Annotated in this window: 195 protein-coding genes and 23 pseudogenes (2 of these 218 running past the window's edge); 110 read left to right on the plus strand and 108 right to left on the minus strand. The window is 62.0% G+C overall.

Annotation, left to right across the window (positions count from 1 at the left end):
• The 5 genes and pseudogenes from OKW39_RS27660 to OKW39_RS27680 form a co-directional block, all read right to left on the minus strand.
• Nucleotides 1-728, minus strand: partial view of an ABC transporter substrate-binding protein gene (locus OKW39_RS27660; RefSeq protein WP_429332143.1) — the 5' portion only. Its footprint begins 331 nt before the window's first position; the window shows 728 of its 1,059 coding nt (coding positions 1-728); it begins with the start codon at nt 726-728; the stop codon falls past the left edge of the window.
• A 223-nt stretch (nt 729-951) separates the two neighbouring features.
• A complete protein-coding gene (locus tag OKW39_RS27665; protein WP_429332142.1) occupies nt 952-1,392 on the minus strand; it encodes a zinc-finger-containing protein in 441 nt (146 codons plus the stop codon).
• Nucleotides 1,393-1,518: 126 nt separating this feature from the next.
• Nucleotides 1,519-1,776, minus strand: a pseudogene (locus OKW39_RS27670) (DJ-1/PfpI family protein); the annotation flags it as partial.
• A gap of 66 nt (nt 1,777-1,842) precedes the next feature.
• Entirely contained in the window at nt 1,843-2,484 is a 642-nt protein-coding gene (locus OKW39_RS27675; protein WP_429359869.1) for an IS3 family transposase, read from the minus strand.
• Nucleotides 2,481-2,798 (minus strand): transposase, encoded by a 318-nt coding sequence (locus tag OKW39_RS27680; RefSeq protein ID WP_429564097.1) that lies wholly within the window; start codon nt 2,796-2,798, stop codon nt 2,481-2,483. The genes OKW39_RS27675 and OKW39_RS27680 overlap by 4 nt, the downstream gene beginning before the upstream one ends.
• Nucleotides 2,799-3,248: 450 nt before the next feature.
• On the opposite strand from OKW39_RS27680, the pseudogene OKW39_RS27685 reads away from it, so the two are divergent.
• The 5 genes and pseudogenes from OKW39_RS27685 to OKW39_RS27705 form a co-directional block, all read left to right on the plus strand.
• A pseudogene (locus OKW39_RS27685) lies at nt 3,249-3,602 on the plus strand (transposase); the annotation flags it as partial.
• A 287-nt stretch (nt 3,603-3,889) separates the two neighbouring features.
• On the plus strand, nt 3,890-4,111 hold the full coding sequence (locus OKW39_RS27690; RefSeq protein WP_429332139.1) for a hypothetical protein: 222 nt from the start codon (nt 3,890-3,892) through the stop codon (nt 4,109-4,111).
• A 9-nt stretch (nt 4,112-4,120) separates the two neighbouring features.
• Nucleotides 4,121-4,393, plus strand: a complete 273-nt coding sequence (locus tag OKW39_RS27695; RefSeq protein ID WP_429332138.1) for a hypothetical protein — start codon at nt 4,121-4,123, stop codon at nt 4,391-4,393.
• Between the two features lie 707 nt (nt 4,394-5,100).
• Complete coding sequence (locus OKW39_RS27700; RefSeq protein ID WP_018425166.1) at nt 5,101-5,352, plus strand: DUF1488 domain-containing protein; 252 nt, start codon at nt 5,101-5,103, stop codon at nt 5,350-5,352.
• Between the two features lie 282 nt (nt 5,353-5,634).
• A complete protein-coding gene (locus OKW39_RS27705) occupies nt 5,635-6,180 on the plus strand; it encodes an SRPBCC family protein (RefSeq protein ID WP_429332137.1) in 546 nt (181 codons plus the stop codon).
• Between the two features lie 321 nt (nt 6,181-6,501).
• Here the strand turns inward: OKW39_RS27705 and OKW39_RS27710 are convergent, their stop codons facing one another.
• The gene (locus OKW39_RS27710) at nt 6,502-7,818 is read right to left on the minus strand and encodes an MFS transporter (protein WP_429332136.1); all 1,317 of its coding nucleotides are present in this window, start codon (nt 7,816-7,818) and stop codon (nt 6,502-6,504) included.
• A 481-nt stretch (nt 7,819-8,299) separates the two neighbouring features.
• Here OKW39_RS27710 and OKW39_RS27715 point away from each other — a divergent pair, with 481 nt between their 5' ends.
• Genes OKW39_RS27715 through OKW39_RS27725 form a run of 3 tightly spaced genes read left to right on the plus strand, consistent with a single transcriptional unit; the run spans nt 8,300 to nt 12,506 of the window.
• Nucleotides 8,300-8,464 (plus strand): hypothetical protein, encoded by a 165-nt coding sequence (locus OKW39_RS27715; RefSeq protein ID WP_429332135.1) that lies wholly within the window; start codon nt 8,300-8,302, stop codon nt 8,462-8,464.
• A 27-nt stretch (nt 8,465-8,491) separates the two neighbouring features.
• Nucleotides 8,492-9,778 (plus strand): ATP citrate lyase citrate-binding domain-containing protein, encoded by a 1,287-nt coding sequence (locus tag OKW39_RS27720; RefSeq protein ID WP_429359870.1) that lies wholly within the window; start codon nt 8,492-8,494, stop codon nt 9,776-9,778.
• A gap of 28 nt (nt 9,779-9,806) precedes the next feature.
• Nucleotides 9,807-12,506: a CoA-binding protein gene (locus OKW39_RS27725; RefSeq protein ID WP_429332133.1), complete on the plus strand. Its 2,700-nt coding sequence runs from the start codon at nt 9,807-9,809 to the stop codon at nt 12,504-12,506.
• A 377-nt stretch (nt 12,507-12,883) separates the two neighbouring features.
• Here the strand turns inward: OKW39_RS27725 and OKW39_RS27730 are convergent, their stop codons facing one another.
• Both OKW39_RS27730 and OKW39_RS27735 read right to left on the minus strand, forming a co-directional pair.
• Nucleotides 12,884-15,292 (minus strand): bifunctional diguanylate cyclase/phosphodiesterase, encoded by a 2,409-nt coding sequence (locus OKW39_RS27730; protein WP_429564098.1) that lies wholly within the window; start codon nt 15,290-15,292, stop codon nt 12,884-12,886.
• Between the two features lie 583 nt (nt 15,293-15,875).
• Nucleotides 15,876-17,318: pseudogene (locus OKW39_RS27735) on the minus strand (IS1182 family transposase).
• Between OKW39_RS27735 and OKW39_RS27740 the strand changes: the two are divergent.
• From OKW39_RS27740 to moaD, 5 genes and pseudogenes are all read left to right on the plus strand, one after another.
• Nucleotides 17,304-17,597 (plus strand): annotated as a pseudogene (locus tag OKW39_RS27740) (thiamine pyrophosphate-dependent enzyme); the annotation flags it as partial. The pseudogenes OKW39_RS27735 and OKW39_RS27740 overlap by 15 nt on opposite strands.
• Nucleotides 17,593-17,706 (plus strand): annotated as a pseudogene (locus OKW39_RS27745) (hypothetical protein); the annotation flags it as partial. The pseudogenes OKW39_RS27740 and OKW39_RS27745, both read left to right, overlap by 5 nt.
• A 335-nt stretch (nt 17,707-18,041) precedes the next feature.
• The gene (locus tag OKW39_RS27750) at nt 18,042-19,478 is read left to right on the plus strand and encodes a PLP-dependent aminotransferase family protein (RefSeq protein WP_429564099.1); all 1,437 of its coding nucleotides are present in this window, start codon (nt 18,042-18,044) and stop codon (nt 19,476-19,478) included.
• 505 nt (nt 19,479-19,983) lie between these two features.
• The gene (gene moaA / locus OKW39_RS27755; protein ID WP_429332817.1) at nt 19,984-21,069 is read left to right on the plus strand and encodes a GTP 3',8-cyclase MoaA; all 1,086 of its coding nucleotides are present in this window, start codon (nt 19,984-19,986) and stop codon (nt 21,067-21,069) included.
• 74 nt (nt 21,070-21,143) lie between these two features.
• A complete protein-coding gene (gene moaD / locus OKW39_RS27760; RefSeq protein ID WP_429332130.1) occupies nt 21,144-21,401 on the plus strand; it encodes a molybdopterin converting factor subunit 1 in 258 nt (85 codons plus the stop codon).
• A 58-nt stretch (nt 21,402-21,459) separates the two neighbouring features.
• On the opposite strand, the gene OKW39_RS27765 is transcribed toward moaD, so the two are convergent.
• From OKW39_RS27765 to OKW39_RS27775, 3 genes and pseudogenes are all read right to left on the minus strand, one after another.
• On the minus strand, nt 21,460-21,759 hold the full coding sequence (locus OKW39_RS27765; RefSeq protein WP_429332129.1) for a transcriptional regulator: 300 nt from the start codon (nt 21,757-21,759) through the stop codon (nt 21,460-21,462).
• Nucleotides 21,760-22,227: 468 nt separating this feature from the next.
• The gene (locus OKW39_RS27770; protein ID WP_429564100.1) at nt 22,228-23,499 is read right to left on the minus strand and encodes an efflux RND transporter periplasmic adaptor subunit; all 1,272 of its coding nucleotides are present in this window, start codon (nt 23,497-23,499) and stop codon (nt 22,228-22,230) included.
• Between the two features lie 19 nt (nt 23,500-23,518).
• Nucleotides 23,519-26,757: pseudogene (locus OKW39_RS27775) on the minus strand (efflux RND transporter permease subunit).
• 290 nt (nt 26,758-27,047) lie between these two features.
• On the opposite strand from OKW39_RS27775, the gene OKW39_RS27780 reads away from it, so the two are divergent.
• Entirely contained in the window at nt 27,048-27,338 is a 291-nt protein-coding gene (locus OKW39_RS27780) for a DUF4148 domain-containing protein (protein ID WP_429332126.1), read from the plus strand.
• 714 nt (nt 27,339-28,052) lie between these two features.
• Here OKW39_RS27780 and OKW39_RS27785 read toward each other — a convergent pair.
• The 4 genes from OKW39_RS27785 to OKW39_RS27800 all read right to left on the minus strand — a co-directional run bounded on the left by OKW39_RS27785 (nt 28,053) and on the right by OKW39_RS27800 (nt 32,331).
• The gene (locus tag OKW39_RS27785; protein WP_429564101.1) at nt 28,053-29,078 is read right to left on the minus strand and encodes an IS630 family transposase; all 1,026 of its coding nucleotides are present in this window, start codon (nt 29,076-29,078) and stop codon (nt 28,053-28,055) included.
• A gap of 70 nt (nt 29,079-29,148) precedes the next feature.
• Nucleotides 29,149-30,528 (minus strand): IS4 family transposase, encoded by a 1,380-nt coding sequence (locus OKW39_RS27790; protein WP_429563926.1) that lies wholly within the window; start codon nt 30,526-30,528, stop codon nt 29,149-29,151.
• 241 nt (nt 30,529-30,769) lie between these two features.
• Nucleotides 30,770-31,555 (minus strand): SRPBCC domain-containing protein, encoded by a 786-nt coding sequence (locus OKW39_RS27795; protein ID WP_429360591.1) that lies wholly within the window; start codon nt 31,553-31,555, stop codon nt 30,770-30,772.
• A 56-nt stretch (nt 31,556-31,611) separates the two neighbouring features.
• A complete protein-coding gene (locus OKW39_RS27800; protein WP_429563900.1) occupies nt 31,612-32,331 on the minus strand; it encodes an IS6 family transposase in 720 nt (239 codons plus the stop codon).
• A gap of 9 nt (nt 32,332-32,340) precedes the next feature.
• Between OKW39_RS27800 and OKW39_RS27805 the strand changes: the two genes are divergently transcribed.
• Both OKW39_RS27805 and OKW39_RS27810 read left to right on the plus strand, forming a co-directional pair.
• Nucleotides 32,341-32,823: a YbhB/YbcL family Raf kinase inhibitor-like protein gene (locus tag OKW39_RS27805; protein ID WP_429564102.1), complete on the plus strand. Its 483-nt coding sequence runs from the start codon at nt 32,341-32,343 to the stop codon at nt 32,821-32,823.
• Between the two features lie 51 nt (nt 32,824-32,874).
• Nucleotides 32,875-32,973: pseudogene (locus OKW39_RS27810) on the plus strand (transposase); the annotation flags it as partial.
• 55 nt (nt 32,974-33,028) lie between these two features.
• Here OKW39_RS27810 and OKW39_RS27815 read toward each other — a convergent pair.
• The gene (locus OKW39_RS27815; protein WP_429564103.1) at nt 33,029-35,770 is read right to left on the minus strand and encodes a LuxR C-terminal-related transcriptional regulator; all 2,742 of its coding nucleotides are present in this window, start codon (nt 35,768-35,770) and stop codon (nt 33,029-33,031) included.
• A gap of 169 nt (nt 35,771-35,939) precedes the next feature.
• Between OKW39_RS27815 and OKW39_RS27820 the strand changes: the two are divergent.
• Together OKW39_RS27820 and OKW39_RS27825 are read left to right on the plus strand one after the other, a co-directional pair.
• Nucleotides 35,940-36,642: pseudogene (locus OKW39_RS27820) on the plus strand (IS6 family transposase).
• A gap of 98 nt (nt 36,643-36,740) precedes the next feature.
• Nucleotides 36,741-37,876 (plus strand): IS3 family transposase gene (locus OKW39_RS27825; protein WP_429564104.1). Its coding sequence is split into 2 segments (ribosomal slippage): nt 36,741-37,005 and nt 37,005-37,876, totalling 1,137 coding nucleotides; the frame shifts between segments, so codons are not numbered across the junction.
• A gap of 109 nt (nt 37,877-37,985) precedes the next feature.
• Here OKW39_RS27825 and tnpC read toward each other — a convergent pair.
• The 3 genes from tnpC to tnpA form a co-directional block, all read right to left on the minus strand.
• The gene (gene tnpC, locus OKW39_RS27830) at nt 37,986-39,581 is read right to left on the minus strand and encodes an IS66 family transposase (protein ID WP_429562207.1); all 1,596 of its coding nucleotides are present in this window, start codon (nt 39,579-39,581) and stop codon (nt 37,986-37,988) included.
• 92 nt (nt 39,582-39,673) lie between these two features.
• Nucleotides 39,674-40,030 carry an IS66 family insertion sequence element accessory protein TnpB gene (gene tnpB, locus OKW39_RS27835; protein ID WP_165572787.1) on the minus strand — a complete coding sequence of 119 codons (357 nt, stop codon included), beginning with the start codon at nt 40,028-40,030 and terminating at the stop codon, nt 39,674-39,676.
• Entirely contained in the window at nt 40,027-40,482 is a 456-nt protein-coding gene (gene tnpA / locus OKW39_RS27840; RefSeq protein ID WP_429354897.1) for an IS66-like element accessory protein TnpA, read from the minus strand. The genes tnpB and tnpA overlap by 4 nt, the downstream gene beginning before the upstream one ends.
• 262 nt (nt 40,483-40,744) lie before the next feature.
• Here tnpA and OKW39_RS27845 point away from each other — a divergent pair, with 262 nt between their 5' ends.
• Nucleotides 40,745-40,846 carry a hypothetical protein gene (locus tag OKW39_RS27845; protein WP_429564105.1) on the plus strand — a complete coding sequence of 34 codons (102 nt, stop codon included), beginning with the start codon at nt 40,745-40,747 and terminating at the stop codon, nt 40,844-40,846.
• A gap of 9 nt (nt 40,847-40,855) precedes the next feature.
• Here OKW39_RS27845 and OKW39_RS27850 read toward each other — a convergent pair whose 3' ends face one another.
• The 5 genes and pseudogenes from OKW39_RS27850 to OKW39_RS27870 all read right to left on the minus strand — a co-directional run.
• On the minus strand, nt 40,856-41,728 hold the full coding sequence (locus OKW39_RS27850; RefSeq protein ID WP_429564106.1) for a metal ABC transporter permease: 873 nt from the start codon (nt 41,726-41,728) through the stop codon (nt 40,856-40,858).
• A gap of 18 nt (nt 41,729-41,746) precedes the next feature.
• Nucleotides 41,747-42,643, minus strand: coding sequence for a metal ABC transporter permease (locus OKW39_RS27855; protein ID WP_429564107.1), 897 nt, complete (start codon nt 42,641-42,643; stop codon nt 41,747-41,749).
• A 6-nt stretch (nt 42,644-42,649) separates the two neighbouring features.
• A complete protein-coding gene (locus tag OKW39_RS27860) occupies nt 42,650-43,471 on the minus strand; it encodes a metal ABC transporter ATP-binding protein (protein WP_429564277.1) in 822 nt (273 codons plus the stop codon).
• Nucleotides 43,472-43,476: 5 nt separating this feature from the next.
• On the minus strand, nt 43,477-44,001 hold the full coding sequence (locus OKW39_RS27865; protein ID WP_429564278.1) for a metal ABC transporter solute-binding protein, Zn/Mn family: 525 nt from the start codon (nt 43,999-44,001) through the stop codon (nt 43,477-43,479).
• Between the two features lie 61 nt (nt 44,002-44,062).
• Nucleotides 44,063-44,689 (minus strand): annotated as a pseudogene (locus tag OKW39_RS27870) (metal ABC transporter substrate-binding protein); the annotation flags it as partial.
• Between the two features lie 32 nt (nt 44,690-44,721).
• Here OKW39_RS27870 and OKW39_RS27875 point away from each other — a divergent pair.
• The 3 genes from OKW39_RS27875 (at nt 44,722) to OKW39_RS27885 (ending at nt 47,475) form a co-directional block, all read left to right on the plus strand.
• Nucleotides 44,722-45,729: a CobW family GTP-binding protein gene (locus OKW39_RS27875; protein ID WP_429564108.1), complete on the plus strand. Its 1,008-nt coding sequence runs from the start codon at nt 44,722-44,724 to the stop codon at nt 45,727-45,729.
• 103 nt (nt 45,730-45,832) lie between these two features.
• Entirely contained in the window at nt 45,833-47,023 is a 1,191-nt protein-coding gene (gene zigA / locus OKW39_RS27880; protein WP_184071862.1) for a zinc metallochaperone GTPase ZigA, read from the plus strand.
• A gap of 101 nt (nt 47,024-47,124) precedes the next feature.
• A complete protein-coding gene (locus OKW39_RS27885; protein WP_429564109.1) occupies nt 47,125-47,475 on the plus strand; it encodes a hypothetical protein in 351 nt (116 codons plus the stop codon).
• Nucleotides 47,476-47,708: 233 nt separating this feature from the next.
• On the opposite strand, the gene OKW39_RS27890 is transcribed toward OKW39_RS27885, so the two are convergent.
• The 4 genes from OKW39_RS27890 to OKW39_RS27905 form a co-directional block, all read right to left on the minus strand.
• On the minus strand, nt 47,709-48,044 hold the full coding sequence (locus tag OKW39_RS27890) for an ArsR/SmtB family transcription factor (RefSeq protein ID WP_429564110.1): 336 nt from the start codon (nt 48,042-48,044) through the stop codon (nt 47,709-47,711).
• A 444-nt stretch (nt 48,045-48,488) separates the two neighbouring features.
• Nucleotides 48,489-49,091: a DUF1326 domain-containing protein gene (locus OKW39_RS27895; protein ID WP_184071866.1), complete on the minus strand. Its 603-nt coding sequence runs from the start codon at nt 49,089-49,091 to the stop codon at nt 48,489-48,491.
• A gap of 238 nt (nt 49,092-49,329) precedes the next feature.
• The gene (locus OKW39_RS27900; protein ID WP_429564111.1) at nt 49,330-49,611 is read right to left on the minus strand and encodes a CopD family protein; all 282 of its coding nucleotides are present in this window, start codon (nt 49,609-49,611) and stop codon (nt 49,330-49,332) included.
• Nucleotides 49,612-50,347: 736 nt separating this feature from the next.
• Nucleotides 50,348-50,950 (minus strand): SCO family protein, encoded by a 603-nt coding sequence (locus tag OKW39_RS27905; protein ID WP_429564112.1) that lies wholly within the window; start codon nt 50,948-50,950, stop codon nt 50,348-50,350.
• A 186-nt stretch (nt 50,951-51,136) separates the two neighbouring features.
• Here OKW39_RS27905 and OKW39_RS27910 point away from each other — a divergent pair, with 186 nt between their 5' ends.
• On the plus strand, nt 51,137-51,859 hold the full coding sequence (locus OKW39_RS27910) for an IS6 family transposase (RefSeq protein ID WP_429564279.1): 723 nt from the start codon (nt 51,137-51,139) through the stop codon (nt 51,857-51,859).
• 81 nt (nt 51,860-51,940) lie between these two features.
• Here OKW39_RS27910 and OKW39_RS27915 read toward each other — a convergent pair.
• The 4 genes and pseudogenes from OKW39_RS27915 to OKW39_RS27930 all read right to left on the minus strand — a co-directional run bounded on the left by OKW39_RS27915 (nt 51,941) and on the right by OKW39_RS27930 (nt 55,424).
• Nucleotides 51,941-52,977, minus strand: a pseudogene (locus tag OKW39_RS27915) (PDDEXK nuclease domain-containing protein).
• A 254-nt stretch (nt 52,978-53,231) separates the two neighbouring features.
• Nucleotides 53,232-54,143 (minus strand): hypothetical protein, encoded by a 912-nt coding sequence (locus OKW39_RS27920; protein ID WP_090811179.1) that lies wholly within the window; start codon nt 54,141-54,143, stop codon nt 53,232-53,234.
• Nucleotides 54,144-54,148: 5 nt separating this feature from the next.
• Nucleotides 54,149-54,334 (minus strand): hypothetical protein, encoded by a 186-nt coding sequence (locus OKW39_RS27925; protein WP_429359946.1) that lies wholly within the window; start codon nt 54,332-54,334, stop codon nt 54,149-54,151.
• The gene (locus OKW39_RS27930) at nt 54,324-55,424 is read right to left on the minus strand and encodes a DNA-binding protein (protein WP_429564280.1); all 1,101 of its coding nucleotides are present in this window, start codon (nt 55,422-55,424) and stop codon (nt 54,324-54,326) included. The genes OKW39_RS27925 and OKW39_RS27930 overlap by 11 nt, the downstream gene beginning before the upstream one ends.
• On the opposite strand from OKW39_RS27930, the gene OKW39_RS27935 reads away from it, so the two are divergent.
• Nucleotides 55,339-56,523: a tyrosine-type recombinase/integrase gene (locus OKW39_RS27935; protein WP_429564281.1), complete on the plus strand. Its 1,185-nt coding sequence runs from the start codon at nt 55,339-55,341 to the stop codon at nt 56,521-56,523. The two genes, OKW39_RS27930 and OKW39_RS27935, sit on opposite strands and share 86 nt — an antisense overlap.
• Before the next feature lie 15 nt (nt 56,524-56,538).
• Here the strand turns inward: OKW39_RS27935 and OKW39_RS27940 are convergent, their stop codons facing one another.
• From OKW39_RS27940 to OKW39_RS27950, 3 genes are all read right to left on the minus strand, one after another.
• Nucleotides 56,539-56,781 (minus strand): hypothetical protein, encoded by a 243-nt coding sequence (locus tag OKW39_RS27940; RefSeq protein WP_429564113.1) that lies wholly within the window; start codon nt 56,779-56,781, stop codon nt 56,539-56,541.
• 308 nt (nt 56,782-57,089) lie between these two features.
• A complete protein-coding gene (locus OKW39_RS27945; protein ID WP_429564114.1) occupies nt 57,090-59,087 on the minus strand; it encodes a PhoX family protein in 1,998 nt (665 codons plus the stop codon).
• A 182-nt stretch (nt 59,088-59,269) separates the two neighbouring features.
• Nucleotides 59,270-59,803 (minus strand): hypothetical protein, encoded by a 534-nt coding sequence (locus OKW39_RS27950; protein ID WP_429564115.1) that lies wholly within the window; start codon nt 59,801-59,803, stop codon nt 59,270-59,272.
• A gap of 135 nt (nt 59,804-59,938) precedes the next feature.
• Between OKW39_RS27950 and OKW39_RS27955 the strand changes: the two are divergent.
• Nucleotides 59,939-60,661 (plus strand): annotated as a pseudogene (locus OKW39_RS27955) (IS6 family transposase).
• Nucleotides 60,571-61,074, plus strand: a pseudogene (locus OKW39_RS27960) (MBL fold metallo-hydrolase); the annotation flags it as partial. The pseudogenes OKW39_RS27955 and OKW39_RS27960, both read left to right, overlap by 91 nt.
• 210 nt (nt 61,075-61,284) lie before the next feature.
• On the opposite strand, the gene OKW39_RS27965 reads toward OKW39_RS27960, so the two are convergent.
• Nucleotides 61,285-62,214 (minus strand): LysR substrate-binding domain-containing protein, encoded by a 930-nt coding sequence (locus OKW39_RS27965; protein WP_429564116.1) that lies wholly within the window; start codon nt 62,212-62,214, stop codon nt 61,285-61,287.
• Nucleotides 62,215-62,540: 326 nt separating this feature from the next.
• On the opposite strand from OKW39_RS27965, the gene OKW39_RS27970 reads away from it, so the two are divergent.
• From OKW39_RS27970 to OKW39_RS27980, 3 genes are all read left to right on the plus strand, one after another.
• Nucleotides 62,541-64,421 carry an ATP-binding protein gene (locus tag OKW39_RS27970; RefSeq protein WP_429564117.1) on the plus strand — a complete coding sequence of 627 codons (1,881 nt, stop codon included), beginning with the start codon at nt 62,541-62,543 and terminating at the stop codon, nt 64,419-64,421.
• Between the two features lie 229 nt (nt 64,422-64,650).
• Nucleotides 64,651-65,763, plus strand: coding sequence for a BMP family ABC transporter substrate-binding protein (locus OKW39_RS27975; RefSeq protein WP_429359954.1), 1,113 nt, complete (start codon nt 64,651-64,653; stop codon nt 65,761-65,763).
• 26 nt (nt 65,764-65,789) lie between these two features.
• The gene (locus OKW39_RS27980; protein ID WP_429564118.1) at nt 65,790-66,326 is read left to right on the plus strand and encodes a nucleoside deaminase; all 537 of its coding nucleotides are present in this window, start codon (nt 65,790-65,792) and stop codon (nt 66,324-66,326) included.
• A 149-nt stretch (nt 66,327-66,475) separates the two neighbouring features.
• Here OKW39_RS27980 and OKW39_RS27985 read toward each other — a convergent pair whose 3' ends face one another.
• Entirely contained in the window at nt 66,476-67,543 is a 1,068-nt protein-coding gene (locus OKW39_RS27985) for a purine-nucleoside phosphorylase (protein WP_429564119.1), read from the minus strand.
• 154 nt (nt 67,544-67,697) lie between these two features.
• Here OKW39_RS27985 and OKW39_RS27990 point away from each other — a divergent pair.
• Nucleotides 67,698-67,841: pseudogene (locus tag OKW39_RS27990) on the plus strand (IS6 family transposase); the annotation flags it as partial.
• Here OKW39_RS27990 and OKW39_RS27995 read toward each other — a convergent pair.
• From OKW39_RS27995 to OKW39_RS28025, 7 genes and pseudogenes are all read right to left on the minus strand, one after another.
• Nucleotides 67,834-68,067: pseudogene (locus OKW39_RS27995) on the minus strand (GntR family transcriptional regulator); the annotation flags it as partial. The pseudogenes OKW39_RS27990 and OKW39_RS27995 sit on opposite strands and share 8 nt — an antisense overlap.
• Nucleotides 68,068-68,119: 52 nt before the next feature.
• A complete protein-coding gene (locus tag OKW39_RS28000; protein ID WP_429564120.1) occupies nt 68,120-69,730 on the minus strand; it encodes an HAL/PAL/TAL family ammonia-lyase in 1,611 nt (536 codons plus the stop codon).
• 19 nt (nt 69,731-69,749) lie between these two features.
• On the minus strand, nt 69,750-70,541 hold the full coding sequence (locus OKW39_RS28005) for an ABC transporter ATP-binding protein (protein ID WP_090811163.1): 792 nt from the start codon (nt 70,539-70,541) through the stop codon (nt 69,750-69,752).
• A 25-nt stretch (nt 70,542-70,566) separates the two neighbouring features.
• Entirely contained in the window at nt 70,567-71,313 is a 747-nt protein-coding gene (locus tag OKW39_RS28010; protein WP_184012210.1) for an ABC transporter permease, read from the minus strand.
• An 18-nt stretch (nt 71,314-71,331) separates the two neighbouring features.
• Nucleotides 71,332-72,054 carry an ABC transporter permease gene (locus tag OKW39_RS28015; protein WP_429332769.1) on the minus strand — a complete coding sequence of 241 codons (723 nt, stop codon included), beginning with the start codon at nt 72,052-72,054 and terminating at the stop codon, nt 71,332-71,334.
• 94 nt (nt 72,055-72,148) lie between these two features.
• On the minus strand, nt 72,149-73,009 hold the full coding sequence (locus tag OKW39_RS28020) for a transporter substrate-binding domain-containing protein (RefSeq protein ID WP_429332768.1): 861 nt from the start codon (nt 73,007-73,009) through the stop codon (nt 72,149-72,151).
• Between the two features lie 534 nt (nt 73,010-73,543).
• The gene (locus tag OKW39_RS28025; RefSeq protein WP_429332767.1) at nt 73,544-73,705 is read right to left on the minus strand and encodes a hypothetical protein; all 162 of its coding nucleotides are present in this window, start codon (nt 73,703-73,705) and stop codon (nt 73,544-73,546) included.
• Nucleotides 73,706-74,032: 327 nt separating this feature from the next.
• On the opposite strand from OKW39_RS28025, the gene OKW39_RS28030 reads away from it, so the two are divergent.
• Both OKW39_RS28030 and OKW39_RS28035 read left to right on the plus strand, forming a co-directional pair.
• Nucleotides 74,033-74,632, plus strand: coding sequence for a LemA family protein (locus OKW39_RS28030; protein ID WP_090811154.1), 600 nt, complete (start codon nt 74,033-74,035; stop codon nt 74,630-74,632).
• A 51-nt stretch (nt 74,633-74,683) separates the two neighbouring features.
• Nucleotides 74,684-75,442, plus strand: coding sequence for a M48 family metalloprotease (locus tag OKW39_RS28035; RefSeq protein ID WP_244145030.1), 759 nt, complete (start codon nt 74,684-74,686; stop codon nt 75,440-75,442).
• On the opposite strand, the gene OKW39_RS28040 is transcribed toward OKW39_RS28035, so the two are convergent.
• Nucleotides 75,397-76,314 (minus strand): mechanosensitive ion channel family protein, encoded by a 918-nt coding sequence (locus OKW39_RS28040; RefSeq protein WP_429564121.1) that lies wholly within the window; start codon nt 76,312-76,314, stop codon nt 75,397-75,399. The two genes, OKW39_RS28035 and OKW39_RS28040, sit on opposite strands and share 46 nt — an antisense overlap.
• 438 nt (nt 76,315-76,752) lie before the next feature.
• On the opposite strand from OKW39_RS28040, the pseudogene OKW39_RS28045 reads away from it, so the two are divergent.
• The 5 genes and pseudogenes from OKW39_RS28045 to OKW39_RS28065 all read left to right on the plus strand — a co-directional run.
• A pseudogene (locus tag OKW39_RS28045) lies at nt 76,753-77,076 on the plus strand (hypothetical protein); the annotation flags it as partial.
• Nucleotides 77,069-77,320, plus strand: a complete 252-nt coding sequence (locus tag OKW39_RS28050; RefSeq protein ID WP_090811150.1) for a helix-turn-helix transcriptional regulator — start codon at nt 77,069-77,071, stop codon at nt 77,318-77,320. The pseudogene OKW39_RS28045 and the gene OKW39_RS28050, both read left to right, overlap by 8 nt.
• A 149-nt stretch (nt 77,321-77,469) precedes the next feature.
• Complete coding sequence (locus OKW39_RS28055) at nt 77,470-77,955, plus strand: Hcp family type VI secretion system effector (protein WP_090811148.1); 486 nt, start codon at nt 77,470-77,472, stop codon at nt 77,953-77,955.
• A 12-nt stretch (nt 77,956-77,967) separates the two neighbouring features.
• On the plus strand, nt 77,968-78,486 hold the full coding sequence (locus OKW39_RS28060) for a DUF2778 domain-containing protein (protein ID WP_090811146.1): 519 nt from the start codon (nt 77,968-77,970) through the stop codon (nt 78,484-78,486).
• On the plus strand, nt 78,467-78,727 hold the full coding sequence (locus OKW39_RS28065; protein WP_187613508.1) for a hypothetical protein: 261 nt from the start codon (nt 78,467-78,469) through the stop codon (nt 78,725-78,727). Before OKW39_RS28060 ends, OKW39_RS28065 begins: the two co-directional genes overlap by 20 nt.
• A gap of 268 nt (nt 78,728-78,995) precedes the next feature.
• Here the strand turns inward: OKW39_RS28065 and OKW39_RS28070 are convergent, their stop codons facing one another.
• Both OKW39_RS28070 and OKW39_RS28075 read right to left on the minus strand, forming a co-directional pair.
• Nucleotides 78,996-79,259, minus strand: a complete 264-nt coding sequence (locus OKW39_RS28070; protein ID WP_090811140.1) for a DUF1348 family protein — start codon at nt 79,257-79,259, stop codon at nt 78,996-78,998.
• Between the two features lie 91 nt (nt 79,260-79,350).
• The gene (locus OKW39_RS28075; RefSeq protein WP_429332853.1) at nt 79,351-80,208 is read right to left on the minus strand and encodes an oxidoreductase; all 858 of its coding nucleotides are present in this window, start codon (nt 80,206-80,208) and stop codon (nt 79,351-79,353) included.
• A 115-nt stretch (nt 80,209-80,323) separates the two neighbouring features.
• Between OKW39_RS28075 and OKW39_RS28080 the strand changes: the two genes are divergently transcribed.
• Complete coding sequence (locus tag OKW39_RS28080; protein ID WP_187619273.1) at nt 80,324-81,298, plus strand: LysR family transcriptional regulator; 975 nt, start codon at nt 80,324-80,326, stop codon at nt 81,296-81,298.
• A gap of 197 nt (nt 81,299-81,495) precedes the next feature.
• Nucleotides 81,496-82,353 (plus strand): MBL fold metallo-hydrolase, encoded by an 858-nt coding sequence (locus tag OKW39_RS28085; RefSeq protein WP_429564122.1) that lies wholly within the window; start codon nt 81,496-81,498, stop codon nt 82,351-82,353.
• A gap of 180 nt (nt 82,354-82,533) precedes the next feature.
• On the opposite strand, the gene OKW39_RS28090 is transcribed toward OKW39_RS28085, so the two are convergent.
• A complete protein-coding gene (locus OKW39_RS28090; protein WP_184068182.1) occupies nt 82,534-83,466 on the minus strand; it encodes a LysR family transcriptional regulator in 933 nt (310 codons plus the stop codon).
• A 189-nt stretch (nt 83,467-83,655) separates the two neighbouring features.
• Here OKW39_RS28090 and OKW39_RS28095 point away from each other — a divergent pair, with 189 nt between their 5' ends.
• From OKW39_RS28095 to OKW39_RS28105, 3 genes are all read left to right on the plus strand, one after another.
• Nucleotides 83,656-84,456 carry a putative hydro-lyase gene (locus tag OKW39_RS28095; protein WP_429564123.1) on the plus strand — a complete coding sequence of 267 codons (801 nt, stop codon included), beginning with the start codon at nt 83,656-83,658 and terminating at the stop codon, nt 84,454-84,456.
• 149 nt (nt 84,457-84,605) lie between these two features.
• The gene (locus OKW39_RS28100; protein WP_429564124.1) at nt 84,606-85,913 is read left to right on the plus strand and encodes an MFS transporter; all 1,308 of its coding nucleotides are present in this window, start codon (nt 84,606-84,608) and stop codon (nt 85,911-85,913) included.
• A gap of 50 nt (nt 85,914-85,963) precedes the next feature.
• On the plus strand, nt 85,964-89,596 hold the full coding sequence (locus tag OKW39_RS28105) for a hydantoinase B/oxoprolinase family protein (RefSeq protein WP_429564125.1): 3,633 nt from the start codon (nt 85,964-85,966) through the stop codon (nt 89,594-89,596).
• Between the two features lie 146 nt (nt 89,597-89,742).
• Here the strand turns inward: OKW39_RS28105 and OKW39_RS28110 are convergent, their stop codons facing one another.
• The 5 genes from OKW39_RS28110 to OKW39_RS28130 form a co-directional block, all read right to left on the minus strand.
• On the minus strand, nt 89,743-90,078 hold the full coding sequence (locus OKW39_RS28110) for a helix-turn-helix domain-containing protein (RefSeq protein WP_409259726.1): 336 nt from the start codon (nt 90,076-90,078) through the stop codon (nt 89,743-89,745).
• 80 nt (nt 90,079-90,158) lie between these two features.
• A complete protein-coding gene (locus OKW39_RS28115; RefSeq protein WP_429564126.1) occupies nt 90,159-92,114 on the minus strand; it encodes an ABC transporter ATP-binding protein in 1,956 nt (651 codons plus the stop codon).
• The gene (locus OKW39_RS28120; RefSeq protein WP_090811125.1) at nt 92,114-93,106 is read right to left on the minus strand and encodes an ABC transporter permease; all 993 of its coding nucleotides are present in this window, start codon (nt 93,104-93,106) and stop codon (nt 92,114-92,116) included. Before OKW39_RS28120 ends, OKW39_RS28115 begins: the two co-directional genes overlap by 1 nt.
• Nucleotides 93,103-94,056, minus strand: coding sequence for an ABC transporter permease (locus tag OKW39_RS28125; RefSeq protein ID WP_026226132.1), 954 nt, complete (start codon nt 94,054-94,056; stop codon nt 93,103-93,105). The genes OKW39_RS28120 and OKW39_RS28125 overlap by 4 nt, the downstream gene beginning before the upstream one ends.
• A gap of 130 nt (nt 94,057-94,186) precedes the next feature.
• Entirely contained in the window at nt 94,187-95,767 is a 1,581-nt protein-coding gene (locus OKW39_RS28130) for an ABC transporter substrate-binding protein (RefSeq protein WP_090811121.1), read from the minus strand.
• A gap of 316 nt (nt 95,768-96,083) precedes the next feature.
• On the opposite strand from OKW39_RS28130, the gene OKW39_RS28135 reads away from it, so the two are divergent.
• From OKW39_RS28135 to OKW39_RS28145, 3 genes and pseudogenes are all read left to right on the plus strand, one after another.
• The gene (locus OKW39_RS28135; protein ID WP_429564127.1) at nt 96,084-96,974 is read left to right on the plus strand and encodes a GNAT family N-acetyltransferase; all 891 of its coding nucleotides are present in this window, start codon (nt 96,084-96,086) and stop codon (nt 96,972-96,974) included.
• 260 nt (nt 96,975-97,234) lie between these two features.
• Nucleotides 97,235-98,636 (plus strand): annotated as a pseudogene (locus OKW39_RS28140) (aspartate aminotransferase family protein).
• Nucleotides 98,637-98,724: 88 nt separating this feature from the next.
• Complete coding sequence (locus tag OKW39_RS28145; protein WP_090811115.1) at nt 98,725-99,228, plus strand: Lrp/AsnC family transcriptional regulator; 504 nt, start codon at nt 98,725-98,727, stop codon at nt 99,226-99,228.
• A gap of 93 nt (nt 99,229-99,321) precedes the next feature.
• Here the strand turns inward: OKW39_RS28145 and OKW39_RS28150 are convergent, their stop codons facing one another.
• The 11 genes and pseudogenes from OKW39_RS28150 to OKW39_RS28200 form a co-directional block, all read right to left on the minus strand.
• Nucleotides 99,322-99,723, minus strand: a complete 402-nt coding sequence (locus OKW39_RS28150; RefSeq protein WP_184071916.1) for a helix-turn-helix domain-containing protein — start codon at nt 99,721-99,723, stop codon at nt 99,322-99,324.
• 11 nt (nt 99,724-99,734) lie between these two features.
• A pseudogene (locus OKW39_RS28155) lies at nt 99,735-100,908 on the minus strand (NAD(P)/FAD-dependent oxidoreductase).
• Nucleotides 100,905-102,281: an FAD-dependent oxidoreductase gene (locus tag OKW39_RS28160; protein WP_429564128.1), complete on the minus strand. Its 1,377-nt coding sequence runs from the start codon at nt 102,279-102,281 to the stop codon at nt 100,905-100,907. The pseudogene OKW39_RS28155 and the gene OKW39_RS28160 overlap by 4 nt, the downstream one beginning before the upstream one ends.
• On the minus strand, nt 102,260-102,571 hold the full coding sequence (locus OKW39_RS28165; protein WP_184044624.1) for a (2Fe-2S)-binding protein: 312 nt from the start codon (nt 102,569-102,571) through the stop codon (nt 102,260-102,262). The genes OKW39_RS28160 and OKW39_RS28165 overlap by 22 nt, the downstream gene beginning before the upstream one ends.
• Nucleotides 102,568-103,344 (minus strand): amino acid ABC transporter ATP-binding protein, encoded by a 777-nt coding sequence (locus OKW39_RS28170; protein WP_184005824.1) that lies wholly within the window; start codon nt 103,342-103,344, stop codon nt 102,568-102,570. The genes OKW39_RS28165 and OKW39_RS28170 overlap by 4 nt, the downstream gene beginning before the upstream one ends.
• 18 nt (nt 103,345-103,362) lie before the next feature.
• Nucleotides 103,363-104,019 (minus strand): amino acid ABC transporter permease, encoded by a 657-nt coding sequence (locus OKW39_RS28175; protein WP_018422365.1) that lies wholly within the window; start codon nt 104,017-104,019, stop codon nt 103,363-103,365.
• Between the two features lie 114 nt (nt 104,020-104,133).
• Nucleotides 104,134-104,937, minus strand: a complete 804-nt coding sequence (locus OKW39_RS28180) for an ABC transporter substrate-binding protein (protein ID WP_090811104.1) — start codon at nt 104,935-104,937, stop codon at nt 104,134-104,136.
• Nucleotides 104,938-105,014: 77 nt separating this feature from the next.
• A complete protein-coding gene (locus OKW39_RS28185; protein WP_429332755.1) occupies nt 105,015-106,292 on the minus strand; it encodes an NAD(P)/FAD-dependent oxidoreductase in 1,278 nt (425 codons plus the stop codon).
• Nucleotides 106,293-106,373: 81 nt separating this feature from the next.
• A complete protein-coding gene (locus OKW39_RS28190; RefSeq protein ID WP_184044635.1) occupies nt 106,374-107,042 on the minus strand; it encodes a haloacid dehalogenase type II in 669 nt (222 codons plus the stop codon).
• 106 nt (nt 107,043-107,148) lie between these two features.
• On the minus strand, nt 107,149-108,642 hold the full coding sequence (locus OKW39_RS28195; RefSeq protein ID WP_090811878.1) for an aldehyde dehydrogenase family protein: 1,494 nt from the start codon (nt 108,640-108,642) through the stop codon (nt 107,149-107,151).
• A 459-nt stretch (nt 108,643-109,101) separates the two neighbouring features.
• Nucleotides 109,102-109,716 carry a cupin domain-containing protein gene (locus OKW39_RS28200; protein WP_090811100.1) on the minus strand — a complete coding sequence of 205 codons (615 nt, stop codon included), beginning with the start codon at nt 109,714-109,716 and terminating at the stop codon, nt 109,102-109,104.
• A gap of 317 nt (nt 109,717-110,033) precedes the next feature.
• Between OKW39_RS28200 and OKW39_RS28205 the strand changes: the two genes are divergently transcribed.
• From OKW39_RS28205 to OKW39_RS28245, 9 genes are all read left to right on the plus strand, one after another.
• Nucleotides 110,034-110,918 (plus strand): GNAT family N-acetyltransferase, encoded by an 885-nt coding sequence (locus OKW39_RS28205; RefSeq protein WP_429564129.1) that lies wholly within the window; start codon nt 110,034-110,036, stop codon nt 110,916-110,918.
• Nucleotides 110,919-110,924: 6 nt separating this feature from the next.
• Entirely contained in the window at nt 110,925-111,848 is a 924-nt protein-coding gene (locus OKW39_RS28210) for a 2-hydroxyacid dehydrogenase (RefSeq protein WP_429564130.1), read from the plus strand.
• Between the two features lie 94 nt (nt 111,849-111,942).
• Complete coding sequence (locus OKW39_RS28215; RefSeq protein ID WP_429359988.1) at nt 111,943-113,031, plus strand: tartrate dehydrogenase; 1,089 nt, start codon at nt 111,943-111,945, stop codon at nt 113,029-113,031.
• Nucleotides 113,032-113,114: 83 nt separating this feature from the next.
• Nucleotides 113,115-114,593 (plus strand): NAD-dependent succinate-semialdehyde dehydrogenase, encoded by a 1,479-nt coding sequence (locus tag OKW39_RS28220; RefSeq protein ID WP_429564131.1) that lies wholly within the window; start codon nt 113,115-113,117, stop codon nt 114,591-114,593.
• A 2-nt stretch (nt 114,594-114,595) separates the two neighbouring features.
• A complete protein-coding gene (locus OKW39_RS28225) occupies nt 114,596-115,588 on the plus strand; it encodes a M14 family metallopeptidase (RefSeq protein WP_429564132.1) in 993 nt (330 codons plus the stop codon).
• Nucleotides 115,585-115,929: a cupin domain-containing protein gene (locus OKW39_RS28230; protein ID WP_018422376.1), complete on the plus strand. Its 345-nt coding sequence runs from the start codon at nt 115,585-115,587 to the stop codon at nt 115,927-115,929. Before OKW39_RS28225 ends, OKW39_RS28230 begins: the two co-directional genes overlap by 4 nt.
• Nucleotides 115,930-115,981: 52 nt before the next feature.
• The gene (locus OKW39_RS28235; RefSeq protein WP_090811088.1) at nt 115,982-117,310 is read left to right on the plus strand and encodes an NAD(P)/FAD-dependent oxidoreductase; all 1,329 of its coding nucleotides are present in this window, start codon (nt 115,982-115,984) and stop codon (nt 117,308-117,310) included.
• Between the two features lie 385 nt (nt 117,311-117,695).
• On the plus strand, nt 117,696-118,829 hold the full coding sequence (locus OKW39_RS28240) for a substrate-binding domain-containing protein (RefSeq protein ID WP_429359996.1): 1,134 nt from the start codon (nt 117,696-117,698) through the stop codon (nt 118,827-118,829).
• The gene (locus OKW39_RS28245; RefSeq protein WP_429564133.1) at nt 118,826-121,657 is read left to right on the plus strand and encodes an ATP-binding protein; all 2,832 of its coding nucleotides are present in this window, start codon (nt 118,826-118,828) and stop codon (nt 121,655-121,657) included. Before OKW39_RS28240 ends, OKW39_RS28245 begins: the two co-directional genes overlap by 4 nt.
• Before the next feature lie 39 nt (nt 121,658-121,696).
• Here OKW39_RS28245 and OKW39_RS28250 read toward each other — a convergent pair whose 3' ends face one another.
• The 3 genes from OKW39_RS28250 to OKW39_RS28260 all read right to left on the minus strand — a co-directional run bounded on the left by OKW39_RS28250 (nt 121,697) and on the right by OKW39_RS28260 (nt 124,524).
• Entirely contained in the window at nt 121,697-122,329 is a 633-nt protein-coding gene (locus OKW39_RS28250) for a response regulator (protein WP_090811083.1), read from the minus strand.
• Nucleotides 122,326-123,951 carry a response regulator gene (locus OKW39_RS28255; RefSeq protein WP_090811081.1) on the minus strand — a complete coding sequence of 542 codons (1,626 nt, stop codon included), beginning with the start codon at nt 123,949-123,951 and terminating at the stop codon, nt 122,326-122,328. The genes OKW39_RS28250 and OKW39_RS28255 overlap by 4 nt, the downstream gene beginning before the upstream one ends.
• A gap of 255 nt (nt 123,952-124,206) precedes the next feature.
• Nucleotides 124,207-124,524 (minus strand): hypothetical protein, encoded by a 318-nt coding sequence (locus tag OKW39_RS28260; RefSeq protein ID WP_090811080.1) that lies wholly within the window; start codon nt 124,522-124,524, stop codon nt 124,207-124,209.
• Nucleotides 124,525-124,834: 310 nt separating this feature from the next.
• Between OKW39_RS28260 and OKW39_RS28265 the strand changes: the two genes are divergently transcribed.
• From OKW39_RS28265 to OKW39_RS28275, 3 genes are read left to right on the plus strand one after another with little or no spacing between them, the layout of a single operon-like run.
• Complete coding sequence (locus OKW39_RS28265; protein WP_090811078.1) at nt 124,835-125,080, plus strand: hypothetical protein; 246 nt, start codon at nt 124,835-124,837, stop codon at nt 125,078-125,080.
• A gap of 26 nt (nt 125,081-125,106) precedes the next feature.
• Nucleotides 125,107-125,316: a hypothetical protein gene (locus OKW39_RS28270; RefSeq protein ID WP_090811076.1), complete on the plus strand. Its 210-nt coding sequence runs from the start codon at nt 125,107-125,109 to the stop codon at nt 125,314-125,316.
• A gap of 39 nt (nt 125,317-125,355) precedes the next feature.
• A complete protein-coding gene (locus OKW39_RS28275) occupies nt 125,356-125,631 on the plus strand; it encodes a hypothetical protein (RefSeq protein WP_262420048.1) in 276 nt (91 codons plus the stop codon).
• Between the two features lie 75 nt (nt 125,632-125,706).
• Here the strand turns inward: OKW39_RS28275 and OKW39_RS28280 are convergent.
• From OKW39_RS28280 to OKW39_RS28305, 6 genes and pseudogenes are all read right to left on the minus strand, one after another.
• Nucleotides 125,707-125,909, minus strand: a pseudogene (locus tag OKW39_RS28280) (NUDIX hydrolase); the annotation flags it as partial.
• Nucleotides 125,910-126,065: 156 nt separating this feature from the next.
• On the minus strand, nt 126,066-128,498 hold the full coding sequence (locus OKW39_RS28285; RefSeq protein ID WP_429564134.1) for a WD40 repeat domain-containing protein: 2,433 nt from the start codon (nt 128,496-128,498) through the stop codon (nt 126,066-126,068).
• 671 nt (nt 128,499-129,169) lie between these two features.
• Nucleotides 129,170-131,869: a CoA-binding protein gene (locus OKW39_RS28290; protein ID WP_429564135.1), complete on the minus strand. Its 2,700-nt coding sequence runs from the start codon at nt 131,867-131,869 to the stop codon at nt 129,170-129,172.
• A gap of 27 nt (nt 131,870-131,896) precedes the next feature.
• Nucleotides 131,897-133,183, minus strand: a complete 1,287-nt coding sequence (locus tag OKW39_RS28295) for an ATP citrate lyase citrate-binding domain-containing protein (RefSeq protein ID WP_429360002.1) — start codon at nt 133,181-133,183, stop codon at nt 131,897-131,899.
• 7 nt (nt 133,184-133,190) lie between these two features.
• Nucleotides 133,191-134,078, minus strand: a complete 888-nt coding sequence (locus tag OKW39_RS28300; RefSeq protein ID WP_429564136.1) for an amidohydrolase family protein — start codon at nt 134,076-134,078, stop codon at nt 133,191-133,193.
• Nucleotides 134,075-135,380 (minus strand): annotated as a pseudogene (locus tag OKW39_RS28305) (MFS transporter). Before OKW39_RS28305 ends, OKW39_RS28300 begins: the two are co-directional and overlap by 4 nt.
• A 143-nt stretch (nt 135,381-135,523) precedes the next feature.
• Here OKW39_RS28305 and OKW39_RS28310 point away from each other — a divergent pair.
• From OKW39_RS28310 to OKW39_RS28320, 3 genes are all read left to right on the plus strand, one after another.
• A complete protein-coding gene (locus OKW39_RS28310) occupies nt 135,524-136,267 on the plus strand; it encodes a GntR family transcriptional regulator (protein ID WP_429360008.1) in 744 nt (247 codons plus the stop codon).
• A 307-nt stretch (nt 136,268-136,574) separates the two neighbouring features.
• Nucleotides 136,575-137,882, plus strand: coding sequence for an MFS transporter (locus OKW39_RS28315; protein WP_429564137.1), 1,308 nt, complete (start codon nt 136,575-136,577; stop codon nt 137,880-137,882).
• Nucleotides 137,883-138,107: 225 nt separating this feature from the next.
• The gene (locus tag OKW39_RS28320) at nt 138,108-138,911 is read left to right on the plus strand and encodes a hypothetical protein (protein ID WP_429349080.1); all 804 of its coding nucleotides are present in this window, start codon (nt 138,108-138,110) and stop codon (nt 138,909-138,911) included.
• A 209-nt stretch (nt 138,912-139,120) separates the two neighbouring features.
• On the opposite strand, the gene OKW39_RS28325 is transcribed toward OKW39_RS28320, so the two are convergent.
• Both OKW39_RS28325 and OKW39_RS28330 read right to left on the minus strand, forming a co-directional pair.
• Entirely contained in the window at nt 139,121-139,762 is a 642-nt protein-coding gene (locus OKW39_RS28325) for an NmrA family NAD(P)-binding protein (RefSeq protein ID WP_429564138.1), read from the minus strand.
• A gap of 465 nt (nt 139,763-140,227) precedes the next feature.
• Complete coding sequence (locus OKW39_RS28330; protein ID WP_090811061.1) at nt 140,228-140,536, minus strand: DUF4148 domain-containing protein; 309 nt, start codon at nt 140,534-140,536, stop codon at nt 140,228-140,230.
• A 363-nt stretch (nt 140,537-140,899) separates the two neighbouring features.
• Between OKW39_RS28330 and OKW39_RS28335 the strand changes: the two genes are divergently transcribed.
• A complete protein-coding gene (locus OKW39_RS28335) occupies nt 140,900-142,627 on the plus strand; it encodes a methyl-accepting chemotaxis protein (RefSeq protein ID WP_429564139.1) in 1,728 nt (575 codons plus the stop codon).
• 13 nt (nt 142,628-142,640) lie between these two features.
• Nucleotides 142,641-142,937, plus strand: a complete 297-nt coding sequence (locus OKW39_RS28340) for a hypothetical protein (RefSeq protein ID WP_090811057.1) — start codon at nt 142,641-142,643, stop codon at nt 142,935-142,937.
• 220 nt (nt 142,938-143,157) lie between these two features.
• On the opposite strand, the gene OKW39_RS28345 is transcribed toward OKW39_RS28340, so the two are convergent.
• Entirely contained in the window at nt 143,158-144,879 is a 1,722-nt protein-coding gene (locus OKW39_RS28345; RefSeq protein WP_429564140.1) for a dihydroxy-acid dehydratase, read from the minus strand.
• Nucleotides 144,880-145,083: 204 nt separating this feature from the next.
• Between OKW39_RS28345 and OKW39_RS28350 the strand changes: the two genes are divergently transcribed.
• The 3 genes from OKW39_RS28350 (at nt 145,084) to OKW39_RS28360 (ending at nt 150,030) form a co-directional block, all read left to right on the plus strand.
• A complete protein-coding gene (locus OKW39_RS28350) occupies nt 145,084-147,849 on the plus strand; it encodes an MGH1-like glycoside hydrolase domain-containing protein (RefSeq protein WP_429564141.1) in 2,766 nt (921 codons plus the stop codon).
• Nucleotides 147,850-148,019: 170 nt separating this feature from the next.
• Nucleotides 148,020-149,342, plus strand: a complete 1,323-nt coding sequence (locus tag OKW39_RS28355) for a DUF2254 domain-containing protein (protein ID WP_429564142.1) — start codon at nt 148,020-148,022, stop codon at nt 149,340-149,342.
• 10 nt (nt 149,343-149,352) lie between these two features.
• Entirely contained in the window at nt 149,353-150,030 is a 678-nt protein-coding gene (locus OKW39_RS28360; RefSeq protein ID WP_090811049.1) for a carbonic anhydrase, read from the plus strand.
• 199 nt (nt 150,031-150,229) lie between these two features.
• On the opposite strand, the gene OKW39_RS28365 is transcribed toward OKW39_RS28360, so the two are convergent.
• Nucleotides 150,230-151,627, minus strand: coding sequence for an MFS transporter (locus OKW39_RS28365; RefSeq protein ID WP_429564143.1), 1,398 nt, complete (start codon nt 151,625-151,627; stop codon nt 150,230-150,232).
• Between the two features lie 112 nt (nt 151,628-151,739).
• Here OKW39_RS28365 and OKW39_RS28370 point away from each other — a divergent pair, with 112 nt between their 5' ends.
• Complete coding sequence (locus OKW39_RS28370; RefSeq protein ID WP_187613438.1) at nt 151,740-152,612, plus strand: LysR family transcriptional regulator; 873 nt, start codon at nt 151,740-151,742, stop codon at nt 152,610-152,612.
• A gap of 121 nt (nt 152,613-152,733) precedes the next feature.
• Here OKW39_RS28370 and OKW39_RS28375 read toward each other — a convergent pair whose 3' ends face one another.
• Nucleotides 152,734-152,958, minus strand: coding sequence for a hypothetical protein (locus OKW39_RS28375; protein ID WP_167368781.1), 225 nt, complete (start codon nt 152,956-152,958; stop codon nt 152,734-152,736).
• A gap of 207 nt (nt 152,959-153,165) precedes the next feature.
• Between OKW39_RS28375 and OKW39_RS28380 the strand changes: the two genes are divergently transcribed.
• The 4 genes from OKW39_RS28380 to OKW39_RS28395 all read left to right on the plus strand — a co-directional run bounded on the left by OKW39_RS28380 (nt 153,166) and on the right by OKW39_RS28395 (nt 157,145).
• The gene (locus OKW39_RS28380) at nt 153,166-153,546 is read left to right on the plus strand and encodes a helix-turn-helix domain-containing protein (protein WP_429332733.1); all 381 of its coding nucleotides are present in this window, start codon (nt 153,166-153,168) and stop codon (nt 153,544-153,546) included.
• The gene (locus tag OKW39_RS28385) at nt 153,546-154,871 is read left to right on the plus strand and encodes a type II toxin-antitoxin system HipA family toxin (protein WP_429332732.1); all 1,326 of its coding nucleotides are present in this window, start codon (nt 153,546-153,548) and stop codon (nt 154,869-154,871) included. Before OKW39_RS28380 ends, OKW39_RS28385 begins: the two co-directional genes overlap by 1 nt.
• A gap of 1,121 nt (nt 154,872-155,992) precedes the next feature.
• Nucleotides 155,993-156,160 carry a hypothetical protein gene (locus OKW39_RS28390; protein WP_429332731.1) on the plus strand — a complete coding sequence of 56 codons (168 nt, stop codon included), beginning with the start codon at nt 155,993-155,995 and terminating at the stop codon, nt 156,158-156,160.
• 73 nt (nt 156,161-156,233) lie between these two features.
• Entirely contained in the window at nt 156,234-157,145 is a 912-nt protein-coding gene (locus OKW39_RS28395) for an IS5 family transposase (RefSeq protein WP_429564282.1), read from the plus strand.
• Nucleotides 157,146-157,434: 289 nt separating this feature from the next.
• On the opposite strand, the gene OKW39_RS28400 is transcribed toward OKW39_RS28395, so the two are convergent.
• From OKW39_RS28400 to OKW39_RS28410, 3 genes are all read right to left on the minus strand, one after another.
• A complete protein-coding gene (locus tag OKW39_RS28400; RefSeq protein WP_244144742.1) occupies nt 157,435-157,839 on the minus strand; it encodes a DUF3331 domain-containing protein in 405 nt (134 codons plus the stop codon).
• A 31-nt stretch (nt 157,840-157,870) separates the two neighbouring features.
• Nucleotides 157,871-159,163 carry an NAD(P)/FAD-dependent oxidoreductase gene (locus OKW39_RS28405; protein WP_429564283.1) on the minus strand — a complete coding sequence of 431 codons (1,293 nt, stop codon included), beginning with the start codon at nt 159,161-159,163 and terminating at the stop codon, nt 157,871-157,873.
• 659 nt (nt 159,164-159,822) lie between these two features.
• Nucleotides 159,823-160,308, minus strand: coding sequence for a LysR family transcriptional regulator (locus OKW39_RS28410; RefSeq protein ID WP_429564144.1), 486 nt, complete (start codon nt 160,306-160,308; stop codon nt 159,823-159,825).
• A 701-nt stretch (nt 160,309-161,009) separates the two neighbouring features.
• Here OKW39_RS28410 and OKW39_RS28415 point away from each other — a divergent pair.
• On the plus strand, nt 161,010-161,513 hold the full coding sequence (locus OKW39_RS28415; protein ID WP_429564145.1) for a hypothetical protein: 504 nt from the start codon (nt 161,010-161,012) through the stop codon (nt 161,511-161,513).
• 28 nt (nt 161,514-161,541) lie between these two features.
• Here OKW39_RS28415 and OKW39_RS28420 read toward each other — a convergent pair whose 3' ends face one another.
• From OKW39_RS28420 to OKW39_RS28430, 3 genes are all read right to left on the minus strand, one after another.
• Nucleotides 161,542-162,210 carry a DNA-binding response regulator gene (locus tag OKW39_RS28420; RefSeq protein WP_429564146.1) on the minus strand — a complete coding sequence of 223 codons (669 nt, stop codon included), beginning with the start codon at nt 162,208-162,210 and terminating at the stop codon, nt 161,542-161,544.
• Between the two features lie 18 nt (nt 162,211-162,228).
• Nucleotides 162,229-163,134, minus strand: coding sequence for a S1C family serine protease (locus OKW39_RS28425; protein WP_429360681.1), 906 nt, complete (start codon nt 163,132-163,134; stop codon nt 162,229-162,231).
• Nucleotides 163,135-163,373: 239 nt separating this feature from the next.
• Nucleotides 163,374-163,583, minus strand: a complete 210-nt coding sequence (locus OKW39_RS28430) for a hypothetical protein (protein WP_084754273.1) — start codon at nt 163,581-163,583, stop codon at nt 163,374-163,376.
• Between the two features lie 163 nt (nt 163,584-163,746).
• Between OKW39_RS28430 and OKW39_RS28435 the strand changes: the two genes are divergently transcribed.
• Together OKW39_RS28435 and OKW39_RS28440 are read left to right on the plus strand one after the other, a co-directional pair.
• Nucleotides 163,747-164,169 (plus strand): ACT domain-containing protein, encoded by a 423-nt coding sequence (locus OKW39_RS28435; RefSeq protein ID WP_184044736.1) that lies wholly within the window; start codon nt 163,747-163,749, stop codon nt 164,167-164,169.
• 123 nt (nt 164,170-164,292) lie between these two features.
• On the plus strand, nt 164,293-164,814 hold the full coding sequence (locus tag OKW39_RS28440) for a hypothetical protein (protein WP_429564147.1): 522 nt from the start codon (nt 164,293-164,295) through the stop codon (nt 164,812-164,814).
• A 12-nt stretch (nt 164,815-164,826) separates the two neighbouring features.
• Here the strand turns inward: OKW39_RS28440 and OKW39_RS28445 are convergent, their stop codons facing one another.
• Entirely contained in the window at nt 164,827-167,580 is a 2,754-nt protein-coding gene (locus OKW39_RS28445) for a UPF0182 family protein (protein ID WP_429564148.1), read from the minus strand.
• A gap of 296 nt (nt 167,581-167,876) precedes the next feature.
• Between OKW39_RS28445 and OKW39_RS28450 the strand changes: the two genes are divergently transcribed.
• Nucleotides 167,877-168,461, plus strand: a complete 585-nt coding sequence (locus OKW39_RS28450; protein WP_090811025.1) for a glutathione binding-like protein — start codon at nt 167,877-167,879, stop codon at nt 168,459-168,461.
• A 62-nt stretch (nt 168,462-168,523) separates the two neighbouring features.
• On the opposite strand, the gene OKW39_RS28455 is transcribed toward OKW39_RS28450, so the two are convergent.
• Both OKW39_RS28455 and OKW39_RS28460 read right to left on the minus strand, forming a co-directional pair.
• Nucleotides 168,524-169,456, minus strand: coding sequence for a hypothetical protein (locus tag OKW39_RS28455; RefSeq protein WP_429564149.1), 933 nt, complete (start codon nt 169,454-169,456; stop codon nt 168,524-168,526).
• A gap of 228 nt (nt 169,457-169,684) precedes the next feature.
• Nucleotides 169,685-170,728, minus strand: a complete 1,044-nt coding sequence (locus OKW39_RS28460) for an AraC family transcriptional regulator (RefSeq protein ID WP_090811021.1) — start codon at nt 170,726-170,728, stop codon at nt 169,685-169,687.
• Nucleotides 170,729-171,216: 488 nt separating this feature from the next.
• Between OKW39_RS28460 and OKW39_RS28465 the strand changes: the two genes are divergently transcribed.
• Both OKW39_RS28465 and OKW39_RS28470 read left to right on the plus strand, forming a co-directional pair.
• The gene (locus tag OKW39_RS28465) at nt 171,217-171,381 is read left to right on the plus strand and encodes a hypothetical protein (RefSeq protein ID WP_167368794.1); all 165 of its coding nucleotides are present in this window, start codon (nt 171,217-171,219) and stop codon (nt 171,379-171,381) included.
• A 415-nt stretch (nt 171,382-171,796) separates the two neighbouring features.
• Nucleotides 171,797-172,511 (plus strand): annotated as a pseudogene (locus OKW39_RS28470) (transposase).
• A gap of 71 nt (nt 172,512-172,582) precedes the next feature.
• On the opposite strand, the gene OKW39_RS28475 reads toward OKW39_RS28470, so the two are convergent.
• The 4 genes from OKW39_RS28475 to OKW39_RS28490 all read right to left on the minus strand — a co-directional run bounded on the left by OKW39_RS28475 (nt 172,583) and on the right by OKW39_RS28490 (nt 175,943).
• Complete coding sequence (locus tag OKW39_RS28475) at nt 172,583-173,806, minus strand: polysaccharide pyruvyl transferase family protein (RefSeq protein WP_429564150.1); 1,224 nt, start codon at nt 173,804-173,806, stop codon at nt 172,583-172,585.
• A complete protein-coding gene (locus OKW39_RS28480; protein WP_090811015.1) occupies nt 173,781-174,806 on the minus strand; it encodes a lysylphosphatidylglycerol synthase domain-containing protein in 1,026 nt (341 codons plus the stop codon). Before OKW39_RS28480 ends, OKW39_RS28475 begins: the two co-directional genes overlap by 26 nt.
• 336 nt (nt 174,807-175,142) lie before the next feature.
• Entirely contained in the window at nt 175,143-175,340 is a 198-nt protein-coding gene (locus tag OKW39_RS28485) for a hypothetical protein (RefSeq protein WP_090811013.1), read from the minus strand.
• A gap of 108 nt (nt 175,341-175,448) precedes the next feature.
• Nucleotides 175,449-175,943 (minus strand): phasin family protein, encoded by a 495-nt coding sequence (locus OKW39_RS28490; protein WP_429564284.1) that lies wholly within the window; start codon nt 175,941-175,943, stop codon nt 175,449-175,451.
• A gap of 452 nt (nt 175,944-176,395) precedes the next feature.
• On the opposite strand from OKW39_RS28490, the gene OKW39_RS28495 reads away from it, so the two are divergent.
• A complete protein-coding gene (locus OKW39_RS28495) occupies nt 176,396-177,166 on the plus strand; it encodes a DUF3047 domain-containing protein (RefSeq protein WP_316252003.1) in 771 nt (256 codons plus the stop codon).
• Between the two features lie 67 nt (nt 177,167-177,233).
• Here OKW39_RS28495 and OKW39_RS28500 read toward each other — a convergent pair whose 3' ends face one another.
• Complete coding sequence (locus OKW39_RS28500; protein ID WP_429564151.1) at nt 177,234-177,563, minus strand: hypothetical protein; 330 nt, start codon at nt 177,561-177,563, stop codon at nt 177,234-177,236.
• Between the two features lie 158 nt (nt 177,564-177,721).
• On the opposite strand from OKW39_RS28500, the gene OKW39_RS28505 reads away from it, so the two are divergent.
• Nucleotides 177,722-178,033 (plus strand): hypothetical protein, encoded by a 312-nt coding sequence (locus OKW39_RS28505; RefSeq protein WP_429564152.1) that lies wholly within the window; start codon nt 177,722-177,724, stop codon nt 178,031-178,033.
• A 222-nt stretch (nt 178,034-178,255) separates the two neighbouring features.
• On the opposite strand, the gene OKW39_RS28510 is transcribed toward OKW39_RS28505, so the two are convergent.
• The gene (locus OKW39_RS28510; protein WP_143037295.1) at nt 178,256-178,504 is read right to left on the minus strand and encodes a hypothetical protein; all 249 of its coding nucleotides are present in this window, start codon (nt 178,502-178,504) and stop codon (nt 178,256-178,258) included.
• A gap of 215 nt (nt 178,505-178,719) precedes the next feature.
• Between OKW39_RS28510 and OKW39_RS28515 the strand changes: the two genes are divergently transcribed.
• The 3 genes from OKW39_RS28515 (at nt 178,720) to OKW39_RS28525 (ending at nt 181,970) form a co-directional block, all read left to right on the plus strand.
• Nucleotides 178,720-180,438 carry an alpha/beta hydrolase gene (locus OKW39_RS28515; RefSeq protein ID WP_429564153.1) on the plus strand — a complete coding sequence of 573 codons (1,719 nt, stop codon included), beginning with the start codon at nt 178,720-178,722 and terminating at the stop codon, nt 180,436-180,438.
• An 87-nt stretch (nt 180,439-180,525) separates the two neighbouring features.
• Nucleotides 180,526-180,987, plus strand: coding sequence for an ABC transporter permease (locus OKW39_RS28520; RefSeq protein ID WP_429564154.1), 462 nt, complete (start codon nt 180,526-180,528; stop codon nt 180,985-180,987).
• Nucleotides 180,984-181,970, plus strand: coding sequence for an ABC transporter permease (locus tag OKW39_RS28525; protein WP_429564155.1), 987 nt, complete (start codon nt 180,984-180,986; stop codon nt 181,968-181,970). Before OKW39_RS28520 ends, OKW39_RS28525 begins: the two co-directional genes overlap by 4 nt.
• A gap of 84 nt (nt 181,971-182,054) precedes the next feature.
• Here OKW39_RS28525 and OKW39_RS28530 read toward each other — a convergent pair whose 3' ends face one another.
• Nucleotides 182,055-182,279: a hypothetical protein gene (locus OKW39_RS28530; RefSeq protein ID WP_018422453.1), complete on the minus strand. Its 225-nt coding sequence runs from the start codon at nt 182,277-182,279 to the stop codon at nt 182,055-182,057.
• 587 nt (nt 182,280-182,866) lie between these two features.
• On the opposite strand from OKW39_RS28530, the gene OKW39_RS28535 reads away from it, so the two are divergent.
• Nucleotides 182,867-184,198 carry an NRAMP family divalent metal transporter gene (locus OKW39_RS28535; protein ID WP_429564156.1) on the plus strand — a complete coding sequence of 444 codons (1,332 nt, stop codon included), beginning with the start codon at nt 182,867-182,869 and terminating at the stop codon, nt 184,196-184,198.
• Nucleotides 184,199-184,284: 86 nt separating this feature from the next.
• Here the strand turns inward: OKW39_RS28535 and OKW39_RS28540 are convergent.
• The 4 genes and pseudogenes from OKW39_RS28540 to OKW39_RS28555 all read right to left on the minus strand — a co-directional run.
• A pseudogene (locus tag OKW39_RS28540) lies at nt 184,285-184,512 on the minus strand (acetylornithine deacetylase); the annotation flags it as partial.
• A complete protein-coding gene (locus OKW39_RS28545) occupies nt 184,505-185,182 on the minus strand; it encodes a DUF1028 domain-containing protein (RefSeq protein ID WP_429564157.1) in 678 nt (225 codons plus the stop codon). The gene OKW39_RS28545 and the pseudogene OKW39_RS28540, both read right to left, overlap by 8 nt.
• A 10-nt stretch (nt 185,183-185,192) precedes the next feature.
• On the minus strand, nt 185,193-185,624 hold the full coding sequence (locus OKW39_RS28550; protein ID WP_429564158.1) for a RidA family protein: 432 nt from the start codon (nt 185,622-185,624) through the stop codon (nt 185,193-185,195).
• Nucleotides 185,624-186,985, minus strand: a complete 1,362-nt coding sequence (locus OKW39_RS28555) for a flavin-containing monooxygenase (protein WP_429564159.1) — start codon at nt 186,983-186,985, stop codon at nt 185,624-185,626. Before OKW39_RS28555 ends, OKW39_RS28550 begins: the two co-directional genes overlap by 1 nt.
• A gap of 178 nt (nt 186,986-187,163) precedes the next feature.
• Here OKW39_RS28555 and OKW39_RS28560 point away from each other — a divergent pair, with 178 nt between their 5' ends.
• From OKW39_RS28560 to OKW39_RS28590, 7 genes and pseudogenes are all read left to right on the plus strand, one after another.
• On the plus strand, nt 187,164-188,087 hold the full coding sequence (locus OKW39_RS28560; RefSeq protein WP_429564160.1) for a LysR substrate-binding domain-containing protein: 924 nt from the start codon (nt 187,164-187,166) through the stop codon (nt 188,085-188,087).
• A gap of 124 nt (nt 188,088-188,211) precedes the next feature.
• Nucleotides 188,212-189,363 carry an SRPBCC family protein gene (locus OKW39_RS28565; protein WP_429332714.1) on the plus strand — a complete coding sequence of 384 codons (1,152 nt, stop codon included), beginning with the start codon at nt 188,212-188,214 and terminating at the stop codon, nt 189,361-189,363.
• Nucleotides 189,364-189,406: 43 nt separating this feature from the next.
• Nucleotides 189,407-190,612 (plus strand): ABC transporter ATP-binding protein, encoded by a 1,206-nt coding sequence (locus tag OKW39_RS28570; RefSeq protein ID WP_429564161.1) that lies wholly within the window; start codon nt 189,407-189,409, stop codon nt 190,610-190,612.
• A 2-nt stretch (nt 190,613-190,614) separates the two neighbouring features.
• A pseudogene (locus OKW39_RS28575) lies at nt 190,615-191,671 on the plus strand (ABC transporter substrate-binding protein).
• A gap of 39 nt (nt 191,672-191,710) precedes the next feature.
• On the plus strand, nt 191,711-192,967 hold the full coding sequence (locus tag OKW39_RS28580; protein ID WP_429564162.1) for an ABC transporter permease: 1,257 nt from the start codon (nt 191,711-191,713) through the stop codon (nt 192,965-192,967).
• A 66-nt stretch (nt 192,968-193,033) separates the two neighbouring features.
• On the plus strand, nt 193,034-193,861 hold the full coding sequence (locus tag OKW39_RS28585; RefSeq protein ID WP_090810989.1) for an ABC transporter permease: 828 nt from the start codon (nt 193,034-193,036) through the stop codon (nt 193,859-193,861).
• A 233-nt stretch (nt 193,862-194,094) separates the two neighbouring features.
• Nucleotides 194,095-194,544 carry an SET domain-containing protein gene (locus OKW39_RS28590; protein ID WP_187613416.1) on the plus strand — a complete coding sequence of 150 codons (450 nt, stop codon included), beginning with the start codon at nt 194,095-194,097 and terminating at the stop codon, nt 194,542-194,544.
• Between the two features lie 38 nt (nt 194,545-194,582).
• On the opposite strand, the gene OKW39_RS28595 is transcribed toward OKW39_RS28590, so the two are convergent.
• A complete protein-coding gene (locus OKW39_RS28595) occupies nt 194,583-195,359 on the minus strand; it encodes a maleate cis-trans isomerase family protein (RefSeq protein ID WP_429564163.1) in 777 nt (258 codons plus the stop codon).
• A gap of 312 nt (nt 195,360-195,671) precedes the next feature.
• Between OKW39_RS28595 and OKW39_RS28600 the strand changes: the two genes are divergently transcribed.
• The 11 genes and pseudogenes from OKW39_RS28600 (at nt 195,672) to OKW39_RS28650 (ending at nt 208,138) form a co-directional block, all read left to right on the plus strand.
• On the plus strand, nt 195,672-196,874 hold the full coding sequence (locus OKW39_RS28600) for a branched-chain amino acid ABC transporter substrate-binding protein (protein ID WP_429332708.1): 1,203 nt from the start codon (nt 195,672-195,674) through the stop codon (nt 196,872-196,874).
• A gap of 25 nt (nt 196,875-196,899) precedes the next feature.
• Complete coding sequence (locus tag OKW39_RS28605) at nt 196,900-197,799, plus strand: branched-chain amino acid ABC transporter permease (RefSeq protein ID WP_018422469.1); 900 nt, start codon at nt 196,900-196,902, stop codon at nt 197,797-197,799.
• Nucleotides 197,800-197,802: 3 nt separating this feature from the next.
• On the plus strand, nt 197,803-199,611 hold the full coding sequence (locus tag OKW39_RS28610; RefSeq protein ID WP_429564164.1) for an ABC transporter permease subunit: 1,809 nt from the start codon (nt 197,803-197,805) through the stop codon (nt 199,609-199,611).
• Nucleotides 199,599-200,330, plus strand: coding sequence for an ABC transporter ATP-binding protein (locus OKW39_RS28615; protein ID WP_090810981.1), 732 nt, complete (start codon nt 199,599-199,601; stop codon nt 200,328-200,330). The genes OKW39_RS28610 and OKW39_RS28615 overlap by 13 nt, the downstream gene beginning before the upstream one ends.
• A 168-nt stretch (nt 200,331-200,498) precedes the next feature.
• Complete coding sequence (locus tag OKW39_RS28620; protein WP_429564165.1) at nt 200,499-201,344, plus strand: urea carboxylase-associated family protein; 846 nt, start codon at nt 200,499-200,501, stop codon at nt 201,342-201,344.
• A 107-nt stretch (nt 201,345-201,451) separates the two neighbouring features.
• A complete protein-coding gene (locus OKW39_RS28625) occupies nt 201,452-202,696 on the plus strand; it encodes a D-amino acid dehydrogenase (RefSeq protein WP_184044820.1) in 1,245 nt (414 codons plus the stop codon).
• A 465-nt stretch (nt 202,697-203,161) separates the two neighbouring features.
• Nucleotides 203,162-204,418 carry a hypothetical protein gene (locus tag OKW39_RS28630; RefSeq protein ID WP_429564166.1) on the plus strand — a complete coding sequence of 419 codons (1,257 nt, stop codon included), beginning with the start codon at nt 203,162-203,164 and terminating at the stop codon, nt 204,416-204,418.
• A 295-nt stretch (nt 204,419-204,713) separates the two neighbouring features.
• Nucleotides 204,714-206,240, plus strand: coding sequence for a glycosyltransferase family 39 protein (locus OKW39_RS28635; protein WP_429564167.1), 1,527 nt, complete (start codon nt 204,714-204,716; stop codon nt 206,238-206,240).
• A gap of 14 nt (nt 206,241-206,254) precedes the next feature.
• Nucleotides 206,255-206,584, plus strand: a pseudogene (locus tag OKW39_RS28640) (UbiA family prenyltransferase); the annotation flags it as partial.
• A gap of 113 nt (nt 206,585-206,697) precedes the next feature.
• The gene (locus OKW39_RS28645; protein ID WP_429564168.1) at nt 206,698-207,054 is read left to right on the plus strand and encodes an STAS/SEC14 domain-containing protein; all 357 of its coding nucleotides are present in this window, start codon (nt 206,698-206,700) and stop codon (nt 207,052-207,054) included.
• A 181-nt stretch (nt 207,055-207,235) separates the two neighbouring features.
• On the plus strand, nt 207,236-208,138 hold the full coding sequence (locus tag OKW39_RS28650; protein WP_429564169.1) for an NAD-dependent epimerase/dehydratase family protein: 903 nt from the start codon (nt 207,236-207,238) through the stop codon (nt 208,136-208,138).
• A 174-nt stretch (nt 208,139-208,312) separates the two neighbouring features.
• On the opposite strand, the gene flgM is transcribed toward OKW39_RS28650, so the two are convergent.
• Entirely contained in the window at nt 208,313-208,624 is a 312-nt protein-coding gene (flgM, locus tag OKW39_RS28655) for a flagellar biosynthesis anti-sigma factor FlgM (RefSeq protein ID WP_429332700.1), read from the minus strand.
• A gap of 861 nt (nt 208,625-209,485) precedes the next feature.
• On the opposite strand from flgM, the gene OKW39_RS28660 reads away from it, so the two are divergent.
• The gene (locus OKW39_RS28660; RefSeq protein WP_184005654.1) at nt 209,486-209,953 is read left to right on the plus strand and encodes a CBS domain-containing protein; all 468 of its coding nucleotides are present in this window, start codon (nt 209,486-209,488) and stop codon (nt 209,951-209,953) included.
• Between the two features lie 31 nt (nt 209,954-209,984).
• A complete protein-coding gene (locus OKW39_RS28665; protein ID WP_187613397.1) occupies nt 209,985-212,000 on the plus strand; it encodes an acyl CoA:acetate/3-ketoacid CoA transferase in 2,016 nt (671 codons plus the stop codon).
• Between the two features lie 72 nt (nt 212,001-212,072).
• On the opposite strand, the gene OKW39_RS28670 is transcribed toward OKW39_RS28665, so the two are convergent.
• Nucleotides 212,073-214,403 carry a filamentous hemagglutinin N-terminal domain-containing protein gene (locus tag OKW39_RS28670; RefSeq protein WP_429564170.1) on the minus strand — a complete coding sequence of 777 codons (2,331 nt, stop codon included), beginning with the start codon at nt 214,401-214,403 and terminating at the stop codon, nt 212,073-212,075.
• Nucleotides 214,404-214,958: 555 nt separating this feature from the next.
• Between OKW39_RS28670 and OKW39_RS28675 the strand changes: the two genes are divergently transcribed.
• A complete protein-coding gene (locus OKW39_RS28675; RefSeq protein ID WP_429332698.1) occupies nt 214,959-216,182 on the plus strand; it encodes a YeeE/YedE family protein in 1,224 nt (407 codons plus the stop codon).
• An 18-nt stretch (nt 216,183-216,200) separates the two neighbouring features.
• Here the strand turns inward: OKW39_RS28675 and OKW39_RS28680 are convergent, their stop codons facing one another.
• Nucleotides 216,201-216,908, minus strand: coding sequence for a DUF4410 domain-containing protein (locus tag OKW39_RS28680; protein WP_429564171.1), 708 nt, complete (start codon nt 216,906-216,908; stop codon nt 216,201-216,203).
• Between the two features lie 281 nt (nt 216,909-217,189).
• On the opposite strand from OKW39_RS28680, the gene OKW39_RS28685 reads away from it, so the two are divergent.
• Entirely contained in the window at nt 217,190-218,842 is a 1,653-nt protein-coding gene (locus OKW39_RS28685; protein WP_429564172.1) for an FAD-dependent oxidoreductase, read from the plus strand.
• Nucleotides 218,843-218,884: 42 nt separating this feature from the next.
• Here OKW39_RS28685 and OKW39_RS28690 read toward each other — a convergent pair whose 3' ends face one another.
• Together OKW39_RS28690 and OKW39_RS28695 are read right to left on the minus strand one after the other, a co-directional pair.
• Complete coding sequence (locus tag OKW39_RS28690; RefSeq protein WP_429564173.1) at nt 218,885-219,787, minus strand: ATP adenylyltransferase family protein; 903 nt, start codon at nt 219,785-219,787, stop codon at nt 218,885-218,887.
• A 51-nt stretch (nt 219,788-219,838) separates the two neighbouring features.
• Nucleotides 219,839-220,324: an adenosine-specific kinase gene (locus OKW39_RS28695; protein WP_018422486.1), complete on the minus strand. Its 486-nt coding sequence runs from the start codon at nt 220,322-220,324 to the stop codon at nt 219,839-219,841.
• A gap of 414 nt (nt 220,325-220,738) precedes the next feature.
• On the opposite strand from OKW39_RS28695, the gene OKW39_RS28700 reads away from it, so the two are divergent.
• The 3 genes from OKW39_RS28700 (at nt 220,739) to OKW39_RS28710 (ending at nt 223,323) form a co-directional block, all read left to right on the plus strand.
• Complete coding sequence (locus tag OKW39_RS28700) at nt 220,739-222,046, plus strand: tryptophan leader peptide (RefSeq protein WP_429564174.1); 1,308 nt, start codon at nt 220,739-220,741, stop codon at nt 222,044-222,046.
• Nucleotides 222,047-222,114: 68 nt separating this feature from the next.
• Nucleotides 222,115-222,444, plus strand: a complete 330-nt coding sequence (locus OKW39_RS28705; RefSeq protein ID WP_429564175.1) for a hypothetical protein — start codon at nt 222,115-222,117, stop codon at nt 222,442-222,444.
• Nucleotides 222,445-222,477: 33 nt separating this feature from the next.
• Nucleotides 222,478-223,323: a GNAT family N-acetyltransferase gene (locus OKW39_RS28710; RefSeq protein WP_429564176.1), complete on the plus strand. Its 846-nt coding sequence runs from the start codon at nt 222,478-222,480 to the stop codon at nt 223,321-223,323.
• A gap of 115 nt (nt 223,324-223,438) precedes the next feature.
• On the opposite strand, the gene OKW39_RS28715 is transcribed toward OKW39_RS28710, so the two are convergent.
• Together OKW39_RS28715 and OKW39_RS28720 are read right to left on the minus strand one after the other, a co-directional pair.
• Entirely contained in the window at nt 223,439-223,576 is a 138-nt protein-coding gene (locus OKW39_RS28715) for a hypothetical protein (RefSeq protein ID WP_167368780.1), read from the minus strand.
• Between the two features lie 25 nt (nt 223,577-223,601).
• Nucleotides 223,602-224,498: a LysR substrate-binding domain-containing protein gene (locus tag OKW39_RS28720; RefSeq protein WP_429564285.1), complete on the minus strand. Its 897-nt coding sequence runs from the start codon at nt 224,496-224,498 to the stop codon at nt 223,602-223,604.
• Nucleotides 224,499-224,677: 179 nt separating this feature from the next.
• Here OKW39_RS28720 and OKW39_RS28725 point away from each other — a divergent pair, with 179 nt between their 5' ends.
• The 3 genes from OKW39_RS28725 (at nt 224,678) to OKW39_RS28735 (ending at nt 228,246) form a co-directional block, all read left to right on the plus strand.
• The gene (locus OKW39_RS28725; protein WP_184068557.1) at nt 224,678-225,844 is read left to right on the plus strand and encodes a mandelate racemase/muconate lactonizing enzyme family protein; all 1,167 of its coding nucleotides are present in this window, start codon (nt 224,678-224,680) and stop codon (nt 225,842-225,844) included.
• Between the two features lie 146 nt (nt 225,845-225,990).
• Nucleotides 225,991-227,361 (plus strand): dicarboxylate/amino acid:cation symporter, encoded by a 1,371-nt coding sequence (locus OKW39_RS28730; RefSeq protein WP_429564177.1) that lies wholly within the window; start codon nt 225,991-225,993, stop codon nt 227,359-227,361.
• Between the two features lie 39 nt (nt 227,362-227,400).
• The gene (locus OKW39_RS28735) at nt 227,401-228,246 is read left to right on the plus strand and encodes a Tar ligand binding domain-containing protein (protein ID WP_429332848.1); all 846 of its coding nucleotides are present in this window, start codon (nt 227,401-227,403) and stop codon (nt 228,244-228,246) included.
• 34 nt (nt 228,247-228,280) lie between these two features.
• Here OKW39_RS28735 and OKW39_RS28740 read toward each other — a convergent pair whose 3' ends face one another.
• Nucleotides 228,281-229,804: an ATP-binding cassette domain-containing protein gene (locus OKW39_RS28740; protein ID WP_429564178.1), complete on the minus strand. Its 1,524-nt coding sequence runs from the start codon at nt 229,802-229,804 to the stop codon at nt 228,281-228,283.
• Nucleotides 229,801-230,686, minus strand: partial view of a branched-chain amino acid ABC transporter permease gene (locus OKW39_RS28745; RefSeq protein WP_187613388.1) — the 3' portion only. Its footprint extends 41 nt past the window's final position; the window shows 886 of its 927 coding nt (coding positions 42-927); its start codon lies off the right edge, out of view; the stop codon is at nt 229,801-229,803. Before OKW39_RS28745 ends, OKW39_RS28740 begins: the two co-directional genes overlap by 4 nt.

Below are 230,686 nucleotides of genomic sequence, written 5' to 3' on the forward strand. Positions count from 1 at the left end.
TTCGCAATCCACGGATGCGCAGCGAGCACCGAGTCCTTGACGACGATCGTGCCGTGCATCGGATACACGCCGGTGCGCGCGTAGTACTCGGTTTCGAGTTCGGTCGCGTTCGGCAGCAGATCCGGGTAATCGGCCTCGACTTCCTGCCAGCCACCCGTCGGCGCGCCGGTGCGGCCGATACCGGCGGCTGCGGCAAATCCGGCCGACAGTTCGCCCGACGCCATCATCTGCGCGAGCGAGCTGCCTTGCGGCGCATGCACGACGTTCGACGGCAGCTTCAATTGCGTCACGTGCTCTTCGTCGTCGACGACCCACGTCACCTTCGACGAGTCGAGACCGAACTCATCGATGAGCACCTGACGTGTCCACACGCCGGTCGTGACCGAATAGGCGCGCACGCCGACCTTTTTGCCTTCCAGGTCCTTCGGCGTGTTGATGCCCGCGTCGGGACGCACCAGCAGACCGCCGTGATGAAAACGCCGCACGACGAAGATCGGCAAGCCGACGAACGGCGCGCCATAAGCACGCGCGATGATGTAGGTGGTCGGTGCGAGTTCGCAAACGTCGAATTCGACGTCGCGCACCATGCGGCGGAACGCGCCGATTTGCGGCTTCGCGGTGACGAAGTCGGCGTCGACGCCTTCGATAGGGATGGACCCGTTACGAATGGCCGACGTGTGCGGATGCTCAGCGATCGCGATCTTGAGCGGGACTTTCTTGGTCAACATCCTCTCCTGTGGATTATTCGTCGCGGGCTGCGGGATACGGGTCGCAGCCTAGGACGTGTCGTCTCGATGGCGTAAGAATAGGGGAGGACGGGACAGGCGTCCCTACACAAAAAGTAGATTCAATGGCACTTTTTGGTGGCGGTGGAAAGCCGCGGGAAAGCTGGAATGGCGCGGATATTGGAAGGAACGGAACGAACTGATCGGCTGGGGGACATCGCGCTAGCTATCGCGCACGCCGAGCCTCGATAAAAGCCTCGACATAACGCAACGCCTGCTCGCACTGCTCGGGCGTGAACGCGTGAATGCTCGCTGGAACAGAATCGAAGCCAAGCTCGGTTGCAACCCACCGGGTCGCCTTCGCGCGGGCTTCGAACGCGTTGACGCCATCGCGGCGCAGCTTCCCGGCAACGAGCGGTTCAAGCGCATCGTGCAGCTTGCTCTTCGCCTCGCGCAACGTTGCATCGGCAAGGCGGCCGAGCCGCAGGTTGTGCTTGCTGCGCGAATAAACGCCGATCCACGCCTGACACGAAGTGCAGATCCACCGCAGCCCTTGATCGCTGCGATACGGGTACGACTCGTCGCCGTAACGCGCGAGCAATGCGCGGTTGCCGCAGTAGTCGCATGACGGCTGCGGCAGGGCCTTGACGGGCTTGCCTACGCGCATCGGAAGGGCTCCCGGGCAAATTTGCAGGACTTCATCGCATCGATCCGGCTGGCGGACAAGGGGTAGAGCCATACAGTTTAATGGAAGGCCCGCACCAACCGTATGCAAGGCTCGCGATTAGGTAGCCTATCTCTGCGCGATTTCCATCACTATCCGGCGCCGCGCGGCCAGGCCTTCAGCCGACCGTTGCCGGACCAGTTCCACCACCGCTTGCGGCGCCAGCGCCGGATCGCTCGCGTCGAACGGCGGCGCCGGCGCATATTCGAGTTCGAGCTGAATCGCCTGCGCCTCTTCGACGCCCGTCAGTTCGGCAGCCACGGTCAAGCCGAAGTCGATGCCCGCCGTCACGCCACCGCCCGTAATCAGATTGCCGTCGCGAACCAGAGGGTCGGCCGGGATTCGTAAAATTTTCGCCAAAAGTGATCTAACGCGTTGATCAGGAAAACGAATTCAGCGAATTGATCGGGCAATCGTTGGCCGGTGATTGTTGCCCCCGCAGACTGAAAATCTTCCCGCGAGCCGACAGCCTTGATCGGAATGTAGAATCACACCGTCATGGCGTCGCTGCTGCAACGCCATGTCAAACGCCCGCAACATCAGTTCGGTGTACAGATGGCTGGACATCGCCCAGCCGACGACGCGACGGCTGAATACATCCAGCACAACCGCCAGATAGAGGAATCCTTCACCCGTGGGTACATAGGTCGCGTCTGCGACCCACAGCACGTTTGTCGCCTCGGCACTGAAGTGCCGGCGCACCAGATCAGGCGCACGCCGGGCGCCTGCGCGTGGCCGTGTGGTGCGCGGCCAGCGCCGCCGGCTTGCCCCGCACAGACCCGCCATACGCATGAGGCGCGCCACCCGCTTGCGCCCCACGTGTATGCCTTCGCGCGCGAGTTGCGCATGAATACGCGGTGCCCCATACGTGCCGCGCGAGCTTGCATGGAGCGTGCGGATATGCGCGAGCAGTTGCGCATCGCTACGCGTGCGCATCGCGGGCTCCCGCACCAGCCATGTGTAATAGCCGCTCGTCGAGACGCCGAGCAGCCGTGCCATCATCGCGATGGGCCAGCGGGCCCGGTTCGCTTTCATGAATCCGTACCCCCCTTCGGTGGAATGGATCCCGTCTCCCTCGCGAACCAGGCTGCCGCGTGAGAGAGTATGTCGCGCTCCATCTTCAGTTGCCGGACTTCGCGACGCAACCGTGTGAGCTCCTGGCGTTCGGCTGTGGTCAGACCGTCATGCCGCACACCTGTGTCGCGATCAGCCTGCGCCACCCAGTTGTAGATGGTCTGTGCAGTCGGCTCGAACTCCTTTTCCAGTTCCTCCGGCCTGTGTCCGGCCTTCACCAGCCCGACCATTTGCGCCCGAAATTCCGCCGGGTACGGGGTACGATGCTTGGCCATAATCGGCACCTCCTTCTCCAAAGGATAGATGTCCGTTTTTGCGGGTCAACTTCACCCGTACGCTTTTCTCATGGTGACTTTGGCCTTGTTGTTCAGCCCTTCAACGATGCCACTGGAGAAACTCCTTTCGTGCCCGGAAATAGTTGCGCAGGAGTTCCCGGTGATTGCGAACTGTGCGAGCGAATTTCTTGAGCGGGTCGCTCAAAAGCGTGCGGGCCTATCTCTTCAAGAAATACTTCCAGCAGTTCTGGGACTACGAGTCACCTGCCTGGGCGGGCAAATTCTCGATCAGTGGTGCGATGAGGTCATGCGTTCGCGCATCGACGCGAGCCCGTCGATACAGTCTCTCCCGTGGTGTTCTCCATCGCATCGCTCCGTCGTTACGATGGCTACGCGTTCGCACCGCGCGTACGTGCGCTCAAGACGGGATGCGCTGACGGATACGAAGCAATCGCGCTGGTGAGCGATGCGAAGAACTTCGACAACGCACGTCAATTGGCGGCATGGATAGGCCTTGTGCCGCGGCAGAACTCCAGTGGCGGCAAGAACGTGTTGCTGGGCATCAGCAAGCGAGGCGACACGTACCTGCGTACGCTGCTGATCCACGGCGCGCGCTCAGTGATTTGCGCCTTCCGGCGCAAGAAGGATAAGGTCGACGGCTGGCTGGGAGCCCTCCTGGCGCGGCGAAATCCCAATGTGGCTGCCGTTGCGCTGGCCAACAAGAATGCGCGCATCGTCTGGGCAATGCTTGCCCGCGACCGCGAGTTCCGACCCGACTACACGACCGTCAAGGCGGCCGCGTAGCCGAACCGGCCGCCCGAATCCGAAAACAGCAATCAAGCAAGGGAGATTCAAACCACCGATTGCTCAGGCGATCAAGCAGTGATGGCAAGACAGGTCAGACCGTGGTCGATCAAACCCGACGCAACCAACGCACGATTCCAGTGCGCCCAACTGATTGGGACTCGACCAGCGGATTCCATCAGGGACAGGCAGGCATGCGCCTGACATCAAAGTCCGGATGCATGGCTGCAATCATTTCCTTCAAGCCGTCATGAAAAGAAAGCTTGGCAAACCGGGGGCGTCCATGCATGGTTGCGGAGCACGGCACTGTAACGCTCGACAGCGTCAACACCGCCCTGGGCTCCGGTAACGTCAGGGTCAAACAGTTCATCGTCCAGCAGTCGGAAGATGACCCTGCGCTCGACGAAGTACAGATCGGATTGTCGCGTGCGACGAGCAGCGAATTCACGGCCATCTGTTCACGGCTGGAAGCCATGCCAGGCGCCCAAGAGTGCCGACATCACAATTGAGGGTGGGCCATGAATCGTACCTATGAATATCACGGGTTCACCCTTACCGTGGCAGTCGAATCCGACTTTCGCTGGCAGCAAAAAGCCGGTCCCGCCAAACAACGGGGCTTCGTGGCTATAGTCACGATTTTTCAGTCAGGCACGGCCGTCGCCGTATTTTCTCCGTTGCGTTTCGGTGAGGCCAGCGGTCGGCCGTTCGCCACGGAGGCCGACGCCGTGATGGGCGGTTACAGCGCTGCGCGAAAAATCGTCGATGATCTTTTTGGCCAGCAGCCTCGCTAACCCATCGCTAACCCCTGCTCTACCCTTTGCCATAGCGTGAACGTTCGCTATACGCAGAGCTTGCGGCCGTCTGCCACAAGTCCTCGAAAGTCTGTTGATGACCGGGTCTTGCCTGTCTCGACTAGTTGAAATCGCCGCCGGGTCGCCGAAGGTCTATAACAGTATCTGAAGTCCGAGATGAAGTCTGTCCAGTTGACGAGGCGCGGGTGCCATGCGTACTTCTGCCCAGCAAGGAGGTTTAGCGATTACGACCGGATGCATCTATGCTTTGCCTTTCCAATCCCGATTAGCCTGAGTATCGGAGGTAATCATGAAGTGCGGATACCGTGGGTGGATCATTGACTCGACCCCGGATTTTTCCCTTGGGAAATTTTTCGCACATGCGCGGCTGGTCCGCATATCGCCCGACGAAGATGTTGACAGTGAAATGCACATCGAGCGTCATCTCGCCTGGTTCGACACTGAAGACGAGGCGATCGAGGTTGGCCAGCAGTGGGCGTTTGCATGGATCTGCGAGCGTGACGCCAGCGTAGGTGGTCGGCAGGGCGTTCGTCGATCAGAACATGGAACCAATCGAGGCGTACGAGGAATTGCATGCCGCGATGGAAGCCGAAAGCATGAAAGGCGATCCGCACTAGCGGGAGCGCTCCGCGCAGGTAGTGAGCGTGCAACCCGGTCTATCCAAGGCGTAGAACGAAGGACAACACATGGCACTCAGTTTTTCCAATCCCAGCCGCAGCTATGATGGGATCAGGCATGGCGTGTGGTTCTGGGGATACGACAAAGCACGCGAGATTACCTTCTTTGTGGAAGACCGCGTACTGAAGCATTTCGACTCCGCCCTCGGGACTGACGAAGCCGAGGTGCTGGCCTCCTTCGACCGGAATCGCAATGAGATCCTGAAGGTCGCCATGACCCTCTATGCCGAGGGGCCGCAGACACTCTACACGCTGCACTGAAGAAGCCTGGGCAGGCCGCGAGCGACACACCCGCCGCATCGGGCGCGCAGGCATCCGCAGAGGATTGCGCTCAAGGCGAGGATGCAGGAGAAAGCGCACGCTCGCGTCGACTTGCTTCGAGAAACTTATGCGATGAAGCCTCGAAAGATCCATTGATCCCTTGGCCGCGTCTAGAACAGCAATCGACCCGATATAGATAGTGGGTCGGGTGCCGCCGATCGCCGTCCCTACCACTCCGCCGTAAAATAGCTTCGCCTGTGACAGCGAAGAGTACGAGGCGCTATGAAAACCCGTACGCGGGGCGTCACCGCAGTGTTCGCGGTGCTCGCCGCCATCGCGGTGCTCTTTATCCCGTTGCCGCAGCGGATCGGGTTCGACACGCGCATCGTTACGGTTGCGTCGATACAGCGCCCTCCCACGGTCGTGTTCGACTATGTCACGACGCCGGCTCACTGGCCAGTCTGGCATCCGTCATCGCTCGCGGTCAGCGGTTCGGTGGACCATTCGCTCGATGTGGGCGAGCAGGTGACGGAGGAATTCAGGGTGGCGGGCAGGCGCGGCCGCGTTGTGTGGACAGTCGCGGCACGTGTGCGTCCGAGCAAGTGGGTGATAGCAGGAACGATTGACGGCAGACCGGCCGGCACCGTCACTTATTCGCTGACATCGACCGTGAGCGGAACCCGTTTCGAACGTGAATTCACCTATCGCGCGCCGTCGTTGTGGTTCGCGATATTGAACTGGTCCGTGCTGCGCGCGCGGATTCAATCTGAATCGGATACGGCAGTCTTGCGACTTAAGAGCCTTGTGGAAGCGTCACCGCAGCATTAGCAACGTCGCTCGGCTGGCGTTACTACGTGGCGTTTTCACGACCAGACTGAATCCTTGGGTACAAGTCTGCCAGCGGCCATTCGTGAGGGCCATCGAAGCGCAAGAGGGGCGCCCCATATGCGAAACCGGTTCCGAGTCAGCGCGCGGCCATGAAGAGATAGTCGTCCCTCGCTACCGAATGACCGCCCGCCTTGGCCGCCGTTTACAGCGTCGGAAAATCGAAAGTACGACTGCCAGGTTCCGTGCGCGTCAGGGGCATCAGAGACCACTTCGACGCCGGGCACCGGGAATGACGTCTATCGCCTCAGCTACCGGCTACCGTCAAACCACTTTCGCCGAACGTTCCACCGCGCCACCGCGACGATACAGCACAAGCGTCGCGACCAACCCGCACATCGCCGCGAAGCTCATCCAGTATCCCGGTGCAGCCTTGTCATGCGTGACCTCAATCAGAAATGTCGACACCGCAGGTGTAAATCCGCCGAAGAGCGCCGTCGCGAGACTGTATGCCAGCGAAAACCCTGCCACGCGGACATTTACCGGCATCACTTCGGTCAGCGCGACGACCATTGCCCCGTTGTAGATGCCGAAGAAGAACGAGAGCCACTGCAGGACGATCAGCATCCGGAGAAAGCTCGGCGCCGCGGCCAGCCACGAAAGCGCCGGATAGGAGGTGAAAACGGCAAGCACCGTGATCGCTATCAGAAGCGGCCGGCGTCCGATACGATCAGACAGCGCACCGCCAATCGGCAGCCAGATGAAATTGGAAACGCCAACGCACAGCGTAACGACGAGACTGTCGGCGGTGCTGAGTTTCAGGACGGCCCGGCCGAACGTCGGCGTGTAGACGGTAATCAGATAGAACGTGGTGGTCGTCATCGCAACCAGCAGCATGCCGGCGAACACGATTTGCCAGTTCTCCATCATCGTCGCGAGGACTTCCTTTGTCTTCGGATGGTGCTGCCTCGCTTTGAACTCCTCGGTTTCCTGTAGCGAACGGCGCAACACGAACAGGAACGGTACGATCGCGCAGCCGATAAAGAACGGGATGCGCCAGCCCCACTCACCGATATTCGCCGCGGACATCCAGCTGTGGAGTCCATAGCCGAGCCCCGCTGCAACTACAATTGCGACCTGCTGGCTTGCCGACTGCCAGCTCGTATAAAAGCCCTTGTGGCCTGGCGTCGCCATTTCCGCCAGGTAGACCGACACGCCGCCCAGTTCGGCGCCAGCCGAGAAGCCCTGTAGCAGCCGGCCGATCAGCACCAGTGCCGGCGCCAGCATGCCGATCGTCGCGTAGCCGGGGACCGCGGCGATAAGTATCGTGCCACTCGCCATGAGCGACAGCGTCACGATCAGGCCCTTGCGACGGCCGACTTCGTCGATGTAGGCGCCAAGCACGATGGCGCCTAACGGCCGCATCAGAAAGCCCGCGCCGAACACGGCGAACGTCAACATCAGCGAGGCGAACTCGCTGCTCGACGGAAAAAACACCTTCGAAATGTAGGTGGCGTAAAAGCCAAACAGAAAGAAGTCGAACTGTTCGAGGAAGTTACCGCTGGTGACGCGCAAAACGGCGCCGACCTTGGAGCGGGGCGGTCTGGGTGCGTCTGCCACCATGCTGGTTGAAGGGTCCATGATTACTGTCTCCTTGCGTTTGTCTGTCTGGCTTGTGAGCCGGCAGGTCCGGAGCATTTACCTTGCCGACCTGACGGCACCGCACTTTGAAAACGAACCGCTAACAGCGTCAATCCGATCCCACCTGTGCACCGCTCTTCTGTCGCTTTTCGATTGCCGATTTCAGTAACGCCGCGCCGCGGTAGATGCCATTGCGTCTGGGGAGCGCACCATGAACGGTGACCATGCATATTCAGCATACTTCTCGACACGAACTTTCGCTATTGCCGCCGCAATCTTCCGCGCAAACTCGTGCGGAGGCGCGTACAGGCAACGCGCAAGAGGGGGCGTTTGACGACGGTACGGTAGGGGTAGACACGCTATCCGCGCTGCGCACGCCGTGCTACGCTCTGAATGCTACGCGCACGATGCTATTGAGTGCGGACTTCAGCCAGGCTGCGGACAACCCGTTCAGCGGTCACGGCATGCATGAGGCGTGTCTTTGACAATCCAGAAAGTCGATAGCGAGCTGTATAAGCAGACTTATCGGTCGATCGCCAACCGCGTCTGCGACGAGTACCTCCGTCCCGTTCGCCCGATGGCGACCCGGATCGGCGGGGCGATTACCGTCACGACCGTGCTGATTCTCCTGTCGCGCTATGTCTAACCAGCGCTTCTCCACTGCGAGGTGATCATGCAAGTCACAGGCATGCTGCACGGAGCCAAAATGCTCCAGTTTGTCGACTTCCCGACCACTGAGGTGCTCGGGCCCGACGCGAGCGAAGAAGAGATCCGCGCACTGATCGACAAGTACGGCCTGGTGTTCATCAAGCCGGTCTTCAAGGGGGGTGTCGGCAAGAAGGGCAAGTCCGGGCTGATCGGCAAGGCTGCTGACCTGAAGACCGCATTGAAGGAAAAGGAACGGCTGTACTTTGTCGAGCACCGCATCGGCAACACGGTGGCCAAGGCCAACGGTGTCACCTTCGAGGCCGGTGTGCCCGCCGAGCACGAGGTCTACTTCTCGATCACAGACTCGACGCATTTCCGTGCGCCGACGATGACGCTGACTCACCACGGCGGCATCGACATCGAGGAACTCGACAGGAGCCAGGTGGCGCAGGTGCCCTTCGATCCGCTCACCGGACTGAAGGCCTTCGTCGTGGCCAATGCGCTGTCCGCGCTGGGGGCGCCGCGGCAGATCATCTCGCCGCTGGTGCAGCATCTGCCCAAGCTGTGGGAGCTGTACCACGACTACGGCATGACCACGCTGGAATTGAATCCGATCCGCATGCGCGAGGACAGGAAGGGGCGCATGACGCCGGTGGCCTGCGACTTCAAATGTGGCTTCGATCGCGACGACCCGCGCTGGCGCCGGCTGAACCTGCCGGCGAGCCTGTTTGCGGTCGACTACTCGGACTTCGAGCAGGAGATCAACCAGCTGCGAACCTACCAGGGCCAGAGCGACGTCTACGTGATCAACGCGGAGGGCACCATCCTCGCGCCGACCTTCGGTGGCGGGGCGAACTCGCTCGTCACCCAGATGCTGGGCGACGACGCCATCATCTCCTCGGACTTCGGCGGCAACCCGCCCTACGAGAAGATGAAGGAGGTGGCGCGCATCTGTTTCAAGCACTGGATCAAACAGAGCAATGTGCTGTTTATCATTGGTGGCAAGTCGAACAACACGGACATCTTCGAGACCTTCCGCGCCATGGCCGACGCGCTGCGCGAGCACTTCAGCCAGCATGGCGCGACCCCGCTCTACGTGGTGGTCGGCCGCGGCGGGCCGAACCTGGTGCGCGGCATGGGCGCAATGCGCGACACGCTCGATGCGCTAGGCCTGCCCTACCGTTTCTTCGGCTTCGACTCCGACATGAGCGAGGTCGTTCTGTATGCGAAGAAGGTCGATGCATGGATGAAAGCCGGCGGTCGCGAGCAGATCGCCGCGCGGCTCGGCATCGCGCCGAATCAGGCCGCCTGAAGGTCGCCCCGCGCATAAGGAGCGTGTCATGTACAAGCAAGGCGTAGGTGATTTCAAATATTTCGTCGGCATCAGTTCTCTCACCCAGGTGGCCACGCGCGAAGACCGGGTTTGCGTACTCAACATCCTCGGTGGCGAGTCGAGCGACGTGACGCCGGTGGGCCATGTGTATTCGGGCGGCAACGTGGTGTTCGGCACGGCGCCTGGCAAGCGCGGCCAGGCGCTGGAGACGGCACTCGGCAAAGTGCCGGTCTACAACAACGTGCTCGAAGGCATCAACGACGGCCACCGCTTCAACTGCGGCGTGATCTACCTGCCGCCGGCGGCGGCGCGTGACGGCGTGGCCGAACTGATCCGGGTCAATCCGGATCTGAAGAAGATCTTCATCGTCACTGAGAAGCTGGCGGTGCACGACTCGCGCGAAATTCGCGCGATGGGGCAGTCCAACGGCATCGACATCTTCGGCGGCAACAGCCTGGGCGTGGCCGATGCGTGGAACCTGGTGCGCATCGGCGGGGCACTGGGCGGCGATCATCCGGAGGAAGCACTGCGCCGTGGGTCGATTGCGATCTTCTCCAACTCGGGCAACTTCACCACCACCATTGCAACCTATCTGCGCATGGCCGGCTGGGGCACCACCACCTCGATTTCCTGCGGCAAGGACGTCTATATCCACTTTGCGGCACCCGAGTTCGCCTTTGCGTTGTCCAACGATGCACGCAGCAAGGCGGCCGTGCTCTATGTCGAACCCGGCGGCTACTACGAGCTTGATGCCAACTTCACCAAGCCGGTGGTGGCATGCGTGGTCGGGCGCTGGAAGTCCAAGCTGACCCGCGCGGTCGGGCATGCGGGCGCGATGGCCGGTGGTGCCGACGACGCGCTCAGCAAGGAAGGCTGGTTCATGGACAAATTCGGCGTGGACGGCATCTTCACACCGGAGCATCCCGTGTTCTCGGCCAAGGGGGCGCTCGTCACCAACATCGCCCATATCCCGGCCGCACTGACTGCGGTGATGGGCGAGAACGCCTGCCGGCCCGACTTCGCCTCCGAGGGCAATCTCGCACTCAAGCCGTGGTTCGGCGCGAGCCACGGGCTGACGTTGACGCCCGAGCTCGACTTGCCCGTCGTCGAGGCCAGCGCCCCGTATAACGAGCAAATCGCAGCCCTGAACCGGCAGATCGGCGCGGTACCGCCACGCCAGACAATGAAGGACGCCTCGGGCGCGTCGCAGATGGACGCCAGGACCCAGGTCACGAGCCTGTACGGCGTGTCGATGCTCGACGCCGCGCAGTATCCGCTGGAAGCCAACGTCAGCCTCGCGCTGCTGCACGAGCCCGGCGGCGAGAACGACCGGCGCCTGATCAACGTCGCCATCGGCGCCGGCCTCAACCTGCACGGCCACCCGGCACTGGCCGCGGCACAGGCCGCGCGCGAGGCCGGCAACGCGCCGAACACCGTGCTGGCCGCTGCCGCCAGCATCCTTGGGCCGCGCTGCCAGGGCACGGCGAGGCAGGCTACGCGGGTGCTGATCGACGCCTTTGCGGCGGCCGGCGTGAGCGATGCGCTGGACGAAAGTTTCGACCTGAGCGCGATTCGCATCGACGACCCGGGCCTCTTCGTCGGCGCTACGCCCGATGCCGGTGCAGAGGCGCTGCTCGAGGGCCTGCGCGCCAGAGGCGCCAGGTCAGTCTTCGTGCGTTACCTGCAAGCATTGCCAGGCCATCCTACTGCGGATGCCGTGCTCGCTGCGATCAGCGCCACCCTGGCCTGGGGGCCACTGATGCGCAAGCGCGTGTCGCGGCTGACTGTCGAAAGCCTGCCGTGGTGGTTGCGTCTGTTTGGTACCCTGATCGGCGCGTCGGTCAGCGCGGACCAGCACCAGGCCGACAGCTTCTGCGGCATAGCGATGACCGATGTCCTCGAGAAACGGCCGATCAGCGAGGTAGCGTTCGTCGCGCTGCTTGGCTTCGCGCCGCAGCCGGCCGACCTGTTTGCGTTTCAGGTGCTGGTGGGGCTGCTGCTGTCCAACGGACCCGGCACGATCTCGGCCCAGGGCGCCAAGGGCGCGGTCTCCGCCGATGGTCCCGAGGACCCCGAGCGAGTGCAGCTCAACAAGGGCCTCGTCGGGTTCCTGGCCCACACCGGGTACACCCACGGTGGCAACGGCTACGAGGGGATCGCTTTCCTGATCGAGCAGTTCAAGGATACGGGCCTTGTTGATCCTGGTGATCCTAACCATGGCATTGACCTGAAGGCGCTAGCCTTGAAGTATGTCGAGGCGTATGCCCGCTACAAGTCAAACAAAAAGAACACCGGAAGCCTCGACATCCAGAAAATTCCTGGCGTCAATCACCCGGTATTCAAGGACAAGCCGGTCAATCACGATCCGCGCGAGGTCTTCATTCGTGAGCTGATGGCCGGGCGCAATGAATACAACGTCTTCCACGAGTTCTACGGTACCCTGGTTCAGACCTTGTTCGATGCAGGCGTTTCGCGCAACGTTTACTGCGTCAATATCGACGCGGTGATTGCCGCGCTGCTGCTGAAGATGCTGTGGCTGCCGTATCGCAACGGCGCTTATACCGGAGCGGCACTCGAGACGGCGGCCTTCACGATCTTCCTTTATCCGCGCATGCTCGGCTGTGCCGCCGAAGTCGACGACCACATGAACCGCGGCCGCAATATGGACACGCGCACGCCGGCGTCGCAGTGCGTTTTCGTCGCTTGATCGACCATGGCTGACAAATCACGCATCGACCGGCCCCATTGATTGGCTTCGACACGCCGTCTTCGCTGCATTGGGCGTGCCGACGGCCGATGCGCAGCAGTTTGTCCACTGGCAGGTAGAGCCGATCTGTGAGGGCTTCTCGCGTCAGTTTGGCAATGCGACGAACGTAGGGGCAAACAGGAGTTCGGCGACAGAGCGTCGCGCCGAAATCGATGTCCGTGTTGGCGGCTGAGTCCAGAAGCAGTATCGAGCCAGATCCTTCGCGATAGCCGCCCCCGGTCGAACAGGACATCACCACGCGGGCGTGACGGCACCGTCATCACGTCAGACGGCATTGTCACGATACCCGCTAAACGGTCATAACGTCGGTCGTCGAATTAGCTTACCTGCGCGCTTAGGCTTTCCATCAAAATGTGAGCACTGGTTGGTCCGCGTGTGTACGTTCGCTGCCGATGCGCTTGTATCCAGAGCGCAAAACCCTCCGGCGGCAACGGCGGCGAGAAAAGATGTCCTTGATACAAATGGCAGCCATGGTCGCTCAGAAAGTCGCGCTGCGTTTGCGTTTCCACGCCTTCAGCGACAACAGTCAGTTTTAGCACGTTGCCAATGTTCATTACAGTCTGTGCCAGAGACTCTGCCATTGCGTCGCCCCCGATATCCCGCACGAAGCTTTTGTCAATCTTCAGTTCTTTGACGGGGAACCGGTGGAGGTAGCTCAGGGACGAGTAGCCCGTACCGAAGTCGTCTATCGACAGCGCTATTCCCAGGGCATGTATCGCATCGAGCGACGTGCGAATGTCATCGGCCGACTCATCAAACATGACTCGCTCGGTCATTTCCAGGATCAGGTCTTCAGGATCCAGGCCATGAGCCCGCAGAGTGCGCGCGATAAAGGCGGGGTAATCTGGCCGCCTGAAGTCGGCGGCACAGACATTCACGGAAATGTTCGGCACGTCGATGCCACCTGAGCGCCACTCGGCAAGTTGGCGGCAGGCCTCGCCGAGCACCCATGCATCCACCTCTGCGATCAGACCGCTTTCTTCCGCGACGGCGATGAAGCGATCCGGCGGAATGAACCCTTGCTTATCGCTGTACCAGCGCACCAAGGCCTCGACACCGCGCAGCCCTCCAGTCACATCGACCTTGAGCTGGTAGACGACACTCAGTGCACTTGCTTTCAAGGCTCGTTGCAGCGCGATTTCCAGCTCGAGATGTTCTTTGGCCTGGCGCTCATACTCGGGAGCGTAGAAATGCACCTGGTTACGTCCCGCGCTCTTCGCCTGGTACATCGCCATGTCCGCGTTTCTCAGCAGGGTATCGCTGTCCTGTCCGTCGTGCGGATAGAGTGAGATGCCGATGCTGGCACTGATCGTGATGCTACTGTCATGCTTGGAGTTGATGACGATAGGCTGATCTACCGCTTGCAGAATGCGTCCGGCTATGTGGGTGGCCCCAAGTACGTCGCAGTTCTGCAATATGGCGAGAAACTCGTCTCCGCCGAGCCGGCCGATCACGTCCTGACCCCGGACATGACCCCGAAGACGACTTGCGATCTCGCTCAACACTTCGTCGCCGGCGGCATGCCCCTGTGTGTCGTTGATGCGCTTGAAACGGTCCAGATCGATAAACAGCGTTGCGAAACTCGACGAATTCCGGCCGGCGTCCGTCAGGACGCGGAGTGCGTCTCTCCGGAGTTGCGCCCGGTTAGGCAAGCCCGTTAACGAGTCGAACCACGCGAGTCTATGCAATTGGCGTTCCATTGCCAGTCTCTTGCGCAATTGTCCGCTGAACATCAGTGACAACGTGATGAAGAGCACATCGAGAACGAAAGTGACGATGCCGATGGCAATTGCTCGTTTGCGCCATCCTGCGTAGATGTCCCCAGTCGCGAAGCCGACGACGAGGACCAGTGGGTAGCGGCCAATCCGCCTGAAGCTGTACAGCCGCTCAACGTGGTCGAGTACCGCAATGTCGACGTACGTTCCGTGATCCGATTGCACGAGTGGTGGAAACGAATGGCCGCCAGCGAGCGAACTGCCGATATCGTCCTTGTGATGCGGTTGCCGCACCAGGACCGTCCCGTCCGTGCGCAGCAGCGTAATGGTCCCGTGCTGACCGAGTATTGAGTCTTCGAACAACCGGCGGAAATAGCTTAGCCGAAGTGTACCGGCGACAATGCCCGCGAACTGGCCGTCTTTATCCTCACGTCGCCGGCTCAATGCGATCTGCGGTTGTTCCCGATCGCCTGCGCGCGGTAGGAAAGGCTTGCTGAGGTACAAGCCAGCATCTTTTTTCTGTCGCTGAACCTGAAAGTAATCCCGCTCGCTCACATTGAGCTTGCGCGGCGGAACGGAACGGGAGTCGAGAATCAAATTGCCTGCTGCATCTGTCGCGAACAATGCGCCCAGTTCTTTCGCATTGCTAGCCGTGCTGAAAGCGACGAGCTGCCGGACTTCTGGGGGAAGACGGTAAATGCTGGGCGTCTCGATACTTGTCACGACATCGCGCATGGCGAGTTGATAGATGTCGAGATTACGCTCCGTCTCCTTTTGCAGGGAGATCACGAGGTTTTGTGCGGCATCGCGCGCCTGTGCCATCGCGTCCAGTCTCATTTCGTACAGCGAGACTACCGTGACGCCGGTGGTCGCGAGCGTGATTGCAATCCCAGCGAAAATGAACAGGGCCGGTCTTGTGACAAAGGAGCTTGCGACTCGAATCATGTTCTTCAGAAATGCTCGGGAAAGCCTGGGCTTAAGTGCGAAGACAAACAAGCGCTTCGTTAGCACGCGCTCTCCAGTTCGACGGAATGATACCTTGAACTGGCGAGCCCGATACTGCAGGTACAGGCGGAGGACGAACGTCCCTGCAGATGAATTCGTGATCGGGCGACACCTTCCTCGTTATATCGACACGTTTGGCAAAATCTTTACCCTTGGCCTGTTCGATGGTTTCCTGGCGACAACCGGGCTCGCAGGACGGGCACGACGAAGGCTGGCGGTCCGGGAGGCCGCCCGAGCCATTCCTTTCCTTTCGATCGGATCCCTTCTCCCTGTCCAATTAGCCGTCACCGTTCCAGACGGACATGTCTGGACGACCTGCTGTGCTTTCGGCCGGTGGTGCGCAGCGAGGCAGGAGTTTCGTGACAACCGTTCGGTTTGGAATGGTTAGCCAAAATGGTGATCACGAACATCGTTTTGTAAAGCTTGACCGACCGCGTCGAATCTTGCCTGCGGGTCCCAAATCGGCCGAGGGCGTGCGAAAACAGATTTCTTATCGCCGAAGGCCAGTTCACGCGTCCGGTTAATAGGGATTGGTAGATCGGGTTCGCGCTAACGTAACGTCTCAAGCGCAAAGAAGCCCCTCGGGGCCTTAGCTTTCAGCCGTCCTCATCGCCTTTATCGCCCCGGCAACGCCAAGTATATTCATGACCCGCTTCAGGTTGTAGGCCAGTACCTGAAGACTCATTTCAGTGCTCACTCTTCCAAGCGTGCGGGTCAGGAAGTGCGTGGCACCCATCCAGTGCTTGAGTGTACCGAATACATGCTCAACGGTACTTCTGCGGATGGTCATTGCATCCGGTTTCCGCTCAAGCCGATGCTGCATGGCTTCCAGTACGTGTTCGTGTTCCCATCGTCGAATGCGACGATAGTCGCTGGGAGAACATCTCTCCCTGAAATGGCAGCGCGGGCAGGCACTGGGCCAGTTAGACCTGCAGAGTCATGTCATGCTCAACAGTCGTGAATCGACGAATTGCACGCTCGCCAGCGGGGCATCGATATTCATCGCTCTTCGCGATGTAGACAAAGTCTCGCTTGGTAAAGAGGCCCTTCATCCTTGATGCCGAAGTCAGTGGTTTCGGGACATACGCTTTGACCCCTGCCAGTTCGCACGCACGGATATCTGGACCACTGAAGTAACCTCGATCGGCCAATGCCTTTAGCTTCGGCTTGCCCATTGCGTTCTTCGTCGATAAAGCCATCCTGCTGAGTTGCCCGTGATCGCTTCCGGTATTCGTTACCTCGTGCTCAACAATCAGGTGATGTTTCGTGTCCACGGCGGCCTGAACGTTGTAGCCGACCGTTCCGGTTCGTTTGCCACTGCTGGTCATGGAACGAGAATCCGGGTCGGTAAGCGACAGCTGTCCGTCCGGTTCTTTCTTCAGCGCTGCGCTTTGATTTGCTCGAGCTCACGCATCCGCTGGCGCAACAGAGCGATCTTATCGTACAGGCGCACGGTCTTCACGTCGAAACCTGTCCGGCTGGTCCGGTCTGCGGTTTCAATCAGGTCAAGATATCGCTGAACACTTTCCTCAATCTGCTGCTGACGCTTGTCGATCTTGCCGGCCGTGTAGTTCCTGTCACGGCTGTTCACAGCCTTGAACTTGCTGCCGTCGATCGCCACCATGTCACTGGACAGCAGCTTCAGTCCACGACACAGTTCGACGAAACGTCGGCATACGTTGCGAATGGCTGGGCCGTTGTCGCGGCGAAAGTCGGCGATCGTCTTGAAGTCTGGTGCCAGACGTCCTGTCAGCCACATCAGTTCGACATTACGCTGGCATTCGCGCTCGAGACGCCGACTCGAAGGCACACGGTTCAGATACCCGTAGATATAGATCCTGAGCATCGCGCCAGGATGATAGGACGGGCGGCCCGTGAGCGCCGGCATGATGCCATTGAAACCAAGTTCCGCAAGGTCCAGTTCGTCGACAAAGGCATTGATGACCCTGACGGGGTTGTCCTGTCCAATGTAGTCATCGACGCATTCGGGAAGTAGTGCGACCTGCTCTCTCAGGCCGACTACGACTTCCAGTTCATGATCGAGGAGCTCGCGGCCGGCGCGCAATTCAAGCTGCCGTACGTGCATGTCGTCGTGAACAACTCGTACCTCGGGCTGATTCGCCAGGCGCAGCGCGCGTTCGACATGGACTTCTGCGTGCAGCTCGGCTTCGAGAACATCAACTCGCCGGAGATGAACGGCTATGGCGTCGATCACGTCGCCGTCGCCGAAGGTCTCGGCTGCAAGGCGATTCGCGTGTTCAAGCCGGAAGAGCTGAAGCCGGCGCTGCAAAAAGCGCAGGCGATGCTCGCTGTCGCGTAGCGACCGTATCTCGAAGTACAACCAGCTGCTGCGTATCGAGGAAGATCTCGGCGATAGCTCCAGCTACCCGGGCAAGTCGGCGTTCTACAACTTGAGATAGTTGTGGGAAAGTGACTTTAGGTCAGCTGCATGGCGCACTACCCAACTCTCCGCATAGCAAACCCAGAGCGGACATTACTGTAAGAGTCCCCAACAGTGGTCACTCAACGGAAGTAGGCTGATGACCCCACCGTCTTTCACGGCAAGCAATGAATTCGATCACATTTGGCAGAAGGCTTTTGGGTTGATTAAAAGCGTTCAGTCATGCGCTGAACGCACACATCGGCAGGGTTAGAAAGAGTACAGCTTTAACGCGGCAGACGAATCCATGACACTGTGCGCGAAAACGGCGCGCGGGCCGCGACGGGCAAACTGCGTTCGACGATCGGGGGAGAGGTGAAGCTATACGAAAAGTTGGCGAAAGACATCGAAGAGCAGATGCACCGTGGTGTCCTCCGGACCGGCGAGCGCATTCCATCGGTCCGGCAAACGGGCCGGCATCACCGGCTGAGCATCACCACGGTCATCCGCGCGTATCTGCTGCTAGAGAGCAAGGGCGTCATCGAGAGCCGTCCGCAGTCCGGCTATTTCGTGCGCTCCGATGCGAGCGGCACGCACCGCGGTGCCGCGCTCGAACTGAATGCGTCGACGCCGCTTGCGGTTTCTGCACGGGTGGACGTAAGCCGCCTCGTGCTGTCGACCTTGCGCTCGATCGGCGCCGACGACGCGATTCCGCTCGGTTCGCCGTATCCGGACCCATCGCTGTTCCCGTTTCATAAGATCAATCGCTACGCTTACGCGATCGCGCGCCGCCAGACCCAATGGGGCGTGACGTCCGAATTGCCGCCAGGCGATCCTGAGCTGATCCGGCAGATCGCCCGGCGCTATCTTGAGAACGGGGCGTCGATCGACCCGAACGAAATCGTTGTGACTGTCGGCGCGACGGAGGCGATCAATCTGTGCCTGCAGGCGGTCGGCAAACCGGGCGAAACGGTGGCCGTCGAATCGCCGACTTTCTACGCGATGCTGCACGCGATCGAGCGGATGGGGATGCGCGCGATCGAAGTCGCGACGGACCCGCGCACTGGTATCGACGTCGGCGCGCTGGCGCGGATCATGGAGAAGCAACGGATCGCCGCCTGCATGGTGATGCCGAACTTCCAGAATCCGCTCGGCTTCCAGATGCCGGACGAAAAGAAGCGCGAACTGGTCGAGCTGATGACGCGCCACGGTGTGCCGATTATCGAAAACGACGTCTATCACGAACTGTATTTCGGCGACGCGCATCCCGGCGCGCTAAAGGCTTACGACACGAAAGGGCTGGTGCTGCACTGCGCGTCGTTTTCGAAGAGCCTGACGCCGGCATTCCGGATCGGCTGGGCGCTACCGGGGCGTTACCGCCAGCAGGTCGAGAAGCTGAAGTTTCTCAACACGCTCACTACGCCGTCGATTCCACAACTGGCGATCGCCGAGTATCTGGAGAACGACGGCTACGAACACCATCTGCGCAGAGTCCGCAAGGTCTTCACGCAGCAGGCGAACCTGATGCGTGCGGTCGTCAACCGGTTCTTTCCAGAAGGGACGAGAACGTCGCATCCTGCTGGCGGCTACGTGCTGTGGGTCGAGTTGCCGCCGCAGATCGACTCGATGAGGCTGTATCAGCTCGCGCTGGAAAACGGCATCACGATCGGGCCGGGGTATATGTTTTCGACTTCCAACAGCTACAGCAACTTTATTCGACTCAATTACAGCTACGCGTGGTCGCCGCAAATCGAAGGCGCGGTGGTGAAGCTCGGCAAGCTTGCGGCTGCGTGTATGCGCGAGGCTGCCTGAGCGCGCAGCGGATGTTACGCTTGTAGCGGTCCCGAAAGCTCCTCTTCGTTCAATGTTCAATGCAATGCTGGGCCCAACGCTTCGAGCGAAACGCGCAGCGTATCCGGCAGGCCGTCGGCGAGACCCAGTACCGGCTCCGGCGCGTCTACATCGCGAGCCGTATCCATACGTTCTCGGCGGGGCCGGCGTCGATCCATCAGATCGTCAGCCAGCAGGCCGGGCGCGCAGCCAGTCTGAGGTCGCCGGGCGCAGACACGCACCGGCAGGACGCAACGCTTTGCAGGCCGATGCCGGACTGCGGGACTGCGCATGACGCACGCGCCGGATCGGGCGCGCGAACTGTACCCCTTCAAACGGCACCCTACTGTATGCAGGTCTCGCGCCGCGCGGCCTTATCCTGACACTATGCTGGACGCGGACACGGATGTTCCCCGCGTCGCCCGCGCCTTGTTTAAGGGAGATCGTCGTGAGCACCGTTTGCTTGCCTGAGACTAACACCGTCGCGATTCGCTCGCCGCTTTCACGCACCGATGCGGGCGCCGCCGCATGGCCCGACATCGAATGCATCGATGCGCTCGGCCGTCCGCTGAAGGACCTGCGGCTGTCGGTGATCGACCAGTGCAACTTCCGCTGCACATACTGCATGCCGAAGGAGGTGTTCACGAAAGACTATTCGTTCCTCAGTTCGTCTGCCCGGCTCTCATTCGAGCAACTCACCACGGTCGCCGGCGCCTTCGTGCACCTCGGCGTCGAAAAGATCCGCCTGACCGGTGGCGAACCGCTGTTGCGCAAGAACCTCGAACGCCTGATCGAAAGGCTTGCCGCAATGACGACACGCGATGGCCGCCCCGTGGAACTTGCACTGACGACAAACGGGTCGCTTCTCGCCGCGAAAGCGCGCGCGCTGAAAGTGGCCGGACTCGGGCGTGTGACCGTCAGCCTCGACAGTCTCGACGACCGTCTGTTCAGGGGCATGAACGACGTCGATTTTCCCGTTGCGCGCGTGCTCGAAGGCATCGAAGCAGCGTGCGCCGTCGGGCTTGCACCGGTGAAGGTCAATACGGTCGTCGAGTGCGGCGTCAATGAACATCAGATCGTGCCGATAGCCCGCCATTTCCGGTTTAGCGGCGTGACCGTGCGCTTTATCGAATTCATGGACGTCGGCGGCGCCGCGTCGTGGACGCAGGGCAACGTATTCACCTCCGCCGACGCCCGCCGCGAAATCGAGCAGACCTTCCCGCTCGTCCCCCGTGCCGCGGCGCGCGGCAGCGATACTGCCGCGACCTACCGTTACGCTGACGGCGGCGGCAAGGTCGGCTTCATTTCGAGCGTGTCTCAGCCGTTTTGCGGGGATTGCACGCGAGCGCGCGTCGCGGTGGACGGCAAGCTGTACCTGTGCCTGTTCGCCACCGAATCGTTCGATCTGCGACGGCTGCTGGACCGCGGCTGCGGCGCCGGCGACCTCGCCGGCGAGATCCGCGAAGTCTGGGCTCGCCGCCGCGACCGCTACTCGGAACTGCGCGAAGAAAAGCGAGCCATGCCGGGGAAAAAGCACTACCCGACGGTGCGTATGTCGCTCGTCGGCGGCTGACCGGATGCGAATCACAATTGCCACGGCTTCACTCACCATCCAGACAGGCCCGCAACCGGGCATCAGGACAAACGATGAAAGTCACCGTCAGATATTTCGCCGGCGTGCGGGAAATGTTGGGTATCGCCGTCGAAGAAGTCGACATCGCGAATAGGGGCACTACCGTAGCGGATCTTCGCCGGCAACTGGCCGCGCGCGGCGAGGCGGAAGCAACCACGTTTGCGGGCGGGCGGCCGGTGCGTGTCGCAGTTGACCGCGTCATGGGTTCGGATGCCTGCTTGCTCAACGACGGTTGCGAAGTGGCGTTCTTTCCTCCTGTCACAGGAGGCTGATGGGGCGCGGCCGCAGACCGGCCTCAATGAAGCCGTGCTCGCCGGCGTCGGCAGCCATTCACGCGGGTAAGAGTTCGGTGCATAGATCGAGGCCCTGCGTGGTCAGCGTCGCGGAGCCGGTGCCGTCGGGGTGAATCGTTACATCGACGAGGCCCGCCGTACCCAGTTCCGTCAGCAAGCGCCTGAGCGTGCTCATCGGTAATTGCGAACGTTTGCTGAGCTTCGCGAGCGACCATGGTTTGTCCGGTGACGCCTGCTGCGCCTGCCAGAGTTCGACAAGCAGTTCCACGAGTTGAAGCTCAGGGTCGTGCGTGTGCAGGGTGCCGCTTTCCACTTCGGTTTGCCGATCGTCCTTCATCGAATTGCCCTCCGCTCAACGTCGTTGTGACGTCGCTGGAGTGCGGGACGCCCGATCGCTCCGGAGTGATTCCGGTGAAGAGATTCTAGCGGTGCATCGCCTTGCTCCGGCAGACACAGTTTTCGATCTACTTCCGCGCCAACTGTAATCCCCGTTGCGCTGATACGAAGTTGTGGGACAAATGACTTTATATCAGCTGCATGGCGCGCTACGCAACTCTCCGCACAGCAAACCGAGAGCGGAAATTAAGAGTCCCCAACAGACCGCCAATCAGGTCTTCGACTGGCGCAGACAATATCTCGAAGGCCGCCGGAATCCGACCGCGCAGGACTGATGCCCCAATACATAGGCGACGCCGGCACTAAAAAGCCGGCGTTTTGCCGACGTCCGCTGATGATCAGGCCGGCGCTGCACCGGCCGTGAAAGAGACAGAGAAACCATCAGTGAATCCTTTCTGTGACGATGCACTTAGCCAGGCATGGCCGGCGCGATCTGCACGATCTGGCCGGTGTTCAGCGAATCGCCGGGGTTGTCGATCACGCGGTCGGTGGCGGCGAGGCCTGTCGTGATTTCGACGTGCGTGCCGAAATCGCGGCCGATATGCACGGTCTTGAGCAGCGCACGGCCGTTGCTATCGACCACGGCGACCGTCACGCCGTCCGGCCGGAACAGCAAGGCGCTGACAGGTAGGTCGAGCGCCGGCGTGGTCGAGTGCAATTGCAGATGCACCTGCGTGTAAGCGCCGGGCATCAGCGCGCCATCCTTGTTGTCGACGTCGACCTCGACGCGCAACGTGCGGCTCGACGGATCGATCGAGCCGGCGCTGCGCGCCACCTTTGACGCGATGCGGCGCCCCGGATACTGCTGGGCGGTCAGATACACGCCGGTATCCGGCGTGATATAGGGCGCGTCGTTCTGCGGCACGTCGACGAAGACCCGCAGCACGCCGTTCTGCTGGATATGGAACAGTTCGCCCGACATGCCCGCGGTGCCGGGCGTGCCGCCCGCCGTCACCAGTGCGCCGACGTCGACGTTGCGCGCAGTGATCACGCCGTCGAACGGCGCGGTGATCTTCTCGTATGAGACCAGTTCGGCGAGATGCGCGACATTGGCCTGCGCCGACGCCAGCATCGCACGGCGCGCTTCCATGTCGCTGACCTTGGTGTCGGCGTCCTGCTGCGCGACCGATTGGGTCTTCAGCATCTCCTGCCAGCGCTGCGCGGTGGTCTTCGCGTAGTCGAAATTGGCCTGCGCCGTGGCTTCGTCGGCGTGGGCCTGGCGCAATTGCGCATCCAGTTCGGGGGCTTCGATTGTCGCGAGCGTCTGACCGCTTTTCACCCGTGCACCGATGTCGGTGTTCCAGTGCGCCAGATAACCACTCGTGCGCGCATAGATCGACGCTTCCGCGAACGGCGTAACCGCGCCCGGCAGCAACAGTTCCTGGACGGCCGGCGCGGCGCGCGGTGTGACGACCGACACGCTGAGCACGCTTTGCGCCTGCGTCTGTTGCGTCAGCGCGGCACTGGCATGCAGGCGCGGCACGATGCCGACGATCAGCAACGCCGCGGCAAGTCCGGTCAACGCAAGCGGCCAGAGGCGGCGGCGCGGCTTCGTGCTGGCGGGCGCTGCCGCCGTGGCATGCCGGGTTTCGTTGTCGCTATGCAAACGCGCGGTGTCGGCGGTCTCGGCGAACGCTTTGGACCGCTCGCCAAGCTCGGGCGGAAGGGATGAATCGTTCATGGGCAAGGTCTCGTCGGAGTCAATGAGTGCGGGCGGGAACGCCGGATTCTTGTATGTCGGTGCGCGCCGCGCGGCGTTTGTCGAGCCATGCATGCACCATCCCGTAGACGACCGGGACGAACAGCAAGGTCGACACCGTGCCGAGCGCGAGGCCGCCGATCACGGCGCGCCCGAGCGGCGCATTCTGTTCGCCGCCGTCGCCGAGGCCGAGCGCCATCGGCAGCATGCCGATCAGCATGGCGAGGGCGGTCATCAGCACCGGACGGAAGCGACTGAAGCCGGCCTCGAGCGCGGCCCGCAGCGGCGGCTTGCCGCCATGGTGAAATTCACGCGCGGTGTTGATGACGAGAATGCTGTTGGCCGTGGCAATGCCGATGCACAGAATGGTGCCGGTCAGCGCCGGCACGCTCAGGCGGGTGCCGGTGCTGAACAGCATCCACGCGATGCCCGCGAGCGAGCCCGGCAAGCCGCTGATGATGATGAACGGGTCGAGCCAGGACTGAAAATTGACGACCATCAATAGATAGACGAGGCCGATGGCGAACACGAGGCCGCTCGCGAGTCCGCTGAACGAATCGTGCATCGCCTGCACCTGGCAGCGCATGACGATCGACGCGCCCGGCGGCAATTGCGGCCGGATCTGATCGACGAGCCGGGTCACGTCGGCCGCCACGCCGCCGAGATCGCGTCCTTGCGCCGACGCGAAAATGTCGAGCACCGGCTGCACGTTGTAGTGCGAGACGACGGCTTGCTGAGTGCCGCGCGTCAGCGTGCTCAACGCGCCGAGCAGGTTTTGCGGCGCCGGACCGCCCGTGTTTGCGGCCGTGGTCATCATGCCGGACCCGGTGCCTCCGGTTTGCGCGACCGGAATATTGGCGAGCGCCTGCAACGAGTTGATGTCGTACTGCGGCATCATCGCCATCAGCGGATAGCTCACGCCGTTGTGCGGATCGAGCCAGAAATTCGGTGTGGTCTGCGAACTGCCGGACAACGCGATCAGCAGGTTCTGCGACACGTCGCGTTGCAACAGGCCGGCCTGAATTGCCCGGGTACGGTCGACATTCACATTGATCGCGGGTTCGTCGCCCGGTTGCTGGATGCGTGCATCGACGAGGCCGCGCACGCCGCGCAGTTGCGCGAGCAGGCGGTTCGCCACGGCGCGGTTGGCATCGAGCTTGTTGCCGACAATCTGGATATCGATCGGCGCGGGCAGCCCGAAATTCAGAATCTGGCTGACGATGTCCGCGGGCAGAAAGGCGACCATGACACCCGGAAAATCCCTGGCGAGCGTCGTGCGTAGCGTCGCCACATATTGAGCGGTCGGTTTGTGCTTCGCCGCGAGTGTGATCATCACGTCGGCGTCTTCCGGACCGATCGGGTCGGAGGAATCGTAGGTCAGGTTGATGCCGCTCACCGGCACACCAATGTTGTCGAGCATGGCCGCGAGTTCCTGCTTCGGGATCACGCTGCGCACGCGGGCTTCGACTTCATCGGTGATGCGCGCGGTGTCTTCGATGCGCGTGCCAGTCGGTGCACGCAAATGCAGGCGAATTTCGCCGGTATCGACGGCGGGGAAAAAGTCGCGCCCCGCAAACGGCACGAGCGCGAGCGAGCCGATGCAAAGCAGCAGAAAGATCGCGATGAAGCGCCGCGGACTCGCTGCCGCCGAGCCGAGTACGCCGCGATAGCGTTCGCGCAGCATCTCGAAGCGATGCTCGAAGGCGGCCTGGAAGCGGATCAGGCGCGCAATCGGTCCATTGCCCGTCACCGGCGCGTTGCTGCGTGCGCGCATGAGGTACATCGCGAGCGTCGGCACCAGCGTGCGCGAGAAGAAGTACGACGCGATCATCGCGAACACCACCGCTTCGGCGAGCGGCACGAACAGGTAAAGCGCAACGCCGGAAAGCAGGAACATGGGCACAAATACGATGCAGATAGACAGTGTCGAAACGAAAGTCGGCACGGCGATTTCGCCGGAGCCGTTAGGATCGCGTCGTGCAGCGGCTCGCCGTTTTCCAGATGATGCGTAATGTTTTCAATAGCGACCGTGGCATCGTCGACGAGAATCCCCACCGCGAGTGCGAGCCCGCCGAGCGTCATGATATTGATGGTCTGTCCGAGCGCGGACAGCGCGATCAGGGAGGTCAGCACCGCGAGCGGAATCGACACCGCGATGATCAGCGTGGCGCGCAAACTGCCGAGAAAGAGCAGGATCATCAACGCGGTCAACGCGGCGGCGATCACGGCCTCGCGCGCCACGCCCACCACCGCCGACTTCACGAACACCGATTGATCCGACAGCGCGGTGATGTGCAGAGCGCTAGGCAAGCCAGCCGCGATATGCGGCAGCATCGCCTTGACCTGCTGGATGATGGTGAGCGTCGACGCGCTGCCGGACTTCTCGATGGTGAGGAGCGCCGCGCGTTTGCCGTCGCTGCGCAAGATGTTGGTTTGCGGCGCATAGCCGTCGCGCACATGGGCAACGTCGCGCACATACACCACGCCGCCGGCTACCGTCTTGATCGGCAGGTCGTTCAGCGCGGCCACCGTGTCAGTGCTGCCATTCATCTGCACGTTGTATTCCTTCGTGCCGATTTTGGCGGTGCCGCCCGGAAGAATCAGGTTTTGCGCGTTGACGGCGTTGACCACGTCGAGTGGTGACAGGCCTTTTGCCTGCAGCGCGCGCGGATCGATATCGACCATGATCTGCCGCACCTTGCCGCCGAACGGCAGCGGCACCGACGCGCCTTGCACCGTCGCCAGTTGCGTGCGGATCTGGCTGTTGCCGAGATCATAGAGCTGCTGTTCGGACAGCGTGTCGCTGGAGAGCCCAAGTTGCAGGATTGGCACCGTCGACGCGTTGTACGTGATGATGTTCGGCGGCAACGTGCCGGGCGGCAGCACGCGCAGGATCGAAGCCGAATTGGAGGCCGCCTCGGCAATCGCGCGATTGATGTCAGCGCCCGGGTGAAAAAAGATCTTCACTACCGAGACGCCGTTCAGCGATTGCGACTCGATATGCTCGATATCGTCGACGTCGGAGGTCAGCGCGCGCTCGTAGTTCGACGTGATGCGGTTGGCCATGTCCTGTGCGGAAAAGCCGTTATACGTCCAGACGATGCTGACCACCGGGATGTCGATGTTCGGAAAGATATCGGTGGGTGTACGCAGTATCGCGAGCGGGCCGACGATAAAAATCAACACCGCAAGAACCACGAATGTATATGGGCGGCGCAGCGCGAGCTTGACGATCCACATGACGGTTTCCTGAAAAGAGGCAGAGGGAAGCGCACGGTTTGTTTCAACGCCTGGCGGCGCGGGACGCGGGCTTCTTCGTGAGTCAGGAGTGTGTGGGGGTGGCGCTTACCGGCGGTGGTCGGATAGATTACCGTTCTGTTATCTGGAGTTTGGGTTTTCTGTTCTGATTCAGGCGCGGTGCGTAGATAACAAAACGGTAATCCGAAGGTCAGTGCTCCGACAGCTGAAATGACAAGAATGGGAAGCGTGGTTCAGGCCACTCATTTCTTGCACATATCCGGAGAGACATCATGAAACGTTTTACCGCTTTGGCTGTTGCTGTTGCCGCGCTTGGTTTGTCGATTGGGTCGACTGCTTTTGCTCAGTCTAATTCGTCAGGGTTGACGCGGGCTGAAGTGCTGGCCCAGTTGCAGCAGGCCCAGGCTGAAGGGCTAGTGCCGGCGCCTAAGGATGACTATCCGCCTAGTGAGGCGACGATTGCCCGGAATCGGGAGATTTATGCTATTCAGCATCCGGGGGAAGCAGCGGCTGTGAAGACGGCCGGAGCGGGTGGTGTGGGTGCTGCGGCGGCTTCCAATTGAGGCTGGGTTTGTTCGCCTGCGGAGTTGACTCTTCCTTGTTGTTCGCCTGCTGCTTTGGCCTTTCCTTGATTTCTTATTGGTTTATTAGCATTGCCCCTGTGCGGGGCAATGCTCTCAACTTAAGCCTCACTGCATGAAGCGAGTTTGTACGCGAGATGGAAGTGGGGCTTGGCTTTTCTGGGTGGCCCTGGATAGGAGCGTGAGGGCTGGATCCGGCATCGAGTCTGGTGGATCATTTCCAGCACACCGGCGAGGCCGTCCAGACAGCGCTGGATGCACCGAGGATGGACTTGAGTGCGGCCAGTGCGTACACCCGGTTAGTACTGCAGCCGTAGATTTGTTACTATGCTGATATGAATAAGGACTACTGCACGTCAAGACTATGCATTCGACTGCGAAAACGTGGGCGCATGCCTGCGAGGCTCGTGAATGGCAACGGGAGCCCAACCGATCGTCCAAGAACTTGCGCATTTTGCATATTCTTGAGCATGTTTGTGATTCGCCCTGTCGGCGTGTAGTCCCGGTTCGCACCTGAATCGGTGGTTGGTGTCGCGTGATCTGGGCGATGCCGATATCGCCGCAACGATGGAGTTCTATCGCACTATCGAAGGTCGAGTGAGCTCGTTGTTTGGATGATGAGCTGCACCAGTGGAATCAAACCCTAGCTAGAATGGCACTTACTTACTAAGCCGAAACAAAGTAACCGGACATGGGTCAAGCCGCGTAGCGGACTGACGGATGTTGAAACATGGATCGGACCAAAGCCGGAATCTTTTGCAACGAGCGCAGAACCGCTCGAACACGCTGCTTGAGATGCCCGGGACCTTTGATGGCAAGCTTGCCGATCTTGTGATGTTTGAGATAACCCCATACCAACTCGTCCGGGTTCAGGTCTGGCGAGTAAGCAGGAAGGAAGAACAGACAAAGGCGCCCATCTGATTCCGCGGCAAGCTGCCGGATCGCTTTGCAACGATGTACCGGATGACCATCGGCAATCAGGAAGACAGGCGCATCGGCGGTGAGCATCAGCCGTTTGACGAAGTCGACGTATACGGAGATCTTGAAGCTGCCTTCGAAACACATGAAGCGAAGTTGGCCACGCGGGCTGATCGCTGAGATCAGGTTCACCTTGAAGCGCGCGCCAGTGACTTCGACTACCGGAGTTTGACCGACCGGCGCCCAGGTCGTGCCGCTGTGATAGTCCGATCGTACCGTCGATTCGTCGACGAAGAAGATCTGTGCCCCGACGTGTTTGGCCTGCCCGACAATGGCCGGGTATTGGTCCCGCATCCACGACTCGACCAGTTCAGGGTCGCGTTGGTACGCACGCGCAAGCGGTCGCTGGGGCGAAAGCCCGAGCTTGCGCAGCAGTCGACCGACCGACACCTCGGAGAGCCTGACGTTGAAATGTTCGCGAATCAACTCCCGCACCATGTCTCGCGTCCACAATGCAAACTCGAACTTCATCTGCATGGGGTTCTTCGTTGTGACCGTCTGATAGACGAAGCGGATAGCCTCGGACGACAGCTTCATCGGTCGACCAGGGATTGCCTTGGCTCGTAACGCCTCGATGCCCCCTTCGCGCCAGGCCGCCAACCACTCGTAAATACGCGCCCTCGAGAATCCGAGCGTGCGGATCACGTCCTCCGGCGACTCGCCAGCTTCGACGCGCTTGACCGCACGAATACGGATCTCTTCAAGCGTTGCATGTGAAAGCTGCCGGCCGTCGTCCTCTCGCATCTCGCCTCTCCCTAAACCCCTTAAAGCTTAGACCATGGCGTCGATTTATGTTCGCTTACTTACGCACTGGTTAGTAAGCCCGTGGAGCGTGCCCATATTTTTGGACGCGCTCACGTGCGATGTGACGAGGCTCTTTCAGCCATGGGTAGGACTTCGGTCTTCGTTTGCGCATTCGTGGTTCGATGCGACCGGGGCGACTCCCAACGCAAGACTGCGTGATCAGGTTGAACAGGAGACTCTGGTTGTGAGTTGCCGTCAGACCTCTGGCCAGCCATTCAGTCCATAACTGCACCGTGTGTTTGAAACTCAGTGTTCTCGGGTCAGTGGCATGGTGACTGGCGGCCTGAGCCATCAGCAGCCGAATCACGTTGTAGGCCAGCAGATGGACCCAGATCTCCTTTTCGTTCATGTGGGCAGTCTGGCAATGCAGCACATCCATGCCCATCGTCGTCTTGATGTTACGTAGATCCAGTTCCACGTTCCAGCGCCTGGCGTACAACTGCGAGAGGTCCTGTTTGCTGGTCTTGCGTGCATCAAGCATCGTGGTGACCAGCACCCGGTGATGCAGCCTGGACTCGCGCACCATCAGTTCATCGGGGAAGGCCTGGTACTGCTCATGCGTCATCCAGTCGGGACGCTGCCGGGGTTTGGGCCACGTCACAATGTGATCGCGCGTGCCCAGGGACCGGCCTCGCCGAAAGTCGGTGCGGCGTGCCCCATGCTGTTCCATCACGACGTCCACCCCGGCGGCGATCATTGAGGCCATCAGAAAGTAGTGGCAGTACAAGGCATCGGCGACGATCACGTCACCTTTGCGAAACGTGCCTTGCAGCATGCGAAACGCCGTCAGCTCCCCGCTGCCTTTGCCCGCGTAAGTTCCGACCGCCGACTCCAGTACTGCGCCGCTTGCCAGACAGATCACCGCAACCAGATAGGCCAATGGAAAGCCCACTCCTTCGGCCTGAGCACTGGACTGCGGGAAACGGGCCTGGTTCGACGGCGTATCGGGCATCGAGATCCCGGTGCCGTCAACCAGCTTGACCGGGCGCCCGCGCCACTTCCAGGCAGGCTCGGCCTGCTCATGCAGTTGGCGCCCCGTCTCGCGCGCCAACTCCCGCACCATCGTCAGCGGCAGTCTCTGGCGAGCGCGGCAGTAGCCTCCCGTACGCACACTCATGGGCCGCAGCCCGTCGGCAGCTCGCTGCGCCGCCCACCCGTTGACTGCCTTCTGACAGGAGGCGTCCTCTTCCAGCGCCTGGCGCATGAACATCGACAGTGTCACCGTCGGCGGATACAGCCGTTCCCGATGTTCTGGCAAATACGCTTCCGTTATGCCCAACAGCCCCGGGCTCGTCAGTATGTTGAAGTAGTCTACCGCCTGGGCCCTGCACGCCCGGCTTTGAACCCTGCTTCGTGTTTGCCTGTGATGACTTCGTGCATTACGATCCATGGGGGCTGATCTTTGGAATGAGACGGTGTTTGCCTGGTAACAACCATCGTATCAATCCCTGGATCAGCCCCCTCCCTTTCTCTTCAAGCACTTACCCGCGTCTTCTCCTCCATGTAGGCTTAAGTAAGTGCCATTCGTTCTAGAGCGCTTGTTCGGCGCAAGGAGCACTCTGCCACCGGTACGGCGTCGCCCAGCCCGGATACCCCTGCCTGACCTCGTGGTACGGTTCCCACACTCAACGCTAGTCGCGATATACGGCCCTCAGCATCGGCAGAATTTCATAACGAAAGCCCCGTCCGGAAAGAATCGCCGGGTCGGCATCGCACAGCGCGTGCATTTGCGCCTCGCCCGATGCCCGGAATATGCCTACACCCCAAGCACCGGCAGGGTCGGCAACCGGGCCGAACACGACGGCCACACCCTTGTGCAGGAGTCCCGTCAAATACTCGGCGTGATGTTTCATGATTTCCGCCTCGTCCGCGTCCATGTCGTGCGCAAAGGTTGCCCGCGGCGGTAACAAGCGACATAAAAAGTGCTGCTGCGCCAGTGCCGGAGGCGTCACGTGGCCGGCAAGCCAACCCAGTACGCGCTCCCAACCTGCGCCATGACCACCGCACGATTCGGGGTGCCCCGAAAATCCCTCGTGCCACAGCGTCAGGCGTGTGCCGCCTTCGATCGGATCCAATCGGATGGTGACGGTTGTCGTCGTATTCCTTTCATCCCAATCGGGCCGCCACGTCTGGACCAGTTTTCGCGCCGGGATGACTTCAAGGAACTCGCCTCCTACACTGAAAGGCTTCCCGTCAACGCCTACGCCATTGACGCGCCATCGCCCGCCTGGGCGCACTTCGCCGGTCCACTCGGTGGTGCGATAGGTATCGGACGATCCCCACCAGCGTAGAACTTCGTCTCCCGTGGTCAACGCCTCGAATATCCACTCCGCCGGCGCTTCAATCTCGACAGTTGCCACGATAATGCCTTCCGTCAGGTCCGCCACCGCACGGGCCTTGTTTGCCATGTGGTTCATGTGGTTCTGGTGCAAATAGGCTGTCTGGACGAGAAGGTCTCGATAAAAACGATACCTTATCGATAAGACAGGACCGCATTCCATACGGTAGGTACAGTGGCATCTTTGAGGCCGAGCTTTGCGAGGTTGAACTGGCCTTTGCGGATGCGATGCATCAACTCAATGCCGGCCAGAGTGATCGCGGCGTTCCTGAAACGCTTGAAGCCGAGCATGGCATTGGTCCGGGACTTGATGTGGCGATGGTCCTGTTCGATCAGATTGTTGAGATATTTCGAAGATCGAACCTTCGTGCCCTCTGGCATCAGGCCGTCGGCCTTCATCTCGCGCACAGCACGGTGTGAGGCGGCATAGCCATCGAGTGTAATGGTTTGCGGCGGCCGCCCCTGATGTTTGATTGCCTTGTTGAAAAAGGCTCTGGCCGCGTTCACGTCGCGTTTCGCCCTGAGCAGGAAGTCAACCGTCTGGCCCGCCCGATCTACTGCCCGATAAAGATAGACCCATTTACCGCGGACTCTCAGGTACGTTTCGTCGACGCGCCACGACGTTCCCGCAGGCGTGCCGAACCGGTTCCAGCGCTTGACGAACTCCGGCGTGTAACGCTTCACCCAACGCAGGATCGTTGTGTGGGCGAGCGACAGGCCGCGCTCGGCCATCATCTCGACGAGATCACGCAGGCTGAGCTTGTAGCGTAGATACCAGCGCACGCACTGAATGATCACATCGCGGTTGAAGTGACGGCCTGAGAACAGATCGCCCATGTTTTTAAGCTTGCTCATTATCGAATCATGAGATCGGGGAAGCAGCACTCTAACCCATCACATTCACTGTTTGCACCAGAACCGATTCCTCGGCGCTACACCTGCACGGGCGCGGACGTCTCCCCGCCGCTCTCGTGGTCCGGGGTACCCGCCAACGCGAAAAGCCTCGTGCTGATCGTCGACGACCCCGACGCGCCCGACCCGGCCGCGCCACGGATGACATGGGTCCACTGGGTGCTTTACAACATCCCGACGACGGCTCCTGGTGTTCAGGAGGGCGTCACTGCGGGCGCGCTTCCGGCAGGCACACTTGAAGGCACCAACGACTTCCATCGCACCACGTATGGCGGCCCATGCCCGCCCACTGGCCGTCATCGGTATTTCCATAAGCTCTACGCGCTCGACACCGTGCTGCCCGATCTTCACAAGCCCACAAAGGCGGCGTTGGAAAAGGCGATGCAAGGCCATGTCGTGGCGCACACCGAACTGCTCGGCACATTCAAGAAGTAACACGCAGACCCCTGGACGCTACTTGTCCGGGATTGTCGATTCCGCGTCGATGACAAGAAGCGCATCCAGCAGCTTGAGAAGGAATTGCAGCGCAAGGAGAAGGCGCTGGCCGAAGCGGCTGCGCTTGTGATTCTGAGAAAAAAGTCCAGGCGATCTGGGGACGTCCGCGCCGAATCTGGTGAGGGCTATTGCCTATGGCTCGCCACTACATGGCCGCGCGGCGCTCTCCTACCCCATGTCCAAAAACTCTCTGTACGGCGTCAATTCGCGAATTTACGTCGAGCTTTTCGAAGATATTTTTCAGATGCCACTTGACCGTCTCGGGTGCCAGTTTCAACGACCGGCCGATTTCCTTGTTCGAAAGACCGCGGGCAACGCACTCGAGTACCTCAAACTCCCTCGCACTAAGAACATCCGGTGACAGCGGCACGGCCTCAACATGCGCGGGCGACGCAGCCGGTGAATTGCCGAAGGCATCAAAAGCTGTAAGCAGCCTGTCGACATACGCCGTTTCTGCCGTAGGAACATTCGCTGAAGCCAAGCGAAATTGCTGTAGCAACGCGCGCACGGGTGGCCCCTCATCCACGAAGCTGTTAATCATGCCGCTCTGCCTTCCGAGCCGTAGCGCTCGTTCGAGCGCACCAAGCGCCTTTTCGGACGCTCCACATTGCGCGAGCGCGCATGAGAACAGCAAGGAAACCACAGCCTCCGAATAGCGCCTGCCCGTAGCAGCCAGAGTATCAAGCAAAGGTGTGAGAAGCGTGACGGCTTCATCTGCACGATCCCCGGCGATCAGTACGCGAGCCTGCAGGAGACAATAGCTCGTCCAGGTGTCTACCGCGCACCCAGTCCGCCCTTCGCACATCATTGGCACGCTCTTGCTCAGTTCGTCGGCGATCTGTCTCGCTTGAGCAACGTTGCCTTCTACAAGGAGCAATCTTACCGTTTCGGCATCCAGCGCCAACTTCAGACGTAGCCAGTGTCGGGTTACGGCGGCCTGTCGACCGTCTTCGAGAATAGCCAGCGCCGAACCCATCTCCCCGTCGCGCCACAGCAAGCGTGCTGCAGACAGTATATGGCGCATCAAACCAGTTAGCGGCGAGGTTTCCAGTGCAGCGGTCGTGCGGCCCGCGATCATCCTCCGTGCTTCAGGCAGTTCGTTGCACTCATAGTAGATCGCAGCAAGGCAACTGGCCGCCCAGGTTGCGCAGGATGACGAGCGGCCCCATGCTTTTTCGATGCGGTGGAACATCGCCTCAAAAATTCGCCTTGATTCAGACAGCTCGCCATGCACAAATGCAGCAACACCGAACGACGAGCGTCGAAACATATCCGAGTAGTCGGGATCCTGACCCTGTTCAACTCGCTCGCCGACGGCGTCGCGTATTTCACGTATCTGGTCGAACCTGCCCCTGTGCATCAAGCCGAAGAGCTGCGCGTATTGCGCGCAGCGCTGCACCCAAGGCGCCGTAGGCGCCACTGAGGTTTGAGCAGCATGGCCCAGTTCGAGTGCCCGCTCGCTGTCCTCTACCATAATGGCGATCAGTGCGCTGACCGCGTTGATCTCCGCCAATGCCGCTTCCTCTACCATGCGGGTATCCTTGCGACGCCCCCGAAAGAATTCGTTGGTAACAGCAGCAACCTCCCTCGAGGCGGCGTCCGGCTGAATCGAGAACACGAGCGCCCATGCTTTCGTCAGGCGCAAACGAAGCCGTCTCTGGATGACATCCGGTGGCAGTTTTCCGATCCATCCTAGCAACGTGTTCAACTCCCCGCGCTCGAGCATCTCCATCGCACAGTTTTCAACCCACTGTGCCGCCTGCTCGAGTTCGCCTGCAGCCAAGGCATGTCTGACTGCCTCGGGCCAAAGACGTGCTCCTGCAAACCATTGGGACGCACGACGGTGCAGCAACGGGACGTGTTGCGGCATCTGGCGAAGAAGGCGCCGACGAAGTGCGTCGGACAGGAGCGCATGATAGCGGTACCAGTGCCGTGTTTCATCCAGCGGCCGGATGAACACGCTGTGCCGCTCGAGCCAGTCGAGCTGGCCCGCGCTTCCACTTCCCTTGCCCATGATGGCATCGCACAACTCAGGGGCGAGTCGTTCAAGAATCGACGTGTACAGCAGAAACTTCAGCATATGGAGCGGCAGATGTGCGAGCACGGTATCGTTCAGGTACGAATCGATTCCGGAACTGACTCCGACCAGCGCACCGGCGACCTTGGCCGCATCGCCCACATCGCGTAGCGCAAGAGCAGCAAGTTGCAAGCCAGCGACCCACCCCTCCGTTGCCTCGTTCAGCAACTCAACACTGGTCCGGTCAAGCGGCACGGTGCCTGTCCGGTCAAAAAATGCCTGCGCATCGGCGATCGAAAAACGGAGATCGTCGACATCAATACGTACTAGTTCCTCTGGAGCTCGAAACTGACCAACTATCAAGGCCGGTTCACCTCGCACCCCGAGCAGGATATGCATGTTCTCGGGGGCATAGCGAAGCAGACGGGAAGTAATCGCAAGAACCGGTTTCGCAGTCAGACGGTCGGCGTCATCCAGCACGAGGAAAACGCGTCTGCCGGATGCAGCGATCCCGTTCAGGAGTAGTGAAATGACCGTTCTGATAGGAGTCAGCGGATCGTTATTAAGGATCTGTTGCGCTTGCGAGGCAATTTCCGCCGAGGCCCTGGCGAATGCGGCCACCAGGTAAGCGCAGAACTGCTGCGGATCATCGTCTTCCGCGTCGAGGCTGAGCCATGCAACAACATGCTTTCGCTGCGACAGCGCTTCACACCAACCAGCAAGCAATGTCGTCTTGCCGAACCCCGCCGGGGCGGTCACGACGGTGATGCTGCGAACCGGCTGCTTACGCAACCACTTAAGCAACACGGATCGTTGCACGCAGCCAGACGGAAGACGGGGCGGGAGCATCTTGGTCTGAATCAGCGACACGCTCCATGGGCGATCGGTACTGTCTGAAGACGCATGCATGTTTGTCCTCTACTGGCCCCCAATCGAGAAATAATAGCGCGAAATTATGCCAGCGCTATTGCTGCGACGGTTCTGTTGCAATAGCGGAGGCTGGGATGCTGCGGGAACTAACAGAATGATGTGGACGGCCATGAAGGCGCTGAGTCCGGCGGTAGCCGAAGTGCTGAAGCGGTTGCACTATCCGGCTCGAGATAATGTTGGTGTGCGTGCGTTGGTACGTGGCCTACCCGCTGAGCTTGCGCAATCTCGAGGAGGTGATGGCCGAACGCGGGATCGCGGTCGATCATTCGACCGTGCATCGGTGGGCCATCAAGCTTCTGCCAGTGCTTGAAAAGACGTTCCGCCGCTGCGAGCGCCCGGTCGGCAAGAGCTGGCGGATGGACGAAACCTATGTGAAGGTCCGGGGCACATGGAAGTATCTCTAACGCGCCGTCGACAAGACCGGCAACACGGTTGATTTCCTGCTGCGAGCCAAGCGGGACAAGGAAGTGGTCCGACGGTACTTCGAGAAGGCCCTCGATCAGAATGGCGCGCCCGAAACCGTAACCATCGACAAAAGCGGTGCCAATCTGGCCGGGCTGCACGCCGTGAACGGGGAGCGTGAGACGCCCATCAAGATCCGCCAGGCCAAGTATCTCAACAATATCGTGGAACAAGACCATCGGGCGATCAAGCGACGTATCCGACCCATATTGGGATTCAAGGATTTCAGTTCTGCCCGCATCTTGTTGAGTGGCATTGAACTCATGCATATGATCGCCAAGGGGCAGATGAGAGACTCCGGCAAACTCAAGCCATCGGCCGCCCGGCAATTCTACTCGCTGGCGATGTAAGCAATCCTTAGAAGTGGCTTCGAGAATTCAGACAGTTCGTTGAGTGGAAAAGCTGGGGGGTGAGTCGGCCATAATGGGCGGCAACAAGGAACCAGAAGATGACGAAACGAAACCGACGGACCCACTCACCGGCGTTCAAGGCAAAGGTGGCCCTGGCGGCGCTCAAGGACGACAAGACGCTGGCAGAACTGGCCCAGCAATTTGATGTCCATCCGAACCAGATCACGGACTGGAAGAAGCAACTGCAAGAGCGGGTTGCCGATGTGTTCGAAGTGGGGGGCGCGGCGCCGTCGGCGCCGCCAGTCGACGTGAAGGTGCTGCACGCGAAGATCGGGCAATTGACGTTGGAGAATGATTTTTTAGAAAGCGCGCTCAGCAAGGCGGGACTGCTGGGCGTAAAGCGATGATCGATCGTGATCACGCTCTACCGGTGACACAGCAGGCCCGGCTGGTAGGCATCAGCCGCTCGAGTGCCTATTACCAATCGCGTGGGGTCAGCGAAGCGGATCTGAAATTGATGCGCCGGATTGACGAGCTTCATCTCGAGCATCCATTTGCAGGGGCACGAATGCTGGCAAGGCTGCTGCGTCGCGAAGGCATCAAGGTCGGGCGCAGACACGTCAGCACCTTGATGAAGCGCATGGGCGTCGAGGCGTTGTATCGCAAGCCAAACACGAGCCGCAAGCATGCAGCCCACAGGATCTGGCCGTACCTGCTGCGCCATCGCAAGATCGAACGGGCCAATCAGGTCTGGGCGCTCGATACGAGCTATATCCCGATGGCGCGCGGCTTCGTATATCTGACGGCCGTAGTGGACTGGGCGAGCCGTCGGGTGCTAGCACACCGGGTGGCGATCACGCTGGAGAGCTGCCATGCCGTCGAGGCGCTGGAGGAAGCGTTTGCGAAATACGGCCTGCCTGAGATCGTCAACACGGATCAAGGCAGCCAGTTCACCGCAACCGAATTCACCGACGCGGTGCTCAGCCGGAACGTTCTTCTGTCCATGGATGGAAAGGGCGCCTGGCGTGACAACGTGTTCGTCGAACGGGTGTGGCGAAGCGTCAAATATGAAGAGGTCTATCTGAAAGCCTACGACTCGGTCAGCCACGCCCGCCGCTCAATCGGCAATTACCTGAACTGGTATAACCAGAACCGGCCTCATTCCAGGCTGGCCGATCAGACACCGGATGAAGCATACTTCGCCACGCTGCCAGCGATAAAATCGGCAGCTTGATTGTAAGCGCACGATCCAGCACACGGAATTGACGTCCCTGGGTGGTGGGGAGATGGCGTCTCACGACAGCGCGTCGATTGGTGAAGTTCGCGCCAATGCGCTGGTCAAATCAAACGGGGTTGCGTGCTGCAGCCGTGAGCTTCGCGAAGTTGAAGGGCAGCAGGTCTGTGACATCGGCATCCGGTGCTCGTTGCGGCAATTCGGTCAGCACATGCACGAGATATGCGTAGGGTTCGACATTGCAGGCTCGACACGTGAGCATCAGGCTGTAAACGATTGCGCTCGCTTTCGCCCCGGCAACAGTGTCACTGAACAGCCATGAGGATCGGCCTGTACAGAATGGTCTGATGTCGCGCTCGATGACGTTGTTGTCGACGGCGGCACGCCCGTCGCTCACGTAGCGGCAGAGATACGTCCACTGGTTGCGTGTATATGAGATTGCCTTGCCCAGCAGGCTTTCTGGCAGAACCTGCGGCGCCTGTTCGTCCAGCCACTTTCTGAACGCTTCGAGTAGTGGCACGCTGTGCTGCTGGCGCAGCCGGTATGTGTAGTCAACGCGCGTCTCGCCTTCGGGCATATCGGCTTTGGCCAGCGCCTCGACCTGATACAGCGCCTTGAAGTATTCCAATGCCTGCCCGGCGCGGCCGCCGGGTTTTTTCATGCCCTTGAGCGCGTCGACGAAGGCCCGACGGGCGTGAGCCAGGCAGCCGAAGTGGGTTGGTCCTTCGAGCGTACGCCAGGCGGCGTATCCGTCCGTCATCAGCAGATCTTCATAGCCGGCGAGGAATGCCTGAGGATATTCCTGCCCCCGCCCCGGCTGATAGTCGAACAGTACGACCGGCTCCGCACAGTCTTCGGCACTGCGGTAGACCCACATATACGATGTGCTCTGCGCGGTCTTGCCGGGCTCCTTGAGCACCTGCACCGTTGTCTCGTCGCCATGGATCAACGGCTGCGACAGCAGCGTCTTGCGCAATGCCTCATAGAGCCGGCGGTAATGCAGTTCAGCGGGCCGGATGATCCAGTTTGCCAGCGTGCCACGTCCGACTTCGATGTCTGCGCGCGCCAGTGCGTGAGCCATCCGGTATAGCGGTGTCCCGTCGACATACTTGCCGGCAGTAACGGTGGCGATCATCGCCGCACTGGCATTGCTGCCCGGCAATGGCTGCGCTGGCATCGGTGCGGTGATCACCGGCGTGCGTTCGGCATGGCGTTCGCAGTGGCGGCACGCGTACTTGAAGCGCACGTGCTGCAGCACGGACGCCTTCACCTCGATATGCAACTGTTCGCTGACCTCTTCGCCCATGCGGTGAAGTGCGTGTGCGCAGCATGGACAGATCTTCTGCTCTTCGGGCAGGTCGTATTCGATGCGCTGACGTGGCAGGTGCGCCGGCAGTGGTTTGCGTCCGGGCCTGTTCCGTGCCGCCCCGGGTACATCTGGCAGGCCAGTATCGGGCAGCGCGAACGTGCCTTCGGCATCGCCGGCGTCATCGTCGTCGTGGTCGGTGGCGGCGATCTGTTCGGCCTCGTCGAAGACACGAGCCCCGAGCTTCTCGCTACTCGGCGCGAAGCGCTTGCTCTGCGCCAGGCGGAACTGCTCCTCCAACTGGGCAATCCGTTCGCCCAGCTGCCGGTTGCGTGCCTCGAGTTCACGGATATAGGCCTGGGCGACCGACGGCAATCGGGAGAAGTCGTCTTCGTTCATGCTCCCAGGATAGCGAATGATTGCGCGCGACGGGTTTACGGGAATTTGTAACCGTCCACCCGCCCGTTGTTTTTACTGGGAACGCCCGGCGTTCAGCTCGCGTGACGGTACCGCCGTGCCGGATGGCGGCGCACTGCGTCAACGTCAATGCCCTCAAGGAGCCAATGCAGCTGTTCGGTCGTCAACTCGATCACAGCCTGTTGCCGACGTGGCCAGACGAAGTGGTCCTGCTCGAGGCGCCGCAGCATCAGCCAGAAGCCGGTGCGCTCGTAGAACAGTAACTTGACCCGGTTGCGTCTGCGATTGTGGAAGGCAAACACGGCACGTGCAAATGGGTCGAGTTGCATGGACTGCTCGACCAGTGCCACGAGGCTATTGATACCGGCACGGAAATCGATCGGCTCACGATGCAGGAAGACCTTAATGTTCGCCTCGAACCGGAACATCATTGGGCTCTCAGTGCGGCAATCATCGCGCTCACCAGTGCGGCGTCGCGCCCTGAGCATTCGAGCTCAAGCTTTACACCGTTGGGCAATCTGGCCGACAGGCGCGCAGCTTGTGTCGCCGGTGGCGACAGATCTGCGCGATCCAGTTCAGGCGTCGGCTGCGCAACATGTGTCGTCGGCGCCGCGTCGTCGATCGCGACGACCGGCACGAAGGCCGACAACCCGACAGCAGTGTTGAATCTCGCGGAGGAAGTCGACTGTTCGCGCAGCCGAACCCATTTGCGCAACTGGTTGGCGTTCACCCCAGCCTTCAGGGCGAGGCCAGACAGCGATGCGCCTGGCTGCAGGCAGGCGTCGACCAGTCGTCGCTTGTCTGACGGGTGGAAACTGCGCTTGCCGCCGACACCAACGCGTGTCACCCGCAAGGGCAAAAAGGTCAGGTCATTCTCGGTCATGGATTGCGTCCGCAAGTTTGGGTTGCGGACGCAATCGTGGACCTTCTCAAAGGCAGAAGCTAGGTGCGTGAAAACTAGCGCTTACGCTTGATTGCCTCAGCAATTCCACTTAAAAACTCGCTGATCCTGTCCGAACGAACGAGGCCACCTCTCTTCTCACATCGCAATCGTCCGCCAAAATCGCCTTACCGCGACAGAACCGCTGAAACTGCGCATCGGGGGCACGGACTGCGCGTCTTGTGCATTGAAGATCGAGAACGCGATGAAGGGGCTGCCAGTCGTGTCCGACATCAACGTTAGCTACGGCCAGGAAAGCCTGACCCTCACATTCGACGAGGACCGCACGTCGCTTGCCGCGATTTGAGGCCAAGTCTCATGCGCTCGGCTTCACGCCGGTTGGCGGTCCCGTCAGTGAGCCGACTGGTGCCTCCGAGGCCGGCCGCTCGTCGTGGTGGCGCCCGAAGGCTCGTGCCCGGGTCCACACCTGCCCCACTCCGTAACAGGCGGCCCCAAGCATGCCAACGAAGAAACCGACTGGCCAGTTGGAGACATAGGAGAGGGCGATCGATGTCCACACCGTGACGAGCGAAATTCCAACCGACACGCATATCGCAAGAATCGGCCGGTCAGTCAGCGAGCGGGCCGCAGCCGCGGGTCCAATCATCAGGCTGAACACTAGCAGCGCGCCCACTACCGGGAGCGCCATTGCCGTCGCAAGCGCCAGGATGCTCATGAACGCAAGTTCCATCGCGCGGCTCGATACGCCTCTCGCCTTCGCCAGATCGGGCGATACCGAACTGAGCAGGAGTGGCCGGAAGAGCACAACCGCAACCGCAATCGAGAACCCGCTGATCGCGGCAACCGGCGCGAGATCGGTGTTGCTCACGCCCAGTACTTCGCCGAAGAGAAGGGCATAGACCGCTTGTGAATACCCGCTCGTCATGCTCAGGAACAGCGCCCCGAAGCCTAGCAGCGTGACGAGGCACAGGGCGGTTGCGACTTCGTGTCTTCCGCGCCGGCTCAGCCAACTGATTCCGATCACGCCGAGACCAGCGAAGACGATCAGGCCGAAGAGCGGATTGATACCGAGCAGGCTTGCCGCTGCAGCACCCGGAAAGGTGCCGAGCGGCAAGGCGTGCGCGGCGAACGAGGCGCCTCGAATCACCACGAAGAAACCGATGAATCCGGCGACCGCAGCCACGATGCTCGCCACGATCCACGTGTTGGTCATGAAACTGGAGAACATGGTCAGGCCTCACCCGGTTCACGGGCGTTCAGGGCGATCCGCGCGCCCGTTGGGGGCTTCCGTGCAGGTCCGGCGCGAACCTGTGATGACATACAGGGCGAAGATAAGCGTCACCACGAAGAAGCTCACTGGCCAGCCGTGCCCGGGGGTCCAGTAGTAGCTGTCGTACGCGAGGAGGATGCCCCCCCAGGTCGTGCCCAGGCCGATTAACGCGGACAGACCCGTGGCCCAGCCTGGCCGCTTTGCCACCCTCAAGGCGATCGCCGCCGGACCTATCAGGAGTGCGGTCGACAGGATGGCGCCGACCGTAATAGCTGATAGGGAAACGGCCAGCGCCAATACCAGCAGGTGCAGGAATCCGACCGTCCGTACCCGCACGCCCATGACCGCAGCCAGCTCTGGGTCAACGGAGCTGAGCAGCAAGGGACGATAAAGCACGCCCGCGGCAATCAACGCCCCCGTGCCCACCGCCAGTGCGAGCGGAATGATCGATGCCGGAATGGCGAACATTGATCCGAACATGACGGTGATCGCCGCTCCAGTCGTGCTTTTCGATGTCACGTCGAGGTAAAGAAACAGCGCGGCAAGGCCAAGCCCCGCGCCCAGCACGACGCCGGTCACAAGATCGCGCTCACGGGCGCGGCGCACCCGCACCAGTTCCATGCCGCCCGCTGCCATGACCGCCATGATGAGAAATCCCAGCAACGGGTTGATGCCGAGCAGGAACGACGCAGCACCGCCCGCGCTGCTCACATCGGCCAGCGCGTGGCCGGCGAAGGACTGGCTCCTCATGACGGTGAATACGCCAATTACGCCGGACACGACTGCGGCGCCGCCGCCGACTACCATCGCGGTATGCACCGGTTCGCTGCTAAAGAAGCCCGGTTCAAAGATGAGGGTGAGCAGGGAATCCATCTTGAATCAGGGAACCTGCACAATGTGGGCGGGGTCTCGCCGAACGGCGGCAAGCATTTCGGCCTCGGTGCCGGCGGCAATCACCAGCACGCGGCCGTGCACGCGGACGACATCGATGTGATAGCCGTACAGTCTGCTCAGGACCTCGGTACGCACCACTTCGTCCGTCGCCCCGCTCGCTGCGTGGCCATTGGCGAGGTAGACGATCCGGTCCATCACCGGCAGCAAGGGATTCATGTCATGCGCCGAAAGCAGGACCGCAAGCCCGTGCTCGACGCTCAGGCGGCGCAACAGCGCGACAATTTCGGCGACGCTGCGCATGTCGAGGTTGGCCAGAGGTTCGTCCAGCAACAGCAGCCGCGGACGGCGAACCAGAGCGTGTGCGATCAGTACCCGCTGCTGCTGGCCTCCGGACAGTTCCCCGATGCGCTGGTCCGCGAAAGGCTCTGCATCCACGGCTTTGAGCATCCCGTCGACCGCCTCGCGGCGTTTTTTCGACGGTAACGGCAAGCCGAGCCTGTGGCCCTCGAGGCCGAGCGACACCAGATCCCGCGGACGCATCGGGAGGTAGGGGTCGAGCGCGATCTTCTGCGGGACGTAACCCACCGAGGTCAGGCTGCGCGCACCATTGATCCTGATGCTACCTGCACTCGCTACCTGGAAGCCGAGGATCGTACGCAGCAGCGTGGTCTTGCCCGAACCGTTCGAACCGATAAGGCCGCAGAACTCTCCCGCTTCCAGACTGAAACTCACCTCATGTAGCACGCTGTGCCCCGGGAAAGAGACGCTCACCCGGTCGACCGCAAGGACCTCGTTGCCAGGGCACATGCCGCTCACTGCACAGCCTGCAAGGTTTCGGTGGACACTTTGGAAGTCACTGCCTTTTCCAGCGCATTGACTTCCGCCAGCATCCACGACTGGTAAGTAAAGCCGGGGGTTGGCATGGTCTCGTAGACGCCGACCACCGGAATACCATTTTTCCTGGCCAGATTGAGGAACGATTGTGTGAGCGCATCCGTGACCTGCTGGTTGTAGACGAACACCTTGACCTTGTGGTCCGTGAACAGGCCGTTCTGTTTCGTCACGTCCTGCGGAGAGGGATCGGTGCCGTTCATGATCGCCGCCTGCAGGCTGAAGGGTGTGGCGATATCGGTGCCGACCGCTTCGAGCATGTAGTTGGCGACCGGCTCCGTCACCGCGACAGGCGTTTTCGCGTAGTGCGCCTTGAACGATGCAATTGCAGCCAGCCACGGCTTGAGTGATGCGTCGAACTTCTTCACGTTGGCTTGAAAGTAGGCTGCCTGCGCAGGGTTCAATGCGGAAAGGTCCGCTGCCACTGCCTTCGCAACCGCCGGCATGGGTTTTCGGGTCGTACCAGAGATGCGGGTTCGGCGTGCTGTCGGGCAGGCCGAGCAGGTGTTGGGCGTCAATGACCTTGCGTTTGTTGTTGGGCGCGGCTGCGATGATCTTGTCGGCCCAGGCGTCGTATCCCACGCCGTTCTTGACGATCAGATCGGCGGAAGCAAGCTGCGCTGCCACCTTCGGGTTGACCTCGAACGTGTGTGGATCCGTATTGGGATCCGTTTCGATCGCGCTCACCTGAACGTACTTGCCGCCGATCTGGGCGATGACGTCGGCGTACTCGTTTTCGACACCGATGGCGTTGATTACGCCAGCCGCTGCTGATGCCGCCATGGCGCTTCCCTGATGCACGGCAAGCAGTACCAATGCAGCCGAAAGGCTGCCGATGGGCTTTAGTGCGGCGCGCCAAACAAACCGGTCTGGCTGTCCTGACCTCCAGGATGCGCGGGGCTGAACGGAGTTGCAAAGCCTGGCGGCGATTTTTTTCATTGGCGTTCCTGGCACGAAAAATAACAATCCGATAGGATTAGATACGTTATAACATAACACTGGCGGTGTCCAGCGTTCCCAGCAGACAGACTGGCCGTCCCGGAGCGTGGCATCAGCGAAGCGGGCTGTCACCGCATGGGGGCATCTCGACCGTAACCATTTGCTCAGCGCCCGGGCATCTCGACGGGCGAACATGCTTGAGCGCGTGCCGCTCACAGGAGAATGCAATGCAAGATGCAACCGGCTTCCCGCGTATCCCGACGACCATCCTGACCGGCTTCCTCGGCGCCGGAAAAACGACCTTGCTCAACCGCATCCTGACCGAGCATCACGGCGGACGCGTTGCGGTCATCGAAAACGAGTTCGGCGAAGCGGGCATCGACAACGAATTGCTGGTGCAGGACGGTAACGAGCAGATTGTCGAAATGAACAACGGCTGTATCTGTTGTACGGTGCGTGGCGACCTGGTGCGCATTCTTTCGACGCTCGCCGCGCGACGGGAGACAGGAGAATTCGCGTTCGAGCGGGTCATCATCGAGACAACGGGACTTGCCGATCCGGCGCCCGTCGCGCAAACGTTCTTTGTCGACGATGTCGTGCAGGAGAAATACCTGCTCGACGCCATCGTGACGGTGGTCGACGCACGGCATGGCGGCGAGCAACTCGACGAACATCACGAAGCGCAGGAGCAGGTCGGATTCGCGGACCGTATCCTCGTATCCAAGCTGGACCTCGTTGGCGAAGAGCAGGCGCAGCAACTGATGCGCCGGTTGCGGCAGATGAACCCGCGCGCGACGATCAGGCCGGCACATTTTGGCGAGACGGACCTGAAGCAACTGCTCGACATCCGCAGCTTCAGTCTGGATGCCATTGTCGACATCGAGCCCGATTTCCTTGAAGACGTTTCGCACGAGCATGACGACGATGTGACGTCCTTCGTCTACCGCACTACTGCGCCTCTGGATCGGGACAAGCTCGAGGCGTTCTTCAGCGCGACGGTTGCGATCTATGGTGCCGCGATGCTGCGCTACAAGGGTGTGCTGAACCTAGCGGGTGTCGACCGTCGCGCAGTGTTCCAGGGCGTACATATGATTTTTGGCGCGGATATCGGTAAGTCCTGGGGCGCGAATGAAACGCGCGAAACCCGGATTGTTTTCATCGGCAAACAGTTGCCACATGACCTTATCAAGGCGGGCCTCGACAACTGTATGGTTGGCGAAGTCCTGCAGAACTGACACGAAGGATCGCGCCTGCTTGCCGCGCACCCGCCTCGGCCAGCAGGCTGGCCGTGTCGATTCATGCGATCTTCTTCACCACGTTTGAGGCTCCACTTTTCCCATGCACAAGCTCCCCGTCACCGTACTGTCCGGCTTTCTCGGCGCGGGCAAGACCTCGCTCCTGAACCACGTCCTGAATAACCGCGAAGGCAAGCGGGTGGCCGTAATCGTGAACGATATGTCGGAAGTCAACATCGACGCTCAGCTGATTCGTGACGGCGGCAGCCAGCTCTCGCACATCGACGAAAAGCTCGTCGAAATGAGCAATGGTTGCATTTGCTGCACATTGCGCGAGGATCTGCTGATCGAGATCCAGCGGCTCGCGCGGGAGAAGCGCTTCGACTATCTGCTGATCGAATCCACGGGCATATCCGAGCCCTTGCCGGTGGCGGAAACCTTCACGTTTCGCGACGAACAAGGTCACAGCCTCTCGGATATCTCTCGCCTGGACACGATGGTGACGGTCGTCGACGCCTATAACTTTGTGCGCGACTACGGTTCCCACGACTTCCTGGCGGATCGCGGCGAAACGATGGGTGGGGAAGACCGCCGCACCGTGGTCGATCTGCTGACCGAGCAGATCGAGTTCTGCGACGTGATCGTGCTGAACAAGACGGACCTTGTGAGCGCAAGCGAGTTGGAGTTGCTCAAAGGCGTGCTGCGAGTGCTGAACGCCCGCGCGAAGATCGTCGAAAGCCGCTTTGGCCAGGTGCCGATCGGGCAGGTTCTCGATACCGGCCTGTTCGACTTCGAAGCCGCTGCGCAAGCGCCTGGGTGGCTCAAGGAGATGCGCGGCGAACACATTCCCGAAAGCGAACAATATGGCATCACCAGCTTCGTCTACCGCGCGCGCCGTCCGTTTCATCCGCAGCGTTTCTTCGACTGGATTCAGAGCGAGTGGCCGGGCGTCGTGCGCTCGAAGGGGTACTTCTGGCTGGCCTCGCGCAACCATGCGGTCGGCGAATGGTCGCAAGCCGGCGCGGTCTCGCGTCACGGACGCGCCGGGACCTGGTGGGCGGCCGTGCCCAGGCACGCCTGGCCGCAGGAGCCCGAAGCACAGGCTATCATCCGAAGCCGCTGGCATGAGCGTTTCGGGGATCGTCAACAGGAGCTGGTTCTGATCGGCACCGGAATGGACGAGGCAGCCTTGCGCGCGTCCTTTGATGCCTGCCTGCTAAGCGAGGACGAACTGGCCCGTGATGAAGTCGCGTGGCACAAATTTACCGACCCGTTCCCTGAGTGGACGCAGTAAGGTGTGTCCACCCGGGCAGTAACCTGGCACCATGCATACTCAATCGTATTGAGGTACTTCGCCTGCCTGGCGCCAGGCACTCAGGCGAGCTCGACCGGGCCGTGATCGTCGCAATGATCGCCGTGCGGATGGTGCAGGTGGCCGTTGACCAGGTAGTCGACGTGATCGCCATGCGGTACCGCTTCGTGGCCGCATGCCGGCCCGTGGACATGTCCCGACTCATGACCGCCGCAGTTCGAAGTACATTGATCCGGATTTTTTGCGCTCACCTCCAGCCGGTGTTCGTCCACGTGATCGCCATGGGGATGGTGCAAGTGGCCATCGTGCAGATAGTCAGTGTGATCGCCATGCCTGATCGCAGTGTGTCCGCAGTTCGGACCATGCTGATGGTCATGATGGGCATGATGCGGTTCGTTGCAGGTGCTCATAGCGGTGCTCCTCGACTCACGTGATAGTGAACGCATGACGTGGGCTTCGCGGCGTGCCCCCAAATGGGCAACGGTTAATCCGGCCAGATGTTAAAGCGATCCTCCTTACGCACGCCGAAGTCAACGCCCCTTTTTTCCGTCTAGATGATGCCATACCCCCGATGAAGTCAACGCGTCTATGCTTTAATTAACCGGCGCGGTGGGTTCGATAGCCGCAAAACATCGGGGCTTGCCTTGCAGGTCAGTTGCAAAACGCGTCATTCCTCCTTCGGTGGCTCATCAAATTCGGATGGCGGATGCTCACACTCGTGTTCAGCCACGTCGCTGATGACACGCTTTACGTGCTCGTCAGTTGCTACACAGAAAATCTGTTTTCCGCACCGATCGGCGCGCAGCACCCGGGCTGCTCGCAAAAGCCGCAGGTGATGGCTGACGAGCGTTTGCGCCAAGCCATATTTTGCCGCGATGCAGGAAACGCACATCGGCACGCGAAGGCATGCTGCAATTATTTTCAGGCGGGTCGGATCGCCCATCTGCCGGAACATCTCTACCCGTTCCGCGACCTGGTCGTCGGTCAACTCGGATGCCTGCATTTTTGCATTCCAAAGAGTCACGTCGCCCACAGATGACGCACCGCCGCATGCACGGAAATGCCACGGTTGCCCGTCTCCTGCCAGGGGTCATCGGGATATCGAAGTCGACCAATGGTTCTCGACACATTAACGTGGCCGGAACCCAGGCGCGACGAAAAGGCTATGTACGAAGGGTCAAATTGGGCGATTAGCTATCCGCAACCGAGCGATGGCGGCTGCACCATCAAGATAGCCCTTCCATCGGAGCCAGGTCGAACGGCCGCGACGGGTTGGCGGATTCAACCGGTATGGTTCAGATAGCGTGAATACGGTCCTTCATCCAATCCCCACAGTGCCAGCCAGGCCGAAAGCACCGGCCCGGCTAGCAATGGCGGAAAAAGCCCTGAGCGCGAAGCGGACTTGAAGCGGACTTCATCGCGAGGCTCGGTGGCCGTTGGAGGAGAGTCAGGCCTGGAAGTTGAAATGGCCTTGGGTGGCGTTATGACCCGTCAGGTTGAGGTCGACCTTGAGCAGAGGGTTTTTCATCCGGTAAGCGCTCGCTTTGCTGATGATCGCCGGGGAGCATGGTGTCGTCGAGATGGAATTACCGAGAAGCACCGCGGGGGCGCCGCTCGGACTCCAGTACGGCTCGAGTTCCGCATGAATGTCCACGCCAATATCGAGTTTGCCTTTACCGCCCTGAAGGTCGAAGATAATGGGCGCGCGCTCGATCGAGACGATTTTTCCGTACATATGGGCGAAGTCGGCCAGCGGGCCGCCGCGCTCGCCCCGGTAGACGCTGGAGAGCGCCTCAAACTGGACATCGGTGGCCCGGTCATCGATGTACACGGCTACCTGCCAGTTGCCCTGCAGGATATTGCCAGGAATGAAGGTGGCACAGGCCACCGTCAATCCAGAGACCTCAATGTCATCGATCGAGCCCTTGTCGAAGTGGTGGGCGATCGCGGCGCAACAGCTGCCATTGTCGGCGTCCTCACCTATGCAGCAAGGGCAAAGTACGTTGCAATTACACACTTCCAGAATACTGCCGTCGAGTTTGTAGCTCACGTTAGCCTCCTTGCGCCTTTACACGCCTCGCGCCGTCACCTCGCCTTCAACGGCTACTGGCATCAAGAATAGACCATTGATGCTGGCCGGAAAGGCGCGGATTCACACTACGGGCGTTCATTGGCGCGAACTGCCGGCTCTCGATCATTAGTGAGCCTGATCCACGTTCGTCGAAGCGACGGACTGTCGGGGTTCGGATACCCGGGTGATGCGAGCGATGGCTCTAACGTAACCAGGCCTATTCGCCCGAGGGCGCCGTGTGGCCAAGCACGCCGGCGGCCGCCAGTACCGCCAGCATGGCGACGGCTTCGACGGCCAGCAGACGGTCGAAGCCGCGTTGCGCGTCAGGGTAAGCGGGACCGCCATCTGCCGTCGCGGCCTGCGAGCGCGGCAAGTGGATCATCCGCTTGTAGCCGCCCAGCAGCACCGCCAGCGTGACGCACACGAACTTAAACGCGAGCGGGCGTCCATACGGTACGCTGAGTAACGGGGCAGTGAGGTGGGCCGTATCCTGCGTCACGTTATAAATGGGCTCCGTATCGCAGCAGGCCGAGACTGCCCGGTGCGGACAAAACGACTGAAAGTGACGTTCGCGAACGTCACTTGTTGGCCGGCGGATCCGCGTAGCGTCGCTCGCAGCATCTGAAGCACGCGGCGCATATTCTTATCACACGATGCTGTGTCCGGCCAGAAGCAGCCGATCACGTCAGGAAAACGTTTGCCTGCTTCTTCCTGGTGACCGGACGCCAACGCGGCACGAGCCAATCGCAATGATCGCGTGCCTGGCGCGTCCCGGTGGGCCTGTTGGTCAACCTGGCGAGCGCGTGGCTGCTCGGCGACCATCACGGGCATGGTTACGAAGACGAGGCGCAGAAGATCTTCGCTCCGTCCGGTGTGTTTGCCGTTTCCATCTTCGAAGATGGCATCATGCGGTGCTCCGGCGCTTTAAGGGGTTGTCCCATGTCACGGTCGAGGTCCAGCCTGCTCAAGCGGTGGCGTGATCCACGATGCTACTGGCGCCACACACTTGTATGCCAGGAAACCTTGCGTTGAGCGTGCATAGGGATTCTGGTCGTAGCCGGTTATTGACCAGCTGAACGCGGTGGTATGCGTGGAACTTCGGGCGGCGACAACAAGCGCTCCCCCGGGCGAATCTGGCCGGAATCTCCGACGTACGTTCGACTCTATCTGTTGAAAACACCGTGGGTGCGCGGGCTCGTTCGCGGCCTCTTCAGCACCGTCGCGGGCGCCTGTCGTCAGGTCTCGTCGGCCAATTGACGCAGATCGTGCACAAATGCGTCGACCGGATCGTCGTCCGCACCGATCAGGCGCGCGTGCCCTTTCGCATCGAATATGTAGATCGCCGAGCTATGGGTTACCTCGTATCCACCGTTCGCGCGGGGCTTGTCAGCCTGGTACGCGACGCGATAGCGTTGCGCGAGCGCCTTGATCGCGCTCTCGGAACCGGTCAGGCCGACGTCGTGCTTTGCGTCAAACGCATCGACATACGCATGCATCACTGCGGGCGTGTCCCGCGCCGGGTCGACACTCACGAACAGGACCTTCACATGCTGTGCGGCGCCGCCAAGTTGATGCGTCACTTGGGCCAGTTTGGCCAGCGTCTCCGGGCATACGTCCGGGCAATGCGTGTAGCCGAAGTAGACGAGTGTGACATCACCTGCCAGGTTCGCCTGGCTAATCTGCTTGCCGGCGTCGGAGGTCAGCGCGAAATCCAGATCGGGCAAATGCCCCTGGACGTCCGTGAGCTTCCATGGCTCTTCATGGTGGCAGGCGGCAAGTGAAACAGAGAGCGTTGCGCCGACAACGAGACGCACACAGCGATCAAAGAATGGGGGCATGGATTGGTGCGGCATTGCCGTCGCAAAGATCAGGATTGGGAAGTACAGTCTATTGCGGAAAGCTTTCATTCGTCTGCCCGCGTAGTGCCTCATCCGCTTTTCAACTCTCAACGACAAGGCTCCATTCGAGGTTTTGTCGCATTAACGCGGTCAAGTAAAATGCGTCGACCGCAACGCATGACAACCATGATGGCAAAGACGAAGACGCCGCGCAAGACGCTGCCCGCTGGCATTGGCAAGGTACTGAAGCGGCTGCACTACCCGCTGGACGTGATCCTGCTGTGCGTGCGGTGGTACGTGGCGTACTCACTGAGCCTACGTAACCTCGAGGAAATGATGGCTGAGCGGGGTATTGAGGTGGATCATTCGAGCGTGCACCGGTGGGTTATCAAGCTGCTGCCGGTGCTTGAAAAAGCATTCCGCCAACGCAAACGGCCTGTGGGCAAGAGCTGGCGCGTCGATGAGACCTACGTCAAGGTCAAAGGCAACTGGAAATACTTGTACCGTGCCGTCGACAAGGCGGGCAACACTGTCGATTTCCTGCTGCGCGCCCATCGCGATAAGGCTGCAGCTCGCCGCTACTTCGAGAAAACGATTGAGCAGAACGGCGAGCCCGAGACAATTACCGTGGACAGGAGCGGCACCAACCTGGCTGCGCTTGAAGCGCTCAATGCCGTGCGTTTAACACCGATCAAGGTCCGTCAAAACAAATACCTGAACAACGTCGTCGAGCAGGATCACCGTGCCATTAAACGCATCATCAAACCGATGCTGGGGTTCAAGGAATTCCGCTGTGCGCGCATCATCCTGTCTGGCATAGAGATCGCGCAAATGATCCGCAAGGGGCAGATGTGTGACGACGGCGTCGCCTCGACTGCAGCCGAGCAATTCTATTCTTTGGCAGCGTGAGTAGTCCTACTCATATCAGCTTTTGCTCAAGCTGCGATTGTTATCGCGACAGAACCCAGTCGCCGGATCCAGGCGATCGAATCATTCGCGCCGCTTGTCCTGGAGCCGTGATCTTGCGGCTTCAATTGACTGGTGCAATTTCGCCTGTAACTGCTCTCGTGGCGGCAGCACAGTCAGATACTCTGCGACATGGATACCGCTTTTATCGAGTTCGAGCAGCTCGATCTGCTCCTGCTTCTTGCCTGCACACAGGATAATGCCGAGCGGCGGTTCCTCGTCTGGCTCCTGTTCATGTTTCGCGAGCCAGCGCAAATAAAGCTCCATCTGACTCTTGTATTCGGCCTTGAACGTGCCCAGCTTGAGTTCGATTGCAACAAGCCGTCGAAGCTTGCGGTTGTAAAAGAGAAGATCAATGTAAAAATCGTCGTGATCAATCAGCAAGCGTTTCTGACGAGCCACAAACGTGAAACCAGCACCAAGTTCGAGAAGGAACTGCTCCATCTCTCGCAGGATCGCATCCTCCAGATCCTTTTCGAGGTAGTGATCGTTGAGACCAAGAAAATCCAGCACATACGGGTCCTTCAGCAACGCGTCGGGAGGCACACGTCGTTCGTCCCTCAGCATCGCGAGATCCCGCCGGATTGCGTCTTCGGGTTTCCGCGAGATTGCACTGCGCTCAAAAAGCATTGAGTCGATGCGCTCCTGCAACTGCCGCGTGGACCAGCGTTCGACACGGGCAAGTTCAATATAAAAAAATCACGCTTCACCGGGTCGTCGATGTAGATCAGCGTCTTCAGGTGCGTCCAGCTCAATTCTCTCCGCACTGCGGAGACAATCGCTTCGTCGGCAAAAACCTCCGCAAGACGCATGCAGTGGCGCAACTGCTTGTCGCTCCAGCCGCGCCCGTATTCGGCGGTAAGCTGACGCGCCAACGATCCGATCACCTGTTGCCCGTACTCCGCGCGGGCGCCCCGCAATACCTCTGCCTCAATACGATGCCCCACCTGCCAGTACAGCAGTGTCAGTTCTGCATTGATCGCAACGGCGGCCCGTTCGCGCGCCGAATCGATCAGCTGTCGGACTTCGTCAAGCAAGGAGGAAGGCGTAAGGTCGTTCATACTTTCATGCTCAGGTGTGCGGCTACCGCCGCGTTAAAACTGCCCGCGGACGGCCCAATCTGTCTTCAAACCCGTCACCGGGGCTTGCGCCGGCGAGCGTCCGAATTGTCTCCGCAGTGCGGAGACAATTACGGATACCTGTTCGGCCGCGCGGCCGTCTCCTCGCCCGGGCGAACCGTCCGCCCCCGGGTCGCATCTCGCGAATGATTGCAGGACGACTGCCCGATGTGACCATTCGCGGCCTCGCTCACCGATCAACGGTGCTGCACTTTCCGTGTCGCCATGTAGGTGTCGAACAGGCCCGCATGCAGCCGGCTGAGCTCCTGGCGCAGCCCGATGAGTTCATGCTGGTCGCCTTCGTGCTCCCGGCGCCGGATCTCCCCGAGCAGGGCCGTCGCGCGCGATGCCGCCTGGTCACGCTGTACGCGCGCCTCACCTAACCTGCCGGCGAGCGCCGGCTTCACCAACAGCAGCCATGCCGGAAACCAGGAATAGTCGTCGACCTCGCCGGTGCCAGGGAATTCGGCATCGAAGCGCCGGCGCAGCGCGTCCAGCGAAGCATCACCCAAGGTGGGCAACAACGCCACGAACCTCGCCGGCGCCAGCCACGCCAACTGCGCGAGCAGCGGCCACGCCGCATCCAGGCCAGCCGCCCGGTAGCGTGCCTCGGTCATCCACGCAAGCGGTGCCGGGATGCGCGACCAGGACTCGATGGCTTCGACTGCTTCAATCGCAGCCGCCCCGTCGCCCGCCAGAAGCCACAGCGGCACGGCGTGACTGTCCGCGTCGGCGGTACGAAACGGTAGCGATTCAGCCCGCTGAGCAAGCGCTCGCCAGCACGGCGTGAGCCACGACTGAACATTCTGCGCGGGCAGCACCCGCCGGGCGGCAAGTACGACCTCGTCCTCGAGATGCCGGCGTGCGCTGGCCAGCGTCTCGTGATCAGAAAAGGGCGTGGGCGATCCGCGTTCCAGCTCACGAACCAGCACGCTCATCGCTGGGAGCGCGCCATCGTCCGGATATTCGCCGGCGAGCAGCTCCAGTGCCGTTCGCGCCGCCACCGCATCGCGCCGCTGCAGCGGCTCCAGCACGTCGTTACGCAACATGACATCACGGCTGTCGGCGAAAATGTCGAGCTGCTGAATGGTGGGCTGCTGCATGTTCATCCCGCTCAGAAGAGCTGATCGTGAAGAGCGGCCAGATTAGCCCACTTCACCGTGCTGCGGAAGGTGCTGCCGTCTTCGTGCACCGACTCGATGATCATGCGCACGGTCCGCTCGCCATAGCGCATCAGCGCGCCGATCGGCGGACAGACCGGGGCCTTCCGTCTCTTGCGCGGGCGGGTTCTATTTTCCATCCCTCTTTCCCCGCTTGCGGTGCACCACGGTCTGGCTGGCTGGCGCGGGCGTGACGTGCGGCGCGCGCGAAGGGCGTGTCGCCACCGGGCGCGCCGCGGTGGAGGCGGACTTCGCGCGGGCTGGGCGGGCGTCGCGAGTGTCCGCCTGCCGCAGTGCCGCCAGTTGTTGCTGCAGCGTGACGTTCGTGGCCAGCACGGCACCGAGCCGTCCCTGCAGCACGCCCGCCTGGTGACGCACGTCCCCGAGCTGCGCCTGCAGCGCCTCGACCGCCCGGTGATGGTCCGCCCCGCGACTGTCGGCCCGCTTCACCGCGGCATCGAGGTCCTTCTGCAGCTTCGCGGCCGCCCCCCCCTCGCGGTCGATCTCCAGCAGAGCGCGCTTTTCCGACGCTCGCTGGCGCTCTTCGGCGCGTTCCGCGCTCTCGCGCAGCTTCTCGAGATCCCGCGAGAAACCTTCGCGCACCTTGTCCAGTTCACGGTCGCGCACAAGCGCCTCGGCCTTGAGCCGGACCACCTCGGCCTCGCACGCCTGCCGCGCCGCGTGGCCCTCGGCCTGCGCCTTTTCCAGTTCGCGAACCTCGACCTGCGCGGCAAGGAGCGCCGCCGTGCGCTGTTCGAGCGCGGTCTCGACGCGACCCAGTTCGTCGCGGGCAGCAACGACCGACCGTTGCGCCTCAACGCGTTGCGCCTCGACCTCGTCGCGCAGCGCGTCGAGCGCGGCTTCGGCAGAGGCGGTTGCGCGGGTCCAGAGCGCCGCGACCAGTTCGCCGGCAGCCGGCCCCAGATCGGCGGGCAGGTCGGGGTGTTCGATGCGCACCCGGCTCCTTTCGCGCAGTTCGGCCCAGAATTCACCGAGTACCTGGGGCGGCGTGCTCATGCTGCCGCGCTTGACCAACTGGTAAAGCCGGTTCGCGGTCGGCGTGATCCCGAAGCGGAAGAACAGGAGCGCGCAGACTTCGCGGTATAGCTCACGGGTCTTCGGGAATTCGCCTTTCAGGCGGTCGATTTCAGCCGAGAGGCGGGTTTCGTCGGGCAGGACGCACCTCGATGCGCTTGAACTGTCTGCCGACCTCGACGGCCGCGATGGCAGCAACCGGGCGCGCGGGCATTCACAGATCGCCGCCCACGACGACCTGAATGCGGTCCGCGCATGGCTCGCGCGGGTCGCCGACAAAAAGACCACCTTCGAGAATTACCGCAAGGAAGCCGAACGGCTGCTGCTATGGGCGATCGTGCAACTGGGCAAGCCGCTGTCGTCGCTCACGCACGAAGACCTGCAACTCTTCCGGCAATTCCTGAAAGACCCGTTGCCGCACGCGCGCTGGGTCGCCGACGGCGGGCGCAAATACCCGCGCCATGATCCGCGCTGGCGGCCGTTCTACAGGACGCTCCGGCCGAGTAGCCAGTACCAGGCGATGGTGATCATCAACGCGCTGTTCGCGTGGCTCGTCGAAGCCGGCTATCTGGCTGGCAACCCGCTGTCGCTGTCCCGGCAGCGCATCCGTCGCTCAAAGCCACGCATCACGCGCTACCTCGACCACGAACTGTGGCACGAAGTGAAGCTCCATATCGACAGCTTGCCGAAGGACACCCCGCGCGAGCGGAAGCACTATCTGCGCGCGCGGTGGCTGTTCACGCTGTTCTATCTCGGCGGCCTGCGTATCTCGGAGGTCGGCGGCAACACGATGGGCAGTTTCTTCTGCCGGCGCGATGCCGACGGCCACGAGCGCTGGTGGCTCGACGTGCTGGGCAAGGGCGACAAGGAGGGGCTGGTGCCCTCCTCGGCGGAAATGATGATGGAACTTGGGCGCTACCGGCGTGAGCGCGGCCTGTCCGCCCTGCCGTCAAGACATGAGGACACCCCGCTCGTGCTGCCGCTGGGCAAATCCATGCAGCCACTTACCCGCTCCGCGCTGCATACGATCGTGAAGGCGATCTTTGCCGGCGCGGCCGAACGGCTCCGCCTGCGTGGCGACGGCTTCGCGGCACAGGCGGACCTGCTCGAACAGGCCTCCGCACTCTGGTTGCGCCACACCGCGGGTTCGCACATGGCCGACGGCGGCGCCGATCTGCGTACCGTGCGCGACAACCTGCGCCACGCGTCCCTGACGAGCACCAACATCTACCTGCACACGCCCGACGAAGAGCGCCATCGGGAGACGGAGGAAAAGCACCGCATTGAATGGTAGGCCTTGCCTGACCGGTCAGTGGCGTGTCGCTGCGGTCGGGAAAGCCAGTTCGAGCATGAAGCGGACAAAGCTGTAGGCGAACAGCAACGCGAGCGGTAACGACGCGACGACGAATGCCGGTTTCAAGCGGCGCCGGGCGTGCCCCGGGCGCTCCGCATGTGCATCGCGCCGATGCTGCGCGACCACCCACCGCAGATCGCCGCCCGCGGTATTGCACGGTACGGGCCGCCGCGCCTTCTTCGCTTCCAGCGATTTCATAACCGGTTTTCTCCGGAGCGCCTTACCCTGCTGAAAGGCCGCGAGCATGAAGGGGGTGACGGTATAGCCAGCCGACCGCAATCCGCCCCGTAGTCGCTGACTATCACCACGCAGTTGCCTGAATGCAGGTCTATGTCACAGTTCGAAGAGTGTCTTGCGAACACACAACTTTGCCTCCCGGCTCCAATAAAAAACCCCCTCCAGAGAGGGGGCGATGAACCGCTCGCGAACCGTGCTTTTCGTATCGGATCAACGCGCCATCAATTTCCCCACAATGAGACTTGCGAGGATCTCTGCGAGCCTTGCCGTCACACCAGCTTGATCGATGTCGGGTCTGCTGTCAGATAGCCGACCGACGCGCCGAAGCGATCCCTGTAATTCGCGCGCACAAGCGGATCGAGCGTGTCCCTGAGCGCCTGCGTATGCTGGCTGCCCCAGTCGCCGGCATGCTGGAAGTTGCTCATGATGTAGGTCCAGCCGTTGAGTTCGTCGACCGCATGCAGACCGGTCGATTCGGCGCCGGCGGGTGTCGACAGCAGACGCGTGAGCTGCTTCGTGTCGACGTTGTACGCCCACAGGAAATTGTTCACGTGGTAGCCGCTGTCCTCGCCGATAAAGAGCGTGCGCAGCTTCTCCGAGAATTTCAGGTTGTCCGGGTTGGCGACCAACTCCGGGTCGGCCTTGTTGCCGAGCGCGTCGGCGGCGATGTCCTTGCCGACCAGCAGCGCGCTGGTGTGCACCGGCACCCACTCGCTGTTGATCGCGGCACCCTGGTTATCCTTCTGGCCGCCCGCGAGCTTGTGCTGAAGCACGCCGCCGGCGTTGATCGCGGCGTCGACGGAAATGTTGCTCTCCGCGTTCCAGCCCTTCGCGTTGCCCTTCACCATCGAGTCGACGATGTTCTGCAAAGCGGAGTACGCGATCTTGTCCTTGATGTTGACCGTCGTCCCCTCCATCTTCGTGAAGCCCATGCTGCCGCCCGCCAGGTAAGCGTAGCGATGGGTTTCGAGGAAAGCCGCAACCTTCTCCTTGCCCGGCATGATCCTGACCCACTGCGCGGTGCCGCCGGCGAAGATCTTCCGGTAGTTAGCGTCGGCAGGATCGGTCCACTTGACGTCGATGACGTCCTGCGGCCGATTCGACTTCGCCATGGCCTCGACTTCCGCGCTCGTCGCGTGACCCAATCTGATCCACGTCAGGTCCGCGCCCGCCGCGGCCGGATCGACCGAGAAGCCCGCGCCCACTTTCGCCACATACAACGTGCCGGCCGACAGGTCCTTCTCGTTGTCCGCCACGAACATGAAGAGGCCGCTGTTGGTCGCGTCGTCGCCCATCAGGACCGTGCGGTTGTCCGGCATCACCTGCACCAGTTCGTGCGAAATGCGCCCGAGGCAATAGTGTTTTCTGACCGAGCCGGTGCCATCCGCCTTGACCGTGATTTCCGGCAGATGACCATAGAGATACGGGTTGAAAGCAATGTTCGTGTTGCCGTACAGGTTATCGTTGAACGCCTTGTACTGCGCCAGATTGCTCGAGCTGGCCGTGAACGCATCCGGCTCGTATTCCTCGCTCGACAGATGCGTGTTCCACGGCGACAGGCTCGCGCCGCAGGTGATCCACAGCCCATTCGCGGGCGACGTGTCGACGTTGTGATACTTGACGAGCGTCAACTTGCCGGTGGCCGGATCCTGATCCAGCGTCAGCACCGCGATCGGCGACGGGAGGCGGCCATACATGTCACTGCCGGACTGCGAGCGCGTCGTGTATTCGAACTGGACCACAGCGAACACCGTGTTGCCCTTTACGCCGGCGACCTTCGCGCCATCGATCTTCAGCAGCGACGTACCGTCCGGCGAGTCCGAAAAGAACTGGCGCCGTTGCGCGGGCACCGAGTCGTCGTCGATCGGCTGGTTGTTGATGTCGAAGTACCCGCCGGCCAGCACGGTGCCGCCGTTGCCGTCCGGGACCAGATCGCCGGTCATGAAGAACGGCTGGTACGCGAGTTTGTAAGCCTTTTGGGAGCCGTCGGAATACGAAACCGTCAGGCCTGAGCCGACCGTGGTGGTTGCCATCAGCGACGGATTGGCGAGCGACGGCGCCGGCATGCTGGTGAAAGACGCCGAAGTGAAGTTCGCAACCGGGGTGGCAGGCGTAGTAGGCGTGGTGGAATTGGCCGACGGATTTGCCAGATCGCCGCCGCAAGCGGTCAGCATCGACGCCGTGGCGATGCCGCCTAGCGGCAGCATCGGCGCACCGGCAAGTAGTTTCAGGGCCTTGCGGCGGGAAATGTCGAACGGCTCTGCCATGTTGTCGTGATCCAGGGTTCGGGTAGCGTGGGTGAATGCACAGCCGGCACGCAGTCAGCCCCAAACCAATTGGTTCACGCTCGCGCCGCTATGACGCGAGCATTCTATGAAGTTAATATGAAAGAATATTGACAGGCGTTAGTAATTTTTGAATCAGCCTGGTCAGCCGGCCTGCCCCGCCTCTAGCCCGGGCGGCGAAATTCGTTTTCGACCCAGGCCACGGCGCTCGCCTTGCTGAGCTTGAAGCTGGGCGCGACCTGCACTTGCGCCAACTGCTCGCCGAAGGTGTCGAGCGCGGTCAGCAGCGCGTACGGTTCGATGTCGTCCGCAACGATGTCCAGCGTGATGTCGAGTTCGTCGTTACCGTCCGCGCTCGCCACCCGCACTTCTTTATGGAGTTGCGCACGCAGTTGCTGCTCATGGCGGCGCAGGACTTCTGAGGCGGTCTTCACCAGCGTGTTGAACGCCGACGTGTCGAGGGGTTTCGGATCCTTCTTGTTGCGGCCCATCGTCCACGGCCCGACGAGCGCCGGTTCCGCTTCGCCGTCCTTGATCATTTCGACGGCCCAGCCTTCGTCGTCTTCGTTCTTGATGACGCGCGCGGTCAAGCCGTCGTCGTGCCACAGACGTGCTTCGTGCACGGCTTCGCCTAATCCGGACGAGCCTTCCGTCGTGGAATCAGCAGCGGTATCGGACGATGGAACGGGTGTATGCAACGCTGCACGTTTGGCGTCGACACGAAGCGCAGCGCGAATGGCTTTTGCGCTTTACTTTTCCGTCCGGCGGACCGGTTCTGTTGCAATAAGGCGGTCGCCTATGATGTGCGGAACAGATGAACGACTGAAAGCTTGATGAAGACTCTGAATCCGACCGTTGCCCGCGTGCTCAAACGCCTGCATTACCCGCTTGATGTGATCCTGACTTGTGTTCGCTGGTATGTGGCCTATCTGCTTAGCCTGCGAAACCTCGAAGAAATGATGGCCGAGCGAGGCATCTCAGTGGATCATTCAACCGTGCACCGTTGGGCGCTCAAGCTGCTGCCGGCGCTGTAAAAACCGTTTCGCCGCCACAAACGCCCCGTGCGCAAGAGCTGGCGCGTCGACGAGACCTACATCAAGGTCAAGGGCCAATGGAAATACCTGTATCGCGCCGTCAAAAAGGCCGGCAACACCATCGACTTTCTGTTACGGGCCCATCGGGATAAGACTGCGGCGCGGCGGTATTTCGAAAAGTCGATGGCCCTGAATGGCGAACCCGAGACTGTGACGATCGACAAAAGCGGCGCCAATATGGCAGCGTTGCAAGCCATCAACGCCGAGCGCGAAACGCCCATCAAGATCCGGCAGACGAAGTACTTGAACAATATCATCGAACAGGACCACCGCGCGATTAAACGGCGTACCCGCTCCATGCTCGGGTTCAAGAATTTCCGGTGCGCACGCATCCTGCTCGGTGGCATCGAGGTAGCTCAATGTCGGAGGACGTGGACACAGCCGGACAAGTTACCTTTCCGAATGCGGAACTTGTTGCTCATCAGCGAGAGGTCGAATTTTGGCAGGATGACGGAAATCTAAGTCGTGCCAGCGAGCGTGCCCGCGGTAACTTCCTGATAGCCCGTCAAGTGTTCGACGGCTACCGCGACAAGCTCCGTACTTTCGACGAGGGCGAAGTGCTGCCCGGTATCAGAGCGATGCCGCTACCGGGACACACAGATGGACACTCCGGATATCTTCTCGAACCCCATGATCAGGGCCTGCTTGTTTGGGGAGATATTGTTCATTTTCCTCACATCCAGATTAAACGGCCAGACGTATCGATTGCATTCGATCAAGACCCTTCCCTGGCAGCCACCACACGTTCACGGCTTCTGGACCTGGTCAGCTCGGAGGGACTTTTGATCGCCGGTATGCATTTGGGGGAACTCGGCTTCGCGCGAATAAAGCGAACGAGCGGAAGCTACGGTCTGCTTTATGAGACCGAAGTATGAGGCCGCGAACAGAAGCAACCATGTCTGATACCGGTCCGGCACTCTGCACTGGACCAACGACGAACACTACGCCAGCGTTCCCACATCAACGCCTTCTGGCTTTCGCTGTAATAGATCCGGCGCCTCTGTTTCATTTGCAACACTCCCGCCGCTCATGCGACGTTCATTGTGTTGCATCGACCGGTTGAATCCGCTGTTAGTCGATCCGGGCTAAGCTTGACGCGCCCACGCAGTCTGATGCTGAGTCGCCCCGTTGCCTCCAATCTCGCCCATCAGATAATCGATGAACGATGCTATTCGCGAAGAAACGGCTGTATTGCGGTAATAGACAGCATGGATTGGCTGACGGACGTCCTTGGTCTGACGGGCGAGGATCTGCACGAGACGCCCTGTTTCGCGGTCCCGGTCGGTCATGAAATCCGACAGGCAGACAACGCCCACGCCTTCGAGCGCCAGTTGACGAAGCGTCTCGCCGCTCGATGAACTTGCCACCGGCTCGATACGGTACGGCTCACCGTCGGCACCGAGCAACGGCCAGACATTGAGCGACTCCGGTTGTGTAAAGCCCAGCAGTACGTGCTTGCCAAGATCAGCGACCTCGCGCGGATGTCCGTGCGCCTCAAGATAGTCGGGACTCGCAAGAACACGCATGCGGCTACTGCCAACAAGCCGGCTATGCAGCGTCGAATCCTTGAGCCGGCCAATTCGAATAGCGACATCGGTGCGGCTCTCGAGTAGATCGATGATGCCGTCGTTCGTGTTCAGCTCCAGGTGAACGTGCGGATAGCGCGCGCGGTAGCCTTGCACAAGCGGTGCGATCACGTGCAGCATGAAAGGCGACGCTGCATTGATCCGCAGGAGCCCCGATGGGTTTTCCCGCCGCGCGACCATCTGTTCCTCCGCGCTTTCCACGGAATCGATGATGGCGCGCGCGTGTTGAAGGAACGCGCGCCCTTCTTCGGTCAGCTCCATCCTGCGCGTGGTCCGGCGCATCAAGGTCGTTTTCAGCTTTTCCTCGAGGCGCCCCAGCGTCCGGCTGGCCGCCGACACTGTCAGGTCGAGATGTTGGGCAGCTGCCGTCATCGAGCCGGTATCGACCACGGCCATGAAAGTCGCCAATTCGTCGAGGGTGATATTCATTCTTGATTTCTTTTCAAAAGAATTTTGTTTATAGACCAGTTTGTGAACAAAAGTAAAGCTGGCAGACTCGGTCCGTCAGAATCCTCAATTCCTTCGCGAGGGAATACAGCCGCCGGAGGGCGCAGGCGCGCTGTCGAGTCTGGTGAGACAAAACTTTCTCCAATGTCACGGAGATTTAATAAATCAAACAGGCTGTTTCTGGAGACATACGCCGCGACGTTCGGGCTTCCGCAGACCAGATGGGCAACTTCTCTGCTTAGCCGGAATGCGACTGACACCGGCATAAAGCCGGCGCGCAACTCACCTCGATCAATGCGAGCACAAACATGACGGTTACCGAGCGACCCGCGAATTACGGCACCAGCATGATCGACCTGGGCCGGTTTCAGATCGATTTGGAGATGCGGACGCTGCACCAAAGCGGCACGCTCGTACCTGTCGGATCTCGCGCCTTCGATATTCTTGCCGTGCTCGTGTCGGCCGCTGGACGACTCGTTACGAAAGACGAATTGTTGGATAGTGTCTGGCCGAAAACCGTCGTCGAAGAAAACAATATCCAGGTCCATCTGTCCGCGTTACGCAAAATACTTGGTGAGGATCGCAACCTGATTGTCACGATCCCTGGTCGCGGGTATCAGTTGCGACGACGACCCGTTGAGAGCCCGGCTCCTGCGGTCGAGTCCCGAGCCTTCAGACGTAGCCTGCCGCTACGCGAAACCCGGCTCACAGGCCGCGACGCGGCCGTTCGGCAGATCAGCATGTTGCTCCAGAGTACGTTGGTATTGACGCTCACTGGAGCCGGCGGTATAGGGAAGACGAGCCTGGCTATAGAGGTAGCACGGCAGGCATCGAACGATTCTTCCCGCGCTGTGTGTTTTGTCGAACTTGCCACGGCAACAACCGAAGATGCGGTCCTATGCGAGGTCGCCGAAGCATGCGGGCTGTCCACGCTCGATGCTGCAGTCGACATTGCGCAACTGGCTGCGGCGGTTTCCGGCAAACGTCTGCTCCTCGTGCTGGATAACGCCGAGCATGTGATCGACGCGGTCGCGCGGATCGTCGACGCACTCGTAGCGGCAAGCAAAATTCTGCGTGTGATGGTAACGAGTCGTGAACCGCTTCGCCTGATGCAAGAGACGGTGTACCGGGTCGAGCCGCTCGACGTGCCGCCTTCGCATTCAACCCATGCGGAGATCGTCCAGTTTTCAGCGGTAAAGTTGTTTTTGCTGCGCGTCAATTCAATCCAACGGTATGCATACGCCGGCTGCGAGGAAATTCATCTCATCGGCGAGATCTGCCGCCGGCTGGACGGCATTCCTTTGGCGATCGAGCTGGCAGCGGCGCGCGTCGCTGGCCTCGGCATTGGGGGTGTTCATCGCTATCTGCACGACCGTTTCAGTTTGCTGACGGGCGGCTACCGGACCGCTCTGCCACGCCATCAAACCTTACGTGCGACGTTCGACTGGAGTTTCTTCATCCTGAATCCATGCCATCAGTTACTGTTCAGGCGCCTCGCGGTATTCAGCGGCGGCTTTACGTTCGATGCGATGTGCGCGGTGGTGTGCGACGAGAAATACGCTGTGGCGGACGCGATCGGCGGCATCGGCGATCTGGTGGCGAAATCGCTCGTCAACATTGAGCTGGAGGGGCCGGTAAGCAGGTATCGCCTTTCCGATTCGGCACGTGCCTATGCGCTGGAGAAGCTGCATGCGCAAGGCGAGCAGAGGCTGATCGCGGCGCGCCATGCACGCTATGTCTCCCATTGCTTGCGACCGTGTCTGGCTGACAGTCTCGCTGAACAATTGGACCTGGAAATCGATTTCCGGCAGTCGCTGGATGATGCACGCAGCGCTTTCGATTGGGCGTTCTCACAGCATGGCGATACGCGGATTGGAGTCGAGCTCGCGGCAGGTCTCACAGAGGCGCTGCTCGATGCGGGCCTGATTCACGAATGCTGCACGCGTGCCGAGCAGGCCATCGATGCGCTTGAAGAACTGCCCGCTGCCTCGGTGGACTCAGACACCGAAATGCGCGTACGTGCCGCTCTCGCCTCGGCATTGATCTATGCTCAGGGGCCCGTGTCAAAGTCGGCACAATCGTGGACGGAAGTGCTGGCTCTTGCTGGCGATACAGGCGACGGTTCCGGTGCAAATAGTGAAGGTGAATCAGTTAAAGTGTTGCCCCCCGATCTCATCGTCCGACAATGATGTCCGAGCGCGGCCTGTCGCTGGCCCACACGACGATCGCGGTCTCCTATTCGAACTCCGCGATCCGCAGGTCAATTTCCCAATGGCTTCATATCCATTCCGTTATACGACACATAACGAATCGATATTTCGGCCTTGATATTGACTCACCATCATCGCTGACGCGACGCAGCCAGTCGGCTGGACGACTGGCGTCGTCTCCTTCCAGTTCCCCATCTTCGGAGACTCCATGAGAACAAACTTCGCTCGCGCGGTGGTGCGCTCACTGCGCCCTGCGGTTACGCTTTTAGCCGCGCTTGGCATCTATGTCGCGTTGAGCCCCACTGCCACCGCCGCGGTGCCGATGGGCGTCGCGTTCGTCTACCTCGGCAACCCCGGTGACGCTGGCTGGACCTACGCACACGAACAGGGTGTGAAGGCGATCGAAGCGAGGTTCGGTGACAAGATCAAGGTCACGCGCGTCGAGAACGTACCCGAATCCGCTGACTCAGAGCGCGTGTTTCGCGACCTCGCGAACAAGGGCAACAAGATTATCGTGGGCTCGAGCTTCGGATTCCAGGACTTCGAACTGAAGACTGCAAAGGATTATCCCGACGTCGTCTTCGAGCATGCGACCGGATACAAGAAGGCCACGAACTTTGCGACCTATGACGTGCGCACGTACCAGAGCGCCTATCTGGCTGGGCTCGTCGCCGGCTATACGACGAAGACGAATACGCTCGGCTTCGTCGCCTCGGTGCCGGTCCCGGAAGTGGTGCGCAACATTAACGCCTTCACAATGGGTGCGCGTTCGATCAATCCGAATGCGAAGGTAAAGGTCATATGGATCAATAGCTGGTTCGATCCAGGCAAGGAGAAACAGGCGGCCGAAACGCTGATCGGCCAGGGAGCCGACGTGCTGATCCAGAACACCGATTCGACGGCGACAATGCAGACTGCCGAGCAGAAGAAAGTGCACGCGTTCGGTTGGGACTCGGACATGAAGAAGTTCGGCCCGAATGCCCAACTGGGCGCATGCGTGAGCTACTGGGGCGTCTACTACTCTCACCTGATCGAACAGGTGCAATCCGGCACGTGGACCAACGCGCCGACGTGGTGGGGTCTCAAGGAAAAAGCAATCGACCTCGCTGACATCAACACTGCAGCCGTATCGCCTGCCGCGCAAAAGGCGCTGGCGCAAAAGCGCGACGACATTATCGCGGGCAGATTCGATCCGTTCTCCGGACCGATCAGGGATCAGAATGGCGCGATCAAGGTGGCAGCCGGCACGTCGCTGCCCGACGCCGAGTTGCTGCGGCTCAACTGGTTCGTGCAGGGGGTCGAGGGCACGTTGCCGAAGTAACTCAGCCAACGTGGAGGAGACACACTTTGAGCCTTGTCATTTCCCCGAAACAGAACGCGTCGGCGTTCCCTGAGCAGGGGCTCGCGCCGACACGCGAGCAGATCGTCCGCCATCTGCGTCATGCAAGCGTTATCGCAGAACGTGCGATGCTGTTGGGCCGTCACCCGTTTGGCGCCATACTCGTCGGGCCTGATCAGGAGTCGGTTCTAATAGAACAGGGCAATGTCGATTCCGTCAATCATGCGGAAGCGGTGCTCGCGCGTATCGCCGCGCTCAACTTTACGCCGCAATTCTTGTGGGCTTGCACGCTCTATACGACGGTTGAGCCATGTTGCATGTGCGCAGGCACGGCATATTGGGCCAACATTGGGCGGGTGGTTTTTGCAATGACGGAAGAGCGCCTGCTGCAAGCCACGGGCAATCATGCAGAGAATTCGACGATGAGTGTGTCGTCGCGGTATGTCTTCGACCATTGCCAGAAGCGCATTGAACTGGTTGGACCCGTGGCCGAGGTCGAGGAAGAAGTGATGCAGGTGCAGCGCAGGTTCTGGGGACGCCGATGAGCATGGCGCATCGCGGCCTTATGTTCGCATCATGCCGCGCGCGGAGCCGCCACCGCCCGCGCAGCGGCCGCCGCGGCAACTGACGACAACGGTGGACACGAGCGCTGTGCAGACCGGCACGCGGTACCCTTCACCACGCCGCAAACGCGCTACCGCTGCGGTACGCCGTCGCGCCACTCGCCCCAATGCGTGACGATGTCCTGCACGAGCGGATTGCCCGTGAGGAACAGATTGTCGATCGCGATCGTGAAGCCGCCCTGCGACGAGTAGTTGAGCAGATTGTCCGCGCTCGACTGGCCCGCGTACGGCCGGTCGAAGTCCGAGCCAGCGCGCAGCACCGCGACACGGTTCAGGTCGACGCGATGCACGGTCGCCGCGCGCGTCAGCGCCTCGAAGGTGGCGTTGTCTTCCTGCTGCGTCGTGCAATAGGTGCCCTTGCCGTCGGTCAGGATCTTCGTCCATTGCCGCGCGCGCTCGCCGAGATCGGTGCCCGACCACCAGGTATCGCCCGCCAGCGTGTCACACTGGATCACGGTCGGCGGACGGTTCGCGGGCGCATAGTTGTATTTGGCGCGGGCAGCCTGCGCCTGTGCGTCGTCGGTCAGCGTCACGTTGCGCGACAGCGCGAATGCCGCGCTCGAAAGCGCCGGATTGAGCTGGAACACTTCGGTGCGATAGTCGAGCGGCGGCTTCTGCGTCGGGCCCGTCGTGTTGATGCCGAGATAGCCGGTATTCCAGCCCGGCGGAATTTCGCGTCCGTCGATTTCCCATTGAATCCCGAAGTCGACGAGCCAGTTCGCCCACGCAGCGGAACCGACGGTGCCCTGAAGCGGATCAATACCAGCGATGCCCGCCACCATGAAGTACGTATGACGCAAGTCGAAACGCGGCGAGAACGTCAGCGCCATGATCGACGCGGCGGCATTCGCGTGCCCCATCCCCGTCGTCATCACGCAGACCTCCTGGCGATTGCAGTGTACGGCAGGGTAGTCAGGAGACAGGCCCGCGACGGTGATGTCCTGCCACGGGCCGAGATGATCGAGCCACACCTGGCCTTCCGGACCGAACATCGAAATGATCATCACCTTGACCGGCCGGCCATGCGACGCGCCGTCGTCCTGCGCGAAGCTGTCGTCGGCATGCGCGATGGCCGGTGCAACTGCCGCGCCTGCCACGAGCAACGATGAAATTGCTGCACCAAAAGCACGATTTAGCATAAGAGGTCCCACCTGATATGTAAGAACTGCGGTTGCGAAAAGTGAGTCGCGTGCCGTGTTGTCGACTGACGTCGTGGTTTTTTGTCGGCGTGCAGCGTGGGACCTGGGCGTGAGCCGTTCAGGTGACAGTGAGTATAAGCAGAGAAAAATCTGAATTGCCAAGCGGACGAATGTCATGCTCGGCTTTAACCGTTTCAGGAACGCCGCGATCACTCTGGCAGGCATTGAGTTGACGCATCGCATTCGCAAAGGCCAATTCAACCTGGCGAAGCTCGGCCTCAAAGATACCGCCGCGTGAGAACACGTCGTGCGCTCAACTCGCGCAACACGCGCGAAACGGTCATGCGTGCGACTCCGGACTCCTCGACCAACTCGGTTTCCGAAGGGATCGCGTCTCCAGGCTTCCAAGTGCCATCGGCTATGCGCTCGATTACATAGCGCTTTATCTGTTCGTATGCTGGCGCGAGCTTGCGCTGCAGCTTCAACCGCTTCGCCTCTCCACCCGCCCGCGCCGCCTCAGTCATGACTGTTCTGGTTGCACCGTGAACGATTTGCGCGCGCCGCGCGACGCCAGCCTCAAGTACCCACCGCCCCGGGCAAAGCATCGTTCGCCGAGGCCGCCGCGCTGCCCGCCACGCAGTCCGTTGGTGCCGGAATGCAGAAATCCCGTGAGGGCCGGACCGTCAGCGGGCCAGGCAACGGCGGCGGACCATCATCCATGATCATGTGGAATGCGCGTGTCATGTCGTCCGCAAGCGGACGGTCGTCACGGTAGGTCGGCAAGACAGCGCGAACCTGGCTATACAACGCCTGCGTATACGGCGCGCGCTCGGCCGCGATAGGCTGCAGGTCGTATGCCTGAACCGCGGCAAGCAGTTCAATGCCAAATATGCGGCCGCTGTTGTCGATGACGGCAAGCGCCTTGAGCGCGGCCGGCGTGGCGTGGCAAAGGTGATCTTCCTGCAAGCCGGACGTCACACCGCCGTCGAGGCTCGCGGGCGCGGCCTCGCGGCGGTTCTGCGCGACCAGCGCCGCCGCCGTGTATTGCGCGATCATGAAGCCCGAGCGCGTGCCGCTCGCTTGCGCGAGAAACGCGGGCAACCCGCTCACGAGCGGATTGACGAGACGATCGAGACGCCGCTCCGCCATCGCGGCCACCTGCGCGACCGCAACCGCGAGGCTGTCCATGGCGAGCGCGATCGACGCGCCGACGGCGTGCGCCTGCGAGAACACGCGCGGCTCCTCGGGCGTGCCGGCGATGATCGGATTGTCAGTCGTCGAGGCGAGTTCGCGGTTCACGACTTCGGCCGTCGCAGCCAGCACATCGCGCGCCGCACCGTGCACATGCGGAATCGTGCGCATGCTGAGCGGATCCTGCGTACGCCGTCCGAGTGCCGCCGCCAGCAGACCGCTGCCCAGCAGCGCCGCGCGCATGCGCGCGCCGACCTGCGCAAGGCCCGGTGAGATGCGATACGCGAGCGAGCCCGCGTCGAACGCCACCATCTGCCCGCCGAGATTCTCGAAGCTCATCGCCGCCACGGCGTCGGCCCAGTCGAGCAGCCGGTGCGCGCGTTGCAGCGCGAGCGCCGCGAGCCCGGTCACGCACGGCGTGCCGTTCACGAGGCTCAAGCCTTCTTTCGCTTCGAGCGACAAGGGTTCGAGCCCCAGCCGGCGCAGCGCCTCCGCGCCGCTGATGCGCTCACCACGCCAGTTCACGTGCCCCGCGCCGACGCACACGAGTGCGATATGCGCCATGTGGCTCAGATAGCCGACCGAACCGAGCGCGGGCACTTCGGGCAGGCAATCGGCCTGGAGCAGCGCGACGAGCCGCTCGACGAGTTCGACGCGCACGCCCGAATGCCCGTGCGCGTAATTGTTGATGGCTGCGGCCATGATCGCGCGCGTCTCCTGCGCGCCGAGCGACGCGCCGACGCCCACCGCGTGGCTCATCAAAATGTTGTGCGAAAGCGTGTGCTGTTCGGCCGGCGACACCACCACGTCGCACAACGCGCCGACCCCGGTGTTCACGCCATAGGCGCGCATGCCGCGCGCGATGATCTGCTCAACGAGCGCGCGCGCGGCGCCAATGCGCTCGCGCGCTTGCGCGGAAAGCTCGAGCGGTGCGCCTGCCGCGACGGCGCAGACTTCGCGCCAGTCCAGCGGGCTTCCGGTACGGATGACGGTCATGATGAACCCCGACGATGGATCAATGTGCGTTGCGGTCCTGATGGCTCGACACGAACTGGCGGAAGCGCTCCGACTTCAGTTCGCCGAATACCTCCGCGGGCGTGCCGTCCGAATCGACCTGGCCCTGATCCAGGAACATCACGCGATTGGAAACGTGTTTCGCGAAGCCCATCTCGTGCGTGACGACGAGCATCGTGCGGCCCTCGTCGGCAAGCGTGCGCATGACGCGCAGTACTTCGCCCACGAGTTCGGGATCGAGCGCCGAAGTTGGCTCGTCGAACAGCATCACCTTCGGATGCATCGCGAGTGCGCGCGCGATTGCCACGCGCTGCTGCTGGCCGCCCGAAAGATGTGCGGGATAGTGGCCACGCTTGTCGGCGAGGCCGACCTTCGCGAGCAGCGCCTCGGCTTCCTCGACCGCTTCGGCGCGGCTGCGCTTTTGCACGCGCATCGGGCCTTCGATCAGGTTCTGCAGCACCGTCATGTGCGACCACAGGTTGAAGTTCTGGAACACCATACCGAGCTGCGAGCGCACGCGGTCCACCTGGCGGCGGTCGCCCGGTTGCAGCTTGCCGTCACGGCGGCGCTTCATCTTCAGCGCTTCGCCGGCAAGCGCGACGGTGCCGTCGTCGGGCATCTCAAGTAGGTTCAGGCAGCGCAGGAACGTGCTCTTGCCCGAGCCGCTCGCACCCAGGATCGAAATCACGTCGCCTTCGTGGGCGTCGAGCGAAATGCCCTTGAGCACATGATGGTCGCCGAACGACTTGTGGATGTTCCTCACGGACAGGGCGACCGGTGCGACTGCGTTCATACGATTCTCCGGAAAGATGGGCCGATCAAGACGCGACGCGGCGGGTTTCGAGTTGCGTGGCGGGACGGCGCACGACGGTGGGCGCGGCGCGCAGATGGCGCGAGAGGCGCCGCTCGACGAGGCCGATGAGGCGCACCACGAGGAAATTCAGGCATAGATAGATCAGCGCAGCGCACGTGAACACCTCCGTCGTGCGATAGGTCTGCTGAATGATCTGTTGCGCGACACCAGTCACTTCCCAGACGGTGACAAGGCTTGCGAGCGCCGTCGACTTGACGAGCAGCACGGCTTCAGTCGAATAGGCGGGCAGGCACTGCCGCAACGCGATGGGGCCGATCACGCGGCGCAGCAGCGCGAAGCCCGACAGGCCGATTGCATGACCCGCCTCGATCTGCCCGACCGGCACGGCCATCAGGCCGCCGCGGATGATCTCGGCGGTGTAGCCCGCCGTGCACAGCGCGAGCGAGAGCACGGCGCACACGTAGGGCTCGCGCAGCACGGGCCACAGGAAGCTTTCGCGGATCACGCCGAACTGTCCGAGCCCGTAGTAGACGAGAAACATCTGGATCAGCAGCGGCGAGCCGCGGAACACGAGAATATAGGCGCGCGCGAAGCGGTTAGGCAGCCAGTGCGGCGAGACGCGCATCGTGACGATCACGAGCGAAAGCAGGCCGCCGAGCACGAGCGAGGTGAAAAAGAGGCTCAGCGTGGTCGGCACGGCGGCAACGAGCTGGCGCGTCGTGTCGAGAAGAAAATCGAAATCGATATGCATGATGAGGCCGCCCTTGCGTCAGTTGCGCGCGAAGTTGCGCTTGAAGGAGCGGCCGACGATCGTCTCCGCCCGGCCGAACACACGGTTCGAAACGCCCGTCATCGCGAGATAGAGCGCTCCGCCAACGACGAAGAACAGGAAGTACTGGTGTGTCGATCCCGCCGCGACCTGGCTGGCACGCAGCAATTCGACGAGACCGGTGACCGAGATCAGCGCCGAGTCCTTGAGGCTCAACTGCCACACATTGCCGATACCCGGCAGTGCGAATCGCAGCACCTGGGGAATCAGGATGCGGCGCGCCATGGTGAACGTCGGCATGCCGATCGCGCGCGCAGCTTCGAGTTCGCCGCGCGAGACAGCTAGCACGGCGGCGCGATAGACCTCCGTCTGATACGCGCCGGAAATCATGCCCACCGCGAACGCGCCAATCACGAACGGCGGCACGCCAATGAAGCCGTCGGCACCGAACCACTGCCCGATCGAGGACACCAGCGTCGAGCCGCCAAAGTAGAACAGATAGATGACAAGCAGTTCCGGCACGCCGCGGAAGACGGTCGTGTAGAAGTCGCCGATCACGCGCGCCGTGCGAAAGCGCGAGAGCTTTGCCGCTGCGACGAGCGCGCCGAATACCGCGCCGATCGCGAGCGCCGCAAGCGTCAGCACCACCGTCATGAACGCACCGAGCAGGAGCAGGCCGCCCCAGCCATCGGTCCCGAAGCCGAGCATTTCGAAAAGAGCCATCAAGCCACCTCACCAAGCCTGCGAAACAAGCCGCGCGGCATCAGCCTTTCGAGCCGGATCAGGCCGAAGCGCGCGGTCACGTTGTGAGCGACGCTCAGGGCGTCACGTCGGTCTTGAACCACTTCTCCGAAAGCTTCTTCACAGTCCCGTCGGTAATCGCCGACGTTATCGCCGCGTCGAACTTCGTCTTCAGGTCCGCGTCCTGCTTGCGGAACGCGAGGCCTTCGCCCGGCCCCCAGATCAGGCCGCCGATCTTCGGGCCGGCCGTCACCGTCGGCATCGCTTCCTTCTTGTCGGCATTTGCGGCGTAGTACGTCACATCGTCGAACGACGCGTCGATGCGGCCATTGGACAGATCGAGATCGCGTTCCGGCGAGGTCTTGTAGACGCGGATCGACGCGACATCCTTGAAGTTCTCGTTGATGAAGCGCGTATAGACCGTGCCCGACTGAATGCCGATGGTCTTGCCCTTGAGCGCCGTGCGCAGCGCCTGGACAGCGGGCGCGTTCGACTTGGCGTCGGTATCGAGCTTCAGCGACGCCGGGGTGTCGGTTGCCTTCGGCAGGATCTTCGTGTCGGTGACCGCGAAGGTCGCCGGCGTGGACGCATACGGCTTCGAGAAGGCAATGATCTTCTCGCGCTCTGGCGTGATCGAGATCGCATCCATCAGAACATCGAACTTTCCGGCTTGCAAGCCGGGAATCATGCCGTCCCAGTCCTGCGCCACCAGATTGCACTTGAGTTGCGCCCGCGCGCACAGGTTAGCGGCGAGTTCGGGTTCGAAGCCGCCCAGCTTGCCGCCCGGCAGCGTCATGTTCCAGGGCGCGTAGCCGCCTTCGAGGGCGATCGTCACTGTCGTCCAGTCCTTCGCCTCGGCGGTGTTGCCCGTAAGCGCCGCCGCTCCAAACGCGGCACCGATCAAACTCTTGACCAACCATCTGCACTTCGCCTGCATGTCCACACTCCTTGGATTGCCGAAAACTTCATTACGGTAGCGCGCCAATCGCGGTTTCGTCTTGTCTAGACAAGATGCGGGAAGTCGAATTTTGGCGCAAGCGCAATTTCTGAAAATGTCGCCGATTCAGGGTATCCACCAGGTCAGGGGCTCGGATCTGGCGCTTTACCCCGCCTGGCGGCGAACGCACAGTGGCAGTCACGGGTAAATCGCATCAGCGACGATGCCGATGCAGTTCGTCGCTGGGCGATAGCCGGGGAAGGCCTTGTCTACAAGTCGCGACTGGACCTCATCGACGATCTGAAGGCAGGTCGACTGGTGGAGTTGTTTCCGCCGGCGTATTGGAGCCTTCGCCGCTGCACTTGATTTGTGCTCACCGTGCGCAACTGACACCGACGATCAGCGCGTTGAATGCCTTCCTGCGCGAGCGCTGCTCTGCATTGCTGGCCAGCTACCTCTCGGGAGGCTCCCGATCTGCGTAACGAAGTTCGCCCTTTCCTGATCGTCTCAATGAGTCGACCGAAGGCTCAGGCGCTAGCTCAGTGTCTTGAACTGGATACCCGGCCAGGTGAGTTTTGGCAGCCTGCTTTCCAGGCAGGTGCGGAGTTCCTGCACCTGCGCCGCTTGGTCGGAATCTTCCGGTCTGATGAGGTAATACGCGTCACCACTTCCAACGGCGGTTTTAAACGGCAGCACGAGTTGCCGCTCGTCGATCGCGTCCTGTCGACCAGTTGCATCTCGCCGACGACGTTGCGCTCGCGGTCCGCGCGAACGTCGCGGTCATTACGACGCTCTCCGCACAGATCGCCATCGTGGAAAAGCGTCTTCGAAAAAACGTCGCACACACGCGGACTGCGCCCTCTTTACTCCAGTACCCGGCAATTGATGAAGCACGCTTAATTCGCACCCTTTGTCTTATAACAGTTTCACGAATTGATTGAATTAAATGTCATTTCACTTATCCTGTTTCCATAGTCGCGCGATGGTCCAAACCAGCAGTCCTCTCGTCGGAGGTCACGGCCAATGAGTCCCGTCGTCGTCACCCTGCTCGTGCTGCTGGGCGTCGGGCTACTGCTCGCGCTCCGCCTCATGGGCATCTACAACGGGCTAGTGGTCGCCCGGAACCGCTTCGCGAACGCCTTCGCCCAAATCGACGTGCAGCTCAAACGCCGCTACGAGCTGATTCCGAACTTAGTCGAAGCGGTCAAGGGCTACATGGGTCACGAAAGGGAGACGCTCGACGCCGTCATCAAGGCCCGCAACAGCGCGATGGCAGCCGAGCAGAAAGTCGCCGCCAACCCCAGCGACCCGGCGGCCATCAAAGGGTTTAACGAGGCCGAGGCCCAGCTCGGCGGCATTCTGGGCCGGCTCTTTGCGCTATCCGAAGCGTACCCGGACCTCAAGGCCAACCAGAACATGCTCGCCCTGCAGGAGGAACTGAGCTCGACCGAGAACAAGATCGGCTTCGCCAGGCAAGCCTTCAACGACGCCGCCACCGACTACAACAACCAGCGCGAAGTCTTCCCAGCCGTCATGGTGGCCGGCATGTTTGGTTTCAAGGAAGCGTCACTGCTCGAAACCACAGAGGCCGAGCGCGCAGCGCCCAAGGTGTCGTTCCGGTAACCGGAACCGCCACGGCTCCGTGCGCTTCACGCTCTCAAAACCGCGCCGGCCATGGCCACCAATTTCTTTCAGCAGCAGGATTCGGCACGGCGCAAGACCTTCCAGCTGGTGGTCTATTTCGTCCTCGCGATCCTGATTCTGATCGCCCTCGTGTACGGTCTGTTGGTGGCGCTCAGCATGTATGGCGCTCACGAGCCAGTGTCCTGGTGGCAACCTGACATGCTCCTGCTCGCGGCGCCGGCGGTGGGCATCCTGGTCGGCGGTGCCAGCGCGCTCAAGGTGGCCCAGCTCGCTTCTGGCGGGCAGGCCGTCGCCTTGATGTTGGCGGTAAGGAGGGTGCCCGGCACGACCACCGACGCGCGGCAGAAGCGGCTGCTCAACGTCGTCGAGGAGATGGCCCTCGCTGCGGGAGTGCCGGTGCCCCCCGTATATGTTCTGCCGGAGACCGGCATCAATGCCTTCGCGGCCGGCTACGCCCCGGGCGATGCTGTGGTCGCCGTCTCCCAGGGCTGCCTCGACTACTTGACCCGTGACGAGTTGCAGGGCGTGGTGGCGCACGAGTTCAGCCATATCCTCAACGGCGACATGCGGCTCAACATCCGGCTGATCGGCCTGATCTTTGGGATCATGGCGTTGTCCATCATCGGCCGCAGCCCCAGTTCCTGCCGCAGCGTCAGACGCGTCCATTGCACAGCTCGCCGCAAAAACTGGCGGGTTCCGGCCGGCCTTCCCACGCCAACAGCGCGGGATCGAAGAACCGGGGGTTACACCCCCTGCTCCGGTTTTCTGATCGCGGATGACCCTGCCTGACCGGCGGCTGCGCCGGTGACCGACGCGGCCGTCGCGCTCGGCACGATGTGCAATTCACGGGTGCGCAACGGCAGCGAACATTGCGCGTCGGTCAATGTTTGACGCACCCGGCGCGCGAGTTCCCAGCGCATGGTCCAGAACATGTCCGTGTTCGACCAGACGCGGATATTCAGCACCGCGGTGCTGTCGTCGAAGCGGATGACCATCACCTGCGGCGCGGGATCGCGGAGCGCACGCGGGTCGGCGGCGGCGAGCGTGCGCAGCGCCTCAAGCGCGCGATCCACATCGTCACCGATCGAGATCTCCACTTCGAGATCGAGCCGGCGCATCGGATTACGGCTGAAGTTGCGGATCGAATTGCTCCACAACGCGCTGTTCGGCACGTATTCGCAGATGCCGTCGGGTTTGGTGAGACGCGTCGTGAACAGATTGACTTCGTCGACCGTGCCCGCGACACTGCCGGCTCCGCCCTCGATATACTCGCCGACCTTGAACGGCCGCAACACTAGCAGCATGATGCCAGCCGCGATGTTCTGCATCGTGCCTTGCAGCGCGAGACCGACCGCAAGACCGGCTGCGCCAAGCACGGCAATGATGCTGGCCGTCTGGATGCCTAACTGCGACAGCGCACCGACGATCGCGACAATGCGAATGCCCCACAGGCCGATGTCGCAGAGGATCGGTCGCAGCGTGGCGTCCATGCGTGATTGACGCGCAAGAAGCCGGCTCAGCGACATCGAAGCGCGGCGCGCGACCCACCATCCGATCACCAGTATGCCCGCAGCGGCGCCCAGATGAATCGAGAACGCGGTGAGCATATCCAGCAGGAAGGCCCATCCGCCCGGACTGATTTCGACGAGAAGATTCTCCATGTGTCTTGACGATCCCTATATTGGACAGCGGGTAGATTGCCGCGCGCGAGCATCGACGGTATATGTGGACGAACTCGACTGGCTTCCGGGAATTTAACCAGATAACTTCCGTTTTGGGCATTATCAGCGGTTAAAGCTGCGTGTTTTTTCTGAGCTGTTATCCAGATCGCTTCTGTCGTAACGGCAGCCGCCCGAGCTAGCGGCTGCCCGCCCCGAGTTCCGTGAACGGCCCCGCCGGCGTGACTTCGAGGAGACGGAAACGATGTCCTCACGCCCCGTTCGACCTTCTCTGCAGGCGTTTCGATAACCACTCAAGATACCCACAGAAGCTGGGCACAAGCCTGTGGACAACAGGCTCATGACTCGCTCAACTCATTGAGCGCATTGGTTTTCACTCACTTGCTTCCGATAGGTCGGCTGCGTCGCGGCCACACGCGTGTCGGACGAGCCGCCGTCGCCGCGGCGGCGCTCTCGCTCACCTTCATCGTGCGCGGCGCGCTGCACGTACCGATTGAAGGATCGGTCGCGCTCTTTCTCGCTGGCGCGGCGCTGCACCTGTTCGCCACCACTTCGATGGGCATTTTCATGGCCACGCTCGCGCGCAGCATGCCGCAGTTCGTGCAGAACGTCATGCTCGCCGCGCCCACCACGCATTTCGTCGAGCTCGGCCAGGCCATACTCTTTCGTGGCGCGGGCATCGCCGTGGTCTGGCAACCCTTCCGGTGGCTCGCGGCGATAAGAGGTCACGCAGCGCATGAATGAGCGCCTGCTACGCCGCGCCGAGGTCGAGCAGCGTATCGGCCTGACCGGATCGACGATCTATCTGAAGATCGCGCAAGGCAAGTTCCCCAAACCCATCAAGGTCGGCGTGGCGGCGGTGCGCTGGCGTGAAAGCGAGGTCAATCAATGGATCGCAGGACATCCACCCGACCCGCATCGCGCGGGTCTTTTTTTGCCTGCGCGCTGCGCTCGATCAGATCGCAATCACACTTCCGATGTTTGTTAAATCACGTCAAAGTATTGGCAGTGCATAGCATCCCCGTTGCAAATGCTTGCGTATCTGGGTAAAAGATTGTCCGTTCGTAGTGCATACCTTATTAAAAATGAGGTCGTAACCATGCAGCGCTCATTTGACCATTCAAGGAAAAATTCAAGATGCCAATTCCTGCCCATATGTGGCTGAAAGATGATGGCGGCGCAGACATCAAAGGCTCGTCAACCGTTCAGGATCGCGAGGGAAGTATTGAAATTATCGGCTTCAGCCACGGCGTGAATCTGCCGGTTGATGCGGCTAACGGCAAGATCACCGGCGCGCGTGCGCACTCGCCGATTGCGTTCGAAAAGGAGTTCGATGCGGCGACGCCTTATCTTTACAAGGCCGTGGCGAAGGGGCAAACGCTGCAGTCCGCCGAGATCAAGTGGTATCGCATCAACGATGCAGGCAAAGAGGAAGTCTATTTCATGATGACGATCGAAGGTGTGAAAGTGTGTGGCATCAACCCCGGCATGGCTAATACCAGGCTGGCGCAGGCATCCGCACTCAATCACGTTGAAGCGGTCTCCATGATGTACGACCGCATCACGTGGCATTACCTTGATGGCAATATCAAATACACCGATTCGTGGAATGAGCGCGGATAAGGGGGCGTGACAATGGCCTATCAGGGTAAGTTTTTGGTGAACAACGAGCAGTTTTCACCGCTCACAATTTTCGGTGTCGGCACGTTCGACGCGTATTCTGGAAACGGTCAATACCGCAATCGCGGTGGCTGCACGGCTGTGCCAAGTAACGGTCCAATCCCTACCGGAAAATACTGGATCGTAGACCGGCCCACTGGCGGTATCGGGTCTCAAGCTTGGGCTTCGATAAAGGACACAGTTAATTCAGCGATTGGGAGTGCGGTACATCATCGCGAATGGTTCGCACTGTATCGGGATGATGGACTTATTGACGACGTGACATGGATTGATGGTGTCAAGCGCGGACAATTCCGGTTGCATCCGGCAGGTGGCGAAGGTATTTCACTCGGCTGTATTACGCTTCCGAGCCGCACGGATTTTCTGAGAATCCGTAACGCGCTGCTGCACACCATGACCATTCCTGCCGGCAATTCGGGGCTTCGCGCCTACGGAACAATTGAGGTCATCACGTATGGCAACACTTGTCCGTAGGCTGTTCAAGGTGGCGCTATTTGTCGGCCTGTTCTGCCTTTCCGTGCCCTACGTCCACACATACCCTATACCGATGCCGGAAAGGCAGGCGCTTGCGTGGTTACACGCTGCAAATCGGCTTGGCATTCGCGACCCGGATGATTTATACATCCCGGTCATGCTGCTGGCTGATCTGCTTGTGGCGACGCTTGCCTATGTGGTGATCATGAGGCTATGGCGGCGCTATCAACGCAAAAACTAACAGGGTCGATGAGCAGCGATCGGGCCGAATTCATTCCTGCGCGGTCCCGTCCAGTCCGGCGCGTGATGATCGCGTTGCGGGGGTTAACTGGTGGGTCAGAAAGTGCGCGTTTGCTCAGAGCCAGGCGGGACAAGGCTTTGCACGGCGCGCGCGAATTTTGGTCTGGAAGGCGATCCCTTCGATGATCCCGGTGATATCCGCGATTCTGGTGGAACTCGTCCTGATCTCGCTCATCGTATCGACCAACGACGGTGCTCAGCGCAATTTTTCAAAGACCCAGCTCGCTCAGACCTGGGTGATCGTCGGGGCGGCGACCCAGCGGCGAATGGAACTTGCGATCGCTTGCCTTGATCGGCATGTCGTTGATACAGGCATACCGGTGGTGCATCAGACCATCAGGTCCAAACTCCCAGTTCCCGTTTCCGTAGGAGCGAAACCAATTACCAGCGTCTTCCGCAAGTCGAACCTTCTCGATTGCCGATTCAAGGGTGAACGGTGGGATGTGCGGGCGCACTTCAGCGTTTATGGACATCACAGACTCCCCTTATCCAGGCGGGATTGAGACAAAAATGGGCACTACTCAGCAGCGCAACCGCGCTACACGTTCGTCATCTCGAGAGAACTCAGTCTGAGAAATCGGTTGACGCCGACAGTGCCTTCCATGTTTCAGTTTCCGTAGCCACATAGGCGTTCTTTTCGGCTATCGCCTTCAGCGTGTCGGTTCCGAGCGGCAGACGCAGTGGCGGTCTCGGTACATCGACAAGCGTGACGAGGGCCTTCGCAAGCTTCTGCGGGTCGCCCGGCTGATTGTGATTCATTCCTTCAGCGAATCGACGCACGTTGCCCGACGTCTCGTCGTAGTCGTCGATGACCTCCTTGCCGACGACGAGCGACGACGCATCGAGGAAATCGGTACGGAAATAGCCGGGCTCAACGACGGTCGCGTGAATGCCGAGTGGCTTCAACTCCGCGTGGAGCGCTTCCGTAATGCCTTCGACGGCGAATTTCGTCGAGCAATACACCCCGAATCCCGCCGCCGAGCGATAGCCGCCGATCGAGGACACGTTGATCACATGGCCCGAGCGCTGTCCCCGCATCACTGGCAGCACCGCACGCGTGACATTGAGCAGTCCAAAAACGTTGGTGTCGTATATGCGACGCACGTCTGCGTCGGCCGATTCCTCTACGGCTGCGAGCAGTCCGAAGCCGGCGTTGTTGACCAACACGTCGATCCTGCCAAACTTTGCCAAAGCTGCCTGCGCGGCTCTTTTGGCCTGCTCCTCGTCAGTTACGTCGAGCGCGACCGGCAACAGCGCAGATGATTCGCCGAGACGCTCAATGATCGCCCGAACGTTGCGTCCCGCCGCAACCACTGCATTTCCGTCCGCCAGGGCCGCTTGTGCGATCAGTGCGCCTAACCCGCGTGAGGCGCCCGTAACGAACCAGACGCGCTTGAACTCGTGCTTCGTAGCGTTGCTCATGATTTGCTCCCGTTTCGTGGTGAACGTGAAGAGAAGCATAGGGCGCGCGATTAACAGCTACTAGGCATCGAATGCTAGACTCATAATCAACCAATATTTGCGAATGGACTCAGCCATGAATGAGGTCCGGGCGATTTCGGTGTTCGTCCGCGCAGCAACGCTCGGCAGCTTCCGTCGGGCAGCTGCGGACCTGGGCATCTCGCCGCAGGCCGCGAGCCACGCGGTCATGCAGCTCGAAAAGTCGCTTGGCGTCCGGCTGTTTCATCGGACAACGCGAAAGTTGAGTCTGACCGAAGAGGGGCAAAGACTATTGCAAGGTGTCGAGCCAGCGCTCGCTATGTTGTCGTCCGCGATTGACGATGCTCGCCGTTCAGGGGAAGAAGTTGCGGGGCCCCTACGGATAAGCGCTCCGACGGCACTCGGGCGAACGGCACTCTGGCCATCGATCCTTGAGTTTGCGGCGCTATACCCTGACGTGCAGATCGATATTCGCTTCGACGATCATTTCACGGACCTCGTCAGCGATCGCGCCGACGTCGGCTTCCGCGGCGGGTCCCCGCCGTCCGAGGGGGCGATTGCCAGGCGACTGCTACCGATTCAGTTGATCGTATGCGCGTCGCCAGCCTATCTCGAACGGTACGGCACGCCGAAAACCGTGGACGAGCTCGATGCGCATCGTTGTTCTGGATACCGGCGTGCGAACACCGGCAAGCAGGCGCCGTGGGAATTTATGGTGGGCGGGGAGATTGTGTATCGGGAGATGGCTGCTTCGGTCTGTTCGAACGATATCGACGCGGAAACCGAAGCGGTACTGGCCGGCGTGGCAATTGGGCAGCTTGGAAGTTTCTCGGCCGTCTCACACATCCGGGCTGGACGGCTCGTGCCTTTGCTCACTCAGCATTTGACCCAGCGCGAGTCGATTTACGTCTACTACCGTCGCCGGACGGAACAACCGCTGCGCGTGAGAACCTTCATCGACTTCATCGTTGCGCGCCTCGCGGACAACAGTCAATTTTTCCTCACAGCAGAGGAGTTGGTTACTTCGACGAGCAGAAGCGGCCGCGCCAGGAGCAGACGAAGTGCCGCGTAGGGGTGTCTGTTGCGGCAAGCGTAGCCAGCCGTGGTAAATCACTCCAAACGCAGACAAGGCTTCGTAGCGGGACAAGGGCGTGGCGAACGAGCCGTTTGCGCCTGTACATCAATGATCGTGTAACAATCCCTCCAACGACCGCGAGACGCCAGCGAGCGTCGAGCCGGCGGATGCGCACGTCAGCCCGGGAGCATCAGATGAAGCCCATACGTAATACCGACTCTGCTTCAGGAGAGTGGTACATCGACACTGCATGCATCAATTGCGGTGCATCTCGTCACGTCGCGCCTGGGCTGATTGTCGAGCGCAACGACAAGAGTGTCTTCGTTCGGCAGCCGACCACACCGGAAGAGCAGCTTGATGCCTGGCGTGCGGTGCTCGTCTGCCCTACGGCGTCGGTACGCAGCGAAACGAAACAGCTTCGTCCTAACGCAGCGATCTTTCCGCAGCAGATCACATCGGGCGTGTGGCGCTGCGGATTCAACGCACGGTCGTCGTTTGGCGCACATTCTTATTTTGCCGCGCGTCCGGAAGGCAATCTGCTCATCGACTCTCCGCGCTATGCGGCGGAACTCGTGAAATGGTTTGACGGCGCTGGCGGTATTGCGCACATTCTGCTGTCGCATCGTGACGACGTCGCAGACGCGGACAAATACGCGCGTCAATTCGGCGCGCGCGTCTGGATTCACCGCGAGGACGTGTCGGCCGCCCCATACGCGACGGATCTGCTCGACGACGGTTCAGCACTGAACATTGCGGCCGGCGTGCGCGCGATCCCTGTACCCGGGCACACTCGGGGTAGCGTCGTGTACCAGCTCGATGATCGCGTGCTGTTCTCGGGGGATTCGCTTGCCTGGAGCCCACGCCAGCAGGACCTCGTCGCGTTCAGGGACGCGTGCTGGTACTCGTGGACAGCGCTCACCGAATCGCTCGGCAAGTTGGCCGCGTATCGCTTCGAATGGCTGCTTCCTGGTCACGGTTGGCACGCGCATTTGCAGGCTGCGGAAATGAATGCCCGCTTGCTCGCATTGGTTGCACGCATGCGAAAGGACTGAATTCGCTGTTTTTCGCTAAAACGCGTCGTCCTTGCCCCTGTGGAAACGCTTGAACTCGAACCGCACGTGCTAAACAATCGCCTCGACCAGGATCGACGAAGTCGTCAACGATCTGGAGCGCGGGGTCGAATGACTCTTTCTGGGTCGCTTGCCGCCTCCAGAGTCCGCAAGAGCCGGGCTCTATAGCCGCTCGATCAGGCGTCGGTCTCCCTGCTCGCAGTATTCATGACACGCCGCACGTGCCGCGTTCGCTGCGCCGTGCACGAAAAGCGGCGCATCCGCGCGTCGGGACATCGACACCACGATGGACGGCGGCGAGGGCTGCAGCGGCAGTTCGACCACCTCGCCTCGCGCGATCAGATCATCGACGAACAGACGCGGAATTGCCGCCACGCCGAAGCCGTCGCGCACGAGTTGCACGATCACCGAAATCGATGGCGAACCCGTAATGCGCGTATCCGCGAGCGGCACGCCGTTGGCGAGTGCGAGCTTGCTGACGATGTCCTCCAGCGCGCGATGAGGCGCCGTCCCGCGCCCGAATGTGAGGATCGGATGACGCAGCACGCGTTTCGCGAGTCCGCTGCGCGAAGGCGGTAGCAGCCCCGCGCGCGCGATCCAGTGCACCGGATAGTTCGCGAGCGCATCGCAGACGATCGATTCCTCGTCGCTGCCTTCCACGCGAACGATGAGATCGAGTTCGCCCGCCATCAGACGCCGCTGCAGCACCACGCTCACGTCCACCGCAAGCTCCACTTCGAGCTGCGGATAGTCCTTCGAGAGCCGCCGCAGATAGTCGGCAAGCCAGCTATGCACGACCGTCTCGATCACGCCGAGTCGCAACTTGCCGCGCATCGCGCCTTCGTGTGACGCGGCGGCCTGCAACTGGCGCGTCGCCTCGACCACGGCCTTCGCGTAGCCGAGCAGATATTCGCCGTTCGGCGTGAGCCGAAATTCGCGGCTCTCGCGATCGACGAGCACGGTATGCAATTCGTCTTCCAGTGCCTTCAGGCGCTGCGAGATCGCCGCCGGCGTGGCGTGAAGCGCGGTCGCCGTCGTGCGGAAACTGCGCAGCTTGGCAAGCGTGACGAAGGTTTCGAGGAAGCGCGTATTCATCAGTCAAAGGTGGGCAGTGCAACGGAAGCAAACCGCTCCAAAAATCTCAACGTGACTCGGGAAAACCCTCGATTCCGTTAAGAAATTCTATTCATCTGGCGCAAAGAAAACTAGCTGGCGTCAAATTTTCTTCTTTTCTATGCTTGGCCTGACGGTAGGCAAGACGCATCGCCCACCGCAGACAATCCGATGCAACCGCCAGAGCACGCTAACACCATGACTCCATCCGAATTCCGCCAGGCCGTCCGTCACCGCGACTTCCGTGGCCCGACGGCCGGCCATTGCGGCGACTACGCGCAAGCCAATCTCGCGATCCTGCCCGCTGCGCACGCGCACGATTTCCTGCGCTTTTGCCATGCGAATCCGAAGCCATGTCCGCTGCTCGGCGTGGGCGAGCCTGGCGAGTTCCGCGTGCCGATGCTCGGGCGCGACATCGACATCCGCACCGACGTGCCCGCGTACAACGTATATCGCGACGGCAACCTGAGCGAGCGCGTCGAATCGATCGAAGCGCTCTGGCAGGACGATTTCGTCGTATTTGCAATTGGCTGTTCGTTCTCGTTCGAGCACATGCTCGCGAAGGAAGGCATCGGCCTGCGCCACGTCGAAGAAGGCCGCAACGTGCCGATGTACCGCACCAGCATCGCCAACCAGCGGGCGGGCGTGTTCGGCGGCGAACTCGTCGTGTCGATGCGGCCGCTGCGCGGCGCCGACGCGATCCGTGCCGTGCAGATCACGAGCCGCTTTCCGGGCGTGCATGGCGCGCCCGTGCATATTGGCGATCCAGCGGAACTCGGCATCGTCGATCTCGCGCGCCCCGAGTTCGGCGACCCGGTGACGATCCGCGCGGGCGAACTGCCTGTCTACTGGGCTTGCGGCGTGACGCCGCAAACGGCACTGATGGCCGCGAAGCTGCCGCTCGCGATTGCGCACGCGCCGGGCCACATGCTGATGACGGATATCACTAACGCGTCGCTGGCTATTTTCTGACCGTCCCGGCGGCGCGCCGCGCCGTCGTGCAACAAGCGATTCACAGCACCTTGAAGCCATCGGGCCGCGCGGCCCGGAGGGAATGACGCATCCCTACGTTCGTGCGTGGCTTCGATCGTTTCCCATGCGTCTATCCATAGGAGCAGCAGATGGACAGCAAGACACTCACGGCGAGCGTCGACGATGCCGCCAACATGAAGTCAAGCACGGGAAGCCCGCAGCTTTCCTGGTATGCCGAAGCCGGTCCGCACGCGCGTCGCGCGTTCTGGAGTTGCAAGGTCGGCTACATGCTCGACGGCATGGACACGCAGATGCTTTCCTTCGTCATCCCGACGCTCGTCGCTACCTGGGGCATCTCGCTCGCGGACGCCGGCTTCATCGGCACGTTGACGCTGCTGTCCTCTGCGCTCGGCGGCTGGATTGCCGGCATTCTTTCCGATCGCATCGGCCGTGTGCGCACGTTGCAGCTCACCGTCTTGTGGTTCGCCGTGTTCACCGGCCTATGCGGCCTCGCGCAGAACTACGGCCAGTTGCTCGCGGCTCGCGCGTTGATGGGCTTCGGCTTCGGCGGCGAGTGGACGGCGGGCGCGGTGCTGATCGGCGAGGTGATCCGCGCGCGCGACCGCGGCAAGGCGGTCGGTCTCGTGCAGTCGGGCTGGGCGCTCGGCTGGGGCGTGGCGGCCCTGCTCTATGCGGTGCTGTTCTCCGTGATGGCGCCTGAAATCGCGTGGCGCGCATTGTTCCTGATCGGACTCGTGCCTGCCCTGCTCGTGCTCGCGATCCGCCGCTATGTGAAGGAACCTGAAGTATTCGAACAGGCCAGGGTTCAGCAGTACGACACTCAGGACACGCCGCGCTTCACTGAGATCTTCTCTCCCAAGCTGCTTTCGACGACGCTGCGCGCCGCACTGCTTACGACGGGCGCACAGGGCGGCTACTACGCGATCACGACGTGGCTGCCGACTTTCCTCAAGACCGAACGTCATCTCACGGTAATGGGCACCGGCGGCTATCTGGCGATGATCATCGCGGGCTCGTACGCGGGCTATCTGTGCAGCGCGTGGCTCACGGACCGCATCGGCCGCAAGCCGAACTTCATTTTGTTCGCGCTGGGCTCGATGGCGATTGCCTTCGCGTATACCTCGTTGCCGCTCACGAATGCATCGATGCTATGGCTCGGCTTTCCGCTCGGCTTTTTCGCGTCGGGCATTTTTTCCGGCATGGGCGCGTTTCTCACCGAACTGTTTCCGACCCGTGTGCGCGGCTCGGGCCAGGGGTTTTGCTACAACGTCGGCCGCGCGATCGGGGCGCTGTTTCCGGTGCTGATCGGCGTGCTGTCGAGCCGCTTCGGCCTGGGCACGAGCATCGGGATTTTCGCCGTGGCCGCGTATGGCGTACTGATCATCGCCGCGCTTACGCTGCCCGAAACGCGCGGTCGCGAACTCGAATCGGCCTGATTTTCACCTTGCGCACACCACTACCACTTTCGCATCACGACCACGACACCATGAAGCACGATCACGCCTCCGATGTTTGCACGCCGTCCCGCTGGCAGTTCTGGATCGACCGGGGCGGCACGTTCACCGATATCGTCGCGCGCCGCCCGGATGGCACGCTCACCACGCACAAGCTGCTTTCCGAACACCCGGAGCAGTATCGCGATGCGGCTGTCGCCGGGATTCGCCATGTGCTTGGCCTGCGAGCCGGAGAACCCATTACGTCGCGCGACGTCGAGATGGTCAAAATGGGCACGACGGTCGCGACCAACGCGCTGCTCGAACGCAAGGGCGAGCCGGTAGCGCTCGTCACCACGCGAGGCTTGCGCGATGTGTTGCGGATCGCGTATCAGAACCGCCCCCGCCTGTTCGATCTCGACATCGCGTTGCCGGAAGCGCTCTATGAGAGCGTGGTGGAAATCGACGAACGCATGAGCGCGCAAGGCGAAGTGGTCGCGACGCTCGATCACGCGGCAGCGGAGCGCGCACTGCGCGAGGTCTACCACAAGGGCATCCGCGCACTCGCAATCGTGCTGATCCACGGTTATCGCCACACGTCGCATGAAAGCGAGCTTGCGGATCTGGCGCGCCGAATCGGCTTCACGCAGATCTCGGTTTCCCACGAAGTCTCGCCGCTGATGAAGATGGTCTCGCGCGGCGATACGACCGTGGTGGATGCCTATCTGTCGCCCATCCTGCGCCGATATGTGGACCAGGTCGCCAGCGAAATGCCGGGCGTGAACCTGCAGTTCATGCAAAGCAGCGGCGGACTGACACGCGCCGATGTATTTCAGGGCAAAGATGCGATTCTCTCCGGCCCGGCGGGCGGTATCGTCGGCATGGTGCGCGCGGCACAGGCAGCGGGCTTCGAGCGCGTGATCGGCTTCGACATGGGCGGCACGTCGACGGACGTCTCGCACTTCAACGGCGAGTTCGAGCGCGTATTCGAAACGCAGGTGGCAGGCGTGCGGATGCGCGCGCCGATGATGAGCATCCATACCGTGGCGGCAGGTGGCGGCTCGGTGCTCGGCTTCGACGGCGCCCGGCTGCGTGTCGGCCCCGACTCGGCGGGCGCCAATCCGGGTCCGGCGGCGTACCGGCGCGGCGGCCCGCTCGCGGTCACCGACTGCAACGTGATGCTCGGCAAGATTCAGCCCGACTATTTCCCGCGCGTCTTCGGTCCGAACGCGAACGAGTCGCTCGATCGCGAGGTCGTCGCTGAACGCTTTCGGGCACTCGCCGATGAAATCTTCGCGGCTACGGGTCAGCGTCGCACACCAGAAGAGCTCGCTGAAGGTTTCCTGGAGATCGCCATTGGCAGCATGGCTAACGCGATCAAGAAAATTTCAGTGCAACGCGGCCACGACGTCTCGCAGTATGTGCTGACGACTTTCGGCGGCGCGGGCGGCCAGCATGCGTGCGGTGTGGCCGACGCGCTCGGCATGACGCGGGTGTTCGCGCATCCGCTTGCCGGTGTGCTCTCCGCTTACGGCATGGGCCTCGCGGATCAGACGGCGATGCGCGAGCGAGCGCTCGAAATCTCGCTCGACGACTCATCGCTTGCGACGCTGGAAGCCGCGCTCGATGCGCTCGCGGCCGATGCAACCGGCGCACTGCTCGAACAGGGCGTGGACGCCGCGCGTATCACGACTGAGCGACGTGTCCATCTGCGCTATCAGGGCACCGATTCATCGCTCGCAGTGCCAGCGGGCAGCGTCGATGCGATGCGCGCCGCTTTCGAAGCCGCGTATCGTCAACGCTATGCGTTCCTGATGGCAGATACGCCGCTCATCGCGGAACTCGCTTGCGTCGAAGCGATCGGCCATTCCGACGCGCCAGTCGATGCCGGCAGCCTGCCGCAGCGCGCGGCAGGCGACGCGCCCCATGCGCAGTCGGTTGTGCGCATGTATTCGAGCGGTAGCTGGCACGACGCATCGCTCTACCAGCGCGAAACGCTGTGCGCAGGCGACACGCTCGACGGCCCGGCGATCATCGCCGAAAAGAACGGCACGACCGTGGTCGAGCCGGGATGGCAGGCGGTGCTGACCGTTCAAGGCAACGTGGTGATGACCCGCGTGCAACCGCTGCCCACGCGCCGCTCGATCGGCACCGAGGCCGACCCCGTGCGCCTCGAAATATTCAACAATCTGTTCATGTCGATTGCCGAGCAGATGGGATTGCGTCTGCAAAACACGGCGTATTCGGTGAACATCAAGGAGCGCCTCGACTTCTCGTGCGCGATCTTCGATGCTGCGGGCAATCTGATTGCGAACGCGCCGCACATGCCCGTGCATCTGGGATCGATGGGCGAGAGCATCAAGACCGTCATCGAGCGAAATCGCGGCGCGATGCGCGACGGCGATGTGTTCATGCTCAACGACCCGTATCACGGCGGCACACATTTGCCCGACGTGACCGTCATCACGCCCGTGTTCGCAGACGGTTCGGCCGAGCCGCTCTTCTACGTCGGCTCGCGCGGACACCATGCGGATATCGGCGGAATCACACCCGGTTCGATGCCGGCCGCTTCGTCGCATATCGAAGAAGAAGGCGTATTGGTCGATAACTGGCAGCTTGTTTCAGCGGGCGTGCTGCGCGACGCCGAAACACGCGCGCTGCTCGCATCGGGCCGCTATCCGGCACGCAACGTCGCACAGAACATGGCCGATCTGCGCGCGCAGATCGCCGCGAACCAGAAGGGCGTGGACGAGCTGCGCCGCATGGTCGCGCAATTCGGCCGCGACGTGGTGCTCGCCTTCATGCAGCACGTGCAGGACAATGCCGAAGAAGCGGTGCGCCGCGTGATCGGCGCCCTCAAGGACGGCGCGTACCGTTACGAACTCGATAACGGCGCGGTGATCGACGTCGCGATTCGCGTCGATGCTGCGACGCGCAGTGCGACCGTGGACTTCAGCGGAACGTCCGTGCAACTGCCGAACAACTTCAACGCGCCGAAGGCGGTCTGCATGGCAGCCGTGCTGTACGTGTTCCGCACGCTCGTCGGCGACGACATCCCGCTGAACGCGGGTTGCCTGAAGCCCCTCTCGGTGATCGTCCCGGACCGCTCGATGCTCAATCCGGTTTATCCGGCAGCGGTGGTCTCGGGCAACGTGGAGACATCGTCCGCGATTACGAATGCGCTCTATGGCGCGCTGGGCATCGTCGCGTCCAGTCAGGGCACGATGAACAACTTCACGTTCGGCGACGCGCGCTACCAGTACTATGAGACGATCGCAGGCGGCAGCGGCGCGGGCGATGGCTTCTGCGGCGTCGACGCGGTACAGACGCACATGACCAACTCGCGCCTGACCGATCCCGAAGTGCTCGAATGGCGCTATCCCGTGCGGCTCGAGTCGCACCTGATCCGCGCGGAGTCGGGCGGCGCAGGACGCTGGCGCGGCGGTAACGGCGCGATCCGGCGCATCCGCTTTCTCGCGCCGATGACCGCGTCGATTCTCTCGAACAACCGCATTCATGCGCCTTTCGGCGCGGCAGGTGGACGCGCGGGAAGGCGGGGCAGCAATCGCGTCGAGCGCGCGGACGGCGAGATCGTCGCATTGGGCCATATCGCCAGCGTCGAGATGGCCGCGGGCGACGTGTTCGTGGTGGAAACGCCGGGTGGCGGGGGTTTCGGGGAAGCGTAATGCTTCATGGCCTGCGGATGTTCAATGCCAGACAGCGGCGTGGGCTCGCCGATGCCGAGCAGGTTGCCCACGCTATCCCGGAACCAGGCAGCTCTTTCGCCTACCCCACTGCAACGCGTCCAGCTCATCTCCATCGGCCCCTCGCTTCATCTGAATGCGCTGCCCGATTCTGGCGAAGCAACGAAATGCCCCGGCGTCACGCCGACCGCGCGCCGAAAGTGTCGGCCAAGATGACTTTGATCGAAAAATCCGACTTCGGCAGCGACCTCACAGGGCGGGACGCCGTCACGCAATAGCCGTTTAGCGTGCTGAATTCGCACCAGACACACATAGCGATGAGGCGAAATACCCACCTCTTTGCGAAACAGGGTGGCGAAGCGCGAAACACTCAACCCGGCGGTGCCGGCGAGCGTCGCGAGGCTGACGGGCTGCGCGAACGAACTCTCGATAAAAGCCACGGCCCGCCTGATCGCGCGCGACATCGCCACGGTCCTGTCGCCTGCGCAGTCGTAGAAGACTCTGGTCATGTTCTATCCCCTCGCGCTACGTTTTCCTAGCGGCATCAGACCCGCACCGTGCCAGACTGCGCGAGCACGCTCGCCGCAGCAGCACCGTCGGGCGGCCCGCTCTGGTATCGCTCCAGTTCCGCTTCGCTGCGATGGCACAGCACCTGCGCGCCGCTCGCGAGCGTGCGCACGCTCGGCGACGTGCGATTGCAGACACCGTCGATGCGCATCGGGCATCGCGCGAGAAATGTGCAAAGCTCCGGCTCATGAGTCGACTCACCGATCGGCGGCAACGTCTGATGACAACGCTCGCCCGCTTCTTCGAGCCAGCCGGCGCGAAGCTCCGGCGCCGACGACACGAGCAGATGCGAATACGGGTGATACGGCGGCGCCGACAACGCGTCGCGGTTGCCCGTCTCGACGCGGTGCCCCGCGTACAGCACGACGATGTCGTCGCTGATCGCACGCACCTTGGCGATGTCGTGCGTGATGAACAGATATGACACGCCGAGCTTCTTTTGCAGATCGCGCAGCAGTTCGAGAATGGCAGCGCCGACCACCGTATCGAGCGCAGACGTGACTTCGTCGCACAGGATCAACTTGGGTTCGGCGGCCAGCGCCCGCGCGAGATTCACGCGCTGTTTCTGCCCGCCCGACAGCTCTCCGGTGCGCCGCTGCGCCAGCTCGGCAGGCAGGCGCACCAGGCCGAGCAGTTCGGCGACGCGGCGCCGCGCGGCCTCGCCCTTCATGCCGTGATAGAACTTCAGCGGACGCGCCAGCGTGCGCTCGACGGTGTGCGTCGGATTCAGCGCGGTGTCGGCGTTCTGGAACACGATCTGGATACAGCGAAACTGTTCGCGGCTGCGGCGGCCGAGGTTGGCGGCGAGCGGCTCACCGTCGAGCAGCAGATTGCCGCGCGCCATCGGCACGAGCCCGGCGATCACCTTCGCGAGCGTCGTCTTGCCCGAACCGGATTCGCCGATCACGCCTACCGTCTGCCCACGATCGATCACGAGGTCCACGTCGCGCAGAATGACCTTGTGCGGCCAGCCCTTCGCGTCGGTGCGGCCGTAGCCGGCCGTCAGACCGCGCAGTTCGAGCAGCGGCGTGTTCGGCTGGGTTGCGTCGGGAGCCGCCGAGGTGGAGGCAGCCGGGGCGATGGGCGTCACGGCAGCAATCAGGCTCTGCGTGTACGGGTGCGCCGGCGCATGCAGAATCTGTTCAGTGCGGCCCGTTTCGCGGATTTCACCATTGCTTAGCACGACGATGCGATCCGCCATCTGCGCGACCACCGCCAGATCGTGCGATACGTAGACGGCCGTCATTCCGCATTGGCGGATCACGCTGCGAAACGCTTGCAGCACGTCGATCTGCGTGGTGACGTCGAGCGCCGTGGTCGGTTCATCGAGGATCACGAGTTCGGGGTCGGTGATCAGCGCCATCGCCGCCATCAGCCGCTGCAACTGGCCGCCCGACACCTGGTGCGGGTAGCGCCGGCCGATCGTCTCCGGCTCGGGCAGCGCGAGCGCGCGGAACAGTTCGACCGCTTTGGCCCGCGCGGCGCGCTTGCTGAGCGTGCCGTGAATCAGCGCGCTTTCGATCACCTGGTCCATGAGCGGGCGCGCCGGGTTGAACGCCGCGGCCGCGCTTTGCGCGATGTAGGCAACCTTGCGGCCACGCAATCCCGCGAGCGCTTTCGGCGAGAGCCCGAGCACGTCGGTGTCGCCCACCCGGATCGCGCCGCCCGCGATGCGGCAGCCGCTGCGTGCATGGCCCATCAGCGACAGTGCGATCGTGGTTTTGCCCGAACCCGACTCGCCGATCAATGCGAGCACCTCGCCGCGCGCAATCTCGAAGTCGATGTCATGCACGATCGTCGTATCCGGCTCGCCGGGCCGGCTTCCCACCACGCGCAGCCCCCGTACCTCGACCAGATTCGACGGGGGTAGCGGCGCGGTCCCCGAGACGGCCTCAAAGGCCGCGTGAGCACGTCTGAAAAAGGGTGCCTTCATCAGTGGCCTCCATCGGCATCAGGCATGCCCTTGCGGCGGCCATGATGCGGCAGTCCGTCGATCAGCAGGTTCACGCCGACCGTGAGGATCGCGATTGCGATCGCGGGCAGGATCACGACCGGCACGCCTTCACCGAGGCCGGCGATGTTCTCGCGTACCAGCGAACCGAGATCGGCATACGGCGGCTGCACGCCGAGACCGAGAAAGCTCAGGCTGCTCAATAGCAGCACGACGAAAGTGAAGCGCAGTCCGGTGTCGGCGAGGATCGGATGAATCATGTTCGGCAGCATCTCGAAGCACGCGATGTAGAGCGCGCTTTCGCCGCGCGCCCGCGCGACCTGCACGTATTCGAGCGTGCCGATATTGACCGCCAGCGAGCGGGCGATCCGGTACGAGCCCGGCATGTAGCTGATCGCCGCGGTCACGATCAGCAACGGCAGTGACGAGCCGAACGCGGCGACGATCATCAGCGCGAACATCTTCGACGGGATCGACGTCACCGCATCGAGCAGCCGGCTCATGGTTTCGTCGATACGGCGGCCGGCCACGGCCGCCAGCAGTCCCAGCATGGTCCCCGTGAGCGCCGCGAGCAGCGCCGCCGCCAGCGCGAGCACGACCGTCAGGCGCATCCCGTAGATGATGCGGGTCAACATGTCGCGACCCAGGTAGTCGGAGCCGAACGGCAGCTTCGCGCTGAAGCCCGCGAATACGTCAGGCGTGAGGATCGCGCCGATCGAATGCGGCGCGAGCCACGGTGCGAACGCCGCGACGAACAACGCGCAACTGACCATCGCCAGGCCGATCCAGCCGCCGGTCGACAGGTTCATGCGTTGCGCGAGGCTGCGGCGGCGCACCGGTCGAGGCGCCGGGCCTCCGCCGCCGCCCCAGGACCGCGCGGGATCGGCGCCCTCCGGCATCATGCTGCTGCGTTGCACCGGTTCGAGCGCACCGAGCCGGTGAGGCGCATCGGAAGAAGGTCGAAGAATCGTCATGTCCGCAGCCTCGGGTTCGAGATGATGGCGCACAGGTCGGCTAGCAGCACGAGCAGCAGATAGCCGAGGCAGAACAGCAGCGTGCAGGCCTGTACGAGCGGGAAGTCGCGGTTGCTGACCGCGTCGACCATCAGGCTGGCGAGGCCCGGGTAGTTGAAGATGGTCTCGACGACGATCACGCCGCCAAGCAGATAAGACAGGCTCAGCGCGATTGCATTGGCGATCGGGCCGATCGCATTCGGCAGTGCGTGGCGCAGTACGACGCGGGCGGGGCTCGCGCCCTTGAGCATCGCCATTTCCACATACGAAGAACTGAGTTGCTCGATCACCGCGGCGCGTGTCATGCGGGCCATCTGCGCGATCACGACCGCGCACAGCGTGACGACCGGCATCGCATACGCGCGCAGAAAGTCGTGCAGGCTCTCGATCTCACCGCTGTACGACAGCGCCGACAGCCAGTGCAGCTTGACGGCCAGCACCAGCACCGCCAGCGTCGCGATCAGGAACTCGGGCGTGGCGACCAGCGAGAGCGTACCGAGGCTCACGATCCGATCGATCAGCGAGTCGCGCTTGACTGCCGCGAGAATGCCCGCCGACACCGCGATCGGCACCGACACCCCGGTGGTGATCGCCGCGAGGGTCAGCGACTTCGGCAGGCGCCCTTCGATCATCTCGGACACCGGCAGATTGCTCGACAGCGACACGCCAAAGTTCGCGTGCAGCAGACCGACGAGCCAATGGAAGTACCGCAGGTATGCCGGCTGGTCGAGGCCGAACTGCAGCCGCAGCGCCGCGACCGTATCCGCCGTCGCCGACTGGCCGAGTGCGGCCTGCGCGGCATCGCCCGGCAACAGGTTGGTGATCACGAAGATGATGATCGAGACAATCAGCAGCGTCAGCGCAGTGACGGCGACGCGCCGGCCGATCAACTGGGCGATATTCCCGTTCATGGGCATGAGCTCCTCGGTTAGGCTGCGCGACACGGCGAGTCACATGAGCCGTGCCGCTCGGGCGCGCTGCGGCTGCCTGCCGCGAGCGGCGCGGCGGGGGCCACCCGCCGCGTCCGGGCGCTTCAGCGGGTCACGCGTTCCACCACACGTACTCGGCGAAGTTGAAGCCCATCATCGCGCCGGTAGGCACGGGCTGGAGCCCTTGCAAGTGCTTGTCGTTCGCGTCGAGCAGGCTCAGGAAGGTCGGGATGCCAATGCCGCCCTGCTCCGATACCAGCACCTGCATGTCGCCGTACATCTGCTTGCGTTTCGCATCGTCGGTTTCCGAGCGGGCCGCGGCCAGCAACTGGTCAAACTTCGGGTTGTTCCAGCCCGACTCGTTCCACGGGGCGTCCGACTTGAAGAACTGCGTGAACAGCACATCGGCGCTCGAGCGCGGATTGACGTTGCCGAACCCGAGCGGATGCTTCATCCAGTGCGTCGACCAGTAACCATCCGCCGGCACGCGGTTGATCTCCAGGTTCACGCCGATCTTCGCGGCGGACTGCTGCAGCAGCACACCCATCTCGATCGAGCCGTTCGCATCGGTGGTCGCATAGATCGGCGGCAGCGTCGTACCGATTGCTCCGGCTTTCTGGAAGTGGAACTTCGCCTTGTCCGGGTCGTGGGGACGCTGCGGCAGCGACGCATTGAAGTAGCGGTGTCCGGGCGGAATCGGCTGATCGTTGCCGATCACCGCATAACCGCGAAACACCGCCGAGCGGATCTGCTCACGGTCGAACAGATACTTCATGCCCTGCACGAAATCGGGGTTGCCCGTCAGCGGGTTGTCGCGGCGCATGATCAGATCGGTATAGAGGCCCGACTTGGTCTCGCGCACCTCGTAGCCCGGCGTCGCGGCAATGCGCTGCGTCGCGCGCGGATCGACGGAATTGATCAGGTGAACATCGCCGGACAGCAGCGCATTCACCCGTGCCGAGTTATCGCCGATACCGATCAGCTCGATCTGGTCGAGGTAAGGGCCGCCGCCGGTCTTCCAGAAACTGTCGTTACGGATGCCGACGGTCGAAACGCCGGGCTTGAACGTCTTCAGCTTGTACGGGCCGGTGCCGACGGCCGTCGTGAAGTCCGTCGTGCCGTCCTTGATGATCACGAATTGCGGCGTGGCAAGAATCACCGGCAGGTCCGCGTTGGCGGAAACGAGCGTCAGCGTGACTTCGTTGGGACCGGTCTGCTTCGCCTCCACGAACTGATCGGCCAGCGTCTTCACCTTCGACGCCGTTGCCGGATTCTTGTGACGCATCAGCGAGTAGACGACATCGGCGGGCGCGAGTGGCTTGCCGTCGTGGAACGTGACGCCTTTGCGCAGTTTGATCACCCACACTTTCGCGTCGCTGGTGTCGATCGATTCGGCGAGATTCATCCTCGGCGTCAGCGACGAATCGAGCTGCGTCAGGCTGCTATAGAACATGAAGAAGCGGATGTAATCGGAGCCTGCCGAACCCTTGGCCGGGTCGAGCGTATCCGCGGTCGAGGATGCGTCGTAGGCCACCCGAATCTTGCCGCCTTTCTTCGGCGTGGGCGCCGCGAATGCCGGGCGAGCCCCCGCCAGCAGACCTCCCGCGCCGGTGGCAAGGATGCCGCCGGCGGCCAGCAAACGCATCATGTCACGGCGGCTGAAGCCGCCCGTTTTGATTGGGTCGTCGTACATGCAACTGCTCCTCACTCGGGATTGAACGCGGGGTATCCAGCATTGGTGTTCGACGGCGCTCCGCGTGCTGGTCGCGGCGCGGTGGCATTGCATGAATCGATTTAAGCACTGCAAAAAATGGCGTTGATCGCGTATCGGTGGATTCGACCATTCGAAAACATGGTTTTGAGTGGTCAAAACAGCATGATTTGCCGCTCCTGGCGTTGACCCTGATGTTCTGGACAGGACGCCCCCCCCACGATGAGAAGTTCGTACTAGTCAATCACCGGGCAACGTGCAACAGTCGCGGCACGGCCGACTATTCACGGAGCGCCCCGTGTCCGATCCAACGCCTCACGCACGTTTCACCTACAGACGCCTGACAGCCGACGACATCCCTGCCGCTCAACGCCTGTCCGCCGCGATTGGCTGGCCGCATCGCCGTGAAGATTGGCGGTTCTCGGCGCGCACCGGGATCGGCTTCATCGCCGAGACGGCGGGCGCGCTGGTCGGCACCGTGGTCTGCTGGAAGTTCGGCGCGGATCAGGCGACGCTGGGCATGCTGATCGTCGCGCCGGAGCATCGCGGCGTGGGTATCGGCCGCACGTTGCTCGCGCACGCGCTCGACGAGCTTGGCAAGCGTGACATCACGCTCTATGCGACCGAGGCTGGCCAGCCGTTGTGCGACGCGTTCGGCTTCGAGCGCTGCGGCGCGCTCGACCAGATGCAGGGTGCGGCGTTCCGGCCGCCGCTCGTTGCGCTGCCCGCCAACGAGCGGCTGCGCCCGCTCGGGGCGAGCGACGCGCAGCAACTCGTCGCGCTCGAATCACGCGCTAGCGGCCTCGATCGCAGCCACGTACTGCCGCCGCTGCTCGATCTGGCCGACGGTATCGCGCTCGATCGCGACGGCGAACTGCTCGGCTTCTCGCTGTTCCGCCGCTTCGGACGCGGCTTCGTGATCGGCCCCGTCGTCGCCAGCGCGTTTCCCGACGCCGTGCGGGCCAAGGCGCTGATCAGCCATTGGCTCGCGCTGAACGAAGGCGCGCTGGTGCGCATCGACGTGCCGCACGGGCACGGCCTGCGCGAGTGGCTAACCGGCCTCGGTCTCGCACGCTCGGAGACGGTCGTGAAGATGCGCCGGCTTGCATCCGCGCCAGCCGATGGCGAGTCGAGCCGCGCCGACCCGGGGCTGCATCAGTATGCGGTGATCGCGCAGTCGCTCACCTGAGCCAGCTGAAGCCACGCTGAACCTGAACCCGCTGCACCGCGGCGCCTCTCTCTTCCACACGCAAACACGCTCGTTCACGCACGGCAGCGTTGGGGTTCGCCCTGCTATTAAGCACACGCAGCAGAAAATGCTGTCTGCAGGGTGAAAAACGCTGCGTCGACGCTCTTTAGGCTTTTTTTTGGCTGAACGGCACGCATACGGCTGTCGCTACTATCGAGGGGTGACTCTTACCTGATCGCCACGTGCGGGGAACCACCATCATGTCAAACTCATCGCTGATCGACGCCGACCGCAAGCACCTGATTCACCCGGTCATCAACTATCGCGCGCACGAAGCGCGCGGCACCACCGTACTCGAATCCGGCCAGGGCGCGTATCTGCGCGATATCGACGGCAATGAACTGCTCGACGCATTTGCGGGCCTGTGGTGCGTGAACGTGGGTTACGGCCAGCAGAGCATCGTCGAAGCGGCGACGCGCCAGATGATGAAGCTGCCCTACGCGACCACCTACTTCCACTTCTCGTCGGAAACCCGCGATCGAACTGGCCGAAAAACTGGTGTCGCTTGCGCCCGCTTCGCTGCAGCACGTCTATTTCACGCTCGGCGGCTCCGATGCGATCGACTCCGCGATACGCTTCATCACGCATTACTTCAATGCAACGGGGCGCCCGGCGAAAAAGCAGATGATCGCGCTCGAACGTGGCTATCACGGATCGTCGTCGGTCGGCGCGGGGCTCACTGCGCTGCCCGCGTTCCACCGCAACTTCGACCTGCCGCTGCCGCACCAGCACCATCTGCCGTCGCCGTATGCGTACCGACAGCCGCAAGGCAGTGACGCGCAAGCGCTGATCGCCGCATCCGTCGCCGCGCTCGAAGCGAAAGTCGCGTCACTCGGGGCGGAGAACGTCGCCGCGTTCTTCTGCGAGCCGATCCAGGGTTCGGGCGGCGTGATCGTGCCGCCGGTCGGCTGGTTAAAGGCGATGCGCGACGCGTGCCGTCGCCTCGACATCCTGTTCGTCGCCGACGAGGTCATCACGGGCTTCGGTCGTACCGGCCCGCTCTTCGCGTGCGAGGCCGAACAGGTCGAGCCGGATCTGATGACGGTGGCGAAGGGGCTGACCTCCGGTTATGCGCCGATGGGCGCGGTGCTGATGTCCGACGAAATCTACCAGGGCATTGCAGGCGATGCGCGCGATACCGCGGTCGTCGGTCACGGTCAGACCTACTCCGCGCATCCGGTGAGCGCCGCCATCGGGCTCGAAGTACTGCGGCTCTATCAGGAGGGCGGTCTGCTCGCGAACGGCATCGCGCAGGCACCGCGCTTTGCCGCCGGGCTCGACGCGCTGCTCGCTCATCCGCTGGTGGGCGACTCGCGTCATCGCGGGCTGCTCGGCGCGCTGGAACTGGTCGCGGACAAGAACTCGCGGGCACGCTTCGATCCGTCGCTGAAGCTGCCGGACCGGATCACGGCCGCAGCCTACCGCAACCGCCTCGTGTTCCGCGCATTCGGCGACAGCATTCTCGGTTTCGCGCCCGCGCTGTGCTTCGGCGAGGCCGAGTTCGAACAACTGTTCGGCCGTCTGCGGCGCACGCTCGACGACGTGCTCGAGCAGGCGGAGGTGCGTGCCGCATTGCGCGGCGCGAGCCGCGCGGCCGCCTGAGCGCGTGATAACATCGGCCTGCGCGTTGCTTGACCAAGGCGAAGCGCAACGAAGCGAAAAGCAGAACCTTCGACGGGCAGACCGATACATGACGACAAGCGGCGACACGAAGCTGGACCGGATCGACCTGCGTATTCTTTCGCAACTCCAGAAGAAAGGCCGTATCACGAACGTCGAGCTTGCGGACGCCGTGGGGCTCTCGCCGAGCCCCTGTCTGATTCGCGTGAAAAGGCTTGAAAAGGCCGGCTATATCGTCGGCTACGGCGCACATATCCAACTGCAGAAACTCGGTGACGTGCAGATCGTGTTCACCGAGGTCACGCTCGCCGACCATCGTCGCGAAGACTTCGCCAAGTTCGAGGCGGCGATCCGTCCTGTGGACGAGATCATTGAATGCCATCTGGCGAGCGGCGGCTACGATTACCTGCTGAAGTTCGTCACGCGCAGCGTCAATCATTATCAGAGCGTGATCGAAGGGCTGCTGGAGCGCGACATCGGCATCGAGAAGTATTTCAGCTACGTCATCATCAAGACGCCATTCGTGAAATCCGAATACCCGCTGGAAACGCTCTTCTCGCAGCAGCATCAATGAAGCGGTGATGGTTTCGGCTACGCGCAGCCGGCCCGATCGGGTCGAATGCGTTCGAGGCCACCGGCGCGACGCCGGTGGCCTGTCGACTTGCAGTCAACCATTCGCGCTCAGCCATTCCCCCGGCGTTCTGCCAAGCACACGTTTGAAGTGCCGGCATAGATGGCTTTGATCGAAGAAGCCCACCTCGGTCGCCACGATCGACGGCGGCAAGCCTCGTCGCAACAGGCGCTGCGCATGCCGTACGCGCACTAGCCGCACATATTGCTGCGGCGACACGCCAATCTCCGCGCTGAAGCGCACCGCAAACCTCGAAATGCTCAACTGCGCGACGGCCGCCAGTTCGGACAGGCTGATTGGCTCGGCGAAACAGGCATCGATGAAGTCGAGCGCACGCTGCACGGCGCGGCTCACGCGATTCGGCGCGCGCGTCGGATGACGGCTCGCGCCCGCAAGCTCAGGCGCGGATGATGACGAAGTTGGGCTCAGGCTCAGCATCGACGCTCCGCTCACGCAACGCGCGACGTGGGCGGCACTGTCGGTGCCGTCTTCCGATTGGCCGCGAAGCGGCGGATGTCGAACGGCTCGAGCGGCGTGCTGGTGGCGCCGGTGTCGATCAGTTCGGCCATCGTGTCGCCTACGCCCGGACCAAGCTGAAAACCGTGGCCGCAAAAACCGAACGCATAGAACAGGCCGCTGGTCGTCCCGCTTGCGCCCATGATCGGCTTGTCATCGGGCATATAGCCTTCCACGCCGCTCCACACCCGGATGATGCTCAGCTTGCGCAGCATCGGCGCGACCCGCTGCAGCTGTCTGAACTGCAGCAACGTGCTTGACGGGAGAACCTTCGCGCGGCGTTCGTCGAGATACGCAGGCGCACGCGCGCAGCCGCCGATCACGATATTGCCGCGCGCGACCTGGCGGAAATACACCACCTCTTCGATCTGCGGCGACGACACGCCGACCACCGGCTGGATCGCATACGGCACGGGTTCGGTAACGGCCATCTGTGGACCGTTGACGGCGATCGGCACCGCTTCGCCAAATTGCTCCGACAGCAGGTTGCCCCACGCACCCGCCGTGATCAGCAGCACGGGCGCATGAAACGTGCGGCCGTCGGCGCTCGTGGCGCGAAACTCGGCGCCCTCTTTTTCCACCGTCACGACATCGCAGTTTTCGACGATCTGCGCACCGAGCCGAGCCGCGGCGCGGGCGAACGCGGGCGCCGCGAGGCGCGGATTCGCGTGCCCGTCCATCTGCGAATAGGAGCCCGCCAGCACCCTCCGCACCGAGAAACGGAAACCGCGCGCGCAGCGCGTCGCCGCGCAACAGGTCGAGCTTGAGACCGTAGTGCGCGGCCTCCTTCGCATAGGTTTCGAACTGGTCGGCCTGCTCTTCGCGATAACAGACGCGGACATGGCCCGACATCAGAAACTCGGCGTCGTGCTGGATCAATTCCGGCAGACGCCCCCAGATTTCGCGCGAACGGTTCGCCAGCGGCAACTGCGGCAGAAACCGCCCTTGACGGCGCACGTTACCGAAGTTGGTGCCGCTCGCCTGCTGCCCGACGAGCTGGCGCTCGAGCAGGATCACCGAGCGGCCCCGCTGCCTCAGAAAAAATGCGGCGGACGCACCCATGAACCCGCCGCCCACGATCAGAACATCGGCTTGTGCACGGTTCACTCGGTATCCTCCACGGTTGCAATGGCCAGCGGCTTGACCGGCGCCTGTCCACGAAGTCTGCCAACCTGCTCGAGCGGCACGTTCGCCGCCGCCGCGATCACCTCCGCACCCGCATGGCCGCAGTAACGTCCCTGACAGCGCCCCATACCGACACGGCTAAAGGCCTTGGCACGGTTCGCTTCCTGCGCGCCTTCATCGCGCACCACGCGGCGCAGTTCGCCCGCGGTGATGCCTTCGCACCGGCAAACGATCGTATCGTCGGACAGACGCGCCGCCTGCGCGGCAGGCCACGCAAACGCCTCTGCCAGACCCAGCCGGAAGCGATCCATTTTGCGCTGTTCACGCGTCAACGCGTCGAGCGTGGTCGCCGCAACGGGCCGCCCGAGATCGCTCAGCGCAGCGTGGGCCGCGAGCTGTCCGGCGACCTCGGCGCCGTCCGCGCCGAGCACGCGCGCGCCATCGCCCGCGATATAGACGCCCTTTTCGCTACTGCGACCGAGTTCGTCGATTTGCGGCACCCATTGCCGCGTGATCGCGTCGAACCGGAACGCACAGCGCGCGAGATCGGCAAGCTGGGTTTCCGGCCGCAGGTGATAGCCGAGACCGACCGCGTCGCATTCGACCTGCGCGACGTTGCCGCGCGCATCGCGAAAGCGTACGCCAAGCACGCCGTCGCCCGCAGTGCCGAGAATTTCGAGCGGCTCGATGCCGTTTTCCACCCGCACGCCTGAGCGCTTCAACGCGCTCACGAGCGCGCGGCCCTTGCGCAATACGTCGACGCGCGCCAGCAATTTGGGCAGCGCGCGCAAGCGCGCACCGGTCTTCGACGTGTCGAGTACTGCCGCTACCCTGGCGCCCGCCTGCACATACTGGTTCGCGACCAGATACAGCAATGGGCCCGTACCCATGAAAACGACCTGACGGCCAATCGCGCAGGCCTGCGACTTCAGCGCGATCTGCGCGGCACCGAGGCTGTAGGTACCGGCGAACTGCCAGCCTTTGACCGGCATCAACCGGTCGGTCGCGCCGGGGCACAGGATCAGCGCGTCGTAGCGCAACACGCTCGCGTGTCCTTCATGCACGATATGCAACTTGCCTTGCGCGACGTTCCACGCCAGCGTCTGCGGACGGTAATCGATCTGCGGGCGCAGTCGCTCGAAAGTTCGATGGAGGTTCTCCGCGCGCGCGGCTTCCGTGCCGTACAGCTTCGAATACGGCCGCGTGAAGCCATCGGGCTGACGCCGGTAGATCTGGCCGCCATCGCGCCTGCCTTCGTCGACGACGATCGGGCGGATGCCGGCCGCCAGCAGCGTTTGCGCGCAGCGCACCCCTGCAGGCCCTGCGCCGACGATTACGATGCGAGGTTCGGCCATTGCGCCTCCGGTTGCGTCGTGACGACGCGCATGCCTGCTTCGACCACCGTGGTGCAGGCGCGCAGCCGCTCGCCGTCCGCGGTCCATACCCAGCAGTCCTGACACGCGCCCATCAGGCAAAAGCCCGCGCGTTGTTCCGCGCCGAACTCGGACTGCCGCACATGCCGCACCGAGCACAGCATCGCAGTGAGCAGCGTGTCGCCGGCCAGCGCTTCGACCGGCGCGCCGTTGATCGTCAGTTCGACTTTGGCGCGAACCGTCTCGCCTACGCGTACGAATCTGCCGTTCATGCCGCGGCTCCTGCCATACCGTCGGGCGCGACATGAGCGTCGCTGCGATTGGTCAGCACGTGGCGCAGGAACTCGCGGGTGCGCGCCTCGCGCGGCGAGCCCAGCACCTGCTGCGCCGTGCCCTCCTCGATGATGAGTCCCGCGTGCAGAAAACACACCCGGTCTGCCACCTCACGCGCAAAGCCCATTTCGTGGGTGACCACCAGCATCGTCATGCCTTCCCGTGCGAGGGTGCGCATCACGCCGAGCACTTCGCCGACCAGTTCTGGATCGAGCGCCGAGGTCGGCTCGTCGAACAGGATCGCCTTCGGCTTCATCGCGAGCGAGCGCGCAATCGCCACCCGTTGCTGCTGCCCGCCCGAAAGCTGATGAGGATAGGCGTGCAGCTTGTGGCCGAGCCCCACCTTGTCGAGCAGTTCAGACGCTTCGCGTTGCGCGTCCGCGCGCGCGAGGCGCTTGACATGCACCGGCCCTTCCATCACGTTCTCGAGCGCCGTACGGTGCGGGAACAGGTTGAAGCGCTGAAACACCATGCCGACCTGGGTGCGCAACTGGTTGATGTTACGCGCGCGCTGTTCGACGCGCTCGCCGAGCAGACGAATTTCGCCTTCGTCGTATGACTCCAGCGCGTTAATGCAGCGCAGCAGGGTTGACTTTCCCGAGCCCGACGCACCGATCAGGCAGACCACTTCGCCCTGGCGGACGTTGAGCGAAATGCCCTTGAGAACGGGTACGGTGCCAAAGCTCTTGTGCACATTCGTGATTTCGATCATCGCATCCTCACTTCGCACTTATCTCGCCCTGTGCCGACCGAAACGTCGTTCAAGCGTGCGGGTCATGCTCATCAGCGGCAAGCTCATCGCGAGATAGCCGAGCGCGACGAGCGTATATACCGTCAGATTCTGAAACGTCGACGACGCGATCAGTTGGCCTTCGCGCGTCATTTCGGCGACCGTGATGGTCGACGCGAGCGATGAATCCTTCAGCATCATCACGAGCGTGTTGCTGTACGGCGGCAGCGCGACCTTGATCGCCTGCGGCAGGATCACCCGTATCATCGTCTTCACGCGGCCCATGCCGATCGACTGCGCGGCTTCGTACTGGCCTGGATCGACTGCCTCGATACCCGCCCGGAAAATTTCCGCGACGTAAGTCGAGTAACCGAAACCAAGCCCAATGATGCTGGCTTGCAGCGCCGACACCTGGATGTGGATTTCCGGCAGCACGAAGTAGATGTAGAACAGCAGCACGATCATCGGCAGGCCGCGCACGACGTTGATCATCGTGCTCACACCGCGTACGACGAGGGGATAGCGCGACATCTTCAGCAATGCCCAGGTCAGGCCGAGCACGGTGCTCAACACCAGACAACCCAGCGTGATGACGATGCTCATCACCGCGCCTTGCAGCAAAATCGGTACAAAGTCGGCTATATCTTGCCAGTGCATGTCGTGCCTTCCATTGCTCTTCGTATTCGTTCAGTCCGCCGCGCCGCTGCGCGACGGACCTGGCAGGACGAGTCCCGCATCGCCGCGGGCACGGCTCTTTTCACGCGAAGCCAATCAGCTCACGAGGTGCCACTTTTTGAGGATCGCGTCGAGCGTGCCGTCGGCCTTCATTTTCGTCAGCGCGTCGTTGATCTTCGCCATCAGCGCGCTATTGCCCTTCTTCACCGCGATCGCGATGTCGAACTTTTCCATCGGCACATACGCGTCGTCGACCCGCGTCCCCGCCATCGCGCCCGCTGCTTCCTGGGCCTTCAGGATCGGATAGTCGTTGAAGCCCGCGACGATGCGGCCAAGCGCGACATCGCGCGTCATGTCGGCGGGGCTGTCGTACATCTTCACTTCGGTGAAGATGCCGAGTTTCTTCAACTGATCGCCGTAGTCGGTACCGGTCGGCGCCCCGACCGTCATGCCCTTCAGGTCCTGCACCGAGTGATAGACCGCCTTGTTCGTGTCCTTCACGATGATGCCCTCGCCAAACGCCGTCACCGGCTGCGAGAAATCGACCACTTCGGCGCGCTTCGGCGTCGGCGTCATGCCGGCAACGATGATGTCGATCTTGCCCGATACCACCGACTGGATCAGCGCCGAGAACGGCACCGCGTCGTACGACACGTTAAAGTTTTCGCGCTTGCCGATCTCCTTGACGACATCCGGCATCAGGCCTTCGATCTGCTGCGTCTTCACGTTCATGAACGTGGTCGGCGCGCTCGACGGCGGCGAGCCGGCGGTGAGCGTCGCCGTTTCCGCAGCGTGGGCGGCGCCGAACATCATCGTCATCGCGAGGCCCGCGCCGGCGGCAAAGCGCTGCACAGTGTTGAAGCGGACGGCAGCTGCAGGCTGGAACATGAAACGCAACATGGGGATTTCCTCTGGGAATAGTGATTTTCAATCTACGCGCTGCCCGACCATCTAACGGTAGCGATCAGTCGATCCATTCAATGCAGTACATCCTGCAACCTGTAATACGCGCCGACGAGCGGCAGAAACCACGCGCGTCCAAAATGTCCTGGAATCGCGGGCCATTCGAGCGTTCGCCACGGATTGCGCGAGGCGGCGCCGAACATCACGTCGGCCATCAGACGACCCATGTGCACGGACATCTGCACACCGTGGCCGCTGTAGCCCATTGAATAGAACAGTCCTTCATGCTGGCCTGCGCGCGGCAGCCGGTCGGCCGTCATGTCGACGAGGCCGCCCCAGCAATAATCGATGCGCACGTCGGCCAGTTGCGGGAAATAGCGTGCGAGCCCATCACGCAGAATCCGCCCGCTTTTCTCGTCCGAACGCGGATTCGACATCGCGAAGCGCGCGCGGCCGCCGAACAGCAGACGCTCGTCCGGCGTCGCACGAAAATAGTTGCCGATGTTCAGCGTCGTCACATACGAGCGGCGCGTCGGCAACACCGCATCGAGGCGCGCCTTGCCCAGCGGCTCGGTTGCGACGATGAAGCTGCCGACGGGCGCGATGCGGCGCCGGAACCATTGCAGCGGACCGACCTGCGACGCACCGGTGGCAATCAGCACGCGCTCGGCGCGTACCGTCCCGAGCGGACACTGCACGTCGAACGCGTTGCCGCCGAGCGGCTTGAGGTTCGTCACCGGCGTGTTCTCGTAGATCTGCGCCCCACGCCGTGCGGCTGCCGTGCCGAGACCCACGCCGAATTTGCCCATGTGCATCTGCATGCCGTTGTGTTGCACGAGGCCGCCGAAAAAGCTGTCCGACCCGATCTCGTTGCGAATCTGCTCGGGCGGCACGAGTTCGACATCGGAATCGACTTCGCGCCGCAACACCTCGTACGACTTCGCGAGCGACGCGAAATGCTGCGGTTTCGCGGCGAGTTTGATCTTCCCGGAGTGGCGCAGATCGCAATCGATCTGCTCCTCCCCGATGATCGTTTTCACCGTTTCGACGGCGCCGGCATACGCACGGTAGAACTCGGACGCGCGTTCGCTGCCGATGCGCGCGGACAACGCGGCGTAGTCCTGCGCGACGCCCGTATTGCAATGGCCGCCGTTACGGCCCGATGCCTGCGCCGCGAGTCGACCCGCCTCGAACACGATCACCGACATGCCACGTTTGGCCAGCTCCAACGCAGCCGACAGCCCGGTGAAGCCGCCGCCGACCACCGCAACGTCCACCCGCTGCGGTAGCGGACCCTGGGCGCCGCCGGTAAAGCGTGGCGCAGTGTCGAGCCAGTAGGAGTCGAGCTTCATCGTGATGCGTTCCTGTCGGTTGGTTGCGCCGCTTTCAGCGGCGCGCGGGAAGCGATGTCGTGAGAAGGCCGGACGTGCGAATCAGAGGCCGAGCAGCGATGCCAGTTGCGGGATGCCCGACACTTCGTTGACGCCGTAATACGGGTTCAGCGGCTCGTGACTGCGGTTGACGAACGCCTTGTGTTTGATGCCCATGTCGTACGCGGTCATCAGGTCATAGCGGAAGCTCGACGACACATGCAGCACGTCTTCCGGATTGCAGTCCAGTTGCGAGAACATGTACTCGAAGGCTTTCTGCAGCGGCTTGTACGCCTGTGCCTGCTGGGCGGTGTAGACCTTGTGGAACGGCGCGCCGAGCTTGTCGACGTTGCTGTGGATCTGGTCGTTCGACGCATTCGACAGGATCACGAGCTTGTACTTCGAGGCCAGTCGCGACAGCCCTTCCGGCACGTCCGCGTGCGGGCCCCAGCTCGGCACGGCCTCGTAGATCTTCAGTGCGGTCGCTTCGTCGAACGGCACGCCGGTGCGTTCGCAGGTGCGGCGCACCGAGTTCACGACCACGTCGCGATAGGGCTTCCATGCGCCCAGCACTTCGTCGAGGCGGTAGCCACGGAAGAACTCGACAAACTCATCCATCTTCGCCTTGTCCAGCTTGTCGCCGTAAAGCTCGCGCGCGGTCTGGCCCATCTGGAAGTTGGTCAGCGTGCCATAGCAGTCGAAAGTGATGTACTTCGGCTCGAAATCGATCATGGTCAACATCCTGTCGTCGTGGCGAACCTGGTTGCAGGCTCGGGGTTCAGTTTCGGGTTGAATCAGTGCGGTTGATGCTTGCGTATATCAGGTGTAAAGCCGTGTTTCACAGCGTTTCGAAATCGATCAGCACACTCTTGTGCCGCATGCTCGCCACCATCGCTTCGCGGCCGAGATCCTTGCCGATACCGGACTGGCCGAAGCCGCCCGTCGGAATGATCATGTCGCCGCTGCGGCCGTAACGGTTGATCCAGATGGTGCCCGCGGCGATGCGGCGCATCGCCCGCAGCGCCTGACCGATGTCGCTGCTATGGACCCCCGCCGCGAGACCGTAGATCGGATGCGCGGCGAGCGCGATGCCCTCTTCCTCGTCGGCGAATGTCTGTACCGTCAGCACCGGGCCGAATAGTTCCTCGCGCACGGCGGGCGTCTCTGAAGTCACATTGGCGAGCAGCGTCGGGCGATGGAAATAGCCTGCGTCGGTGCCTTCGAAAAAGCCGCCGCCGAAGATCACTTCCGCGCCGCTCTCGCGGCTCTGCCCGATCAGCGCTTCGATGCGTCGCGCCTGGGCGCCACTGATGATCGGCGAATAAGCGGTGCGGCTGTCCCACAGCGGGCCGGGCTCGATCGGCTGCAGTTGCCGTTGAATGGCGGCGATCAGCGGCTCGGCAATGCGCTCGTGCACGATCAGCCGCGTGCCGGCCACGCAGGCCTGGCCGCCGTTGGCCGTAAAGCCGCGGGCGACACAGCGCGCCGTATGCTCGAGGTCCCGCACATGTTCGAACACCAGTTGCGGGCTCTTGCCGCCGAGTTCCAGCGTGACGGGCTTGGTGCCGTGCATCGCGGCGTCGCTCATGATCGCGGCGCCCGTGCGGGTCGAACCGGTGAAGCTCATCTTCGAGATGCCTGGGTGACGCGTCAGCGCGGCGCCCGCCGTCGCTCCACGGCCATTCACCACGTTGAAGATGCCCGGAGGAATGCCGGCTTCGATGGCGAGTTCCGCGAGACGCAGCGTCGAGAACGGCGTCATTTCCGACGGTTTCATCACGACCGCGTTGCCCGCCGCGAGCGCGGGACCGCACTTCCATGAACACATCGACAGCGGAAAATTCCACGGTGTAATCGCACCGATCACACCGTACGGCTCCGATGCAACAAAACCGAGACTGTCGCGGCGCGTGGCCGCGATATCGCCACCGAGCTTGTCGGCCAGCTCCGCGAAGAAGCGGATCGCCTCCGCGGTGAACGGCACATCTGATGTATAGCTTTCCGTCACCGGACGCGTCGAGCTGACCGTTTCGAGTTGGGCGAGGCTCACCGCATCGCGATCGATCAGATCGGCCCAGCGGCTCAACACCTTCGCGCGCTCGCGCGGAGAGCGGGTGCCCCAGCCGCTCGTCTTCCATGCCGCTAGCGCATTGCTGACTGCATGATCGACGGTGGCGTCCGAGGCGTCCGGCACATGGCCAAGCAGCGCGCCGTCCGACGGCCGGTGAACGGCGATCTGCGCTTCGCCCGCCGAATAGTACGCACCGCCAATGAAATGCCCCTGCGGCAACGGCACGGCTGAAGGATCGAAATCGAGTGACGGAGTGGACATGTCCGGCCTGATCAGTAGGTTCAAGTGTGTGGTGCCGCGTGCGCATACGCACTGATGACTGCGGCACCACGCGGCACTGCTGTTCGCCATCGCGACCGCCGAATGAACGAACATCGGATGAAGTTCATTTTAATGAACACGAAATGAAATACTAGTGGTCAAAAATAAACTGTGTGAAAAGTTCGTTGTGCGCTGCAATACATTGCGTGCCTCGGAGAGCACACCGCCGCACTGGTGGGCACGGGCCGCAAGCCCGCACGGCTGGGGCGCGCACGAGCGAGGCGACGCGACGCGCCCGTTCCGTCGTGCAACGCAAAACCGAAAAGTGAATGAGAGAAAGGCGTTGACGTCAGCCGCCGTCCGTGCGAACCGGACGCGCCGCGTCAGAGCGAGCGAGGAAAAGAGAGGGAAGACAGCGCCGCTTGCCACACGACATGCGGCTCCGGTACAACAAACAGATCAAAGATGAATGACGGGCGGCTGCGTGTTCATGATCCACAGCAAACGAGCAGTCTTCCTGCTTTCGTTACGCACGCTATGCGGCACCGTGCTCTTGAACTGGAAGCTGTCTCCCGCGCGCAGTTCGGAGCGCCGGTCGCCGACATTCAGCACGACCGTGCCTTCCAGCACCAGGCCCGCCTTCTCGCCGATGCCCACCAGCACCTCTTCGGAACCGGAGCCGGCCGGCAGCATGATGATCATCATCTGCAAATCGTGATCGCCATGCGGCGACAGCAATTCTTTCTGCATGCCGTTCTTGCCGACTTCGAACAGCGGCCGCTCGGCCGCCTTGCGCACGAAATCGCCGGTGATCGGGTCCGAGACCGCGTCGTCTTCTTCGAGCAGCGCGGTCAGCGGAACCTCCAACGCCAGGCGCAGGCGCTCGAGAATACGCACCGACGGATTGGCCTTGTTGCGCTCGACCTGACTGACGGTGCCGACCGACACGCCCGCGCGCATCGCCAGTTCGTTGATCGACAGACCCTGCGCGACGCGCAGCGCGCGCAGACGAGCGCCGACGTCGCCGGGACCGGGGTCGGCCGTGCGCTTCTTGCTGAGCTCGGTTCGCTGCATGTGTCTCCCGTTGATGACGCTGCGGCCGGCTGCCCATGTGCCGCCGGTGCGGTTGTTGTGCTGGGCGCGCACGGTCGCATCCGATGAGGCGCCAGCCGCTTCGTTACAATGAACGCCCGTTCAATTTTCAGCATTATATTGAATATAGCACCCGCGGGGTGAACGCCAAAAATACCTGTGCGATTGCGTTGCGCGTCGCTGCCGCCGTGAAGCAGACCCGAGCACACACCGGCCCGAATAACAAAAAGATCGTCCTATGAAGCAGGCACCGGGAATGCCACAGTCTAGGCTGATCATGCCGCCAGCAGGAGTTTGCAGTGTCCGAATCAACCGTGAAGAAATCACTGACCTATCGCCGCTTCACTTCCGATGACATCGCCGCCGCGCACGGCCTCTCGGTTGCGGTGCGCTGGCCGCACCGCGCCGATGACTGGCGCTTCATGTACGACGCCGGCACCGGCTTCGTCGCCGAGGACAATGGCGCCGTGATCGGCACCGCGCTCTGCTGGAAATTCGGCGCGGACCGCGGCACGCTCGGCCTCGTGATCGTCTCGCCGGACGAACAGGGCCGCGGCATTGGCCGCAAGCTGATGGAACTGGTGCTCGAAGAACTGGGCAACCGCGTGACCTTCCTGCACGCAACGGTCGCGGGCAAGCCGCTTTACGAAAAGCTCGGCTTCGTCAGCTGCGGCGGACTCACCCAGCATCAGGGCGCGCTCGGCAGCGTGGCCGCTGTCGCGCCGCCGGCCGGCGAACAGTTGCGTGCCGCGAGGCCGGACGACACGCCGAAGCTCATCGAACTCGCGTCGCGCGCGAGCGGCTTCGACCGCAGCGCGACGATACCGGCGCTGCTCGAGTTCGCGCAAGCCGTGGTTCTCGAACGTGACGGCGAAGTGGTCGGTTTATCGCTGTTCCGTCCGTTCGGACGCGGCTACTCGGTTGGACCGGTGGTCGCGCAGCATGGGTCCGACGATCTGCGTGCCCGCGCACTGATTTCGTACTGGCTCGCGCAGCACGCCGGCGACTTCGTGCGGATCGACGTGCCGGACGACGCCGGCATCAACGACTGGTTGACCCATGTCGGCATGCCGCGCGTCGACTCGGTCGAAAAGATGGTGCGCAACGCGCCCGCCGACTTGCGCGAGGTGGCCCCCGACCCGGGTTGGCGCGCGTTCGGCATCATCAATCAGGCGATGGCGTAAGCGCCGATGACCGTCCTCTACAAGGCCGATCCGGTGCGTGGAGCGCTATGGGCCGAGCGCTTCGCGCAGCTGGCGCCCGACGTGCCGTTCCGGGTGTGGCCGGACATCGGCGATCCCACGGCCGTGCGCTATCTGGTCGCGTGGCAACCGGGAGACCTCGCGCTCACGCTGCCGAATCTCGAAGTGGTGTTTTCGGTCGGCGCGGGAGTCGATCAACTGGATCTGTCGCAGATTCCGGCGCATCTGCCGGTGGTGCGAATGCTCGAGCCGGGCATCGTCGAAGGCATGGTCGAATATGTCACCGAGGCGGTGCTGGCGATTCACCGCGATCTGTTCGATTACGGGTTGCAGCAGCGGGCGCGCGTCTGGCAGCCGATGCCGTTGCGCGCCGCCGCGTCGCGTCGAATCGGCGTGCTCGGCCTCGGCATGCTTGGCCGCGCGGTACTGGAGCGTTTGCGGCTGTTCGGCTTCGCCTGCGCGGGCTGGAGCCGCTCGAAGCATGAGCTCGAAGGGATCGACTGCTATGCGGGCGAGGCCGGGCTCGACGAGTTGCTTGCCCGTGCCGACATCCTGATCTGTTTGCTGCCGCTCACGGACGCCACGCGCGGCCTGCTCTGCCGGCGGGTATTCGACATCCTGCCGCGAGGCGCGTCGCTGGTTCACGTCGGCCGCGGACCGCAACTCGTCGGCGCCGATCTGCTCGACGCGCTGCAACGCGGGCAGATTCACAGCGCGGTGCTCGATGTCACCGACCCGGAGCCGTTGCCCGCCGACCATCCGCTGTGGGCGCAACCGCGCGTGCGCATCACGCCGCATATCGCGAGCGCGACGCGGCCCGAACCGGCCGTCGATGCGGTACTGGAAAACCTGCGCCGCTATCGCAGCGGCGAGCGGATGAACGGCTTGATCGACCGGACGCGCGGCTACTGATACCCATGCGCGGCCCGAACCCCGAACGCAACCCCATTTCGCCATCCGCGCGGCGTCGGCAGACGGCGCGCGATCACGGCAAGGAGAGAGATGTATGACCCGCAAATACCGCATTGCCGTGATTCCCGGCGACGGCATCGGCACCGAAGTGATGCCCGAAGGCCTACGCGTGCTGGACGCCGCATGCAAACGCTTCGACATCGGCATCGACTACCGCCATATCGAATGGGCGTCGTGCGACTACTACGCGCAACACGGCCAGATGATGCCCGAGAACTGGAAGGCGCAACTGCAGGACTGCGATGCGATTCTGTTCGGCGCGGTCGGCTGGCCCGACAAGGTGCCCGACCATATTTCGCTGTGGGGCTCGCTCCTGAAGTTCCGCCGCGAATTCGACCAGTACGTGAACCTGCGCCCCGCACGGCTGTTCGAAGGCGTGCCCTGCCCGCTCGCTAACCGCAAGCCGGGCGATATCGACTTCATGATCGTGCGCGAAAACACCGAAGGCGAGTATTCGTCGGTGGGCGGCACGATGTTCGAGGGCACCGAGCGCGAAGTCGTGATGCAGCAGTCGATCTTCACGCGCCACGGCACCGAGCGCGTGATGAAGTTCGCGTTCGACCTTGCACAGCGTCGAGCGAAGAAACTCACGGTTGCAACGAAGAGCAACGGTATCGCGATCAGCATGCCGTGGTGGGACGCCCGCGCCGATGAAATGGCCGCCCGCTACCCGGATGTGAAGATGGACCGTCAGCACATCGACATCCTGTGCGCGCGCTTCGTGCTGAACCCGGATCGCTTCGACGTGGTGGTCGCATCGAACCTGTTCGGCGACATCCTTTCCGATCTCGGGCCGGCGTGCACGGGGACGATCGGCATCGCGCCGTCGGGCAACCTGAATCCCGATCGGCGCTTTCCGTCGCTGTTCGAGCCGGTGCATGGCTCGGCGCCCGACATCGCCGGCAAGGGCATTGCCAATCCGGTCGCGATGATCTGGTCGGCCGCGATGATGCTCGACTTTCTCGGCCACGGCGCGGGTGTCGAGCGCGATGCGCACGACACCATCGTCGCCGCGATCACGCGGGTGCTGAAGGAAGGCCCGCGCACGGGCGACCTGGGCGGCAGCGCATCGACCACGGAGGTCGGCGCGGCGATCGCGGCTCAGGTCGCCAACCCGTCCTGATCACTCACAGAGCAGGCAGCACTGGCTGCCCGGCGCGCGTCGGGCGCTCTGCCGTCGCATGCCAACCGGCACGGAGACCTCATATGAGCACGAATCTCGAACAACAGGCCCGCGCGCTGATCCGCACGGAGAACTTCATCAACGGCGAGTGGGTCGCCGCCGCGAGCGGTCGGCGTTTCGCGGTCACCGATCCGGCGACCGGCAAGCTGATCGCGGAAGTTGCCGACAGCGGCCCCAGCGACGCGCGAGCGGCCACGGACGCCGCCGCTAAAGCGCTGCCCGCGTGGCGCGCGAGACTGGCCAGCGAACGCGCGGCGGTACTGCACCGCTGGCACGCGTTGATCGTCGCGAATCGCGACGCACTCGGTGCGTTGATCTCACTCGAACAAGGCAAGCCGCTCGCCGAAGGACGCGCCGAGGTGAACTATGGCGCGTCGTACGTCGCGTGGTTCGCCGACGAAGCCACCCGCATCTACGGCGACCTGATTCCGCAGCAGCAGCGCGGCAAACGGATGAGCGCGGTCAAGGAACCGATCGGGGTCGTCGCGGCCATCACGCCCTGGAATTTTCCGCTTGCGATGATCGCGCGCAAGATCGCACCCGCGCTCGCGGCGGGCTGCACGGTGGTCGCGAAACCCGCGGAAGACACGCCGCTCACCGCGATCGCACTGGTGATGCTGGCGCACGAGGCGGGCGTGCCGAACGGCGTGCTCAACCTGATCTCGGCGTCGCGTGCGGCGGCGGCCGAGACGGTCGGCGACTGGCTCGCCGACAGCCGTGTCCGCAAGATCACGTTCACCGGATCGACACCCGTCGGCAAGCATCTCGCGCGCGAATCGGCGGGCACGCTGAAGAAGCTCTCGCTGGAACTCGGCGGCAATGCGCCGTTCATCGTATTCGACGACGCCGACCTCGATGCCGCGGTCAATGGCCTGCTGGCCGCGAAATTCCGCAATGGCGGGCAGACCTGCGTGTGTCCGAACCGCGTCTTCGTGCAACGCGGCGTATACGAACGTTTCTCCGCGCTGCTGTGCGCGAAAGTGGCCGAACTGCGGGTCGGACCCGCCAGCGACCCCGCCTCGCAGATCGGGCCCATGATCAATGAGCGCGCTGTGGACAAGATCGCTCGTCATGTCGAGGACGCGCTCGAGAACGGCGCGCTCGTGTTGACGGGCGGACGACGGCTCACCGAGCTGGGACCGCACTACTACGCGCCCACGGTGCTGGGTAACGCCACGTCGTCGATGGTGTTGTGCGGCGAGGAAACCTTCGGCCCGCTCGTGCCGCTGTTCCCATTCGACAGCGAGCAGGAAGCGGTGCAGGCCGCCAACGACACGCCGTTCGGGCTCGCCTCGTACTTCTACAGCGAGAACATGCGCCGTATCGAGCGTGTCTCGCGCGCGCTGGAAGCTGGCATCGTCGGCATCAACGAAGGCGCGCTCGCTTCAGAAGCGGCGCCGTTCGGCGGTGTGAAGGAATCCGGCTACGGTCGCGAAGGATCGAAGTATGGTCTCGATGACTATCTGTCGATCAAGTATCTGTGTCAGGGAGGTCTGGAGTAAACATGGAAGCCTATCCTATCGAAGTCAAATTTCCGGACCTCTCGGCGCACGCCGACGGCAATACCGGCATTGCATACGTGCACTCGTTCGACTCCGGCCAAGCCGGGCCGCACGTGATGATCAATGCGCTCACGCATGGCAACGAAGTGTGCGGCGCGATCACCGTCGACGCGTTGTTGCGCAGCGGCCTGCGCCCGCGCCGCGGCAAGCTCACGCTGTCGTTCGCGAACGTCGCCGCGTATGCGCGGTTCGATCCCGCGACACCAGACAAAGCGCGTTTCGTCGATCAGGACTTCAACCGCGTCTGGACCGCCGCGAAGCTCGACGATCTGGCGACCCGCTCGTCGGAACTCGATCGTGCGCGCGCGATGCGGCCGGTGATCGACACGGTGGATCTGCTGCTCGACCTGCATTCGATGCATGAAAAAAGCGCGCCGCTGATCGTCGCGGGGCCGCTGCACAAGGGGGCCGAACTGGCCGAGCGGCTCGGCACGCCCGCCACCGTGATTCAGGACGAAGGCCATCCCGAAGGCCGCCGGATGCGCGACTACGAGGGTTTCGGCGACGACACGAGTCCGAAGAATGCCCTGTTGATCGAATGCGGCCAGCACTGGGAAGCCAACGCGGTGACGGTTGCGCGCGACTGCACCGCGCGCTTTCTGTTGCTGTCGGGCATCGTCGACGCAGCCGACCTGCCGCCCGGCTGGATCGCGCCATTGCCCGACGAAATGCGCATCGTGCGCGTGACCGAACCGGTCGTCGCAAAGAGCATGGATTTCCGTTTCGCGGGTCCTTACACCGGCCTCGAGACGTTCGACAAGGCCGGCACCGTGATCGCATGGTCCGACGGTCAGCCGGTCTCGACTCCGTACGATGACTGCATGCTGGTGATGCCCTCGCTGCGCCAGTTGCGCGCCGGTGTCACCGTGGTCCGGCTAGGCCGGATCGAACGACGTATCGACCTCCGCTCACGACAACAGGAAACAGCGCAATGAAAGTTCAGCAGATCAGGCAAGCCGCGGAAGTCTCCGCACTAGAGGATTGGGGAACCGCGGGCCTGCCCGGTACCGAACCGTCGCGCGTATCGGGACGCCAGTACGTCATTCCCGGTCACGAAGCAATCGATACCGGCGTGTTCGAGTGCTCGCCCGGCACCTATCGGCGCTCCGTCAAGCAGGCGGAGGTGATGCATTTCATCAAGGGCAGCGGCACCTTCACGCCCGACGGAGAAGACACGGTCCGCTTCGCCGCCGGCGACACGCTATTTTTCCAAGCCAACACGGAAGGACTCTGGAACATCGATGAAACGCTGCGGAAGATCTATGTGATCTTCTGACAGCGTACGCACCCGGTATCCGGCTGCTCATGTCAATCATGGTTGCTCAAACATGCTAAGAATCGACGAAGTCCCGAATAGCGAGGGGTTCCCCGATCGCTGCGACGTAGCCGTGATCGGCGGCGGCATTATCGGCGTCAGCACCGCTTACGAGTTGGCACGGCGCGGCGTATCGGTCGTGCTGCTCGAAAAAGGCATCATTGGCGCGGAGCAGTCGGGGCGCAACTGGGGTTGGGTGCGTCAGCAGAACCGCGACCTTTACGAGTTGCCGCTCGCGATGCAGAGCCTGAAGCGTTGGGGCGAGTTGAGCGACGAACTCGGCGAGGACATCGGTTTTCGGCGCAGCGGCATTCTGTACGCAAGCGAGCAGTCTGCCGATGTCGCCCAGTGGGAAGCATGGCTCGGCAAGGCGCGCGCGCTCGGCTTCGACAGTCAGCTGCTGTCGGCTCGAGAACTGGCCGCGCGCGTTCCGCATAGTCGGGCAAAGTGGGCGGGTGGCGTGTGGTCGCATTCCGATGGACGCGCGGAGCCGTCGCGAGCAGCGCCCGCCATCGCAAGAGGCGCGCAACGACTCGGCGCGCGCGTGCATCAGACCTGTGCGGTTCGCGGACTCGATAGCAGCGCGGGTCGAATCTCCGGCGTATGGACCGAGCGCGGCCGGATTGGCGCGAGCAGCGTCGTGCTGGCCGGCGGCGCGTGGAGCGCCCTGTTCTGCCGGCACCATGGGATCGATCTGCCGGCGGTCAATGTGATCGGCACCGCGCTGCGCACGGCGGAAGCGCCGGCCGTGATAGACGGGTGCTTCTCCGGCCCGAACTTCGCGATGCGGCGGCGGCTGGACGGCGGCTACACGATCGCGGTGCCAGGCTATGGACGCATGGAGATCGCGCCACAGAACCTGCGGCACGCGGTCAAGTTTCGCCAGATGTTCCGCAGCAAACTCAACAAGAAGCTTAAATTCCGGATCGCGCAACCTTTCTTCGGCGGCCCCGAAGGAAGTGCGGACTGGCGCCACGACGACATCTCTCCGTTCGAGGTGACGCGGGTTCTCAATCCTGCGCCCGATGCCGAGTGGCCGACCCGTGCACTGCAAAACGTTGCGACGGTCTTTCCCGAACTGTCGGGATTGCGTATCGCTCATGCGTGGGCTGGCGCGATCGACACGATGCCCGATCTGGTGCCGGTGATGTCACGCGTGGAGAGCAACCCGGGCCTTGTGATCGCTTCGGGGTTCAGCGGTCATGGATTCGGGCTGGGACCGGGAGCCGGCATGCTGGTTAGCCGCATCGTGACGGACGACGCGACTGGGATCGAGACGCAGCCATATCGATTGACGCGCTTTAGCGATGGCACCCGGCTGGCGAAACCCGAGATGATGTAACGCCTGACGTCGCCCCGCGAAATCTCATGTTCCCAGCCCGATCGCGGGAAGATGCAGTTTCGACCGTTTCACCGCCATTCCTCAACCCCGGATAAGGCGAAGCGGCTTCCGTGCCAAACGACACTGCCAGTCGTCATGCTGTCGTACCTGCTTGCAGTCGAGAAACTCTAAGGCTTGCGATCGATGAACGATTGATCGCGCAATCGTGGCAAACACTGACCATCAGACCATTGCAGTTGAGTGCCGACCACGCGTGATCCAATCTGCGCCAGCGCATGACCGATGACACGCGGGAATCGGCTTGTAATATCCTGCTAAAAAGGTCATCCGCGAGCGGCTTTGGGCAACCCCAATCGACCTCGACGGAGCCCATGGGGGGAACAGCATGAAGGGCTTCCTTCTGGCGTTGGCTTGCGCGTGTGTGCTGTCGGCCGCCGCCGCGCAGGATTTATTGCCAGGCCCTGCGCCCGGAGCCCCGCTCGCCGCGACGGACTTCCTGGCCCTGGCCAGGCGAGTGGTCGACGCCGCTTCGCGTCCCGCTGCACCCTGGAACGGGCCACGCAAGGGGCCACCCGCGCAATCTGGAAAACACATCGCGGTCGTCGCCGAGGATTTGCGCAACGGCGGCATCCTCGGTGTGGTCGATGGTGTGCTGGAGGCGGCCAAGGTGATCGGCTGGCACGTGAGGATCTTCGATTCCGCGGGTGCGGCCGACCTGCGTCTGAAGATGCTCGCGAATGCGCTGGCAAGCCACCCCGACGGTCTGATCCTCGCCGGGGGCGACGCACGCGCGCTGCTCCCCGCACTGCGGCCGTTTGCCGAGAACAACATCCCGATCGTCGGCTGGCATGTCGCGGCCCGGGCCGGACCGGTGCCCGGCACGCCCGTGGCGATGAACGTGTCGACGGATCCGCTCGAGGTCGCGCGTGTGACCGCGCTGGCGGCCATCGTGCAGTCCGGCGGGCATGCGGGCGTCGTCATCTTCACCGATTCCAATTTCCGAATTGCGCAAGGCAAGGCGGATGAAATGGCTGCCGTCGTTCGCGCGTGCAGTGGCTGTACCCTGCTTGAAGTGCGCGACGTGGCGATTTCGCGCAGCCGGGAACTGGTGCCGGGGACGACCCGCGCCCTGCTCGCGCGTTACGGCCCGCGCTGGAACTGTGCGCTGGCGATCAACGACATCTACTTCGACTACGCCGCCCCGGTGTTGACTCAGGCGGGAATGCCGAACGCTGCAATGATCATGCTGTCGGCTGGCGACGGCAGCGAGTCCGCCTTCCTGCGCATCCGCACCGGCACGTTCCAGACCGGCACCGTGGCCGAACCCCTGAATCTGCACGGCTGGCAACTGGTCGACGAAATGAACCGACTTTTCGCGGGCGTCGGCGTCACGGGTTACGTGACGCCGGTGCATCTCGTGACGGCGGACAACGTCGCCGCGGACGGCGGCGATCGTCTACTCTACGACCCTGACAACGGCTATCGCGACATTTATCGTCAGATCTGGCAACGACCGTGAAACTGCCTTTCCCACAATCGCTCACCGCTCAATTTGCGCTCGTTGTTTCGTGCCTGGCCGCGCTGGTGGTCGTCGTCGGAGCCACGACGATTTACTCGTTGACCGGTTCGGCCCAATCGATCCGTCAGCTGGCCGAAGAGCGGCTCACGCGCCTCGCGGACGCGCAGGATCTGGTACAGCACACGCTGACCATTGAACGCCTCGCATTGCAGTTGTCTCGCGACGATACGATCGATGCCGTGCGCGAGACCCATCGGCATGTGCTCGAACAGCTGGCATCGTTCGACCGCCTGGTTGACCGCCTGGCCTCCGCGAGCGCAAGCGACGACCCAGGGGTCGACGCGCTGACGCTTTACCGGTCGAGCCAACGCTTTCGCAACATCGCCAACATCGAGGCGCAGGTGCGCGAGACCGCGCTCGGCCCCCGGGGTGCGCCGGCGGATGGGCAGCGGCCGGGCGTGTCGCTGACCAGCCTGGACAAGGACCTGCGCGGCGCGGCCGAGGCTCTGGCCGTCGCGGCGCAACGGCAGTCCGATTTTTTGACGCGCGACTACCGCGAAGCAGTCCAGGATCTGGCCGTTCGCGCAGATCGCACACGCAAATGGGTAGCGGGTGGAGTCGCGGTGAGCCTGCTGCTCACCTGGCTAATCGCCCGCGAATTCCTCGGGCGCCATGTCGTGGCGCGCCTGCGCCGCGTCAGTCACTTTCTGCGGCACGGCGATGCCGGACGCACGCAAGCCGGAGTCCCCGTGCACGGCGGCGACGAGATTGCCGATATGGCGCGCGCAGTCGAGCAGTTCCTTGAAGACCGGCGCCGGCGCCGCCAGGCCGAGGATGCGTTGAAGGAGCTCAACGCCGGACTCGAGGCGCGCGTCGCACAGCGCACGGCCGAACTCAGTACGGCGCTTGCGGGTCAGGCGGCCGAGATCGCCGAACGTCAGCACGCCGAAGATGCCGTCCGGGAAAGCGAGAACTTTCTTAACAGCATCGTCGAAAACATCCCGGACGCGATCTTCGTCAAGGAGGCCGCGACCTTGCGCTTCGTGCGCTGCAACAAGGCGGCGGAGCAACTTCTCGGCTACCGGCGCGAGGAGCTCCTCGGCCGGTCCGTCCACGATCTGTTTCCCGCGGAGGAGGCTGAATTCTTCGCGCTCAAGGATCGGGCCGTGCTGGAGTCGCATCACATGATCGACATACAGGAAGAGCCGGTTCATACGCGACATGGCGTGCGTCTGGTGCACACGATGAAGATCCCGATCGCCGATGTGCGCGGCGTGCCGCAGTTCCTGCTCGGCATCTCACGCGACATCACGGAGCACAAGCATGCCGAAGCGGAATTGCGGCGCTATCGCGAGCACCTCGAAGACATGATCCGCGAACGGACAGCGGAACTCGCCGTGGCCAAGGAACATGCAGATACGGCCAACCAGGCAAAAAGCAATTTTCTCGCGCACATGAGCCACGAACTGCGTACGCCGCTGAACGCGATTCTTGGTTACGCTCAGATCCTCACACGCGACACGACTCTCGATCAACAACAGATCGACGGACTCGCGGTCATCCAGCGCAGCGGCGAACACCTGCTGACGCTCATCGACGACATCCTGGATATAGCCAAGATCGAAGCTGGAAGAATGGAACTCAATCTTTCCGACGTTCCGCTCGAACAGTTCGTCTGCTTTGTCGCCGAGACGATGCGGGTCAAGGCAACGGAAAAGGGACTGGCCTTCGATTGCGACATGCCGCCCGATCTACCCGCGGCTGTCCGGGTGGACGAAATACGGCTGCGTCAGGCGCTGCTCAACCTGCTTTCCAATGCGATCAGATTTACCGAGCAGGGGAGCGTGCATCTGAGCGTCGCTTTTACGCCGCCCGCGCGACTATGTTTCAAAGTGCAGGACACCGGCATTGGGATAGATGAAGGGCGCCTGGAGGAAATCTTCAGGCCTTTCGAGCAAGTGAGCGACGACCGGCATCGCTTTGGCGGCACGGGGCTCGGGCTCGCCATCAGCCGGCAACTCGTACGCCTGATGGGCGGCGAGATCCATATCGAGAGTCGCCGCGATATTGGCAGCGTCTTCTCGATCGAACTGGATGTCCAGGTGGTGGCGCCCCCGGCGGCTGTCGCCGCGTCCGGACGGATCGTGAGCGGCTACAAGGGGCCGCGCAAGGCTATCCTGGTCGCGGATGACGTGGCGGAGAACCGTGCCGTGATGGTCGATATGCTGAGGCCGCTCGGATTCGACATGGCGGAGGCTGGCAATGGATCCGAAGCTCTGGAGAAAACCCGCACCCTGCATCCTGCGCTGGTCCTGATGGATGTGGTCATGCCCGGGATGGACGGGCTCGAAGCCACGCGTTGCCTGCGCCAGATGCCCGAGTTCCGGGATCTGCCCATCGTCGCAGTCTCCGCAAGTGCCTCGGGGACCGATGCGGCGCACAGTCTCGCGGCCGGCGCAAACGCTTTTCTTGCCAAACCGATCGAATTCGGCCGGCTATTGTCCCATGTCGCGTCGCTCATGAATGTCGAGTGGATCGACGAAGCGAGCAAGGCGCAAGTCACTGGCGCGGACCACACGGCTGTACCCGCTGCCGCTCCTTTTACCGCGCCCTTGATGGCACCGCCGCAGGGGGAGATCGAAACGCTGCACTACCTGGCGCGACTCGGCGACATGCGTGCCATCGTGCAACACGCCCGACACTTGAGCGAGCTCGACGAGCGCTATCGACCCTTCGCGGACCACCTTTGCCGGTTGGCGAAGGCTTACCGGTCCAAGGCGATCCTCAGCTTCGTCGAGCAATATCTGGAAAGGAGGCTACCGCGGTGATTCGCGCCTCAGAACCTGCACCGCATCATCCTTCGTTTTCTACTCGACGATCATTCCGTGCCGGATCGCGTACCGGATCACCTCAGCGTTGTTGGAAAGCCCGAGTTTCTGCATCAACCGCATCTTGTGTGTGCTGATCGTTTTCGCGCTGAGGGCACATGCCTGGGCAATTTCATTGATGCTCCTGCCTGCCGCGAGCATCTGCAGGACCTGGAATTCGCGGTCCGACAGTACTTCATGCGGCGGGACGTCGCCGCGCTGTGTATCGAACACCATCGCATCGACGAGCTTCGGATCGATGAAACGGCCGCCGTCCGCGAGCTTGCGGATTGCCGCGAGCAGCACCTCCGGGTCACTGTCCTTGGTCAGATATCCCGTTGCTCCCGCGCGCAGCGCGCGCGACGCGACCTGAGCCTCGTCGTGAATGCTCAGCACCAGCACCGGCAACGAAGGATGTTCCGCCCGTACCCTGCGGATCAGAGCGACGCCGCTGATGCCGGGCATCGTCATGTCGAGCAATAGAAGATCGAGCGCGCACGAGCGCAGCTTGTCGATCACTTCCGCTCCTTGCGCCGCTTCCGCCGCAACGACGATATCGCTCGTGGTCGCGATGATCTGTCTGAGTCCGCCACGGACTATCGCATGATCGTCCGCAATGAGTATCCTGATCATGTTCGAGCTCCGCCATCGAGCGGAATATGAATCGAAACCATGGTGCCCGCGCCCGGCGAGCTGTCGATCGAAAGCGATCCGCCGATCAGCCGCGCGCGCTCGTTCATGCCGAGCAGGCCATATGAATAGTTGCGACTCACCACTTGCTGATCGAAGCCGCATCCGTCGTCACGCACCTGCAGCAAGAGCTGTGAAGCCGTCGAAACAAGCGTCACCTCGACACGTGTGGCGGCGGCATGACGCGCGACGTTTGTCAGCGAAGCCTGGGCAATGCGGAACAGGGCCGTCGCATGGGCGTCGGACAGCGCGGGTTCGCCGCCTTCGATGCGCAATTCACACGCAATCGCATTGCGGCGGTTGAACTCGTCGACAAGCCATTCGAGCGCAGACACGATGCCGAAGTTAAGCGCCGCGGGCCGCAGGTGGCTCGCGACATTGCGCACCATCGAGATCGTGCCTTCGACCAGTTGGCGCATATCGTCGGCTTTTTTTGTCGCTTCCGCGTCGTGCGCGATGCGCATTTTGAGCAGAGACACGTCCATCTTGAGCGCGGTCAGCAATTGCCCCAGCTCGTCGTGAATTTCCATCGCAATGCGCTTTCTCTCCTCCTCGCGAATCGCCTCCATGTACGCGGACAGTTCGCGCTGCTGCTCGCGCGATTCGACGAGTTCCTGTTCCATCTGCTTGCGCCCCGTAATGTCATTCAGGCCCACATAGATCGCGGGAGAATCGTCGTAAGTCGCGGCGCGCGCCGTCGCCATCGCCCAGAACCGGGTACCGTCCTGGCGCCGGAACTGTATCTCCGTGTTGCGCAAGCCACCCTTGGTCCGCAGATGTTCGATCAGACGCTCGCGCTCGCCCCGCTCGGCGTAGAAATCCGCGATATTGGCGGACAAGCCTTCGTCCATGCCGAAGAGTTCGCGCAGCGGCGGGTTCGTGTACAGGATGTGCCCATCCGGCATCGAGGTGATGCATAGCGGCACGGGACTCGTTTCGACAATCGCGCGAAAGCGAGCCTCGCTTGCCTGCAGGCGCGCGTCCGCGCGCCGCCGCTCGTCGATCTGCGCCCGCAAGTTGGCGTTGGCGCGCGCCAGCTCTTCGGTGCGCAATGCGACACGTCGCTCCAGATCGTCGCGCGCTTGCGATAGCGCGGCCTCCGTTTCCTTGCGCACGGCGACTTCCGCCAGCAGTTGCCGGTTCTGCGCGAGAACCTGCTTGTGCATCACCCGCAGCTCGACGTGCACGCCAACGCGCGCGACCATCTCATCGACGCGCAATGGCTTGGTCACATAATCGACACCGCCCACCAGAAAGCCTTCGACGCGGTCCTCGTTGTCCATCAGCGAGGTCATGAATATGACGGCGATATCGCGCGTGCGCTCATCGCGCTTGAGGCGCCGACAGGTCTCGAAGCCGTCGATGCCCGGCATCTTCACGTCGAGCAGGATCACATCGGGCTGCGAGAAGGCTGCGCGCTCCAACGCTTCGATACCGTCGAGCGCCACCAGCACGCGAATGCCGCGCGCCTCGAGACTGTCGACAACCACGCCGAGATTCCCCGGCGTATCGTCGACGATCAGAATCGTGCCCGTATACGCGACCGGAGCGGCGAGATGGCTCATGATGCGGTGTTCCCTTCGAGATACCGCTCAGCGGGTTGCAGGATTCCGCTCCACCATGCGTCGAAAATGTCGAGCGCCATATATCCCCGCGAGTGCCGCCGTTGTACTTGTCCTATTCTGCACTCGATGCCGGCGCCTGGTCCATCACGCCCGCTCCGGGTTTCAAACGTCCGATGAAACGGCGCGCCCCGTGGCCTCACAGCCGCCGCATGCGTGCCTGTAAGCAGTTGCGCGCCTGGCCGGCGTTGCCGTTCGCTAGTGCGGCACCTCGGCCGCCACCGCGATCAGTCGGACCGTGCGCGGCAAGGTCAGTTCGTCGATGAGGTCGGCCACCTCGCACAGCGCGCGAAAATCATACTCGTCGATCTGGTCCGCGTGATTGCGCCGCAACTCGCGCATGGTTTCGCCCAGGCGCCTGAGCGCGTTGGTCGTGCTGTCTATCAGCGGCCAGCAGTGCATCAAATACGCAAGCGATGTCACGCTGCGCGTCTCGCACCAGGTGTCGAACAGTCGCAGACATATCACGTCGATTTGCTCGATGACGTTTTCCCGTTCCGATAGATAGCCGATCATGTTGCATCAATTCGACATTGCATTTCGATGGCTCATCATCTACGAGCAGAAAGTGTGTCGCATTCAGCGCAGGCTGGAAAATCAGGGTGTGACTTCCTGATTCGCGTGTCAGGAAATCCTTAGTGTCATTCATGGCGAAAGCCCCCGCAGATGGGCAAGGACCCTTAAATGCCGTTCTACATGCTGCTCCGGTTCAGGAAGTCCTGACGGCTGAAACCAGTGATTCCTGAAACGACATTCCGGCCGGCGCCGATTGGACGCACGCACCGATCGCCATAGCATCGAATCATCGTGCATCGCGGGGAAAATCATGGCGGGCAACAGATCGCTGCGTTCTCAGGTCGAAAAACTCGTTGGCCCGACGGGGGGCCGAGGGGCGCGCGTGCGTCTGCTGAACCGCTCGCGCTCGGGTGAAACATGCCGGGTTTGCATTCAAATCGATCTGCCGACCGGGGCGTTTTCACTCTTCTTCTTTCGCCATGCCGACGGCGCATGGCACGTGTTTCCGCCGGGCCAGCGCCGTCCGGAAATGGGGATAGGCCGCATGGCGGCCTGAACGTTCAGCCAGCCGGGGAAACGCACATGCACGACGATGCTTCGAACACACTGCCGCAGGACGTGATAGAGCTGCGCGCTTGGCTCAACGACTGGTACGACCATGCATTCGCCGTAGGCTACGTCCATCCGCCCTTCACGCTCGATGAAGCGACAGCCGACCGGCTCGAAGGCTACTTCAAGGCGGGCCTGACGCCGGCCGAAGGCGCAATTTTGTTCTTTGGCGTCGTGCATTGAGAGGCGAGCGATGAAGGCGAAAGACGGTGAAGTCAATCAATGAAACATCACATTGTCGGGCGTTATCGCGGATTCGTCATCGAAGCGCACATGGAGCCGCGGACGGCCCGTTTGTCCGTTGGAATCGCGCTGACATATCGCGTCACGTGGTCGTTGCGTAGAAGAACACGAAAACAGCACGTCACCGGTGACTTAGCCGATGTCGTTACCTACGAGTCGGAAAGTGTTGCTCTCACGTGCGTCGATCGCAAGGCTCGCGCTCTTATCGATGCCATGCTGGCGAATCAGGAAGCGTTAAAAACCGTGGGGCTGTAACCCTGATGCCTGGAAGGCCCGCGCCTCGCGCAGCGTCACGCGGACTCGAACGGTCATGCAAGAAAAACGGCTCGACTAGCCGCGGACATCCCTGCCGAGATACGCAGCGACCGCGCCTGTCACGGCGAAGCCAGGCAATTGCTCCGGCGACGCCAGATGCGCGGCGACGATCTCGCGATTATCGAGCCGCAGTTCGGGTCCCGGATACTGCCGCCCGGAAACCCCCATTCGGCGCGGTACGACGACTTCAGCAGCAACAGCGACTGACCGACGTAGATTGGGCGGATTCAACCGGTCGATGCAACGCAATGAACGCCGGATGAGCGGACCTACGAGTAGGCGATGGACCTGTGAGAGCTAGTCAGGAAGATTGGAAAGCAATTGGTCGCGCTGGCCAAACGTATCGTTGCAGCTCGCTCCGACCGGTCGGCGAGTTACGATCCACATACGTTTTCGCCCCGGCGCCCGCGTACGAGAGAAAGGGCAGCTTCATCATCGGTTGTGAGCAGGTTTGCTCCCACGAGCCTTTCCCTACACACGGCTTTAGCCAGGCTCTGACCTCGCTTCTGCATGAGCCATCGGATAGGCCACACCCGCGCGGTCTGATCCGCGGACGCAGTTACCACCCGCTGGCCGTCCGGGCTGAAGGTGGCGGAGAAAACCGGTCCCTGATGTCCGGTGAGCTTCGCGATCACCTCGCCGGTCGCCGCGTCCCACACCCGCGCGGTCCCGTCCGCGGACGCGGTCACCACGCGCTGGCCGTCCGGGCTGAAGGCGGCGGAGAAAACCGGTCCCTGATGTCCGGTGAGCTTCGCGATCACCTCGCCGGTCGCCGCGTCCCACACCCGCGCGGTCCCGTCCGCGGACGCGGTCACCACGCGCTGGCCGTCCGGGCTGAAGGCGGCAGAGAAAACCGGTCCCTCATGCCCACCGAGCTGGGCGATCTGTTTGCCGGTGGCCGCGTCCCACACCCGCGCGGTCCTATCCGCGGACGCGGTCACCGCGCGCCGACCGTCCGGGCTGAAGGCGGCGGAATAAACCAGATCCTGGTGCCCGCTGAGCTGCGCGATCTGTTTGCCCGTGCTCGCGTCCCACACCCGCGCGGTCCCGTCCCGGGACGCGGTCACCACCCGCTGGCCGTCCGGGCTGTAGGCGACGGAATCAACCGGGCCCTGATGACCGCTGAGGAGCAAGATCTGTTTGCCGGTGGCCGCGTCCCACACCCGCGCGGTCCCATCCCACGACACGGTCACCAACCGCTGGCGGTCCGGGCTGAAGGCGGCGGAATCAACCGGGCCCTGATGACCGCTGAGGAGCAAGATCTGTTTGCCGGTGGCCGCGTCCCACACCCGCGCGGTCCCATCCGCGGACGCGGTCACCGCGCGCCGACCGTCCGGGCTGAAGGCGGCGGAATAAACCAGATCCTGGTGCCCGCTGAGCTGCGCGATCTGTTTGCCGGTGGCCGCGTCCCACACCCGCGCGGTCCGATCACGGGACGCGGTCACCACCCGCTGGCCGTCCGGGCTGAAGGCGGCGGAAATAACTGACCCTTGATGCCCTCTGAGCAGCAAGATGCCCATCGCCGCGTCCCATGCGCGCGCGGTCCTATCACGGGACGCAGTCACCACCCGCTGACCGTCCGGGCTGAAGGCGGCGGAATTCACCGGCCCCTCGTGTCCGGTGAGCTGCACGATCACCTGGCCGGTCGCCACATCCCACACCCGCGCGGTCTTGTCATCGGACACGGTCACCACGCGCTGGCCGTCCGGGCTGAAGGCGGCGGCGCTCACCGGTCCGCGATGCCCAGTGAGCTGCACGATCGCCTGGCCGGTCGCCGCGTTCCACACCCGCGCGGTGTTGTCATCGGACGCTGTCGCCACGCGCTGGCCGTCCGGGCTGAAGGCGGCGGAGAAAACCGGTCCACGATGCCCTCTGAGCTGCGCGATGACCTGGCCGGTCGACGCATCCCACACCCGTGCGGTCTTGTCATCGGACGCGGTCACCACGCGCCGGCCGTCCGGGCTGAAGACCGCGGAGCTTACCGGTTCCCGATGCCCGGTGAGCTGTGCGATCACGTGCCCGGTCGCCGCATTCCACACCCGCGCTGTCCTGTCCGCGGACGCGGTCACCACGCGCCGGCCGTCCGGGCTGAAGGCGGCGGAGAAAACCGGTTTCAGATGCCCGCTGAGCTGCGCAATCTGTTTGCCCGTAGCCGCGTCCCACACCCGCGCGGTCCTGTCCGCGGACGCAGTCACCACGCGCCGGCCGTGCGGGCTGAAGGCGGCGGAATAAACCAGATCCTGATGCCCGCTGAGCTGCGCAATCTGTTTGCCCGTAGCCGCGTCCCATACCCGCGCGGTCCTGTCCGCGGACGCAGTCACCACCCGCTGGCCGTCCGGGCTGAAGGCGGCAGAATAGACCAGATTCTGATGGCCAATGAGCTGCGCAATCTGTTTACCGGTGGCCAGGTCCCACACCCGCGCTGTCCCATCCCAGGACGCGGTCACCACCCGCTTACCGTCCGGGCTGAAGACGGCGGAATCAACCGCATTCTGATCGCCGCCGAGCAACGCAATCTGCACTGATGCTTGCGCGCCACGCATAAGCTCAAGCTCTGCTTTTGCCGATCCCGGCGAGAGCCAACCGTTGCCCATCGCCAGCATCGCGAAGCGCATTGCGCGGTCATAATTTCCCGCGTCGTTCGCCGTTGTCGCGGCCGACGCCAACGCCAGGGAAGTCTGGCGTGCGACCGTCCGAGTCTGGTGAATGATCCACCCGGCAGTCACAACTAGAATGAATACGATTGCGCCAATCAGTACCTGGATGCGTCGCTGCGCGCCCTGTCCGTGCCCGCTCTTCGTTGACATGGGCTTGATCCTCAACGATTTGTTGCAACTGCGACTCGCGCTCCGCGCGTGCCACCTCGTTGCGCCCGCAGCAAGTCCATCGATAGGAAAGGTCGTCCGCGCCCAGCCGAAAGCAATTCGCACATGTCCAATTCGCAAAGAAATCGCTGGCCCGCACCGTCGCCCAGACGTCTGGGGGCTCCCGGTCGCATCGTCTCACGCCACACCACGCACTCGATTCCAGGAAACAGCACATCAGTGCGCACCAGTGTCCGCTGACAGGGGGGCGGATTCAACCGGTCGATGCAATAGTTCGATGAAATCGTTCAGCCGGTGTTTCGTAATCCAGCGTCTTCCTTGGGTGCTCGTTCCGCCTTGCAGGAGACGTCACTGATGAAATTGCTAAATGATCGCGTTAAACCATATGTTCGGTATCGCGCATGTTTCAGGTCCGGGTAAAGCACACTTCCGAGACAGCGAACGTCTATGATCACCGCAACCCAAAGAGGAGAAGCCTCGCGAAGCGAAACGCGTCGTAGTTGAGCAAGGCCAACGAATAATCGCCACATAGGCTCGGGTTGTTCGGAAAAGCGTGCACGACTCGCACCCCCAATCCCGTGCGGAGACAACTGATAGTTGTGGGCATGAACCCGGCAGCGCGGAAAGACTTCGTGCGCTTCCGGGTCATTCCGCTACGCAACGAAACGACACTCCGACGCTGGCGTACGTGTATCCATGTTCCTTCCGCGGTTCATATGGTCATCGATTTCAGCCGCGCAACCGAGCATGCGAGGGTAAAGAAAGATGGTAAAGGCGGCCGTCTCCAAAGCGTTGCGCGAATACGTTCCGTCACGATACGGCTGCCAGAGCATCTTGAGCAGTAACGCGGCAATCACCGCATCGACGTTGACGCAGTAAACGTTTCGCGAAACCCCCGCGTCGAACAGGCTTTGGACCAACGTCCTGTAAAAGTCGTGGAAGATGTTGTATTCGTCGCGCTCGGCGAACAATTGCCGCACGAACATTTCACGCGGGTCGTGATTGACGGGTTTATCCTTAAACACCGGATGATTCACGCCAGGGATTTTCTGGATGTCCAGGCTGCCGCTCGTTTTCTTGCTCAATTTGTATTTGGCGTAACTTTCGACGTACGTCATCGCTAGTGCTTTCAAATCCAGCCCGTGCGCAGGATTGCCCGGGTCAGTCAGTCCGCTATGCGCGAACTGGTCTAGCAGAAACGCAATTCCCTCAAATCCATTGCCGCCATGCGTGTAACCACTGTGCGTAAGGAAGCCGATTAACGCCTTGTTGAGTTGGACGCGCTCGGGGTCTTCGGGACCATCGGCAGAGACCGCACCTTTTGCACCCTGCGCGGAAATCGTTCCGGGTCCATTTGACAGCAGCAGACCGACCAGCAATTGGAAGGAAAACAAGTCGCTCGTGCCTGGCGACAATCCAAACAACGCGCTGAAGGCGGTTTCACCAAGCGAACGCTCCTCCAGGACTGTCTTCGTTTCGACACCGCAGAAGCTGTCCGGACCGTGCTGGTCCGAGGGCACTGAAGCGCCTATCAGGGAGCCGAAAAGTTGTATCCACCACGGAAGGCTCTCAGCCGAAAGGCGTGAAATGCGTTTGCGCATGAGCGGTCCCCATGCGAGCGTCGCGCAAATGGCTGCCAATACGCCATCGGTAGTCGGCTCGCCGGGCAGGCTTTCAACATATTGCACGAATGTCGACTTCACGTCGCGAGCTTTGAGTCCCGCCAGGATTGCGCGGGCCCGCAAATCCGGTTCACTGCCGACGAACAGGTTGAGGTCGGTGACTTCGGCGCGCGAAAAGTCGAAACTCTCATCCATCGCGTTCTCGAGCTTCACCGGGGCAAAGGCGTCGATTAGAGCGCGGACCGCCTGGCGAGGCCCGGCTTGCCCTCGGGGCCCGATGATACTCGCCGCCGCTGCAAGGACAGTGTTTGGTGCATTACCGGCATCCCGTGCCGCCTGGGCAGCCCCAAGTGCGGGATGTCCATACAGGTTCAGGAACGCACTCACAGCGACATTGATTAGCGCGCGGTCGTTCATCCCGCCGGGTTCGTGGAGCAGCGCGAGGCTTACGTTTGTCTCAAGGGGGTACTGCGCCGCATCAAGCATCGAAACGCCGTAGAGACTGGTCACCTGCGACTTTGGGTCCATCTGCGACGCGCCAGAAGCATCCTTCATCGACTGTCGCGGTGGTACAGCTCCAACCTGTTTGTCGAGCGCGGCAATCTGGGCATCGTATGGGGCCGTGGCCTGCACGACAGGCAAATCGAGCGCCTGCGGCAGGCTCAATCCGCGGTGACTGCTAAACCACGGTTTTAATGCGAGGTTACCTTCCGGCTCGAAATCTGGCCTGCAGGCGTTTTCACGCATCACAGCCGTGAGTGCTGCGGGTATGTGCGCGATGTTCGTGACAAGCGCACCCTTTGCCGACACGGCCGGATTGTCCGGTGTGAACACACTTGACACCCCGAATTTATCGAGAAACCATTGTTCTTTCGATGCGGCGTCGTCCGCGCCTCCGGACATAGCACCCGCGTGTCCGACAGCACGGGTCAGCTTTGACTTCCAGCGACCCACGACGCACGCAACCACCGGCTTCGTAAAGTTGGCGTCGAGCTCATAGTAGCCGCCCGGTTCGACATAGAGAACGGCCGCCTTGCTTCGCGCGTCGTTTGCCAGCGCCGCAGCAAACTCCGGCGCCGCGAACTGTATGTAGACGTCTTTGCCACTTGAGATGGCTGTAGTCGTGCCCCATCCGGCCATCCGCAGGTAGGTTGCGATGGTAGTCGTGAAGTTGCCCGAGTTGGAAAACAAGGCAATCGAGCCACGCCGCAATGCCTCTTCAGGGTGGTCGCCGCCCAGCGCTCCCCCGATACGCACCTGGTTCCAGGCGTCAGCCACGCCGAGGCTGTTGCCGCCAAAAATGTCGACCCCGTTGGACTGACCCATCGCGCGGATTTCGCGCGAGTCACTGACGGCCAGCTTTTCGGTAACGATGAAAATCTTCTTCAGTTCCGGATTGACACGGATTAGCTCAGCCACGCCGTCCCGTGCAGCGGAAGGCGGCAGATAGATGACGCCGCAGTTGAACCGGTGACCATCGTTCAGGCCTTCAAGGACATTGTTGTAGACCGGCACGCTTCCAAGTGCCGTTTCCAGTACCTGTCCGCGCTTTCCCGGAGCCGTACCAAACACCACGTTGCCACCGGAATAGGCATGACCGACGGGCGTGACATCGCTCGACTCGCCGCCCAGAATGTTGAGCACGCAAACGCGGTCGTCCTTTGTGGCAACTTGGGATAACGAACTAATTCCTACGAAGTATTTAAAATCGCCAATGCCCTGCTTGTACATGATGATTCTCCTCAGTCGATGAGATGCTCAGGCAGCCTGTTTGACCGCAATTCCCAGCTTCGCGGCAATCTGCTCACGGCCGCCTGCTTTCATCCATTGGTCAACCTGCTTCGCGTACAGGACCACCTCGCTCATGTCCGAGTCAAAGCCGAAGAAGGTGTACGGCAATCCCAGCGAATCGAGCGTGTCGCGCAATGCTCCCATTCCGCGAACCAGATTCGGACCGCCACGGCCGACCACCACATAGAGCGGCGTCGGGCCGTGCTGACTGAAGTGCTCGCGTAACGCGTCGGCCATTGCGCGAAATGTTTCGAAAATATCCGTGTTGTTTGACTTTCCACCAATAATGAACAGAACATTGCTTTGCTGAATCCAGTGCTTGAAACAGATGCGGGCAACTTCCTTCATTTTTTCGTAGGGTGGATTGCCGCCGAAGTCTGACGAGATGATGGCGTCGTCTCCGAGCATTTGCGTGACAAGGGAGTTCGCGCCGCCACCGAACGTCGGAGCGAGAATGCTGCCCTTCGCGTTAATGACGTAGACGTCGCTCTGCCCCTGATACGTGCGAAGCTGGTTGATTTCCTGTTCGAAGTCTGAATAGTCGACTGCGAAGAGATGCGCGGGCAGGTCAAGGCGCTGCCAGCGCGGGTCATCACGGTCGAAGCCGCATTTGAAGTCACAGGCGACGGGTGTCAGCCGTCCCTTGCTATCCTCGCGCATCCGGATTGGATTGAGCTCGAGGGTCGTCATTCCGAACCCGTGGTAGAGCTCCCATAACTTGGGGAGGTGCTGTACAAGCGGCGAGATAATCTGTTTGGGTGCGCCCAGCGTCGAAAGCGCGTTCGCCACGACGAACGCCTTGAGCCCGGTGAGCGGGTCAAACGGAATCTGCACGACTTGCGACTTGTCCAGTTCCTCGATGTCGACGCCACCGTGATGTGTGAGCGTCATCGTCGGTGCGCGGAAGTGTGTCGAGTCGGTAATCGAGAAATAGACCTCGTACTCGGCCGGCACACCCGCCTCAAAGGTCACACCGTTGGCTTTCGACACAGTATTGGCAACGTGATGTTCGACGAAGTAAAGACGCTCCTTCTCCTTCAAGGCGGTCGTCAGGTCAGTCGCGCGGCCAATCAGACCGGCCTTGCCCTTCTTGCCAACACCGCCCTTGAAAACCGGCTTGATGAAAATCATGCCGTGCTTTTTCAGCATCGCTCGAATCTGTTCTTCGCTAGCGTCCGGACCCAGAATCTCGGGCGTCGGAAAGCCCACGAACTGCAGCAATCTGGCGCCGTGCAACATACCGGTGACTTGCATGATGACCTCAGAAAGTGAGTTGGGAAGTCGGTGTCGTCGGGACAATATCCCTCACGGGGTCTTTGTCGAACCCGTAAAACGAGTGCGGGGTTGAGCACAGGATTGCCTCGACAATCGCGGGCGCAAGATGTAAGTCCAGCAACGCGGTAAGCGTCTGGCTGTAGGCCGTCGCATGTTCAAACTGCGTGTGTGGCCAGTCGCTACCCCACATCAGACGTTCGGCGCCAAATGCGTCTATGAGTTGGTCCGTGGCATCGCGCATGAAACTCGAGTCCGGCTCCGAGCACCGATAGGCGCCCGAAATCTTGACCCACACGCGGCCAGATGGGCCAAACTCCAACAGGTCGTTGAAGCCCGGGTCGCGTGTGCCGCTGTCCGGGTCAGGGCGGCCAAAATGGTCAACGACGACTGGCAAGCCCACATCCAGCAAAGTGTTGACGAGCGGCGCCAGGTCCGACGCCTCCCTGTGCAACTCAACATGCCAGCCTAGTTTTGATAACTGCCGCCAAAGCGTTACATATGGCGCCGAGCCCAGCTTGGGGAGCGTCTGTCCGACAAGGTTGAGACGCACGCCCGTCACACCCTGACAGTTCAGTCGCTGCAGGTCGTCTTCTGAAATTTCGGGGGACACGACTGCTACACCTCGCAGCCGGCTAATGTCGCTGGTCAGCGCCTGTAAAAGATGGCTGTTATCGGTGCCGAGAAAGCTGGGCTGGACAAGGACGGCATTGCCAATATCGTTCTCGTCCAGAAGCTTCCGGTAGGCGTCCAGCGTTGCGTCATAGTCGGGTGCGTAGCGCCGTCCGTCCGCCAGCGGCAGAGTCCTGGCAAACACGTGCGCGTGCGTGTCAACGCGCGGCAGCCGTGGCCGCGCGATGGATGGGGCCTGAGTCATCGCTGGCTCCGGTGATGGTCAAGCGCTAATTCGGCGTCGGCGACCAGTTGTGAAGCCTGCTCGACGCCGGACGGCCGCAAGCGCTTGCCGCGCGTTTCGGGAAGCAACAACACGGCAACCATCGCCAGCCCGTACGCAATTGCGGCATCGATACCAATCGCTGCTCCCAGCGACATCGAATGACTCATGTACCCGACCAGCACCGGGAAACCCGCCGAGGCGATGCGACCGAAGTTGTAGCAAAAGCCGACGCCTGTCCCGCGCATGTCCGCAGGATAGAGTTCGTTGAAAAGTGCGCCCAGGCTGGCCGGGATGCCGGCGGCGAAAAAGCCTAGCGGGAAGCCCAGAACAAGCATCTGCGTGTTGCTCAAGGGAAGCATCACGTAGGCGAGCACGGTGACGATGCAAGAAAATGCAAAGAATGCGATGTTGCGACGCCGTCCGATACGGTCGAGCAGGTAAGCGCTCGCCATACAGCCGCACCAGAAAGCCACGATAACAACCGCAAGATACCCACCGGTGTTGAGGACCGACAGATGTCTTTCCTTGGAGAGGAAGGTCGGCAGCCAGGTCATGATGGCGTAGTACCCGCCGTGTGCGCCTGTGCCCAGAATCGCCCCGATAACGGTGGTCTTGATGACGCGCGGCTGGAATACTTGCGCGATTTGCCCCCACACAGAAACCGCTGGTTCAGCGCGAGACGGCTCAACGCGCACAGGTTCGCGGAGATTGCGGCGGACGTAAAGGACGAGAAGCGCGGGCAGCAGGCCAGCACCGAACATGACACGCCACGCCGTGTCTGACGGCAACCACGAAAAAGCTGCGGCATACAACAGCACTGCGCCGGCCCAGCCGACAGCCCAGGCGCTCTGTACCGCGCCCATGGCCTTGCCGCGGTGTTCCGTCCGGATGGTCTCAGCCATCAAACACGGCGCCTGCAGCCCACTCTCCGCCGAACCCGAACCCTTGCAGGGCCTTCAGGACCAGTAGTTGAGGAAAACTCTGGGCGAAGGCACAAAGGAAAGTGAATCCTGCAAACCAGAGAATCGTAATCTGCAGCGTCCGCACCCGACCAATCCTGTCGGACAAGGCGCCCGCCAGCCAGCCGCCCATCGCCGATGACACCAGTGTCACGCCGCTGATCGCGCCCGCCTGCGTGTGGTCGATGCCGTACGCTGCGATGATTGCGGGGATTGCCAGGGTAAACATCTGCACATCAAGGGCATCGAGGCCCCAACCCGCGAAACATCCCCAGAAGGTGTTTCGTTCGAGAGGTGTGCCTTGCTTGTACCAGGTGAACATCGCCGTCTCCAGGGTAAATTCATATATTCATGTATATGACTATATGTTTAGTTTAGGCGCTTCGACGAAGAAGTCATTGGGGATTTACCCTTGTTCCGGCAGATGTTGTACAGTGACTATTCCTGTGAACAACTATATGAATCATGGATATGCAGTCGTTCTCGGCCAGGCCAGACAGTCGATTGCCCCGATACCAGCAGCTACGCGATGACCTGGTGCGCCGCATCGCGGAGGGCGAATGGGCGCCAGAAAAGGCAATCGACACAGAGGCGGAGCTCAGCCTGTTTTATAACGTGTCGACCGGCACACTTCGGAAAGCCATTGATTTGCTGGTGGCCGACGGGGTGCTCACCCGCACCCAGGGAAAGGGGACCTTTGTCCGGCGCCCGCGCTTTGATTCGTCGTTGTTCCGCTTCTTCCGATTCAAGTCAGCTGACGGGAAGCCGGTCCGACCGACGGCGAAGGTGCTCAGCCGCGAGGTCGTCAAGCCAAACGAGACGATTCGCTCAACCTTGCAGATGAAGGCGACGGAGAAGGCTGTTCATCTCTCGCGGGTACGATTGATTGACGGACAACCCGTTTTGTCGGAAGAAATATGGCTACCTCGAAGCCGTTTCGAAGCGCTGGCGACTCTGCCCCTTGGTGGCTTCGAGGATTTGCTTTATCCGCTTTACGAGCGGCTTTGCCGCCAAATCGTCGCATCCGCAACCGAGATTCTGAACGTCGAACAGGCGACGGACGCTGATGCGGCGCTCCTGCATATCGCCGTCGGCAGCCCGGTAATCCTTGTGCACCGTGTGGCATCCGATTTCGCCGGGACGCCTATTGAATGGCGCACCACGCGTGGTGCTGCTGCAGCGTTCCAGTATCAGGTCGATATTCGCTGACAACGCGACTTCCTCGCCGCGTTTGGTGCTGTCATAGGGACCGACAACGCGAACTGACTTTCTGTCACCCGGCAGGTCGCATTTTTCCTGCGACTTTCAGGCTCTACACCTCGTTCGCCGAATACATCACTGGTCGCCAGTTGCGGCCGCAGCTCGCTTGCGTGCGCTCGTCCGGGTTATACCTCATTGCAGCCCGACCTCAAACATACAAACATATACATGACTATATCAATCTGCTTGTTTTCGTCTGACTGACCGTTTTCGAAACGCCAGTCGAGCGGCAGCGGGCATGGAACTTGGAGCGAACATGTCTACGTCCGTAACACGTGAGCAGCAGGTAATGAAGAAAATGGCATGGCGGCTGATGCCGCTGCTGATTGTCATGTTTCTCATCGCATTCATCGACCGGCAGAACGTCGGCTTCGCGAAACTGGAAATGGTTCAGGCACTCGGCATGACGGAAGCCGCGTATGGCCTTGGAGCATCGCTGTTTTTCATTGGCTACCTGCTGTTCGAGGTGCCCAGCACACTGGCGCTACATCGGTTTGGGGCCCGGACGTGGCTCGCTCGCATCATGATTACGTGGGGCGTCGTTACAGTGCTAATGGCGTTCACCAGGTCCCTGCCAGCTTTTTACTCGTTTCGGTTTGCGCTGGGTGTTGCTGAAGCCGGGTTTTATCCAGGCGTCATTTACTACCTGACGCAGTGGTTTCCTCAAAGCTACCGGACACGTGTGCTTGGCCTTTTTACCCTCGGCAGTTCGCTGGCAAACATGCTTGGCGCGCTGGTCGGAGGGCTGCTCCTTTCCTTGGGCGGAACACTGGGACTGGCGGGTTGGCAATGGGTCTTCCTTGCCACCGGTCTTCCGGCAATACTGATTGCCTTCGTAGCGCTTAAATATCTACCGAGCTCCGTCGAGGAAGCGAACTTCCTTTCTCAGGATGAGAAGGACATTGTGGCCGCAGCGCTTGTGCGCGAAGCGTCCCCGGAAGCAAAGGAGTCCCGGCCATGGGCGGCATTGCTTGACCCGAAGGTTCTCATGTTCGCAGCAACCTACATGCTGATGTCGACGTCGCTCTACGGCGTGACGTACTGGCTGCCCACGTTGGTTAAGAGCTGGGGCGTTTCGTCGAGCGTCAATGGCCTGCTTAACATGATTCCGTGGGCACTCGCGGCTCTTCTCCTGCTTTGGCTTCCCGGGAAGCTCAAACGTGAACAGGTGGTGTTAAAAGCGATGGCCATAGTCGCCGGCATCGGCGTCGTATGCTTTGCATCGAGCCTCGTGTTGCCGACTGTATCGTTGCGCTTTATTGCTCTGTGTCTGGGCGGAGCTTGTATTCCCCTGCTGTACCCTTGCTTCTGGTCGCTCCCACCACGCTTCTTTTCTGGCGCTCGAGCCGCCGCAAGTGTCGCTGCCATCAACTGCATTGGAAACCTTGGAGGGTTCTTCGGACAGAACCTCATGCCGTACGTTGGCAAGGTAACCAACAGTCATGTAGCACCAATGCTCGTTCCGACTGCATGCCTGTTAGCTCTCGCAATCGGTACCATCATTGCGTGGACAGTCGGTGGGCATCGCAAGGCGGCGCTTGCGTCATCAACGGTTCCGCTTTGATGCGGGCCATGACACCCCCAAGCTATTTGCACAGACGCAATGTACCCTCATTTGAGCCGCATGTTCGATTGATTGCAGACTGAGCGCGGTTCAACTTCGCGATGGTTTGAAGCCATCCGGCCCGGCTGGGGGTGCCGTTCCGGAGCAAGGCTCGAATCGACCGCTCATAGCCCTTTGCGCATCAGATAATCATGTGGATCTATACTGGGGCACCTGGAGGCTTCGATGGCTAATCAAGACAGACTGCATCCGCTACGTCCGCTCCTGAAGAATTGGGTTTGGGAGCATGGCCGAATCGGTACCCGATATCTGGACTGCACCGATGGCGAAATCAAGTTTGACGAAGGCAAGAAGTCGCGCTTCGCGGCCGAAGAATACATTCACGTGCCGCTCGATAAGGATGCTGACGACGATGCGCCTGTGGAAGGTCCTGCGATCCAGGAAGCGGGGCTCGCCCGGTTTTTGAGGGCAGCGCAGTTAGGCAGGCCCGAGGAGGCCGGCACTATCGTGGAGGTCCAGCGCGCAGTGCAGGACTGCATGGAACTCGGCCTGTTCAGCGCATATCAGTTGAGCGCCCAGCAGGCCGCCGCACGCTATGCGCAAGAACCCATGTTCGAGGATGAAATCCGCGCTGCGGTTGTCGACGATATCCGACGTATCTACGCGGGCATGCGCGAGCAATTGGCGCTGTACGATTTCAGTGTGCTTTACGGCTTGCCCACGCCCCTGCTCATCAGCGAGGCGCCGTTCATCGACTGGCGCGTGCGCGCTAGTCCGGCCCTTCCGTTTGTCTCGCTTCCTCTTGGGCCATACTGCCTGCTGGTGGGTGCGCCGTCGGGCAGGAGCAGCCGAATTGGCCCCGTGGTCTGGAAGTCCGCCGCGGCAATGGGCCCGTTGAAGGACCACAACCGCCAAATCGCGGAGCACGCACGGTTGTGGCTGGTGGCGACCACGGATGACCAACTCGTCGCGGTACAAAGCCGCTTTGCTGATGCCAGGAGCCCCAAGCCAGAGGATGCGAGGCCCTGACTGAAGTCGGCGGGAAACGCGTTGAATCGTTCGTGCTTCTGGAGACGATTTACGGACGTCCGCTCCCTGAAGCCACGAGTGTCACGCTCGGTCGATATCCGCGCGGCCTTCATAAGCAGCGCAATACACCCGCGAGCAGGGGTCGGCCCCGTCAAGCCCCCCGTCGCGCGTGCCAGCCTCTGAAAGTCGCGATCGCGTATCCTGGCAGGTCAGTCCTTAGCCCACGCCGCAGCCATGGCGACGGCAAAGCCCCGATAGGATCTCGGTTGCCGTCCCAGCAGCGTCGCCAGACGCTCGACGTCCGCGCTGGACGCGACCGCGCCGTCCTGCTGATACCGGCCCATCATGAGCCGCATGTCGTATGCGAGCCAGGCAGGAGCAACCGACTTGAGGCGCTGCTCAAGGACGTCGAGATCGTCGCCACCGTAGCGGACGGGACGTCCCAGCGCCTCGGCCCAGATCGAAACCACGGTCTGCGCATTGATCACGTCAGGACCGACGAGTTCGTACGTCTCGCCCGGCAGCGGGTTTGAGCCACGCTCGCGGCGCAGCAGTTCGCGCGCGGCAGCCTCGCCGATATCACGGACGTCGACCATGGAAATGCCTTTCGCGCCAATTGGCATGCCGTAGACCCCGTGCGAAAGCAGCGGGTCTTTCTGCCGGACGTCGTTCTGGATGAAATACGCGGGGCGCAGCACTGTCACCGGCAGGTCGAGGTGTTCGATCATGCGCTCGACCGTATGTTTGCCGGTGAAGTGCGGCACGTCGACGTATTCGGCGCCCTTGAACACCGACAGATAAACCACGCCTTTCACACCCGCTTCCCGTGCGACGCTCAGGGTCTGCGCCATTCGGCCAAGGGACTTCGAAAGACGATTCCTAAGTCGAGGCAGATTATTTTTCAAGCGCCGTGTTAGGCGGCTTAGACTTCGATTGCCATGCTGATCTATGACGCCTTCGGTCAATTCGTCCCCTGTGCTTCTCGTCATGCAATTGCTTCTTCAACGGAGATTCTCCGTCAGCACGTCGGATATCTATCTAGTCCGGACAGATTCCCCAATTTCTGGCGCATGCGTTCGATGTAGTCGTTAGCACCGCTGAAACCCTCGGCGTTCAGTGCGCTGGTCGACGCCATCAACGATGAAGCCACCAGCTTCTACAAAAGTACGGCTTCGTGCCGCTTACCGATGAACCGCTCACGCTGTTCCTGCCGGTAACGGGCCGCATCGGCGAACCCGCAAGCCGCGACGATGCCGCTCGCGGCGTGTTACCAGGCCGGGCGGTTGAAAGCGCCCGGCCACCCGGCTGATCGCCAATCAACCTCCTTTGTAGGCCGAATGATCCGAGGCCCACTGGGTCGGTGCCCCCGAAGCGGCCGAGCCCGATTTCACGCCACCGTAGCCACTGGGCGCCTGCTGCTGCGCCGCCACGCTCGCCAGCGTAGCCTGGATGTGCGCCGGGTAGTGCGCGTCACCGTGGTTGCGGCCGTAGCCCGCCTGCTGCAGTTGGACGAGTTCTGCGCGCACCTGCTCGCGCGTCAGGGGACCGTTGTTGTGAGCGGACGCAACCGTGGGCAGAGCGAGGACCGACACGAGCGCGAGAACGGGGATGAATGCTTTAGCCACGATGAATCTCCAATTGCGAGCGTCAGAAACAGAAAACACTGGGTTAGCGAAACAACGACCGCCGGGGCGGAAGCCTGAGTGCCAAGTCGTTGAAGTCAGTTTATCTGTTTACTATCAACTTACACGTACATTTCGCCCCAACTGTTTGTTTCCGCGTCTGCAACGTCACCAGGCGTCTATCCGCACAAAAACGCCTGAACGGAATGGCGGTTAGCAGTTCGACATCAAGTTTGACGGGTTAATGCCGTATACAAACATCATGTGTGATTTGTTTATCAATCGTGTGTTGGCGCTTGCGCTGCTCGCTTCCTTCTTCTTGCGCCTTGCGCACGCCTCGTCATCGGCTTCCCATTTAATTTACCCATGTTCAATAACCTAAGTATCCGTGTCCGCCTGGCGCTGGCGATGGCTTTTCTCGCCGTGCTGCTGGTCCTTGGCGGCGTCATGGGCATCGCCAGCGTGTCGATGTGCAACAACGATTTGAAGGAGCTGTATTCCAGCCGGCTGGCTTCTTCCGAGGCGCTCGGTCGGGCAAACGTAGCACTATCGAGGACGCGCCTCTGGCTGCTTCTCATCGCGCTTGATCCGGCCAGTCCGGACGTACCCCAACGAGTGCAGATCGCCCGGGATCTGCTCGCTGAGTCGAAGCAGGCGTGGGACGCGTATCGCGCGCTGCCGTTCTCCGGACCCGAGGAGGCGAGCCGCGCGGCCGACGTGAACGCGAAGCGCGACGCGTACGTCGCAAATGGCCTGGAACCGATGTTCAGCGCGATCGCCGCCCACGATACGGCGAAGCTCACCGATGTCGCCGTGCACACACCGCAGTCGCTGTTCAGCGATTTCACCGGCGGCACATATTCACTGGGCCAGATGCAGATCACGGCTGCCCGCGCGACGTTTGAGACCTCGCAGGCCCGCTTCCACGGGTTCATCGGCGTAGCCCTCGCCGGTATGCTGATGGCGCTCGGTGCGGCGGCACTGGCCTGGTGGTCGCTGCAGCGCGCGATCGGCACGCCCCTTGCCCAGGCACTGGGCCATTTCAGGGCGATTGCCGATGGTGACCTGACCTCGCGCGTCGAGGTTCGCACGCGCGACGAGATGGGGCAGTTGATGACCGGCCTGCAGGCGATGCAAAGCAAACTGGTTCAGACGATCAGTGTCGTGCGAGACGGTTCCCGGTCGATCGATACCGCCGCACAGGAGATATCGGCCGGCAACCTGGACTTGTCGCAACGGACCGAAGAGCAGGCCGCCTCGCTGGAGGAAACTGCCTCGTCCATGGAGGAGCTGACGTCGACGGTCCGCCAGAACGCCGACAACGCGAAGCAGGCAACCGCGCTGGCCAGTACGACGTCGGGTATCGCGCAACGCGGCGGGGAAGTGATCGGACGCGTGGTCGAGACGATGCACGGGATCTCCGACAGCTCAGCCAAGGTGGCCGAGATCATCAGCGTGATTGAAGGCATCGCGTTCCAGACCAACATCCTCGCGCTCAATGCCGCGGTCGAGGCGGCCCGCGCCGGCGAACAGGGGCGGGGTTTTGCCGTCGTGGCCGGGGAGGTCCGCACGCTCGCTCAGCGCAGCGCCACGGCGGCCAAAGAGATTAAGGAGTTGATCGGCGAATCGGTAACTCGGGTAGATGCCGGCTCGAAGCTCGTCGAGGAAGCTGGCAGCACGATTAATGAAATTGTTCGGTCGGTGCAGCGCGTGACCGACATCATGAGCGAGATCGCGGCAGCATCGGAAGAACAGAGCACCGGCATCGGGCAGGTCAATACGGCCGTCACGCAGATGGACGAGGCGACCCAGCAAAACGCCGCGCTGGTCGAGGAAGCCTCGGCCGCGGCGCAGTCGCTGGCCCAGCAGGCCCAAGCGTTGCGTGACGCAGTGGCAGTCTTCAAGGTTGCCGACCGGGACGCCTCCGCGTCACGCGTGATGGCTCCGCGGAGCGAACCGCGTCGGCCGGCACCGAAGGCTCGCGCGTCACGTCCTCCAGCGTTGAAAAAGCTGGAGACGGCGGCCCTGGTTACCGCAGACACGACCACACTGGTTGCGACCGGCAGCAGTCCGGAGCACTGGCAGGCATTCTGAGCGGATCTGAAAATTGGACAATGCGAACGACGCGCTTCACCGAATGTGCAAACTCGTGACCGCCAACACGAGGGAAATGAGCGTGCTTGGCGCGCGGGCGATGGTTCTCGGCACGTTTCTTGATGCAGCCTCACCACACCTGACGACGCAGCAGCGCGCCAAGGTCGCCACGTCATTCCGGCAGGGCATTGAAGAAGCCATGTCCCTGATGGACGACGTGCCCCTGCCCGCGGAATATCATTCGGCGATGCTCGAACTCACCAATGTCATCCTCGCCATACTCGGCCCAAGCCGGGCCTCGCCCCTTTGAGCGAGCCGGAACGGCCGCTTTTGAATGGGATGAAGACGTTCTGAAAAATTCGCTGAAGGGGTGATCTGCTGGGTCGCCTCGAAACACTATGGCCCAGGCAATCCGCAATCTTCGACGACACCTCCGGTGAGGGATGAACTCTTCGTCGTTTGCGCTTGATCAGGCGCCGAACAGATCGAGTCGCGCGGGCGCTTCGGTCAGGGAGTTGAAAAAGCACCCGCTACTTAAGGTCTTCGGAAGGAAACGCGGTGAGAAAATCAAAATCGCACCCTGCCGCGGCAGAGAGCACGTGATCGTGATAGAGCCGCTGGTAACCGCGCGCATACATCCCTTGCGCCGGACGAATCTCAGCGGCACGACGCGCCAGCTCGACCTCGTCGACCAGTAGATCGATCCGCTTGTCCCGCGCCGAGAGCCGGACCCGATCGCCGTTGCGCACCACTGCCAGCGGGCCACCGAGCGCCGCTTCTGGCGTCACGTGAAGCACGATGGTCCCGTACGCCGTGCCCGACATGCGCGCATCGGAAATCCTCACCATGTCCTTCACCCCCGCCCGTGCAAGTTTCTGCGGGATCGGCAGATAGCCGGCCTCGGGCATGCCTGAAGCACTGCGCGGCCCCGCGTTCTGCAATACGAGAATGTCGTCCGCGCGAACGTCCAGACTGGGGTCGTCGATGCGCGCGGCCAGATCTTCGAGCGAGGTAAATACTACGGCACGCCCTTCGTGTTCGAGCAGTTCGGGAGTAGCGGCGGCGCGCTTCAGAACCGCACCGCCGGGCGCCAGACTCCCGTTCAGAACAATCAGCCCGCCATCGGGACTGACCGGTTTCTCCGTCGAGCGGATCACGGCCGTATCGATCGGATCGGCAAGCGGCCTGTTCAAACGCTCCTCGAGACTCTGCCCGGCGATATCGCGACAAGTCAGATTGAGTTGGGGCATCAGTCCGCGCAGAACGCCCTCCAGCCCGCCGGCTGCATGGAAATCCTCCATGTAACCGTTGCCTACCGGCTTGAGATCCACGAGTACGGGCGTTTCATCAGACAGCCGGTTGAACTCGTCGTAATCGATCTTCAGTCCGATACGACCGGCAATCGCCGCCAGATGAATCACGGCGTTGGTCGAACCGGAGACCGCGAGCAGCACGCGCAAGGCATTGCGCACCGACGCAGGCGTCACGATCTCGGCCGGTTTCGGTCCGCCATTGAGGGCCATGCGCGCAACCAGTGCTCCGGTTTCTTCGCAATTGCGCAGACGATCCGCGTGCACGGCCGGAATCGCCGCCGAACCGGGCAGCATCATGCCCAGCGTTTCCGCGATCAGCGCCATGGTCGACGCCGTGCCCATGACCGCACACGTTCCCGCCGTGACCGCCAGACGCCCCTCCACTTGCCTGATCTCCTGCGGCGAGACTTTCCCCGCGCGGAAATTCGACCAGAAGCGCCGGCAGTCCGTGCACGCGCCAAGCCGCTCGCCGCGATGTCGCCCGGTCATCATCGGACCGGCCACCACCATTGCGGCGGGCCGCTCCGCGGAGATCGCGCCCATCAACATCGCCGGCACGGTTTTGTCGCATCCGCCGAGCATCACCACTGCATCCATCGGCTGGGCACGAATCATTTCCTCGACGGCCATCGCCATCAGATTGCGATAGACCAGCGAAGTCGGCGAAAGGAAGACCTCGCCAAGCGACATCACCGGAAATACGATCGGCAATGCGCCCGCCGCGAGCACGCCGCGTTCGACCGCCTTGATCATTTCGGGAAAGTGGCGATGGCAGTTATTGAAACCGCTCTCCGAGGTGCAGATCCCGACGATCGGCTTGTCGAGCGATTCGCCGGTGTAGCCCATCGAATTGGCAAACGACCGGCGCAGATAGCGCGCGAAATCTTGATCACCGTAGTTCGTCAGGCCATTGTCGAGGCCACGCGGTTTTTGATTCATTTCCAGTTCCTTACGATCAGCGATGCAGCGCGGATATAGCGAAAGAAAACGTCAGATGAAACCAGGAGCGAGGCGGCCTCCGACCTCGATAAGTCTAAACGACGCCTATCATCCAGATACCGCCCGGCGCCGCACGCGTGACGGGATGGGCGGGGACTCACGCACTGAACGTGTTCGACGGTCGATCCCGGTTTGGGAGGTCACATGTCATCGCTACGCGCAAACGATCTGCTCCATTCGAAGGAAGGGTTCCGTCTGCATGGCCAGGACCTCGACTGCTGGCGCCGCTGGGGGCCTTATCTGAGCGACCGGCAGTGGGGCACCGTTCGCGAAGACTACAGCGACTACGGAACCGCATGGGAGTATTTCCCCCACGAGCATGCGCGCAGCCGCATGTACCGCTGGGGCGAGGACGGCATTGCCGGATTCGGCAACGACCCACTCGACTGGTGCGTGTCGCTCGCGCTCTGGAACGGGCGCGACCCCATCCTGAAGGAGCGGCTGTTTGGCTTGACCAATGCGCAGGGCAATCACGGCGAGGACGTGAAGGAGCTTTACTTCTACGTCGATGGCACGCCGACGCACTCGTACATGAAGATGCTGTACAAATACCCCCACGATGCGTACCCGTATCAGGACCTGATCGAGGAAAACGGCCGGCGCGGCGCCGATCAGCCCGAATACGAAATCCTCGATACGGGCGTGTTCGACAACGATCGCTATTTCGACGTCTGGATCGAGTACGCGAAGCACACACCCGACGACATCGTGATGCGCGTAACCGTCGAAAATCGCGCGGATCAGCACGCGCCACTCCATGTGCTGCCGCTCTTCTGGGCGCGCAACCGCTGGGCGTGGTCAGGCAAGCCCGGCAAGCCGTCGCTCACGCTCGAGCCGGAGTCCGCCGAGGGCGCGCGCGTGATCGCGCACAATCCCGCGCTGGGCACGATGATCGTCACGGCCTCGGCGCCGCAGCCGATCGAATGGCTGTTCTGCGAAAACGAAACCAACGTCCGCCGCCTTTTCGGCATCGCCGGCGCAGGCCCGTTCAAGGATGGCTTCAACGATTACCTCGTCGATGGCGACGAGCACGCAATACGCCGCGACGCGGGCACCCGCGCCGCCGCGCATGTGGCCCTGTCGCTCGCGCCGCACGAGCGCGCGGTGCTGTATCTGCGCTGGCGTCCGGCGGCACTACCGGGCATTACGCGCGACGACGTGCCGCTCGACTTCGAAGCGCTGTTCGCGCGCCGGATCGCGGAGGCCGATGAGTTTTACGCCGCGCTCCAGCACGACATCAGCGACGCCGATGCGCGGCTCGTGCAACGCCAGGCGCTCGCCGGCATGCTATGGACGAAGCAGTATTACCAGTTCGACGTGACGCGCTGGCACGACGGCGACCCCGGTCAGCCGAAGCCGCCGAAAGGACGCCGGCACGGGCGCAACGCCGACTGGCGGCATATGTGCAACGGCGACGTCGTATCGATGCCGGACAAGTGGGAGTACCCGTGGTACGCGTCGTGGGATCTCGCGTTTCATGCGGCCGCGTTCGCGATGGTGGACCCCGACTTCGCGAAGAAACAGCTGCTGTTGCTCGTGAAGGAACGGTACATGCATCCGAACGGGCAGTTGCCCGCCTACGAATGGGCATTCGGCGACGCGAATCCGCCCGTTCATGCATGGGCGACGTGGCGCGTGTACGAACTCGACCGCGAAGTCACGGGCGTCGGTGACCACAAGTTTCTCGAGGTGATGTTCCACAAGTTGCTGCTGAACTTTTCGTGGTGGGTCAACCGCAAGGATGCAGAGGACCGCAACATCTTCCAGGGCGGCTTTCTCGGGCTAGACAACGTCGGCATCTTCGACCGCTCTTCCCCGCTGCCGACGGGCGGCCGCATCGACCAGGCGGACGGCACCGCCTGGATGGCCTCGTATGCGCTCGACCTGATGCAGATCGGACTCGAGCTCGCGATGACGAACAACGCGTACGTCGAAATCGCGGTGAAGTTTTTCGAGCATTTCCTGTATATCGCAGAAGCCGTCGGTTGCAGCGAAGGTTGCAGAACTGGGCTATGGGACGGACACGACGAATTCTTTTATGACGTACTGCATCTTCCAGACGGAACCCGTGTGCCGATGCGCGTTCGCTCGATCGTCGGCCTGATTCCGTTGTTCGCCGTGCATGTGCTCGAAGAACGCATATACGGCCACCTGCCGGGCCTGCGAGAACGGCTCGCGTGGTTTCTCGATCACCGGCCCAATCTGGCCAAACTCGTATCGCGTTGGACCGAACCCGGCAAAGGCAACACCACGCTGCTCTCGCTACTGCGCGGATACCGGATGACGGCACTGCTGCGCCGCGCGCTCGACGAAGACGAATTTCTGTCCGATCACGGCGTGCGCGCGCTGTCACGCGTGCATCGCGATACACCGTACGAGTTCGATCATGGCGGCGCGCATGTCTGCATCGCGTATCAGCCGGCCGAATCGGATTCGCGCGTATTCGGCGGCAATTCGAACTGGCGCGGGCCCGTGTGGATGCCCGTCAACTATCTGCTGATCGAATCGCTGTATGAATTCCATCGCTACTACGGCGACGAATTCCGCATCGAATATCCAACGGGATCGGGCAACCGGTGCTCGCTCAGCGAGATCGCCGACGGTCTCGCGCGGCGTGTCACTACCCTCTTTCTCAAGGACGAGCACGGCGTGCGGCCCGTGATGGCAGCTTATCCGCAGTTGCAGGCCGACCCGCGCTCGTCTGATCTCGTGCTGTTCCACGAGTACTTTCACGGCGACAGCGGACGTGGCGTCGGCGCTTCGCACCAGACCGGCTGGAGTGGTCTCGTCGCGCTGCTGCTTCAGCCGCGTCTGATGAAGCTGGCCCACGTGGCGGCCGATGTCACTGCCGAAAACGCGCCGGCAGGCGCGCCCGTCGTCGAAGACGCGCTGCCCGCGATGGCGCGATAGACAGGCATCGAAAATCCGCAATCGATCGAGACGCGATTCCCGAAACTCTATGTCCTCGACCTATCGGACCAAAGTCTGATTGACCGACCTGAAGGTCACGTGCATCGTCAAAGGCGAACCGCGAACGTTTCGGCCTCCGCTGCCGCATGAATCGTAGGAAGAGCGCAAACATGGACTGGAACCGCTGGTACAGCTTGAAGAGTTACCTCAGATCTTCCCTGTGGACGGTACCGCTCGTCGCGGTGGCGATCTATGCCGTGGTAAAGCCGCTCACTGAAATGCTGGGAAGGTGGCTGATCGGACACGACATTCTCGATCCGAAAACCGGCCTTTTTGCGCTGTCCATGACTGGAGCGCGGTCACTTGTCGGCGACATCGTTTCCGCTGACCTGGCGTTTCTGGTGTTTACCTTCGGTTCGCTGCTCGTCGCAATCCAGGTCGCTGGCGGTCAATATACCCCGCGGATCATCGCGACGACCTTGCTGCGCGATAACGTGATCCGCAGCATCTCGGGATTGTTCGTATTCACGCTTCTGTTCGCCAACAGAACCCTGGGCTGGATGGGTGATAGCGAGGTGCACCAGCTTCAGGTATTCATTGCAGCGCTATTCGGATTCGCGTCTGTCGTCGCATTCCTTTTCCTGATTGATTATGCGGCGAAATGCCTGCGTCCAGTAAGCCTCGTGGCTCGGGTTGGGGAGCATGGGATCGCGGTCATCGAAAGCGTCTATCCCGACCCCGCGACGGGCCGGACCACCCCGCCGAGACTTGGCCACGAGCGAGGCGTCCCGGGCCGCATTGTTCGCCATAGCGGTACATCCGGCATCGTTCTGGCCGTGAATCTCGAAAGACTTGTTGCCAAGGCGAGGCACACTAACTCGGTTATCGAATTCGTGCCGCAAGTCGGCGACTTTGTCGCGGTGGACGAACCCTTGTTTTACTTGTACGGAGACTCTGACGCAATCGATGAAAACCGGCTGCGTACACTGGTTGCTTTCGGGACTGAACGCACGATGGAACAGGATCCTATGTTCGCGTTTCGCATCCTTGTTGATATTGCGCTGAAAGCGTTGTCGGCTGCGATCAACGATCCAACTACGGCCGTGTTGGCCATCGATCAGTTGCAGCGGCTATTGCGTGTCGTCGGAAAACGGTCTTTGTACTCCGAAGAGATAACGGATAAGTCCGGACTTGGGCGCGTCATCTATCGAACGCCGAACTGGGAAGATTTCGTGCATATCAGTTTCCGCGAGATACGTCAGTACGGCGCGGGCAGCATTCAGATCGCGCGGCGTCAGCGCGCGGCGATAGAGAATCTCCTTCAGTGCTTGCCGGAGCATCGTCACGACGCCTTGCGTGTCGAGCTGACCCTGCTGGACCGTGCGATCGGCTCGAAGCATCCATTTCCGGAGGACCTGGCGCTGGCCCGTATCCCCGACTCGCAAGGGCTTGGAGGCTCGGAAAGCTCGACAGCAAGGCAACCCGTCCTTTGAGAGGCAAACCATGCGAAAACTCATCATGGGCATCGTTGAATTCCGGGAGAAAATGCTGCCGCAATACGTGCAGCAGTTCAGCAAACTCGCGCTCGCGCAGACACCTGATGCGCTCTTCATAACGTGCTCGGACAGCCGGGTCGTGCCGGATCTGCTTGCATCGACCCATCCCGGCGATCTCTTTACGATGCGCAACGTGGGCAATCTGATACCACCGGCGACTGCGGAGGGCGTCTCTACCGGAGATCTTTCCGAGGCAAGCGCGATCGAATATGCCGTGCTGGTGTTGAAAGTCGCGAATATTGTCGTGTGTGGACATTCGGAGTGCGGCGCGATGAAGGCCGTATTCTCCAGGCACGCCAAGCTGAAATCACCAAACCTCGATAAATGGCTATGCCACGCCAACAACGCAGCGTTTCGCCTTGAACAGGAAGGTCCGCTCGACGACAGCTTGAAAGCGCACGATCAATTGTCGCAACTTAACGTACTCGTGCAACTCGAGCACCTGATGACCTACCCGATCGTCCGCCAGCAGGTCACTGCCGGGGCACTCGTATTGAGCGGCTGGTGGTTCGACATCGCGACGGGCGCCATGTATGCCTATGAGCGCACGAGCCGCTCATTCGCAGTCATCGATCGCACAATGGCTGATCGGATGATTGCGCGCCTTACCGCACGGGCGAGGTGACGGGTTGCGAAGTCCGCGACGGGACCGGCATGTCGCTAGCGACCAATGCAATCCCTGTGTCGCGATGCAGACGGCAAGTTCTGTTTCAATGTTCGCTCCGGCCATCAACGGGCATTCAGCTAAAATCCAGCGTGTCTGCTTACAGGCATACATGAGCCATTGCGGTTAACGCGCGACTGCACACCTGAAGAATCGGGTCTTATCTGTCAGAGGCCAGAATCCTGGAAGTGTTCTCAATGTGCACGGGCCGTGGCGTTCTGATTCCGTACAGGCACATCACGCTGCCGCACAGCAGGAGCACCGCAGCGGTCATGATGGAAAGATGCATACCTTGCATAAATGCATCAGGACGGGTATCGCGTACGAAAAACCCGAACACCGCCACCCCGAGCATGCCGCCTACCTGCCTCGCCGAGTTGAGCACTCCTGACGCGATACCCGAGCGGGAAGCATCCACGGATGACAGCGTGACGTTTGTCATGGTCGGCACCATTAAGGCAATGCCGCTTGCGGCTATGAGCATTGGCACGACCAGCATCCAGTACGAGCCGTCTATGCGAACCGGCAACAGCAGCAGATAACCCGACGCGGCAATCAGCATGCCGGCAATCATGAGTTTCTTTGCGCCGACGCGGTTGAGCAGCCGACCCGCCAGGATATTCACTGCCATCAGAACGACGGTCATGGGCAAAAACGCGAGGCCGGTCCACTGAGCTGATAACTGCTGCTCTATCTGAAAGAAGAGACTAAAAACAAAGATCAAACCGTAGTAGGCAAAGTTCACGACGACCCCGGCGGCCGAGGCCGCAGAGAACGTAGTCGTTCGAAAAAGAGCCAATGGGAGCATGGGTTCCGTACGGCGTGACTCAAGCCACAGAAACGCCCAGGCGGCAACAATTGAGAACAGTAGCGCACCATAGACCAACGGATGATGCCATCCAAACCGGGCCGCTTCCGTGAGGCACACGGTCAGAGCGACGAGCGCCAGAATGGCCGCCACCTGGCCGGCAAGGTCAATGCTTCGGCTATGCGCCCGTGCGGCTGTCGCCGCATGACGGAGAGTAAGGCTCACGCCTGCAATTCCGATCGGCAGGTTAATCAGAAAAATGCTGCGCCAGCCCACGTGAGTCACCAGCAGCCCACCTAGCACAGGTCCTGCTGCAAGTGCAATTCCGCCTGCAGCACCCCACCAGCCCACCGCTCGGCTTCTTTGCTCCGTATCAGGGAACGCCTGGCGCAGCATAGCCAGCGAATTGGGCACCAACAGCGCAGCGCCCATGCCCTGTACGACGCGTGCAGCCACAAGAATCGGCAACGAGTACGCGATCCCACATGCAATCGATGCCACAGTAAAGACGGCGAATCCAGCAGTGAAGATTCGCTTTGCGCCGAAGCGATCACCTAAGGCGCCCGTGGTGAGAAGCAGCGACGCGAATGCCAGCGTGTACGCGTTGACAACCCATTGCAGGCCGGTCACGTCCGTGGTGAAACGGGCTCGCAAAGCGTCAAGAGCGACGTTGACAACGCTGACATCAAGCAAAACAACGACAAAGCCCAGCCCTGCGGCGGCGAGAGTGCCGCGTTGATCGCGGCTCATAGACATGCTCATCTGGAATCACCCTTATCGACTGAACGAGTCTCATGGTAGGCATGTCGCCTTTGTGCGAATATTCCCCAAAACCGCACACTATCCTTGAGAAATTGCACAGATGTTCGATTGGGAAAATATTCGTCATTTCCTGGCTGTCGCCCGCATTGGTACGTTGTCAGGGGCCGCGCGCGATCTGAAGGTTGATCACGCGACGGTGAGCCGACGCTTGAGCGCACTCGAGGACGAGGTCAAGACGCGCCTTGTCGAACGGCTCCCCAGGGCCTGCAAACTCACTCTCGCTGGACAGCGCGTGTTCGAACTCGCGCAGGGAATGGAAGAGAACGCGTACGCGATTGAACGGTTCCTTGATGCCAGCCTTTCCCCGCTAAGCGGAAAAGTCACGCTGAGCGCACCGCCGGTACTAGTGGCCAGTTTTCTGGTGAAGCATCTGGCGGAATTCCGGCTTGCAAATCCCGGCGTCCAGTTGTCTGTTTCTGGCCAGGCACGACAGGTTTCCCTTAGCCGAAGGGAGGCGGATATCGCCTTAAGGCTGGTCCGTCCGGAGGAAGCGACCAGCGTCGTACGCAAGCTAGGGCGTATGCCGTTCGACCTATACGCGAGCAGGGACTATCCGCACCTGCACAATCCATCTGCATGGGAATTCATCGTCTACGATGCCGGATTCGCGGACATGCCACAGCAGAAGTGGTTGATGAGCGTTGCAAGAGGACGACCTATTGCTTGCGAAATCAGCGATATCACGGGCCACCTTGCAGCGACCCGAGCAGGCGCCGGCGTGGCTGGCCTCCCGTGCTTCCTGGCAGATACCGATGCGAATCTACAACGCGTCGCATACGACGGCGAACGGTTTTCGCGTGATATCTGGATGGCTGTGCATCGGGATTTGCGGCGTTCGCCGCAAGTACGGGCAGTGATGGACTTTCTGCTGAAAATCGTGGCGGAACATTCCGCCTTTACGATAAGCGGTTAGACGGCGGATGCCAAATGTAGGTAGACGCATAACCTGAGAATCTAGGACCCGTAAGTTGAGAAATTTATGGGTCTTTTTTTAATAGGGTACACATTTGGGCGATTCTCAGACGTGCAGAGCTCTAAGTCAGACGATGTTCGCGACCTAGAGGCTCGATGCCCATGCTCGTGAGTCGCTCAATCAGCTCCTCGAAGATTTCTCCTTGCGCAGACACCACGTCGACGCGAAGCATCGCCAGAAGGTCCAGCCCGCGCGCACGACTCGCCGCGACGTTGAAACGCTGGTCATAGGCGTTCCCTGAAAGCGCGTGGCAGCGCTCGGGGTCGGCCACCCTCGACAGGAACATGATGTCGCGCTCACGGTTGGGTGGGCGTTTTTCAACAGGGAGCCTCCGGCCCCTTCACGCGCCTGATTCAAAGATAACGAGTCAAATATGACCTCTTAAGTGAAATATTGGCCCATATCTGACCGTTTTCAACATCGCACTGGTGTCCACACGAGGGATGTCGTACAGTGGTCAAATATGACGCATTAACACGTTAAGGGTTCAGATATGACCGATAAACCAAAAACAGCGGCGACACCCAAACCTTCCGGCCGCTTCACCGAAAGTCCGATGCCCTTACCGGTCGAGCGTGCGCTGGTTGCTGCCGGAGATGACCTTGCGCTGGCCCGCCGACGCCGGGGGCTTTCTACGTCATCCATGGCGGAGCGGGCGGGCATCTCAAAAAAGACGCTCTACCGGCTGGAACAGGGCGACCCCGGAGTGTCGTGGGGCGCTGTGGTTCGGGTCCTGAACATCCTGAACCTCCTCCCCGAGTTCAACAAGGCCCTGAACACCACCAATGATGCGCTCGGCCTAGCGCTCATGAACAAGGCGGTAGCCAAACGCATCCGGGTACGCAAAACCAACCCGGACAGTGGAGCCCTGTAATGGCAACGACAAAAAAAGCAAAAACCAGCACAACGCGGACGCTGCTCGTCTATCTGGGCGATACGGGACTGGAAGTGGGCGAACTGCAATTTTCCAGACAGGGGCAAAAAGAGGTCTCGGCGTTCCGGTACTCCCCCGCCTGGCTCAGTAATCCAGATTGCTTCGCACTGTCTCCGGACCTCCCCCTGAGCACCGACTTTCAATACCGCACGGGAAGCAAGGAGACTTCTACCTTTGCGGGTGCCATTGCCGATACTGAGCCTGATGGCTGGGGACGCCGTGTCATTAACCGCGCCCATGCCCAACGGCGCAAGGCTGAAAAAGACGCCGGCCGAGACGCCGGTTCCGCACAGCTGTCAGACCTGGACTATTTGCTGGGGGTGCTGGATTCCAGCCGCATTGGCGCACTGCGCTTTAGGGACAATGCCGACAGCCCCTTCCTCGATGTGCCCCATGACGACAACTTGCCTGAAGGAACTCACGAGGTCCCGCTGCAGACCTTGATTCAGGCGTCGAAAGCGGTCGAATCCGGCAAGGAAACGGCGACGGACCTCGCGTATCTGAAAGGGCGCGGCACCTCGCTCGGCGGTATGCGACCCAAAGCAACGGTCCTGAAGCCCGACGGCACCCTGACCATCGCCAAGTTTCCGAGCGTGAGTGATACGCGTGACGTGGCGCGCGGTGAGGTGCTGGCGCTGTTGCTCGCGAAAGAGGCGGGCCTGAATGCATCCGAGGCCGAAGTCATCATGTCTGGCACCCAGGCTGTCGCGCTTATCGTGCGGTTTGACCGACCCCGGGCTGGCGGTCGCATCCCTTACCTGTCTGCGGCCTCGCTGCTGCAGCTGGATTCCAGGGAAGATGGCGCATACACGCAGATTGCGGAGGCCATTGACCGGTTCTCCCCGAGACCCCTCGAAGACAAGCAGGAGCTTTGGGCGCGCATCTGCTTCAGCATGCTCATTACCAACGTGGATGACCACATGCACAACCACGGCTTCCTGCACAGCGGCGGGGGTCAGTGGCGGCTCGCCCCGCTGTTTGACGTGAACCCGTTCCCCGACAAGGAACCCATCCTGAAAACCGCCGTGACCGAAGCGACCGGTGAAACCGGAGATATCCAGGAGGCGCTGGATGCAGCGGCATACTTTGGCGTGTCCGATGACGACGCTCATGCAATCCTGACCCGGATGATGGCTGCCCTGAACGACTGGAAACGACTCGCCCGGTCCCCGGCCGTGGGAATGGGTGATGATGAAATCGACAAGGTCGCGCCCGCTTTTGAGAACGACAACTGGGATACGGTAGCGTCCTTTCTGGAACAATAAACCGGCCAATCGGACCGTCTGGTCAGGCGTCGCCGGCGTGGCATTCGATTGGCGGGGTAGTAACATATGAAATGTTATTTCTGAACGGCGATTCTGCGAAACGCCAATGCCATTTCCGATGGGAACCCGTTTGGTTTTCGAATCCGGCATTTTGAGGTCGCCGACGCCGGCGTGGCAAATTCTCGATTTATGGCTGTGCGTGTCTCAGCTTATTCGTCGTGGACCGGCGTAACCCGTTGATTCGAAAGGATGCAAATTTTCGCGTTTTGGTTGCTCCAACACCAAGGGCCGCCGCCTACGATCGAAATAGTACGGCTGGCACGGCAGATAGCCCATGCCACAGCTATCGGGTTCTTGTCCCGGCGTCTGTTCGCGCGCGGAAAGCAGCCTGTCAGAGATACTGGCCGATGGACTGCTTCGGGTCGGGAGTGTGAGTTCGCGATGCCGGAAGCTGTCGCCCGGCTGCTCGACGCCGCTACCGTCGGCAATCCGTCACATTGCCGACGTAGAATCCAGCCCGCCCCAAGGTCGGCATTGGCCAACTATGCAAAGTCGTTGATTATGGGAAGTAGCCGAGCCGATTGCCGACAAGGCCCGGCAAACAAGGGGCCGGCAGCAGGCGGTTCAGCTGGGAACTCGACATAATTTCAGCGTTGATCTGGAGTAACGGTTCCATTTCAGGGGACCGTTATGAAGCCAACGAGTTTGCACGAAGCCAGGGCCCGGTCTTGTAGACTGGCAGCCACAACACGGAGTAATCAACTCCGCATAGTCGGTTTGTTCTTGCGACAGAATTTCGAGCGGCGCGCAGTCGATCCGAGAAAGCTGCGCCCTGACGATATTCGTCGGTTCCTTTCGTCACAGTTAGGGGCCGGAGGCTCGGCCTCCTATGCTTCTCAACTGGCTTGTACCTTACGCAGTTATTTGCGTTACCGGGCGACGTGCGGTGACCAGGTCTGCAAGCTCAGCGCCGTCATCCTGAATCCCGTCCATGGGAAGCTCGCATCGCTGCCACGCGCGCTCGCGCCAGAGGAAGTTGAGTACCTCCTGGGCGCGGTTGCAGGCGCTCGCCGCTGGCCGAAGCGTAGCGTAGCTATGCGATTGTCCGTCTGGCGCTGGACATGGGGCTGCGTTCTGCCGAAATCGCGCAACTCATGATCAGCGACGTCGACTGGCGCGCAGGCACAGCGACGTTGAGGGGCACAAAGTCGCTGCGGCAGGACGTACTACGCTGCCGATGGAAACCGGGCAGGCACTCGCTGACTATCTGCAACGTGAGCGTCCGATGAGCGGCCATCCGGCGATCTTCGTCCGGCAGGTGGCGGGGGTCGGATTCAACCGGTGGATGCAACACACTGAAGACTGCACAAGCGGGAATTTCTCGATGAGATGCAACGCGTTGTGCCCTGGTTGAAGCTGATTGCGCTAATCGAGCCGCACTATCTCACGGGCAAAACCGGTCGGCCGCCATTCCCGATTGCAACGATGCTGCAGATTCATTTCATGCAACAATGGTTCGGTCTATCAGACCCTGCTATGGAAGAGGCACTCTATGACGTGCCGCTTTATCGAGAGTTCGCGGCTCTCGACGGCGGGATGGTTCGCTTGCCGGATGAAAGCACGATTCTCCGGTTCCGCCACCTGCTGGAAACGCACGGACTGGCGGCGCAAATGCTGGCGCTGGTCAATGAAATCCTGACGGAGAAAGGCCTGATGCTTAAGGCTGGGTCGGCAGTCGACGCCACCCTGATTGCCGCGCCCAGTTCGACAAAGAATGGCTCCGGCACGCGCGATCCGGAAATGCAATCCACGCAGAAAGGTGGCAACTGGTACTTCGGGATGAAAATGCATGTCGGCGTGGACGCCGACTCGGGCCTGGTCCATACGGTCATTGGAACGGCGGCCAATGTTCACGACATCACCGTAGCCCAGGCGTTGCTGCATGGTGAGGAAACGGACGTGTATGCGGACGCCGGTTATCAGGGTATCGAAAAGCGTTGTGAGACTAACGCGGTTCGTTGGCATGTGGCGATGCGACCGGCAAAGCGCAGGAAACTGGATCTGAGCGACTCGTTGGACGCGATCTATGATCAGATCGAGCGCCTGAAGGCGGGTATTCGGGCCAAGGTCGAACACCCGTTTCGCATCCTCAAGCGACAGTTCGGTTACATGAAGACCCGCTATCGTGGTTTGATGAAGAACACCGCCCAGATCACTACGCTGTTTGCTTTGGGCAATTTATGGATGGCGCGTAGAGCTTTGCGCAAAGTTTGAAACACCGGGCCGATGAAGATCACATGTCGGGTTGGAGCGCTCCGGCGCGCGGAAAGACCATGGCAATCAACTCGCCAACAAAGATCTGAAGGCCGAGGCTGCGCTTGATGTGAAAGGTAATGCTTCAAAAGCGGGTTGTGCAGACCTTCCTTAAGCGACATTCGCGCGCATCGGCGACGTCCTGTATGTGGCTCGAGGATACAAGTTGACTGATCGATCGCGGGCAGCAACTGCGCTGTCGCGCAGTGTTGATCCGGGAAGGATCAACAGCGAAACATGCCCGCGAAAACTAACAGGATGGATCGGTAAAGGCGAGCTCGACTAACGTTGCGAGCATCATGGCAGCCGCGTTTGCGGGAGGCGGCTCGACCTTTGCGGGGCGGTAGATTACATCGCCTGCGGCGATGCCTTGTCCGCTCAAAGCGCATATACCCGATCGATTCGCTGTAGCAAGGCGCCAAAGCTGTTCGCCGTACTTGCAACATCGAGGGTCGCTCCACGATACCGTGGCCGTTCGTGGACTGGGTCGATCGAGCAGCGCGATCGCAACGTCGCCATTCTTGACCGGCAGACGGCTCGATCCACCCGAATCAACTATATTCCTGACCCGAGCCGTCAATTGTTGCGCGCATCCCAAATCGAGTTGGCCGACTGTGCGCTGCCATGCAGTGTCGGCCGTCACGCATTGATCCATGGCAGTACTCCCGTCAAAAGCGAGGTGGCGCTCAGCTCAGCCGTATCTTCGGCTGCACGAAACCGTTAATCCGCTCGGCAGTCCACAGCATCATGGCCTTGCCGAAACCGTGCAAAGCCTGCTGATGTTGTCGATAGAGCATGGCGTGACTGAGCTGCGCGAATCGGCCCTTGATAAACCCGCCGCGGAAGAATCCGAACTGCCCGAGCGTCCCAAAAGCGTTGTAGTCGCTCAGCGACACGAGCGCGCCGAAGTCGTGAAATGCAAAGTCGGGCAATGATCCCCCGCCGAGCCAGTCCGGCAAGTGCTTCGCGAGGTGTTGTGCCTGTTGCGTGGCGACTTGCGCCGTGGGTGCGAGAGGGCGTTCATTGCCGGCGAGCGTCAACGTCGAGCAGTCGCCGAGGGCGAATAGTGTGTCGTCGTCCTGTGCCTGCAGGGTTGGCCTGACGGCGATCTGATTGGAACGATTGCTCTCGATCCCATCCAGTTTGCTTAGAAAATCAGAGGCCTTGACGCCCGCCGCCCATACCATCAAATCCGCCGGTTGCTTACTGCCGTCGCCCAACCGGAGTCCATCGGGTTCGGCGGCGGTCACTCGCGTGCCCGTTCGTACCGAGAAGCCGATATGCCGTAACTGTGCCTCGCTGGACTCCGACACCGCCGGCGGAAATGCCGCCAGTACGCGCGGTGCGCTTTCATAAAGGGTGAGCTGCAGACGTGAGCGGATGCCGGGGTCGCCGTAACTCGACGCCACTTCGAGCAAGCGACTCAACTCCGCAGCCAGTTCGACGCCGGTCGCTCCGGCGCCGACGATAGATACGCGCAACGGGCTATTCGTCACAACGCTCCGGAATATACGGATTCGCAATGCTTCGTTGAAGACTTCAGCCTGTGCCTGGCTGTCAATGAAATGGCAATGATCAAGTACGCCTGGTGTGCCGAAGTCGTTGGCGCGACTCCCTAACGCAAGAATCAGTACATCGTATTCGACCGCGCGCGGCCCGATCACGACCTCCCCCGACGGCGAACGCAGCGCAGCCAGCTTCACGACGCGCGCATTGCGGTCCAGGCCTTCCATTTCGCCTGGCTGATAGTTGAAGCCGTGGTCGCGGGCGTGGGCGAGATAGATGACCTGCTGTTGCTGGACATCGCGAGTGCCTGCCGCGATGGTGTGCAGCATGGGCTTCCAGATATGCGTTGCACTTTTGTCGATTAACGTAACCTGACCGCGGCCGCTGCGGCCAAGCGTGTTGCCCAGCCTGGTCGCGAGCAGAAGTCCAGCGATGCCGCCGCCGCCGATGACGATCCGGGTCATTTGGCGCATCGTCAAATGTCTCTCTTGCATGATCTCCTACTCCCGTCCGCGTTTTACAATACTGGACAGAATCGTTATCAAGGTCACCGCCCACGTCAACGAAAAGAAACTGTACGGTTTAGGTATGGCAAGATCGCAGCATTGAGAGTCGTAGGCCAGCGGCTTGGACGGGATGCTCATCGACATGGCTTGTTCGTGCGTGATCGTCATCGGGGCGAGTCTCCACCTCAGAAATTCAGCCCGATCGCGACCGCTTGTGTATCGATGAGAACGGGTGAATGAAGTGCGCGGTGACTCTACGTCCAGTACTTGAAACTGGTCACGCTTCGCTCGTAGCCAGTCATGCTACGGCGCTCGCGTCGAATGCGCACGGGAGAGTTGTATTCTTCTAGCATTTGCGTGGCGGGGCGCGGCCTTGCGTCGGGACATGCGCCTTCCATTCGGAACGGTCGGCGACGGTAGCAACAGGCGAGGGCTCGGCGTTCTCTGGACTCTCTGCGGCCAGGCATTCGAGCGGCAATTGCGCATTCGCACCGACGACGAGAATGGCCTGCATCAGACCGGGCGTTCGAGACGCACACATTGCGGCAATTGCCACAATACACGCGGCAACGATATAGCCTGCCCGAATGCGAGGTAATCTGATCGTGTGCATCTTGCGTTCTCCATCACGCGCGAAAGAAAGTCACACAGCGCGTTTTTAATTGACCAACAACGATAAATGTCTGACGGTTCAGGTTGTATTGCGTGATCAGGTTCGCCATACGCGGCGGGAACTTGAGATGCACTGAAACGGCAGGAAAACGCCTGCGATATTCGATGATCAAGTGCGTCAACTGTCCGAGACCGAGATCGGTTACGCAGTGAGCGCGGAGTCTTCCGCGCGCGCGGGTGTGGGCGTCGCGTGCTTCGGCTTCGGCATCGTCGAGGTCGGCCAGGATCCTCTTGCACTTCTGGTAGTAGCGCTCGCCGGGTTCCGTCAGCGATACCCGACGTGTCGTGCGTTGCAGGAGCCGCGTCTGCAGCTGGTCTTCGAGTGCCAAGACGGCACGCGATACGTTCCCCTTGCTGCAACTCATATGCTCCGCAACGACGCTGAAGCTTCCCGCCTCGACTACTCGGGAGAAGATGCGCATGCTCATGAACTTGTCCATGGAACCGTTCACCTCGTGCTGTCTGATTCGGGTCGCTCTTCAGCGGAATGAGACTTTCCGACTTGGAAGAACGATAGACCGAGGCGAACGATTGAACCATCCCTACATTGGGATCGTCGCTTAATCCATGTGGTCAGGCCGGCGATACGTTGGTATAGGTGTCGATCTTGCTGCGCAGACTGTCGCCAGCCAGCGGCATTTCGCCGGCTCGGTAGCCTGTCGCGTCGAACAGGTCCAGTCATGGCAGAGAGAGGATATCAATGCCACCGCGCCATTCCGACCATTGAGTTCGCGATGCCGGAAGCTGTCGCCCGGCTGCTCGACGCCGCTACCGTCGGCAATCCATCACATTGCCGACGTAGAATCCAGCCCGCCCCAAGATCGGCATTGGCCGAGGAGTCCGCGTTGAGTATCCGGCGGGTCACGAAGTGGAGCAGTCGTTCGAATGAGCGCTCGAAAATGCGGTCGAGCGGCAGAAACTGAGCCGGCTTCTGCCACAGCGTGGTCTATGGTTAGCACAACCCCACATACAACGCCCGCGCAATAGGTAGCGCGGTGAAAAGCGGACGTGTACGTCGATCCCAACGCGGGTCTTTCAGTATTCGCAGACATTTCTTCGGTCGAGAATCTGCGAGCGCAAGGTGGGATCAGCAAGGTGCTGCGCGCCCGGCGAGTGATCTTCGCGTTGCGGTACATCCGCGATGTACCGCGGCACGGTCTGGGTGGCCCGCAAGGAAGAACCGACATCTTCGACGTCAGCTCGTCGCGCCGAAGTACACGGGTTGGCCGAAATGCTGATTGCGTGGCTCGTCGATTACCTGGCGGAACTGCCCGTAGCTGAGCGCCCGCTGGACGATCGACTGGATCTGGATCGCGTTGCCGTCAACCAGACGTTCGCCTTCGATGCGCCCGACCTGTATCTGCGCTTCGAGCGGATCAAGCACGGCATCGGCAGCCTGCCTGTCACTGTCGAAATGACGCTGGGCATACAGAGCGCGCTCGACGTTCTCGTGCCAGTCGCCGCCTCAATTCCGCCAAGCATGAAGCCACGAACTTCTACATTTGGGAATCAGAGGACGCAGCCAAGGCGTTCTTCACCGATGAGTTGCTCGACCGGGTCACCGGTCTCTACGGGGTACGACCTGATGTCGAGTTCGTGCAGATTGCCACGTTGGTGGAAAACGTTCGAGCATGACGTCGTCTAGTGTCGTGGGTAGAGAAACGCGAGCTTGTCTACACCATGATGAATCCGTGCCGCATGCCGAGCATCACCGCTTCGGTGCGGTTGGTCGCACCGAGTTTGCCGAAGATCGACGAGAGGTGGAATTTCACCGTGTTGTCCGAGATGTCGAGGTGCCGCGCGATCTCCTTGTTGCCGAGTCCGTCGGCGAGCATCGCCAGCACTTCGATCTCCCGTAACGTCAAAGCTTCGAACGGTTCGCCGGATCCCTTCTGGCGCGACGGTCTTGTTTCGGCCAGCAGCCTTGCGAGGATGTCGGGCGTCAGCACGCAAAGGCCTGCGGCGACGGCTTCGATGGACACGACGATTTCAGCCGGCATCGCGTTGCGCGGCAGGATAGCCACCGCATCGGCGGGCAACGCATCGAAGATCCAGTCGCTGTCCGGGTCGTCGCTCAACAGGACGAGCGACGGCGACACGGGCGAGAGTTCGAGTAGCGTCTTGAGCGCATCGCACGCCTCCGGCGCGATGTCGGTGACGACCACATCCGGCATCGATCCGGCGAGGCAATCGACGAGCTTTTCGGCGTCGGGCGCGCTACCCAGGAACTCAAGTGCCGGGTTCGCCTCGACAAGCGCTTGCAGGCTTGCGCGCTCTTGCCACGATGCCGCAATCACTACGACCCGTAAAGGCGCCCTCCGTATCGTCTGTCCATCCGACATTTGGTCGCTTCCCGGACGTCACCTGCACGAATTCCGCTGGGGCCGTTCGCCCACCGTTACCGAACACGCGTGGCGTTCGCCGCCTCGGATCAAGGCGATTTGCAACTGCTGCCCGATGCTTGCGGAGCCCAGCGCCGCACTCACGTCACCCATGTCGCGGCAAGGCTTGCCGTCCAGTTCGATCAGTACATCGCCTATCAGCACGCCCGCCTGCTCCGCAGGGCCGCCCGGTGCAAGCGAATTGATCAGCAATCCACTGCTGAACGACAGGTTCATTTTATTGACCCAGGCGTCCAGCAGGCCGACCCGCTGCGTGCCGACACCAAGGTAGCCCCGCGAGACGCGCCCTTTAGCCAACAGTTCATCGGTGACGCGCTCCACGGTCATCCCCGGAATCACGATGCCGGCGCCGCGCATCAGTGCCGAGGTGCAGATGCCGATGACCTGCCCGCGCATGTCCGCGAGGGCCGCCCCGGAGAAACCCGGGCGCAGACCGCCGTCCAGTCGCACGAACGCATCGAGTTGTCCGCCTTTCCACGTGCGCCAAGGACCACCTATGCTGCCGATCACGCCAAAATCGGCGCTGACGCCGGAATCGTCCGCACGTGCGACAGCGAGCGCAAGATGACCCGGCTTCAGTGAGTGGGCGTCGCCGGAACCGATCGGGTCGAGGTCCACGCCGTCCAGTTTCAGCACGCCGACGTCGGACCCCAGATCCAGGCCCGCGAGGACTGCGGCGACAGTACGGCCGTCGGTCAAAGTGACTTCGATGCCGTCCTCACGCCTGAGCGTGTGTGCAGCCGTCACAACGACGCCACGTCGCCAGATTACGCCACTCGACGGCATGCGATGTCGGCCGTGTACTGCGACGACACTCCGCCCGACTCGCGCGACGATGTCTGCCAGATTGTCCGAGAGATCCATCAAAGGATTTCCGCTCGAGGATGTGGTTTCCATTTCAAGCCCCTTCAATTGCGTGTGACCTGCCAGTGCTTCGCGTCGACGTTTGCTCGCCTGTCCAGCTAGCGTTATGACGACGGGTTCACAATGACAGAACGACGGGGGGCGCACACCACCCAAATGGGTAGCCGGGTGGATGCAATGCGGACTTCACGATGCAACGAGTCTGGTCTGCGACCAGCACGTCCCTCATCAAACTGCGGTTAGCGCCGCCCGCTACGGCCCCATACATAGCGAACCCACCGCTGCCAGCGGCTTTGCGGTGGAGCGGGCGCGTGGCGCGCAGTCTGCGCTTCGCAGTCGCGCTGGACGGACTTCTGAACCTGTTCGTGGATCTGCCTCAAACTCATGCCGCCTGGGCCTTTCAGTTTGTCGGGATCGGTAGCAGGATCGCCATCGGGATCGTCTGTCATGAGAGTCGCCTGTTTGTGATGAGGCGACTTGATCTTGATACAGATGTTCAGTAGCAGCAAGTTGGACGCGGCTCGCCGAGCGGCGCGTAGTCCGACAGTCCTTGCCCGCGTGCCGTTCGTGAAGTAGATTTTTCTAATGAGGTTCGAACTGGGAGGGACGGCCATGGAACTGAGCGTGGAACGGGTCGAGGTTTGGGCAGCTACCATCGACGATAAACCGGGAGGCCTTGCGAAGGTCTTAAGCGTCTTGCGGGATGCTGGTGTCGACTTGCAGTTCGTCGTGGCACGTCGAACGCCAGAGGCAGCGGGTAAGGGAGTCGTGTTTGTCGCTCCGCTACAGGGAGAAAGTGCGATCCGTGCCGCCACACAGGCGGGGTTCAGCGTCACCCCGAGCCTTCACTCCGTCCGTGTAATGGGTCTGGACCAGTTGGGCATCATCGCGCAATTGACCCAGATGTTGGCGGATGGGGGGATCAACCTTCGCGGCGTCTCGGCCGCTGTACTTGGCACGCAGTTCATTGCGTATCTCGCGGTCGACTCGTTGGACGATGCCGAAAAGGCGATTGACCTTCTACAAAGGGCCTGAAGTACCCGTACCGGACTGCAAACCGGCTTGGCTCTTGCTGACGAGGCAAGCGGGCCACTCTGTCTGACACGACTGCCGTCGACCATCTCAAATCCGTTGCGACAAAGCCGAGCGGCCATTTGAATGGCGAACGAAGCGCCGGGCATGGCGGCGAATCCCGATGCCGGTAGGAGGTCGACAGTGATGAAGACACCGACGACCCGAAGGCGGGTGCTTTGGGCGCTCTCGCTTTGCATTGTCGCGACTTGCATGGCAGTTGGCGGGGCATTGCTGTTCGAGCTGTTGGTGGTCGGCCGTGCCGTGAGCGATTTCCGCCGGGACGCGGCCCTGGCGCAAGCGGGCATCGCACGTGGCGAGCCGGCTACGCCCGAGGAGCGCATCAACCCGCCCTATCTGAAGCGATACGGGTTGGACCGTAACCTGTACAAGGACATTCACGGAAACTTTTCGCCAACGGGTGCTGACTGGCGCCAATGGGGGCTACGAACCAAGGTCGCAGCCACTGTGTTGTGGCTGGGTCACGATCCACCGGGAACGTGGTGGACCTACGTTCAGATCAAGTGCGTTGACCGGTTTCCTCAAGCTCACGCCGACAGCGAGCCGATCGTCGATGTTGCCGACGCTTGCCTCGGCGAGCCGCATTGATCGTCCCGTTGGTCACTTCCGATCATCGGAACGGCCAGCGCCGAGTGCCTCGAGCAACGGCCGGAGGGCATCCAGTTCCGCGCCGAAGCCGCTCCAGTCTCCCGCCTTCAGTCGCTCGATGGCGCGGTCATAGTGGACAAGTGCCTCTCTCGCGCGAGCGTCCACGGTGCCTCGGGCTGGCGATGCCGCTTGCGCGGTCTCACTGAAAAGCGCCGCCAGCGCCTCATCCAGAGTGTTCTCCATCACCACACGGTCCCCATATGCGGCAATCACCCGCTTCAACTCCGGCAACTGACCGGACGCCGCGCGCAAATAGAGCGGCGAAACGTAGAGGATCGAGTTCTCGATCGGCACGACCACGAGATGACCGCGAATGACGCGTGAGCCCATCTGGTTCCACAGCGAGATCTGCTGCGAGATCTCGGTATTCTGCTGAATCCGCGCTTCGATCTGAAACGGCCCATAGATCAGCTTGTCCTTGGGAAAGGTGTACACGATGAGCTTGCCGTACCCGGGCGCATCGCATCGCGCCGCCAGCCAGGCAATCATGTTCTCGCGCTGGCTCGGCACCATCGGCAGCATGAGGATGAACTCGGCGCGTGCGTCGCCGGGGAGTCGCATGATCGTGTAATACGGCGGCATCGTGCTGGCGGTGCTTCCGCCATCCATTCCGACCAGCTCCTGGGGAAACTGCCACAGATCCTCGCGGTTGTAGAAGATCTCCGGCGCATCCATGTGATAGGCGCGGTAGAGCTGCGCCTGGATCAGGAACAGATCTTCGGGATAGCGGATATGCTTTCGCAGCTCCGGTGGCATCACGTCCAAAGGCTTGAACAAACCCGGGAAGATGCGCTCGTATGTGCGCAGGAGCGGATCGGCGGGATCGCTGACGTAGAAATCGACCGTGCCGTTATATGCATCGACCACGACCTTGACGGCGTTTCGGATGTAATTGGCGCCGTCGCCAAAACCCGGCCGGGAGTAAGGAAACCACCGGCTGACGGTGTACGCGTCCTGGATCCAGAACAGGCGCCCATTGCTTGCGACGACATAGGGGTCATGATCGAGAGTCAGGAATGGCGCGATCGTACGCACGCGGTCCTGAATGTTGCGATGAAGCAGGATCCGGCTCTTGTCTGTGATATAGCCGCTCAGCAGGATGTTCGGATCGTCGAGCTGCCAGGCGAACAAACTGCGGCGTGCCACACTGCCGATGCTGACGCCATCGCGCCCGCTATACGTCGTGTAGGCGTTAGTCGGCCGTTGGGGAAAGTCGAACTCCGCTACGTTGCCGTTCACGATGACGTAGTCTTGGCGGCCTTCGCTGAAATAAAGACGTGGTTCGCGAATGGCCGGGCCGCCGCTGGAGACTGGCGGAATATCGTGCAGATAGAAAAACGGTAAGCCTTCGGTGGATTTCTCGGTGACTGGCGACATCACGACGCCGATGCCGTGAGTAAAGATAAGGTGCAGGTTCACCCAGGTTTGGGCGTTGGTCGGAAGCATCGCCGGTTCCAGTTCACGCGCCGACAGCATTACCTGTCTGTATCCGGCGTCAAGCTGATAGCGGTCGATGTCCACCGAAATAAATTTGTAATAAGTCCTGATCTCCTGCAACTGTGCATAGGTATCCATCAGCGGTTGCACATCCCATAGCCGGATGTTGTCGATGGTCGCCCGATTGGCCTGCAGCGAGTCGAGAGTCAGTCCCTGCTCGGCCTCAAACGGTTTAACCTCGATCTTGGCGAGGCCGTAAGCCTGTCGCGTTAGCGCGATAGCGTGCTCGATATAGGGTGTTTCCAGTTTCAGCTCGCTCGGTTTGACATAGAAGCGCTGAAACAGCGACGGATAGATCACAGCGAATACAAACGAACTGCCGAATACGAGCAGCGCGAGAACGACGGGTTGCAGATGGCTCCGCCGGCGCATGTTGATCCAAAGGGCAACGGATGAGGCCGCGGCAAGGCCGACAAGCATCCACAGGACCGGCAACTCGACGTGGACATCGGTATAGCTGGCGCCGACCACGACGCCGTTGTCGCCATAGAGCAGCAGAAAGCGGTCGAGCCACCACGACCAGGCCTTCACCGCAAAGAACAAACCGAGCAGTGCCGAACCATGAGTGAGGGGGGCGGCCGAGAGCGTGCGTGGTGGCCGCTCCAGCGCGATGTCACCGCGCACCCCGTAGACAACGCCTGCCACGATCGCGCTCCAGAAGATTAGCTGCAGCAGCCAGTTCTTGAGTGCGACATACGCGGGGAGCGAGAACAGATAAAAGCCGATATCCCTGTCAAAGATCGGATCGCGTTCGCCAACAGGGACCTGATAAATGAAGCGAAGCGCGAGGTCCCAGCTCGAGATTTCGCTAGCGGCAATAACCAACCCCAGGACGACCGCGGCGCAGGCAATACTGGAGCGCCAGGGAACGTGCGGCGCGATCAGTTCAGACAATTCAACGGCAACTTCAGTCGTACCCGATCGATCAACAGATTGCGCTCGCAAGACATCGACGCGCCTCGCGTAACGATGCGCCAAAATCCCAGACAGCCATATCGCGCACGCCGAGACTGCGAACACCGCGGCAAACAGCAGCGCTCTCGCGCAGAGGATGGTCCAGAAAACGCCGCCATAGCCGATCGAAGAGAACCACAGCCAGTTGACCAGGATGCCCGTGATGCGTCCGACGACAAGCAGGCCAACGATGACGGCCGTCACCGTGATTGCATAACGTCTCAGGCGCACGCCGGACTTCACTTCCGACTGCATGGTCTCTCCTGTGCTGGCCGTCGCCCTGCCCTGCTGCGATTGCGATCCGGGTTCGGATGGCTACATTAATTCAAGCTATCTGAAGCCGCTCCACGAACCATGACGAAAGACCCTTGTGGACGTGGCGCGAGTCAAAACGGACAGTGCCCGGCGCAGCGATGCGGCAATTATGCCAAAGTTCATCCATCGCAATCGACGCTCGACGTCGAACTCTCGTTCCAGGTGTCGACGGGCGGCGGCACGCCCTTTGCTGCGTTGAAACGGTTCAGTTCATCTCACGAAAAGGGACCCCTATCATGAAGCTCTACTATTCGCCTGGTGCCTGCAGCCTCGCCGACCATATCGCAATGCATGAGGCCGATCTCACTTTCGAAAGGATTCGCGTCGACTTGAAGTCCAAGGAGACCGAGACTGGGGAGCAGTTCAATCGGATCAATCCAAAGAGTTACGTCCCAACCCTCGAAATGGATGATGGTCAACGGCTTACCGAGAATATCGCGATTCTTTCGTGGGTCGCACAGCGCAAGCCTGCCCTTGCGCCGAATAGCGAACCCGGCAGCCTGCGCCTGCTCGAGATGCTCGCGTTCATTTCGACGGAAATCCACAAGCAGTTCAGCCGTGTTTTCAAGCCCACTTCGGATGCTGAAGCAACGGCAGCGCGCGAGAAGCTCGGTCAACGCTTCCAGTTGATCGCCACCATGTTCAAGGGCGAATACCTGTTCGGCAGCGAAGCGAGTGTGGCGGACGCCTATTTGTTCACGATGCTGCTCTGGGCCAAAAAGGTAGGCATCGAAGTGCCGGAGAAATTGCGAAACTTTGCCGAACTGATGCGCGCGCGTCCGGCCGTCCAGCTTGCCATGAAGCACGAGGGACTCGACTGATGAAACGCAGATCCTCGCCGCGCGCACCTTTAGCTGGATGATTCGTGTGTGTTCGGGCTCGCTCAATGCAGTGTGGCGAGTGCGGCCCGGATACGCATCCCCTGCTCTTCGGAGACGAGCCGATCGAGCACTTCCGCGAAATGGGGGTGATGCATACCGGAATGGAGGTACTGCCACCGGTAGGCATGATGGAAATTCGCTTCGATCGACATGGCTTCTGCCTCGACGACGGCACGCCCGCAGTTCGCGATGAAATACCGCGAGTCCGCTGTCGCCTGCCCGCGCAAAATGCCATCAATCGCAATCATCAGGTCGATGAACTCGTTGACCGCGTTGTCGCGCGCCGCATCTGTCAGCGTGGCGTCGTGCCGCTTCCATTCCAGCTCATCGAGAATGGCGTGCTGACTTTCTTCCTTCCAGTGGTACAGAAATACATCCTTGAACAGCTCGGATAACTGATCGTCAGGATGAATGCTCTGGCGGTAGTGAATTTGCGAGAACAGTTCAATATGCAGCGTCATGGCCAGCACCGCCCAGGTGCTCTTGCCGAGGACCACGGCGGCAAGCGCATCGGGATCGACGTCGAAGCGGTAACCCGCGGGCAGCGTTTCGCCGATCATTTTTTCGATGCGGCGAAACAGCGCCTGGTGTTTAAGCTCTTCGTCGCTGAAACGCACGAGCGCTTCGAGCGCCACCTGATCGCCGAGCCAGTAATCGCGGCTCACTTCCAGCACCTTGGCGTTAATGAAGCGCTCGACGAGCCCGAACACGTTCGCGTATGTGCGCCCCTGAATCTGGCTGACGAACCGCTTCTCAGCCTCCGAGAGCATGATGAAATCCGGCACCAGCGACAGCCCGTCCGGCAAATACTTCTGGGACATGTCGAAGGTACGGCCTCCAATCACGTCACGGTCGATGTCCCAATTGACCATCTTCGAAGCGCGAATGCATCGGGCGTAGCGATCGCGATCGGACAGCCGCAATATTGCGTTCATTGAAGTTCTCCCAATATGGACCGCGATGCGGTCTAGCGTTGAGTGTCGATTCACCGGGCAGAGCCAGTCGGATGATCTGGCTTTCCGGCACGCTCAATTTACGATTGGGAGTCTTGAAGTTCTATGATCGAGTCGCCGGACGATATGACTGAAACGCCGTTTCGTCACGTTGGTCGCACAGCTCGACAATTGAGTGGATAGAGACAGCGCGGCGCGTCACGGCAGGCATCACTGATCCCGCAGTGCGGCAACGCCACGCGTAGCTTGCGCGTGCTGCGCTGATGTGGCCACGCCGTTCGTGTTTCCTTTGCTCTTGCGCCAGCCGGCCGGCGGCATGCCGAATTCGCGTCTGAACGCGCGACTGAATGCGGCTTCCGACTCATAGCCAATCTGTTCCGCAACGGCGTTGAGCGGCTTGCTACCGATCAGAAGTTCGTGCGCTGCAATCTGCATGCGCCATCTCGCGAGGTATTGCATGGGCGGCTGCCCCAGAAGATCGGTAAAGCGTTGCGCCAACGCGGAACGCGACAGGCCCACTTTGCGCGCGAGTTCCTCGACGGTCCACGCATGCGCCGCCTGCGCGTGAAGCAGCGAGAGCGCGCGTCCAACGTAGCGGTCACGCACGCCGGCGAGCCACCCGGTCTGGTTATCAGGTAGCGCTTCAATACAGCTACGGATTGCTTCGACAAACAGCAGTTCCGATAGCCTGGCAAGCACGATCGTGCCGCCCGCGCGCGAGTCGGCCGCTTCCGCGGCAGCAAGTTTGAGAGACGACTCGAGCCATGCCGCACGCGGATCCTGGCGCATGTCGATCTTGAACAGTCGCGGCAGCGATGAGAGCAGCGGATTGCTCAAAGTATCGTCGCAGGCCAGAAAGCCGCACACGATGCGCGTCACCGCGCCCCCGCCGCCATAGGACAGCGTCATCACTTCACCGGGTGCTGTCGCCATCTGCCCGGCCAGTAGCGAGTCCGACGGCACAGGGGAGATATCGATCGCGCTGCCGATGATGTGCGTTTCACCCTGAGGCACCACGATCAGTTCGCCGGCATGGACGTGAATCGCCGAACCGGGATCGTCGGCCAGCGTCGCCCAGCAACTCCCCTCTATGATCAGATGATAAGAAACGACGCGCTCGGAAGGCGGCAAGTAAGCGCCGCAGAGCGATGCATCGGTGCGACCGATCAGACACCACGGCGCGGTGAGTGTCCCGTTCAGAAACACGGCGCCGCTCAGACGAACAGCGCGCAGAACCTCAGAGACTGCATCCATGGATGGCTCGCGTGAAATGCGATTTCCCGGGCGAGAAACCTGGCCGCCGTTCATTCTTCAGGATGGCCAAGGGCTCCATGTTATACCCGCAACCTCACTTGATGACAATTCCCTTACTGACGTTTTTCGCGAGGCTTATGAAGCGCTTTGCGGGTCCGTTGAAGACTCGCGCCTGGCAAAAAGCGCACCACGGAACGTGCGCTTCGCCAGGATGACAGGACGATCTTTGTGGGCGCCCGCACTGCGCACGCGATGCATCGGCAAGAAGTGGACGATCGGTCAAGAAAGATCGACGCACGGACAGGACGGCAATGGCTTGCCGCGGGCAGAGTTCACGACAGGAAGGAACATCACGGATCGGCGTCATCCGTACTTCGCCAACAAGCCTTCCTCGGACTCTGGAAACCTGGCGCGTCACCCAACTTGCACGAATCGGTTCAAGCACAGCAACTGACCGCTTCGCGCAGACACAGTAGCGTGAGATACCGATGAAACGCCTGATAAGCCGTGCGATGTACCACCCGATCATTGCGCTATCCGTTTTCTATCTGGCCGACGTTATGCATCACGTCGATTACAGCATCGCTGGTGCATTGCTGGTTCTGACCGCGAAAACGATCTCGCGGGTTTCAAGTCTGTTCGACAAGGGATAGAGCTGCGATGCGAAGCGTTCGTCGATCAACGTCCGAGCGCGGCGCTGCAATTCAGCATTGGCATAAGAGACACTGGGTGCGATCGGCAAATCAACGAACAGAGGCCATAAAAAAGGCCTGTTCGTGATGCAAATGCACGAACATGATCGATAGAATTTCCTTTAGCACGTTACACACGGTCCCGCGTCCGATATCTGTCGGACCGCTTTCTCACATCGGATCTCCGGTTAATTCAGCATGGCACGGCTTGCACGGCACTACGTCCCCGATCAACCGCAGCACGTTATCTTGCAGGACTTCCTCGTTCGTGATGCAAATGCACGAACATGATCGATAGAATTTCCTTTAGCACGTTACACACGGTCCCGCGTCCGATATCTGTCGCGCTTTCTCACATCGGATCTCCGGATTCAGCATGGCACGGCTTGCACGGCACTACGTCCCCGATCAACCGCAGCGTTATCTTGCAGGGACTCGCGGGACCCGCTTTCATGGACGAAGGAGACTACCTGTACTTCCTCGCCTGCGTGGCAGACGCAGCGCGCGTCGCCGATCTGGCGGTCCATGCGTGGGTGCTCATGCCTGATGCGGTACAGTTCCTCGTCACGCCTTCGTACGAGTCGAGCGTCGCCATTGCAATGCAGGCGGTTGGCCGTCGCTATGCCGAGACCTTCAACCGCCGCCATGGACGCCGCGGTGCGGTATGGCGTGGCGAGTACCGGGCGACAGTGATTGAGCCCGACCGGTATTTCCTGCTCGCGAGCCAGGTCATCGATCAGGCGCCGGTGCGCAATGGCCTGGCGGCCGAGCCGGGAAACTACCCGTGGTCGAGCTGCGCGCACCACATCGGGCTGCGTGTCGATAGGTTCATCAAGGACCATCCACTGTACCGGGCGCTCGGCAATACGCCGTTCGAGCGCCACCAGGCTTATCGCGATCTGGGCGCACAGCCTGTTGACGAACGCGAGATCAATAACCTGATGCAGTCGACGCTCAACGGCTGGGTGCTCGGCAGCCCCGCGTATTGCGAATGGGCGGCGCAGACAGCCAATCGGCGCTTGATGCCACTGCTGCTGCGCGACCGGCCGTCCACGGTTCGCACCACACGCTCGCTCGTACACGTGGGCTGAGGAAAGAACGATCGAGCTTCGCGAGATTACACGACCGCGCCGACACCGCTCGTCGCGCGAGGCCCTGCATTTCACGCACAACACATTGCCGCTCGCGTCTGCGCGAATCCCTCGCGATAGCGAGCGGTGAGGTGTGTGGCCGTGCGCCGCAGCAACGTGCGGTCGATCGTCAGGGCATGGAGCATTGCTTGCGAAAGTGCCTCGATCCCGACGCTGCCCGGCACGCACGCTGGCTCCCACGTCGCGGCAAACGCGGACTGTTTGCTCGTGTCGTTCGCGCGCGCCGGATGGAAGAAGTTCACCCGCGGCAAGCCGCACGCCAGCGCGACGATCCGTCCGTGCAGGCTGCTTCCCGCGTAGGCCGTGGCGTCTGCGATCAGTGCGCAGATGTCCCATATCTCCAGCGAACGGAAGAGTTGCGTACGTGAGACCTTCATCCGTGCCGCAATCCGCTCGTAGCAGGCCATATCGTCATGCCAGGGCGCCGCACCCGCTCGAAAGAACACAATACCAAGCCCGCTCTCGTTCGACACGCGATCGAGCTCGCGCGCAAGCACATCGAGCGTTCCATCGTCGCCGAAATCCGCACTGAACTGCACGGCGACATACCCGTCTGGAAACGCCCTTTGCAAATCCGCCACGCCGCTTCGTTCCTTGCACGCGCGAATGTTCGCGCCGAACAGCTCCGTCACCATCACCGCCGGATCCGGCACGAGCCGCGCGAGAATGCCTGCCGCGGCGAGCCCGTTCTGGGTGTGGATGTCACGCACGCTGACGTCGTCGGCTTGCGCGAGCTTCGACAGGACTTCTGCTCGCATCCCGGGATCGAGTCGCTCCACATCGACGCCGCCGGCCGCTTGATAAGTGACGCTCGACGCACAGGGAAACATCTCGCGAGACGTCATGTAGGGGGCAAGCGCATCGAGACCCGTCAGCGCACGTGCCCACGCGCGTCGCTCGTCGTTGTGCGTTTCCAGTCGCGCGATGACCTTCTGTGCCTGGTCCCACGGCAGCAGCATCACCGCCGCCTCCCAGTCGCCGCAAGTCAGGATCTCGCCGCCTGCGTGCACGATATGCACACGGTCCTTGCCGCGTTCGGCGGCCAGTTGCGCGAGCGCCTGAACAGCGTGGCCGCCGTGGACGCGCAGGTCGCGCTCCGCGAGCCCGGCGAAGATCACGTCGTCGCACGCAAGCAGTTTTGCGACGACGTGAGGGAACAGCAGGTCACCCAGGTTGTGGCGATCGAAGGCGCCGAACACCACGACCGCATCATGTTTTCCTGTGTCTCGCATCATGATTCGGGCCCCGACCTCCCTCGGTACGAAGTCGCCGCTTGTCGCGCCACTCCTCCACCTGCCAGGCGGTCAGTCCAGGCAGAAAGACGATGATGTCACGAATACGGCGCGCACCCGCGAGCGCGAGGCAAAGCTGCGGATGGAAACCAAGCACCGTGCCGATCAGCAGAAATCCACCTTCCTGAACGCCGAGTGCGCCAGGCACAAAGAACACGACGCTACTGAGCGCCTGGATGAGCGACTCGAGTACGACTGCCTGCAGGAAACCTGCTTTTGCCGACAGGAAATAGAGCGCGAGCCATAGCTCGAGCGCCGTTCCGATGCATTGGAGTGATTGCCAGATGAGCAGGTAACGGATGATGACGCCGGGCTGATGCCAGAGCTCACTGATCGATTGATCGATGCGCACCGACTCGCCGACGAGCGAGCGGAACTTGCCGCTCGTGATGCGATTGAAAAGTTTCGTGAGCCGCGCGAACGGACTCGCTCGCTGCACGAACGAAAACGCCAGGAGCAGAACCGCCAGAATGGCGATGCCGCCTCCGAGCCTGGCTGCGAGGTGCAACGCCCTGGAGCCGGCATGGGCGATCAGATAACCGATGGCCGCAATGGCGAACAGCATTTCGCTGATGAGCGTGAGCTGGAGGTCGACGACGAGGCTCGCCATGGCCGGGGCAGGCTCCATGCCCCGTTTGCGCATCATGCGAAACGTCACGACTTCACCGCCCACTCGGGCAACGGGCAACATGCCGTTCACGGACTCCCGAATCCAGACGAGACGCAGTACCGCGAACAGCTTCGGGCGTATCGCGCCGCGCATCAGCATTTGCCAATTCCTTGCGTTGGCGAGCATCGGCAGAACGTGGACCATCCCTGCAAGCGCGAGCCCGGCGCCGGCCGCGCGCATCAAACCAAGCACCTTCTGCGCGTCGGCGTGCCAGACGAGCCAGACCGCGATGGCCAGGCCAGCAAGTGCGGCAGCCCGGGCGAGATATTTCATAAGCTGGCGCGAGCGTAGTGTCAGTCGCTTTGAAGCGGCAACAATAGACTTTTGCGTCCACTTCGGACATCGAGGCGCAGCTGCGACTCTCCCGATAACTTTTCACCGAGAATCCGGCATATCGCACCTCGGGCCCCTATTCGAGCTGTCGCATAACTCGTTCCCCGCGCGGGGAGAATGGTGGTGTGATTAGCGACCGTGACGAAGTCCCCGCTGCGCGCTGCGGTGCTCAGCGACAGTCACTGGCGAAGCTGTTCGTGCACACGATTGCCGAGCGGCGGCGCAGGCGGCCCACCCAACGTATGTAGGTCGTCAGATACGTTGTCTGTGCACCGGTCAGCGGACCCGTGCGAACGCTCGCAGCACGGCGTCGCCGCGCGGCGTCACGCGAGGTAACCGGAAGCCCGGCCCAATTGGCTCATTCGCAATCAACTGCAGTTCGCGGAGCGCGCCAAGCTCTGCCCGATCCGAATCAATTCGTTCAGGCGCATCCTTCAACAGCAGCAACGTGGCCACTTCGTGCGGGCTCAACATGTCGTTTACCTCACGGCGGGAACGAAGGAACGGGCGACCAGATCCGGCCACGGCTGCATCGGCAGCACGCGAATACCGGACCCGGCAGGATTGGTGGAAGCTCGTCGCCTATCGGGTTGACGAGCGACGTGTGCGAGGCGGACCTCGTCGTTGCGCCGTGTCAGGCGTCGCCTTTTCGACGCGCTCGAGAAAGGCGCGGACCATTTCCCCGACCTGTGCCTCGGCGACGGACACGCGGTCCGGCTGCACTTCCGGCGGCACGGCCGCGCGCATCATCGCGTCGACGCCCGTTGCGCAGGCCGGCAGGCCAGCGGGCCTGGTGTCCTCGTGGAGCTCACGCTCGTCGTCGTGATCGCCGCCGGCGTGGCACGGTCTGATTGTTTCAGACGCGATATCCATCCAGCCGCGGGTGTATCCGGCGAACTGCAGGGTGAGCCAAGGCATCACATCCGCTTGACGTCTGAGGAACTGTTCAGGCGTCTGGGCGCGCAATACGCTTTCCCAGTGCAGCGCGGCACCCGTGACCGCGGACCTGTATGTATCCACGTTCAGCCGTATCAGCGCGCAATAACCGGCGAGGAACTGGTTGGGCAATTGCGACACGTCAGTCGGAACGGATAGGGTAAATGGCATCTGTTTTGGGCTGCTCACGGAATATCTCTCAGGTTCTCGCGGACACGGCGATCGCTGCCACTGCGATTCGTGAAGGTCGTTCCCACACCGGGCCGTTGGCCAGGCAGACGGTCTGAAGCCGTCTTAGAGCCGTCATTCTAACTTTGTTAAGTCGCACTACGATTTTTACGAGCCAGGGAGTTTCCCCAATATGTGGGAAATTGACGCCTGTGATGAGTGGCGGCGACCATGGTCATTGATAGCAAACCCGTCGCGCGCCGCACGACGCGACGGGAATACCGCGCGGCGCGTTGCGAGCCTCGTCATGCAAACGTTACGACGCAGCAAACAGAACCTCAACCGCCGACGTGAAAGCTCCGCTGAAACGTCGCCCGAGGAGCCCATTACAATGGACGCTATCCAACATACGAATGCGACCTGCCGTGCATCTTCCCTCGCGCCGTCGAGCGCAAAAACGAACAGCCCCGTCAGCCTGGATCGCCGCATGCGTCGCGCTTCTTTTGTTGTCGCCACCCATCCTTGCCCAGGACGAAAAGCCCGGTATCGCCTTTTCCTCGTTCGAGCCCGGCGCATCGCTGCCCGCGGGCTGGAAGAACCTGCCGGTCGTGCGCGGCAAGCCCATCACGCAATACACGCTCGTTCACGACGACCACACCACTGTGCTGCAGGCGGACGCGAACCGCTCTGCTTCCGCGCTGATGCATGAGGGTGATATCGACCTCGCTCGCACTCCCGTCGTGGCATGGCGCTGGAAAGCGGATAGACCGATCGAAGGCGCCGATAACCGCGTGGCGTCGAAGGAAGACGCGCCAGCGCGGCTGGTGTTCACGTTTGCCGGAGACAAGAGCAAGCTGTCGCTTTTCGACCGGGCGAAGATGGGGCTGGCCAAGCAACTGAGTGGCGAAGATCTGCCCTATGCCACGTTGATGTACGTGTGGTCGACCACCGCCGCGCCGGGTACCGTCATTGCCAACCCTCACACGAACCGCGTACAGATGATCGTGGTCTCCGGTCTGCCTGGCGATGCGGGTCAGTGGCAAAGCCTGCGCCGCAATATCGTGCAAGACTATGAGCGGGTCTTTCACGAACCGCCAGGACGAATCACAGGCTACGGGCTGCTGACCGATACCGACAATACCGGTGCCACGACACGGGCCTGGTACGGAGACATCCAGTTCCTTCCCGGGCCTTGATCACCGGGTGCCATCGAGTTGATCGAGCCCGTCGGCGCGGCGTGGCCGGCTGAGTGTCCCGCGCGCTTTACCCGTGCCGATGCGCGTCCGCAGGCCAGTGCCGTTCATGCGTACCCCATCGTGGTTCCGCCGGCTGCGTGCCCTCTTCCACGAACGCGTCGACGGACCACGTATCGACGAACTCGTTTCGCGCCTTGCGGCGTTTGGCGACCCGGAAGTCCCGTTCCGCCACCTGAATCGCCTTGATGTTCAGCCGGTGCGCGAGCGCCGCGTCACGAAGATCGGGGGAATGGCCACGAGCGCAGCCGCGCTGCGGGCCGAGACGATGGTTGCCGCGCGGGAACGCGCGTTGCTCGATCTGCATCGTCAACACGGAATGCATAACGGAGACACCCATGGGCTGCGCGTTTTTCGCGGCCGAACGGCGCGACCAGCGGGGCGAGCGTCTATGTCCCGGTCGCGGACGAGATCGACTATCCCGCCGATCTGGAGGCCGCGCGCAACCGCCGGCAACGCAGACGTACGTGGCAAGCGTTCAGTTGTGGGAGAAAAGCGATGTCCATTCAGGAATATGCGCCGTATCGCGGCTGCAATATCGAGGTGAACGTTACGCTATCGAAGACGCATTGGCTCGGTGGCAAATATCGCCGCTATCGCGTGTCATGGACCGTGACGTTGCCCGGCAATCCGGAACAGGAACTGCTGAGTTTTCCGGAACAGTTCGATTTTCTGACCGAGCATGAAGCGTTCAAGTATGGAGAAAATCGGGCGCACACCTTTGTCGATTCGATGTTGTCGACGCCTTCTCAAAGGCGCAGGTTCCGCGACGCGGCCGCTCGGCCCGCAACGCGCCAAGACGTTTTTTAATGGCTCGCGCCGGCGCGCCCTTTCGGAGCGGTATGGCGCGTCGCCGCGTTTGCCTATGATCCCTTCGAGCTTCGTGCGGCAGACAGAAGCGACCGGAGACACCGGGTCTTCCTGGAAGTCTTGCGACAATCGCAACACCATCTCGCTATCTGGCCTGTTTGCCTTGCCGGTCAACTGCGTAGCGTCGGCAATGCTCCAGATATTCGGCTTGGTTTGCGACGGTCAATTCAACCAGCGGGTTTCGAACCGCTTGATCGTGCCACCGGGTAGCGACCAGCGCGACGGGCAAGCAGCGTGCGCGCAAGCTCCGTAAAGCCCTCGCTCGCGCGACGTCGCCACCGACAGGCCGGTCCATCGATGTTTGAACACGATGCGCGCAGAGCGACGATGTTGTTCGGGGGACAGAAAGGTAAATACAATGCGACGCATGGCCGGTTTATCGTTGACGTTTTTTCGACGCAGGAGAAACATCGCACGAGATCGGAGCAGCCCCGTCCATTCCGCTGCCCCCATGTGTCGCGTTGCGCGCGGTAATCAGGAAAACATCGTCGTGGCTGATCATGCGGCGGCATCTTCCATTACTGCCCTCCTGGCGGAGTCTGAATCAAGGCTGGCCGCGTCATCAACTCCTTTGCGGGTGACCCGCGGAAACGAGGTGCGAGTTGCGCCAATCCGAGCGAGCACGCATGCGGGACTCCCATGAGCCGGTAGCCGCCGGGCTTCGAAGCACGTCCTGGACGCCGACGCTCAGCGGCTCGCTGCTCGCGCTCGTGTTCTGGTGGCAGTCACTGACGCCGACACTGATTCCGCGGTCGTGGGGAACGCAAACCGTGGTCGGCGCGTTCTGTCTGGCCATCGGCTATGGGATAGGCACATTGCTCGGCCGCGGCGTGCATCGGCTGCTGGAGCGATGGGGGCGCGTGGCCGGCAGCGAGATCCGACGGCGCAGCTGGATCGTTCTGGCAGCGGCGTGGCTCATTGCACTATTCGTTGGCTCGAAGCTATGGCTCGGCTGGCAGAACGAGCAGCGTAGTTTCATGGGGATGGCGCCGATCGCCTGGTTCGACGCCGTGCTGGTGATCGTCCTGTCGCCGTTGAGCGCGGTGTTGCTGGTAGTCATCGGGCGATTGACGGCGCGCGGTGTCGCCGCAGTCAAGCAGGTCATCCAGGGCCACGTGCCCCCGATCGTTTCGGTGCCGGCAACAGCGCTGCTCATCATCGTGATTGGCATGGCGCTCGGTCGCGGAGTGGCCTTTCCCGCCCTCACCACGGTCTCCAACTTCGTCCACGGGCGGGTGAACGAGAACACGACCGAAGGAATCGTGGCCCCGACGTCGCCGGAGGTGTCCGGCAGCAGCACGTCGTTCGTCGCCTGGGACACCTTGGGCCGCATGGGGCGCGGCTTCGTGGCGACAGCGACAAACAGGCAAGAGCTTGCGAAGTTCCACGGGACTGATGCGAGACTGGTCGATCCGGTGAGGGTCTACGTGGGAGTGCGTTCCGCGGACTCCCTCGAGCAGCGTGCGCAGATTGCGGTGCGCGAGCTCGAGCGCGCGGGCGGGTTCGAGCGGAAAGTGCTGGTCGTGTGGATACCCACCGGCACGGGCTGGATAGTCCCCAAAGCCGCGGCTTCGCTGGAGCAACTGCACAGTGGCGACACGGCGATCGTGGCGATCCAATACTCTTTCCTGCCTAGCCGACTCGCGATTTTCATGGATGCTGGTCTCGCGAACGAGGCGGGTATCACGCTCTTCAACGCGGTTCGCGCCCGATGGTCGATGCTCCCGCCGAAACGACGGCCAAAGCTCGTTCTGTTCGGCAAGAGTCTCGGCGCCGCGGGGGTGGAAGCGCCTTTCGTCGGGAAAGACGCCTCTGCCTCGGTGGCCAACATGATGGCCAGAACGGATGGCGTGCTGATCGTCGGCGCCAAACAAAGCAACCCGATCCATTCGCAACTCACTCGCGAGCGCGATAGCGGGTCGCCCTTCTGGCAGCCGATCTTCAATGGGGGGCGTTCGGTACGGTTCTTGAACCGCGATCCGCATCAGGTGGCATTGGACGCCGACTGGCCGGCCCCGCGAATCGTGTACCTTCAGCACCCGGCCGATCCGGCCGTGTTCTGGAGTGCCAGTGCGTTCTGGTGGCCGCCCGAATGGCTGGCTCGGCCTCGTGGCTTCGACGTGCCTGACGCCATGCATTGGTTTCCCATCGTCTCGGGCGTGCAGGCGGTGGGCGATCTGATTCACCAACTCGGCGTGCCGGCGGGTTTTGGTCACAACTACTCGTCGGAGGACTACGTCAACGGCTGGGCCAGCGTGGCGCCTCCCGAGGGCTGGACGCACGCCGATACCGAACGACTGGCCCGGTTCCTCGACCAGATTGCCGGCGATGAATCAGAGCCGTGACCGAGCGGAAGGCGAACGGATTGGGGCAGTGCCGTTGCAGCTTGCGGCGCGCACCGCAGAACACGGTCTGGCTAACGGCAGGCTCGTGTGAACTCGCCGACCACGCGCGCCAGATGTGCCTGCATCGCCGTGCGCGCGGCGTACGCGACCGGCTCGTCCGAACCCGCGGCTTTTCTGTCCGGCATGCCGATCCGCCGCGCGAAGTTCGCCAGCTATACGCTGGCCGGCCTGCTCACTGCGATCGGCGGCCTATTCCTGACGTTCTTCACCGACACCGGCGAAGCGAGCCTCGGCAGCGCCAACTCGTACACGCTGTTTTCGATCGCCGCGGTGGTGATAGGCGGCGTGTCGCTGCTCGGCGGCAAGGGCAGCGCGATTGGCGCGATCTTCGGCGCATTCGCGTTCCGCTCGATCGGCGACCTACTGTTCGTGTTCAACGTCGATGCGCTGTGGCAGCCGCTATTCCAGGGTGCGATTCTTCTGCTCGCTGTCGCGATCGGCGCATGCGGGCTGTTCAGGGTACGCAACCGTCTGGAGTGGTTTCAATGAGCCACGTTTCAGCGACCAGCCGGACCACGTTCGTGTCGAGGCTCACGCGCAGAATCGACAAACCGATCGTGATCGCGTTCGCGTGCATCGTCGCGCTGCTGCTCGTCGGCGGGATGTATTCGCGCAACTTCACGTCGCCGGAGTACATCCTGCTGCAACTGAAGGTCGGCGCGTTCCTCGGCATCATCGCGACCGGCCTGATGATGGTGATCCTGCTCGGCCACATCGACCTGTCGCTGCCGTGGACCATCACCGTCGGCGCAATGATGGCGTGCGCGGTAGCGGGGCACGGCGAACTCGGACGGATCCTCGCGATACCGGTCGGGATTGGTTGCGGCGTGCTGATCGGCGTCGTCAACGGCATCCTCGTTGCGCTGCTGCGCATTCCGTCGATGATCGCCACGCTCGCGACCAATGCGGTCGCACAGGGCATCATGATCGTCTATACCGGCGGATCGTCGCCGCAGGATTCCGCCCCACAGGTGATGCGATGGCTCGCGGCGGGCTGGCTCGTACCGGGCGTGCCGAATGCCGTCGCGCTATGGCTCGTGATCGGCGGCGCCACGGTGTTCCTGTTGTCGCGTACGACCTTCGGCCGCACGCTGTACGCGATCGGCAATACCGAACGCGCGGCGTATCTGTCCGGCATCAATACGCGGCTCGTGACCGTGGCCGCATTCGCCGTGTGCAGCGCCTTCGCGGCGTTCGGCGGCGTATTGCTCGCCGGTTATGCATCGAAGGCAGCGCAGTCGATGGGCGATGCCTACCTGTTGCCGGCGATCGCGGCAGTCGTGCTCGGCGGCACATCGATTCTGGGTGGACGAGGTTCATACCTCGGCACCGTGGCTGGCGCGATCCTCATCACGCTGCTGCAGTCGATCCTTTCAGTCGCGCAGATGCCCGAGGCGGGACGTCAGATCATCTACGGCGCGGTGATAGCGGCAATGTTGCTGCTGTATGGGCGCAGCAAGCGGGAAGCGTAGGTTTGAGTCGATCCGCTGGCGCGTCCTCCCGGCCCACCAACGGCAACGGCTCCGAGCCTCTCGACTACCCTGCCAAGCGCAAGCTCATCCATGAGCATCCACCCACGCGCGCGCCCAATCCAGGCCTGCATGGTGGGCTTCCTCCTCGCTATCGAATAGTCCCAGAATGCCTGATGCTTCGATCAGCTTTCCGCCTCGCGTAATGGTTCCGCTCGCCGCATAGCGCTCCGGTTGCAGGATGCCTTCGCCTTCCTGCTGAAGGATGGCATGCCCCCACAACGTGTACCCGTCGTAGTCGATCGTCTCCATTAGCGCACGACCCTGACGGATGCGGCGCGAGTCGTCACTCGAAGCATGTTCGCGCGTGCCTCTGGTGGATTCCAGACCTCAGCGTAGTCCGATGCGTGCGCGCCCGTGCAAGGCGTCATGATCAGAACCGTGAATCCTGTCTTTTTCAAGATTTCTCCTTTCCAGCGATTTTCTTCAGCGGCTCGTCGCAACTGTCACTTTGTCCGGCACATCCAGCATCCCTGCCGAAGCAGGTCGGAAATTCAGGCAAACAGAGCGAGTCAGCTGCGATGCAGTATGGCCGAGTGTGTCATTCACCGCTTTGAATCCGTTTCGATTGCCGCAGCGCGGAAAAGACGCCTGGGCATTGAGACCTCACTTGCGGGGAGCTATCGCGGAGACTGGTCGTTCGCTCGCCGCGGTCGACGAGCGTTTCGCGCTGGTCGGCGCGCGTTGAAGATGTGACATTGTATCGTCAGCCTGCGGGAGTCCTGATAGTCGCCCCCGATAGCGTCACATCCGCTGAATATGTGTGCCGCGAAACGAGTCGACGAAGGAACGTTTCGTGCGAGCGCTACAGCATCCCTGGTTTCCCGACGGTCAGGCGAATGCACTCTTCCCCCGACAGGGGCACCGCGCCCCGCGCCGCACAAGGTAGTACGCACGCTGCCTCGTCGCAGGCCGCCCGCTCGTGGGCCGCCGATCTGCGGCCGGGGCTGGCAAGTCTCGCCTGCGATAACGATCCCAGCGGGATCGCCACATATTCACTCGCGGGCGCGTGGTACGGCTACGACCTGCTGTGGACCTGCGTGCTGTCGTATCCGTCGATGGTCGCGTTGCAGCTGGTCTCGACGCGTGTCGCCGCCGTCACTGGACATGGCCTGACCGCGAACATGCGCGCGCACTATTCGCCGGTGTTCTTCTATTTGGCGGTGGCGCGGTTCGTGATTGCGAATACGCTGAATATCGCCGTCAATGTGATGGCGATGGCCGCGGTCGTGCAACGCTTCACTCATGGGCCGCTTTGGTTGCTTGCCCTCGCATGCGGTTGCACCTCGATTGCGTTGCAGTGGTTCATTCCCTATCCGCGCTATGCGCAGATGCTCAAATGGTTGATGCTGCCGATGCTCGCGTATGCCGGCGTGCTGCTGATCGTCGATGTGCCTTGGCACACGGTCGTGCTGCGCTCGCTCGTGCCGCACGTCGAGTGGAAAGAAGATTTCGTCACGATGCTGATGGCCGTGCTCGGTACGACGATGAGTCCCTATCTGCTTTTTTCGCAGGCCGAGCAGGAAGCACAGGAAGAACATCGACAGCACGAACAGCACGCGGCGCGAGGCGATCGACGTTCGTCAGAGCAGCTTCGCCGGGCGCGCATGCAGACCTTGACGCGCACCGCGCTATCGAGCGTGGCCGCATTGTGCATCATGATTGCGGCTGCGGCGACGCTGCATGGTGCACAGACGCGGCCCGGCGAGCCCATGGAGCTTTCCAGGGTGCTCGAACCGCTAGTGGATGGCTACGCCGGCACACTGCTTGGGCTTGCACTGATCGGCTCAGCGCTGCTCGCACTACCTTCGCTTGGGGGTTCCGCTGCGCAAGCGGTCGCGAGTTCGTTCGACTGGCCCCACGGCCAACGGCGTGATCGGCGCATTGCTGTTCTGCTCGTTGCGCTCGCGGGGCTCGGGACGCTGCTTGGCGTTGCGCTCGGCCTATGGCACGTCGACCCTGTCAAGGCGCTGTACTGGAGCGCCATCGTCAACGGTATGACGATTACGCCCGTGCTGGTGCTTCTGGTGCTGCTGAGTGCGAAACGAGAAGCGGTCGGCGAAATCGTCGCGCACTGGTCGTTACGCGCGCTCTGCTGGCTCGCGACCCTGATCACCGGTGTGGTCGTGGTCGCGCACTTCGTGCTCGAAGTGGCGGAGCGCGTGTCCTGATGAACCCCTCACGCCCGATTTGCACCGCAGACGCGCAGGCTACCTCACGCTTTTGAGATGTTCAGCGAGGCGAGCGAACATCGCGTCACACCATCGGTATGCCCGGACACCACGATGCCACCACGCTCTCGCGGACCGATCGTGGCGAACAGGTTGGCCTTGGTACGCTCGGCGTGATGGAACAGCTCGCTGTCCACACCTGGATCCGCGAGGTATTGCTGCACGAAGCCGATCAGTTCCAGATTGGAGTCGCGGCTGACAGTCGCAAAACCGATCAGCCGTTCGAGCAGCGCACGGCTCGACAACTCACTCATCGCCGGGCACTCCGTAGCTCGGCGCCGCGGTTGGATTCAACGCGCGTGCGATGTAGTCCAGCATCTGCGGCCGATACGCTTGCCAAAGCGCGGCAAGTTTGCCGATCGGATCGTCGTCGGCCCAATCGACACGCAGATCGACGCTCGGCCAGACGTGTGTATCGACAATCTTTAGAGCCGCCGAATGCACAGGCCCTGCTTCTCCGCCAGCTTCGACGGCCGCATGCATCGCGTGCAGCAGACGATCGGCGAGCACGCCTTGTGCGCTCTCGAACGCTTTCACCATCGCGTCGATCACCGGCTTGCCGGCGAGCAGATTGCCCGCTGCCACACACTGATTTCCCGCGACGGCGTGATGCACGCCGAGTGCTTCCTTGCCGGTGAACATCGCGGTTCGCCCCTCACTGTCGACCACCGTCACCTGCCGGTATTCGCTCCATTCGCTCGCGCCTAGCGCCCGTTCGAGTGCCGTATCCGCCGCGATACGCCCGCTTTCCAGCAGATCGAGAATCTGCGGCCCGAGCGCGGGCAGCGTCACGTTCTGCGTCGCCACCGCACCGACGCCCGCGCGCGCCCACGGACACCTCGCACCCACCGCAATGCTCGACGAACTGATCGCGATACCGAGCTGACCGGTCTTGCCACAACGTCCGACGATCGAGAATGTCATGGGTAGCTCCTCACGCCTGAGATGGCTTCCAGTTGTCCGGAATCACGGCGATCACGTCGATTTCCATCAGCCATTGCGGCTGGCCGAGCGCGTTGACGCACAGCCCCGTCGAAATCGGATACACGCCCTTCAGCCACTTGCCGACTTCCTGGTACACCGGCTCGCGATAACGAGGATCAGTGATGTAAGTCGTCGTCTTGACGATATGCGACAGGTCGCTGCCGGCTTCCTCGAGAAGTTGCTTGACGTTCTTCATCGCCTGCTCGGCCTGCGCGCCCGGATCGCCGAGACCGACCAGGTTGCCGTCGAAATCCGTACCGACCTGGCCGCGCACATAGACCGTATTGCCCGCGCGAACGGCCTGGCAAAGATCGTTATCGAGCGACTGGTTCGGGTACGTATCCTTCGTATTGAACATGCGGATGCGGGTATGCGTAGGCATCAGTTCACTCCCACTTCTTTGGTCTTCGGCGCGTGCGACTCGTCGCACGCGGTATCGGTTGGATTCGCGCCATGCGCGCCGCGCGCGTCCTGCCGACGCTGCGACGCGTCGCGATACGCGAGGTATTTGCGCTGCGTGACGATGTGATCGGCGATGTGCTTTGCGTCGTGCCAGACGCCCCAGATAAACGACGACGCGCGCCGCGACAACCACGGCAAGCCGAGGAAATACACGCCCGGTTCCTTCGATACACCGCGCTGATGCTGCGGCTTGCCCTTATCGTCGAATGCGTTCACGTGCAGCCAGCTGAAATCGACGGCATAGCCGGTGGCCCAAATGATCGTGCTCACACCCGCCTTCTTCAGATCCAGTTCCGGGAGCGGATGCGTCACGCACTCCGGGTCGGGTGGAATCAGGCGTGCGTCGGGGTCTTCCGGCAGGTCCACGCCGTTGCGCTCGACGTAGTCGTCGGCTGCGTCCAGTAGCGACCTCAGGTTTTCGTCGCCACGCGTCAGATTGGCGGCGAGGTCCTGTTCGAAGATCGCGACGCCATTCGCGAACGATTTCGTCGTGCCGACCAGCGTCATGCCCTGATGAGCGAGCCTGCGAAAATCGATGGTCTGGCCGCCATACGCGCCGCTGACGGCAATGGTCACATGCTCGCGTCCCGGCACGGCGACTTCCTTGTCCCATTCGCCGAGTACACCCAGCCACCAGCAGAAATCGCGACCGCGATAGGCGCGCGGCGGACGGTCATGCGCACCGACGGACAGATAAACCTTGCGGCCCGCGCGTTGCAGTTCGTCCGCGATCTGCACGCCGGACGACCCCGCGCCAACCACGAGCACCGCGCCTTCGGGCAGCTGCGCCGGGTTCCGATAGTGGGCCGAATGAAGCTGCGTGAGCTCGACGTCCTGTGGCGCGATGGGGGGAATGACGGGCCGCTGGAACGGCCCCGTCGCAACGACCACGCGACGGGCTTCGATCGTGCCATCGGACGTTGCGACCGTAAATCCTGCCCGGCCCTTCAGACGCTCGACGCTCGTGACTTCGACGACGCCCGTGCGGATCGGCGCATCGAACTTGCGCGCATAGGCCTCGAAGTAATCGGCGACCTGATCCTTGGCGGCGAACCCATCAGGATCGAGTCCTTCGAACTCCATATTAGGGAAGCGGTCGTGCCAGGCGGGACCATTGGCGACCAGTGAATCCCAGCGGCAGGTACGCCAGCGTTCGGCAATGCGGTCGCGCTCCAGCACGAGATGGGGTACGCCGAGTTTGCTCAGGTGTTCGCTCATTGCCACGCCCGCCTGACCCGCGCCTATGACCAGCGTGTCGATCGACAATTTTTCAGCCGACATGGCCTTCTCCTTCTGAAAAGCGCTCTGGATTCAGGTCACACTCTCTCTTCGGTCGGACAGAATGTACGCCGCGCGGCGGGCAACAAAAACTATATTTTAAAAATGCTTTGCATCGTTTTTCGCTATGCAATCGACAATTGGCGAGCGACAATCGGTTCGACCGAACACGGAGCAACTGATGGACGGCAACTCGATACGCTACTCGTTGCGTCAGCTCAGGTATTTTGTCGTCACGGCCGAGACGCTTTCGTTCACCGCCGCGGCAAAGCGCCTGCACATTTCGCAGCCATCTATCTCGACGTCGCTCGCGGATCTGGAGGAATCGTTCGGCGTCCAACTGTTCATCCGCCATCACGCCAGCGGGCTGTCGCTCACGCAACCGGGCCGCGATCTGCTCGGCCACGCTCGCAATCTGCTTCAGAACGCCGAAGAATTGCAACTGACCGCGAAGGAAATCGACGGCGGCATGTCGGGCTCCATCTCGCTGGGCTGCATGGTGTCACTGGCCCCGCCGCTGATGCCAGGCATCATCAGCCGCTTCGTGCGGGACTATCCGGCGGTCACCTTCCGTACGACGGAAGCGCATCAGGACACGCTTTTGAGCGGCCTGCGCGACGGCTCGCTCGATATCGCGCTGACCTATAGCCTCGATATCGCCGATGGAATCGCGTTTACCCCGCTGCTTTCGCTGCCACCGTATGTCATCCTGCCTAAAACACACAGGCTTGCACGGGCCCGCAAAGTGTCGCTGGCCGATCTGCTGCCCGAGCCCTATGTGATGCTGGACCTTCCGCATAGCCGCGAGTACTTCTCCGCGCTGTTCGACGCAGTCGGCAGCCGCCCTACCGCGGCTTTCCGGTCGTCACAGCCTGAAGTGGTGCGTGGCATCGTTGCCAACGGCTTGGGTTACAGCATACTCAACTTCCCGCTGAAGTCGACCCGGACAGTGGACGGCGAAGACTTCGTGATTAAACATTTCAAGGAAAGCGTCAATGCGACGACGCTTGGCATCGCACTATCGGGCGCCGTCAAGCCGCGCGAGGTTGTGAAGCGCTTCTCGGCATTCTGTGAAACGTATATTCGGCGCCTCCACATCGGTTAGCGGCCCGGAAAGCCTCTCGGCATAGGCTTGAGCTATGCACTGCATGCAAAAACAATATTTTACCTAGCAATTTGGATTGTTAGATTGGTGCTCATCGGATGCACACACTGATGGGGGGCCCCCTATGTCAGCCATTCTTCAGTCGACGGACACTGAGCTCGACATCGTTCGCGCCCTGCGCGAGAACTGCGAGCGTCCGTTCGGGGATGCACACGCAATGCCGCCGGCCGTCTACACGTCGGAGGCGTTTCTCGCGCTCGAACGGCGCGACGTGTTTCGCAACGAGTGGTTGTGCGTGGGCCGCGCGAGCGCGCTCGCACAGAGCGGCGACTATCTGACCGCGCAAATCGACGACCAGCCGGTGTTCGTGCTGCGCGATGCGAGCGGTGCGTTGCGCGCATTCTCGAATGTTTGCCTGCACCGGATGTCGGTATTGCTTGAAGGGCGCGGCAACGTGCGCCGGATCGTGTGCCCCTATCACGCATGGAACTACACGCTCGATGGTTCGCTCGCGGGCGCGCCGTTGATGGATCGGCAGCCGGGCTTTTGCATGGAACAATACAAGCTGCCTGCCGTGCGCTGCGAGACGTGGCAAGGCTGGATCTACGTAACGCTCAACGCGCATGCGCCTTCGGTGGAATCACATTTGTCCGGGCTGACGAAGCTGATCGAGCCGTACGGCATGAGCAACTACGTCGAGACCTTCCACGAAGAGCACGTGTGGGACACCAACTGGAAGATCCTCGCGGAAAATTTCATGGAGAGCTACCACTTGCCGATGCTGCATCGCGCAACGGTCGGGCCGCACTCGAAGCTCGAAGAAATGGAATGTCCGCCGGGCTTGCCCGCGTTCAACTATCACTGGATCACCAAGGAAGCGTCGCTGCCGATCGGCAACGCGCATCCCAGCAATACACGTCTGCAAGGGCACTGGCGCCGTACCACCGCGCTGCTGGCGATCTACCCGACACACCTGATCACGCTGACGCCCGGCTACTTCTGGTATCTGATCCTGCAGCCGCGGGGCGTCGGCCGCGTGCATATCCGCTTCGGCGGCGGCCTCGCACCGGATTTCGTCGACGATCCGCGGGCCGCCGATTACATGGCTACGCTGAAGACGCTGCTCGACGAAGTCAACGCCGAGGACCGGCGCGGCGTCGAGGCCGTATTTCGCGGCGTGCACGCGCCACTCGCGAAGCCTGGCCATCTGAGCCCTCTGGAACGGCCGAATTACGACTTCGCCCGCTATCTGGCGGGACGCCTGGGCGCGAAGTGATTTGCCGCCCCACGTGGACCGCCAACACTCTGCCGAGTTACCCATGTCAAGCCAACCATTTATTTCGTTCGACGGCGTCAGCAAGTCATACGACGGCGTGCATAGCGTCGTCGAGGGACTCGATCTCGATGTCGCGCACGGTGAATTCGTTTCGCTGCTCGGTCCGTCCGGTTCCGGCAAGACCACGACACTGATGATGCTCGCGGGATTCGAAGCGCCGACGCGCGGCGAAATCCGCCTCGGCGGCAAGCGTCTGGACGACAAGCCGCCGCATCGGCGCGATATCGGCATGGTGTTTCAGAACTATGCGCTGTTCCCGCACATGACGATTGCCGAGAACGTCGCGTTTCCGCTGTCGGTGCGCAAGATAAGCCGTAGCGAACAGAAAACGCGCGTGACGCGCGTGCTGGACATGGTGGAGTTATCGCATCTGGCGGGGCGGCGTCCGTCGCAACTGTCCGGTGGTCAGCAGCAGCGCGTTGCGCTTGCCCGCGCGCTGGTTTTCGAGCCGAGCGTGGTGCTGATGGACGAGCCGCTTGGCGCGCTCGACAAACGCCTGCGTGAAACCATGCAATACGAAATCATGCGGCTGCATCGCGAACTGTCGCTGACGATCGTCTACGTGACCCACGACCAGAACGAAGCGTTGACGATGTCGGACCGCGTCGCCGTGTTTTCCGATGGACGGATCCAGCAGGCCGCCGCACCGACCGAACTCTACGAAAACGCGGCGAATGCGTTCGTTGCCAATTTCGTCGGCGAGAACAATGGACTGACCGGTCGCGTCAATTCCGACGGCGGAGAATGGGCTGCGATGCAGCTGGCCGACGGCAGCACTGTGCGCGGACGCCCAGGCGCGGGGCTCGCGTCGGGCGACACGGCGGTGCTGGCGTTGCGTCCCGAGCGCGCGCACATCGCGGCGACGCCGGACGCCGTGCAGGAAGCGACCCGGCAGAACATGAACGTCGTGCACGCGCTCGTCGAGGAACTGGTCTACTGCGGCGATCATCATCGCGTGCATTTGAAGCTCGGTCATGGCGAAAGCATGGTGGTCAAGCTGCCGAACACACAGCACCATGATCTGCCCGCACTGGGCCGTCAGACCGCCGTGACCTGGCGGCGCGACGACTGCAAGGTGCTGCCCGTCATGGCGGCCGCGCCGCATTCCGCCGCCGCGTCCGGCGGCGCCGACTATTCCACTGTTGCCGTTCCCTCGTCCGCCTCGCCACTTATCGCAGGAGCCAACTAGAAATGAAGACCACACTCTCGTCCTTCCGGACCACCATCGCGGCGTGCGCGCTCGGGGTGTTTGCCACGGCCACGGTTCACGCGGCCGAAACGATTTCCGTCGTCACCTTTGGCGGTGCGTATGAAGCTGCCGCGAAAAAGGCATGGTTCGAACCGTTCACTGCGAAAACCGGCATCCAGTTTTCCACCGAGTCCTACGATGGCGGCCTCGCCAAGCTGCAAGCGATGGAACAGTCGAAGAACCCGACCTGGGATCTGATCGACCTCGAAACCAACGACGAGATCACCGCGTGCGACGAAGGCCTCATCGCCAAGTTCGACAGGAAGTTGCTCGGCAACACCAGTGACTTCCTGCCGGGCTCGATCAGTGATTGCGCCGTCGCGGCGATGGTATGGTCCACCGTCTATGCGTATGACACCAGCAAGCTGAAATCTGCGCCGACCACCATCAACGATTTCTTCGACCTCAGCAAGTACCCCGGCAAGCGCGGCATGCGCAAGTCGCCGAAGGTCGCGATGGAATGGGCCTTAATCGCCGATGGCGTGGCACCCAAGGACGTCTACAAGACCCCTCTCCACGCCTGCTGGCGTCGACCGCGCGTTCAAGAAGCTCGACACCATCAAGCCGAGCATCGTCTGGTGGGAGGCGGGTGCGCAGGCGCCGCAGCTGCTCGCCGACGGCGCGGTCGTGATGACGCAGGCGTACAACGGCCGCATCGACGACGCCGTGCACAAGGACAAGAAGCCCTTCAAGATCGTCTGGGATGCACAGGTGTACGACTACGAATGGTGGGCCGTGGTCAACGGCGCGAAGCATGCCGACGCGGCGCGGAAGTTCATCGTCGCATCCTCGACACCGCAGGCCTATGCGGACCTGTCGAAGTACATCGCGTACGCGCCGCCGCGCAAGGACGCCATTCCGCTGATCGACAAGGCGCGTCTGAACGATCTGCCGACAGCGCCGGAGAACTTCAAACGCCCGCTGCAAATCAACGCGACGTTCTGGGCCGACAACGCGGATGCGATCAACAAGCGGTTCCAGAACTGGCTGACGCAGTAGCGCCAGATCGAACGAACGTCACCCGGGAGATCGAGCACGATGAACACGCCGCTGCCATCCACCGCCCCTTTTGGCCGCGATCCGCAGGCCGCGAACCGCGAGTCGTTCCGCGCCGCGCGCCGCAAGGCCGCGATGCGCGCGTTGCTGCTGGCTTTGCCGTTGCTCATCTTTCTGCTGGTGACGTTCGTCGCGCCGATCGCGAGCCTGCTCGCGCGCAGCGTGCGAAACCCTGAAGTGCGCGCCGGCATGCCGCAGTTGAGCGCGGCGCTGGCCGGATGGGACGGTGCGGGCGTACCCGGCGAACCGGCCTTTGCCGCACTCGCGCGCGACCTGAAGGACGCCAGCGAATCCGGCCAGCTCGGCAATATCGCGCGACGCATGAACTTCTCTCAACCAGAGTTCCGCAGCCTGCTGTTCAAGACGGCGCGTGCCACACGTTCGCAAACGCCCGCGCAATGGAAGCCCGCCCTGATCGATCTGGATGAACGCTGGAACACACCGGAAACCTGGCGGCTCCTCAAGCGTGCGTCGATCTCGCCCACGCCCGACTATTTGCTGAACGCCGTCGACGCGCAAGTCGCGCCCGATGGCTCGGTGACGTCCGTCGCGGCGGACAGCGCCATCTTCCGCGCGGCCTTCGGACGCACGGTCACGATCAGTGCGACGGTCACGCTGCTGTGCCTGGTGCTGGGTTATCCCGTGGCGTATCTGCTCGCGACATTGCCGGAGGACCAGAGCAACCGGCTGATCCTCTTCGTGATCGTACCGTTCTGGACATCGCTGCTGGTGCGGACCACCGCGTGGTATGTGCTGCTGCAACCAGGTGGTGTGATCAACGGCGCGTTGCTCCGCTTTGGGCTCATCAATCATCCGTTGTCGCTGATTTTCAATCGCACGGGTGTGTTGATCGGCATGACGCACATCCTGCTGCCATACATGATCCTCGCGATCTTTTCGGTGATGAAAGGTGTCCCGCCCGTGTACATGCGCGCGGCGAAATCCCTCGGCGCGCATCCGGCTGTGGCCTTCGTGCGAGTGTATATTCCGCAAACGCTGCCGGGTGTCGGTGCGGGATGTTTTCTCGTGTTCGTGCTCGCGCTCGGTTATTACATCACCCCCGCCCTGCTAGGCGGCGCCGGCGACGAAATGATCAGCCAGCTGATCGCGTCGCAGACCAACGATCAGCTCAACTGGGGACTCGCGGGTGCGTTGTCGTGCTATCTGATCGCATTCACGGCGGTGTTCTATTTCATCTTCAACCGGCTGGTCGGTATCGACCGCTTGCGCTTCGGCTAACGCGCCGCGCAACCGACGCTAATGGGTTGTCGCTCCTCCGTATGGTTGATCAACAGGCAGACTCAGATGAAAGACGGACGAACCCGGCTACTCTCGGAACGCATCGCGGGCGCGGGACTACGCGTGCATTGCGCGCTCATTTTCTTCTTCCTCGTCGCGCCGATCCTCGCGATCGTGCCGCTGTCGTTCAACTCCGGCTCGTTCTTCTCCTACCCGATGCAGGGCTTCTCGCTGCGCTGGTACGCGCAGGCGCTGAGTTCGCCGGACTGGCAACGCGCGTTGGCGAACAGCATCGGCATTGGCGCGGCGTCGACGCTGATCGCGACGGTGCTCGGCACGCTCGCCGCGCTCGGCTTGAGCCGCACGCAGTTTCCTTACCGCTCGATCATCATGCCGATCATCGTGTCGCCGATGATCGTGCCTATCGTTGTCGTCGCGGCAGGGTTCTATCTGGTCTTTTCGCCGCTCGGCCTGGTCAATTCGTATCTCGGCGTCGTGCTTGCGCATGCCGCGCTCGGTACGCCCTTCGTGGTGATCACCGTGACGGCTTCGCTTCTTTCGTTCGATCAAAGCCTGCTTCGCGCTGCGTCGGGGCTGGGCGCGCAGCCGTGGGTCGCGTTTCGTCGCGTCACGCTCCCGCTGATCACGCCCGCCGTCGCAACGGGCAGTGTGTTCGCATTCGCGACGTCGTTCGACGAAGTGATCGTCATTCTGTTCATTGGCGGCCCCGAGCAGCGCACCGTGCCGCGGCAGATGTGGAGTGGCATCCGTGACCAGATCGACCCGTCGATCCTTGCCGTGGCCACACTGCTGATGGCGTTCGCCATCGCCCTGTTCGCCTGCATGAACTGGTTGCGAAAGCGCGCAGCGGCGGCCAGCCGCTCGTTTGGCTGAGCCGACGGTTGTGCCAGCGTGCTGCCGTGGACATGCGACTTGATGACCTCCCTGTAACTGTCGACCGTTGCCAGCCTCGTTGCGGCAAAGCCGGAACCCTTGGCGCGGTCCGTCCTTGGCTGTTAGTTGCGCTTTTAAAAAGAAAAATATTGAGCGCCTGACTGTGTGGCGATATGCTTCGCATCGCTGCTCAACCACATGCAACGACCGAGGGTCGCGAAGGAAACGACAAAATGCGATTGCGACGCATCACCGCACGACGCTCACCAGTGCATGGCATGGGACTGTTTGCCCTGCAGCCGATCGCCCCGGGCGAACGGGTGATCGAGTACAAGGGGGAAGTGACCAGTTGGCGGCGCGCCGCCGCCCGTCAGCGAGCCGACGCGGGCCACACCTTCGTGTTTGGGCTGTCCAGCGGACGAGTGATCGACGGCAGCCGCGGCGGCAACAGCGCCCGCTTTCTGAACCATGCGTGCGCCCCCAACTGCGAGGCCATCGAGACGGGCGACCGGGTGTTCATTCATGCGCTCGCCACGATCGCACCCGGGGAGGAGCTTTTCATCAGTTACGGTCTGTCAGTGGACGGCGCGGTCACCGACGACATTCGCGCCCAGTACGCGTGTCATTGCGGCGCGCCGGCATGTCGTCGAACCATGCTGGGAAATGACGGACAGTCGTCGTAGTCCTGCCGTCGCGCTGCGTCGCGTTTCAAGGTACAACGTCACAGCGCGAACAGCCGCCCAAGCTGAGGCTCGCAATCTCCCACGCCGGCGAGCCGCAACGCGTGCCACGCCATCGCGTAGTTGCTCGATATCACCGGCTTGCCGATCGCCGCCTCCAGCTCCGGAATCAACCCGGCGATGCGCAAGCTCGTGCACGATACGAAAATCGCCTCCACGTCACGATTGCGCGCAAGTCGCTCAACACCAGTTCGCAATGACGCCGCATCGATCCGCGCCACTTCGTTATCGTTCGCATGCTCGAACGACGCCACGCGCGTAATGCCAAGACCGCGCGACTCGATATAGTCGCGCATGTATTCGTTGATCGAACGCACATAGGGAGTAAGCAGGGCCGTACGTTGGACGCCTAGTGCGCGAAGCGCCGCCAGCGCCGCGGTGATCGGCGTAGTGCACGCGGCGTCCGCACGCGCTTCGCGAATCCGCGCGAACACCTTTTCCTCCCCAATCACCATCGACGCGGACGTGCAGCCAAACGCCACCACATCGATACGCTCGGCCGGACGGATCAGCGCGACCGCCGGTGCAATACGGTCCTCCATTTCCGCTAGCCGTTCGGGCGTGATGTCCGCCGAGTTATACACACGGCTTTCGTAGAACGCCACGCCGTCCTGCGTCAGCAAGCCCCGCCACTCATGCTCGATCGTATGATCGGTGGCGAGCACCACGAGCCCAATCGCGGCACGACGGCCGATGCCGTCGTCCAGCGTGAAATCGAGCTTCGTGTACACGTCGTCATGCGGTGCAATCGCACTCATTTCGGAGTCGTCCTGTCATGTCGGGTTCGGGCTCGCGAGTCTCTGTCGTCACTGCCTCTTAAAGGTAGGGGATTGCCGGCGCCTTTGTGTAATGGTTTATACGCAAATACCCTATACCGTCCAACGCACACCGGCTTCTATCATGAAAGAGGCGCTTTAGTGTCAGCGCTCCGGTGAAACCAGCAGTCACGCCGTTGACCTGGTGGGTATGAATCACACACGCAATCGCCCCATTTCCGTCCGCTTTCCGATGTCACCGGTATACCCGTGTGGCGGATCGTCCGATCCCTCTCACAATAAGGAGTCTCTAACATGTTTGCTCAGACGATTGGCTGGTCCGGTGCAAAGCGGGGCTCGCGGCAAACGGCCTTTGCGGGCATGGCGGCCGCCGTGGCCCTGCTTGTCGGCGTGGCTCCCGGTTCGGCGCTAAGCCAGGGCGCCACCATCAAGATCGGCGTGCCCGTTCCGCTGTCGGGCAGCAGTGCCAATGCCGGCACGGATATTGTCAATGGCGCGAAGCTCGCCGCCGCCAGAATCAACGCGGCCGGTGGCGTGCTCGGCAAGCAGATCGAGCTGGTGCCCGAGGACGACGCCTGTGATGCGCAGACCGCGGTGCAGGCGGCACAGAAACTCGTCGATGCGGGCGTTGTCGCGGTAGCGGGCGGATATTGCTCAAGCGCGGCGCTGCCGGAATCGACAACTTTTCATCGCGCCGGGATTCCCTACGTGCTGGATGCGTCGACGAATCCGCAACTGACCGAGATGGGGTACGACAACGTGTTCCGCACGATCGGCCGTGACGACCAGCAGGGCCCATTCGCGGCAAGCTTCATGAAAGACGTTCTGCACGCGAAGCGCGTGGCGGTGATCGACGACAACACGACCTATTCCAAAGGCCTCGCCCAGAACACCGTGCAAGCCCTGAAGAAGGACGGTGTCGATGTCGTGTACGCCAATTCGATCACCCCCGGACAGATGGACTATTCACCGACGCTCACGCGGGTCTCCTCACTGAAGCCTGACGTGATCTACTACACAGGCTATTTCTCCGAAGCCGGCCTGCTGGTCAAGGAGGCGCGGCAACTGGGTCTGAAAATGACCTTCATGGGCGGCGACGCCACCAATGACCCCACCCTGATGAAGACGGCCGGTCCCGCCGCCGACGGCATGATCATCACGACGGCACCGCTTGCGCAGTTCCTGAGCGGCGCGCACGCGTACGTCGACGACTATATGAAGGCTTACGGGCAAGCGCCGGGACCGTACTCGGTCTATGAATACGACGCTGTCGGAGTCACGGCCAAAGCCATCGCGGACGCAAAATCGGCCCAGCCTGCCGCGATCACCGCGGCTCTGCACAAGATCTCGAACTACCCGGGCGCGACCGGAACGATTTCCTTCAATGCGAAGGGGGACCGCAGTAAAGCGGTGTACATCACCATCATCGTGCACAACGACAAGTTCGAGCCCTACCAGCGGCAGGAAGCGAACGGGCATTGGGTGGCGATGAAGTAGGCGTCATTGCACGCGCCGCCCCGTCATGAGCGACTTCTTCCAGTTCGTCATCGAAGGGCTGACGACCGGCTCGTTCTATGCCCTCGTCGCCCTCGGCTACACGATGGTCTACGGCATCATCCGGCTGATCAACTTCGCTCATGGCGACCTGTTCATGGTCGGCGCGTTCATCGGCTGGACCGGTCTGATGGTTCTTGCATCCGCGCATCTGCCGCTCGCCCTGGCGCTGCTGATCGCCCTTGTGGCCGCCATGACGGTCACAGGCGCGCTCGGCCTGCTGATCGAGCGGCTCGCGTATCAGCCGTTGCTGCGCGCGCCGCGGCTGTCGATTCTGATTACGGCGCTGGGCGTCTCGCTGGCGCTGCAAAATGGGGTGCTGCTGATCTACGGCGCGGGCTTTCGCACCTATCCGCACGTGCTGAGCCAGGCCGGCTTCGAACTCCACGGCGTGCAGATCACCTTCGCGCAGATCGGCATCATCGTGACGAGCCTGGCCCTGATGCTGGCACTGTATTTCTTCGTTCACCACACTTTCCTTGGCACCGCGATGCGCGCGCTGGCAATCGATCAGGACGCCGCGCGTCTGATGGGCATCGACGTCGAACGCCTGATCCAGCTCACCTTTCTGCTCGGCTCGGTGCTGGCCGCCGTGGCGGGCGTCATGGAAGGTCTTTACTACACGCAGATCAATTTCTTCATGGGCTTCGTGCTAGGCCTGCGCGCGTTCACCGCCGCCGTGCTCGGCGGCATCGGCAACATCCCGGGCGCGATGGCGGGCGGCATCCTGATTGGCCTGCTCGAAGCCTTCGGCGCGGGCTATGTCTCTTCGCAATGGACCGACGTGTTTGTCTTCGGCGTGCTGATCGCCGTGCTCGTGATCAAGCCGACCGGGCTGTTCGGCGAACGCGTTGTCGAGAGAATGTAGTCCATGAGAGCCAGTCAGGTCTCCGCGCGTTGGGCCAGGCCTCTCGGCGGTGCGCTGCTGGCCGCCGCCGTGGCGCTGCCCGCGGTCGTCAGCAACTATGTCGTCGATGTCGGCCTGACCATCGTCACCTATTCGATCCTGGGTCTTGGGCTGAACATCGTAGTCGGTTATGCCGGGTTGCTCGATCTGGGCTACGCGGCCTTCTTCGCGATCGGCGCATACACGACGGCATTGCTGGAAACCCTGCTGCACTTCTCGTTCTGGGAGACGCTGCCGTTCAGTCTGGCGTTCGCCGGGGTATCGGGCATCGTCATCGGCTATCCCACCCTGCGCCTGCGCAGCGACTATCTGGCGATCGTCACGCTGGGGTTCGGCGAAATCACGCGTATCGTCGCCACCAACCTCGACATCACGGGCGGCCCGAACGGCATCTTCGGCATCGCGAGCCCGAGCCTGTTCGGTTTCGAGATCAGTTCGCCGCTAGCGCTCTACGAACTGGGCATGGCGTTCCTCGTGCTGGTGCTCGGGTTCGCCATCCGGCTCGGCCAGTCGCGGCTGGGCCGCGCCTGGACCAGCATCCGCGAGGACGAGGCAGCTGCCGAGGCCGTCGGCGTGCCGACGCTGCGCGTCAAGCTGCTCGCCTATGTGATGGGCGCGCTGATCGGCGGGCTGGGCGGCAGCCTGTTCGCCGCCCGCTTCGGCACCATCGATCCGACCGGCTTCACCTATCTGCAGTCCGTCACGATCCTGATTGTCGTCGTGCTCGGCGGCCGGGGCAGCATTCCCGGTGTGCTCCTCGGCGCCATCATCGTCGCCGGCCTGCCGGAGATTCTGCGTTTTCTCAATCTCTGGCGCATCTTCGCTTTCGCGATCGGGCTCGTGATCCTGATGCTGCTAAGGCCACAGGGGTTGTGGCCAGCGCCGTTGCGCCGCGTCGCGCCGGCGCGCAAGGGCGCTGACGCCGATCGCGTCGCTGTGCCCGATCACGCCGTCACCGATGAGGTCCTGCTGGAGGTGCGCGACATGCAGCGCCGCTTCGGTGGCGTGCTGGCGGTCGGCGGTGTCAGCTTCATGGTGCGAAGCGGCGAGATCGTGAGCCTGATCGGTCCGAACGGCGCCGGCAAGACCACCGTGTTCAACTGCCTGACCGGCGTCATCCGCCCGACTGGCGGCCAGATCGTCTGGTGCGGGGAACGGCTTGCCGGCGGCGCGCCTCATCGCATCGTCCATCAAGGCATGGCGCGCACCTTCCAGGGCATCCGCCTGTTCGGCCACATGACGGCCTTCGAAAACGTCCTGACCGGCATGGACCATCGGCTTCGGACACCGCTCGCAGCCGAGCTTCTGGCGTTGCCGTCCGCGCGCGCCGAGGCGGCGGACCATTCCACCGAAGGCCTGCGCTGGCTCGCCTTCGTCGGTCTTGCCGGCAGGGCGGGCGAGCGCGCCGCCGATCTGCCCTACGGCGACCAACGCAGGCTGGAGATCGCCCGTGCGCTCGCCAGCAGCCCCCGCCTGCTGCTGCTCGATGAGCCGGCTGCAGGCATGAACCCGACCGAGAAACGCGCGCTGATGGAACTGATCCGGCGGATCCGGGATCATGGCGTGACGGTGCTGCTGATCGAGCACGACATGATGCTGGTGATGGGCGTGTCGGACCGGATCATCGTGATGGACCACGGCGTCATCATCGCCGAGGGCCAGCCCGCCGCGATCCAGGCGGACCCGCGGGTGATCGATGCCTATCTCGGCACAGCCGGAAAGGACGAGGCGAGCGACGATACTGCCGGGGAGAAATCGCTGTGGGACTCCTAGAAATCCGCGATCTGCGTGTGAGCTATGGGACTGTCGAAGTGCTGCACGGCATCTCGCTGGACGTCGCGGAAGGCGAGATCGTCGCGTTGCTCGGCAGCAACGGCGCGGGAAAAACGACCACGCTGCGGGCGATTTCCGGATTGATCCGGCCGCGCGCGGGCGACATTGCGATGGCTGGCCAGCGCCTGACGGGCTTGCGCGCACACCAGATCGTGGCGCTGGGTCTCGGTCATGTGCCAGAGGGGCGGCGCATTTTCGGGGCGCTGACGGTGGAGGAGAATCTGCATCTCGGCGGCTATCTGATCCGGCGCGACAGTGCGGCATTGCAACAGCGAAGGGATCAGCTCTATGCGACTTTCCCCCGGCTCGGCGAGCGACGCAGCCAGCTGGCCGGCACGCTCAGCGGCGGCGAACAGCAGATGCTGGCGATTGCCCGAGCCTTGATGCTGCGCCCGCGTATCGTGGTGCTGGACGAACCGTCGATGGGACTCGCGCCGAAGCTGGTCCGCGCGATCTTCGGCATGATCGCCGACATCTGCCGCGAAGGCACCTCGATTCTCCTCGTCGAGCAGAACGCCCGCCAGGCGCTGCGGATCGCTCATCGGGCTTACGTGCTGGAAAGCGGGCACATTGCGCTCGCGGGGTCCGCCCGCGAGCTGGCTCAGGATAGCCGGGTCCGCGCTGCCTATCTGGGCGGCAGTGCCAGCTCGGCAGAGTAACCCGCCAACTGGGCAATCGACCTTGGCTGAAACGGGTCAGACGTCATGGAGGCAAAACATGTCAGAGATCGATAAGGAAAAGGTCGTTGCAGTGCTGCGTCGCCCGAGCGATGACGACGCCGCCTCGTCGCGGCACGGCGCCGGCCTGAGTTCGACGGAGAATGCATCATGCTGAATTATCCTGCTGCCTATCAGGCCACCAAAGGCTCAGCGCTCGACGTCGACAAGACGTTCTATCAGCGCATCGCCTCACAGCACGACACCCGCACGCTGGTCGAATCGATCGTCGTGCCGATCCGCTCGGGGCAAGCGTGGACCGTGCCGGCCGGCCACGTGTTTCGCATTGTCACGATCGAAGGCCCGCAGGTTGCCGACCTGAACATGTGGAACCGGCACAACCCGCGCGAGCGCATGTGGGCGTCGCGCACGCGCCAGTTGCAGCAGGCGCACGTGAGCACGTTCGACCGTCTGTGGTCGACGCTGCCATTCCTGCGTCCGATGGTGACCATCACGGATGACAGTCTCGCAGGCTACGGCGTCGACGAGCACGGCGGCCGTGTCCACGATCTGCTCGGCACGCGCTGCGACCCCTACGTGAACCGCATGCTGACCGGCGAGGATTTTCATTTTCACTGCCACTCCAACCTGACGCGCGCCATCGCCCCGTATGGATTGACTGAGTACGACGTCCACGACGTGCTCAACGTGTTCCAGTGCACCGGCCTGAATCTCGAAGACAAATACTTCATGAAGGCGTGTCCGGCAAAGAAAGGCGATTACCTCGAATTCTTCGCGGAGATCGACTTGCTGTGCGCGCTGTCGACCTGTCCGGGCGGCGATCTGTCAGTGCCGATGTGGGGACCCGACGCGCGCGATCCGCTGGAAGTGTGCCGGCCGCTTGGCGTCGAGGTCTGGCAACTCGCGCCACAGATGCTGGATGGGTGGACGCCGCCGGCTGTGGCTGCCTACAAAGGGCAGCACGGAATGGTGCTGAATCAGCCGCAATGGAAGTGAGACTGGTGCCTCCTGTCCAGCAGGAATCGATGGTGGCGCAGCACAAAAGCCGGAGCGAGACCGCGCCGCCTTGAATGCCCGCCGGCCCCCTTGTATCTGAGGACATCATGAAAGTTGTCGTGCTCGGTGGCGGGGTAGTCGGTGTGACAACCGCGTACCAGTTGCAGAAGGACGGCCATGAGGTCGTGATCGTCGAGCGGCAGCCTTTAGTCGCATCGGAAACCAGTTGGGGTAACGCGGGCATGATCGCGCCCGGGCATTCCTTTGTCTGGTCCTCGCCCAAAGCGCCGATGATTCTGCTCAAATCGCTGGTGCTGAAAGATCAGGCGTTGCGCTTCAAGTTCTCGGCGGATCCCAGGCTTTACAGCTGGTCGTGGCGTTTCCTGATGGAATGCACATCAGAGAAGGCACGCCGCAATACTCTGCTCAAGCATCGGCTTGCCGCGTACTCGCAACGCGTGCTACAGAATGTGATCGCCGAGGACGCCATTGAATACGATCGAAATGACCGCGGAATTCTGTATTTTCATCGCACTCAGGAAGCGCAGGATCGCGGAGTCGAACACATGAAGCTGCTGGAATCCGATGGGCAAGTCATCAGGGTTCTCAGCCGCGATCAGGTCGTCGCACTCGACCCGTCGCTGGCTTCGGCAAAAGACAGGATAGCGGGTGCCATTTACTGCCCGACCGATGAGACCGGAGACCCTGCGAAGTTCACCCGCGCCCTTGCGGAAAAGATTGTCGCGCGTGGCGGTACGCTTCTGACGGACACCACCATCGACGGCTTCGAAACCGCTGGGCAGGATGTGGTGGGCATAAGAACGAGTCGAGGCCTTGTAAAAGCCGACGCGTATGTGCTCGCCCTTGGCCCCTATAGTCCGGTTCTCGGCCGACAGATCGGCATCGATCTTCCGATCTATCCGATCAAGGGATACTCCCTCACGATTCCGATCGATGGCCGGCCCATGCCTCCCTCGGTCGCAGTGGTCGACGAGCACAACCTGGTCGCAATCTCGCGCTTCGGCGACCGGATCCGGGTCACCGCAACGGCGGAGTTTGCCGGCTACGACACGAGCCATAAGCCTTCTGATTTTGCGTTTATGAAGAGCGTGACACAAGAACTCTACCCGGCCGGCGCCAACTACGATCGCGCCGAAATGTGGGCCGGTCTCAGGCCGATGACGCCGACGAACCTGCCGTTTCTTGGGCGCAGGAAGTATCGCAATCTTTATCTGAATACCGGTCACGGTCATATCGGCTGGACCATGTCACACGGATCGGCTCGAATCACGGCCGACCTGATCGCGGGACGAACCCCGGCGATTCCGATGGTGGGGCTGCTTTGCGACTAATGGCGACGCGTTTTGCAGCCAAAACATGGGGCCCGGCCGAACGATGCCAGCAAACTATTGCATCGACCGGTCGAATCCGCCGCGCATGACCCGTCGGTACACGTCGCGTTCAAAGAATTGCGACTTCGAGACGCGTTATCGCGCGTCGGTCGCGATGTGTGACGGCATTGAAGTATCGGGAGACATTCCACCCTGATCTGTCAGACCGTTCGGCTCAGTATGGCATCATGAAGACGGAATTAAGCGCAGGCGGAAACGCGGCAGCATGAAAACGCTGGCACGGCGAATGCCATCGCCAACGTAAACGCCGATTTCCTGATTGACACAAAAAAACCTATATAGAATCGCAAGATGAACTCGAAGAATAGAACGGATGCAATGAAAATATTCGCATCCACCGTATGTTTAGTTTTGTTTTCTATATGGATAGTTTCTCTTCGAAAGGAAATAAACGCCGACGATGTCGTGTCATTCTCCCAAGCGAAAGATCTTATTGAGTTTGGCAGCCTGAGAGGATGGACTTACCCCGGTGCGCCATCGTTTTTTCCAGATATGTTGCTATCAATACCATTTGAAATCCTCGCTCGAACTCCGTATTTTTTTCATCTGGTGACGGCGCCCGTTCAAGTACTGATATTTGTATTTGCATGCAGCCTTCTAACATCGAAGGAACGCCCTTTCGCCCAAACATACACAAATCTAACGATATCGTTAATCGCTATCGCGGTGAGCGGCCTGCTGGTGATCGGAAAAGACTTTTATTTTCTGATGGAAACGGCTTTTAGCTTCGAACATCACGGCTTCGCAGCGGTGCTAGCCGTAATTCTATATTTTTACGTAAAAAGCCATTTGAAGCTCACCGTCCTGAACAGTGCCGTTTTGGTAATCGTGATTTTTTTGCTCGGCATATCAGATCTTTATTTCGTTCTCTGGTTTGGAGCACTGTTGGCATCAGAGGCCATATTCGGCGAGAGAAAAAAATTTCTCGCCTTTACTGTGGCCTTCTCCGCTTTGGCAATATTTATCTTTCTTGTCTCGCTTGAAATTAATTCCTCGCTGGCCATTCAGGCTAAAAATTCCGCGACCGAGGATTATGCGGATAAACTTAGAAATGTATTTCATATTGCCATAATTTTGTTTTTCATGATTTCTATTTTTATAAAAACAAAATCGTTCAAATATAGCAAATCACTGTGCGCAGCCGCCATTTTTTCGATCGCCGTGGTCTGTGCCGCCGGATTGATTCATAACACATATGAATTTCGCTATCTATCAATAACCTACGTAATTTCTGTCTGGATGTTTCATGATCTGATAGATCGCTCAATTAAGATTAAAAATGTCGTTGCCCTGACGTCGATAATATTTCTGGTCGCGCTCGTGGCAGCGCCGAAGATCCCGCAAAACGAAAACTTTCAGCGAGAAATTGATTGCCTGTCTCGCCAGGGGATAAGTGGCAGCACGGTTTATGCAGAGTATTGGCCGGCGAAGATCGTATTCGAAGGAACAAATAGAGTTTTTAACTTGATACAGCTCGATCGAGATTTAAACGAGACGAGCTGGAATTACAACTCAAGATGGAAATCACTGCACAACGACAATGGGGTCTCTTATTACCTGACCGACCATTTAAGTCATAATGCCACACAACATTTGATCGACATTAAAGGCTCTGAACTGCTTTGTGACGGAAAGATCGTTACCGTAAAAGCGCAACAGTAGGATCTGACGGTGACCGTCACACCAGGTCTCGACTTTTGCATCTTAGCCAAGCTTCTTCAAGCGCATCTGCAATTGCGGCCGAGTTGAGCGCCGCGTCAAGAGAATCGAATCTTCGGCTTGACCACACGGGTCAATTGTCGCCGCGAACGTCCTTCATCAAGGCCTTTTTGATTTGATCGGGCGCCATGGGTTGCCGGGCAGTCTGTCAGGATCGCTCTCTCCCTACGTAAGCTCATATTACAATGCCGGGCCAAAAACGCTGCCCGGTACGGCGGCGCACAGACCCAAAAGCTCAATGTCGACCCAGCTTTCGAATCCCACGTCGCTCGCCTCAGCCTCCGATAAACCTGCCGCCGCGCGCATCGCATCACTCGACTGGCTGCTCCCCTTCCACGCGCTGGTCTGGACGCTGGCCGCCTGGCTCGCGCGCGGCAATCTCGACATCCAGGGCGACATGGTCGAGACCTATGTCTGGGGCATCGAGTGGCAGGCCGGTTACGCGAAGCACCCGCCGCTTTCGTCGTGGGTCGCAGCGGCCTGGTTCAGCGTGTTCCCGCACACCGATCTCGCCTATTTCGCGCTGTCGGCGGTGAACGTGCTGGTCGGCCTGGCCGGGATCGTCGCGCTCGCCGGGCGCTTCGTGCCGCGCCAGATCGCGATCATCGCCGGGCTTGCGATGGCGGTCTCGCCGCTTTACTCGAATCTCGCCATCAAATTCAATCCGAACTCGATCCTGCTGTCGGTCTGGCCGTGGACCGCCTACTTTTTCGTCCGCTACGCGCAGCCGGGCAGCCGCCTCGCGCGCAGCGGCGCGGCGCTCGGTCTCGGGGCGTGCGCGGCGCTTGCCGTGCTGGGCAAGTACTTTACGATCGTGCTGCTGCTCGGGCTGTTGCTGGCATTGCTCGCGCGTCCCGCATGGCGTGCGCGCCTCGTCAGCGTCGATTCGCTGCTCGCGGTGGCGGCGGGAGTCGCCGTGCTGGCCCCGCACGTACACTGGATGATGGTTAATCATTTCCCGACGCTCGAGTATGCCGCGCAACGCACCGGCGGCACGCTTCTCGCCGCGGTCGGGCGCTTTGGCATCTGCACGCTCGCGCAGATCGGCTATCTCGCGCTCAGTTTCGTTTTCGTGCTGTTGATGGTGCGCACGCGCGGGGCTGCGCGGCTCATGGCGCTGAGCGTTGTTCGGAGCGCGTCGTACCCGGATCTCTGGTGGCTCGCGCTGGGGCCACTGTTCGCGGTGGGCCTGCTGTCCGTGATCGGCAAGACGCAGATGGCCTCGGTCTGGGGCATGGCGCAGTGGTTCGCAATGGTGCCGCTCTGGCTTGCAGTGCTCGTGCAAGCCCGCTTCGAGTTCGCGCCGCAGCGTGCCATACGCGTCATGGCGGTGTACTGGGCGCTGGTGCTCGCGGTATCGGCAGTGGTCGGCTACACAGGGGCGCGGCGCAATTCCGACGACGCGGCCGAGCCGCGCGCGGAACTCGCGGCAGCCGCGCAGGCGGTGTGGCACGAACGCACCAGCCAGCCGCTGTCGATCGTGGCGGGCTCGACGCATGAGGCCGCTTCGATGGTGTTCTATGACGGCGACCGCGCCCGCTTCTGGGATCTCGACTGGCCGGCGGCAACGCCCTGGCTCACATCCGCCGATTTCGCGCGCCAGGGCTCGCTGATTGTGTGCCGTGGCGACGACTCGGGCTGCATCGCGACGGCATCGTCGCTAAGCCATGCAGCGCCGATTGCGCTCGAGGTGAGCAAGACCGCATGGGGACGGGAGTTGCCTGCGCGTCCCTACCAACTGTTCGTGATCGTGCCGCAGTCGTGAGCCACGCGTCCATCATGCCGTACCGCGGCCGGCCGCTCGTCGTCGGTCTCGACGGCACGCTGTTGCGCTCCGACGTTCTGATCGAGTGCGTGTAGGCCTATCTGAAAGCCTCGCCGCTGCGCTGCTGGCAACTGCTGGTCTGGCTGCTGCATGGTGGCAAAGCGGGCCTGAAGGCGCGGCTCGCGGCCGGCCGTGCGCTCGTGCTTGCAACCGCCACGCACCAGCGTTATGCGCAGGCCATCGCGGATCGTCTGGGCTGCTTCGACGAGGTCCATGCGACCGAGGGTGAGGTCAACCTGTCGGCAAGGCGCAAGCGTGATGGCCTCGACTGCCTCTCAGGGGAAGATCGGCTCGTAACCTAACCGAGCGAGTGGAAAGAGGTACCATGAGTACGCCGTCGAACGCCAGGCTCATCCGTACCTGAGCGTGTAACGTCTCTCTGGCTAGAGATCCTGCCATGATCCTGTATCACACCGTCCCCGATTCGTCGGTCATCGAAATATCCGTCGAAGGCAAAATCACCGACCACGAACTGCGCGAAGCCATCGAGCGCATGCGTGGTGATCTTGAACTGAACGGTAAGACCCGCGTGCTCGAACGCATCGAGCATTTCAGCGGCATCGAGCCGAAGGCGCTATGGACCGACCTGACGCTCGGCGTCTCTGTCGCCCGCAAGGTCACGCGCGCCGCCGTGGTGGCCGACGCGGGCTGGATTCGCGCCTCGATGCATTTGGCCCGGTTCTTCTCGAAGGCTGAAATCAAGGCGTTCCACGTCAACGAGCTGGAACAGGCGCGAGCCTGGATCAACGCCTGAACGTCGTCTCCAGCCGGCCGCATCGGGCGGAGGCCGGCCAGTTGGAGCCGCACGACTCAACATCAGAACTGTTACTGCCGAATCAAGGACACGGAGCGCAACGATCCTATGATGGAATGAGGCCGCGCGACACGCGCGGAAAAGCGCTAAAACATGTAGGAAAACAGGAGAAGAGGAGCACATGACGAAGCGAGTGATCGTGACCGGCGGCAGCGGCCTGGCCGGAAAATGGGTAGTCCAGAACCTGGTCGAGCACGGCTACGAGGTGATGAATCTTGATCGCGTGCCGATGGCGGCGCGCACGGCGCGCACGTTGATTACGGACATCACCGATGCGGGACAGGTATTCAATGCGCTGGCATCGAGCACCGCGCCGGGAGAATTCGCCGACGACCTCGAACCAAAGCCGATCGACGCGATTGTGCATTTTGCGGCGATCCCTCGCATCATGATCACGCCCGACAACGAGGTCTACCGGATCAACGTGATGGGCACGTACAACATCCTCGACGCAGCGTCGAAGCTCGGCATCCGCAAGGTGATCGTGGCATCGAGCGAAACCACATACGGTATGGTGTTCGCGCACCGGGATCGCAGTCCAGAGTACTTCCCGCTCGACGAGGAATACCCGGTGAACCCGATGGACAGCTACGCGACGTCGAAGGTGATCAACGAAGTGACAGCGAAGGCGTTCCACGCGCGCACCGGCTCTGACATTTACTGCTTTCGTATTGGCAACGTGCTCGAACCCAACGACTACGCGAAGTTTCCGGCGTGGCTCAAGGATCCAGCACTGCGCAAGAGGATTGCGTGGAGCTATATCGACGGGCGCGATCTCGCGAGCGCGTGCCGGCTTGCCATCGAAAAGGACGGCCTCGGCTTTCAGGTCATGAATGTCGCGGCCGACGACGTGTCGTCCGACGTACCTACCGCGGAACTGCTCCGACGCTACTACCCCGGCGTGCCGCTCAAAAAGCAACTCGGCGAGTTCGAGACCCTGCTCAGCAACGAGAAGCTCAAGCGCCTTCTTGGGTGGAACCAGCAACACTACTGGCGCGACGAAGCGAAACAGGTCGTCCAGTAAGCATGGCGGGCCGGCCCCCGGCCGGCCAATCACGCCGTGCGAGTCTTCATGGACTGCCTTGCAACGACGCAGACCGGCGCAATGGCGTCGCTCCCGCAGTCGGGTGGTGGGTCTTGGGAAGAATTTTCGAACAAGCCCGCAGCGAAAATTCTCCCTGCTACGTTCAGCCGCCGGTCAGCGAGTAGTCGTTTGCAGCACGTCGCGCGCGGTGCTTAGCATGCCGTCGGCGATCTTTCCGGAATCGACCTTGTAGCTGCCGTCACGCAGGGCGGCCTTGACCGACTCGACCTTCGCCGTGTCGATATCCGAATCGCTGGACGTGTGCATCGCGGACACTGATGAGAGATTAACCGTCGAATTCTGCGCGGCGGCAGCGCTGACCTGGTGCGCGGACTCGACGGCATCCTTCGCATCGCTGTTGATCGTTGCGCGTTGCGGACCGTTCTGCGAAGCCGCGAGCGGAAAATTGCTGGATTCAATCTTCATGGTGTGTGTTCCCCACTGGTTGAGTCCTTTAACGGTTCAGCGTTTGAAATCTTCACCCTGGCGTGGGAAGCGGAACCGTATCCACGTTTCGCCGCGAGCCGCTAAGCCTTGCCGGGCGGCCACTCAAGCCGCCTGCAGCAAATTGCAACAAAGTGTGAGCAATACCACACAACGGCAATAAACTGATCGAAGCGTCGACCCGCGCCGAATCAAAGGCGCAGGTATGCTTGAGAACGCGACGCCGCACCCCATTTTGCTTGCTGTGAACAAACGTACCCGCCGCCCCTTGGAGCCTCGATGGCCCTTTCCGCCAAGTCGCGATGTCACTGGTCGCGCCTTTGGCGATCTCGTCGCGCTTCAATATTGCGGCGCAGACGTGTGGCTCTGGCGATGCCGATGCGGCGGCCATGTGACTTCCGCCCTGAAGACGGTAGAGAGCGGTGCAGTGCGTGATTGCGGCTGCCGTGAGCAGCGTAGCGTGTGGCGGTCGCGACCGGGCTCACCTGCGCTGAAGAGCGGCGAGGTTTTCGGCCAGCTGACGACCGAGCGGTACGCTGGCGATGGATTGTGGGTTTGCCGGTGCGACTGCGGTGGTGAGGCGACAGTTAGCGCCGGACGCTTGCGAATGGGCAAGGCGCGCTCGTGCGGCAGGTGCCTCGTCGCTTCGACTCACCGAGTGGCGTAGCGCCGGAACGGAAAATGTTCGTTCGACTCAGGTCAAGCGATCTACACTGCAATTCAACGAATGAGAAAAGATCGCCAGCCTTGGCTGGGTCTGGACGATCGTATTCCGATTCCGCTTTGATTTCGCTTTGATCAAGCGTAGTCCGTACATGCTCCCCTTTCTGTCTGGAGGCGGTCATGAAAAAGGAGAGAAAGACAGCACGGCAAATTCTGTCCGGGAACCCTCGGGAGGTTATCTCAGTGGGCCCCGACGACACGGTGCTGAACGCGTTGCAGTTGATGGCCGACAAGGACGTGACGACGGTGCTGGTGCTGCAGGGCAGCAATCTGGTTGGCGTGCTGTCTCAGCGCGACTACGCCCGCAAGGTCGAGGTGCTTGGCCGCAACGCCGCGAACACCAGGGTTGGCGACATCATGACCACCCAGGTGCTTTATGTGACGCCCGAGCATACCTGCGATCAATGCCTCGCGTCGATGCATACCCGGCGGATCCGGCACCTGCCTGTGATCGAATCCGGGCGCGTCATCGGCGTGCTTTCCGACAGTGACGTGCTGGAGGAACTCCTGCAGGAGGACGAGCATTTCATCAGGATTCTCGAGGACGACATGCTCCATCTGACCATTGATACCGGTGGCGCCTATTAGAAAGTCGCGCTCGAATCAGGCGAGGTGAAACGTGAGCACGCAATCAACCGCGGGGGCGCTTTCACCGGCCATCCTTTCCCGTTCGTCCGGCAAAGTGGCGTCGGCGCGCGATGCCGTGCGCCTGATCCGCGACGGCGATACGGTCGCGACGGGTGGCTTCGTCGGCATCGGCTTCGCCGAAGACATCGCCATTGCCATCGAGGAACTCTGTACGGCGCATGACGAGGATACGTTAGTCACCCTCCCAAAGCCCGCCAACCTCACGCTAGTCTATGCGGCCGGCCAGGGAGACGGCAAGGAACGCGGACTGAACCACCTGGCGACGCCGGGACTCGTCAAGCGCGTCATCGGCGGACACTGGGGCCTCGTGCCGAAGCTACAGCAGCTTGCGGTGGATAACCAGATCGAGGCGTATAACCTGCCGCAGGGCGTGATCAGCCACCTGTTTCGCGACATTGCGGCCGGAAAGCCGGGCCATCTCTCCCGGGTCGGCCTCGGCACCTTCGTCGATCCGCGCTTCGGTGGTGGCAAACTGAACGAGCGCACCACCGAGAATCTGGTCGAGTTGATGCGGATCGGCGACGAGGAATATCTGTTCTACAAGGCCTTCCCGATCAACGTCGCGATCGTGCGCGGCACCACTGCCGACCCGGAAGGCAATGTGACGATGGAGCGCGAAGCCCTGACACTGGAGGCTCTCGCGATCGCCATGGCCGCGCACAACTGCCGCGGCCTCGTGATCGTCCAGGTGGAGCGCATCGCCGAAAGCGGCTCGCTCAATCCGCGACAGGTCAAGATCCCCGGCGTGCTGGTCGATTGCGTCGTGCTGGCGCCGCCCGAGAACCACCAGCAGACCTTTGCCACACCATACAGTCCGGCGTACGCCGGCGAAATCCGGGTCCCCGCGAGCAGTGTGGCGCCGATGCCGATGAGTGAGCGCAAGGTGGTCGCGCGACGCGCGGCAATGGAACTCCAGCCAAACAGCGTGGTGAATCTCGGGATCGGCATGCCCGAAGGCATCGCCAGCGTCGCCAACGAGGAAAGGATCCTCGACCTGATGACGCTGACCACCGAGCCCGGCGTCATCGGCGGCATTCCGGCGGGAGGCTTGAACTTCGGCGCGGCGACCAATGCGCAGGCGATCATCGATCAGCCCGCCCAGTTCGATTTCTATGACGGCGGCGGGCTCGACGTCGCCTTTCTTGGCCTCGCCCAGGCCGATCGCATGGGAAACCTCAATGTGTCGAGATTCGGGCCGCGCCTGCCCGGCGCCGGAGGCTTCATCAACATTAGCCAGAATGCCAGGAAAGTCGTGTTCGTCGGCACTTTCATGGCGGGCCACAGCCAGATTTCGGTCGTCGACGGCAAGCTGCATATCCACCGTGACGGCACGGCCAGGAAATTCATCGAGGAAGTCGAGCATCGCACGTTCTCTGGCCCGTATGCGGCGGCAATGGGCAAGCCGGTCCTCTACATCACCGAGCGTTGCGTGTTCGAGCTGGGCGCCGAGGGCATGGAACTCATCGAGATTGCACCGGGCGTCGATCTGGAGCGCGATATTCTGGCCAGGATGGACTTCGCACCGATCCTGCGTTCGCCGACGCAGATGGACGAGCGGATTTTCCTGCCTGAACCGATGGGCCTGCGCTCGAATGTTTTGCGACTGCCGCTGGAAGCGCGCTTCATCTACGACGACGACAAGAACATCATGTTTCTCAATTTCGCGCGCCTCGAGGTGAAGCGTCCCGACGACATCGCGGCGATCCGGGCTCAGGTATGCCGCGTCTGCGAACCACTGGACCACAAGGTTTATGCAGTGGTGAACTACGAGGGTTTCGTGTTGGACCCCGCGCTGGAGGACGCGTACGTCGAAATGGTCGAGGATATGGTGCAGCGCTACTATGTCGGCGTAACGCGCTTCACTACCAGCGCTTTCATGCGCGCCAAGCTGGGTGGCGCCCTTACGCGGCGCGGGCTGTCACCTTATGTCTATGAGACGGAGGCGGAAGCGCAGGCCTACCTGCGCGAACAGTCGTCAAACCGCTGAATCCGGCTTGCATCGTGATCGCGGCACCGAAGGCCGAGTGCGCCCGCGCCGGGTTCTGTCGGACCCTCGATGTCAGTGCCCTGCCAGCCAGCGCAACTGAGGCCCCGGATATCCCGCGACCCACGTGCCGTTCGCGCTGAAATCCCACGTCGGACCGAAGCTCGCCGGCTCGAGCAACTGGATGTCCGTGAGTCCGCTCGAACTGGCCACCGCCGTGCCCGAACCGACACCCGCCGCCGCCCCCGACGATTGGCTGTTCCAGAACACGTTCGCCGCGATCCGGCCGCTGTTCGTGCCCGCGATACCGCCCTCCGTCGAGTTCGCGCCCGCCGTGAGCCTGGACGCGGCATACGACTCGCGGATGAAGCCCGTATTGATGCCGACAAGTCCGCCGACAGTCGCGCCGCCGTTCAGGAATTCGTAGGCATACGATCGGCCGATGACGCCATGGTTCGTGCCGACGAGTCCGCCGACCGTGCTTTGCGCACCGCCCGATGCGGGGGCGATCGCGAAAGACTGATCGATGCGGCCATCGTTGAGCCCGACCAGCCCACCGATCTGACCCACGCCGATGATGTTTACGCCCGCCCACGAGCGCTCGATGCGCCCAAAGTTCTCGCCGACCAGACCGCCGGCCACTGTGCTCGTGTTGCCCGGGGCACCGATGGCGCCCGTTGCGCCGACGTTCACCATGTATCCGTAGTTGATGCCGGCCAGCAAGCCGACCGTTTCTCCCGAGGACGTCGCGGTGCCTTCCGCGAGCGTGAAATTGCGCACGACGCCGCTCTTGCCGATCACGCCGAAGAGTCCGGTATCGGCCGCGCTTGAGAGACGCAGATCCGCGGGGAGATGCCCCATGCCGTCGAACTGACCGGTGAACGGATTCGCGGCGGTGCCGATGCCTCCGAACTCCGGCGCACCCGCGAATTCCAGCCCCCTGCTGCCCAACGCATAGTTGCCGGAGAGGTTGTTATTCACCGCGCTCAGGTCCGTCATGGAGTTGACGAGCTGATAGGCCGTGAACTGCGTGACGAGCCCAGTAAACGGCGCGGGGTGCCACGATACGTTGGTGTACACCGTGCCGGGCGTGTAGCTGCCGTTCATGTCGTACAGACCGGTGACGATGCCCATGCTTCGCGACCAGTCGACCGTGCCCTGGTTGGTCAGACTGCCGCCGTTGTCGAAACCATAGGTGTCGGCGGACAGCGTGAGCGAGCCTGTGCCCCTATTGGCGATGGTCGCCTGCGGTGCGATCGTCAGCGAGTGCGCCGCGTCGAGCGTCAGGGAGGAGGCTCCGCGCCAGCGCACGCTCGCTTCGATCGCGATGTCTCCCTCGCCGGTCGCCCCGAGCTTGCCGTCCGCGCCGTTCGCGAGCACGGAGATGGACGCGCCGTTGCTCAGACTTGCGCCGAGCGTGTTGGCGGTCGGGACGTCCGCGGTGAAGTCCCCCGTGGTGATGTTCCATGCTTTCGCCCGCACCTCCGCGCCGCCGACCTTGACGTCCTTGCCGGACATGTCAAGCGTGCCGCCGCTGCCGTCCGCGTTACGCGCGCTGATCTGCGCCCCGCGCGCATCGACGTTGCCGGAGTTGACGACGACCCCGTTGACGGTGGTGTTCGCGACGAGCCAGACGTGGCCGTCGCGCGTCGCGGTGCCGGTGGCGCGCAGGGCGCCCGAATGACCCGCGAGCGCGAAGATATTGCCGTCGGCCGCCTGCACGTTGATGATCGCCGCCCGTACCGTGCCTGAGTTCGTCACCGTGCCGCCGCTTCCCACCTCCACGAAGACTTGTTGAAAGTTGCCGTCGAAGAGCCGGACCTGACGGCCTGCGACGAGTTCGGCATTGCCGTTCGGCGCATCGATCGTCCCTGCGTTCGTGACCTTGCTGGCCGATATCAGGAACACGTCCCCACCCGACGAACTGATCTTGCCGAGATTGACTACATCCGCCGTGGAACTGCCTGTGTAAGCCGAGCCACCGAACCCGGGCGGGTTGAGAAAGACGTCGTTGGGGACGTCGAGCGTCGACGCGACGAAACGCCCTCCCGTCGACACCACGCCGCCTGGCCCGATGAGCACGCCATGCGGATTGACGAGGTAGATGCTGCCGGTGCCCTTCAGCGTGCCGTAGATCGCCGACACATCGTTACCCGTCACGCGATTGAGTGTCGCGCCCGTGCCGTTGTTGATCGACACCGTGCGGCACGATCCGATCGAAAAACTGTTCCATTCGATGATGCCGCGCGAGCCCGCTTGCGTGATGCTCATGCCGGCATCGTTCTGAGTGATGCTTCCCGAGCCGGCGACGAAATGCCCGCCTTGCGGCACGGTACCGGCCGCGTACGCGACGTGCGTCGTGGAAAGTCCGGTCAGCGAAATGACGATGGCAAATGAAATTCGCACGCTTGCATGACCGCGTTGCGATGGACGTCGCCGCAGCAGAGATGGCCTTCGAGTGCTCATACATCCCCCTTCCACGCTCGCGCGAAACGGCTGCCAACGACCCGTGGAGCCGACCGGAAACGCGTGAGTCGCCGCGTATGAAGATTAGCAGTTCGTCTCGTCGCCACTTAACGACCGTGGCTGATTTGGTCGATATTTCGGCCCGAAATGTTGTTGCGCGACCGGGACGGGATTACCGTCGCCTTCCATCTTGATAACGATTTCAATGCAAGTTTGAAATACCTTTATTACGGGAGGTTATTAAGTCACTGGTTTCAAGCGCGGTCGACCATCGTCAAGCGCCCGTGCGGCGGGCCTTGCAGCCTGGCGGCACCGCCCGCACCCGTATTTGCGATCGAGCAGCGCGAACCTTGCTGGGCAACAGCCGCAACGCGACATTTCGGTATACTCGCGAGCTTTCCCAAAAACGATTATTCGCGGCCCTCCTCCCGCGCAGCGACCGCCGTTTCATAGGCGTGCCGCCCTCGCGCGACAAGCGTGCCCGCCCCGCTCTCCATGTCCGATCTCTCCACGCCGTTCGGCGCGCCCCGCCGTCTCGTCAACATCAATCCGAAGCCGCTTTCCGTCGCGTTCGCGCTGGTCGTGCTCGGCGCGATCTATCTCGCGCAGACCGTCAGCGTGAAACAGGCCGCGCTGTACGTCCTCGGCGCGCTGCTCGGCGTCACGCTCTATCACGCCGCGTTCGGCTTCACGTCCGCATGGCGCGTGTTCATCGCCGACGGCCGCGGCGCCGGCCTGCGCGCGCAGATGCTGATGCTCGCGATCGGCGTGCTGCTGTTCTTCCCGGCGCTTTCCGCCGGCACGCTATTCGGTCATCCGGTCGTCGGTGAAGTGTCGCCCGTCGGCACGTCGGTCCTGATCGGCGCGTTCATGTTCGGCATCGGCATGCAGCTCGGCGGCGGCTGCGCCTCCGGCACGCTGTATACGGTCGGCGGCGGCAGCACACGGATGGTGGTCACGCTGATCGCGTTCATCATCGGCTCGGTGATCGGCACCGCGCACATGCCGTTCTGGTCCGCGCTGCCGCATCTGCCGCCGATCTCGCTCGTGCAGACGCTCGGCGTCGGCCCGGCGATCGCGCTGAACCTCGTGGTGTTCGCGGCCATCGCCGCGCTGACCGTGCTGATCGAAAAGCGCCGTCACGGCCGTCTCGTCAGCGGCGTGGAGCGCGCCCCGAACGCATCGCCGTGGCTGCATGGACCGTGGCCGCTCCTCACCGGCGGCGTCGTGCTCGCGATCCTCAACTTCGTGACGCTCGCGCTGTCGGGCCATCCGTGGGGCATCACGTCGGCGTTCGCGCTGTGGGGCGCGAAGGCGTTCTCCGCGATGGGCGTCGACGTCGCGAGCTGGCATGTGTGGAGCACCGGCCCGAACGCGGCCGCCCTTGCCGCACCGATCAGCCACGACGCGAAGTCGGTCATGGACATCGGCATCGTGATCGGCGCGATGGTTGCCGCTTCGCTGGCCGGCCGCTATGCGCCGGTGTGGCGTCTGCCGCTGCGCTCGCTGATCGCGGCGATCGTCGGCGGACTGATTCTCGGCTACGGCGCGCGCCTCGCGTACGGCTGCAATATCGGCGCGTACTTCAGCGGCATCGTGTCGGGCAGCCTGCACGGCTGGCTGTGGCTCGTCTCGGCATTTTTCGGCAACGTGGTCGGCACGAAGCTGCGTCCGGTGTTCGGCCTCGCGGTCGAGCGCGTCAAGCGGACGGGCTGCTGAGCGGGCGGCTTCGGCCGCCTATCGGGCGGGGGCTGCGCTGCCGGCCTCCCTTGCACCCGTCTGAAGCCGTCGCGCGAGTTCGTCAGCGATCTGCTCCGCGCTTTTCCTGACCGCCGTCTTTTCATCGCGGCCCGACAGCACGACCTTCGCGGCGATCACGTACGGGTTGAGCTTGATCACGGCGCCCGGCATATCCCTGCTCGCCCCCTCTTCAACAGTTTCATAGAGCGGCGGTAACTCCGGCGTAGCCAGGTTATCGCAGGAAACCGCGACCTGAAACTGGCTTTGGCCCGCGCCCATACCCACCATCGCGCGACGCAGCCGATTACCCTCATCGACACTGAGAAAAACGCCGCGGACCTGCCAGCCGTCGTGGGGCAGCGGTTCACCCGGCGTGACGCGGCGCGCGTCTACTCCGGCCTTCTTCAGATCGTCCGTCAGAGATTGCGCCATCAGCGCAACCATGTCTCGCGCACGCGCCTGCGGATCCTGCTGCTGACGCACCGGGCCCTCAGGCACCAGATTGCCCAGGATGCCTCGCGCGCGGTGGCCTGGCCCGCTGTCAGGGGCGATGTTCGCGGCGTCGAGATCGAAATCGGAGACATAGACGACCGGCGGCGCGACAGGAGCCGCGAGCGCCGCCGACGAATCCGCGGCCAGACATCCTTGCGCGCTGGCACACACGTACGTCGCCAGACATACCATTCGCACCCATCGCAACACCATTGCGCACCTCCACGCTGATCGCCTGATACTGGTTGCATGGCAGCGACGAAATACGGCATTCATATCGCGGCCGTTCATCCAGCTTAGGTCTTTCAGAAGCGCACCCATGGCTCGATCGTCTGCATCGCGATCTGAAAATCCTATACTGGGTCGGTGCGGTTGCTGACTTCGCGCTTTGTCTGCGCATCCGTTTGCGCGAGTCCAATCGTCCGACATGACGCATCTGAAACCCGGTGCACCGCGCGTTGCGTCATCTGCCTGACAAAACGGAAAACCAAACCATGCTGACGATCGACGACATCCGCGCCGTGCCGCTGTTCTCGACCCTCCCCGACAGCGAACTGGAAATCCTCGTGCACGCGTGCGCCGACCTGCATCTATGCGCGGGCGAGTTCGCGGTCCATGAAGGCGGCGAGCGCGCGTTATACGCCGTGCTGTCGGGCAAGATGGAAGTCATCAAGACGTTCGACGGCATCGAGCGAACCTTGGGCTGGCGTCTGCCCGGCACGATCTTCGGCGAAGTGCCGCTCGCGCTGAGCTCACCGTTTCCGGGCGCGTATCGAGCGGCCGAGCCTTCGCGCGTGATGCGGGTCGACGCGCCGCAATACTATGCGCTCGCGGCGGCGTCGCCCGACGTGGCGTTCAAGATGGGCGCGCTCGCGCGCGAACGCATCGGCGGGCTGCAAAGCCTTTCCGCCGAGCCGCCGAAGGCGCGTGTGACGATCGTGGGCAACCGTTGGGACAATGCGTGCACGCTGCTGCGTCAGTTCCTCGCGCGCAATCAGATCAGCGTCGACTGGCTGGCTCCGGATGCGCCCGAATTGGCCGCGCGCTGGCCTGGCACGTGTCCGACGCAAGGCGAGTGCCCCGCGTTGCGCCTCGTCGACGGCACGGTGCTGAGGCAGCCCGCGACCCGCGAGCTTGCCGGACTGCTCGGCCTCCAGACGCAGCCGCGTCTGGCCGCATACGACACGGCGATCATCGGCGGCGGCCCCGCGGGGCTGGCTGCCGCGGTATACGGCGCGTCGGAAGGTCTGCGCACGCTGGTGCTCGAGCGCGAGGCGCCGGGCGGACAGGCGGGCACGTCCTCGCGCATCGAAAATTATCTCGGCTTTCCCAATGGCGTTTCCGGCGACGAACTCGCGAACCGCGCGCTGCAACAGGCACGGCGGCTCGGCGCGGAGATCCTCGTGACGCGCTCGGTCGAGCGCATCGATGTGCGGGCGCGGCGGATTCATCTCGACGGCGGCGACGCCGTGCACGCTCGAACCATCATTCTCGCGACGGGCGTCACGTGGCGGCGGCTCGCGATCGACGGCTTCGACCGCTTTATCGGCAAGGGGATTTACTACGGCGCGGCGCGCAGCGAAGCGAGCGCGACGCACGGCCTCGATGTCCATCTGATCGGCGGCGGCAATTCGGCCGGCCAGGCGGCGTTGTACTTCGCCAATCATGCGCGCAGCGTGACGCTCGTCGTGCGCGGCGATTCGCTCGAAAAGGGCATGTCGCGCTATCTCGTCGAACAGCTAGCGGGAAAATCGAATGTCGCGGTGCGGCTGCGCTCGGAAGTCGTCGGCGCGCATGGCGATACGCATCTGACGGCCATCACCGTTCGCGATTCGACGAGCGACGCAGTGAGCCGACACGACTGCGGCGGTCTGTTCGTCTTCATCGGAGCGGATGCGCAGACGGAGTGGCTGCCGCCCGAAATCGCGCGCGATGTGCGCGGCTACGTTCTGACCGGCGATGACGTCGTCAAGGCCGGACGCTGGTCGCATCAGCGCGATCCTTATCTGCTCGAATCGAGCGTGGCTGGCGTGTTCGCGTGCGGAGACGTGAGACTGAGTCCTGTGAAGCGCGTCGCTTCGGCCGTCGGCGAGGGCAGCATGGCGATTGCTTTCGCGCACAGGTATTTGCAGTCGGACGGAGCTTGAGTTCGTCGCGTGAGTCTGCTGCGCGATCGGGTTGCGCGGCCGCTATGTATTCGCAGGCAGCGCGACGCGTTCCAATACCCTCATCGGGCCGAGCCTTTCGATCACATCCAGTTGAGCCGCATCGCGCACGAACAGCGAACCCGCGAAGCCGAGTGCGTTGACCGACACGCCTTCGACTCGCTCTTGCGATCTCGGCACGAGCAACATCCAGCGCCGCGTGACCAGCAGGTTGTAGGGCGTCGCATGACAGCAGGCACGGTCGATTTCGAGCGCGCCGATATCCGCCGCTTCGAGCAGCGTGCGATAGCGGGAAAGCGCCAGCTTCGGCGCATCCGCGCGAGCCAGATCATCGGCGTGAAAGCGTGCGAACGCATGCCGAAACGGCAGATCCGGCATGCCGTTCTCCGCACCGAGCAAGGGCTCGACCGGCACGGACGGATCGGCTTCCCCGAGCGGCAGCGGCACGATCTGCAGGTGCTTGTGCGGCTGGCTCGCGCCCGCCTGCGTGCCGGCGTTGTAAAAGCCGATGCCGTCGAATTCGGCCATGCACGCGAGCAGCGCTTCGAAATCGGCAAGATCGAGCAGCGCTTCCTGCGGTTCGAATTCGCGCGTGACGATCAGCAGATGATGATCGATCACGTTGAACTTGTTCAGCAACGCGAGGTGAGTATCGGAGATGTCGGCGACGAACAGATCCGGCTCATAGGGAAGAAATGGGTTCGCCTGAGGGTGCTTTGCCGTCTGCAGCTTGCGCGCTTGCTCGCGTTGCTGTTCCTTGCGCGTCAGGCTCGACACCCGACGCACGAGAAAGCGGATGCCGCCGCTGTCGATCACGGACTGTTGCGTGTCGATCGGTCGCAGCGCGCCGCAGCGCAGCGCATGTCCGGTCTGTCGCACAATGGCGGGCCACAGCGTGCCCGGAATCAGGCGTCGTTGCCGTTCCATAGGATGTCGGCAGGCGTGGCGGCGCGCGTAAAGCGGGTGAACGCGCAGCCGCTACAACTTGTAGCCTATCGTGCGCAAAAGATCCTTGCGCCATTGAATGTCCTCCGCGCTTTCCGTGCCGACAGGCGAAAAACCATCGACCACGCCGACGATGCCTCGCCCCTGATCTGTTTCAGCGATCAGCACTTCGACGGGATTCGCCGTTGCGCAGAAGATGCGGCAGACCTCCGGCACGGCCTTGATCGTGTTCAGCACGTTGACGGGGAAAAAGCCGTCGCCCAGAAACACGAAGAAGCTATGGCCCGCGCCGACGTTGGTTGCGTTCTGGCATGCCATCTCGACGAGGCTTTCGTCGGTGCCGGAGCGCCGCACGAGGCGCTTGCCGGAAGCCTCGCAAAACGCGAGACCGAACTTGATGCCGGGCACCGTGCCGACCATCGCTTCGTGAATATCCTCGACAGATTTGATGAAGTGGCTTTGCCCGAGAATGAAGTTGGTCGCTTCGGGCTTGACGACCTTGACGGCGGACAATTGCATGGTGGACCTCGCTCCATTGCGGCAATACGCCGATGAAAACACGTCGAACACGGGCCAACGCGACCGGGGATGGTTCGCGCGTCAGCCGGTCTTCGTCGATCCGGCTTCTAGCCTAGTACTAACCGCGCGTGAGCGAAACCTCGACCGACCACGAGCCGCGGGATTCGAACGCGCCCGGACACCGCTTCCGGGTCGCGCCAGTCCAGGATCGAGCAGGCAGAGAAAGCCTGACTTATGGCGGCACTGATCGACCAAAAGCCGATTCATCCTCATAGCGTTTTGACCCGCTTTAAACCCCCATCGCACCGCGACAACCTCTCCGGGTCAACAAGGTCAACCGCCGGTTTACGCCCCCGACCGAGTGTGCAAGTATCTTCACCAAGCCGCATCCCGCACACTCTTGCGAGGTTCACGATGGCCTGGAAACTTTGGAAGACCGAGAAGCGGTACGACGAGACGCGAAGCTGGCCGAGCGGCACGCATGAGTCGTTGAAGCAGCTTCTGGATATGTACCTGAGCAGCGACTCGCCACCGTTTGCAAACTGGGCCGCGCCTGGAATTACTTTTGCGCCCGAAATCGAAACGCTCGCGCGAAACGGCGTCCGGGGGTATCAGCTTGCCCTCTGGTTGTGGCTTTTCGCCGAGAAGCACGGCACGATCGCGGCAAAAATGGTGCGTGAGTCTTTGTGCCTGCTCGCCGACGCGATGCAACCGTCGGCCGGCGACAAGATCGACTCGCTCCTCGACCTCGAAAACCGCCTCGCGCATTCTGTCGAGGACCTTTCCGCTCAACAGCGCACCTTCCGACTGGAGGGTCTGTCCGTCGAGCTACCCATGGAGTTTTTCCTCGCTACTGCTTTCCTCAGGCTCGCACCGGACTCGCCTTATGCCGGGAACGAAGGCACCGACCTGCAAGGCAACGACTTCAAACTGGCCGACTGTTTTCAGCATGCAACCGAAGAGGGGCTGGCGGTATTCCGGCCCATGATAGACGCGGTCGACTTCGACGCGAAATCGCTGCCCAACTGGAGATGGAGCGCTCATCCCGGCGCCGCCGAGCGACACCTGCAACGCCGCCACAAGAATCCCCTGTTCGCCCTTCATCGCCAGATGGTGACGGCTCACGAGGTCTATGAGGCGCGGCTTGCCGACGCTCGGGCCATCGAGGACATCAGGACCGAGCTCAATGAGACCAGCCGGTCGTTCTCCGAGACGACCGAATTGCCCTTGAACTGGCAGCCCTTCCTCGAAGGATACCGGGACCACGTCGACAGGCTCGACGAACGCCGGCTCGTCGTTGGCGGACAGAGCACGTCGCTCGGCAACGCAATTGCAGCGTTGCGCGCCGACATACTTGCGACCTGGCGCGCTTCGATTCACAAGAACCGGCACAGTCTCGCGACTCTGGAGCAGGAAGAAGCGAAACGGGCTGAGCGACGGACGCTGCTGTATGGATGCGAGTGGACGGCCCAGCTTTTGAGCCACGGGTCGCTGATCCCGGCGGAAGAGGTGGTTCCCGCCCTGCTAAGCGAGCCCCCCTCCGAGCTGGAAAAGGTGGTGACCGGTTTGCGGGGCGAACCGCGACTGCATGAGACGCTTGCGCAGTGTTGTGCAACTGCGCATCGGCTTGTGAACGAGCTTCGCGCGGCTGGCCATCAGCTTCCCGACATCGACGACAAGCTTCGCATTCTGGATGGTGCGCCCGGCCAGTTGCCGGTCTGATCGTCTTCGAGGTGTGCCATGTCCTGTTACCTATTTGGATGCCACGCCCGACCCACAAAAGGCCACTTATGAACTCTTCCTCTCGCGACCCGCTCGATGTAGCGACCGAGGCAGTATCTACGCTTTCAGAGTACCTGGAGCTTTCGCTAGACAAAGGAAAGAGCCTGATTTTTGTGCTCTCTCAAGGCGAAAATTGCGAAGTCTACCTTGGTGATCCTGGCGAGCCAGACGCGGACTGGACAAGCTGCGCGGCCATTCCGAACAAGCTGGTTCACGCGCTTCTGGAGACCACGCGGTCAGGATTGAACCAATTGGTCATTGAAGGACAGGCCTACCGCTTCGCTCGGACCTTCGCGCAAGTTGCCGAGCAGGGCGCTGTCGTCTTCACACCTGCGTAGACGTTGTAGCCAATCAAGTTGATGCATTTGATCATGGATGATCGTGACGATTTCCTTGTGCGCAACATGGCGTTCCGCGAGGTCGATCTGGCGGTCGAATGGGCTGCGGCAGAGGGGTGGAATCCGGGCCTCGACGACGCGAGGTGCTTCTGGAATGCGGACCCCAACGGCTTTTTCGTCGGTACCTGGCGCGGGGAGCCGGTGGCATGTATCTCGGCGGTCGCCTACGATGAGCGCTTCGGTTTCATTGGCCTCTACATCGTCAAGCCGGCGTTTCGCGCCAGGGGTTTCGGTCTGCGCACCTGGCAGCACGCGATGCGCTATCTGGGAGATCGTACGATCGGCCTCGATGGTGTCGTTGCCCAGCAGCAGAACTATAAAAAATCCGGCTTCCAACTCGCCTATCGCAACATCCGCTTCCAGGGCGTCGTGCAAGCTGCGTCGACGCCAAACCTGACGAACGCGCGGGAGGTACCCTTCGCGCAACTGGTTGCCTACGACAGCGCATGTTTTTCGACCGCCCGTCCCCGCTTCCTGGCGGACTGGATCGCGCAACCACAGGCGCTGGCCCTGGCGGCTGTGCGCAATGCTCAGATAAGGGGGTACGGCGTGCTGCGCCGTTGCGGGACCGGCTACAAGATCGGTCCGCTCTTTGCCGACGACGCACGGATTGCCACCGATCTGTTCGACGGACTGGTCGCGAGCGTCGCAGGCGAAGTCATCGCGCTCGACGTGCCGGAGGTCAACGCGGCCGCCGTAGCGCTCGCTGAACGCTACGGCATGGTTAGCGCGTTCGAAACGGCGCGAATGTACACTCGCGCCCCGCCGGCCATTCCCGTGCAACGCGTGTTCGGGGTGAGTTCGTTCGAACTAGGTTGACTGCAAAGATCGAGCCGCTGGAAACAAATCGGTCGGTGATGCGCCAGATCTCCACTACGATCCGTAGCGGTCCGCCCCGAAAGGGAACGATCATCGAGCGACCGTAAGCGACGACTCACGCTTCAATCTTCACTTCGTCGCGCGAAGGCTTGGTACGAACGCTCAGATAGCCGACGGTCTTGCCGCTTTCAATCACCGGTGTGACGTTCGCGCATACCCAGTAATGGTCGCCATTCTTGCGGCGGTTTTTCACGAGCGCTGTCCTCGCGACATGAACGTCACTTTCGCGAGACCCACTTCTTCCTTTCCGGAACTTCGACGGTGGCGTCGACCGGTGTGAACGGTGCGTGAAAATGATCGACGAGGAAGTCGATGAAGGCGCGCGCCCGCGCGGTCTGATTGCGCTGCCTGGGGTAATAGACGAACAGGTCCGCGGACGGCAGCACGGTGTTCGGCAGCACCAGCTTAAGGCGCCCGCTCTGTACATACTTGGCCAGATCCCATTCAGAGCGAATCAGAATCCCATGACCGTCGAGCGCCCACCGAAGGACAATGTCGCCGTCATTGCTCGATAGCGCGCCTTTCACCTTGATCGCCTCGATGTGGTCGTTCACGATGTAGCGCCACACGCCATAAGCGTCATCGTTCTGCCGATGAATGATGCAGCGATGCTGGAGCAGGTCCTCCACCCGCTCGGGCGTTCCAAAACGTTCCAGATATTTCGGGGACGCGCAAAGAAAACGGCGATTGCTCATGATGCGCCTCGCGCTCAGGCGACTGTCGGGTAGCTCGCCGAACCGTATCGCCATGTCGAAGGCCCCTTCGACGAGATCGACCGGCCGGTCTGTCACCTCGAACTGAACTTCGACATTCGGAAAACGCTTTGCGAAGTCGGAGACGAGCGGTGCGATGGTGGTCCTGCCAAAACCGAGCGTCGCGTTGATGCGCAACGGCCCATGCGGATCGCGTCTGGCGCCGGATATGGCCTCCTCCATCTCTCGGACCTGCCCGACGATCTGGGACGCGTAGCGCAGATAGGTCTCGCCCTCGGGTGTCAGGCTGACGCTGCGCGTGGTCCGGTTGACCAGACGCGCGCCGAGCCGCTGCTCGATGATCCCCAGCCGCTTGGTCGCCGCTGGCGGACTCAGATCGAGCGCCCGGGCGGCGCCGGACATGCTCCTGAGTTTCGCCAGGAGAATGAAGAACTCAAAGTCGGATGCGGGAGCAGTACTCACTTTTGGTGAAATATGTAGTGAACGTAAGTGAATTCTAGCAAGCTCTTTCGCGGCTAAGCTAAGCACCACATTGAAGCCGGTGTGGCTCAATAACTGTTCAACTCTCTGGAGACAGTGGCGTGAGAATCGTTGAAATCCGCGAAAAAACCGTTCCGATCAGTTCCCCGATCCGGAACGCCTACATCGACTTCAGCAAAATGACCTTGAGTCTCGTCGCGGTCGTCACGGACGTCATTCGCGACGGCAAGCCGGTGATCGGCTACGGCTTCAACTCGAACGGCCGTTACGGTCAGGGCAAGCTGATGCGCGAGCGCTTCATCCCGCGCCTGCTCGAGGCCGCCCCTGCCTCGCTGGTCGACGACTCCGGCGACAACCTCGATCCCCACAAGATCTGGGCGACGATGTTCATCAACGAGAAGCCCGGTGGCCACGGTGAGCGGTCCGTCGCCATCGGCACGATCGACATGGCCGTCTGGGACGCGGTGGCGAAGATCGCGGGCAAACCGCTGTTTCAGCTCCTCGCGCAACGGTACGGCAATGGCGAGGCCAACCGCAAGATCTTCGTCTACGCGGCGGGCGGCTACTACTATCCGGGCCAGGACCACGAAAAGCTCAAGGATGAGATGCGCAGCTACATCGACCGAGGCTACACGGTCGTGAAGAAGAAAATCGGCGGTGCCTCGCTCGACGAAGACCTGCGACGCATCGACTCGATCCTCAGCGTGCTGCAGGACGGCCAGAAGCTCGCGGTCGATGCCAATGGCCGCTTCGACCTCGATACGGCGATCAGGTATGCGAAGGCCCTGTCGCAGTACGACCTGTTCTGGTACGAAGAGGCGGGCGACCCGCTCGACTTCGAGTTGCAGGCGACGCTGCGCAACTACTATGACAAGCCGATGGCAACTGGCGAAAACCTGTTCTCGATGCAGGATGCTCGCAACCTGATCCGCTACGGCGGCATGCGCCCCGATCGCGACTGGCTGCAATTCGATTGCGCGTTGAGCTACGGCCTCGTTGAATATCTGCGAACGCTCGACATGCTGCACCAGCATGGCTGGTCGCGCAGCCGTTGTATTCCCCACGGCGGGCACCAGATGTCGCTGAACATCGCGGCGGGCCTCGGACTTGGCGGCAACGAATCGTACCCGGACCTGTTCCAGCCATACGGCGGCTTCCCCGACGGCGTTCGTGTCGATAACGGATACATCACGATGCCGGAGCTGCCCGGCATCGGCTTCGAAGGCAAATCCGACCTCATCGCCGAGATGCGCAAGTTGGCTGAATAACGCGCGCGCGCAACGGCACCGACCAATATTCCCGGTTGAATGGCTCATATAAAGACGGAACGAAGCCGGCTCAATGCGGCCTTTCCACGCTGCTGCGTGGGAGGGCCGCATTTTCCCTTTGAAGACGCCACGCACAGGAGACAGACATGCCAGTATCGAAAGTAAGAAGAGCACTTTCCAAGCTGTACGTTCAGGTCCTCATCGGGATCGTGGCCGGTGTCCTGCTCGGCCACTTCTACCCCGAGCTCGCCTCGCAGATGAAACCGCTGGGCGACCTGTTCATCAAGCTGATCCGGATGCTGCTTGCACCGATCATCTTTGCATCGGTCGTGGTCGGGATTGCGCGCATGAACGACCTTCATCAAGCGGGCCGGGTTGGCGTGAAAGCCCTCCTGTATTTCGAACTGGCCTCGACCATTGCGCTCATAGCGGGAATGGTGGTCGTCAATGTCATCAAACCCGGCAGCGGAATGAACATCGATCCCTCGCAGATCGATGCCGCTGCGATTTCGACCTACACGCACGCGGCGCAGCAACACGGCATGCTCGACTTCTTCATGAGCATCGTTCCGAATAGCATCGTCGGGGCATTCGCCAAAGGCGAGATGCTTCCCATCATTTTCTTTTCAGTCCTGCTCGCCATCTCGCTGGCAAAGCTCGGACCTCGTGCCGCGCCATTCGTCGACATGCTCGACATGTTCCTTCAAGGAATGTTCGGCGTCGTGCGAATCGTCATGTACGTTGCTCCGATCGGCGCGTTCGGGGGCATGGCCTTCACCATCGGCAAATACGGCATCGGCACCCTGGCATCGTTCGGCGAGTTGATGCTTTGTCTGTATCTGACTTCGTTCTTCTTCGTGTTCGTCGTGCTCGGCCTCGTCATGAAAATGTGCGGGCTATCGCTGTGGAAGTTTCTCCGCTACATCAGGGACGAGATTCTGATTACGCTCGGCACGGCGTCGACGGAAGCGGTGTTGCCGCAAATGCTGATCAAGATGGAGGCACTGGGCTGCCCTCGCCCAGTGGTCGGCATGGTCTTGCCCACCGGCTACACGTTCAATGCCGATGGAACGGCGATTTATCTGACGATGGCGGCCTTGTTCATCGCCCAGGCGATGAACGTCCACCTGAGCATCTGGGACCAGTTGCTCGTGCTCGGCGTCCTGCTGCTCACGTCGAAGGGCTCTGCGGGTGTGGCCGGGGCGGGATTCGTCGCACTGGCCGCGACGCTCGCCTCGATGCACAAGATTCCCGTGGAAGGCCTCGTGCTGCTGCTCGGCGTGGACCGCTTTCTCAACGAGGCGCGCGCAGTCACGAACCTGATCGGTAATGGCGTTGCCACCGTCGTCGTCGCTCGCTGGGAGGGGCAACTCGACAGGAACCTGGCGCGCGCGGTGCTGGATCGCGACAATACGCCTCACTTCCGCACACCTGGTCCTGCCGCGCAACCGGCGATCCCGCCCGCACCGACGACCGAAGCCGCCGCGGTTCTCGACGGCTCGCCGAATCATCAATAGAACTGAACTTTTCCGGGTGGGTGCCGTTAATGCAGAGATATCTCTCCCGTTTCCGAGGCCGAGGCGGCCTTGTCGAAGGCCGTGGCCGACGCCCGGGAAGCGATGCTGCATGGCGCACTCGAGCCGATGATGGACGCGATGAGCCGTGGCGACCATGAAGCCGCCGACCACGATGCGATGGTCGTGATGCCACCGCTGTCGGCGGCTCTCACGCAGAAAACCGCGGATCTGGACAAGTTTCGCAACGAGCAGGGCAATGTGCGTTACAAGACGGCACAGGACCGGTATGACACCCTCGTGACGATTACCGGAATCGCGATCGCCGTCGGTCTTCTGACCTGCGTCACCTGCGGTTTCACGCTGCTTCGCGCAATCGCGCGCCCGATCGATATGACGGTGCGCCATGTCGAGCGACTCGCTCAGGGTGACATGTCGCAGCAATTGCGCTTCGACAGCGATGACGAAATGGGTCGCCTCGTCAGAAGCGTCGGGCAGATGCAGAAGGACATCGGCACGATGATCGAACAGATCGCGCGCGGCAGCGAGTCGATCGCATCCGCGACCCAGCAGATCTCGGCCGGCAACGCGGACCTGTCGGCGCGCACCGAGACGCAGGCGGCGTCCATCGAGGAAACGGCGGCGAGCATGGAGCAACTCACCAATGCCGTCACGGAGAACGCCGCGCACGCGCGTGAAGCGCGCGAACTGGCCGACGCGACGAAGGCGACGGCCGGTGCGGGTGCGGACGTGGTGCGTCAGGTCATCGCCGCGATGACCGACATTCACGACGGTGCGAAGAGGATGGGCGAGATCATTTCGCTGACCGAGCAGACCGGTCTGCTGACGAAGACGGCGGGTCGATTTCGCTTTGCGTCCCTGTCCTGATGCCGCGCTATGGGCTCGCCTGCCGCTGCCGGCCTTAGCTGCGCGCGTCGCCGGAGGTCGTGGCGTCGGGCTCGCCGGTAGGCACCGCCTCGAGAAAGCCGCGCCCCATCTCAGCCTCGAAGCGCGAAGCGCTGCCCTCCCAGATGATGCGTGCATGTTCGAGCACGTAGACACGGTCCGCCTGCGGCAGCGCAAACCTGACGTTCTGCTCGCCCAGCAGTACGGTAATGGGCGTGGACTTTTGCAGCGAATCCAGCGCTTTCGACAATTGCTCGAGAATCACGGGCGCGAGCCCCAGTGTCGGTTCGTCGAGAATCAGCAGCTTCGGCTGGGTCATCAGCGCGCGCGCGATCGCGAGCATTTGCTGCTCGCCGCCGGAAAGCGTGCGCGCGGTCTGGCCCTGGCGCGATTTGAGGATCGGAAAGAGATCGAACAGCCACGACAGCTGTTTGGCGCGCACCGTATCGGCGAGATGATATCCGCCGAGTTCGAGATTCTCGCGTACCGTCATATCGCCGAATAGCTCGCGCGTTTCCGGGCATTGCACGAGGCCGGCGCGCGCGATCGCGGCTCCGCTGCTGCCGCGCAGATCGCGCCCGTCGAAGCGAATCGTCCCTTTGTACGGCACGAGGCCCGAGAGCGCGTTGAAAAGCGTCGTCTTGCCCGCGCCGTTCAGACCGACGACCGATACGAACTCGCCCTCGCGCATCTGCAGACTGACGTCGTCGAGTGCGCACGCCTTGTCGTAAAGCACACGCACACCGGTCACCTCGAGGATCGTGGGCCTGGCAATGCCCGCGGCTCCGGTGCGCTGGCGCAACTCCAGCTTGCTGCCCAGATAGACCCGGCGCACCGTCTCGTTCTGCATCACTTGTTCGGCGGTGCCCTCGGCGACATGCTCGCCAAGGTACATCGCGAGCACGCGGTCGGCGAGCGCGGACAGACTCTTGACGTTGTGATCGACCAGCAGCACCGCGCGGCCTTCGGCGCGAAAGCCGCGAATCAGCTCGGAAAACGCCTCCGATTCCGCCACCGTCAGTCCCGCGAACGGCTCGTCCACCAGCACGACCTGCGGGTCGCGCGCAATCGCTTTGGCCATCTCCATGCGGCGCAGATCCGCAAATGGCAGTGTCGCGGGATGCCGATGCATGACGGCGGCAAGGCCCACACGCGAGGCAATTTCCTGCGCGCGCCGGTGCACGTGCGGTTCGGCGGCCAGCTTGACGAGCGAATCAGGAAGCAGCGCGAGCTTGATGTGTTCCAGCACCGTCTGCCGATGGAGCGGCCGCGAATGCTGAAACACGATGCCCACGCCCGCGCGCGCGATCCGGTGCGGCGCCCAGCCGGCCATCTCCACGCCATTCACCTTGACCGACCCCGCGTTGGGCCGCTCGATGCCCATGATCAGCATCATGACGGTGGACTTGCCCGAGCCGTTTGGTCCGATCAGGCCAAGAATCTCGCCGGGCCGGATGTCGAAGCCGATATCCTTCACGGCGACGAGACCGCCGAAGCGCTTGGTCAGTCCGCGTACGGAGAGCAGCGGCGTGTCGTTCATTGGCGCTCCCTCGCACGCAGCAGATTGCCGAGCAGACCGTCTGGAAAGAACAGCAGCGCCGCCAGTGCGACCGCCGCGACGACGAATGTGTTGAGCTGGCCGAGCGGGCGCAGAAATTCGCCGGCGACGATCAGGAAGATCGAGCCGAGCACCGCGCCGAGTATCGTGCGGCGTCCGCCGAGCACGGCCGCGATGATGATCTGTACTCCCACGCTGAGATCCACCACCGTGCTCACGGAGGCCGTGCCCTGGTAGAACACCAGCATCGCGCCGGCCACGCCGGAGAAAACGGCGCTGATGCAAAAGGCCACGAGCTTGTGTCGCGTGACGTTGAAACCCAGCGCCTGCGCGCCGGTCGCGTCCTGGCCGCTTGCCTGCAGGATCAGACCGACTGCCGAACGCGACAGGCCGAACAGCAGGACGGCGCAAACGATCAGGAACGCGAGCGCGATCCAGTAGTTATGGTTCGCATCGACCGACATCACGTCCGGCACCATCATGCCGATCTCGCCGCCAGTTATGCCCGCAAAGATCACGATGGCGTTCTGCAGCAGCAGCACGGCCACGAGCGTAACCAGCCCGAAGTAAGGACCGCGCAACCGCAGCGCGGGCACCGCCAGCAGCAGGCCGCCCACCAGCGCGACGCCGCCGCCAGCGAGCACGCAAACGGGTATGGGCAGACCCCATCTGGCGTCGAGGATCGCGGCCGAATAGGCGCCGAGTCCGATCAGGAACGTCGGCCCGAAGTTGACCTCGCCGGCAAAGCCGAACAACAGGTCCCACGACATGGCGAACACGCCGAAGTAATACGCAACCGTGAGCACGCCGAGGATGTAGCCCGAAAGCCACCATGGCAACGTCGCCGCCATCGCGACGAGCGCA

Origin of the sequence: Paraburkholderia sp. MM6662-R1, assembly GCF_050436245.1 — a bacterium.
In the GTDB taxonomy this organism is placed as follows: Bacteria; Pseudomonadota; Gammaproteobacteria; order Burkholderiales; family Burkholderiaceae; genus Paraburkholderia; species Paraburkholderia tuberum.

Coding starts and splice junctions, on each gene's coding strand:
- OKW39_RS27665 (WP_429332142.1), bottom strand. CDS start 1,392: ATGCGCGTAGGCAAGCCCGTCAAGGCCCTGCCGCAGCCGTCATGCGAC.
- OKW39_RS27675 (WP_429359869.1), bottom strand. CDS start 2,484: ATGAAAGCGAACCGGGCCCGCTGGCCCATCGCGATGATGGCACGGCTG.
- OKW39_RS27680 (WP_429564097.1), bottom strand. CDS start 2,798: ATGGCCAAGCATCGTACCCCGTACCCGGCGGAATTTCGGGCGCAAATG.
- OKW39_RS27690 (WP_429332139.1), top strand. CDS start 3,890: ATGGTTGCGGAGCACGGCACTGTAACGCTCGACAGCGTCAACACCGCC.
- OKW39_RS27695 (WP_429332138.1), top strand. CDS start 4,121: ATGAATCGTACCTATGAATATCACGGGTTCACCCTTACCGTGGCAGTC.
- OKW39_RS27700 (WP_018425166.1), top strand. CDS start 5,101: ATGGCACTCAGTTTTTCCAATCCCAGCCGCAGCTATGATGGGATCAGG.
- OKW39_RS27705 (WP_429332137.1), top strand. CDS start 5,635: ATGAAAACCCGTACGCGGGGCGTCACCGCAGTGTTCGCGGTGCTCGCC.
- OKW39_RS27710 (WP_429332136.1), bottom strand. CDS start 7,818: ATGGACCCTTCAACCAGCATGGTGGCAGACGCACCCAGACCGCCCCGC.
- OKW39_RS27720 (WP_429359870.1), top strand. CDS start 8,492: ATGCAAGTCACAGGCATGCTGCACGGAGCCAAAATGCTCCAGTTTGTC.
- OKW39_RS27725 (WP_429332133.1), top strand. CDS start 9,807: ATGTACAAGCAAGGCGTAGGTGATTTCAAATATTTCGTCGGCATCAGT.
- moaD (WP_429332130.1), top strand. CDS start 21,144: ATGAAAGTCACCGTCAGATATTTCGCCGGCGTGCGGGAAATGTTGGGT.
- OKW39_RS27765 (WP_429332129.1), bottom strand. CDS start 21,759: ATGAAGGACGATCGGCAAACCGAAGTGGAAAGCGGCACCCTGCACACG.
- OKW39_RS27770 (WP_429564100.1), bottom strand. CDS start 23,499: ATGAACGATTCATCCCTTCCGCCCGAGCTTGGCGAGCGGTCCAAAGCG.
- OKW39_RS27780 (WP_429332126.1), top strand. CDS start 27,048: ATGAAACGTTTTACCGCTTTGGCTGTTGCTGTTGCCGCGCTTGGTTTG.
- OKW39_RS27785 (WP_429564101.1), bottom strand. CDS start 29,078: ATGCGAGAGGACGACGGCCGGCAGCTTTCACATGCAACGCTTGAAGAG.
- OKW39_RS27790 (WP_429563926.1), bottom strand. CDS start 30,528: ATGGATCGTAATGCACGAAGTCATCACAGGCAAACACGAAGCAGGGTT.
- OKW39_RS27795 (WP_429360591.1), bottom strand. CDS start 31,555: ATGAACCACATGGCAAACAAGGCCCGTGCGGTGGCGGACCTGACGGAA.
- OKW39_RS27800 (WP_429563900.1), bottom strand. CDS start 32,331: ATGAGCAAGCTTAAAAACATGGGCGATCTGTTCTCAGGCCGTCACTTC.
- OKW39_RS27805 (WP_429564102.1), top strand. CDS start 32,341: ATGAGATCGGGGAAGCAGCACTCTAACCCATCACATTCACTGTTTGCA.
- tnpC (WP_429562207.1), bottom strand. CDS start 39,581: ATGAACGAAGACGACTTCTCCCGATTGCCGTCGGTCGCCCAGGCCTAT.
- tnpB (WP_165572787.1), bottom strand. CDS start 40,030: ATGATGTTCCGGTTCGAGGCGAACATTAAGGTCTTCCTGCATCGTGAG.
- tnpA (WP_429354897.1), bottom strand. CDS start 40,482: ATGACCGAGAATGACCTGACCTTTTTGCCCTTGCGGGTGACACGCGTT.
- OKW39_RS27845 (WP_429564105.1), top strand. CDS start 40,745: ATGAAGGGGCTGCCAGTCGTGTCCGACATCAACGTTAGCTACGGCCAG.
- OKW39_RS27850 (WP_429564106.1), bottom strand. CDS start 41,728: ATGTTCTCCAGTTTCATGACCAACACGTGGATCGTGGCGAGCATCGTG.
- OKW39_RS27855 (WP_429564107.1), bottom strand. CDS start 42,643: ATGGATTCCCTGCTCACCCTCATCTTTGAACCGGGCTTCTTTAGCAGC.
- OKW39_RS27860 (WP_429564277.1), bottom strand. CDS start 43,471: ATGTGCCCTGGCAACGAGGTCCTTGCGGTCGACCGGGTGAGCGTCTCT.
- OKW39_RS27865 (WP_429564278.1), bottom strand. CDS start 44,001: ATGCCGGCGGTTGCGAAGGCAGTGGCAGCGGACCTTTCCGCATTGAAC.
- OKW39_RS27875 (WP_429564108.1), top strand. CDS start 44,722: ATGCAAGATGCAACCGGCTTCCCGCGTATCCCGACGACCATCCTGACC.
- zigA (WP_184071862.1), top strand. CDS start 45,833: ATGCACAAGCTCCCCGTCACCGTACTGTCCGGCTTTCTCGGCGCGGGC.
- OKW39_RS27890 (WP_429564110.1), bottom strand. CDS start 48,044: ATGCAGGCATCCGAGTTGACCGACGACCAGGTCGCGGAACGGGTAGAG.
- OKW39_RS27905 (WP_429564112.1), bottom strand. CDS start 50,950: ATGCCCCCATTCTTTGATCGCTGTGTGCGTCTCGTTGTCGGCGCAACG.
- OKW39_RS27910 (WP_429564279.1), top strand. CDS start 51,137: ATGATGGCAAAGACGAAGACGCCGCGCAAGACGCTGCCCGCTGGCATT.
- OKW39_RS27920 (WP_090811179.1), bottom strand. CDS start 54,143: ATGAACATGCAGCAGCCCACCATTCAGCAGCTCGACATTTTCGCCGAC.
- OKW39_RS27925 (WP_429359946.1), bottom strand. CDS start 54,334: ATGGAAAATAGAACCCGCCCGCGCAAGAGACGGAAGGCCCCGGTCTGT.
- OKW39_RS27940 (WP_429564113.1), bottom strand. CDS start 56,781: ATGAAATCGCTGGAAGCGAAGAAGGCGCGGCGGCCCGTACCGTGCAAT.
- OKW39_RS27945 (WP_429564114.1), bottom strand. CDS start 59,087: ATGGCAGAGCCGTTCGACATTTCCCGCCGCAAGGCCCTGAAACTACTT.
- OKW39_RS27965 (WP_429564116.1), bottom strand. CDS start 62,214: ATGAATATCACCCTCGACGAATTGGCGACTTTCATGGCCGTGGTCGAT.
- OKW39_RS27970 (WP_429564117.1), top strand. CDS start 62,541: ATGACGGTTACCGAGCGACCCGCGAATTACGGCACCAGCATGATCGAC.
- OKW39_RS27975 (WP_429359954.1), top strand. CDS start 64,651: ATGAGAACAAACTTCGCTCGCGCGGTGGTGCGCTCACTGCGCCCTGCG.
- OKW39_RS27985 (WP_429564119.1), bottom strand. CDS start 67,543: ATGCTAAATCGTGCTTTTGGTGCAGCAATTTCATCGTTGCTCGTGGCA.
- OKW39_RS28000 (WP_429564120.1), bottom strand. CDS start 69,730: ATGACCGTCATCCGTACCGGAAGCCCGCTGGACTGGCGCGAAGTCTGC.
- OKW39_RS28005 (WP_090811163.1), bottom strand. CDS start 70,541: ATGAACGCAGTCGCACCGGTCGCCCTGTCCGTGAGGAACATCCACAAG.
- OKW39_RS28010 (WP_184012210.1), bottom strand. CDS start 71,313: ATGCATATCGATTTCGATTTTCTTCTCGACACGACGCGCCAGCTCGTT.
- OKW39_RS28015 (WP_429332769.1), bottom strand. CDS start 72,054: ATGGCTCTTTTCGAAATGCTCGGCTTCGGGACCGATGGCTGGGGCGGC.
- OKW39_RS28020 (WP_429332768.1), bottom strand. CDS start 73,009: ATGCAGGCGAAGTGCAGATGGTTGGTCAAGAGTTTGATCGGTGCCGCG.
- OKW39_RS28030 (WP_090811154.1), top strand. CDS start 74,033: ATGAGTCCCGTCGTCGTCACCCTGCTCGTGCTGCTGGGCGTCGGGCTA.
- OKW39_RS28035 (WP_244145030.1), top strand. CDS start 74,684: ATGGCCACCAATTTCTTTCAGCAGCAGGATTCGGCACGGCGCAAGACC.
- OKW39_RS28040 (WP_429564121.1), bottom strand. CDS start 76,314: ATGGAGAATCTTCTCGTCGAAATCAGTCCGGGCGGATGGGCCTTCCTG.
- OKW39_RS28050 (WP_090811150.1), top strand. CDS start 77,069: ATGAATGAGCGCCTGCTACGCCGCGCCGAGGTCGAGCAGCGTATCGGC.
- OKW39_RS28055 (WP_090811148.1), top strand. CDS start 77,470: ATGCCAATTCCTGCCCATATGTGGCTGAAAGATGATGGCGGCGCAGAC.
- OKW39_RS28060 (WP_090811146.1), top strand. CDS start 77,968: ATGGCCTATCAGGGTAAGTTTTTGGTGAACAACGAGCAGTTTTCACCG.
- OKW39_RS28065 (WP_187613508.1), top strand. CDS start 78,467: ATGGCAACACTTGTCCGTAGGCTGTTCAAGGTGGCGCTATTTGTCGGC.
- OKW39_RS28070 (WP_090811140.1), bottom strand. CDS start 79,259: ATGTCCATAAACGCTGAAGTGCGCCCGCACATCCCACCGTTCACCCTT.
- OKW39_RS28075 (WP_429332853.1), bottom strand. CDS start 80,208: ATGAGCAACGCTACGAAGCACGAGTTCAAGCGCGTCTGGTTCGTTACG.
- OKW39_RS28080 (WP_187619273.1), top strand. CDS start 80,324: ATGAATGAGGTCCGGGCGATTTCGGTGTTCGTCCGCGCAGCAACGCTC.
- OKW39_RS28085 (WP_429564122.1), top strand. CDS start 81,496: ATGAAGCCCATACGTAATACCGACTCTGCTTCAGGAGAGTGGTACATC.
- OKW39_RS28090 (WP_184068182.1), bottom strand. CDS start 83,466: ATGAATACGCGCTTCCTCGAAACCTTCGTCACGCTTGCCAAGCTGCGC.
- OKW39_RS28095 (WP_429564123.1), top strand. CDS start 83,656: ATGCAACCGCCAGAGCACGCTAACACCATGACTCCATCCGAATTCCGC.
- OKW39_RS28100 (WP_429564124.1), top strand. CDS start 84,606: ATGGACAGCAAGACACTCACGGCGAGCGTCGACGATGCCGCCAACATG.
- OKW39_RS28105 (WP_429564125.1), top strand. CDS start 85,964: ATGAAGCACGATCACGCCTCCGATGTTTGCACGCCGTCCCGCTGGCAG.
- OKW39_RS28110 (WP_409259726.1), bottom strand. CDS start 90,078: ATGTCGCGCGCGATCAGGCGGGCCGTGGCTTTTATCGAGAGTTCGTTC.
- OKW39_RS28115 (WP_429564126.1), bottom strand. CDS start 92,114: ATGAAGGCACCCTTTTTCAGACGTGCTCACGCGGCCTTTGAGGCCGTC.
- OKW39_RS28120 (WP_090811125.1), bottom strand. CDS start 93,106: ATGACGATTCTTCGACCTTCTTCCGATGCGCCTCACCGGCTCGGTGCG.
- OKW39_RS28125 (WP_026226132.1), bottom strand. CDS start 94,056: ATGAACGGGAATATCGCCCAGTTGATCGGCCGGCGCGTCGCCGTCACT.
- OKW39_RS28130 (WP_090811121.1), bottom strand. CDS start 95,767: ATGTACGACGACCCAATCAAAACGGGCGGCTTCAGCCGCCGTGACATG.
- OKW39_RS28145 (WP_090811115.1), top strand. CDS start 98,725: ATGACGACAAGCGGCGACACGAAGCTGGACCGGATCGACCTGCGTATT.
- OKW39_RS28150 (WP_184071916.1), bottom strand. CDS start 99,723: ATGCTGAGCCTGAGCCCAACTTCGTCATCATCCGCGCCTGAGCTTGCG.
- OKW39_RS28160 (WP_429564128.1), bottom strand. CDS start 102,281: ATGGCCGAACCTCGCATCGTAATCGTCGGCGCAGGGCCTGCAGGGGTG.
- OKW39_RS28165 (WP_184044624.1), bottom strand. CDS start 102,571: ATGAACGGCAGATTCGTACGCGTAGGCGAGACGGTTCGCGCCAAAGTC.
- OKW39_RS28170 (WP_184005824.1), bottom strand. CDS start 103,344: ATGATCGAAATCACGAATGTGCACAAGAGCTTTGGCACCGTACCCGTT.
- OKW39_RS28175 (WP_018422365.1), bottom strand. CDS start 104,019: ATGCACTGGCAAGATATAGCCGACTTTGTACCGATTTTGCTGCAAGGC.
- OKW39_RS28180 (WP_090811104.1), bottom strand. CDS start 104,937: ATGTTGCGTTTCATGTTCCAGCCTGCAGCTGCCGTCCGCTTCAACACT.
- OKW39_RS28185 (WP_429332755.1), bottom strand. CDS start 106,292: ATGAAGCTCGACTCCTACTGGCTCGACACTGCGCCACGCTTTACCGGC.
- OKW39_RS28190 (WP_184044635.1), bottom strand. CDS start 107,042: ATGATCGATTTCGAGCCGAAGTACATCACTTTCGACTGCTATGGCACG.
- OKW39_RS28195 (WP_090811878.1), bottom strand. CDS start 108,642: ATGTCCACTCCGTCACTCGATTTCGATCCTTCAGCCGTGCCGTTGCCG.
- OKW39_RS28200 (WP_090811100.1), bottom strand. CDS start 109,716: ATGCAGCGAACCGAGCTCAGCAAGAAGCGCACGGCCGACCCCGGTCCC.
- OKW39_RS28210 (WP_429564130.1), top strand. CDS start 110,925: ATGACCGTCCTCTACAAGGCCGATCCGGTGCGTGGAGCGCTATGGGCC.
- OKW39_RS28215 (WP_429359988.1), top strand. CDS start 111,943: ATGACCCGCAAATACCGCATTGCCGTGATTCCCGGCGACGGCATCGGC.
- OKW39_RS28220 (WP_429564131.1), top strand. CDS start 113,115: ATGAGCACGAATCTCGAACAACAGGCCCGCGCGCTGATCCGCACGGAG.
- OKW39_RS28225 (WP_429564132.1), top strand. CDS start 114,596: ATGGAAGCCTATCCTATCGAAGTCAAATTTCCGGACCTCTCGGCGCAC.
- OKW39_RS28230 (WP_018422376.1), top strand. CDS start 115,585: ATGAAAGTTCAGCAGATCAGGCAAGCCGCGGAAGTCTCCGCACTAGAG.
- OKW39_RS28235 (WP_090811088.1), top strand. CDS start 115,982: ATGCTAAGAATCGACGAAGTCCCGAATAGCGAGGGGTTCCCCGATCGC.
- OKW39_RS28240 (WP_429359996.1), top strand. CDS start 117,696: ATGAAGGGCTTCCTTCTGGCGTTGGCTTGCGCGTGTGTGCTGTCGGCC.
- OKW39_RS28250 (WP_090811083.1), bottom strand. CDS start 122,329: ATGATCAGGATACTCATTGCGGACGATCATGCGATAGTCCGTGGCGGA.
- OKW39_RS28255 (WP_090811081.1), bottom strand. CDS start 123,951: ATGAGCCATCTCGCCGCTCCGGTCGCGTATACGGGCACGATTCTGATC.
- OKW39_RS28260 (WP_090811080.1), bottom strand. CDS start 124,524: ATGATCGGCTATCTATCGGAACGGGAAAACGTCATCGAGCAAATCGAC.
- OKW39_RS28265 (WP_090811078.1), top strand. CDS start 124,835: ATGGCGGGCAACAGATCGCTGCGTTCTCAGGTCGAAAAACTCGTTGGC.
- OKW39_RS28270 (WP_090811076.1), top strand. CDS start 125,107: ATGCACGACGATGCTTCGAACACACTGCCGCAGGACGTGATAGAGCTG.
- OKW39_RS28275 (WP_262420048.1), top strand. CDS start 125,356: ATGAAACATCACATTGTCGGGCGTTATCGCGGATTCGTCATCGAAGCG.
- OKW39_RS28285 (WP_429564134.1), bottom strand. CDS start 128,498: ATGTCAACGAAGAGCGGGCACGGACAGGGCGCGCAGCGACGCATCCAG.
- OKW39_RS28290 (WP_429564135.1), bottom strand. CDS start 131,869: ATGTACAAGCAGGGCATTGGCGATTTTAAATACTTCGTAGGAATTAGT.
- OKW39_RS28295 (WP_429360002.1), bottom strand. CDS start 133,183: ATGCAAGTCACCGGTATGTTGCACGGCGCCAGATTGCTGCAGTTCGTG.
- OKW39_RS28300 (WP_429564136.1), bottom strand. CDS start 134,078: ATGACTCAGGCCCCATCCATCGCGCGGCCACGGCTGCCGCGCGTTGAC.
- OKW39_RS28310 (WP_429360008.1), top strand. CDS start 135,524: ATGGATATGCAGTCGTTCTCGGCCAGGCCAGACAGTCGATTGCCCCGA.
- OKW39_RS28315 (WP_429564137.1), top strand. CDS start 136,575: ATGTCTACGTCCGTAACACGTGAGCAGCAGGTAATGAAGAAAATGGCA.
- OKW39_RS28320 (WP_429349080.1), top strand. CDS start 138,108: ATGGCTAATCAAGACAGACTGCATCCGCTACGTCCGCTCCTGAAGAAT.
- OKW39_RS28325 (WP_429564138.1), bottom strand. CDS start 139,762: ATGGCGCAGACCCTGAGCGTCGCACGGGAAGCGGGTGTGAAAGGCGTG.
- OKW39_RS28335 (WP_429564139.1), top strand. CDS start 140,900: ATGTTCAATAACCTAAGTATCCGTGTCCGCCTGGCGCTGGCGATGGCT.
- OKW39_RS28345 (WP_429564140.1), bottom strand. CDS start 144,879: ATGAATCAAAAACCGCGTGGCCTCGACAATGGCCTGACGAACTACGGT.
- OKW39_RS28350 (WP_429564141.1), top strand. CDS start 145,084: ATGTCATCGCTACGCGCAAACGATCTGCTCCATTCGAAGGAAGGGTTC.
- OKW39_RS28355 (WP_429564142.1), top strand. CDS start 148,020: ATGGACTGGAACCGCTGGTACAGCTTGAAGAGTTACCTCAGATCTTCC.
- OKW39_RS28360 (WP_090811049.1), top strand. CDS start 149,353: ATGCGAAAACTCATCATGGGCATCGTTGAATTCCGGGAGAAAATGCTG.
- OKW39_RS28365 (WP_429564143.1), bottom strand. CDS start 151,627: ATGAGCCGCGATCAACGCGGCACTCTCGCCGCCGCAGGGCTGGGCTTT.
- OKW39_RS28370 (WP_187613438.1), top strand. CDS start 151,740: ATGTTCGATTGGGAAAATATTCGTCATTTCCTGGCTGTCGCCCGCATT.
- OKW39_RS28375 (WP_167368781.1), bottom strand. CDS start 152,958: ATGTTCCTGTCGAGGGTGGCCGACCCCGAGCGCTGCCACGCGCTTTCA.
- OKW39_RS28380 (WP_429332733.1), top strand. CDS start 153,166: ATGACCGATAAACCAAAAACAGCGGCGACACCCAAACCTTCCGGCCGC.
- OKW39_RS28385 (WP_429332732.1), top strand. CDS start 153,546: ATGGCAACGACAAAAAAAGCAAAAACCAGCACAACGCGGACGCTGCTC.
- OKW39_RS28390 (WP_429332731.1), top strand. CDS start 155,993: ATGGGGCTGCGTTCTGCCGAAATCGCGCAACTCATGATCAGCGACGTC.
- OKW39_RS28400 (WP_244144742.1), bottom strand. CDS start 157,839: ATGGATCAATGCGTGACGGCCGACACTGCATGGCAGCGCACAGTCGGC.
- OKW39_RS28405 (WP_429564283.1), bottom strand. CDS start 159,163: ATGCGCCAAATGACCCGGATCGTCATCGGCGGCGGCGGCATCGCTGGA.
- OKW39_RS28410 (WP_429564144.1), bottom strand. CDS start 160,308: ATGGACAAGTTCATGAGCATGCGCATCTTCTCCCGAGTAGTCGAGGCG.
- OKW39_RS28415 (WP_429564145.1), top strand. CDS start 161,010: ATGTACCGCGGCACGGTCTGGGTGGCCCGCAAGGAAGAACCGACATCT.
- OKW39_RS28420 (WP_429564146.1), bottom strand. CDS start 162,210: ATGTCGGATGGACAGACGATACGGAGGGCGCCTTTACGGGTCGTAGTG.
- OKW39_RS28425 (WP_429360681.1), bottom strand. CDS start 163,134: ATGGATCTCTCGGACAATCTGGCAGACATCGTCGCGCGAGTCGGGCGG.
- OKW39_RS28430 (WP_084754273.1), bottom strand. CDS start 163,583: ATGACAGACGATCCCGATGGCGATCCTGCTACCGATCCCGACAAACTG.
- OKW39_RS28435 (WP_184044736.1), top strand. CDS start 163,747: ATGGAACTGAGCGTGGAACGGGTCGAGGTTTGGGCAGCTACCATCGAC.
- OKW39_RS28440 (WP_429564147.1), top strand. CDS start 164,293: ATGGCGAACGAAGCGCCGGGCATGGCGGCGAATCCCGATGCCGGTAGG.
- OKW39_RS28445 (WP_429564148.1), bottom strand. CDS start 167,580: ATGCAGTCGGAAGTGAAGTCCGGCGTGCGCCTGAGACGTTATGCAATC.
- OKW39_RS28450 (WP_090811025.1), top strand. CDS start 167,877: ATGAAGCTCTACTATTCGCCTGGTGCCTGCAGCCTCGCCGACCATATC.
- OKW39_RS28455 (WP_429564149.1), bottom strand. CDS start 169,456: ATGAACGCAATATTGCGGCTGTCCGATCGCGATCGCTACGCCCGATGC.
- OKW39_RS28460 (WP_090811021.1), bottom strand. CDS start 170,728: ATGGATGCAGTCTCTGAGGTTCTGCGCGCTGTTCGTCTGAGCGGCGCC.
- OKW39_RS28465 (WP_167368794.1), top strand. CDS start 171,217: ATGAAACGCCTGATAAGCCGTGCGATGTACCACCCGATCATTGCGCTA.
- OKW39_RS28475 (WP_429564150.1), bottom strand. CDS start 173,806: ATGATGCGAGACACAGGAAAACATGATGCGGTCGTGGTGTTCGGCGCC.
- OKW39_RS28480 (WP_090811015.1), bottom strand. CDS start 174,806: ATGAAATATCTCGCCCGGGCTGCCGCACTTGCTGGCCTGGCCATCGCG.
- OKW39_RS28485 (WP_090811013.1), bottom strand. CDS start 175,340: ATGTTGAGCCCGCACGAAGTGGCCACGTTGCTGCTGTTGAAGGATGCG.
- OKW39_RS28500 (WP_429564151.1), bottom strand. CDS start 177,563: ATGGGTGTCTCCGTTATGCATTCCGTGTTGACGATGCAGATCGAGCAA.
- OKW39_RS28505 (WP_429564152.1), top strand. CDS start 177,722: ATGTCCATTCAGGAATATGCGCCGTATCGCGGCTGCAATATCGAGGTG.
- OKW39_RS28510 (WP_143037295.1), bottom strand. CDS start 178,504: ATGTTTCTCCTGCGTCGAAAAAACGTCAACGATAAACCGGCCATGCGT.
- OKW39_RS28515 (WP_429564153.1), top strand. CDS start 178,720: ATGCGGGACTCCCATGAGCCGGTAGCCGCCGGGCTTCGAAGCACGTCC.
- OKW39_RS28525 (WP_429564155.1), top strand. CDS start 180,984: ATGAGCCACGTTTCAGCGACCAGCCGGACCACGTTCGTGTCGAGGCTC.
- OKW39_RS28530 (WP_018422453.1), bottom strand. CDS start 182,279: ATGGAGACGATCGACTACGACGGGTACACGTTGTGGGGGCATGCCATC.
- OKW39_RS28535 (WP_429564156.1), top strand. CDS start 182,867: ATGCACTCTTCCCCCGACAGGGGCACCGCGCCCCGCGCCGCACAAGGT.
- OKW39_RS28545 (WP_429564157.1), bottom strand. CDS start 185,182: ATGACATTCTCGATCGTCGGACGTTGTGGCAAGACCGGTCAGCTCGGT.
- OKW39_RS28550 (WP_429564158.1), bottom strand. CDS start 185,624: ATGCCTACGCATACCCGCATCCGCATGTTCAATACGAAGGATACGTAC.
- OKW39_RS28555 (WP_429564159.1), bottom strand. CDS start 186,985: ATGTCGGCTGAAAAATTGTCGATCGACACGCTGGTCATAGGCGCGGGT.
- OKW39_RS28560 (WP_429564160.1), top strand. CDS start 187,164: ATGGACGGCAACTCGATACGCTACTCGTTGCGTCAGCTCAGGTATTTT.
- OKW39_RS28565 (WP_429332714.1), top strand. CDS start 188,212: ATGTCAGCCATTCTTCAGTCGACGGACACTGAGCTCGACATCGTTCGC.
- OKW39_RS28570 (WP_429564161.1), top strand. CDS start 189,407: ATGTCAAGCCAACCATTTATTTCGTTCGACGGCGTCAGCAAGTCATAC.
- OKW39_RS28580 (WP_429564162.1), top strand. CDS start 191,711: ATGAACACGCCGCTGCCATCCACCGCCCCTTTTGGCCGCGATCCGCAG.
- OKW39_RS28585 (WP_090810989.1), top strand. CDS start 193,034: ATGAAAGACGGACGAACCCGGCTACTCTCGGAACGCATCGCGGGCGCG.
- OKW39_RS28590 (WP_187613416.1), top strand. CDS start 194,095: ATGCGATTGCGACGCATCACCGCACGACGCTCACCAGTGCATGGCATG.
- OKW39_RS28595 (WP_429564163.1), bottom strand. CDS start 195,359: ATGAGTGCGATTGCACCGCATGACGACGTGTACACGAAGCTCGATTTC.
- OKW39_RS28600 (WP_429332708.1), top strand. CDS start 195,672: ATGTTTGCTCAGACGATTGGCTGGTCCGGTGCAAAGCGGGGCTCGCGG.
- OKW39_RS28605 (WP_018422469.1), top strand. CDS start 196,900: ATGAGCGACTTCTTCCAGTTCGTCATCGAAGGGCTGACGACCGGCTCG.
- OKW39_RS28610 (WP_429564164.1), top strand. CDS start 197,803: ATGAGAGCCAGTCAGGTCTCCGCGCGTTGGGCCAGGCCTCTCGGCGGT.
- OKW39_RS28620 (WP_429564165.1), top strand. CDS start 200,499: ATGCTGAATTATCCTGCTGCCTATCAGGCCACCAAAGGCTCAGCGCTC.
- OKW39_RS28625 (WP_184044820.1), top strand. CDS start 201,452: ATGAAAGTTGTCGTGCTCGGTGGCGGGGTAGTCGGTGTGACAACCGCG.
- OKW39_RS28635 (WP_429564167.1), top strand. CDS start 204,714: ATGTCGACCCAGCTTTCGAATCCCACGTCGCTCGCCTCAGCCTCCGAT.
- OKW39_RS28645 (WP_429564168.1), top strand. CDS start 206,698: ATGATCCTGTATCACACCGTCCCCGATTCGTCGGTCATCGAAATATCC.
- OKW39_RS28650 (WP_429564169.1), top strand. CDS start 207,236: ATGACGAAGCGAGTGATCGTGACCGGCGGCAGCGGCCTGGCCGGAAAA.
- flgM (WP_429332700.1), bottom strand. CDS start 208,624: ATGAAGATTGAATCCAGCAATTTTCCGCTCGCGGCTTCGCAGAACGGT.
- OKW39_RS28660 (WP_184005654.1), top strand. CDS start 209,486: ATGAAAAAGGAGAGAAAGACAGCACGGCAAATTCTGTCCGGGAACCCT.
- OKW39_RS28675 (WP_429332698.1), top strand. CDS start 214,959: ATGTCCGATCTCTCCACGCCGTTCGGCGCGCCCCGCCGTCTCGTCAAC.
- OKW39_RS28680 (WP_429564171.1), bottom strand. CDS start 216,908: ATGGTGTTGCGATGGGTGCGAATGGTATGTCTGGCGACGTACGTGTGT.
- OKW39_RS28685 (WP_429564172.1), top strand. CDS start 217,190: ATGCTGACGATCGACGACATCCGCGCCGTGCCGCTGTTCTCGACCCTC.
- OKW39_RS28690 (WP_429564173.1), bottom strand. CDS start 219,787: ATGGAACGGCAACGACGCCTGATTCCGGGCACGCTGTGGCCCGCCATT.
- OKW39_RS28695 (WP_018422486.1), bottom strand. CDS start 220,324: ATGCAATTGTCCGCCGTCAAGGTCGTCAAGCCCGAAGCGACCAACTTC.
- OKW39_RS28700 (WP_429564174.1), top strand. CDS start 220,739: ATGGCCTGGAAACTTTGGAAGACCGAGAAGCGGTACGACGAGACGCGA.
- OKW39_RS28705 (WP_429564175.1), top strand. CDS start 222,115: ATGAACTCTTCCTCTCGCGACCCGCTCGATGTAGCGACCGAGGCAGTA.
- OKW39_RS28710 (WP_429564176.1), top strand. CDS start 222,478: ATGGATGATCGTGACGATTTCCTTGTGCGCAACATGGCGTTCCGCGAG.
- OKW39_RS28720 (WP_429564285.1), bottom strand. CDS start 224,498: ATGTCCGGCGCCGCCCGGGCGCTCGATCTGAGTCCGCCAGCGGCGACC.
- OKW39_RS28730 (WP_429564177.1), top strand. CDS start 225,991: ATGCCAGTATCGAAAGTAAGAAGAGCACTTTCCAAGCTGTACGTTCAG.
- OKW39_RS28740 (WP_429564178.1), bottom strand. CDS start 229,804: ATGAACGACACGCCGCTGCTCTCCGTACGCGGACTGACCAAGCGCTTC.